At 65.7% G+C, this 227173-nt stretch carries 206 protein-coding genes, 1 tRNA gene, 2 pseudogenes and 1 riboswitch (1 of these 210 cut by a window edge); of the genes and pseudogenes, 105 read left to right on the top strand and 104 right to left on the bottom strand.

Annotated elements, in window-relative coordinates; all coding sequences use genetic code 11:
* On the top strand, positions 1 to 55 hold the 3' portion of the coding sequence (locus tag KP010_RS12490) for a hypothetical protein (RefSeq protein ID WP_142861573.1). 854 nt of this gene lie to the left of the window's left edge; the window shows 55 of its 909 coding nt (coding positions 855-909); the start codon falls outside the window, past its left edge; its stop codon occupies positions 53 to 55.
* A gap of 41 nt (positions 56 to 96) precedes the next feature.
* Positions 97 to 789 (top strand): alpha/beta hydrolase, encoded by a 693-nt coding sequence (locus KP010_RS12485; RefSeq protein WP_142861572.1) that lies wholly within the window; start codon positions 97 to 99, stop codon positions 787 to 789.
* Between the two features lie 7 nt (positions 790 to 796).
* Here the strand turns inward: KP010_RS12485 and KP010_RS12480 are convergent, their stop codons facing one another.
* Positions 797 to 1555 carry a class I SAM-dependent methyltransferase gene (locus KP010_RS12480; protein WP_108917190.1) on the bottom strand — a complete coding sequence of 253 codons (759 nt, stop codon included), beginning with the start codon at positions 1553 to 1555 and terminating at the stop codon, positions 797 to 799.
* Between the two features lie 101 nt (positions 1556 to 1656).
* Between KP010_RS12480 and gloB the strand changes: the two genes are divergently transcribed.
* The 3 genes from gloB to KP010_RS12465 all read left to right on the top strand — a co-directional run bounded on the left by gloB (position 1657) and on the right by KP010_RS12465 (position 4845).
* Positions 1657 to 2430 carry a hydroxyacylglutathione hydrolase gene (gene gloB, locus KP010_RS12475; protein ID WP_142861571.1) on the top strand — a complete coding sequence of 258 codons (774 nt, stop codon included), beginning with the start codon at positions 1657 to 1659 and terminating at the stop codon, positions 2428 to 2430.
* On the top strand, positions 2427 to 2882 hold the full coding sequence (locus tag KP010_RS12470; protein WP_142861570.1) for a cupin domain-containing protein: 456 nt from the start codon (positions 2427 to 2429) through the stop codon (positions 2880 to 2882). Before gloB ends, KP010_RS12470 begins: the two co-directional genes overlap by 4 nt.
* Positions 2883 to 3000: 118 nt before the next feature.
* Entirely contained in the window at positions 3001 to 4845 is a 1845-nt protein-coding gene (locus KP010_RS12465) for a bifunctional diguanylate cyclase/phosphodiesterase (RefSeq protein ID WP_246659681.1), read from the top strand.
* A gap of 64 nt (positions 4846 to 4909) precedes the next feature.
* Here KP010_RS12465 and phaR read toward each other — a convergent pair whose 3' ends face one another.
* Positions 4910 to 5521, bottom strand: a complete 612-nt coding sequence (gene phaR, locus KP010_RS12460; protein ID WP_108917227.1) for a polyhydroxyalkanoate synthesis repressor PhaR — start codon at positions 5519 to 5521, stop codon at positions 4910 to 4912.
* A 376-nt stretch (positions 5522 to 5897) separates the two neighbouring features.
* On the opposite strand from phaR, the gene KP010_RS12455 reads away from it, so the two are divergent.
* The 4 genes from KP010_RS12455 (at position 5898) to KP010_RS12440 (ending at position 9556) form a co-directional block, all read left to right on the top strand.
* Positions 5898 to 6152, top strand: a complete 255-nt coding sequence (locus tag KP010_RS12455) for a hypothetical protein (RefSeq protein ID WP_108917194.1) — start codon at positions 5898 to 5900, stop codon at positions 6150 to 6152.
* Positions 6153 to 6433: 281 nt separating this feature from the next.
* On the top strand, positions 6434 to 7468 hold the full coding sequence (locus tag KP010_RS12450; RefSeq protein ID WP_142861569.1) for a hypothetical protein: 1035 nt from the start codon (positions 6434 to 6436) through the stop codon (positions 7466 to 7468).
* A 76-nt stretch (positions 7469 to 7544) separates the two neighbouring features.
* On the top strand, positions 7545 to 8834 hold the full coding sequence (locus KP010_RS12445; protein WP_142861568.1) for a capsule biosynthesis protein: 1290 nt from the start codon (positions 7545 to 7547) through the stop codon (positions 8832 to 8834).
* A 164-nt stretch (positions 8835 to 8998) separates the two neighbouring features.
* Positions 8999 to 9556: a gamma-glutamylcyclotransferase gene (locus KP010_RS12440; protein WP_142861567.1), complete on the top strand. Its 558-nt coding sequence runs from the start codon at positions 8999 to 9001 to the stop codon at positions 9554 to 9556.
* Between the two features lie 4 nt (positions 9557 to 9560).
* Here KP010_RS12440 and KP010_RS12435 read toward each other — a convergent pair whose 3' ends face one another.
* Entirely contained in the window at positions 9561 to 9962 is a 402-nt protein-coding gene (locus KP010_RS12435; protein WP_142861566.1) for a hypothetical protein, read from the bottom strand.
* Positions 9963 to 10042: 80 nt separating this feature from the next.
* Positions 10043 to 10969, bottom strand: coding sequence for a glycine--tRNA ligase subunit alpha (locus KP010_RS12430; protein WP_142861565.1), 927 nt, complete (start codon positions 10967 to 10969; stop codon positions 10043 to 10045).
* Between the two features lie 150 nt (positions 10970 to 11119).
* On the opposite strand from KP010_RS12430, the gene KP010_RS12425 reads away from it, so the two are divergent.
* From KP010_RS12425 to KP010_RS12415, 3 genes are all read left to right on the top strand, one after another.
* On the top strand, positions 11120 to 11491 hold the full coding sequence (locus KP010_RS12425; protein ID WP_142861564.1) for a copper resistance CopC family protein: 372 nt from the start codon (positions 11120 to 11122) through the stop codon (positions 11489 to 11491).
* A 3-nt stretch (positions 11492 to 11494) separates the two neighbouring features.
* Entirely contained in the window at positions 11495 to 13141 is a 1647-nt protein-coding gene (locus KP010_RS12420; RefSeq protein WP_142861563.1) for a copper resistance D family protein, read from the top strand.
* A gap of 108 nt (positions 13142 to 13249) precedes the next feature.
* A complete protein-coding gene (locus KP010_RS12415) occupies positions 13250 to 13831 on the top strand; it encodes a carbonic anhydrase (protein ID WP_142861562.1) in 582 nt (193 codons plus the stop codon).
* A gap of 79 nt (positions 13832 to 13910) precedes the next feature.
* Here KP010_RS12415 and nadC read toward each other — a convergent pair whose 3' ends face one another.
* The 6 genes from nadC to KP010_RS12385 form a co-directional block, all read right to left on the bottom strand.
* Positions 13911 to 14768: a carboxylating nicotinate-nucleotide diphosphorylase gene (gene nadC, locus KP010_RS12410; RefSeq protein ID WP_142861561.1), complete on the bottom strand. Its 858-nt coding sequence runs from the start codon at positions 14766 to 14768 to the stop codon at positions 13911 to 13913.
* 85 nt (positions 14769 to 14853) lie between these two features.
* Positions 14854 to 16380, bottom strand: a complete 1527-nt coding sequence (locus tag KP010_RS12405) for an L-aspartate oxidase (RefSeq protein ID WP_142861560.1) — start codon at positions 16378 to 16380, stop codon at positions 14854 to 14856.
* A gap of 4 nt (positions 16381 to 16384) precedes the next feature.
* Entirely contained in the window at positions 16385 to 17020 is a 636-nt protein-coding gene (locus KP010_RS12400) for a DUF4202 domain-containing protein (protein ID WP_142861559.1), read from the bottom strand.
* Between the two features lie 51 nt (positions 17021 to 17071).
* Positions 17072 to 18163 carry a quinolinate synthase NadA gene (gene nadA, locus KP010_RS12395; RefSeq protein ID WP_142861558.1) on the bottom strand — a complete coding sequence of 364 codons (1092 nt, stop codon included), beginning with the start codon at positions 18161 to 18163 and terminating at the stop codon, positions 17072 to 17074.
* A 232-nt stretch (positions 18164 to 18395) separates the two neighbouring features.
* On the bottom strand, positions 18396 to 19463 hold the full coding sequence (locus KP010_RS23305) for a glycosyltransferase family 4 protein (RefSeq protein WP_142861557.1): 1068 nt from the start codon (positions 19461 to 19463) through the stop codon (positions 18396 to 18398).
* The gene (locus tag KP010_RS12385) at positions 19460 to 20383 is read right to left on the bottom strand and encodes a class I SAM-dependent methyltransferase (RefSeq protein WP_142861556.1); all 924 of its coding nucleotides are present in this window, start codon (positions 20381 to 20383) and stop codon (positions 19460 to 19462) included. Before KP010_RS12385 ends, KP010_RS23305 begins: the two co-directional genes overlap by 4 nt.
* Before the next feature lie 368 nt (positions 20384 to 20751).
* Between KP010_RS12385 and KP010_RS12380 the strand changes: the two genes are divergently transcribed.
* The gene (locus KP010_RS12380) at positions 20752 to 21588 is read left to right on the top strand and encodes a bifunctional 2-polyprenyl-6-hydroxyphenol methylase/3-demethylubiquinol 3-O-methyltransferase UbiG (protein WP_158271797.1); all 837 of its coding nucleotides are present in this window, start codon (positions 20752 to 20754) and stop codon (positions 21586 to 21588) included.
* 54 nt (positions 21589 to 21642) lie between these two features.
* On the opposite strand, the gene KP010_RS12375 is transcribed toward KP010_RS12380, so the two are convergent.
* A complete protein-coding gene (locus KP010_RS12375; protein ID WP_142863073.1) occupies positions 21643 to 22134 on the bottom strand; it encodes an SH3 domain-containing protein in 492 nt (163 codons plus the stop codon).
* Between the two features lie 179 nt (positions 22135 to 22313).
* Between KP010_RS12375 and KP010_RS12370 the strand changes: the two genes are divergently transcribed.
* Positions 22314 to 23261, top strand: a complete 948-nt coding sequence (locus KP010_RS12370; protein ID WP_142863074.1) for an aspartate carbamoyltransferase catalytic subunit — start codon at positions 22314 to 22316, stop codon at positions 23259 to 23261.
* A 36-nt stretch (positions 23262 to 23297) separates the two neighbouring features.
* Positions 23298 to 23648, top strand: a complete 351-nt coding sequence (locus KP010_RS12365) for a hypothetical protein (RefSeq protein ID WP_108917212.1) — start codon at positions 23298 to 23300, stop codon at positions 23646 to 23648.
* 49 nt (positions 23649 to 23697) lie between these two features.
* Here the strand turns inward: KP010_RS12365 and KP010_RS12360 are convergent, their stop codons facing one another.
* The gene (locus tag KP010_RS12360; RefSeq protein WP_108917213.1) at positions 23698 to 24561 is read right to left on the bottom strand and encodes a cell envelope integrity EipB family protein; all 864 of its coding nucleotides are present in this window, start codon (positions 24559 to 24561) and stop codon (positions 23698 to 23700) included.
* Between the two features lie 258 nt (positions 24562 to 24819).
* On the opposite strand from KP010_RS12360, the gene KP010_RS12355 reads away from it, so the two are divergent.
* The 3 genes from KP010_RS12355 (at position 24820) to KP010_RS12345 (ending at position 28178) form a co-directional block, all read left to right on the top strand.
* Entirely contained in the window at positions 24820 to 25305 is a 486-nt protein-coding gene (locus tag KP010_RS12355; protein ID WP_108917214.1) for a RidA family protein, read from the top strand.
* A gap of 3 nt (positions 25306 to 25308) precedes the next feature.
* Positions 25309 to 26085 (top strand): glycerophosphodiester phosphodiesterase family protein, encoded by a 777-nt coding sequence (locus KP010_RS12350; RefSeq protein WP_142863075.1) that lies wholly within the window; start codon positions 25309 to 25311, stop codon positions 26083 to 26085.
* An 86-nt stretch (positions 26086 to 26171) separates the two neighbouring features.
* Positions 26172 to 28178 carry a DNA/RNA non-specific endonuclease gene (locus KP010_RS12345; protein ID WP_142863076.1) on the top strand — a complete coding sequence of 669 codons (2007 nt, stop codon included), beginning with the start codon at positions 26172 to 26174 and terminating at the stop codon, positions 28176 to 28178.
* Positions 28179 to 28203: 25 nt separating this feature from the next.
* Here KP010_RS12345 and KP010_RS12340 read toward each other — a convergent pair whose 3' ends face one another.
* From KP010_RS12340 to KP010_RS12330, 3 genes are all read right to left on the bottom strand, one after another.
* Positions 28204 to 28722 (bottom strand): DUF1269 domain-containing protein, encoded by a 519-nt coding sequence (locus KP010_RS12340; RefSeq protein ID WP_026599014.1) that lies wholly within the window; start codon positions 28720 to 28722, stop codon positions 28204 to 28206.
* Between the two features lie 159 nt (positions 28723 to 28881).
* Positions 28882 to 30432, bottom strand: coding sequence for an NAD(P)H-hydrate dehydratase (locus KP010_RS12335; protein WP_142863077.1), 1551 nt, complete (start codon positions 30430 to 30432; stop codon positions 28882 to 28884).
* A gap of 153 nt (positions 30433 to 30585) precedes the next feature.
* Positions 30586 to 32826 carry a multicopper oxidase family protein gene (locus KP010_RS12330; RefSeq protein WP_142863078.1) on the bottom strand — a complete coding sequence of 747 codons (2241 nt, stop codon included), beginning with the start codon at positions 32824 to 32826 and terminating at the stop codon, positions 30586 to 30588.
* Between the two features lie 165 nt (positions 32827 to 32991).
* Here KP010_RS12330 and recQ point away from each other — a divergent pair.
* From recQ to KP010_RS12310, 5 genes and pseudogenes are all read left to right on the top strand, one after another.
* Positions 32992 to 34767, top strand: a pseudogene (gene recQ / locus KP010_RS12325) (DNA helicase RecQ); the annotation flags it as partial.
* Positions 34659 to 35078, top strand: a pseudogene (locus KP010_RS12320) (PepSY domain-containing protein); the annotation flags it as partial. The pseudogenes recQ and KP010_RS12320, both read left to right, overlap by 109 nt.
* Before the next feature lie 201 nt (positions 35079 to 35279).
* Positions 35280 to 35705: a hypothetical protein gene (locus tag KP010_RS23300; RefSeq protein ID WP_371824209.1), complete on the top strand. Its 426-nt coding sequence runs from the start codon at positions 35280 to 35282 to the stop codon at positions 35703 to 35705.
* A complete protein-coding gene (locus KP010_RS12315) occupies positions 35648 to 35932 on the top strand; it encodes a hypothetical protein (RefSeq protein ID WP_343219795.1) in 285 nt (94 codons plus the stop codon). Before KP010_RS23300 ends, KP010_RS12315 begins: the two co-directional genes overlap by 58 nt.
* 61 nt (positions 35933 to 35993) lie before the next feature.
* Complete coding sequence (locus tag KP010_RS12310) at positions 35994 to 36335, top strand: hypothetical protein (RefSeq protein WP_142863080.1); 342 nt, start codon at positions 35994 to 35996, stop codon at positions 36333 to 36335.
* 54 nt (positions 36336 to 36389) lie between these two features.
* Here KP010_RS12310 and cysG read toward each other — a convergent pair whose 3' ends face one another.
* The 9 genes from cysG to thiC form a co-directional block, all read right to left on the bottom strand.
* Positions 36390 to 37796: a siroheme synthase CysG gene (gene cysG / locus KP010_RS12305; protein WP_253203612.1), complete on the bottom strand. Its 1407-nt coding sequence runs from the start codon at positions 37794 to 37796 to the stop codon at positions 36390 to 36392.
* A 104-nt stretch (positions 37797 to 37900) separates the two neighbouring features.
* Entirely contained in the window at positions 37901 to 38299 is a 399-nt protein-coding gene (locus KP010_RS12300) for a cytochrome c-554 (RefSeq protein WP_216280921.1), read from the bottom strand.
* Between the two features lie 166 nt (positions 38300 to 38465).
* Positions 38466 to 39089, bottom strand: coding sequence for an alpha-ketoglutarate-dependent dioxygenase AlkB (locus KP010_RS12295; protein ID WP_216280920.1), 624 nt, complete (start codon positions 39087 to 39089; stop codon positions 38466 to 38468).
* Positions 39090 to 39121: 32 nt separating this feature from the next.
* Positions 39122 to 39742 carry a 2,3-bisphosphoglycerate-dependent phosphoglycerate mutase gene (locus KP010_RS12290; protein ID WP_108918584.1) on the bottom strand — a complete coding sequence of 207 codons (621 nt, stop codon included), beginning with the start codon at positions 39740 to 39742 and terminating at the stop codon, positions 39122 to 39124.
* Positions 39743 to 39781: 39 nt separating this feature from the next.
* Positions 39782 to 40597, bottom strand: a complete 816-nt coding sequence (gene dapB, locus KP010_RS12285; protein WP_166141188.1) for a 4-hydroxy-tetrahydrodipicolinate reductase — start codon at positions 40595 to 40597, stop codon at positions 39782 to 39784.
* A gap of 106 nt (positions 40598 to 40703) precedes the next feature.
* Entirely contained in the window at positions 40704 to 41246 is a 543-nt protein-coding gene (gene mog, locus KP010_RS12280) for a molybdopterin adenylyltransferase (protein ID WP_216281513.1), read from the bottom strand.
* Positions 41247 to 41580: 334 nt separating this feature from the next.
* Positions 41581 to 41823: a hypothetical protein gene (locus tag KP010_RS12275; protein WP_108918333.1), complete on the bottom strand. Its 243-nt coding sequence runs from the start codon at positions 41821 to 41823 to the stop codon at positions 41581 to 41583.
* 214 nt (positions 41824 to 42037) lie between these two features.
* The gene (locus KP010_RS12270) at positions 42038 to 43000 is read right to left on the bottom strand and encodes a tetratricopeptide repeat protein (protein WP_216280919.1); all 963 of its coding nucleotides are present in this window, start codon (positions 42998 to 43000) and stop codon (positions 42038 to 42040) included.
* A 55-nt stretch (positions 43001 to 43055) separates the two neighbouring features.
* Positions 43056 to 44888, bottom strand: a complete 1833-nt coding sequence (gene thiC / locus KP010_RS12265) for a phosphomethylpyrimidine synthase ThiC (RefSeq protein WP_142863088.1) — start codon at positions 44886 to 44888, stop codon at positions 43056 to 43058.
* A 71-nt stretch (positions 44889 to 44959) separates the two neighbouring features.
* Positions 44960 to 45061: riboswitch (TPP riboswitch) on the bottom strand.
* A gap of 228 nt (positions 45062 to 45289) precedes the next feature.
* Here thiC and KP010_RS12260 point away from each other — a divergent pair.
* Positions 45290 to 46615 carry an OmpP1/FadL family transporter gene (locus KP010_RS12260; RefSeq protein ID WP_142863089.1) on the top strand — a complete coding sequence of 442 codons (1326 nt, stop codon included), beginning with the start codon at positions 45290 to 45292 and terminating at the stop codon, positions 46613 to 46615.
* A 54-nt stretch (positions 46616 to 46669) separates the two neighbouring features.
* Here KP010_RS12260 and KP010_RS12255 read toward each other — a convergent pair whose 3' ends face one another.
* From KP010_RS12255 to KP010_RS12235, 5 genes are all read right to left on the bottom strand, one after another.
* On the bottom strand, positions 46670 to 47761 hold the full coding sequence (locus KP010_RS12255; RefSeq protein WP_142863090.1) for an Mrp/NBP35 family ATP-binding protein: 1092 nt from the start codon (positions 47759 to 47761) through the stop codon (positions 46670 to 46672).
* Between the two features lie 126 nt (positions 47762 to 47887).
* Entirely contained in the window at positions 47888 to 48199 is a 312-nt protein-coding gene (locus KP010_RS12250; protein WP_108918328.1) for a hypothetical protein, read from the bottom strand.
* A 307-nt stretch (positions 48200 to 48506) separates the two neighbouring features.
* Positions 48507 to 49475 (bottom strand): hypothetical protein, encoded by a 969-nt coding sequence (locus KP010_RS12245; protein ID WP_142863091.1) that lies wholly within the window; start codon positions 49473 to 49475, stop codon positions 48507 to 48509.
* 232 nt (positions 49476 to 49707) lie between these two features.
* Positions 49708 to 49785 (bottom strand) — tRNA-Pro (locus tag KP010_RS12240).
* 77 nt (positions 49786 to 49862) lie between these two features.
* A complete protein-coding gene (locus KP010_RS12235; protein WP_142863092.1) occupies positions 49863 to 50477 on the bottom strand; it encodes a MerR family transcriptional regulator in 615 nt (204 codons plus the stop codon).
* Positions 50478 to 50650: 173 nt separating this feature from the next.
* On the opposite strand from KP010_RS12235, the gene KP010_RS12230 reads away from it, so the two are divergent.
* Positions 50651 to 51751 (top strand): COX15/CtaA family protein, encoded by a 1101-nt coding sequence (locus KP010_RS12230; protein ID WP_142863093.1) that lies wholly within the window; start codon positions 50651 to 50653, stop codon positions 51749 to 51751.
* 53 nt (positions 51752 to 51804) lie between these two features.
* On the opposite strand, the gene argC is transcribed toward KP010_RS12230, so the two are convergent.
* The 4 genes from argC to KP010_RS12210 all read right to left on the bottom strand — a co-directional run bounded on the left by argC (position 51805) and on the right by KP010_RS12210 (position 55155).
* Positions 51805 to 52719 (bottom strand): N-acetyl-gamma-glutamyl-phosphate reductase, encoded by a 915-nt coding sequence (argC, locus tag KP010_RS12225; protein WP_142863094.1) that lies wholly within the window; start codon positions 52717 to 52719, stop codon positions 51805 to 51807.
* Positions 52720 to 52804: 85 nt separating this feature from the next.
* Positions 52805 to 53287, bottom strand: a complete 483-nt coding sequence (rpsI, locus tag KP010_RS12220; RefSeq protein WP_108918323.1) for a 30S ribosomal protein S9 — start codon at positions 53285 to 53287, stop codon at positions 52805 to 52807.
* Positions 53288 to 53290: 3 nt separating this feature from the next.
* On the bottom strand, positions 53291 to 53770 hold the full coding sequence (gene rplM, locus KP010_RS12215; RefSeq protein WP_142863095.1) for a 50S ribosomal protein L13: 480 nt from the start codon (positions 53768 to 53770) through the stop codon (positions 53291 to 53293).
* 170 nt (positions 53771 to 53940) lie between these two features.
* Positions 53941 to 55155 (bottom strand): cupin domain-containing protein, encoded by a 1215-nt coding sequence (locus KP010_RS12210; protein ID WP_216280918.1) that lies wholly within the window; start codon positions 55153 to 55155, stop codon positions 53941 to 53943.
* Positions 55156 to 55359: 204 nt separating this feature from the next.
* On the opposite strand from KP010_RS12210, the gene KP010_RS12205 reads away from it, so the two are divergent.
* Positions 55360 to 55998, top strand: coding sequence for a transglutaminase-like cysteine peptidase (locus KP010_RS12205; RefSeq protein WP_246659855.1), 639 nt, complete (start codon positions 55360 to 55362; stop codon positions 55996 to 55998).
* A gap of 3 nt (positions 55999 to 56001) precedes the next feature.
* Here KP010_RS12205 and KP010_RS12200 read toward each other — a convergent pair whose 3' ends face one another.
* Positions 56002 to 56586, bottom strand: a complete 585-nt coding sequence (locus tag KP010_RS12200; RefSeq protein WP_142863098.1) for a Uma2 family endonuclease — start codon at positions 56584 to 56586, stop codon at positions 56002 to 56004.
* 95 nt (positions 56587 to 56681) lie between these two features.
* On the opposite strand from KP010_RS12200, the gene KP010_RS12195 reads away from it, so the two are divergent.
* Positions 56682 to 57479, top strand: a complete 798-nt coding sequence (locus KP010_RS12195; RefSeq protein ID WP_142863099.1) for a glucose 1-dehydrogenase — start codon at positions 56682 to 56684, stop codon at positions 57477 to 57479.
* A gap of 67 nt (positions 57480 to 57546) precedes the next feature.
* Positions 57547 to 58599 carry a Holliday junction branch migration DNA helicase RuvB gene (ruvB, locus tag KP010_RS12190; RefSeq protein ID WP_142863100.1) on the top strand — a complete coding sequence of 351 codons (1053 nt, stop codon included), beginning with the start codon at positions 57547 to 57549 and terminating at the stop codon, positions 58597 to 58599.
* Between the two features lie 34 nt (positions 58600 to 58633).
* Here ruvB and KP010_RS12185 read toward each other — a convergent pair whose 3' ends face one another.
* Entirely contained in the window at positions 58634 to 59251 is a 618-nt protein-coding gene (locus KP010_RS12185) for a hypothetical protein (RefSeq protein WP_142863101.1), read from the bottom strand.
* Between the two features lie 107 nt (positions 59252 to 59358).
* A complete protein-coding gene (locus tag KP010_RS12180) occupies positions 59359 to 60051 on the bottom strand; it encodes a hypothetical protein (RefSeq protein ID WP_142863102.1) in 693 nt (230 codons plus the stop codon).
* A 224-nt stretch (positions 60052 to 60275) separates the two neighbouring features.
* On the opposite strand from KP010_RS12180, the gene KP010_RS12175 reads away from it, so the two are divergent.
* Entirely contained in the window at positions 60276 to 61220 is a 945-nt protein-coding gene (locus KP010_RS12175; protein WP_142863103.1) for a trypsin-like serine protease, read from the top strand.
* 66 nt (positions 61221 to 61286) lie between these two features.
* On the opposite strand, the gene KP010_RS12170 is transcribed toward KP010_RS12175, so the two are convergent.
* From KP010_RS12170 to KP010_RS12150, 5 genes are all read right to left on the bottom strand, one after another.
* Positions 61287 to 62699, bottom strand: coding sequence for a TolC family outer membrane protein (locus KP010_RS12170; RefSeq protein WP_142863104.1), 1413 nt, complete (start codon positions 62697 to 62699; stop codon positions 61287 to 61289).
* Positions 62696 to 65938 (bottom strand): efflux RND transporter permease subunit, encoded by a 3243-nt coding sequence (locus tag KP010_RS12165; RefSeq protein WP_142863105.1) that lies wholly within the window; start codon positions 65936 to 65938, stop codon positions 62696 to 62698. The genes KP010_RS12170 and KP010_RS12165 overlap by 4 nt, the downstream gene beginning before the upstream one ends.
* A 48-nt stretch (positions 65939 to 65986) precedes the next feature.
* Complete coding sequence (locus KP010_RS12160) at positions 65987 to 67297, bottom strand: efflux RND transporter periplasmic adaptor subunit (protein WP_253203611.1); 1311 nt, start codon at positions 67295 to 67297, stop codon at positions 65987 to 65989.
* Positions 67298 to 67446: 149 nt separating this feature from the next.
* Complete coding sequence (locus KP010_RS12155) at positions 67447 to 68256, bottom strand: outer membrane protein (RefSeq protein ID WP_142863107.1); 810 nt, start codon at positions 68254 to 68256, stop codon at positions 67447 to 67449.
* 505 nt (positions 68257 to 68761) lie between these two features.
* The gene (locus KP010_RS12150) at positions 68762 to 70072 is read right to left on the bottom strand and encodes a replication-associated recombination protein A (RefSeq protein WP_142863108.1); all 1311 of its coding nucleotides are present in this window, start codon (positions 70070 to 70072) and stop codon (positions 68762 to 68764) included.
* A gap of 234 nt (positions 70073 to 70306) precedes the next feature.
* Here KP010_RS12150 and KP010_RS12145 point away from each other — a divergent pair, with 234 nt between their 5' ends.
* Positions 70307 to 71245, top strand: coding sequence for an AAA family ATPase (locus tag KP010_RS12145; protein WP_142863109.1), 939 nt, complete (start codon positions 70307 to 70309; stop codon positions 71243 to 71245).
* Between the two features lie 49 nt (positions 71246 to 71294).
* Here the strand turns inward: KP010_RS12145 and greA (KP010_RS12140) are convergent, their stop codons facing one another.
* Positions 71295 to 71762 carry a transcription elongation factor GreA gene (gene greA, locus KP010_RS12140; protein ID WP_108918309.1) on the bottom strand — a complete coding sequence of 156 codons (468 nt, stop codon included), beginning with the start codon at positions 71760 to 71762 and terminating at the stop codon, positions 71295 to 71297.
* An 11-nt stretch (positions 71763 to 71773) separates the two neighbouring features.
* Positions 71774 to 72778: an MDR family oxidoreductase gene (locus tag KP010_RS12135; protein ID WP_216280917.1), complete on the bottom strand. Its 1005-nt coding sequence runs from the start codon at positions 72776 to 72778 to the stop codon at positions 71774 to 71776.
* Between the two features lie 173 nt (positions 72779 to 72951).
* Between KP010_RS12135 and KP010_RS12130 the strand changes: the two genes are divergently transcribed.
* A complete protein-coding gene (locus KP010_RS12130; RefSeq protein WP_108918307.1) occupies positions 72952 to 73455 on the top strand; it encodes a Spy/CpxP family protein refolding chaperone in 504 nt (167 codons plus the stop codon).
* Between the two features lie 74 nt (positions 73456 to 73529).
* On the opposite strand, the gene KP010_RS12125 is transcribed toward KP010_RS12130, so the two are convergent.
* Both KP010_RS12125 and KP010_RS12120 read right to left on the bottom strand, forming a co-directional pair.
* A complete protein-coding gene (locus KP010_RS12125; protein WP_371824234.1) occupies positions 73530 to 74540 on the bottom strand; it encodes a polyprenyl synthetase family protein in 1011 nt (336 codons plus the stop codon).
* A gap of 124 nt (positions 74541 to 74664) precedes the next feature.
* Positions 74665 to 74952, bottom strand: a complete 288-nt coding sequence (locus KP010_RS12120; protein ID WP_142863112.1) for a YARHG domain-containing protein — start codon at positions 74950 to 74952, stop codon at positions 74665 to 74667.
* A 177-nt stretch (positions 74953 to 75129) separates the two neighbouring features.
* On the opposite strand from KP010_RS12120, the gene KP010_RS12115 reads away from it, so the two are divergent.
* The 3 genes from KP010_RS12115 to KP010_RS12105 all read left to right on the top strand — a co-directional run bounded on the left by KP010_RS12115 (position 75130) and on the right by KP010_RS12105 (position 78593).
* Positions 75130 to 75897 carry a tRNA1(Val) (adenine(37)-N6)-methyltransferase gene (locus tag KP010_RS12115; protein ID WP_246659856.1) on the top strand — a complete coding sequence of 256 codons (768 nt, stop codon included), beginning with the start codon at positions 75130 to 75132 and terminating at the stop codon, positions 75895 to 75897.
* A gap of 93 nt (positions 75898 to 75990) precedes the next feature.
* Positions 75991 to 77742, top strand: coding sequence for a caspase family protein (locus tag KP010_RS12110; RefSeq protein ID WP_216280916.1), 1752 nt, complete (start codon positions 75991 to 75993; stop codon positions 77740 to 77742).
* Positions 77739 to 78593: a hypothetical protein gene (locus KP010_RS12105; protein WP_142863114.1), complete on the top strand. Its 855-nt coding sequence runs from the start codon at positions 77739 to 77741 to the stop codon at positions 78591 to 78593. Before KP010_RS12110 ends, KP010_RS12105 begins: the two co-directional genes overlap by 4 nt.
* Positions 78594 to 78602: 9 nt before the next feature.
* Here KP010_RS12105 and hemW read toward each other — a convergent pair whose 3' ends face one another.
* A complete protein-coding gene (gene hemW, locus KP010_RS12100; protein ID WP_142863115.1) occupies positions 78603 to 79772 on the bottom strand; it encodes a radical SAM family heme chaperone HemW in 1170 nt (389 codons plus the stop codon).
* A gap of 61 nt (positions 79773 to 79833) precedes the next feature.
* Complete coding sequence (locus tag KP010_RS12095) at positions 79834 to 81582, bottom strand: MEDS domain-containing protein (protein ID WP_142863116.1); 1749 nt, start codon at positions 81580 to 81582, stop codon at positions 79834 to 79836.
* A gap of 308 nt (positions 81583 to 81890) precedes the next feature.
* Here KP010_RS12095 and KP010_RS12090 point away from each other — a divergent pair, with 308 nt between their 5' ends.
* Positions 81891 to 83120: an OmpA family protein gene (locus KP010_RS12090; protein WP_142863117.1), complete on the top strand. Its 1230-nt coding sequence runs from the start codon at positions 81891 to 81893 to the stop codon at positions 83118 to 83120.
* A 208-nt stretch (positions 83121 to 83328) separates the two neighbouring features.
* Here KP010_RS12090 and rdgB read toward each other — a convergent pair whose 3' ends face one another.
* On the bottom strand, positions 83329 to 83955 hold the full coding sequence (gene rdgB / locus KP010_RS12085) for an RdgB/HAM1 family non-canonical purine NTP pyrophosphatase (protein WP_142863118.1): 627 nt from the start codon (positions 83953 to 83955) through the stop codon (positions 83329 to 83331).
* Positions 83952 to 84665, bottom strand: a complete 714-nt coding sequence (gene rph / locus KP010_RS12080; RefSeq protein ID WP_142863119.1) for a ribonuclease PH — start codon at positions 84663 to 84665, stop codon at positions 83952 to 83954. The genes rdgB and rph overlap by 4 nt, the downstream gene beginning before the upstream one ends.
* Positions 84666 to 84765: 100 nt before the next feature.
* On the opposite strand from rph, the gene KP010_RS12075 reads away from it, so the two are divergent.
* The 3 genes from KP010_RS12075 to KP010_RS12065 all read left to right on the top strand — a co-directional run bounded on the left by KP010_RS12075 (position 84766) and on the right by KP010_RS12065 (position 90361).
* Entirely contained in the window at positions 84766 to 85848 is a 1083-nt protein-coding gene (locus KP010_RS12075; protein WP_142863120.1) for a DUF2332 domain-containing protein, read from the top strand.
* Between the two features lie 134 nt (positions 85849 to 85982).
* On the top strand, positions 85983 to 88049 hold the full coding sequence (locus tag KP010_RS12070) for an elongation factor G (protein WP_216280915.1): 2067 nt from the start codon (positions 85983 to 85985) through the stop codon (positions 88047 to 88049).
* A 191-nt stretch (positions 88050 to 88240) separates the two neighbouring features.
* The gene (locus KP010_RS12065; protein WP_246659857.1) at positions 88241 to 90361 is read left to right on the top strand and encodes a PAS domain S-box protein; all 2121 of its coding nucleotides are present in this window, start codon (positions 88241 to 88243) and stop codon (positions 90359 to 90361) included.
* A gap of 101 nt (positions 90362 to 90462) precedes the next feature.
* Here KP010_RS12065 and phbB read toward each other — a convergent pair whose 3' ends face one another.
* The 3 genes from phbB to KP010_RS12050 all read right to left on the bottom strand — a co-directional run bounded on the left by phbB (position 90463) and on the right by KP010_RS12050 (position 93079).
* Positions 90463 to 91188, bottom strand: coding sequence for an acetoacetyl-CoA reductase (gene phbB, locus KP010_RS12060; protein WP_216280914.1), 726 nt, complete (start codon positions 91186 to 91188; stop codon positions 90463 to 90465).
* 70 nt (positions 91189 to 91258) lie between these two features.
* On the bottom strand, positions 91259 to 92434 hold the full coding sequence (locus tag KP010_RS12055; RefSeq protein WP_166141998.1) for an acetyl-CoA C-acetyltransferase: 1176 nt from the start codon (positions 92432 to 92434) through the stop codon (positions 91259 to 91261).
* Positions 92435 to 92545: 111 nt separating this feature from the next.
* Positions 92546 to 93079 carry a TetR/AcrR family transcriptional regulator gene (locus KP010_RS12050; protein ID WP_142863124.1) on the bottom strand — a complete coding sequence of 178 codons (534 nt, stop codon included), beginning with the start codon at positions 93077 to 93079 and terminating at the stop codon, positions 92546 to 92548.
* Between the two features lie 275 nt (positions 93080 to 93354).
* Between KP010_RS12050 and KP010_RS12045 the strand changes: the two genes are divergently transcribed.
* From KP010_RS12045 to KP010_RS12030, 4 genes are all read left to right on the top strand, one after another.
* Positions 93355 to 93729 carry a copper uptake system-associated protein gene (locus tag KP010_RS12045; protein ID WP_246659858.1) on the top strand — a complete coding sequence of 125 codons (375 nt, stop codon included), beginning with the start codon at positions 93355 to 93357 and terminating at the stop codon, positions 93727 to 93729.
* Complete coding sequence (locus KP010_RS12040) at positions 93726 to 94616, top strand: alpha/beta fold hydrolase (protein WP_216280913.1); 891 nt, start codon at positions 93726 to 93728, stop codon at positions 94614 to 94616. The genes KP010_RS12045 and KP010_RS12040 overlap by 4 nt, the downstream gene beginning before the upstream one ends.
* Positions 94617 to 94758: 142 nt before the next feature.
* Positions 94759 to 95166, top strand: coding sequence for a hypothetical protein (locus tag KP010_RS12035; protein ID WP_142863127.1), 408 nt, complete (start codon positions 94759 to 94761; stop codon positions 95164 to 95166).
* Positions 95167 to 95240: 74 nt separating this feature from the next.
* A complete protein-coding gene (locus tag KP010_RS12030; RefSeq protein WP_142863128.1) occupies positions 95241 to 97520 on the top strand; it encodes a TonB-dependent receptor domain-containing protein in 2280 nt (759 codons plus the stop codon).
* Positions 97521 to 97566: 46 nt separating this feature from the next.
* Here the strand turns inward: KP010_RS12030 and KP010_RS12025 are convergent, their stop codons facing one another.
* Positions 97567 to 98250 (bottom strand): nucleotidyl transferase AbiEii/AbiGii toxin family protein, encoded by a 684-nt coding sequence (locus KP010_RS12025; protein WP_185966502.1) that lies wholly within the window; start codon positions 98248 to 98250, stop codon positions 97567 to 97569.
* Between the two features lie 10 nt (positions 98251 to 98260).
* A complete protein-coding gene (locus KP010_RS12020; protein ID WP_166141988.1) occupies positions 98261 to 98554 on the bottom strand; it encodes a hypothetical protein in 294 nt (97 codons plus the stop codon).
* A 138-nt stretch (positions 98555 to 98692) separates the two neighbouring features.
* Here KP010_RS12020 and KP010_RS12015 point away from each other — a divergent pair, with 138 nt between their 5' ends.
* Positions 98693 to 100435: a SulP family inorganic anion transporter gene (locus tag KP010_RS12015; protein ID WP_246659859.1), complete on the top strand. Its 1743-nt coding sequence runs from the start codon at positions 98693 to 98695 to the stop codon at positions 100433 to 100435.
* Here KP010_RS12015 and KP010_RS12010 read toward each other — a convergent pair.
* From KP010_RS12010 to sdhC, 6 genes are all read right to left on the bottom strand, one after another.
* Positions 100410 to 101444: an aspartate-semialdehyde dehydrogenase gene (locus tag KP010_RS12010; protein ID WP_216280912.1), complete on the bottom strand. Its 1035-nt coding sequence runs from the start codon at positions 101442 to 101444 to the stop codon at positions 100410 to 100412. The genes KP010_RS12015 and KP010_RS12010 overlap by 26 nt on opposite strands.
* Before the next feature lie 159 nt (positions 101445 to 101603).
* On the bottom strand, positions 101604 to 101960 hold the full coding sequence (locus tag KP010_RS12005; protein WP_142863152.1) for a hypothetical protein: 357 nt from the start codon (positions 101958 to 101960) through the stop codon (positions 101604 to 101606).
* A gap of 121 nt (positions 101961 to 102081) precedes the next feature.
* The gene (locus KP010_RS12000) at positions 102082 to 102867 is read right to left on the bottom strand and encodes a succinate dehydrogenase iron-sulfur subunit (RefSeq protein WP_142863131.1); all 786 of its coding nucleotides are present in this window, start codon (positions 102865 to 102867) and stop codon (positions 102082 to 102084) included.
* A gap of 53 nt (positions 102868 to 102920) precedes the next feature.
* Complete coding sequence (gene sdhA, locus KP010_RS11995) at positions 102921 to 104750, bottom strand: succinate dehydrogenase flavoprotein subunit (RefSeq protein ID WP_142863132.1); 1830 nt, start codon at positions 104748 to 104750, stop codon at positions 102921 to 102923.
* A gap of 74 nt (positions 104751 to 104824) precedes the next feature.
* Entirely contained in the window at positions 104825 to 105217 is a 393-nt protein-coding gene (gene sdhD, locus KP010_RS11990; RefSeq protein WP_216280911.1) for a succinate dehydrogenase, hydrophobic membrane anchor protein, read from the bottom strand.
* Positions 105218 to 105259: 42 nt separating this feature from the next.
* Entirely contained in the window at positions 105260 to 105673 is a 414-nt protein-coding gene (sdhC, locus tag KP010_RS11985; RefSeq protein ID WP_142863134.1) for a succinate dehydrogenase, cytochrome b556 subunit, read from the bottom strand.
* Between the two features lie 475 nt (positions 105674 to 106148).
* Between sdhC and KP010_RS11980 the strand changes: the two genes are divergently transcribed.
* Together KP010_RS11980 and alr are read left to right on the top strand one after the other, a co-directional pair.
* Positions 106149 to 106871 (top strand): response regulator transcription factor, encoded by a 723-nt coding sequence (locus tag KP010_RS11980; protein ID WP_108918102.1) that lies wholly within the window; start codon positions 106149 to 106151, stop codon positions 106869 to 106871.
* Between the two features lie 74 nt (positions 106872 to 106945).
* Positions 106946 to 108091: an alanine racemase gene (gene alr / locus KP010_RS11975; RefSeq protein WP_185966503.1), complete on the top strand. Its 1146-nt coding sequence runs from the start codon at positions 106946 to 106948 to the stop codon at positions 108089 to 108091.
* Positions 108092 to 108097: 6 nt separating this feature from the next.
* Here the strand turns inward: alr and KP010_RS11970 are convergent, their stop codons facing one another.
* From KP010_RS11970 to KP010_RS11950, 5 genes are all read right to left on the bottom strand, one after another.
* Positions 108098 to 108454 carry a hypothetical protein gene (locus tag KP010_RS11970; protein WP_142863135.1) on the bottom strand — a complete coding sequence of 119 codons (357 nt, stop codon included), beginning with the start codon at positions 108452 to 108454 and terminating at the stop codon, positions 108098 to 108100.
* 392 nt (positions 108455 to 108846) lie between these two features.
* Positions 108847 to 109485: a Maf-like protein gene (locus KP010_RS11965; protein WP_142863136.1), complete on the bottom strand. Its 639-nt coding sequence runs from the start codon at positions 109483 to 109485 to the stop codon at positions 108847 to 108849.
* 27 nt (positions 109486 to 109512) lie between these two features.
* The gene (gene infA / locus KP010_RS11960; protein WP_018266249.1) at positions 109513 to 109731 is read right to left on the bottom strand and encodes a translation initiation factor IF-1; all 219 of its coding nucleotides are present in this window, start codon (positions 109729 to 109731) and stop codon (positions 109513 to 109515) included.
* Between the two features lie 165 nt (positions 109732 to 109896).
* Positions 109897 to 111075, bottom strand: coding sequence for an AI-2E family transporter (locus KP010_RS11955; RefSeq protein WP_142863137.1), 1179 nt, complete (start codon positions 111073 to 111075; stop codon positions 109897 to 109899).
* A gap of 107 nt (positions 111076 to 111182) precedes the next feature.
* Positions 111183 to 111686: a GFA family protein gene (locus KP010_RS11950; protein ID WP_246659861.1), complete on the bottom strand. Its 504-nt coding sequence runs from the start codon at positions 111684 to 111686 to the stop codon at positions 111183 to 111185.
* A 151-nt stretch (positions 111687 to 111837) separates the two neighbouring features.
* Here KP010_RS11950 and uvrC point away from each other — a divergent pair, with 151 nt between their 5' ends.
* From uvrC to KP010_RS11930, 4 genes are all read left to right on the top strand, one after another.
* Positions 111838 to 113808 (top strand): excinuclease ABC subunit UvrC, encoded by a 1971-nt coding sequence (uvrC, locus tag KP010_RS11945; protein ID WP_142863139.1) that lies wholly within the window; start codon positions 111838 to 111840, stop codon positions 113806 to 113808.
* A gap of 181 nt (positions 113809 to 113989) precedes the next feature.
* Positions 113990 to 114610 carry a CDP-diacylglycerol--glycerol-3-phosphate 3-phosphatidyltransferase gene (pgsA, locus tag KP010_RS11940; protein WP_244594734.1) on the top strand — a complete coding sequence of 207 codons (621 nt, stop codon included), beginning with the start codon at positions 113990 to 113992 and terminating at the stop codon, positions 114608 to 114610.
* Positions 114607 to 114858, top strand: a complete 252-nt coding sequence (gene moaD / locus KP010_RS11935) for a molybdopterin converting factor subunit 1 (RefSeq protein ID WP_024880614.1) — start codon at positions 114607 to 114609, stop codon at positions 114856 to 114858. Before pgsA ends, moaD begins: the two co-directional genes overlap by 4 nt.
* A 52-nt stretch (positions 114859 to 114910) precedes the next feature.
* The gene (locus KP010_RS11930; RefSeq protein ID WP_142863140.1) at positions 114911 to 115369 is read left to right on the top strand and encodes a molybdenum cofactor biosynthesis protein MoaE; all 459 of its coding nucleotides are present in this window, start codon (positions 114911 to 114913) and stop codon (positions 115367 to 115369) included.
* Here the strand turns inward: KP010_RS11930 and KP010_RS11925 are convergent, their stop codons facing one another.
* A complete protein-coding gene (locus KP010_RS11925; RefSeq protein WP_142863141.1) occupies positions 115370 to 116566 on the bottom strand; it encodes a DUF3047 domain-containing protein in 1197 nt (398 codons plus the stop codon).
* A gap of 138 nt (positions 116567 to 116704) precedes the next feature.
* On the opposite strand from KP010_RS11925, the gene KP010_RS11920 reads away from it, so the two are divergent.
* Positions 116705 to 117724 (top strand): AraC family transcriptional regulator, encoded by a 1020-nt coding sequence (locus tag KP010_RS11920; protein ID WP_142863142.1) that lies wholly within the window; start codon positions 116705 to 116707, stop codon positions 117722 to 117724.
* 58 nt (positions 117725 to 117782) lie between these two features.
* Here KP010_RS11920 and KP010_RS11915 read toward each other — a convergent pair whose 3' ends face one another.
* Together KP010_RS11915 and KP010_RS11910 are read right to left on the bottom strand one after the other, a co-directional pair.
* Positions 117783 to 118736 carry a transglycosylase SLT domain-containing protein gene (locus KP010_RS11915; protein ID WP_253203609.1) on the bottom strand — a complete coding sequence of 318 codons (954 nt, stop codon included), beginning with the start codon at positions 118734 to 118736 and terminating at the stop codon, positions 117783 to 117785.
* A 370-nt stretch (positions 118737 to 119106) separates the two neighbouring features.
* Complete coding sequence (locus KP010_RS11910; protein ID WP_142863144.1) at positions 119107 to 119562, bottom strand: outer membrane protein assembly factor BamE; 456 nt, start codon at positions 119560 to 119562, stop codon at positions 119107 to 119109.
* Between the two features lie 252 nt (positions 119563 to 119814).
* On the opposite strand from KP010_RS11910, the gene KP010_RS11905 reads away from it, so the two are divergent.
* The 9 genes from KP010_RS11905 (at position 119815) to purF (ending at position 129436) form a co-directional block, all read left to right on the top strand.
* Positions 119815 to 120456, top strand: coding sequence for a DUF177 domain-containing protein (locus KP010_RS11905; protein WP_246659863.1), 642 nt, complete (start codon positions 119815 to 119817; stop codon positions 120454 to 120456).
* Positions 120457 to 120715: 259 nt separating this feature from the next.
* Positions 120716 to 121765 carry a phosphate acyltransferase PlsX gene (gene plsX / locus KP010_RS11900; protein WP_142863145.1) on the top strand — a complete coding sequence of 350 codons (1050 nt, stop codon included), beginning with the start codon at positions 120716 to 120718 and terminating at the stop codon, positions 121763 to 121765.
* Positions 121762 to 122751 (top strand): beta-ketoacyl-ACP synthase III, encoded by a 990-nt coding sequence (locus KP010_RS11895; protein ID WP_142863146.1) that lies wholly within the window; start codon positions 121762 to 121764, stop codon positions 122749 to 122751. The genes plsX and KP010_RS11895 overlap by 4 nt, the downstream gene beginning before the upstream one ends.
* Positions 122752 to 123040: 289 nt before the next feature.
* Positions 123041 to 123400, top strand: coding sequence for an integration host factor subunit alpha (locus KP010_RS11890; protein WP_370464688.1), 360 nt, complete (start codon positions 123041 to 123043; stop codon positions 123398 to 123400).
* Positions 123401 to 123533: 133 nt separating this feature from the next.
* Positions 123534 to 124754, top strand: a complete 1221-nt coding sequence (locus tag KP010_RS11885) for an MFS transporter (protein ID WP_246659671.1) — start codon at positions 123534 to 123536, stop codon at positions 124752 to 124754.
* On the top strand, positions 124747 to 126165 hold the full coding sequence (gene radA, locus KP010_RS11880; protein ID WP_108918125.1) for a DNA repair protein RadA: 1419 nt from the start codon (positions 124747 to 124749) through the stop codon (positions 126163 to 126165). Before KP010_RS11885 ends, radA begins: the two co-directional genes overlap by 8 nt.
* A 313-nt stretch (positions 126166 to 126478) precedes the next feature.
* Complete coding sequence (locus KP010_RS11875; protein ID WP_244620582.1) at positions 126479 to 126808, top strand: hypothetical protein; 330 nt, start codon at positions 126479 to 126481, stop codon at positions 126806 to 126808.
* 352 nt (positions 126809 to 127160) lie between these two features.
* On the top strand, positions 127161 to 127847 hold the full coding sequence (locus KP010_RS11870; RefSeq protein ID WP_142861482.1) for a CvpA family protein: 687 nt from the start codon (positions 127161 to 127163) through the stop codon (positions 127845 to 127847).
* 80 nt (positions 127848 to 127927) lie between these two features.
* Positions 127928 to 129436, top strand: a complete 1509-nt coding sequence (gene purF / locus KP010_RS11865) for an amidophosphoribosyltransferase (RefSeq protein WP_108917492.1) — start codon at positions 127928 to 127930, stop codon at positions 129434 to 129436.
* A gap of 169 nt (positions 129437 to 129605) precedes the next feature.
* Here purF and KP010_RS11860 read toward each other — a convergent pair whose 3' ends face one another.
* Complete coding sequence (locus KP010_RS11860; RefSeq protein ID WP_216280909.1) at positions 129606 to 132746, bottom strand: autotransporter domain-containing protein; 3141 nt, start codon at positions 132744 to 132746, stop codon at positions 129606 to 129608.
* A 138-nt stretch (positions 132747 to 132884) separates the two neighbouring features.
* Between KP010_RS11860 and KP010_RS11855 the strand changes: the two genes are divergently transcribed.
* From KP010_RS11855 to KP010_RS11840, 4 genes are all read left to right on the top strand, one after another.
* Positions 132885 to 133508: a DUF938 domain-containing protein gene (locus tag KP010_RS11855; RefSeq protein ID WP_216280908.1), complete on the top strand. Its 624-nt coding sequence runs from the start codon at positions 132885 to 132887 to the stop codon at positions 133506 to 133508.
* 6 nt (positions 133509 to 133514) lie between these two features.
* The gene (locus KP010_RS11850) at positions 133515 to 134066 is read left to right on the top strand and encodes a Uma2 family endonuclease (RefSeq protein ID WP_142861485.1); all 552 of its coding nucleotides are present in this window, start codon (positions 133515 to 133517) and stop codon (positions 134064 to 134066) included.
* A complete protein-coding gene (locus KP010_RS11845) occupies positions 134063 to 134791 on the top strand; it encodes an SDR family NAD(P)-dependent oxidoreductase (RefSeq protein ID WP_142861486.1) in 729 nt (242 codons plus the stop codon). The genes KP010_RS11850 and KP010_RS11845 overlap by 4 nt, the downstream gene beginning before the upstream one ends.
* A 176-nt stretch (positions 134792 to 134967) precedes the next feature.
* Positions 134968 to 135762 carry an EcsC family protein gene (locus tag KP010_RS11840; RefSeq protein ID WP_246659678.1) on the top strand — a complete coding sequence of 265 codons (795 nt, stop codon included), beginning with the start codon at positions 134968 to 134970 and terminating at the stop codon, positions 135760 to 135762.
* 69 nt (positions 135763 to 135831) lie between these two features.
* Here KP010_RS11840 and KP010_RS11835 read toward each other — a convergent pair whose 3' ends face one another.
* Positions 135832 to 137049 carry an alginate O-acetyltransferase gene (locus KP010_RS11835; protein ID WP_142861487.1) on the bottom strand — a complete coding sequence of 406 codons (1218 nt, stop codon included), beginning with the start codon at positions 137047 to 137049 and terminating at the stop codon, positions 135832 to 135834.
* 4 nt (positions 137050 to 137053) lie between these two features.
* Positions 137054 to 138481, bottom strand: coding sequence for an MBOAT family protein (locus tag KP010_RS11830; protein WP_216280907.1), 1428 nt, complete (start codon positions 138479 to 138481; stop codon positions 137054 to 137056).
* 162 nt (positions 138482 to 138643) lie between these two features.
* Between KP010_RS11830 and KP010_RS11825 the strand changes: the two genes are divergently transcribed.
* Positions 138644 to 139270: a MarC family protein gene (locus KP010_RS11825; RefSeq protein WP_142861489.1), complete on the top strand. Its 627-nt coding sequence runs from the start codon at positions 138644 to 138646 to the stop codon at positions 139268 to 139270.
* A 40-nt stretch (positions 139271 to 139310) separates the two neighbouring features.
* Here KP010_RS11825 and KP010_RS11820 read toward each other — a convergent pair whose 3' ends face one another.
* From KP010_RS11820 to petA, 3 genes are read right to left on the bottom strand one after another with little or no spacing between them, the layout of a single operon-like run.
* Positions 139311 to 140147, bottom strand: coding sequence for a cytochrome c1 (locus tag KP010_RS11820; RefSeq protein ID WP_246659672.1), 837 nt, complete (start codon positions 140145 to 140147; stop codon positions 139311 to 139313).
* Between the two features lie 22 nt (positions 140148 to 140169).
* Positions 140170 to 141417 (bottom strand): cytochrome b/b6, encoded by a 1248-nt coding sequence (locus KP010_RS11815; protein WP_142861491.1) that lies wholly within the window; start codon positions 141415 to 141417, stop codon positions 140170 to 140172.
* Positions 141418 to 141457: 40 nt separating this feature from the next.
* The gene (petA, locus tag KP010_RS11810; RefSeq protein ID WP_142861492.1) at positions 141458 to 141976 is read right to left on the bottom strand and encodes a ubiquinol-cytochrome c reductase iron-sulfur subunit; all 519 of its coding nucleotides are present in this window, start codon (positions 141974 to 141976) and stop codon (positions 141458 to 141460) included.
* Positions 141977 to 142302: 326 nt separating this feature from the next.
* Here petA and KP010_RS11805 point away from each other — a divergent pair, with 326 nt between their 5' ends.
* Positions 142303 to 142944, top strand: coding sequence for a LysE family translocator (locus KP010_RS11805; RefSeq protein ID WP_216280906.1), 642 nt, complete (start codon positions 142303 to 142305; stop codon positions 142942 to 142944).
* Between the two features lie 16 nt (positions 142945 to 142960).
* Here KP010_RS11805 and KP010_RS11800 read toward each other — a convergent pair whose 3' ends face one another.
* From KP010_RS11800 to KP010_RS11790, 3 genes are all read right to left on the bottom strand, one after another.
* On the bottom strand, positions 142961 to 143719 hold the full coding sequence (locus tag KP010_RS11800; RefSeq protein WP_246659673.1) for an outer membrane protein: 759 nt from the start codon (positions 143717 to 143719) through the stop codon (positions 142961 to 142963).
* 65 nt (positions 143720 to 143784) lie between these two features.
* Positions 143785 to 146334: a TonB-dependent receptor gene (locus KP010_RS11795; protein ID WP_246659674.1), complete on the bottom strand. Its 2550-nt coding sequence runs from the start codon at positions 146332 to 146334 to the stop codon at positions 143785 to 143787.
* Between the two features lie 297 nt (positions 146335 to 146631).
* Positions 146632 to 148242 (bottom strand): PepSY domain-containing protein, encoded by a 1611-nt coding sequence (locus KP010_RS11790; protein WP_253203608.1) that lies wholly within the window; start codon positions 148240 to 148242, stop codon positions 146632 to 146634.
* 315 nt (positions 148243 to 148557) lie between these two features.
* On the opposite strand from KP010_RS11790, the gene KP010_RS11785 reads away from it, so the two are divergent.
* Complete coding sequence (locus KP010_RS11785) at positions 148558 to 149442, top strand: hypothetical protein (protein ID WP_142861496.1); 885 nt, start codon at positions 148558 to 148560, stop codon at positions 149440 to 149442.
* Between the two features lie 6 nt (positions 149443 to 149448).
* Here the strand turns inward: KP010_RS11785 and KP010_RS11780 are convergent, their stop codons facing one another.
* Positions 149449 to 149844 (bottom strand): YidH family protein, encoded by a 396-nt coding sequence (locus KP010_RS11780; RefSeq protein ID WP_108917495.1) that lies wholly within the window; start codon positions 149842 to 149844, stop codon positions 149449 to 149451.
* A gap of 134 nt (positions 149845 to 149978) precedes the next feature.
* On the opposite strand from KP010_RS11780, the gene KP010_RS11775 reads away from it, so the two are divergent.
* On the top strand, positions 149979 to 150254 hold the full coding sequence (locus tag KP010_RS11775; protein ID WP_142861497.1) for a hypothetical protein: 276 nt from the start codon (positions 149979 to 149981) through the stop codon (positions 150252 to 150254).
* Between the two features lie 3 nt (positions 150255 to 150257).
* Here the strand turns inward: KP010_RS11775 and epsC are convergent, their stop codons facing one another.
* Positions 150258 to 151193 carry a serine O-acetyltransferase EpsC gene (gene epsC / locus KP010_RS11770; protein ID WP_142861538.1) on the bottom strand — a complete coding sequence of 312 codons (936 nt, stop codon included), beginning with the start codon at positions 151191 to 151193 and terminating at the stop codon, positions 150258 to 150260.
* A 152-nt stretch (positions 151194 to 151345) separates the two neighbouring features.
* Between epsC and KP010_RS11765 the strand changes: the two genes are divergently transcribed.
* Together KP010_RS11765 and KP010_RS11760 are read left to right on the top strand one after the other, a co-directional pair.
* Positions 151346 to 153400, top strand: a complete 2055-nt coding sequence (locus KP010_RS11765) for a M3 family metallopeptidase (RefSeq protein ID WP_142861498.1) — start codon at positions 151346 to 151348, stop codon at positions 153398 to 153400.
* A 60-nt stretch (positions 153401 to 153460) separates the two neighbouring features.
* Positions 153461 to 154624 carry a pyridoxal phosphate-dependent aminotransferase gene (locus tag KP010_RS11760; RefSeq protein ID WP_142861499.1) on the top strand — a complete coding sequence of 388 codons (1164 nt, stop codon included), beginning with the start codon at positions 153461 to 153463 and terminating at the stop codon, positions 154622 to 154624.
* Between the two features lie 9 nt (positions 154625 to 154633).
* On the opposite strand, the gene KP010_RS11755 is transcribed toward KP010_RS11760, so the two are convergent.
* Positions 154634 to 155971, bottom strand: a complete 1338-nt coding sequence (locus KP010_RS11755) for a HAMP domain-containing sensor histidine kinase (protein WP_246659675.1) — start codon at positions 155969 to 155971, stop codon at positions 154634 to 154636.
* Complete coding sequence (locus KP010_RS11750; RefSeq protein ID WP_142861500.1) at positions 155968 to 156681, bottom strand: response regulator; 714 nt, start codon at positions 156679 to 156681, stop codon at positions 155968 to 155970. The genes KP010_RS11755 and KP010_RS11750 overlap by 4 nt, the downstream gene beginning before the upstream one ends.
* Positions 156682 to 156863: 182 nt before the next feature.
* On the opposite strand from KP010_RS11750, the gene KP010_RS11745 reads away from it, so the two are divergent.
* Genes KP010_RS11745 through KP010_RS11735 form a run of 3 tightly spaced genes read left to right on the top strand, consistent with a single transcriptional unit; the run spans position 156864 to position 158351 of the window.
* Positions 156864 to 157163 (top strand): hypothetical protein, encoded by a 300-nt coding sequence (locus KP010_RS11745; protein WP_142861501.1) that lies wholly within the window; start codon positions 156864 to 156866, stop codon positions 157161 to 157163.
* Between the two features lie 38 nt (positions 157164 to 157201).
* Positions 157202 to 158089, top strand: coding sequence for a sterol desaturase family protein (locus KP010_RS11740; RefSeq protein WP_142861502.1), 888 nt, complete (start codon positions 157202 to 157204; stop codon positions 158087 to 158089).
* Positions 158090 to 158114: 25 nt separating this feature from the next.
* On the top strand, positions 158115 to 158351 hold the full coding sequence (locus tag KP010_RS11735) for a cysteine rich repeat-containing protein (RefSeq protein WP_142861503.1): 237 nt from the start codon (positions 158115 to 158117) through the stop codon (positions 158349 to 158351).
* Between the two features lie 57 nt (positions 158352 to 158408).
* Here KP010_RS11735 and KP010_RS11730 read toward each other — a convergent pair whose 3' ends face one another.
* Complete coding sequence (locus tag KP010_RS11730) at positions 158409 to 161348, bottom strand: ribonuclease E/G (protein WP_142861504.1); 2940 nt, start codon at positions 161346 to 161348, stop codon at positions 158409 to 158411.
* 822 nt (positions 161349 to 162170) lie between these two features.
* On the opposite strand from KP010_RS11730, the gene KP010_RS11725 reads away from it, so the two are divergent.
* From KP010_RS11725 to KP010_RS11710, 4 genes are all read left to right on the top strand, one after another.
* Positions 162171 to 163421, top strand: coding sequence for an N-acetylmuramoyl-L-alanine amidase (locus KP010_RS11725; RefSeq protein WP_246659676.1), 1251 nt, complete (start codon positions 162171 to 162173; stop codon positions 163419 to 163421).
* A gap of 143 nt (positions 163422 to 163564) precedes the next feature.
* A complete protein-coding gene (locus tag KP010_RS11720) occupies positions 163565 to 165982 on the top strand; it encodes a penicillin-binding protein 1A (RefSeq protein ID WP_142861506.1) in 2418 nt (805 codons plus the stop codon).
* Positions 165983 to 166009: 27 nt separating this feature from the next.
* Entirely contained in the window at positions 166010 to 166327 is a 318-nt protein-coding gene (locus KP010_RS11715; RefSeq protein WP_142861507.1) for a nucleotidyltransferase domain-containing protein, read from the top strand.
* Positions 166324 to 166713 (top strand): HEPN domain-containing protein, encoded by a 390-nt coding sequence (locus KP010_RS11710; RefSeq protein WP_108917467.1) that lies wholly within the window; start codon positions 166324 to 166326, stop codon positions 166711 to 166713. The genes KP010_RS11715 and KP010_RS11710 overlap by 4 nt, the downstream gene beginning before the upstream one ends.
* Positions 166714 to 166718: 5 nt before the next feature.
* On the opposite strand, the gene ccmB is transcribed toward KP010_RS11710, so the two are convergent.
* Complete coding sequence (gene ccmB / locus KP010_RS11705) at positions 166719 to 167390, bottom strand: heme exporter protein CcmB (protein ID WP_142861508.1); 672 nt, start codon at positions 167388 to 167390, stop codon at positions 166719 to 166721.
* A complete protein-coding gene (gene ccmA, locus KP010_RS11700) occupies positions 167387 to 168058 on the bottom strand; it encodes a heme ABC exporter ATP-binding protein CcmA (RefSeq protein ID WP_185966380.1) in 672 nt (223 codons plus the stop codon). Before ccmA ends, ccmB begins: the two co-directional genes overlap by 4 nt.
* Positions 168059 to 168271: 213 nt before the next feature.
* On the opposite strand from ccmA, the gene KP010_RS11695 reads away from it, so the two are divergent.
* The 6 genes from KP010_RS11695 (at position 168272) to KP010_RS11670 (ending at position 175244) form a co-directional block, all read left to right on the top strand.
* Positions 168272 to 169513 (top strand): aminotransferase class I/II-fold pyridoxal phosphate-dependent enzyme, encoded by a 1242-nt coding sequence (locus KP010_RS11695; RefSeq protein WP_142861509.1) that lies wholly within the window; start codon positions 168272 to 168274, stop codon positions 169511 to 169513.
* Positions 169514 to 169646: 133 nt separating this feature from the next.
* Positions 169647 to 170840 (top strand): hypothetical protein, encoded by a 1194-nt coding sequence (locus KP010_RS11690; protein ID WP_142861510.1) that lies wholly within the window; start codon positions 169647 to 169649, stop codon positions 170838 to 170840.
* Positions 170837 to 171832, top strand: coding sequence for a fatty acid desaturase (locus KP010_RS11685; protein WP_142861511.1), 996 nt, complete (start codon positions 170837 to 170839; stop codon positions 171830 to 171832). The genes KP010_RS11690 and KP010_RS11685 overlap by 4 nt, the downstream gene beginning before the upstream one ends.
* 8 nt (positions 171833 to 171840) lie before the next feature.
* Positions 171841 to 172485: a sterol desaturase family protein gene (locus tag KP010_RS11680; protein WP_108917472.1), complete on the top strand. Its 645-nt coding sequence runs from the start codon at positions 171841 to 171843 to the stop codon at positions 172483 to 172485.
* A 113-nt stretch (positions 172486 to 172598) separates the two neighbouring features.
* The gene (locus tag KP010_RS11675; RefSeq protein WP_142861512.1) at positions 172599 to 174191 is read left to right on the top strand and encodes an ATP-binding protein; all 1593 of its coding nucleotides are present in this window, start codon (positions 172599 to 172601) and stop codon (positions 174189 to 174191) included.
* A gap of 42 nt (positions 174192 to 174233) precedes the next feature.
* Complete coding sequence (locus KP010_RS11670; RefSeq protein ID WP_142861513.1) at positions 174234 to 175244, top strand: sensor histidine kinase; 1011 nt, start codon at positions 174234 to 174236, stop codon at positions 175242 to 175244.
* A 9-nt stretch (positions 175245 to 175253) separates the two neighbouring features.
* Here the strand turns inward: KP010_RS11670 and KP010_RS11665 are convergent, their stop codons facing one another.
* Positions 175254 to 175679 carry a metallopeptidase family protein gene (locus tag KP010_RS11665; protein ID WP_142861514.1) on the bottom strand — a complete coding sequence of 142 codons (426 nt, stop codon included), beginning with the start codon at positions 175677 to 175679 and terminating at the stop codon, positions 175254 to 175256.
* 7 nt (positions 175680 to 175686) lie between these two features.
* Positions 175687 to 177096 carry a 3-isopropylmalate dehydratase large subunit gene (leuC, locus tag KP010_RS11660; protein WP_142861515.1) on the bottom strand — a complete coding sequence of 470 codons (1410 nt, stop codon included), beginning with the start codon at positions 177094 to 177096 and terminating at the stop codon, positions 175687 to 175689.
* 137 nt (positions 177097 to 177233) lie between these two features.
* Between leuC and KP010_RS11655 the strand changes: the two genes are divergently transcribed.
* Together KP010_RS11655 and KP010_RS11650 are read left to right on the top strand one after the other, a co-directional pair.
* Complete coding sequence (locus KP010_RS11655; RefSeq protein ID WP_246659677.1) at positions 177234 to 178235, top strand: small ribosomal subunit Rsm22 family protein; 1002 nt, start codon at positions 177234 to 177236, stop codon at positions 178233 to 178235.
* Position 178236: 1 nt separating this feature from the next.
* Complete coding sequence (locus KP010_RS11650; RefSeq protein ID WP_142861517.1) at positions 178237 to 178656, top strand: glyoxalase/bleomycin resistance/extradiol dioxygenase family protein; 420 nt, start codon at positions 178237 to 178239, stop codon at positions 178654 to 178656.
* A gap of 4 nt (positions 178657 to 178660) precedes the next feature.
* Here the strand turns inward: KP010_RS11650 and KP010_RS11645 are convergent, their stop codons facing one another.
* A complete protein-coding gene (locus KP010_RS11645) occupies positions 178661 to 179107 on the bottom strand; it encodes a hypothetical protein (protein ID WP_142861518.1) in 447 nt (148 codons plus the stop codon).
* A 94-nt stretch (positions 179108 to 179201) separates the two neighbouring features.
* On the bottom strand, positions 179202 to 179606 hold the full coding sequence (gene rplS / locus KP010_RS11640; protein WP_216280905.1) for a 50S ribosomal protein L19: 405 nt from the start codon (positions 179604 to 179606) through the stop codon (positions 179202 to 179204).
* A 364-nt stretch (positions 179607 to 179970) separates the two neighbouring features.
* Here rplS and glpE point away from each other — a divergent pair, with 364 nt between their 5' ends.
* Both glpE and trpS read left to right on the top strand, forming a co-directional pair.
* Positions 179971 to 180282: a thiosulfate sulfurtransferase GlpE gene (glpE, locus tag KP010_RS11635; protein WP_142861519.1), complete on the top strand. Its 312-nt coding sequence runs from the start codon at positions 179971 to 179973 to the stop codon at positions 180280 to 180282.
* Between the two features lie 84 nt (positions 180283 to 180366).
* Positions 180367 to 181401, top strand: coding sequence for a tryptophan--tRNA ligase (gene trpS / locus KP010_RS11630; protein WP_108917481.1), 1035 nt, complete (start codon positions 180367 to 180369; stop codon positions 181399 to 181401).
* Between the two features lie 10 nt (positions 181402 to 181411).
* On the opposite strand, the gene glcF is transcribed toward trpS, so the two are convergent.
* The 3 genes from glcF to aspS form a co-directional block, all read right to left on the bottom strand.
* Complete coding sequence (glcF, locus tag KP010_RS11625; RefSeq protein WP_142861520.1) at positions 181412 to 182692, bottom strand: glycolate oxidase subunit GlcF; 1281 nt, start codon at positions 182690 to 182692, stop codon at positions 181412 to 181414.
* Positions 182693 to 182700: 8 nt separating this feature from the next.
* A complete protein-coding gene (glcE, locus tag KP010_RS11620; protein WP_142861521.1) occupies positions 182701 to 183876 on the bottom strand; it encodes a glycolate oxidase subunit GlcE in 1176 nt (391 codons plus the stop codon).
* A 72-nt stretch (positions 183877 to 183948) separates the two neighbouring features.
* Entirely contained in the window at positions 183949 to 185727 is a 1779-nt protein-coding gene (gene aspS, locus KP010_RS11615; RefSeq protein WP_142861522.1) for an aspartate--tRNA ligase, read from the bottom strand.
* A gap of 763 nt (positions 185728 to 186490) precedes the next feature.
* Here aspS and KP010_RS11610 point away from each other — a divergent pair.
* Together KP010_RS11610 and KP010_RS11605 are read left to right on the top strand one after the other, a co-directional pair.
* Complete coding sequence (locus KP010_RS11610) at positions 186491 to 186790, top strand: type II toxin-antitoxin system Phd/YefM family antitoxin (RefSeq protein ID WP_142861523.1); 300 nt, start codon at positions 186491 to 186493, stop codon at positions 186788 to 186790.
* On the top strand, positions 186787 to 187209 hold the full coding sequence (locus KP010_RS11605) for a type II toxin-antitoxin system VapC family toxin (RefSeq protein ID WP_142861524.1): 423 nt from the start codon (positions 186787 to 186789) through the stop codon (positions 187207 to 187209). The genes KP010_RS11610 and KP010_RS11605 overlap by 4 nt, the downstream gene beginning before the upstream one ends.
* Before the next feature lie 169 nt (positions 187210 to 187378).
* On the opposite strand, the gene KP010_RS11600 is transcribed toward KP010_RS11605, so the two are convergent.
* Entirely contained in the window at positions 187379 to 187789 is a 411-nt protein-coding gene (locus KP010_RS11600) for a type II toxin-antitoxin system VapC family toxin (protein ID WP_142861525.1), read from the bottom strand.
* The gene (locus KP010_RS11595; RefSeq protein ID WP_142861526.1) at positions 187789 to 188046 is read right to left on the bottom strand and encodes a type II toxin-antitoxin system Phd/YefM family antitoxin; all 258 of its coding nucleotides are present in this window, start codon (positions 188044 to 188046) and stop codon (positions 187789 to 187791) included. The genes KP010_RS11600 and KP010_RS11595 overlap by 1 nt, the downstream gene beginning before the upstream one ends.
* A 231-nt stretch (positions 188047 to 188277) precedes the next feature.
* Here KP010_RS11595 and KP010_RS11590 point away from each other — a divergent pair, with 231 nt between their 5' ends.
* Positions 188278 to 188991: a spermidine synthase gene (locus KP010_RS11590; RefSeq protein WP_142861527.1), complete on the top strand. Its 714-nt coding sequence runs from the start codon at positions 188278 to 188280 to the stop codon at positions 188989 to 188991.
* A gap of 158 nt (positions 188992 to 189149) precedes the next feature.
* Here the strand turns inward: KP010_RS11590 and KP010_RS11585 are convergent, their stop codons facing one another.
* On the bottom strand, positions 189150 to 191696 hold the full coding sequence (locus KP010_RS11585; protein WP_216280904.1) for an NACHT domain-containing protein: 2547 nt from the start codon (positions 191694 to 191696) through the stop codon (positions 189150 to 189152).
* Between the two features lie 353 nt (positions 191697 to 192049).
* Here KP010_RS11585 and carB point away from each other — a divergent pair, with 353 nt between their 5' ends.
* The 7 genes from carB (at position 192050) to KP010_RS11550 (ending at position 203145) form a co-directional block, all read left to right on the top strand.
* Positions 192050 to 195544 carry a carbamoyl-phosphate synthase large subunit gene (gene carB, locus KP010_RS11580; RefSeq protein ID WP_216280903.1) on the top strand — a complete coding sequence of 1165 codons (3495 nt, stop codon included), beginning with the start codon at positions 192050 to 192052 and terminating at the stop codon, positions 195542 to 195544.
* 156 nt (positions 195545 to 195700) lie between these two features.
* Positions 195701 to 196174, top strand: a complete 474-nt coding sequence (gene greA, locus KP010_RS11575; protein ID WP_026191343.1) for a transcription elongation factor GreA — start codon at positions 195701 to 195703, stop codon at positions 196172 to 196174.
* Between the two features lie 68 nt (positions 196175 to 196242).
* A complete protein-coding gene (locus KP010_RS11570) occupies positions 196243 to 197418 on the top strand; it encodes a mitochondrial fission ELM1 family protein (RefSeq protein WP_142861530.1) in 1176 nt (391 codons plus the stop codon).
* Positions 197419 to 197536: 118 nt separating this feature from the next.
* Complete coding sequence (trxB, locus tag KP010_RS11565; protein ID WP_142861531.1) at positions 197537 to 198532, top strand: thioredoxin-disulfide reductase; 996 nt, start codon at positions 197537 to 197539, stop codon at positions 198530 to 198532.
* A 157-nt stretch (positions 198533 to 198689) separates the two neighbouring features.
* Positions 198690 to 199112 carry an endonuclease domain-containing protein gene (locus KP010_RS11560; protein ID WP_142861532.1) on the top strand — a complete coding sequence of 141 codons (423 nt, stop codon included), beginning with the start codon at positions 198690 to 198692 and terminating at the stop codon, positions 199110 to 199112.
* 209 nt (positions 199113 to 199321) lie between these two features.
* Entirely contained in the window at positions 199322 to 201658 is a 2337-nt protein-coding gene (gene glyS / locus KP010_RS11555) for a glycine--tRNA ligase subunit beta (protein WP_142861533.1), read from the top strand.
* A 164-nt stretch (positions 201659 to 201822) separates the two neighbouring features.
* Positions 201823 to 203145 (top strand): methyl-accepting chemotaxis protein, encoded by a 1323-nt coding sequence (locus KP010_RS11550; RefSeq protein ID WP_142861534.1) that lies wholly within the window; start codon positions 201823 to 201825, stop codon positions 203143 to 203145.
* Between the two features lie 94 nt (positions 203146 to 203239).
* Here the strand turns inward: KP010_RS11550 and KP010_RS11545 are convergent, their stop codons facing one another.
* Positions 203240 to 203614 (bottom strand): YraN family protein, encoded by a 375-nt coding sequence (locus KP010_RS11545; protein ID WP_108918417.1) that lies wholly within the window; start codon positions 203612 to 203614, stop codon positions 203240 to 203242.
* A gap of 13 nt (positions 203615 to 203627) precedes the next feature.
* The gene (gene rsmI / locus KP010_RS11540) at positions 203628 to 204551 is read right to left on the bottom strand and encodes a 16S rRNA (cytidine(1402)-2'-O)-methyltransferase (protein ID WP_216280902.1); all 924 of its coding nucleotides are present in this window, start codon (positions 204549 to 204551) and stop codon (positions 203628 to 203630) included.
* A gap of 268 nt (positions 204552 to 204819) precedes the next feature.
* Here rsmI and KP010_RS11535 point away from each other — a divergent pair, with 268 nt between their 5' ends.
* The 4 genes from KP010_RS11535 (at position 204820) to grpE (ending at position 210672) form a co-directional block, all read left to right on the top strand.
* Positions 204820 to 205986 (top strand): penicillin-binding protein activator, encoded by a 1167-nt coding sequence (locus tag KP010_RS11535; protein ID WP_216281508.1) that lies wholly within the window; start codon positions 204820 to 204822, stop codon positions 205984 to 205986.
* A 241-nt stretch (positions 205987 to 206227) separates the two neighbouring features.
* Positions 206228 to 207184 carry a glutathione synthase gene (gshB, locus tag KP010_RS11530; RefSeq protein ID WP_142863420.1) on the top strand — a complete coding sequence of 319 codons (957 nt, stop codon included), beginning with the start codon at positions 206228 to 206230 and terminating at the stop codon, positions 207182 to 207184.
* Positions 207177 to 210011: a [protein-PII] uridylyltransferase gene (locus tag KP010_RS11525; RefSeq protein WP_216280901.1), complete on the top strand. Its 2835-nt coding sequence runs from the start codon at positions 207177 to 207179 to the stop codon at positions 210009 to 210011. The genes gshB and KP010_RS11525 overlap by 8 nt, the downstream gene beginning before the upstream one ends.
* Positions 210012 to 210066: 55 nt before the next feature.
* Positions 210067 to 210672 (top strand): nucleotide exchange factor GrpE, encoded by a 606-nt coding sequence (gene grpE, locus KP010_RS11520; RefSeq protein WP_216280900.1) that lies wholly within the window; start codon positions 210067 to 210069, stop codon positions 210670 to 210672.
* Between the two features lie 50 nt (positions 210673 to 210722).
* On the opposite strand, the gene corA is transcribed toward grpE, so the two are convergent.
* On the bottom strand, positions 210723 to 211736 hold the full coding sequence (corA, locus tag KP010_RS11515) for a magnesium/cobalt transporter CorA (RefSeq protein ID WP_142863412.1): 1014 nt from the start codon (positions 211734 to 211736) through the stop codon (positions 210723 to 210725).
* A 58-nt stretch (positions 211737 to 211794) separates the two neighbouring features.
* The gene (locus tag KP010_RS11510; RefSeq protein WP_216280899.1) at positions 211795 to 212211 is read right to left on the bottom strand and encodes a regulator; all 417 of its coding nucleotides are present in this window, start codon (positions 212209 to 212211) and stop codon (positions 211795 to 211797) included.
* Positions 212212 to 212479: 268 nt separating this feature from the next.
* Between KP010_RS11510 and KP010_RS11505 the strand changes: the two genes are divergently transcribed.
* The 3 genes from KP010_RS11505 (at position 212480) to KP010_RS11495 (ending at position 216504) form a co-directional block, all read left to right on the top strand.
* Entirely contained in the window at positions 212480 to 214063 is a 1584-nt protein-coding gene (locus KP010_RS11505; RefSeq protein ID WP_216280898.1) for a Do family serine endopeptidase, read from the top strand.
* Positions 214064 to 214397: 334 nt separating this feature from the next.
* Complete coding sequence (locus tag KP010_RS11500) at positions 214398 to 215081, top strand: response regulator transcription factor (protein ID WP_108918421.1); 684 nt, start codon at positions 214398 to 214400, stop codon at positions 215079 to 215081.
* Entirely contained in the window at positions 215065 to 216504 is a 1440-nt protein-coding gene (locus KP010_RS11495) for an ATP-binding protein (RefSeq protein ID WP_216280897.1), read from the top strand. Before KP010_RS11500 ends, KP010_RS11495 begins: the two co-directional genes overlap by 17 nt.
* 46 nt (positions 216505 to 216550) lie before the next feature.
* Here KP010_RS11495 and KP010_RS11490 read toward each other — a convergent pair whose 3' ends face one another.
* Genes KP010_RS11490 through KP010_RS11480 form a run of 3 tightly spaced genes read right to left on the bottom strand, consistent with a single transcriptional unit; the run spans position 216551 to position 218990 of the window.
* Positions 216551 to 218386, bottom strand: coding sequence for a carbamoyltransferase (locus KP010_RS11490; protein ID WP_216280896.1), 1836 nt, complete (start codon positions 218384 to 218386; stop codon positions 216551 to 216553).
* Between the two features lie 6 nt (positions 218387 to 218392).
* On the bottom strand, positions 218393 to 218539 hold the full coding sequence (locus KP010_RS11485) for a DUF5989 family protein (protein WP_166141878.1): 147 nt from the start codon (positions 218537 to 218539) through the stop codon (positions 218393 to 218395).
* A gap of 34 nt (positions 218540 to 218573) precedes the next feature.
* Complete coding sequence (locus KP010_RS11480; protein WP_216280895.1) at positions 218574 to 218990, bottom strand: SxtJ family membrane protein; 417 nt, start codon at positions 218988 to 218990, stop codon at positions 218574 to 218576.
* 316 nt (positions 218991 to 219306) lie between these two features.
* On the opposite strand from KP010_RS11480, the gene KP010_RS11475 reads away from it, so the two are divergent.
* Entirely contained in the window at positions 219307 to 220872 is a 1566-nt protein-coding gene (locus KP010_RS11475) for a radical SAM protein (protein ID WP_216280894.1), read from the top strand.
* Between the two features lie 32 nt (positions 220873 to 220904).
* Complete coding sequence (locus tag KP010_RS11470; RefSeq protein WP_216280893.1) at positions 220905 to 221270, top strand: hypothetical protein; 366 nt, start codon at positions 220905 to 220907, stop codon at positions 221268 to 221270.
* Positions 221271 to 221309: 39 nt separating this feature from the next.
* On the opposite strand, the gene KP010_RS11465 is transcribed toward KP010_RS11470, so the two are convergent.
* From KP010_RS11465 to KP010_RS11455, 3 genes are all read right to left on the bottom strand, one after another.
* A complete protein-coding gene (locus KP010_RS11465) occupies positions 221310 to 223598 on the bottom strand; it encodes a HAMP domain-containing sensor histidine kinase (RefSeq protein WP_216280892.1) in 2289 nt (762 codons plus the stop codon).
* Positions 223599 to 223715: 117 nt separating this feature from the next.
* Positions 223716 to 226373: an aminopeptidase N gene (gene pepN, locus KP010_RS11460; protein ID WP_142863419.1), complete on the bottom strand. Its 2658-nt coding sequence runs from the start codon at positions 226371 to 226373 to the stop codon at positions 223716 to 223718.
* A gap of 110 nt (positions 226374 to 226483) precedes the next feature.
* Positions 226484 to 227005, bottom strand: coding sequence for a Dps family protein (locus tag KP010_RS11455; RefSeq protein ID WP_108918403.1), 522 nt, complete (start codon positions 227003 to 227005; stop codon positions 226484 to 226486).
* Positions 227006 to 227173: the final 168 nt, after the last annotated feature.

Below are 227173 nucleotides of genomic sequence, written 5' to 3'. Positions count from 1 at the left end.
GCTGGGCGTGGCGATGCTGATCGCCGGCGTCGCGGCCGTTTTGAACGGCGGATAGCGGCCGCTCTGGCCGCATCCTCGAGAATTGCGAGATCCGACATGGCGTCCCAGATCGACGGCCCCCGAATTCAGCCGAAAGCCGGCAAGGCCAAGCAGCTCGTCGTCTTCCTCCACGGCTATGGCGCGGACGGCAATGATCTCATCGAGATCGGCCGGCAATGGCGCTCCTTCCTGCCGGATGCGGCTTTCGTCTCTCCTCACGCGCCGGAGCGCTGCGCGCTCTCCCCCGCCGGGCGGCAATGGTTTCCGCTGACCATGCGCGATCCCGGCGAGCGCTGGCGCGGCGTGGTGGCGACGCGGCCGCTGCTCGAGAGCTTCCTCGCCGAGGAATTGGCCAAGAACGACCTCGACGAGAGCAAATTGGCGCTGGTCGGCTTCAGCCAGGGGACGATGCTGGCGCTCCATGTGGGCCTGCGGCTGCGCCGGGCTCCGGCGGCCATTCTCGGCTATTCGGGCATTCTGGTCGCGGGAAGCGAGCCGGCGGAGATACCGCCGCAATTCGGGACCAAGCCGCCGCCGGTGCTGCTCGTCCATGGGGAAGAGGATTCGATGATCCCGGCCGATGCGCTGCTGCTCTCCGCCAATGCGCTGGCCAAGGCCGATGTGCCGACTCAATGGCATCTCTCCGCCGGACTCGACCATGGCATAGACAATGCCGGCCTGCTGCATGGCGGGCTGTTTCTGGCGAGAAGCTTCGGCGTTCCGGTGGAATTCGGCCGCGGAGCCCGCTGAGCCGCGCTCAGAGCGCCGGGGCGCCGTCGCGGCCGGCCCCCGCCCCCACGGGCGCGAGCACTTCGTCGAGCGGCGGCAATGCGCGGCGCACGGCGCGGCGCAAGCCCGCCGGCCGATAGAGCTGCTTGGTCGCCTCGACGATGTGAACGCCCCCGCCCGGCAGCGAGAAGCGGCCGGCGATCCGCTCGAAGGCCGGAGCCGAGCGCAGCAGCGAGGCGCGGGCGAAGGGCGGAACATAGAGCGCCTCGCCCCAAAAGACGGGAAGCAGCAGCGTCTCCTGCAGCAGGCTCTGCAGCTGGCCGCGCGAATAGGGGTGGCCATGGCCGAAAGGCGTCGTGTCCACCCGCGCCCACAGGCCGGAACGGCTGGGAACGACGACGATCACCCGCCCGCCCGGCGCGAGGATGCGCCAAATTTCCTCCAAAATGTCGCGCGGCGATTCGCCGACCTCGAGCGCATGGACGACCAGGACGCGGTCGATGCTGGCGTCGGGCAGCGGCATCATCGTGGTCTCGACCAGCGAGGAGGCGGAGCGGCCGCCGTTCGGCCAATGGACGACGCCCTGAGCCGCCGGCATGAAGGCGAGCACACGCTGCGCCCGCTCCTGAAAATCGACGAGATAGGGCGTGGCGTAGCCGATCCCGAGCACGCGCAGGCCGGAATGATCCTCCCAGCGGCTCCGCGCCATGCGTCCGACGAGGCGCCGCGCCACCTGGCCGAGCGGCGAACCGTAAAAATTCCGCAGGTCGACGACGTCGAGAGACATATCTACTTTTTCGCAATATCTTCGGCGCGACGCAAGCGTGCGAAACGGCCGCGGCCGCGACCGGAGAGCGGCGCGCCGCGGGTTGCGACAGGAGCGGCGCAATGAGCGTGGAGGTCGTTCAATTCATTTGCCTGGCCGATAATTTCGGCCTGCTGCTGCGGGACGAGGCGACCGGCGCCGTCGCCTCCATCGACGCGCCGGACGCGCGCGCCATCGCGGGCGAATTGTCGCGGCGCGGCTGGCTGCTCACCGATATTCTGATCACCCATCATCACGCCGACCATATTCAAGGCGTGGCGGGGCTGAAAAAACTCTATCCGCAGGCGCGCGTCGTCGGCCCGCGCAAGGATCGCGGACGCCTTCCCCACCTCGATCTCGAGGTCGGCGAGGGCGACCTCGTCGCTGTCGGCTCGGCGACGGCGCGGGTCATGGAGGCGCCGGGCCATACGACCGGACATATTCTCTATCACTTCGCCGAAGACGAGATTCTCTTCGTCGGCGACGTGCTGTTTTCTCTGGGCTGCGGCCGCGTGTTCGAGACGCCGATGGACGTCATGCTCGCCTCGCTGGAGAAGATCGCCGAATTGCCGCCCGAGACGCGCGTCTATTGCGGCCATGAATATACGCAGGCCAATGCGCGTTTCGCGCTGACCGTCGACCCGCGCAATCTTCTGCTCGCCGAGCGCGCCCGCGAGGTCGACGCGCTGCGCGCCGAGGGACTGCCCACTCTGCCGACGACGATCGCGCTCGAGCTCGCCACCAATCCATTTTTGCGCGCGGAAGACCCGCAGCTGCGGCAGGCGCTCGGCATGGAGACGGACGATCCCGTCCATGTCTTCGCGCAAATGCGCGAAAGGAAGAATGTGTTCCGATGACCACGGACTCGAGCGCCCCGCCCTCGGCGGCGGAGATCGCGCGGCTGCTCTCCCTCGCGCCGCATCCCGAAGGCGGCTTCTATCGCGAAACCTTTCGCGATGTGCGCGCGACGAAGGACGGCCGAGCCGCCTCGACGGCGATCTATTATCTGCTCGGCGCCGGCGAGGTCTCCGCCTGGCATCGGGTCGACGCGGCGGAAATCTGGCATTTCTACGCCGGGGCGCCGCTCGCCATCGAGATTTCGACGAACGGCGAGACGAGCGCGCGGCAGATCCTCGGCGCGCGACTGTCGCAGGGCGAACGTCCGCAGATCATCGTGCCGGCCGGCCATTGGCAGAGCGCGCGCAGCCTCGGCGCCTGGACGCTGGTGGGCTGCACCGTCGCGCCGGGCTTCGAATTCTCCCGCTTCGAGCTCGCGCCGGTGGATTTTTCCCCTACCGGCGCAGAATAGGCGCATCCCGCCGATTCCGCTCGCGCCGATCCGAAATCGGCGTTTTTCCGCGCGGGCCGGGTCCGGACCCGCGCAAAGCGCGCGACCTGCGCGCCCCCGCTAAACGACCCGTTTACTTTTGGGCCCCAATACTCTGCGTCATCCGCATTCCTACGATCAGGCCCAGCCGATGCAATTGCGCCATCTCGCCGACAAGGCGGTTTCCACGGGATTGCAGGAGCCGGCCTCCTCCCCCTCCGCAGCGCTCGCCGCGCCGGAGCAGCAACCGCCGGCGGGCCCCGATCTCCGCAGCGTCACGGCCTCGATCGGCATGCTCGCCTATGAGTGGGACATAGCGACCGATCGGCTGAGCTGGGGCGAAAATCTCCGCGAGGTGCTCGCGACTTTCGCGGACGTCGATCTATCGACCGGGCGCGCCTATGGCGAGCGGCTCGGCGCGCAGAGCGCGACGTCGCGCTTCGACGCCATCGTCACCAGCGCCGGCCGCGACGACGGACACGGCGTGTTGTACAATGCGATCTACGCCCTCGCGCCGCCGCGCGAGACCGGCGGCGGCTCTCTCGTGTGGATCGAGGATTGCGGCAAATGGTTCGCCGGCCGCGACGGCCGTCCGAGCCGCGCCCATGGCGTCGTTCGCGTCATCACCGAGCGCCATGAGATGGAGCGCCGGCTCACCCGCAGCGCGCAATTCGACGCGCTCACCGGCGCGATGAGCCGAGCTCTGCTCGCCGAACATTCGCTGCGCCTGCTCGGACAGCCCGAGAAGACGCGCAAGCCTTTCACAATATTGCTGGTCGCGCTCGAAAACCTTTTCGCGCTCAACCGCACCTACGGATATGACGCCGGCGACGAGATCATCGTCGGCCTCGCCACGCGCTTGCGCGCCAATGTCCGCGTCAATGATCTCGTGGCGCGCTACGCCGGCAATAAATTCGCCGTGCTGCTCGAGAATTGCGACGTGGAGCAGGCCAAAGCGAGCGGCCAGCGGCTCATCGAGGTCATCGCGCATTCGCCTTTCGCGACCGAGATCGGCGTGGTCTCCGTCTCGGCGCGCATCGGCGCCGTCGTCGCGCCGCGCGACGGCAGATCGCCCGCCGTTCTGTTCCAGCACGCGGAAGAAGCGCTCGACGCCGCGCGCCAGCGCAATGCTCAGCGGCTCGTCTGCTACGCCACTTCGCTCGCGCGCGACAATGGACGGCTGCACGCGCTCCAAATTTCCGACAGCGTCGTCTCCGCGCTCAACGAGCGCCGCGTCGAGCTCGCCTTTCAGCCCATCGTCGACGCGCAAACAGGCGACACGGCCTTTTATGAAGCGCTGCTGCGCGTGCGGCTCGCCGACGGCGCCATCGTCGTCCCCGGCGACATTCTGCCGATCGCCGAGAAATCCGGCCTCGTCCGGCTGCTGGACCAGCGCGTTCTGGAGCTGGCGCTGGCGCGCCTGCGCGCCGATCCGTCGCTACGCATTTCGGTGAACGCTTCCGTCGCCACGCTGCACGACCCGGAATGGCCGGACTGGCTCGCCAACGCCACGCATGTCTACGCCGGCGTCGCCGATCGCCTCACGATCGAAATCACCGAGACGACGCTGATCGACGATTTCGACAAGACGCGGCAACTGATCTGCGATTGCAAGCGCCTCGGCATCAAATTCGCCATGGACGATTTCGGCGCCGGGCACACATCCTTCCGCAATCTGCGTCTGCTCGACTTCGACTTCGTCAAGATCGACGGCGTCTTCATTCAGAACATCATCAAATCGGAAGATGATCGCTTCTTCGTGCGCACGCTCACCGATCTCGCCAAACATCTCGGCCTGAAGATCGTCGCGGAATGGGTGGAGGACGAAGCGACCGCGCGGCTGCTGCGCGGCTGGGGCGTCGACTTTTTCCAGGGCTCGCTGTTCGGCTCCGCCATGATGGCCTCGGCGCCGGGCGAGACGCTCGATCTCGCCCGGCGCGCCTGAGCGCGCATCCACGCCGAATTGTCTTCGGCGCGAAGCCTTCGCGCAGGGCGGCGAGGACGCCCTGTCAGCTCTTGCTCGACAATTGGTCGATGCGCTTGTTCAGCTCGTCGAGCTGACGCTTCATCTCGTCGAGATCGGATCGCGGCGGCTCGGCGGGGGCAACTGCCGCCTCGGCGGAGGCGGCGGGCGGCTCGGCCGGCAGGCCGAAGGGGTTGAACATGGTCAGCGCATGGCGGAACACCGCCATATTCTTGCGCGCCTGCTCCTCGAGCGACTGAAAAGCCTGGCGCGTCGGCTCGCCGAAAGGCGCACCTTCCAGCGCCTGCGAGACCTGATCGCGAAATTTCTGCTGATCGCGGGTCAGTCGGTCGATGCTGAACTCGAGATAGCTCGGCACCAGCATTTGCATCGAATCGCCATAGAAGCGGATGAGCTGGCGCAGGAAGGCGATGGGCAGCAGGCTCTGCCCGTCCTTGCTCTCCTGCTCGAAGATGATCTGCGTCAGCACGGGGCGGGTGATGTCCTCCCCCGTCTTGGCGTCGCAGACGACGAAATCCTCGCCGCGCTTGACCATGGCGGCAAGATCCTCGAGCGTGACATAAGTGCTCGTGCCGGTGTCGTAGAGACGGCGATTGGCGTATTTCTTGATCGTCGTCGGCTTTTTCTCGGTGGCCATGTTCCGCCCGCCGCCTCCGTCGTCCTGGCGCGCCGCCACGATCTTCTCGGTTCCGGCGAGCTGAGCGCCGGCTCCTTTCTCATATTTCGGCGTGCGTAGCAAAATATCCTCGCTTTTCGTCCCGCGACGCGCAGAGCGACCGCAGCTCTCCCCCGAACGATAGCCGCAACCGCCCGCATCCCGCAATAAATTCGTCGCGAAAAGGCGGTTTGCGCGCGCCGAGAGCCGTTTTTGAGGCAACCGCCTCTCGCTCGGCGACGCGGCCTCGGCTATATTGGCGACATTATTCGCCGAACGCCCGGGATCGAGCGCCCCGGGATCGAGCGCCCCGGGATCGAACGCTCCGGCGCGAGCCCGAGCGCGACAGGAGGACGATATGCCGATCACGAAGCTGCTGCTGGCGGCGGCCGCGGCGCTCCTCGTCGGGGCCTGCAACACCACGAATCTGGCCGAGCAGCGCGCCGCCGACGAGGCCCGCTGCCGAAGCTATGGCTTCCGACCCGGATCGGACCCGTTTTCGAAATGCCTGCTGCAGGTTGATCTCGATCGTTCGGCCGACCGGCGCGCGGCCCGCTACGACTATCCCTATGGCTTCGGCCCGCGGGGCTATTATTGGGGCCGCGGCTGGTGATGACGCGCGGATCCGGCGACGACGACGGAAATCCGACAGAAACAGGGCGAATTCGCGATTTTTCGCCGCGGCGCAGCGCGCCGTTTCCCGCAGCGCGGCAATAAGGTAAGAGAGGCGAGGCGCGGCTTCGAGCCCCTCGCTTGAGACGGCCCCGCCCATGTGCGAAACAGCGCGCGAGGGCGACGCGAATGGCGGCCGATTCGCCGAGCGGGGCCGACGCCTGTGCGGCGCCCGCACGGACGCTGGCGAGAGCGAGACGGGCCGAAAACGGAATTGGGCTCATGTTGTTCAACATAGAAGCCGACCGTGGCGACCAGATCGTCGGCTATGTCGTTCCGGATGATTATTCTATCTCGCCGACGCTTCGCATCATTCAGGGCGGCGCCGAGATCGCGGAACTGCTCTGCCGCGAGGCGCGCCCGTCTCTGGTGGCGGCCGGCCGGCACGCGACGGGTCTTTGCGGCTTCACCGTCGACAGCTCGATCGTCCCCGATCTCGTGTCGAATCAGAGCCTCGAGATTCGCGAGGCCGAATCCGGCATCTTGATCTACCGGCGGCGCAACGGCTCGGAGGTCACGCATCGGCGGGTCTTTCGGCTGGAGACGCATCTCTTCCCGCTGTGGCGGCTGGACGAGAAGGTGGAGCACAAGTTTCAGTTCTTCCACAAAGGCGTGGAGCGGCACGGACGCGAGACCGCGCAGCAAGTCTTCATGCTCGAGAACGTCTCCTCGCTCTATGTGAGCGGCCGGCTGACTTTCGCCGGCTATTCCAATCATATTCACGACAAGTTCAAGACCATCGTCTTGCTGCACGACCCCTATCTCGAGCTCGCCGAGCGTCTGCTGACCTTGAAGCATGTCTCGCGGTTCGGCGACGAATTGCTCGGGGCGAGAGACATGATCTCCTATCAGCGGGCGATCGAATTCGCGCAGCAGATCGAGCCCGACGGCAGCGGGCTGCGCCGCGCCTTCGACGCCATGCCGCGCGACGTCATCGGCGTCTTCGCCAATCCGCTGACGCGGCAGCTCTCCTCCGACTCGCTGGAAGAGCCGCCGCCCAAAAACGGCGTCGCCAAGGCGCTCGCCGCGCTCGCGAGCTTTTCGGTTGTGGGTCTGCGCGACAGCCAGGACCGTTTTCTCGAGGAGGTGGAAGCCCTGCTGGACATAGAACCGGCGACGCTGCCGACGCTTCCCCATTTCGCCGCCGTCGGCGACTTGGCGCGGGAGCTGCGCCTTCTGCCGGAAGTCGAGCTGCTGCTCGAGCAGGACCTCGAAATCTACCACACCGCCAAGACGGCGATCGAGGAGGCCATTTGACGAAAAATCGACAGGCTGCGGCAACTCCGGCGCGCCTCTGCGGTCCGCCTTCGCCGCGAATTCCCGGCCGGCGCCGATGATCGAGACCAAGCCGCCGCTCGAGGAGGACCGCCTTCGCCTGCGCGCCGAGGAGAGATCCTCGCGCTCGCTGGTTCCGGCCGCATGGCTGCGGCCGCTCGCCCATGCGCCAGAGGCCGCGCGTCAGCTCGCGGGCCGTGTCGAGCGGATCGCGACCGAGGCCAATCGCGCGCTGGAGAGCCGCACGCGCATTCCGCCGCTCTGGCTGAGCTTCATCGCCTTCGTGATCGTCCCTTCCTTCGCGGGGGCGGTCTACTTCGCCTTTTTCGCCGCCGAACAATTCATGGTCGAGACCCGTTTTGCGGTGCGCGCCATAGAAATGGAGGCGATGGCGACGCCCAAGGGGGAATCGGCCGCCTTCACCTTCACCCCCTCCGGCCAGAACGCCTATATCGTGACGAGCTATATCCGCAGCAGGGCGATCGTCACGGATGTGTCGTCCAAGCTCGATCTGCGCGCGATCTATCGCCGGCCGGAAGCCGATTTCTGGGCGCGCCTGCGCCGCGACGCCACGATCGACGCGCTGACCGACTATTGGCAATCCATGGTCGAGACCACGGTCGACGCCAATTCCAGCCTCGTCACCGTCAAGGTCCGCGCCTTCCGCAAGGGCGACGCACTCGCGCTCGCTTCGGCGATCGTCGCGGCGAGTGAATCGCTGGTCAATCGCATCTCCGAACGCGCGCGGCGGGACGCCACCGCAATGGCGGAAAAGGATGTGCGCCGCGCTTTCGAATCGGTTCAGGCGGCGCTGGCCGATCTGCACAAGTTCCGCGACGAGTTCGGCGTGATCGATCCGAGCCTGACAGGCGGCGAGATCGTCGCGCTGCTGGCGCCGCTGGTCGCGCAGAAGATCAAGCTCGAAGGCGAGCTGTTCGTCGCCGGCCATGAATTGTCGGCGGACGCGCCGACGGTGCGCGTCCTGCGCGAGCAGCTCGAATCGGCCGAAAAGCAGATCAAGGAGCTGAAGGGACGCCTGACCTCCAGCGACGGGAAGAGCCCGTCGAGCTCTACAATGTCCGGGATTCTGGCGAAATTCGAGGAGCTCGAAGTTCGCAAGGCGCTCGCCGAACGCTTCTACGCGCTCTCCAAGGCCGATCACGACCGCGCGCTGTTGCGCGCCAACCGGCAGAGCATCTATCTCACCGTCTTCGTCCCGCCCGCGGAGCCGGAGATCGCGCGCTATCCGCACCGGGTGACCTATCCGGTGCTGATCTTTCTCGCCTTCGCCGTCGTGTGGAGCATTTTCGTCCTGCTTCTCGCGACGATCGAGGACCACCGGCTCTGAGCGGAAGGCCCGGCGACGCCGCGGCGGCCAGCGCCACAAAAGGCTTTACCCGGCGGCGGATTCGCAGGAATCTCGCCCCTCGCTTCGACGCGTTTTCGACGCCGAACCAGCGTCCGCTGCGGCCGGAAACGCTCTCGACGCACGAAAGGAGAGGTCGGCGATCGATGGCGACGATAGACGGCGATTTCTGGGTCTTCGGCTATGGTTCGCTGATGTGGCGGCCGGGTTTCGAATTTCTCGAGAGCGGCCTCGCCTGGGTGCATGGCTATCACCGCTCGCTCTGCGTCTTCTCCCATGTCCATCGCGGAACGCGAGAGCGTCCCGGCCTCGTGCTCGGCCTCGACTATGGCGGCTCCTGTCTCGGCGTCGCCTTTCGCGTCCGCGGCGCGGCGCGCGAGGAGACGATCGCCTATCTTCGCGCCCGCGAATTGGTGACCTCGGTCTATGTCGAGCGCAATGTGGGGCTACGCTTCGCCGAGGGCGGCTCGGCCCGCGCGCTCGCTTTCATCGTCGACCGCGCCCATGAGCAATATGCCGGACGCCTGTCGATCGACGAGATGACCCGGCTCGTCGAAGGCGGAGTCGGCGCCTCGGGCGACAATCCCTCCTACGTCCGCAACACGCACGCGCATCTCCAGCAGCTCGACATTCACGATCCGGCGCTCGCCGAAATCGTGCGCCGGCTCGCCGCGCGCGAGGCGCCGCTCGCCGAGAGCGCCTGACGCCTCAGTTCAGCAAGGCGCGCGCGAGGTGGCGCGCGACCTCTCCCGGCAGCGCGCAAAAGCGCACATGCCATTCGTTCACGCCGAGCGCGCCCGCGGCGACGCGCGCGAGCCGACCGCTCTTCGTGTCGAAATCCTCGCTGACGAGCACGCAGACCGGCCGGCGTTCCGCCCCCTCCCGCGCGACCCCGATGACGACGGCGCGCGCGAATCGCGCCACCAGCGCCTCTTCCTCGGCCGAAAATATCGTGCACACATAGCTTTCGTCGCGGCCGGCGCGCCAGGAATAGAAGCGCTCGCGCAGCGGCGTGGAATGCAGCGCGGCCAATCCCCGCCCGCGAATGGGCGACGCCTCCGCCCTCCCCGGCTTCGCCTCTCGGCGCTCGACCCGATCGACGACGAACATGACGACCTCACCTAATCAAGAACTGGAACAAAATTAGAACATAAAAAGAACTTTTGTCAAACTCTCCGAGCGCGCGCGATCTACGCCGCTGCGGAGCCTCCCTCGGTGCGCAGCCAGGCGGCGCCGCAGGCGCGCGCCAATTCGCGCACGCGCAGAATATAGCTCTGCCGCTCGGTGACGGAGATCACGCCGCGCGCATCCAGAAGATTGAAGGCGTGGCTGGCCTTTATGCATTGGTCATAGGCCGGCAGCGCCATCAGATGGCGCTCGCCCTCGCCTCTGTCGCCGAAGGCGAGCAGCTTGCGGCATTCGGACTCGGCGGCGCGGAAATCGGAGAACAGCTTCTCCGTATCGGCGGCCTCGAAATTATGCCGCGAATATTCCTGCTCGGCCTGCAGGAACACATCGGCATAAGTGACCTTGTCCTCTTCGCCGCCGTTGAAATTGAGCTCCATGATCGAATCGACGCCCTGCAGATAGCAGGCGAGCCGCTCGAGCCCATAGGTCAGCTCGCCGGCGACGGGCGCGCAATCGAAGCCCGCCACCTGCTGAAAATAGGTGAATTGCGAGATTTCCATGCCATCGCACCAGCATTCCCAGCCCAACCCCCAGGCGCCGAGAGTGGGGCTCTCCCAATCATCCTCGACGAAGCGAATGTCGTGCAGCCTGGTGTCGACGCCGATCGCCTCCAGCGAGGCGAGATAGAGCGATTGCAAATCCGGCGGCGAGGGCTTCAGAATCACCTGATATTGATAGAAGTGCTGGAGCCGATTGGGGTTTTCGCCATAGCGTCCGTCCTTGGGGCGCCGGCTCGGCTGCACATAGGCGGCCTTCCAAGGCTTGGGGCCGAGCGCCCGCAGAGTGGTGGCGGGGTGAAACGTGCCCGCGCCCATCTCCATATCGTAGGGCTGCAAAATGACGCAGCCCTGCGCCGCCCAGAAATTTTGCAGGGTCAGAATGAGTCCCTGGAACGAGCGGGCGGGAGAAAGTCGGTCTGGCGCGGTCATTTGCATCGATCCTCATGCTGCGGCCGGCAGGCTAGTCGCCGCGCGCGCGCCGGTCAACGCGGCGAGGCGCCCGCAAAAAAGCCGCGCGCCCCCCGACGTCCCGCGCTATTGTCCCGCCGCCGGCGAACATGAAGGAGTGCAGGGGCTGGAATGAGGGGGCGAGACATCGTCTTGGCGATCGGCGGGGCGGCGACGGCAATTTGGATCGAAGGGGCGAGGCCAGCGCAGGCGCACGCCGTCCTCTCGGAATCGACGCCGCGGGAGGCGCAGACCATCTCCGGCCCCGATCTCGAGGTGGCGCTGCGATTCAACTGCCGCATCGACGCGCGCCGCTCGCGGCTGCTCTTGATCACGCCGGACATGCACGGGACCGTGCTTCCGCTGCTGGAGGCGGAGGCCGCGGACGAAATGCGCGCTGCGCTTCGCGACTTGCGCCCGGGAGCCTATCGGCTGCATTGGCAGGTGCTGAGCGTCGACGGGCACATCACCCGCGGCGACGTCTCCTTTCGCGTCGGCCGTTGAGCCATGCAGCAATTCATCGAAATCTACGGCTTTCTGAGCGTCATATTGCGCGGCTCCATTTCAGGAGCGCTGTCGCTCGCCGTCGGCGGCGTCGCATTTCTTCTGCTCGTCGCCCGCCCACTGGCGCCGCTGCTCGGCGCGGCGGCGGAGCCGATCGCCGCACGCGCCCGCGCCATTGTCTTCTGGAGCGCGATCGCGCTCGCTCTCCTCATCGCCCTCGACGCGGCCACGCTCGCCACAATGCTGGTCGGCGCGCTGGAACTCTCATTCGCCGATGCGCTGACCGCCGATGCGGTGAGGTCCGACGCCCTCGCGGCCGCGCCCGCCCTCGCGCTCGCTTTCGCCATTCGCGGGCCGGCGATTGCGCCCCTGCCCCTCGCCATCTTTGCCGCCGCGCTCGTTTGCGCGCGGCTCGGCGCCACTCATGCGGTGAGCCGGCTCGACAATCCGCCCGGCCTCATAGCCGCCGAGCTCGCGCATCTGACCGGCGTCGCTCTGTGGATCGGCGGCATTCCCTATTTTCTCATCGCGCTCGCGCGCGCTCCGGAGGGCGCGGCGCAGCGCGCCATCGGCCTGCGCTTCTCGCATCTCTCGATCGTCGCCGTGACGATGATCGCCGCCGGCGGCGTCGCAATGTCGGCCGTCTATATCGGCGAGGTCGAAAATTTCTATGGCGCCGCCTATGGCGTCATGGTCGGCGCCAAGGCCATTCTCTTCGCCGGCCTGCTGTCGCTCGGCGCGCTCAATTTCTTCGCCGTCCGCCGCCAGCCGACCGATCCGCGCGCCTTCGCGCGGCTGCGCCGTTTCGCGGAAGTGGAGATCGGAATCGGCTGGACGATCGTTTTCGCCGCCGCATCGCTCTCCTCGCTGCCGCCGGCCGTCGATCTCGCGCGCGACCGGGTGAGCCTCGCCGAGATCGTCGAGCGGCTGACGCCGCAATGGCCGCCGCGGCTCGAGAGCCCGGACCATTCCACCCTATCCGTTTCGCTGCCGCCGATCCAGACCGCGCGCGCCGACGAGGCGACGCCGACGGAGACGAGCGACGCCGTCACGGCCTCCATAGCGGCGCAGCGCAACGCCGAGGACATCGCCTGGTCGGAATATAATCACCACATCGCCGGCCTGTTCGTGACGGCCATGGGGCTGCTGGCGCTGCTCGAGCATTGGCGGCGCCTGTCGCCTGTCGCGCGCCATTGGCCCATGTTGATGCTCGGCCTCGCCGGCTTCCTCTTTTTGCGCGCGGACGAAGCCGTCTGGCCGCTCGGCCAGCTCGGCCTCATCGAGAGCCTGCGCGACCCCGAGATCGCGCAGCATCGCATTTTCCTCGCGCTCATCATCGGCTTTGGAATCTTCGAATGGCGGGTGCGGACGCAGCGAGTGAAGGCGCAATGGGCGCCCCTCGCCTTTCCGCTCATCACCGGCGTCGGCGGCGCGCTGCTGCTGGCCCATTCGCACGGTCTCTCGAATATCCGCGAGGAATTTCTCATCGAGGTCACACATACGCCGCTGGCGCTGGTCGGCCTCCTCGCCTCTTCCGCCCGCTGGCTGGAGATTCGCCTCGACGGCCCGGGCGCGCGCATCGCGGGAATCGTCTGGCCGATCGCCTTCACTTTTGCGGGGCTGATGCTGCTCGCCTATCGGGAGGCATGATTCGACTTCATGCACAATGTTCATGAGCGCATGAAAATTCTGCATTTCAGACGCTTCTAGCCCGCGCCTTAGAAATCCCGACGGCGAAGAGCCCAATGGGAGGAACATATGACGATTCTCGCGGAAGTCTTGGCGGCGAACGACAAATATGTCGCCGATTTCGGAGACAAGGCGCAACTCGCTCTGCCGCCGGCGCGGCGTTTCGCGATACTGACCTGCATGGACGCGCGCCTCGACCCGGCCAAATACGCCGGCCTTTCGGAAGGCGACGCGCATGTGATCCGCAACGCCGGCGGGCGCGCTTCCGACGATGCGATCCGCTCGCTGATCATTTCGCACAAGCTGCTCGGCACGCTCGAATGGTTCGTGATCCACCATTCCGATTGCGGCATGGAGCTGTTCTGCGACGAGGTGATGGCCGATCTGCTCGACGACAGCCTGGCGACGGCGGCCTTCGATGGAACGGCCTGGTCCAATCCGCAGCATGGCGGCGGCTGCACGGCGGGCCATTTCGTGAAATGGCTCACCATCGAGTCGCAGGAGGAGAGCGTCTACCAGGATGTGAAGCGCGTCCGCGAGCATCCGCTGACGCCGAAGAATATTCCGATCTACGGCTTCATCTATGATGTGAAGAGCGGGAAGCTGATCGACGTCCCCAAGGCGACCGAGGCCGGCCGCGCCGCCGCCTGACGAGACGAAACGCATGACGATCGGCCGCTTCGCGCGCGCATCGCGCGCAGCGGTCGGCCGGAAAGCTATCGCCGAAAGATCAGCCGATCTCGATATCGAGGCCGAGGTCGAGCGTGCGCGCCGAATGGGTGAGCGCGCCGACGGAAATGAGATCGACGCCCGTCTCGGCTATTGTCGCGATCGTCTCCAGCGTGACGCCGCCGGAGGCTTCTACACGCATTTTGTCGCCGATCAGCGCCACCGCGGCGCGCAAAACATCCGGCGGCATATTGTCGAGCAGCACGATGTCGGCGCCTTCGGCGAGGACTTCGCGCAATTGCGCGAGCGTATCCACCTCTATCTCGATCTTCACAATATGGCCGGCGAAGGCCTTGGCCGCGCGCAGAGCGGGGCCGACGCCGCCGGCGACGGCGATGTGATTGTCCTTGATGAGAATCGCATCGTCGAGGCCGAAGCGGTGATTGGCGCCGCCGCCGCAGCGCACCGCATATTTTTCGAATGCGCGCAGCAGCGGCGTCGTCTTGCGCGTGTCGCAGACCTTCGCTTTCGTATGCGCGATTTTCTCAGCGTAGCGCGCCGTGAGCGTGGCGATTCCGCAGAGCCGGCCGAGGAAATTCAAGGCGACGCGCTCGGCCGAGAGAATGGCGCGCGCCGGCCCTTCGATCCGCGCGATGATCCCGCTTTCGCCGATATGCGCGCCATCTTGCGTCGCGGGCGTGAACATCACGGAAGGATCGACGAGGCGAAAGGCCGTCGAGGCCACGGCGAGGCCCGCGACGACGCCCGCTTCGCGCGCGGCGATGACGGCGCGGGCGTTGGCGGTCTCTGGAATCGTCGCCTGAGTGGTGATGTCGCCGGCGCGGCCGAAATCCTCGGCGAGAGCGGCGCGCACGACATCTTCGACATGAGGGGCGGGAAGGGTCCAGGGAGCTGTCATCGCGGCGTCCGCATAGAAGCGAGCCTGAAGGCTCGCGGTCCAGAGCGCGCGCCTTCAGGCTCGCATCGACGGCGCTGAGACCAGATCATTTCAGCGCCTCCGCGGCGATGGCGCGCGCTTGCGCCTCGGTCATATAGGAGCGATCCGCGAGCGCGTCCTCGGCGCGCGGAAAGTCCGAGCGGAAATGCGCGCCGCGGCTCTCGCGCCGCGCCAGCGCCGCGCTCGTCACCAGCAGCGCAGTCAGCGCCATATTGCGCAATTCAACGTTTGTCGTCGCCGCCTCTATGCGCAAGATCGCCGCCGCCGCGCGCGTGAGCCCGGCGCGGTCGCGAATGACGCCGACGTCGCGCGCCATCACATGGCGCAGCTCATCGACGAGGTCTTGTCGCGGGGCGGCCGCTTCATCGCGCGCGGACGGCGGAACCGCAACCGCGGCTTCTTCCTGCGTCGCTGGAATGTGAGCAGCGATGCGCGCCGCGAACACCACCGCCTCGAGCAGGGAATTGGAGGCGAGGCGATTGGCGCCATGCACGCCGGTCGAAGCCACCTCCCCCGCCGCCCATAGGCCGGCGAGCGCGGTTCGCCCCTGCGCGTCGGTGGCGACGCCGCCCATGTGATAATGCGCGGCGGGCGCGATCGGAATCGATTCCGTCACGGGATCGACGCCGCCGGCCATGCAGCTCGCATAGACGGTCGGAAAGCGCGTCGGGAGCTCCGCGCCGACGGCGGCGCGCGAGTCGAGAAAAGCGCCCCGCCCTGCGGCGATGGAGGAGAAGACGCCGCGCGCGACGATATCGCGCGGCGCGAGCTCGGCGCCCGGATCGATATCGGCCATGAAGCGATGGCCAAAGCGATCGACGATGATCGCGCCTTCGCCGCGCAGCGATTCCGTCGCCAGCGGCGCCGGATCGACGCCTATGTCGATCGCGGTCGGATGAAACTGCACGAACTCCGCATCGGCGATGATCGCGCCGGCGCGCGCCGCCATTGCGAGGCCGAGGCCGCGCGCCTCTTTCGGATTGGTGGTGACGCGATAGAGATGGCCGATTCCGCCCGTGGCCAGCACTGTCGCGTGCGAGAGAAAATCGCGCAGCAGCCCATCGCGGCCGCGCGCGCGCAGGCCGATGACGCCGCCGTCACGGGTCAGCAATTCTTGCGCGGAAAAGCCTTCCAACAATTCGATCGAGGGCGTCGCGCGAACGGCGGCGACGAGCGTCTCCATTATGGCGCGGCCGGCCGTGTCGCCCTTCACGCGCACGATGCGGCGCTCCGAATGCGCGGCCTCGCGCGAGGGCGTGAATTTGCCGCCGGCGCGATCGAAGGGCACGCCATAAGAGAGAAGATCTTCGATACGCGCGCGGGCTTCGCGCGCCATGCCCAGCGCCACACGGGCGTCGACGATTCCTGCGCCGGCCTTCAGCGTGTCCTCGGCGTGACGCTCCGGCGAATCCGTGTCGAGCACGGCCGCGGCGACGCCGCCCTGCGCCCAGAAGGAGGCGGCGCCTTCATCGATCGAGCCTGGAGTGAGCACGCGGACGCGGCGCGGCGCGAGCTTCAATGCGCAGAAGAGCCCGGCGAGGCCGCCGCCGACGATGAGGATGGGCGCAGGCATGGCGTTAATCGATCGCTACGGCTGCGAGCTTGGCGAGCGCCTCGCTCTCCTTGGCGATGGCCGCAGCGACCAGCGCGCGCGTGCGCTCCGGCAAAGGCAGGGCGAGAGCGGCGCCATGGCCCTTGGGCGACATTTTGCACAGCGTCTTGCCGAGGATGTCGACGATTTTCTCATCGTCGTAATATTTGTATTTCTCGTGAAAGTCGTCGAAATAATGCTCGAGGAAGACGATCGCAGCGACATTCTCCAGCGCCTGGGAGTCGCGATCCTTCTTCAGCTTCTCCTTGCGGATGATCGCGCCGACGTGGTCGATCTCGTCTTCCGCATAGCCCTGCGCGCTCATGAGCTCGCCGGCGAGGCGGGCGTGATGGGCGCGGCACTCCTTGCGCCAGTCGTTGTAGCCATGGCGGCCGAGCGGGAAATTCTCGCGCGGAATGTCCCAGCGGCGCAGATGCTGCGCGCGGGTCGCGATTTGCAGCAACTCCGAAGCCTCGGGATAGAGCGCGGCAAGGCGCGCCGTCATGCGCTCGGCATAGACGATCTCGAAAGCGCGCTCGGCGCCGTCGGTCGTCACTCTGCGCGGATCGTCGGCATTGGCGGCGTCGATCGCTGCGATCAGAGCCTCGTATCGCGCCGTCATGGCCGCGCTCCCTGAAAAATCCTTCTCCCGCCCGCGGGAGAAGGGAGTCCGTCAACCCAGATCGATCATCCGCTGCACGGAGACGCGCGCGCGCGCGGCGATCAGCGGATCGACCGTCACCTCTTCGCGAATATGCACCAGCGCGTCGAGAATCTTCGGCAGAGTGATGCGCTTCATATGCGGGCAGAAATTGCAGGGGCGGATGAACTCGGTTCCGGTCGTCTCCGCCGCGACATTGTCGGCCATGGAGCATTCGGTCACGAGCAGCACGCGCGCCGGCTTTTTGGCGCGCACATAATCGATCATCGCCGCCGTCGAGCCGGCGAAATCGGATATCTCCACCACCTCGCGCGGACATTCGGGATGGGCGATGATCTTCACGCCCGGATGATCGGCGCGATAGCTCTCGAGCTCTTCGACGGTGAAGCGTTCATGCACCTCGCAGGCGCCGCGCCAGGCGATGATCTTCACCTTGGTCTGCGCGGCGACATTCTCGGCGAGATAGCGATCCGGCAGCATGATGACGCGATCGGAGCCGAGGCTCTCCACAACTTTCAGCGCGTTGGAAGAAGTGCAGCAAATATCGACCTCCGCCTTCACATCGGCGGAAGTGTTGACATAAGCGACGATCGGCACGCCCGGATATTCGGCGCGCAGCGCGCGCACGTCGGCGGCGGTGATGGAGGCGGCGAGCGAGCAGCCGGCCTCGAGATCGGGCGTCAGCACGACTTTCTCGGGGCTCAGAATCTTCGAGGTCTCGGCCATGAAATGCACGCCGCCCTGCACGATGATCTCGGCGTCGGAGGTGGCCGCGAGCTTGGCGAGCTGCAGGCTGTCGCCGACGAAATCGGCGACGCAATGATAGATTTCCGGCGTCTGGTAGTTGTGGGCGAGGATGACGGCGTTGCGTTCCCGCTTCAGCTCGTTGATCGCCTTCACATAGGGCGCATGATAGGCCCATTCGATCGCCGGCATGACCTTGGCGACGCGCTCATAGAGATGGGCGGTCGCGGCCTCGACCTCTCTGTTCCAGGCGAGATTGGGCATGGGCAGCACGGGAAAGCGCTGCGCCGCGCCCTCGAGCGCGCCCAAAGCATGAGCGGGCGCTCGCTCTTTGTCGCCTGTCTGGAACGGGATGCCCATTGGCTTCCTCCGAACGCACTTATGCTCAATTGGAGCATAAGAGGGCCAATCAAAAACTCCACCGGGCGCTCCCGACAGAGAATGGTTTTCAGCTTAGAAGCGATGTGACGTTTCGGCAACCCTTGGCCGATTCGTCCCATCGCCGATATATGCTCGTAATGAGTATATGCCCAATGCGCGCCCAGAAACAAGACCCTCGCATCGCGGCGCTGCGCGGCCGAAACGCTCTCGTCTAAGACGCGGCCAGAAAATCGGCCGTCGCCTCTTCGAAGCGCCGTTCGAAATGCGCGAAGCGGAAATGATCGCGCCATCTGGCGTAGCCCGCCATGCCGAACTGCTGCGCGAGGTCGGGATCACGCAGCAGCTCGATGAGAGCGTCGGCGATCTCGCTCGGCGAATCTCGCGAAATATTGAAACCCGTCTCGCCGTCTATGTTGATTTCCTGCCCAGCGTCCTCACGCGAGGCGATGACGGGAAGCCCGCGCCGCATGGCCTCGATGTAGACGAGCCCGAAACCCTCGGCGAATCCGGGCATCGCGAAAATCGTCGCGGAACGCCATAGCTCGTCGATCTTGTCGGCCGGCACGAAATCGATGATTTCGATCGATCGCGCCGCTCGAGACGCTCGCGCCAGCGCGCGCACGCGCTCCGCGGCTTCTCCTCCGCCGGCGAAAACGAGCCGGGCGCCGGGAACGGCTGCGGCGACCTTCGGCCAAATCGAGATCAGAATGTCATGTCCTTTGGCCAGCAGATTATCCATGCGTCCGAGCAGAAGGACGGTCGGCCTCCCCTCGGACGGCCCCACGAAATCCGGCCTTTCGTCGCTCGTGGTCGCGAGCCGGCACAATCGCACCGCTTTCGAGCGGTCGAGCATCCGATACGCCCGCTCCATCGTGTAGACGCTGTTCACGAGCACGATATCGGCCCGCGCTATAGCCTCTTCGTAATCGCGCCTCGGCTCGCCCCAGACCTCCCATCCATGCGCCCATACCGCATATGGACGGGCGGGCAATCTCACGAATTGCCGAGCGCGCGCCGTTCCCGCGAAATCATAGAATATGTGCGTCGCGCGCCGCGCCTGCATCGCGAGGTCGAAAACAAAACGCGCGCGACTTCCACGAAAGCCGCGGACAGGCGTCGCGCCGATGCGAAAATCCGCCTTTTCCATGCAGGCCAGCGCGGAGACGTCATGCCTTCCGCAAAGCGCCTGCATCGTCAATCGCGCGACTTCGCAAATGCCGCCGCGTCCTTCGTCGAGAAATTGCGAACAGAGGAGAATCGACGGCGCGCGGCCGCTCACGACCGCTTCCGCGCTGCGGCGAACAGCAAGGCGCCGCGCTGGCGCGCCAGCTCGCGCTGCTTCGCGTTCGAGATGAACAATCGCGCTATCGGCCGCAGCTGTCTCGGCAGCGGAATGGCGTCGGCCTCCTGTCCGAAGGTCTCGATGTCGACATGCTCGAAGAAGGTATAGAGCAGATCGGCGAGCAAATCCTTGGAATAGAAGCGGGCGGTGAATCCGTCGCTCGACCGCCAGAGCTCTTCGTCGACGGATGATCCAGACCAGAATTTCAAGCTGTAGCGCATCATCATCGTCAGATAGGCCGACATGCCGCCGAGATTATAGACCATCAGCTTGACGCTGCCGCCCGGCTTCAATACGCGCTCGATTTCTCGAACGATGCGCCCCGTTCTGGACGAGTGATGGATGACGCCCCACGACCATACGAGATCGAAACTATCGTCGGGAAAAGCGAGCGCTTCCGCGTCCATCTCGAAGATGTCGGCGTCGAGCCCTTTCACGGCGAATCTCGCGCGCGTCGCCTCGACCGAAGTGGGCGAAATGTCCACCGTCGTTAAAACCGCCCCTGCCCTCGAAAGCAATTCCGCATGAAAGCCCATGCCGCAGCCGATCTCGAGGACGCGCTTGCCCTCGAGCGAGGACGTTTCCATCAATTCATAGAATGGATTCTCTTGCGCCGAAAAAAGTCTCGCTCCGGCGAGAAATCGCCGATCGATCTCGTCGAACCATTGCCGGCTGAATTTTTCCAGCCGCACCTGGTCCTTCCAGTCGTAGCTCATCGTGTTGGACGTCCACCATTTCTTGTTTCCCTGCTGGACGTCGGGCGCGGCGAGAGCGTCGATGCGCTTCTCGGCATAGACCATCGAATCCCCCAATCCTAAGAAGCGGCGTTCGCGAAAGGAGCACTCGAGCTTCTCCATGGCGGAGAAAGCTCCTTTCCATGGTTAATTCGCCACGCTATCGGCCGCAATGCGCGAATCTCCCATGCGGAAAAAGACCCATTGCCCTCTCGCGCATCGCGGCGCCTAGGTGAGCGACGGGACTGGTCGCTGCGGCGACGAACCGCTATCGTTTCACCATTCGTCAACCAATTGCTCCGCGAGAAGCGCCGACCGGGCGGATGCGACGAGCGATTCAACCAGGGAGCGCGCATCGCCCTTTCGCGGGAGGCGCGCGTCGATCCATGGCTCATTGCAGAGTTTGCGGTTCCGCCAAAGCGAGATTCGCGTTTCATCGACAGGGCAGACGCTATTGGAAATGCGACGAGTGCCATTCGGTCACGGCGGATATGACGGCCGAGCAATATCTCGCGCTGGCTCCTTCCTATGATCTCGGCTCATGGATCGAATCCGCCGATCTGCGATCGGCTCGGCGCACTCTCGGCGTGGAGGAAAAGATCGCGGTCCTCAGGCGCCATGCGCCGCCGAATTGTGAAAAAATTCGTATGCTCGACATCGGTTGCGGAGCGGGCGGATATCTGCTGGCCGCGAAGGAATTGGGGTGGGAAGCGATCGGCGTCGACCCCAGCGAGCCGCACTCTCGCATCGGCCGCTCACTCGGTCTCGACATTCGCGTCGCGCCATTCAATTCGGCCGATTGCCAGGACGCGGGTTTCGATCTGGTGATGCTCAGCCATGTGATCGAGCATATTTACGACCAGCGGGCGTTTGTCTCCGACGTCCTGCGCGTTCTTCGGCCGGGCGGCGTTCTGCTGATGATCACCCCCAACGCCGCGAGTCTCGCGAGCCGAATCAGCGGCCGCTTCTGGCCGATGTTCAAGCCGGTCGATCATGTGAGCATGATCACGCCTTCGGCCCTTCGCTTCATTGCGCCGTCCGACGCCAATTGCAGATGGCGGACGACCGAGTATGAGAGCGAGGTGTTGACGACGTTCATGGTCGCCGTCCGCGACTGTCTGCGCGAGCTGCGGCGCTCCGGGTCCGACACGGCGGCGGAGCCGGCCTATGGCGGCGCTCCGTCGGAAGCGCCCGACCTCGCCGGGCGCCTGCTTCGCAGCGCGAAGGAGAAGGCGATCGCGCTCCTCTCCTGGCCCTTGCATCTCCTGGCCAAGGGGCTGCGGCGGCAAGCCTGTCTCGTCGTCGAGATCGAGAAAGCTCGAATGTGAGACCGCGCGCCCAGCGGAGTGGGCCGCGGTCTCGGGCTCTCGGCCGGAAGCGCGCTAGCGGGCGAAGACGGCGCCCTTTCGCTTCAGATAATTGCGGTCGACATAGCCGGACTTGCCCTCATAGGCGACCTTGCACCAATTGGTCATCCATCCCTTCTGGCAGCCGGAGGAGACGACCTTTCGGCCCGCAGGAATTTTGGCGACCACCTTCCAGCTCTCGCCGGGGCCCGAGCGAACGGCGGTCGTGTCGCGGGTGACGAGCGGGGCGACGATGACATTCTTCATCGTCGGCTCCAGCGTGTTGGCGGCGACGAAGCCGCGCTTGCCCTTGTAACGAATCTGGCACCAGTCGTGTTTCCAGCCCGGCCCGCAATTGTCGAGCCTGATTTTGGCGCCGGCCGGGATTTGCGCGATGACCGGCCAGCGCGCGCCGGGCCCGGAGCGCATATTGGAGAAATCCGTGGCGACGCGGGGAGCCGCCATGGCCGTGGCGGCGCAGAGCGAGAAAGCCGCCGCGAGGAGCGGCGAGCCGAGCCGAAGTTGCATTGACGATCTCCTGTTTCGCGAAGAATTGCGGGAAAGAAACGCTCCATCTCGGGCAATTCTTGAACTCTTTTTCATCCTCTTTGGTTCCGCCGTCGCTTTCGAGCGATCCTGTCCAGGATTTCTCAACCATGAGGGCGCGAGGCTGGCCAGCGCGCGAGAAACTGCTATAGACGACGGCCATGCCGCAAAAACCGCATCCCGTCTTTCCGCATCGCCATCTTCTCGGCATAGAGGGGCTGTCGCGCATCGACATCGTCACTCTGCTCGACATGGCCGAGGAGGCGATCGAGGTCTCCCGCCAGGTGGAGAAGAAGCGCGCCACGCTGCGCGGCCGCACCCAGGTCAATCTCTTCTACGAATCCTCGACCCGCACGCAGGCGTCTTTCGAGATCGCCGGCAAAAGGCTCGGCGCCGACGTCATGAACATGTCGGTCGCCAATTCGTCGGAGAAGAAGGGCGAGACGCTGCTCGACACGGCGATGACGCTCAACGCCATGCGGCCGGATATTCTGGTCGTGCGCCACGCCCGCGCCGGCGCGGTTCATCTGCTGGCGCGCAAGGTGGATTGCGCGGTGGTGAACGCCGGCGACGGCGCCCATGAGCATCCGACGCAGGCGCTGCTGGACGCGCTGACGATCCGCCGCCACAAGGGCAGCATCGAAGGGCTCACGGTCGCGATCTGCGGCGATGTGCTACATTCCCGCGTCGCCCGCTCCAATATTATTCTCCTGAGCGCGCTGGGCGCGCGGCTGCGCGCGGTCGGCCCCTCGACACTCGCGCCCGATTCGCTGTCGCGCCTCGGCGTCGAGGTCTTCCATGATATGCGCTCCGGCCTCGCCGGCGCGGACATAGTGATGATGCTGCGGCTGCAGCGCGAGCGCATGAACGGCGCCTTTGTGCCGAGCAGCCGCGAATATTTCCATTTCTTCGGCCTCGACGAGGAGAAGCTCGCCTATGCCGCGCCCGACGCTCTGGTTATGCATCCCGGCCCGATGAATCGCGGCGTCGAGATCGACTCGAGCGTGGCCGACGGCGCCCGCTCGCTCATAAGGGATCAGGTGGAAATGGGCGTCGCCGTGCGCATGGCGGTGCTGGAGGCGCTCGCGCAGCACCTACCGAATGTGTAGTATGAGCCGATTTCGCAGATCGCAGAGGGGCGCCGGATGGTCTTTGTCGTTCGCCTGATCACATTGTTTTCCGAAGGGCTCTTGCAGCAATTCGTCAATGGCGTCGGCATCGCCGCCGCGATGGTCGCGCTCACCGCCGGCTTTTTTCGCCTCTCCTGGTGGAAAAGCGTGCTGATCCTCACCTTTATCTTCGGTTTCGGCGTCGAATATCTCTTCGAAGGCTGGATCAAATTCTCCGATAAGGCCGAAAGCGCCAGCGAGCGCTGGCCCTGGATGCTGCTGATCTATGTCTTCATCGTCTTCGTCGCTTATTGGACGGGGCGCGTCGGCCGGCGTCATATGGAGCGCCGCGGCAAGGCCGCTCCGCAAAAGCCCCCTATCCGCTGAAAACGCCTCGCTCTCCCTCTCCCCGGCGGGAAGAGGGAGAGCGGCCGCGTCACATCTTGCAGTTGGCTGCGCTCGGCAGCAGCGAGAGCTCGGTCATCTCGCCGGTGAGCGCGAAATCGCCATAGTCGAGCTTCAGCGCGCGCGAGATGCCGTTCTCGTAGAGGTCGAAGGACAGAACATAGACCGGCTGCTCGTCGCGTTTGCCCGGCTCGAAATAGGAGATCGACACCGGCCAGCGCTTGAGCCCTTCCAGCTCCTTGATCTGCGCGGCCTTTTCCGTGACGGCGCCATTGCTCGGCTTGCCGATCACGCTCATCGTGTCGAAGACTTTCTCGCCGTCGCCGGAGCCGTCGAAAACCTTGGCCTCGAGAATGCGCTCCTCCGCGACCGCCGCGGCGAGGATATGGCGCAAATGCTCGGTCGGGAAGAGAGCGCCGCCGTCCAGCGAGACCGTCGACTGCTTGGGCCGGGCGAGATCGACCGAGAGCGGCGTTCCGATCTTCTTCTTGGCCTTGCCGTCTATGTCCTCGGCCTGGACATTGTCCAGCTTGGTCTCGATGCGGAAACGGAAATCCTTGCCGTCGCCCGCCTCGAAAGTGGCGGAGCGCATGTCAGAAAGGCGCGGCGGACCTTCCGCGGGCTGCAATTCGGTGATCTGGCGGAAATTCTGCACCCAGCCTTCGCAGGAGGAGCCGGTGAAATCGAAGGCGATGCGGCCTCGCGCCGAGGTCGGAGCCTTGCTGCCCGTCGCCTGCGCCAGCGTCAGATCATAGACGGCGCGATGCGGCGCGAGCTGTGGCTGAGCGGCGACGGCCGCGATCGTAGCGGTCGTGTCGGTCTGCGCCGCATGAGCCGCGAGCGCGAGAAAGGAGGCGCAGGCGAGCGTCGCGCCGATGATCGTTTTTGGAGCCATGTGGGGTCTTTCTCCCTCTGTCGAGCTCGGGTTGGTTACGGGTCCGGCGTCTCCCGGCGCTTCGCGTCGACTTCGACAGGGGGAGCCGCCTCGCTTCGGCTGTCGTCGCTGCGCGCTGCGCTCGCTCGACCAGTCTATCTCGGACGAACGAGATGTCGAGGCGAAGTCTCGCTCGACGCATTGCCTCCCGACCTTGGCCAAATTACGGTCGGGGACGAAGACGCGAGATCGCTCGAAGATCGACGAAAGGAAAGCGCAATGTCCGACACAGCGAAGACACCGCTCGAAAAGCTCGAGGCTCTAGGGCTCGCCCTCCCCACCCCGGCGGCGCCCGTCGCCAATTATGTTCCCTGGACGCGCTCCGGCAATCTCGTCTTCGTCTCTGGACAATTGCCGGTCGGGCCCGGCGGCGCGATCGATCCCGCGCATAAGGGCAAGCTCGGCGCCTCCGTCGCGCTCGAAGCCGGCCAGGCGGCGGCGCGGATTTGCGCCCTCAATCTGCTGGCGCAGGCCTCCGTCGCGGCGGGCGGCGATCTCGCCAAGCTGCGCGTCTTGCGGCTCGGCGGCTTCATCAACAGCGCCGGCGATTACGGCCAGATCCCGCAAGTGCTGAACGGCGCCTCCGATCTCGTCGCCGCCGTGCTCGGCGAGAATGGACGCCATGCGCGCTTCGCCGTCGGCGTCGCGCAGCTTCCGCTCGACGCGGCGGTGGAAGTGGACGGAACCTTCGAGATCGTGGAGTAGGCGATGACGCGCGGCGGCGGCGTTCCCTATCACTGGCTCACCGAGCATAAAATCGCGCATAGAGGTCTGCACGATCGCTCCAAAGGCATAGTCGAGAACTCGCTGTCGGCGGCGCGCGCCGCCGTCTGCGCCGGCTACGCCATAGAATGCGACGTGCAGGCGAGCGCCGACGGCGAGGTCGTCGTCTTCCACGACGAGACGTTGGAGCGTCTCACCGACGCGACGGGCCGTCTCGACGCGCTGAATCATTTCGAGATCGCCCGCCTCACCCTGCGCGGAACGCGAGAAGGCGTTCCGACGCTCCGTGATTTTCTCGCGACGATCGGCGGAAACGTCCCGCTGTTCATCGAGATCAAAAGCCGTTTCGACGGCGATCTCGCCCTCGCCCGCAGCGTCGCGGAAATCGTCGCGCATTATCGCGGCGTCGCCGCGATCGAAAGTTTCGATCCGGCGCCGATCGCGGAGCTGCGCGCGCATTTCGGCGCGCTGGGCATAGCGGGCGCGCCGCTCGGCGTCGTCGCGCAGGCGTCCTATGAGGGCGAGGATTGGCGCTTTCTCTCCGCCGCGCAGCGCGAGGAGCTCGCGCAATTCTCCCATGTCGAACGCACGCGGCCGGATTTTCTATCGTGGAATGTCCATGATCTGCCGCATGAGATTCCGCGCCGCTGCCGCGAGGACCTCGGCATTCCGGTGACGACATGGACCGTGCGCGGCGCGGAACAGGCAAAGACGGCGCTCGCCTTCGCCGATCAGATCGTCTTCGAGGGATTTGCGCCCTGAGCGGCCTCGTCCGAGGTCGTTTTCCGTCATAAATCTATCGTCGAGCTCGCGCTAATATCGATCGTTAAATTTATTTGGAGCTCGAAATGATTATCGAATCGAAGTTCGATGACGCCGAATTGCGCGACCAGATCCGATCTGGACAGGCCGCCCCGCATCCGACGCCGGATCCCGCCCGTGTGGTCGACCAGATCGTGCATCGCGTGCGCGCTGGCGCAGGAGTCGATTTCGACGCCTATGAAGCGCTGATCGGCGCGAATGATCTCGTCGAGATCAATTATCTCGAGCGCGGCCTCATGGCCGCGCGCGCGGTCTGCCGCATCAATGCGCCGGCCCTCGTCGGCAATGGGAGCGAATGGGGAACGGGCTTTCTGATCGGCCCGCGCCTGCTGCTGACCAATAATCACATATTGCCCACGCCCGAGGACGCGCTGCGCGCGACGATCGAGTTCGGCTATGAGCTCGACGGCTCGGGCCGGCTGCGCCGCAGCACCCGCTTCGCCCTGTCGCCGCAGGACGGCTTCGTCACCAGTCCGAGAAATCGTCTCGACTATACGATCGTCGTCGTCGCCGAGCGAAGCGAGGACGGCGCCGCGCTCGCCGATTTCGGCTATCTGCGTCTCGACGCGCGCACCGGCAAGATCGACGCTGGCCATTACGTCACGATCATCCAGCATCCAGACGCGCGCACGAAGCGCATTTCGCTGCGAGAGAACAAGATCGTCAAATATGGCGACGAGAGAGATTCTTCGAAGGACGATTTCCTCTGGTATTCGTCGGACACCGCACCGGGCTCCTCGGGCGCGCCCGTCTGCACGGACGCCTGGCAGGTCGTCTGCCTTCATCACGCCGGCGTGCCGGAACGCACGATCGTCAATGGCGTCGAGCATTGGACGCTCGCCGACGGATCGACCGCCCCGGCAACGACGGCGCGGCGGCTCGAGGGAGAGAAGATCAAATGGATCGCCAATGAGGGCGTGCGTGTGTCCAAGCTGCTCGCCGACCTCGAGCAGCAGGTCAAATCCTCAGCGACGCCGCGCTCCGCGCTGATCGCAGATCTGCTCGCCGACGCCTCCGGCGTTGCGCCCTTTCCGGGCGCGCAGCCCTTGCAGAGCATCGTCGGCCCACCGATCATCGGCGCCCCGGCGATCCTCGTCGCGCAATCGGCTGCTCTGGAAGCGGCGCGCGCTCCGAAGCGGCGCACGCATCCGGCCAATTATTTCGACGGCAGAAAAGGCTATGACCCGAATTTTCTCCCGGTAGCCGCGCCCCTGCCGACGCTCGGCCCCAATGCGCTGCGCTTCGGAAGCCCGGCCAAAATCGCCGGCGCCTCGGACGACGTGCTGCGCTATCTGCACTTCTCGGTCGTCTTCAATGGCGACCCCAAGCGTAAGCTGGCCTTCTTCACCGCCGTCAACATAGACGGCGCCAAATGGGTCAATCTCGATCGCGGCGCCGACGCCTGGTACTATGACCCGCGCCTGCCGGAAGAATTGCAGAACGGCGACGAGCTCTATGGAAACGAGCCCGTGCCGGGGAAGAACTATTTCGACCGCGGCCATCTCGTGCGCCGGCTGGACCCGGTTTGGGGCGCGATTCGCGAAGCCAAGCAGGCGAATGACGACACCTTCCACTGGACCAATTGCTCGCCCCAATATTGGGGCTTCAATCAAGGCGCCGACCTCTGGCAGGGTCTCGAGAATTTCATTCTCTACAACACCGACGAGGAAGATGTCCGCGCCAGCGTCTTCACCGGCCCCCTGTTCCGATCCGACGACGAAGAGCATCGCGGCGTGCTGATCCCGCAATTCTTCTGGAAGGTGGTGGTCGTCGCCGACCGCAGGGGCGCGCTCTACTCGAGCGCCTATATGGTGAGCCAGCAGGACTATGCTCTGAACATTCCCTTCGAGCAGCTGCCAGTAGGCCCGAACAGCGCGGAGCCCGGCCAGAATTTTCAGGTTCCGGTGACGAAAATCGAAACGGAGACGGGACTACGCTTCCCGGACGCAGTGAGAACCGCCGACGTCTTCACCGGCCCCGGCGCCGGACGACGGCTGCGCACGCTGGCCGATGTGCAGCATCCGAGACGCTGACAGCGTCTCGGATGCTTCGGCGCAATCAAGGCGTCGAAGGCGCGGCGACCGCCGTCGACACATGCGCGGCGAGCGCGTCGCGCAGCGCCTGCTCCTTATTGTGATCGAGCGATGTCTTGAGCACGATGCCGCCAGTGCCCTTCACCGCATCGAGCAGCTTGTCGGCCGTCAGCTTGCGGATCAGCACGAAGAGAGCGGCGTTGCCGGGCTGAAGCGTCTCCGAGAGCTGCTTCATGAAAGCGTCGTTGATGCCGTAATCGGTGAGCGCGCCGCTGAGCGCGCCCGCGCCCGCGCCGATCGCCGCGCCGAGCAGCGGATTGAGGAAGATGAGCCCGATCAGCGCGCCCCAAAAGGTGCCGCTCACGGCGCCGGCCGCGGTGGTGTTGAGGAGCTGGTTCAGCTTCACATGGCCGCTCGGCTCCTTGACCGCGATGACGGCGTCGCTGATCTCGATCACATATTCCTTCTGCAGCTCGAACAGCTTCTGCCGAATGTCCTCGGCCTTGGCTTCTGTCGGATAGACGATGACAACGAGATCGGACATGAAAGCTCTCCTCTTGTCGGAAGGCGCGCATTCTCATTGAAGCGCGTGAACGTGTCGTTGCGACGACCGCGCGAATGCGAGGCGACCTCGACGCGCTCCGCCTCGATCGGCGAAACGCACGAATGCGCGCATCGTTTCCGCTTCTCTCTATGTAGGGAGCTAGGGCTGAATCGAAACCAGGCGTCGCCATGCCGCAGGCAGACGATCGATGATGTCGTCGGCGATGAGGCCGGCGCCGAAATCATCCGCCGCGGCGGCGTGCATCCACACGGCGCAGGAGGCGGCGGCGAAAGGCTCCATCCCTTGCGCCAGCAGGCCTGCGACAATGCCGGTGAGAACGTCGCCGGAGCCGGCGGTGGCGAGCCAAGGCGAAGCCTCCGCCAATATCGACGCGCGCCCGTCCGGCGCGGCGACCACAGTGTCCGGCCCTTTGAAAATCACGATGGCGCCGATATCGCGGGCGGCGTCGCGCGTGCGTTCCAGCTTGGAAATGGGCGCGCCGCTGATCGTGCGCTCCCAGCGCTGGCCGTGAAAGAGCCGCGCGAACTCGCCGCCGTGCGGCGTCAGCACGACCGGACCCGGCGCAGCGCGAATCGCCTCACGCAGACGATCCGGCGCGAGCGCGAAGCTGGTCAGCGCATCGGCGTCGAGCACCACGGCGCGGCGCTCCGGCGAGGGCGCGAGCGCGGTCTCGACCAGAGCGCAGCTCGCCTCGCCGACGCCGAGGCCCGGCCCCAGAGCGACGACATTCTTGCGCTTGTCCTCGAGCAGAGCGGAAAGCCCGGCAGGCCCGTCGGCGACGCGCAGCATCACCGCGGTCAGCGCCGGCGCGTTGACGGCGAAGGCCTCCTGCGGCGTCGCCAGAGTGACGAGGCCGGCGCCGCCGCGCAGCGCCGCCAGCGCCGAGAGCCGCGCCGCGCCCGTATGCGAGGCGCCGCCCGAGACCACCACTGCATGGCCGCGCGCATATTTGTGGCCCTCGACGCTCGGCAGGCGCAGAGCGTCGCGCCAGGCGGCGGGCTCGTTGACGAAGGTCTGCGGCTCGATCTTCTCCAGCACATTCGACCTTATGCCGATGTGGGCGCAGGAGATGGTCCCGCAGCGCAGCCGGCCCGGCAGCAGCAAATGCCCGCATTTCAGCCGGAAGAAAGTGACCGTCGAATCGGCCTGCACGGCGACGCCGCGAATGGCGCCGCTGGTGCCATCGACGCCGGACGGAATATCGATGGCGATGATCTTCTGCTTGGTTTCCTCGCGCCAGGCGTTGAGGCGCAGGATCAGCTCCGCCGTCGGTCCGTCCAGATCACGCGCGAGACCCGTGCCGAACAAAGCGTCGATGACGAGATCGACGCCTTTGAAATCACAAGTGGCCGCGTCCTCGACGCGGCCGTCCCAGCTCGCCGCGGCCAAGCGCGCATCGCCGTGCAGAGTGTCCGGCGGCGTGAGCGCGGCGACGCGCACTTTGAAGCGCTGGCTGCGCAATATGCGCGCGGCGACATAGCCGTCGCCGCCATTATTGCCCGGCCCGCACAGCACCAGCACGCGCCGACCCGCCGTCTTCACAAGAAAGGCCGTGGCGGCCGCGGCTATGGCGGCGGCGGCCTTCTCCATCAGCGCCATGCCGGCGACGCCGCTCTCTATGGTGAGGCGGTCGGCGCGCGCCATTTGCGCTGTGGTCAAAAGTTCGGGCGGATAGGGTCCGAGCGGCATGGCGCGATGGTGGGCGAAACCGCCCCGCTCCGCAACGCCTTTTCCCCGCTACGGCCGAAACCCGCGCTTTTTTGACGCGTTTGCGCGAGCGAGGCGGCCGGCCGTCGCGCATCGAGCGCGCGGCGCCGAATCGACGCCGCGCCGAATCGAGGCTCAGGGCGCGCCTTGAGGCTGCACGTCGAAATGCAGCATCATGCCCATGTCCTCATGCTCCACCAGATGGCAGTGATAGGGATAGACGCCCGTATAGCCGCGCGGGAAATGCACGAGCAGCTCGACCAGCTCGTTGGATTGGATCCGCACAGTATCGTGACGGACGACGCCGTCGAAATCGAGCCGCCGCTCTATGCGCGCGAAGACAGAGTTCTCGGCGGCGTCCTTGCGCAGGCGAAAACGCCGCAGCACGACGAAATTCACGAGATGCATGTGGAACGGATGCATGTCGGGCACGCCATCGGCGAGATGCGCCTGATCATTGCCGATATTGGCGACATACCAGCGCTCATAGCTTCCCTCGCGCGGGCGGATAATGGCGCGGCCGGCCGCCGGATTGTGCCGATAGAGATGCGCGTAGCGATAGATGGGCGGATAGCCGGCAGGATCGACATTGTCGGTGGCGAGCGGCCATAGCGGATCGGCGTGGCGCGCCGCATGGGGCGGATTGGGGTCGGCGGGCTCGAAGAAAAAGGCGCGCGAGACCTGATAGGCGACTCCCGCCGCGGGTTGGCCCTCCTCCCAAGGCGTCGCCAGCTTGGCGTCGAAGGGCAATGTGAAGGCGCTGGCGTCGCCTATGGGCGCGGTGGAGGGCCGCAGCTCCCACATTTGCGTGTCGCGCCACGGCGCGCCGGTGATCGGATTGACCGGCTCGACATCGGCCTTGCCGGCGGTGTCGTTCATCAGCAGCACGAAGCGATTGCGCACCACGGGCGCATCCGTGTTGGCGCGGATCAACCCCGGCGTGCTGGCGTCCCAGCGGAAGCTCTCGTCATCGGCGTAGCGCAGCAAAATCTTGTCGAGCGTGACGCGATCGAGCGGCGGCTGCGCCGCGGCGTGATGCGCCGCCGGCGCAGCGGCGCCCCCGGCCCCATGCGTATGCGCGGCGTCGACGATACGGAACTCCATCACATTGGCGAGCGGCAGATCGGCATGCGGTCCGTCGCTCTTTTGCGTGAAGGCGATCGCCTTCAGCGCCTCCGGCGTTCCCGGCGCGAAGACGGAATTGGCGTCGTTCTGAAAGATCGGCTCCTGCTCCGGCTGCGTCGGGTCATAGCCCGCGATCGACAGATTGACGAGATGAAGAGAGCCGAGGACGTCATTGTCGATTTGCGTGAGATCGAGCAGCACGTCGAGACGCTCGCCCGGCGCCAGCAAGAGATAATCGAGCTCCTCGAGCTTCTCGCCGCGGCTGAACAGGCCGCCGTCATTGCCGATGGCGGTGAGAAGATCGCCATACCAGATCTTGCCGCCGATCTTGCCGTCCGGATCGGCGAGCGTCAGCGCATAGCTGCGCGCGTTGGAGCCGTTGAGGATGCGCAGGCGATAGATCTTGGGATTGACATGGGCGTGCGGCCACGGCCGGCCATTGACGAGAATCGTGTCGCCGAGAAACTCCGGCCGAATAAAAGAGCGCTTGCCGCTCGCCGGGTCCTTCTGCAGCGGCACGCCCTTCAGATAGCTCACCCCGGCGCCGTCGGCGTTCAGGCAGCGGTCCTGAATGACGAGCGGCAATTCCTGCGTCTCGTAGCCGATGAGATGAAAGAGCTCCGCGTCCGAATTGTCGCGCACGAAATAGAGCCCTGCGAGGCCCGCGTGCACCTGCACCGCCGTATTGTCCATGCCGTGATCATGGAACCACAGCATGGCCGCGCGCTGGTCATTGGGATAGCAATAGGAGCGATAGGCCGGCATTCCATAAGGATTGCCCTCGAAGCTCGCCGGGCTGAGCGGCCAGCCGTCCGAATCCGGCCGCGCCTTGGCGCCGTGCAGATGGGCGACGACGCCGACCGGATAATTCATCGATTTATACTGGTCTATGTCCTCGGCGAGATCCATAGGCGGCGGATCGATCGGCGGCATGGCGAGCGAGCGCGCGTCGCCGGGCTTTTCCGCCGGCATGGAGCCGATCCGGTTGATCCAGACCACCTCGAGCGGGCGCCCGCGCGTGACATTGACGATCGGGCCGAGATAATTCTCGAGGCTGGCGGTGCGCTCCTGCGGCGAGCCCTGACGAATATAGCACCAGGCGTTGGGTGCGGCGGGCGCGGCGACGGCGTCGGTAAATTTGACGCTGCGCGCCTCGACCGAAATGGCGATTTTCCCCCAGCCGCCGGTCTGGCCGGCGCCGATGACGTCGAGGGCGGCGAGCGGCAGGTGATTGTCGAATTTCATGAGCATGAAACGAAATCCTCGAGAAGCAAGCAAATCGAACGCGAAACCGCGGTCAGGAGAATGATCGCCCATATTGTGGCGAACAATGTGACGGATCGTCTCCTTTGGCCGAAATCGGACGCCCGCCGCGCCGCCCTCGCGCCCCGTCCCCCGGCGTGCTAACTCCTCCTTATGCCCTCCCTCCCCCCGCAGGCGCGCGCGCTGCTCAAATCCGTGTTCGGCTATGAGGATTTCCGGCCCGGCCAGGCGGAGATCATCGCCGCCGTGCTGGCCGGCGAGCCGGTGCTCGCCATAATGCCCACAGGCAGCGGCAAATCCATGTGCTATCAGCTGCCCGCGCTCGTCGACGGCAAGCTCACCGTCGTCGTCTCGCCGCTCATTGCGCTGATGCGCGATCAGGTGCGGCAGATGCGCGCCTATGGCGTGCCGGCGGCGACGCTCAATTCCATGAACGACGCCGCCGAGAATGACGAGGCGCGCCGCGGCATTCGCACCGGCGAATTGCGGCTCCTTTTCGTCTCGCCGGAGCGGCTGGTCATGCCCGGCCTCATCGCCGAGCTGCAACGCGCCGGCGCCGCCCGCCTCGCGATCGACGAGGCGCATTGCGTCTCCGAATGGGGCCATGATTTCCGCCCGGAATATCGCGAGCTCGGCGCCACGGCGGCGACGCTCGGCGCGCAAGTCGTCGGCCTCACCGCCACCGCCGACAAGGCGACGCGCGCCGATATCGCCCAACGCTTGTTCGCGACCAATCCGCACGTTTTTCTGCACAGCTTCGACCGGCCCAATCTGGCGCTCAATTTCGCGGCCAAGGACAGTCCGCGCCGCCAGCTGCAACGCTTTTTGGACAAGCATCGCGGCGAGAGCGGCATCGTCTATTGCTCCTCGCGCGACGCCACTGAAAAGCTCGCCGCCTATTTCGCCGAGCAGGGCCACGAGACCATCGCCTATCACGCCAGGCTCGAGCAGACGCTGCGCAATCGCAATCAGGATCGATTCCTGCAAGAGGACGGAATCATCGCCGTCGCGACCATCGCCTTCGGCATGGGCGTCAACAAGCCGGACGTGCGTTTTGTCGCTCATGCGGACATGCCGTCCAGCGTCGAATCCTATTATCAGGAGATCGGCCGCGCCGGCCGCGACGGATTGCCGGCCGACACGCTCACTCTCTACGGCCTCGACGATATGGCCTTCCGCCGCCGGCAGATCGATCAGAAAGACGTGCCCGATGAGCGCAAGCGCATAGAGCACGACCGCTTCTCCGCGCTCGCCATGCTGTGCGAGACGCCTTCCTGCCGGCGCCAGACCTTGCTCGCCTATTTCGACGAGGAGAGCCCGCCCTGCGGACGCTGCGATATTTGTCTCGGCCAGGTGCATGTCTATGACGGCACGGTGGACGCGCAAAAGGCGCTCTCCGCCGCCATGCGCACGGGCCAGCGCTTCGGCGCCGGCTATCTCGCCGATATTCTCATCGGCGAGGCGAGCGAGGCGGTGCGCCGCAACGGCCATGACGGTCTCAAGACCTTCGGCGTCGGCAAGGATCGCTCCAAGCAGGATTGGGGCGCGATCGTGCGGCAGCTCTTCGCCGCGCGCGCTCTTGCGAGCACGGAGCATGGCGGCTTCCACCTGACCCAAAAGGGCGAGGATATTCTCTTCGGCCGCGCGCAGATTTCGCTGCGCCGCGATCCGCTGACAGCGAAGGCGCCGCGCGGCAAGCGCGGCGAGGCGCCGCGCGCGACGCCGCTGGACGAGCAGGAGGAGCGCGTGCTGGCGGCGCTGAAGAAAAAGCGCCTGGAATTGGCGCGCGACGCCGGCCTGCCCGCCTATATGGTCTTCCCCGATCGCACTTTGATCGAGATGGCGTCGCGTCGCCCGGCGACGCTCGACGAGATGCGCCGCGTGCAAGGCGTCGGCGAGCACAAGCTCGCGCAATATGGCGACGCTTTCCTCGAGGCGCTGTCGGACGCGTTGCGCTGAGCCGACCGACCGCATTATCGACGAGATCGGCGACGACGATCGCGGGTCTTCTGACCGGCCGGCGCTCCGGCAACACGATCACCGCTCGGCTCGTCGCTCCGCATATGGCGAGCGTGTTCGGCCTGCCCTATCGCATCTTCGTCTGCGCGCTCGGCCTCGTCATCGCCATGCTGTCCGTCACCGGCGTCTATATCTGGTGGAAGAAGCGCGCGCAAAGCGCATTCGTCCGCGCACGACCTCCAGAGAAGTCTCGCGAAAGTATCATGACAGATTGGCGATAGGAGTCGAAATAGAGTGCGTTATAAGAGAGCGGCTGCTCTGTTCGGGGCGAGCGTCGTCGTGAGGTTCATGTGAGGTTTCGTTCCGACGCCTATTCTCCGGCGACGCGCGCAGAACCATTGTTTTTCTCGGCTCTGAGCGAAGGGCGAGGCGCGCTGTCGAACGCGCTTTCATCCTATCGTCTGCGTCGAAGCCTGCGCGACATGGCGATGATTTCGGTCTTCGCGCTACCGGCGCTCGCTCTCGGCGAAGAGCAGACGGAAGATAGCGCTACCGCGCAGGCGCGCGCGCGAGACGACGCCAAGAACAGCGGCGCGCCCAAGGCGAAGAGTCTCGGCAAGGACGTCGCGGGCGTCTTCGTCAATGCGTCGGTCGCCGATTCCGGCTATTCGCCGGGCTTCGTGATGCGCGGCTTTCCCGGCGGGCTCACTCTGTTCGACGGCGCCGCGCATGGCTTCAGCACGCAAGACGTGGCGCAGCCACTTTTCTGCACGCCGTCGTCGTCAAGGACTCCAATGTTCCTTCGCAGGCCGACAGCGATCTCCTCGGCGCCCCGCGCCGCGTCTTCAGCATCAGCCTCGACTACAAGCCGGAATGGGATGCGCTGCGCGGATTGGAGCTGGGCGTGAGCTATTATTACGCCAGCGCGGCGGAGGCGACGCTGCCCAATGTCTATGGCTTCACCCTCGCGCCGCAGCAGATGCTCGGCGCCTCGCTCGGCTATCGTTTCGACGAGCATTGGAAGCTCGATGTGAGCGCGAGCAATCTCACCGATCGGCCGAATTTCACATCCAGCGGCGCGCTCTATCGCGGCGAGCCGCGCTCAGTCTCGGCGACATTGTCGTTCAAATATTAGACGCTCAGCCGCCATCGGCCATCATGATTGCGCGAATGGCACATGCGATGAAGGAACTGCGATGATGAGGTCGAAGATCGCTTTCTCGATAGCTGCTTTGACGGCGGCTGGCCTATTGTCGATTTACTATCTCACCGTAAATGATCTCTACCGATGCGACGACGCAATTCGTATCAGAGACGACCGTGACGCCATTACCGCGACAAGAACATTTATCGAGCTGAGACACGCTGAAAACAAGCTCGAGTTCAGAGAAATCGTTCAATCGTCAGATTTTTCGTCGGACAGAAACGACGACCGCGTCGGATGGACCGTATCGCGCGCCCCTGCTGGCCTCTTCGTGAACGCAGAGGTGATGATGGTCCAGTTTTCCGGCCGCGACGGCGTTCTGTATCGTGCGTAGTGTTAAAATGCGGACGAGTCTTCGGATGCGAAGACCGTCCGTAAGTCATTTCCGTCACCCGCGCAGCGTCGCGCCGATCAGCACGAGGCAAGGTCCTTCGAGCGTCTCCTGCGCGACGCGCTGCGGCAGATCGCCGATCGTGCCGGCGATGATGCGCTGCTGCGGCGTGCTGGCGCGCTCGACGAGAAAAGCCGGCGTCGCAGGGTCCATCCCTTCCTCGAGCAGGCGCTTCGACAGAGCGGGAAGCGTGCGATTGCCCATATAGACCGCCGTCGTCGCGCGGCGGTCGGCGAGCGCGCGCCAATCTATGTCCTCGGGGAATTTGCCGTCGCTCGTATGCGCGGTGACGAATTGCACGCGGCGCGCCGTGTCGCGATTGGTGAGCGAGACTTCGAGCGCCGCCGCGGCCGCCAGCGCCGCCGTCACGCCGGGCACGATCTCCGCCTCGAGGCCGGCGGCGCGAATGGCGTGGATCTCCTCATTGGCGCGGCCGAAGATCATCGGATCGCCGCCCTTGAGGCGCACGACATTCTTGCCTTCCTTGGCGAGCTTCACCAGCAGCGCGGTGATCTCCTCCTGCTTCACCGAAGGCGCATAGCCGCGCTTGCCGACATTGATGCGCACCGCCTCGCGCCTCGCGAGATCGAGCACGGCGGCGGGCACCAGATCGTCGAAGAGAACGACATCGGCGCCGACGAGCGCGCGCAACCCTTTCAGCGTCAGCAACTCGGGATCGCCCGGCCCGGCGCCGACCAGTGTGACGCGGCCCCGCGCGGAAGCTTCGTCGGCGCGGCGCGTCTCCTCGAGCAGAGCGTCGATGTCGCTGTCCTGCGGCGCATGTTCGATGCGCGCGAAAGCCTCGCGCGTAAAACGCCGCCAGAAATCGCGGCGCGCGAAAAAATCGAGGCCGGAAGCCATCACGCGCGGACGAAAGGCGCGCGCCGCTTTCGTCCAGGCGGAGAAGCTCGCCGGAATCAGCGTCTCGACGCGGGCGCGCACCGCCTGTGCGAAAGCCGGCGCTGCGCCGCTGGTCGAGACGCCGATCACGAGCGGAGAGCGATTGACGATGGCGCCCATCAGAAAATCGCTGAGCGCCGGCCGATCGGTGAGATTGACGGGAACGCCATGCGCCTTGGCGGCGCAGCGGAACGCTTGCGCCTCGGCGTCGTCCTCGATGACGGCGAGCGCCATGGCCGCGCCGGCGAGATCATCGGCACGCCAGCCGCGCACGATCAGCGTGAGATGCGGCCGCGCCGCGGCGACCGCCTTCAGGCGTGGACAAGGCTCCGCCGCGAAGACATCGACCTGCGCGCCAGCCGCGGCGGCGAGGTCCGCCTTCCACGCTGCGCCATCGGAGCCGCCGGCGACGACGACGCGCCGCCCTTCGAGCGCGTAGAACACCGGCAGGGTCGCGAGCTCCTGCATCAGCTCGGCGGGGACTTCGTCTGGCTTGCGCGTCAACTCGGCTCTCTCTCCACACTGTCACGAGGGCATTTAGCCCCTATCCGGCAAAAGAAAAAGCGGCCCGCGAGGGCCGCTTTCGCCAACCGAACGAAAGGTTCGGATTACTTCTTCTTGCCGTCCGCGCCGAACTGGCTGAGATAGGCCCAGACATTGTCCTGGTCCGCCTCGGAGGCGAGGCCCGGGAACACCATCTTCGTGCCGGGAACCTTGGCCTTCGGATTTTTGACGAACTCCTTGAAGGCGGCCTCGTCCCAGGTGATGCCGGAGCCCTTGAGCGCGTCGGAATAGGTGTAGCCCTCGACCGCGGCGGCCTTGCGGCCGTTGATGCCGTTGAGCTCGGGAGCGACGGCGTTCTTCGCCGTCTCGCCGACTTGGTGGCAGGCCTTGCACTTGTTGAAGACCTTCTCGCCCGCCGCGGGATCGCCGGCGGCGATCGCCTGGCCGGCCGTGGCGACGAAAGCGACGCTCGCAGCGAGCGCCAGTTTGGAAATGATATGCATCCTCGTTCCTTTCCTCGAAGCGTCGTCCCCTGGGAACCGACTATCTTGGTTTTGCCGGCCCCAGGCGTGACGCCAGCGCCGATCGTTCATCCCGCGGCCGGGAAACTATATCGGAGCGCTATTGGTGACAATATGCTCCGCTCGCTGAACGCAGCGTGAAATCTCATTATGTAACGCGGCGCAGCGTCAGATTTATGCGTCCGCCCGCGGAAAAGAGCGGCGAGGCGAGCTTCGACGCGAGTTCCGGCAGCAGCCGATCGACGCCGTGAAAGCGCAGCCGCGCCGGTCCGCCCAGCGTCAGCACATCGCCCGACGACAGCGCGAAGACGCGCGACGAATCGGAGCGCCTCGCGCCACCGAGACGAAATCGGCAATCGGCGCCGAGAGAAACCGAGAGGATCGGCGCCGAAAAATCGGCCTCGTCGCGATCCTGATGCAGTCCCATTCGCGCATCCGGCGCATAGAAATTGACGAGGCAGGCCTGTGGCGGACGCGGATGATCGGCGAGCGCGGCCCAGGCGTCGAGCAGCATTTGCGGCATGGGCGGCCATGGCGCGCCGGTTTCGGGATGGCGCGCCTCATAGCGATAGCCGCGCGACTGATCGCTGAGCCAGCCGAGCGGACCGCAATTGGTCATGCGCACGGAGAAGGGCTGTCCCGTGCGTGGCATGGTCGCCGTGAAAAAAGGCGCGGCGGCGATCACGCTCTCCAATTCGCGCAGCAGCGCCGTCTGCGCGGCCTCGTCGAAATAGCCGCGATAGAGGCGAACGCCCGGCTCCATCTCCGCCATGATCGCTCCCTCGGACGCGGAGCGGCCGCGCGTCACCGGTCGAGCACTTCCTTGGTCGCGACGGTCGAATCGGAATTGAGCCGATAGACGATCGGCACGCCGGTAGCGATCTCGAGCGAAGACACAGATTCGGGCGTCAGCCGATCGAGCACCATGGCCAGCGCGCGCAGCGAATTGCCATGCGCGGCGACCAGCACGCGCTCGCCGCGCATGGCGCGCGGCAAAATCTCCTGGCAGTAGAAGGGCAGCACGCGCGCCACCGTATCCTTGAGGCTCTCGCCGCCGGGCGGCGCGACGTCATAGGAGCGCCGCCACAGCCGCACCTGCTCCTCCCCCCATTGCTGGCGCGCCTCGTCCTTGTTGAGGCCGGAGAGGTCGCCGTAATGGCGCTCGTTCAGCGAGCGGCTGCGAATGACCGGCACATCCTTCTGCCCGAGCTCCTGAAAGACGAGATCGAGCGTATGCTGCGCGCGCAGCAGCAGCGAGGTGAAGCCGATGTTGAAGCGCAGATCCATGCGCTTGAGCTCGCGTCCGGACCGCCGCGCCTCGTCGATCCCCTTGGGGGTCAGATCGGGATTCTTCCAGCCCGTGAACAGGTTCTTGGCGTTCCACTCGCTTTCGCCATGGCGGAGGAGGACGAGAATACGGTCCATGCGGGCTATGTCCCTCGAATCGAACGATGCGGCGCGCGCTCAGGCGCCGGCGAGGCCGAGCACATCGGCCATGGAATAGAGGCCGGCCGGCCGGCCTCGCGTCCAAAGAGCGGCGGCGATGGCGCCGCGCGCGAAAATGCCGCGATCCTCGGCGCGATGGGCGAGCTCGATGCGCTCCCCCGCCCCGGCGAAAATCACCGAATGCTCGCCCACCACAGTGCCGCCGCGCAGCGAGGCGAAGCCTATGTCGCCCTCGCGGCGCGCGCCGGTGAGCCCGTCGCGGGCGCGGGCGCTATGCTCGGCGAGGGAAACCTCCCGCCCCCGCGCCGCCGCCTCGCCCAGAAGCAGCGCCGTGCCGGAAGGGGCGTCCACCTTCATGCGGTGGTGCATTTCGACGATTTCTATGTCCCACGCCGGGCCGAGCGCCTTGGCGGCGCGCTCCACCAGCACGGCAAGAAGATTGACGCCGAGGCTCATATTGCCGGAGCGCACCACGGGAACGCGCTCGGCCGCCACGGCGAGCGCAGCGAGATCGTCGCTCGAAAAGCCGGTCGTGCCGATGACATGGGCGACGCCCTGCGCCGCAGCGAGGCCGGCCGCCGCCACTGTCGTCGCCGGAGTGGAAAAATCAATGGCCACATCGGCGGTCGCCAGCGCGGCCGCCGCATCGGCTGAGAGCCGCACGCCATTGGCGGGCCGCCCGACCAGCAGGCCGGCGTCCTCTCCGAGGACGAGCGAATTGGGCGACACGACCGCTCCGGTCAGCGCGACCCCTTTCGTCTCGCCGGCGGCGGCGATCAGCATCCGGCCCATGCGGCCGGCGGCGCCGACGACGACCAGCCGCACATCGCTCATGACGCTCGCCCCCCTTGAATCCGCGCGGCCTCACTCGGGCCGGCGGCCAGTCTATACAGCCCCGATGCGCGAAAGAGAAGGGGAGACGCCCCACCCGATCGGGCGGCTATTTGCCTTTCGGGCGGAAGGCGACGACGCGCGCCGGATCGGTCTCTATATAGGCCGCGCCGATGAGATCGAGACAATAGGGCACGGCCGGCATCACGGCGTCGAGGCACAGCTCTATGGCGGCCGGCTTTCCGGGCAGGTTGATGACGAGGCATTTGCCGCGATGCGCGGCCAATTGCCGCGAGAGAATGGCCGTCGGCGTCTGCGCCAGCGACACTTTGCGCATCAGCTCGCCGAAGCCGGGCAATTCGCGCGGCGCCGCGGCCAGCGTCGCCTCCGGCGTCAGATCGCGGGGAGAGGGTCCTGTCCCGCCCGTGGTGACGACGAGGTCGCAGCCGATATTGTCGGCGAGTTCGATGAGCGTGTCGCGCACGCTCTCGAAACCATCGGGGATGAGCCGCCGCTCGATGCGGAAGGGCGTCGTCAGCACCTTCTCGAAATAGGCGGCGATGGCCGGTCCGCTGATGTCCTCATAGACGCCGGCGCTGGCGCGGTCGGAGGCGGTGACGACGCCGATGACGGCTTCCTGCTTTTCTGTCATGCCCCGCACAATAGCGGCTCCGGGACGCGAGACAATCGAAAGCTCCATCGATTGTGACGGGGCGCGGCGCTCGTTTCGAATTGCGCTCGTTTCGAATTGGGAGGGGGCGGCCGTCCATCGCGACATCGGCTGTGATGCAGCGATTTATGAGATGCTCGAACATCGACGCGCGACGGCCGATCGATGCGATGTCCAGATGGACTCTAAAAATCCGCTCGACAGGGTCCGAGACGATGGACGCCGTCCTGGGCGCGCGAAATATCGCGCGCCCGGCGGCGTCACGATCGCGGCAGCGGGAGACGCTCCCGCCGAATTCGCGTCGATTCGATATGGATTATTCCTTCACCGAAGCCGGCTCGCAGCCGCACTTCGTGTAGCAGGCGTCCTTGTCGGACTTCGCCTTCTCGATGGAAGCGGGGGTCGACGAGAAGCGATTCTTGATGGAGACATATTCGAAGAAGCACTTGTCGACGCAGACGCCCTTCGCATCTTCATCCTTGATGTCGCAACCGGCGAAAACCGGACCGACCATGCCGAGCGACAGAGCAGCGGCCGTCACAATGGCGCGAATGTTCATTTGCCGTTTCCCTCTTTTGGACGCAGGGAGCATTTGTCCCTTATTTTGTTACAGGGCGCATCGTCCCGCGGGCAAATAGGCTGTTTTCGCTGCGCCTGTCAATGTAATTGACAGTTCTTTGGCGCCGATGTGAACAGAGCGAGACGCGCGCGGCCGGCCGCTGTTTTTGCAATGCAGCATGAGACTTTGGGCGCCTCGGATTTGGCGCGCCTCTCTATCGCGGCGGGGCGACGCTCGATCCACGAAGATATTCCTTCGCCGGTTCATGACCGCGCTTCGCCGCCTCTTCGATCCAGGTGAGCGCGAGCCTCTCGTCGCGCGCGACGCCATCCCCGTTTCGATAAGCGACGCCGAGATTGAACTGCGCCTGGGCGTAGCCTTGCTCCGCCGCCCGGCGGAACCATTCGACGGCGGCGAACGCGTCTTTTGGTCCCATCGTTCCGCTGAAAAGGCAATTGCCGTAATTATATTGCGCGGCGTCCAGGCCTTGCTTCGCCGCTTTCTCGAAAATCGCGCAGGCCGCTCGGGAATCTCGCGCGCCTCCATCGCCGGTCGCCATCATCACGCCGAGCGTGTTCAGCGCGTGCGCATCGTCGCGCGAGGCGGCTTCGCCCAGCCATTTCCGCGCTTTCACGCCATCGCGCGCGACGCCGTCGCCCTCATAGTAACGTCTGCCCAAATCTCTTTGCGCGCCCAAATGTCCGCGCTCTGCGGCCTCTACGAGCCAATTGATCGGATCACGACGATCACAGGCGACGCCGCGTCCTCGCGCGCACATTTGCGCCAGATTGTATCGCGCATCGACGCTTCCTCTTGCCCAGGCGAGAAAGAACCATTCGGCGGCGGCCTCGTCGTTCGGATCGACTCCGTTCCCCTGCAGATAGAGAACGCCAATATCATAGGCCGCGACCGCATCCCCCTGATCGGACGCTCGCCGAAACCATCTCATCGCCTCGGAGAAATTCTGCCGAGGCCCGCTCTCGAGATAAAGAGCGCCGAGTCGAAACTGCGCGTCGACGTCGCCGCCCTCTGCGGCCCGCTCCAAAGCGGCCAGCGACGCCGCGTCGTCTCGCGCGGCTTTCGCCGCCAACGCCGCTGCGGCGGCGTCCCCCATGCCGACATCCGCGCCGGCAGGCGCCGAGAAGATCACGAGGAAAAGAATGACAACAAGTCGCATGTCGAAACGCCGCCCGCCGCCGCGACCGTAGAATCGAACGAAGCGCGCGACAAGCTCATTCCGCCACGTAGATTTTTGCGCCTTTCTCGAGAAACTCCGCGCTCTTCTCGGCGAAGCCCTTGTCGCGCTCGGCGATGGCGGCTGCCTCCTCGCGCAGATCGCGCGTGATCTGCATGGAGCAGAATTTCGGCCCGCACATGGAGCAGAAATGCGCGAGCTTATGCGCCTCCTTGGGCAGGGTCTCGTCGTGATAGCGGCGCGCCGTGTCGGGATCGAGCCCGATGTCGAACTGATCCTCCCAGCGGAAATCGAAACGCGCCCGGCTCATGGCGTCGTCGCGTTCCTGCGCCGCGGGATGGCCCTTGGCGAGATCGGCCGCATGAGCCGCGATGCGATAAGTGATGACGCCGGTCTTCACATCCTCGCGATCCGGCAGGCCGAGATGCTCCTTGGGCGTCACATAGCAGAGCATAGCGGTGCCGAACCAGCCGATCATCGCGGCGCCGATGGCGGAAGTGATGTGATCATAGCCGGGCGCTATGTCGGTGACGAGCGGCCCGAGCGTGTAGAACGGCGCCTCGCCGCAATCGCGCAGCTGCTTTTCCATATTCACTTTGATCTTGTGCATCGGCACATGGCCGGGGCCTTCGATCATCACCTGGCAGCCCTTGTCCCAGGCGATTTTCGTCAATTCGCCGAGCGTCTCCAGCTCGGCGAATTGCGCCGCGTCATTGGCGTCGGCAATGCAGCCGGGGCGCAATCCGTCGCCGAGCGAGAAGGAGACGTCATAGCGGCGCATGATGTCGCAAATCTCGTCGAAGCGCTCATAGAGGAAGCTCTCCGAATGACGCGACAAGCACCAGCGCGCCATGATCGAGCCGCCGCGCGAGACGATGCCGGTGACGCGATCGGCTGTGAGCGGCACATGGGCGAGGCGCACGCCGGCGTGAATGGTGAAGTAATCGACGCCCTGCTCCGCCTGCTCGATCAACGTGTCCTTGAACACTTCCCAATCGAGCTTGGTGGCGTCGCCGCCCACCTTCTCCAGCGCCTGATAGATCGGCACTGTGCCGATCGGCACGGGCGAATTGCGGATGATCCAGTCGCGAATATTATGGATATTGCGGCCGGTGGAGAGATCCATCACCGTATCGGCGCCCCAGCGGATCGCCCACACCATCTTCTCCACCTCCTCGGCGACCGAGGAGGTGATAGCCGAATTGCCGATATTGGCGTTCACCTTCACCAGGAAATTGCGGCCGATGATCATCGGCTCGGCTTCCGGATGATTGATGTTGGCGGGGATGATGGCGCGCCCGCGGGCGATCTCCTCGCGGACGAATTCCGGCGTCACGAAAGCCGGGACCGCGGCGCCGAAGCCCTCCCCCGCCTCGATCCGCTCCGCCGCCTGCGCAAAGGCGCGCTCGCGGCAGAGATTCTCGCGATGCGCGACATAGATCATCTCCTCGGTGACGATGCCGGCGCGCGCGAATTCGAGCTGCGTCGCCGGCGCCGAGCCGGCGGCGCGGCGGATGGCGCGCGGCGCGGGACAAGGCGGAACCAGCCGATCCTCGCCGACGAAGCCATTGTCCTCCGGCCTCACCGCGCGGCCGTCATAGGCCTCGAGCCCGGCACGGCTCTCGAGCCAGCGGCGCGCCGCCGGCAGGCCGGCCGAAAGATCGGACGTGAAACCGGCGCAGCTATAGGGGCCGGAAGGATCGTAGACGCGCAAAGGCGCGGCGCCGGCGGATGGATGAAGGGCGATTTCACGCACGGGGACGCGAATATCCGCGCGGCCGCGCGGGGAGGAATAGAGCTTGCGCGAGGCGCCGATCGGCCCGGTGGTCACGCTCTCAGGAGTCGTGGGGCGTTTGTCCTGCACGTTCATCGTCGCGCTCCCTGCTTGGACGGATGGGCGGCGGGCGACGAAGTCGGGCGCGCCGCTCCGAAAAATCGGATGACGCGTCCTGCTGGCCTTCCCTCGCGCCGGCATTACCCGGATCAGGTTCGATGGGTGCTTCTCAGCCTCTCCTCAGCGGAGCGGCGCCCCTCGCCATCGGCCAATTTTATCCGCGGCCTCGTATCGCGGCAAGCCCGCAGGCCGCGGCTGTGGCAAAAACGTGACAGGCCCCGAAATATTCACGGGCGTCCGGGCGATAGCGCTGTCGCGAGCCCCTCGCTCTGATAGGGTCTAAAACAATAGTGAGTCGTGGGATACGAACGCCGCCGGGGTTGCCGAGTGCTGCTAAATGGCGTGTGAACGGCGACCGATCTGGGGCGGGGCGATAAATGAGCGGATATTCCTGGCGTAATCTCGTCTCGACGGCGGCTCTCACAGCCTCGCTCGCGACTCCGGCGCTCGCCGCGGACGGCTATTTTCTGATCGGCTATGGTCCGCGCCAAAAGGCGCTGGGCGGCGCCGGCGTCGCCGATTCGCGCGAGTCCATGGCGCTTTCCGTCAACCCGGCCGGCATCGTCGATCTCGAGCGCCAGATGCATCTGGGCATAAGCGCCGTCATGCCGGAGCGGGGCTATTCGACCGAAGGCCTGCCCAAAGTGGTGGCGCCCGGCGACATTCGCAGCGGACGGCCGATCTTCCCGGTGCCGAACAGCGCCTATGTCTCGCCGATCGACGCCAATTCGTCCTGGGGCACGGCCTCCTACGGCAATGGCGGCATCGCCACTTCTTTCGATTTCGGCCATTATCACCCGCCGATGGGCGGCCCCTTCGGCGGCGGCTACGCCGGCGTCAATCTGGAACAGTCTTTCACCAGCTTCGCCTATGCGCAGAAATTCGGCTCGCTGGCGATCGGCATAGCGCCGACGCTCGCGGTGCAGATGATCAATCTCCAGGGCCTCAAATCCTTCTCGCCCTATTCGAGCGACATGTATCGCCTGTCCGACAATGGCTACGACTGGTCCTTCGGCGGCGGCGTCCGCTTCGGTATGCAATGGCGCGTGACCGATCAGTTTCGTATCGGCGCGGCCGCCTCGACGCCGATGTTCATGACGCGCTTCGCCAAATATGCGGGGCTTTTCGCCGATAGCGGCCGTTTCGACATTCCGGCGTCGCTCGTCGCCGGCGTCGCCTATGACGTGACTCCCGACCTCACCGTGATGGCCGATTGGCGCCATATCTTCTATTCGGGCGTCTCCTCGGTGAGCAATCCGAGCTTCCCGGTCCTCTACCGGACCCTCGGCTCTTCGAATGGCCCCGGCTTCGGCTGGAAGGACACGGATTCGGCATCCTTCGGCGTCGAATGGCGCGTCCAGCCCGGCCTCGCCCTGCGCCTCGGCTATCATTATGCGACCAATCCGATCCCGACGGACAGCGTGACCCTCAACCTGCTCGCGCCGATCATCAATGCGCATCATGCGAGCGCCGGCCTGAGCTACGCCATCACAAAGAATTCGACGATCGATCTCGCCTTCGTCTATGGCTTCAAGAACAGCGTCCGCGGGCGCGAGGCTCTACCGCAGACGCCATCGACGCCCTTCGGCGCCTATAATCAGGCCGCCAATGTCAATCTCTGGCTCCGCGGAACCGAAGTCTCCATCGGCTGGAACTACAAGTTCGACCTCGGCGACGATTCCTTCATCCCGACCCATCTCTGACGGGGGGCTCGCGAGGCTCCGCCACCTCAGCGGACGGAGCCTCTGTTCGGGCGATCAGCCGACGACGATTTTCGGCGGCGCCTTGCGCGACTGCGTTTCCAGCAAATTCTTCACCTTGGCGGCGAGTTCCTTGTAGATCGCCGCATGAGGCCCGTCCGGCGCGGAGGCCACGACCGGCGTGCCGGCGTCCGAGGTCTGGCGGATGGCGAGATCGAGCGGCACCTCGCCGAGGAAAGGCACGCCCAGCGCCTCCGCGTCCTGCCGCGCTCCGCCATGCGAGAAGATGTCGGTGCGGCCGCCGCAATGCGGGCAGAGGAAATAGCTCATATTCTCGATGATGCCGAGAATGGGCGTCGAGACCTTCTGGAACATGGCCACGCCGCGGCGCGCGTCGATCAGCGCCAGATCCTGCGGCGTCGAGACGACCACCGCGCCGGCGAGCGGCACTTGCTGCGCCATGGTCAGCTGCGCGTCGCCGGTGCCGGGCGGCATGTCGACGACGAGCGCGTCCAGCTCGCCCCAGGCGACCTCGCCGAGCATCTGCCCGAGCGCCTGCGCCACCATCGGCCCGCGCCAGACCATGGGCACATCCTCCTCGACCAGAAAGCCGATGGACATGATCTTGAGCCCATAGGCCTCGAGCGGAATCATCTTATTGCCGACGACTTCCGGCTGGCCCTTGAGGCCGAACAGCCGCGGCGCCGAGGGGCCGTAGATATCGGCGTCCAGAAGGCCGACGCGCCAGCCCTGCGCCGCGAGGCCGAGCGCCAGATTGGCGGAGGTTGTCGATTTTCCGACGCCGCCTTTGCCCGAGGAAACGGCCACGATATATTTGATCTTCTCGATCGCGGCGATCGTCTTGCGCTGCGGCGCCTGACCCGGCGGCGGCGCGGCCGGCGCCGGCGCCCGCTCGGCGGTCAGCGTCACGATCGCCGACTCTATCCCCGGCACTGTCTTCACGGCGCCCTCCACGGCGACGCGCAGCACCTCGAGCTCCTTGGCCCGCGCCGGATCGCCGGTGAGCGAGACGAAGGCCTTGGCCCCCGACACATTGACTCCGCTGACGAGGCCGGCCGCGACAATCGATTTGCCGTCTGGACCGGCGACGCTCTCCAGCGCTTTCAAGACTGATGCTTCATCGGCCACTGTCTTCGCCCTTTCGCACGAACCCGCATCCGACGCCCTCGCGAGGAGGGCGTCTTTTGGAAGCGTTCTACGCAATCGGTATGCCGATATTCGGCCGATGCGTCTACGGGTCCGCGCGAAGCGGCGTCACGCCCGCTGCTTCTGAACGAGAGCGTTGCGGATGAGGCCGACGATGGCGGTGACGATCGCGCCCGACACGCCGCCGCCGACGAGCTGTCCGGCGAAGACGGCGATATCGAAGCCGCCATTGCCCGCCGCGCCGGCCAGCGCCGGAACGAGCGAGGTGAGTATGGAGCCACCGCCCGCGCCGCCGAGCGCGCCGACAATGGCGTTGGCGATGGGGCCGAGATCGAAATTCTTATTGGCCTTGGCGACGCCTGAGCCGCCGGCCGCGCCGGCGAAGAGCTGGATGATGAGATTGATGAGCGTCTCGGACATGGGCTGCGCCTTTCGTCCACGGTTAACGACCGTAACGAACTCGCGCGCGGCGGGAGATAATCAACCCTGGCGCAGCCGCCGAGCCGCCCGGCGCCTTTTCAGCCCGCCTTCTTTTTCTGTCCGCCTGTGCTCGATCGCTGGAAAATCCCGGGCATCATGAAGTCGGCGCGGTCACGAATGAGCTTGCTCGCCTCGCTGGCGTCCTGCGCGCTCGCCCGGCCGGCCGAAAGCCGATGCATCCTGCTCCCGATTTCCCGGTCGAGTGTTTCCAGGTCCGGCTTCGGCCAATTCTGAGCCAATGGTTTCTTCATGACTCGATCGCCTCTGTTCGCTCGCATTGAAGATCGGCAATTTTCGCGACCATGGCAAGGGCGTTCGCGAGAATCCGCAACGGCTCGACCGGATCGCTCGCCCGCTCGTCCTCACCTCGCCGAATCCAGAACCGGCCGGGCACATCGCTGGTCACGACGACGACCCCGATGATTTCATCCGCGCTCACCCCGATGGGAATGGAAGCGATCGAGCGATATCTTGCGAGGTCTTCCTCGCGCCGATTCGGGTCCGGACCGTCGAACAAGGCCCTCGCCTCCGGCTCCGACGTATCGCCGGCGACGATTTCTCGACGCGTCTGAAAAGCTATTCCGACATGCCCCTCGCCCGGTTTCCAGGATCGATGCGGGGCCATCTCCTCGACGCGCATCGGCCTGCGGCAGACGGCGCATTGCAGAAGCTCTCTTTGAAAAGAATAGATATAGATCGCGAAGTTCCAACGATCGGCGTTCATTCCGAAGAGGATGTCCTTTTCGGATACGACGATGTCCAGCATCATGCCGAATCGTCGGCGCTGCTCGTCTTCGTCTCCGGCGCCGGCGACGAGGACGCTTTCCACGACCTCACGCAGCGCGGCGGCCGTCGAATAGAGTCGCGTAAACCACTCGAAATCGACACCGAGATCGGCGATCTGCCGATCTCTCTCATCGACGAGATCGGCGAGCGCGTCGGCGCGCTCTATCGCATCGGCCGCGCCTTCGTCGACGATTTCCAGCACGCCGCCGCCGACGAGAACCAAAACGCCGCCGAATATCTGAAAACTATACAAGAGCCATTTGTGGTCGGCTTCGACGAGATTGGCCGAGGCCCCCATTATGGCCGCGATGAAGCCGCCGCCGATCACGAGACCGATCTTTATGCCTTTGCGCCACTTCGAAAATCTCGTGAGGCTGCCGATGGTCCGCTCTTTGAGCCATTTTCGGTGATCCGCAATATTCGACGTCATAAAACGGCTTTCGAGAATATGACTGCTCGCCCAACGCGCGGAAGAGTAGCGTGAGCGAAGCCGAATGCAAGCATCCGCCGCTGTTCGACGCCCGAGCGAAGGCGCTTCGATACAGATTCCAGCGTCGCGCAGGAGCGAGCGGCCGGCCATCCGCCGGCGCGTCGGCGAGCGACGACCCGAAGCGTCGCAGCTCTGAAACGAGCGGTAGTAACATCGAAATCTTATAGTTAAATGGTCGGAGTGGCGGGATTCGAACCCACGACCCCTTGTCCCCCAGACAAGTGCGCTAACCGGGCTGCGCTACACTCCGATGGCCGCCCTTATAGAGGCCGGCGAAGCCGCTGGCAACGCATGACCGCGCAGAAGAGGCGAGGAATTCACCGCCATTCACCGCCGCGTCAGCTCCAACATGCGGCGGCATTCGGCGAGATCGGCCAGAGCCTGCCGCAATAGCCGCTCGTCCTGCGGCCGCAAGCCGCCGACCGGCGTTTCCGCGAGGCGAACGGCCGGCAGCGTCAGCACGGGCGACGGCTCGCGCGGCGCGAGCGCGACCAGAGAGGTCGACGCTCCCCGCGCTTCCGCCGCGCCGCGAATTTCCCGCTCGTGAATTTCCGGATCATGGATTTCGGGCGGGGGCTCCGACCGCGCCGAGGATTCGGCGAAAGCGAAGAGCGACGGATCCGGACGCTCCTCGAAATCGGGCTCGCGCTCGGCGCGCCCGGCGCCGGAGCCGCGGGCGCTCTCGATCACGGCGCGCACGCCCTGCTCGCGCAGCAGACGCTGCACGCCTTTGATCGTATAGCCGCGGCCATAGAGCAGATGGCGGATCGCAGCGACCAGCTCGACGTCGCGCGGCCGGTAATAGCGCCGTCCGCCGGCGCGCTTGACCGGCTCGATCTCGGAAAAGCGCGTCTCCCAAAAGCGCAGCACATGGGGCGGAAGGTCGAGGCTCTCCGCGACCTCGCCGATCGTGCGAAAGGCGCCGTCGGTCTTGCCGGTCAAAATCTCCGCTCCCTGCCCGCGCGACGATTCGCGCGCTTCTATTTTCCTCTCTGGCGTGGCGTTTTTCAGCCGGAAAATTCTCGCCCTCGGCGTTTCGGTCCCGCGGCCCCGTGGACAAGGGCGCGCGGCTTCCCTTAATTGGCGCGCGAGAGCCTCTCACATCGAGCCGCCCCATGACCGACTGGATCCAATTTCCTGCTCCCACGCCCGCCATCGTCGCGCCGCCGAGCGAGGAGAGCGCGACCGACGTCCGGCTGTGGCTGCTGATCATCGCAGCGCTGGTCTTCGCTATGGTGGTGGTGGGCGGCGCGACGCGGCTCACCGAATCGGGCCTCTCCATCACGCAATGGAAGCCGATAACGGGCGTTCTTCCTCCGCTCTCGGAGGCGCAATGGTCAGCCGCCTTCGAGGATTACAAGCAGATCCCGCAGTATCGCGAGATGTTCCCGAACATGGAGCTCGCGCAATTCAAGACGATCTTCGCCTGGGAGTGGAGCCATCGTCTGCTCGGCCGCATCATCGGCTTCGCTTTCGCCGTTCCGCTGGCCTGGTTCTGGCTGCGCGGACGCCTGCCGAAAAGCGTGAAGCCGAAGCTCATCGGCATTTTGGCGCTCGGCGCGCTGCAGGGCGGCGTCGGCTGGTGGATGGTGTCCTCCGGCCTCGTCGATCGCGTCGAGGTGGCGCAGGAGCGGCTCGCCATTCATCTGCTGCTCGCCGCCTTCATCTTCTCCGCCTGTCTGTGGGTGGCGGGCGGGCTCGGCTATGGGACGCGCATCATCGTCGCGAGCGGGCGCCGGCGGCTCTCATTTTTCGCGACTCTGCTGCTCATTCTCGTGTTTTTGCAGATCGGCGCGGGCGCGCTGGTCGCGGGGCTGCGCGCCGGCTACGCCTATAACACTTGGCCGCTGATGGACGATCATTTCATTCCGCCGTCGGAAGAGCTGCTGCGGCTCTCGCCCTGGTGGAGCAATCTCGTCGATAATGTCGCGCTGGTGCAATTCGATCATCGCATGATCGCTTATGTCATTCTCGCGCTGTCGCTGTTTCACTTCATCGACGCCTCCGCCGCGGCGGGCGGACGCGCCGCGCGCGGCGCCGGGCTCTTGTTCGGCCATGTGAGCGCGCAAGTCGCGCTCGGCGTTGCGACGCTTCTGCTCGTCGTGCCGCTCTGGGCCGGCCTAGCGCATCAAGCGCTGGCGATGGGCGTGCTGGCAGTGGCGACGGTTCATGCGCGTCGCCTGCACACGGCCGAGGCCCCGGCAGACGACGACTAAACGTCGAACATTCAAACCGCGCCGATCGCCCGGCGCGGTCGAATGAGGTCAGCTCACGCCTCCGACAGCATCAGCGCCAGATTCTGCACGGCGGCGCTGGACGCACCTTTGCCCAGATTGTCGAGCCGCGCGACGAGCAGCGCATGGCGGCTCTCCTCGCGGGCGAAGACGAAGATTTCGAGATCATCGGTTCCGTTCAATGCGAGCGGATCGAGACGGCCGGACTTGGGCGCGGGCACGACTCTCACATAGGTCGCGCCCGCATAGTGCCGCGCCAGCGCCGCCTCGAGATCGACCGCACGGGGCCGCGCGGCGAGCGCGTCGAGCCGGAGCGGAATGGAGACCAGCATTCCCTGCCTGAAATTGCCCACGGACGGCACGAACAGCGGCGGCGCGGCGAGCCGCGAATAGACGGCGATCTCCGGCAAATGCTTATGCTCGAGCGTGAGGCCGTACAGCTCGAAGGCCGGCGCCTCGCCCTTCTCATAGGCCTCGATCATCTGCTTGCCGCCGCCGGAATAGCCGGAGACGGCGTTGATCGTCAGCGCATCCTGCGCGGCGATCAGCCCCGCGTCGACGAGCGGGCGCAGCAGCGCGATCGCGCCCGTGGCGTAGCAGCCGGGATTGGCGACGCGCCGCGCCTTGCGGATCGCCTCCGCCTGGCCGCGCGCGAGCTCGGGAAAACCATAGGTCCAGCCGGGCGCGACGCGATGCGCGGTGGAGGCGTCGAGAATGCGCGGGCCGGCCTCGCCCAATTCATCGGCGAGCGCCACCGTCTCCTTGGCCGCGGCGTCCGGCAGGCAGAGAATGGCGACATCGACGCGCGCGAGAATGTCACGCTTGGCGGAGACCTCCTTGCGCAGCTCCGGCGCGATGGAGACGAGTTCCAGATTCTTCGCATCCGCGAGCTTCTCGCGGATCTCGAGGCCCGTGGTGCCGCTGTCGCCGTCGATGAAGATTTTCGCCATTGGTCTTGGTTCCGATTCCCGTGAGACAAATAAAAAGGGCGGCTCGCGCCGCCCTTTGTCGCCCGTATCGCCGATCGAGAGATAATCAGCGCTTCGAGAACTGGAAGCTGCGGCGGGCTTTGCGCTTGCCGTATTTCTTACGCTCGACCACGCGCGAGTCGCGGGTTAAGAAGCCCTCGCGCTTCAGCGCGGTGCGGAGCTCCGGCTCATAATGGGTGAGCGCCTTTGCAAGACCATGACGCACGGCGCCGGCCTGGCCGGAGAGGCCGCCGCCCGCCACCGTGACGACGAGATCGTACTGGTCGACGCGATTGGCGACGCCGAGCGGCTGCTGCAGGATCATGCGCAGCACCGGACGCGCGAAATAGACGGCGACGTCGCGGCCGTTGACGGTGATCTTGCCCGTGCCGGGCTTGATCCACACGCGGGCGACGGCGTTCTTGCGCTTGCCGGTGGCGTAGGCGCGGCCGTATTTGTCGAGCTTCTGCTCATATTTCGGCGCGTCGGACGCAATGGCGACCGAAGCCTGATTGAGCTCGGAGAGAGAGGAAAGAGTGGTCTCGGCCATGGGTTATGCGCTCTTGCCGTTGCGGGCGTTCTTGGGATTGAGGGCGGCGACGTCCAGCGGCTCGGGCGTCTGAGCGACATGCGGATGTTCCGGCCCCTTGTAGACGCGCAGATTGCCGAGCTGCTTGCGGCCGAGCGGGCCGCGCGGCAGCATACGCTGCACGGCCTTCTCGACGACGCGCTCCGGGAAGCGGCCCTCGAGGATGAACTTGGCCGAGCGCTCCTTGATGCCGCCCGGGAAGCCCGTGTGATGATGGTAGACCTTCTGGTCGCGCTTGCGGCCGGTGAGGATCACCTTGTCGGCGTTCACGACGATGATGTTGTCGCCGTCGTCGACATGGGGGGTGAAGGTCGCCTTGTGCTTGCCGCGCAGACGCAGCGCGATGAGGCTGGCGAGGCGGCCGACGACGAGGCCCTTGGCGTCGATCAGCACCCATTTCTTCTGCACTTCGGCGGGCTTCGCCGAATAGGTCTTGCCAAACATGGGAGAGCTATTTCCGTTCTTCTCGGGTCTGCACCCGTGGGATCGCTGCGTGATAAGCGACCGCGCCGCCCCTGTCAAACGGAATCGGGCGCCCGAGAGCGCCCGAAAAGCCAGCATTTCCCGGCGATAGACCGCATAGGTATTATGATACCTGCGATCTCGTGGCGACCTCACGGCATGACGATGGGCTTGCCGCGCGGGAATTTCGCGATGGTCGTCTCGTCTATGTTCAAATGCTGGGCGACCATGGCCGGCGGCGTATGGGTGAGCCAGTCGACCAGCGAGACGTCGCGGAAATGCGCGGCGCGGAACACCTCCAAAAACTGCAGCTCCGTGTCGCCGACATTCTGCACGTAATGCCCATGGGCGCGCTTCACATAGCCTATGTCGCCGGCGTGGAAATCCTGCGTCACCGCCTTGGGCCCGGCGTCGAACAACGTCATGCGGCCATGGCCTTTGATCCAATATTGCCATTCGTCGCCATTGGGGTGCCAATGCATCTCGCGCAGCGCGCCCGGCGCGAGCGTGACCAGCGCCGCCGCTATGGTGGACGAGACCTTGAAATTGTCGCTGTCGGCGACGCGCACCTCGCCGCCCTTGGTCTTTTTGGCGGCGGCGCTGCCTTTCAGCGAGAATGTGTAGGGATAGGGCGGCGCTCCCTCCCCTTGCGCCGAAGAGGCTTGATCGGCGGCCAGGGGACCGGGAACCTCACCTTGGAAAATATAGAGCTGGTTGAGCGGTATATTGGCGAAAGTCTCGGCCGGCAGGCCGAAATTGGCGGCGAGAATTTCCGGCGGCGTGTGGGCGATCCAATCGGTCACGAGCAAGGTGTTGTATTCGGTGGCCTTGCCGTCGTCGAAGCAGAGCAGGAACTCGCAGCCGTCCGGCCCCAGCCCCTGCAATGAATGCGGCTGGCCCGCGGGGAAATACCAAATGTCCCCCTCCTTCACATCGGAGACATAGGCGCGGCCCTGATCGTCGAGCACGGTGACGCGGCAGGAGCCATAGGAGACATAGCCCCATTCGGCGGCGAGGTGCCAATGCATCTCCCTTATTCCACCCGCCGTCAGCCGCATATCGACGCCGGAAATCTCCTCGGCGATGGCGAAATCATATTGCGTGACCTGCCGCGCCCAACCGCCGTTCTGCACGCGCTTGGGCGCATTGTTGAACGACGCCCAGAACATGGGCATGTCGCTGACGTCGGTGGGCGGCGGAAACTGCGCCGAAGGGAATTGAGCGCCGAGCGGCTCGCTGCGCGGGCCGGGATCGGTGAGGCTCGCTTTATTCCGCGCATTGATCGCGCCCTGCGGCGGAAGATCGGGATTGCCGAAAGAGGGGATGGGGCGTCCGGCGCTCGTCTCGGGTTTCTTTGCCGTGGCCATCTGGGTCTTTCTCCGCTGAAGCGAGGGAAGGCGGCTGCGCCTCTCAGATTGCGCCGGCGGGGCCAGGGTCAACGTCGCCGCGAAAAAGCGCGCGATCGATAAAATCCGAGCATTCGAATTGGCGGACGGGCAAAAGAGCCGCGCGCATTCTCGGCTCCGATGGCGAGGCGTCCCACCTCCTCGCCGGGCGGTCCGGGGGTCGGCGTGGCAGATTTTCTCGCTCGTGTCTCTTTGCGCGTCTCTTTGGCGCTCGTCCTCTTCGGCGGCTCCGCCGCGAAAGCGGAATTCCACGGCTCCGTCGCCGGGCCCGAGATTCCGCGCGCGAGCTTCGTCGTCACCGGCGAGCCGACCTCCATTCCCTATGGCTGGATGGATTTTTGCGGCCGCCAGCCGCAGGAATGCCGCCAATCGATCCTCCCCGCCGCGGACATAGAGCTCTCGCGCGAGGCCTGGGCGCGGCTGAACGAGATCAATCGCGCGGTGAACGCCGCGATCGAGCCGCTTTCGAACCTCGAGCATTGGGGCACGATCGCCGATCATTGGGACTATCCCGTCGACGGCAAGGGCGACTGCAAAATCTATGCGCTGGAAAAGCGCCGGCTGCTGATGGAGATGGGCTTTCCGCGCCAGGCTCTGCTGATGACGATCGTGCGCGACAAGAACGACCAGGGCCACGCCATTCTGACCGCGCGCACCAGCCGCGGCGATTTCATCCTCGACAATCTCACCGACGAGGTGAAGCCCTGGGACGCGACCGTCTATCGCTTCGTCAAGCGCCAGTCGCAGGAAGACCCGAATGTGTGGGTGACGATCGAGCCGCGCCGGCGCGTGGGCGCGCGTTGAGGCTCAGGCCGTGATCACATCCCGATAGATTTCCGCGAGCGGCACGCTCACGCCGATCGCCGGCAAATTCAGCTCCGCCTCGAGCCCGTCGAGAATCTGCACGCCGGCCCAGTCCGCGCCCGCCCGATCGAAGGTCTCTATATGCGCCCGATCGCGCTCGACCAGCACGTAATGACGCAAGCTCGGCAGCTTCTGATAGACGGCCCATTTCTCGAAACGGTCGCGCGCCTTGCTGCCCTCGGACATGACCTCGACGAGGACCGTCGGATCGTTCAGCGACGTCGCGCCGGGCTCGAGCGGACGGCAATGCACGATCACATCGGGCAGCATGGACGAATCCATAGGGGCGTCACGCAGCCGGAAGCTCTCGGTTAATGTCCGGCACGACGAGCCATTCGCCCTCAGCCTCTCACGAATGCCGGAGGAAAGGTTCTGGATGATGTAATTATGCTCCCATCGCGCGCCCACCATCATGCGCACGACGCGGCCGCCGATCAGCTCCCACTTTTCATTCGTGGGCTTGTCGGCGAGCAGTTCCTCGAAATCGTCGAGGGACATATACTCGTATTGCGACGAGGGGCGGCTCATGGTCTCGGCTCCTGGCGGCACTCTAACATAACGCCCCATTCCGCGCATCTGTTCGGCCGCCGAACATGCGGACGGACTGAAACCGGGAGCGCCGAATGACTCGGCTGAAAGAGAAAGTAACGCTCGTGACCGGCGCGGCGCGAGGCATCGGCGCGGCGATCGCCCGGGCCTTCGTCGACGAAGGCGCCTTCGTTTATCTGACCGATATCGACGACGACAACGGACGCGCGACGGCCGCCGCGCTCGGCGAAGGCGCCGCTTACGCAAGTCTCGACGTGCGGGAGGAAGCCGATTGGCGCGAGGTCGTCGCTCTCGCGCTCTCCGAGCGCGGTCGGCTGGACGTCGTCGTCAATAATGCGGGGATCACCGGCTTCGAAGCCGGCGCCGCCGCCCATGACCCGGAAAATGCGCGCCTCGAGGATTGGCGCGCCGTGCATGAGACGAATCTCGACGGCGTGTTTCTCGGCTGCAAACATGCGATCCGCGCGATGCGGCCGGCGGGGACCGGATCGATCATCAACATATCCTCGCGATCGGGCCTCGTCGGCATTGCGGGCGCCGCCGCTTACGCCTCCTCCAAGGCGGCGGTGCGCAACCATACCAAGACCGTCGCTCTATGGTGCGCCGCGCAGGGCCTCGCGATCCGCTGCAACTCGATCCATCCGGCCGCGATACTGACGCCGATGTGGGAGCCCATGCTCGGAAGCGGTCCCGATCGCGAGGCCCGCATGGCGGCCTTCGTTCGCGACACGCCCCTGCGCCGGTTCGGACGGCCGGAGGAAGTCGCGGCGCTCGCCGTGCTGCTGGCCTCGGACGAGGCGACCTATGTCACCGGAGCCGAGCTGAACATCGACGGCGGCCTGCTGGCCGGATCGGCGGCCAGCCCAGGATAGGCGTTCCGAATCCCCTGCTCGCGGTATAAAGCTCTCGCCGTCCCTGAAACGCCCGGAGCCCGATTCTTTGACCACCCCTCCCCGCCGGCTGGTGACGCCCGAAAAGCGCGACGACGATCCGGACGCCTCGCTGCGTCCGCTCTCGCTCGGCGATTTCACCGGCCAGGAGGCGGCGCGCAAGAATCTCAAAATCTTCATCGAGGCGGCCAAGACGCGCGGCGAGGCGCTCGATCATGTGCTGCTGGTCGGCCCGCCCGGCCTCGGCAAGACGACCATGGCGCAGATCGTCGCCCGAGAGCTCGGGGTCAATTTCCGCTCCACCTCCGGCCCGGTCATCGCCAAGGCCGGCGATCTCGCGGCGCAGCTCACCAATCTCGAGCCGCGCGACGTTCTCTTCATCGACGAGATTCATCGCCTCAATCCGGCGGTGGAGGAAATCCTCTATCCGGCCATGGAGGATTTCCAGCTCGATCTCATCATCGGCGAAGGACCGGCGGCGCGCTCGGTGAAGATCGATCTCGCCAAATTCACCCTCGTCGGCGCGACGACGCGCGCCGGCCTGCTGACGACGCCGCTGCGCGATCGTTTCGGCATTCCGATCCGGCTCAATTTCTACACGGCGGAAGAATTGGAGCTGATCGTGCGGCGCGGCGCGCGCGTGCTCGGCGTCTCCATGAGCGAGGATGGCGCGCGCGAGATCGCGCGGCGCTCGCGCGGCACGCCGCGCATCGCCGGCCGCCTGCTGCGCCGCGTGCGCGATTTCGCCATTGTCGAGAATGCGGGACAGGTGACGCGCGAGCTCGCCGATCGCTCGCTGGCTCTGCTCGAGGTCGACAGCATCGGGCTCGATGTGATGGACCGTCGTTATCTCGAAATGGTGGCGGTCAATTTCGGCGGCGGCCCGGTGGGGATAGAGACGATCGCCGCCGCCCTCTCCGAGCCGCGCGACGCGATCGAGGACATCATCGAGCCGTTTCTGCTGCAGCAGGGCTTTCTGCAACGCACGCCGCGCGGCCGTCTGCTGACGCCGCACGCCTTCCGCCATCTCGGCCTCGCCGAGCCGTCACGCCCGCCGGCGCAATTCGGAATGTTCGACGAAGAGGGTGAGACGGAAAGCTGAGCATTAGCACCTTGCGACGCAGGTGAGCTTCAACTTACTCTTTCGAGCCTCTTTTAATAGAGGCACCTTTATTTTCTATTTTACTGTCTTCTTTACACAAACTCGCATATCTGTCTGACGTTATATCATTTATAACTCCACCGTCTCCTTTTACATCCAGAAATGGCCCAGGTAAACATGATTTTGTGTCGTAAAAGTGAATCCCATCAACAACTCCACCCCCAGACGCCCTGATACAAGCAAACGCCCCAGGGTGACAGTCTGCACTGCTCCCTTTTTTATCAGCAGGCGTTTGGCTACTTGTATTTAACGGAGACACCGCCTCCCCGGAAACGGATTCCGTATTTCCTATTCCAGGATATATACCAACATGATGCGTGATATAAAAAAGATACCCTGGAACGACGATTTCGATCGACATTATAATTATTCCAATCCAGGGCCACTCTTTCACGCGCGCGATTTTGATATTGGAAAAATCGCGTCCATACATCCACAATGTTATAGCTATCCCTAACAAGGAAAGTGAAATACCGACTTCTGGGTGTTGGTCAATCAATGTGACGCCAATCCCCCAAAATAATGCTATAATAGTACATGCAGCGGTGTGCTGCGTCTTGGTAAGCGGGTGCTGATCTGCGCTGATCGTCATATGACCCTCAATCCGTTTTACTCTTTTGCGTTGGCGTTACGCCACAATGCTCAAATATTCCGAGATTGTAATTTCTTTCATGCCACTCGCCAAGCGAGGATTCGCTTTCAGCGCTCGCGCGCCGCAGCGTCGAAATCCAACAAGCCGCTCGTATAAGTCTCGCGCACTTCCGCGATCGGCTCGCCGCCGCCCGAATGGACGATGACCTCGAACTCGAACAGCGCATGAGGCGTATCGAGCGCCTTTCCTTTCGGCAGCTCCTTCATGAGCGCCGCGCGCGTCTTGCCCTCCCATCCCTGCGGCAATGGCGACCAGCGCCGCTCCGCCGAGAAAACGCGGCGAAAGGGCCGCAGTGGCGCGATCACCTTGCCGAAGGGCGCATCCGTCGTCTCCAGCGCGCGGTTCATCTCCGGCGTCAGTCGCGAGGGCACATACCAATTGTCTGCTTCGAGCAGAACATGATCGCCGCAGGCGAGCGCGACACGGCGATACTTCACCTTCTCCTGCGGGCCGACGCCGAGCCGCTCGCGCTGCTCCGCGCTCGGCGGCGTCGGATTGCCCGGCGCGACGCGGGCGACGATCTTCGGATCGGCGGCCATATGATGATCGGCGCACCATTTCTCCAATGTCGCCGTCGCGCTGCGCGTGGCGAGCATTTGCGCGCTCAGCGTCTCGACGAGCGCCAGCGCTTCGAGACGACCGACGAAATCGTCCGGCCATGGCGCCCGCGCCCGCGCAGGCGCCGCGGCGAGCAGAATGGCGAGCCCCGCACAGGCAGCATCACATAGTTTCGATCTCATGCGCCAAGGCTCCTGTCCAATGTCGACGTCCATCGATAACGCATGACGACGCCTTCCGTCCCGCGCCGCAGACGGCGGCGATTTCACGGCGGCCGTGTCGCTGCGTGGCGACTCTGTGACGCTTCGAAGGTATTCCGGCGAAGTCCGTGTTTTTGCCTACTGCCAAGCTTGTGAACTGCAATGCCCTCGCATAGTCCTAGTCACGAACGAGACAAGAGGACGCGATGAAGAACGTCGAATATCGTCTTTTCGCGGCCGCCCTTTGCTTGGCGGCTGCGCCACTATCCTCCTCCACCGCGGAAGCCGGCGTCACCCAGCAGGTGAAATTCTCCGCCGCCGCGCGGCTGGAACCGACGAAAGTGCTGGTGCTCGGCTCCGAGCGCCGCGCCAACGCCGACCAATTCGCCGCGCGTCAAAAGCTCGACGCCGGCGCGCTGAAGCAGTCGCACGCCGCTTCTGGACTCATCCAATGCGGTCGCGCGCATGGCGCCGGGCAGCTCACCCTCGCCAACAACGTCATCACCACTGCGGCGCATGTCTTCTACGACGAGCGCGGCGCCAAGCGTGCGCGCAGCTGCCAATTCGTCACCGAGGTCGAGGGCAAGAAGCGCCGCATAGCGGTGGATATGTCGTCGATCGTCGCCGGCTCCGCCAAGCCCTATGCGGTCAAGGCGATCAACGACTGGGCGGTGGCCCGGCTCACGCAGCCGCTCGACGATGTGAAGCCTTATGGTCTCGCCGATCAGATCGCCGTGGAGCAGACGGTGGAATTCGTCTCGCGCGGCCATTCCGATTGGCGCGACGCCGAGACCATGTCCTTCGAGTCCTGCCGCCTGCGCGCGCAGACCAATCAGCTCAAGGGCGGCGCGCGCGAATTCGCCTTCGATTGCGGCACCGGCGACGGCGCATCGGGCGGCGCGGTTCTCGCGGGCGAGCGGCACGCCGATCTCGGCGCCATTCTCGTCGGCTGGCGCAGCAATGATCCGTCCCATGTCGGGCCCTATTCGACGACGAATTACAATTTCGTCGTCTCGGTGGAAGGCGTGTTCCGCCAGGCCGTGCTGGCCGCCGCCGGACAGGACGCGCCCCCCGCCACCGCGAGCGCGGCGCCCGCCGGCGACAAGGCCGCTGCGGAGCGCGATCAGCGCCGCTCCGCCGGCCGCGACTGACGGGAAGGGATTTGCGGGCCTCGAGGCTCGCGGTCCAGGCCGCGCATTCAAAACGCCCGGCGTCGCTCAGCGGCCGCCGGGCGTTTCGATTCCGCCCCAAGAGTCTTTGACCGCCTCGAAATGCGCGGATGCGTCATAGGCCGCGACGGAAAGGCCGAGCTGCTGCGCCGACAATCGGCCCATCGCCGCCAGCACGGCGTAGGAGGCGACGACGCGGTCGCGCTGCGCGACGACCAACGCCAGCCGCGCGCCGAGCAGTTCCTGCTGCGCGTTCAAAATCTCCAACGTGGTGCGTTTGCCGGCCTTGGCCTCCTCGCGCACGCCCGCGAGCGCGCGCTCGGCGGCGGCGATCTGCGCGCTGGCGGCGCCGATCTGCGCTTTGGCCGCCTGCAGCCCTCCCCAATTGGCGCGGATCAGCGCCATCAGCTCGGCGCGGGCGGCGTCGACGTCGAATTTCTTCTGTCCCGCCGTCTCTTTCGCCTGACGCAGCCGCGCCGAGGTCCCGCCGCCCGAATAGATTGGCACCGATAATTTGCCCAGCACTTGCGCGCCGACGGCGCGATTGCCGCGGCCGTCGATGTCGGACTCCGTGTAGACCTTGCCGACCATGGAGAGGCTGGGCAGAAAATCGCTCTCGATCACCCTTATGTCGAGATCGGCGGCCTCGGCGTCATGCTGCGCCGCGCGCACCACGGGATGCTCGACGAGCGCGATGCGCTCGGCCGCCTCGCGCGTCTTCGGCAGCAGGCGATCGATCGGCTCGGCCGGCGCGAGGCGCTTCGCGTCCGCTCCCATGATCTGCGCATAGCGCGCGAGGCCGGCGTCGAGCTCGGCGCGCGCCGTCGCGGCTTGCGAGCGGCCGGCGGAGAGGCGCGCCTCGGCTTGCGCAATGTCGGTCGGCGTGATCTCGCCGGCCGCATAGCGCTCCTTGGTCTGGCGCAGCTGCTCCTCTAGCACGGAAACATGGTTCTGCTGCAAGCGCAGCGCAGCAGTGTCGCGCAGCACGTTCATATAGACGGAGACGGCCTCGAACAGCACCCGCTGCTCCATGAGCCGCAGCCGCTCGCGTCCTCCATGCACATTGGTCTGCGCGGCGAGCGCGGCGTTCTGCGTGCGAAAGCCGTCGAACAAGGGCTGCTCGACGCTGAGCACGGCGGAACGCGGCGGGCCGCCGCCACGATTGTTCTGAATGCTCTCGACCCATATCGGATCGAGGTAATTGCCATTGTCGTATTCGAAGGACTTCTGCACCGAGCGGCGCCGCTCGACGCCGAGAAAGGCGTCGGTCCGCACGCTGGGGCGAAATTGCGAGAGCGCGCGCGGCACATTCTCGTCGTTGGCGCGCTGGCCGGCGCGCGCGGAATTGAGCGTCGGATTGAGCTCATAGGCGCGCGCCAGCGCGCCGGCGAGGGTTTCTCCCGAGGCGGCGGCCGGCGCCAGCAGAGCGAGCCCCAGAGCGAAGATGGAAACGCCTCTCATGCGTCGGCGCCTCTCGGCTCGGCGACGACTTCCTCTTCCGGCGCGACGACCGCCTCGTCGCGCCCGAACAGCGCATAGAGCGCCGGCAGCACGAAGAGCGTCAGAATGGTCGCGCTGACCAGGCCGCCGATGACGACAGTGGCGATGGGCTTTTGCACTTCCGCGCCCGTGCCCGTGGCAAAGGCCATCGGCAAAAAGCCCAGCGAGGCGACGAGCGCCGTCATCGCCACGGGCCGCAGGCGCGTCATCGCGCCTTCGACAATGGCGTCGCGCGGCGCCCGGCCCTGCTGCACGAGCTGCAGAATATAGCTGCGCATGACGAGGCCGTTGAGCACGGCGACGCCGGAGAGCGCGATGAAGCCGACGGCGGCGGAGACCGACATGGGCATTCCGCGCAGCCACAAGGCGGCGACGCCGCCCGACAGCGCCAGCGGCACGGCGCTGAACACGATGAGCGCGTCGCGCGCCGAGCCCAGCGCCGAATAGAGCAGCAGGAAGATCAGGAAGAAGCACAAGGGCACGACGACAATGAGCTTCTGCCGCGCGGCGGCGAGATTCTCGAACTGCCCGCCCCAGGACAGCCAATCGCCGGGCGCGAGCGTGACCTTCGCCTTCACTTTCTCCTGCGCATCGGCGACGACGGAGGCGATGTCGCGCCCCCGCACATTGGCGGTGACGACGACGCGGCGCTTGCCGTTCTCGCGCGAAATCTGGTTCGGCCCCTCATGGAAGGAGAAAGAGGCGACCTGCTTCAGCGGCACTGTGCGCATCTTCCCCGTATCGTGTCCGCGCACGGAAACGGGAAGATTTTCGAGCGCGCGAATATCGTGGCGCAACTCGTCCTTCAACCGCACGATGATCGGAAAGCGCCGGTCGCCCTCGAAGACGACGCCGGCGCGCTGGCCGCCCACGGCGGCGCCGATGACGTCCTGCACTTCCGCGACGCTGAGGCCGAGATGGGCGATCTCGGTCTTGTCGATCTTGATCTCGAGGAAGGGGAGGCCCGCGATCTGCTCGACCTTCACGTCCTCGGCGCCGGAGACATTGCGCAGCAGGCCGGCGATCTGCTCCGCCTCCTTGGCCATGGAGTCGAATTCCTCGCCGAACACCTTCACAGCTATGTCGCCGCGCACGCCGGCGAGCAGTTCGTTGAAGCGCAACTGAATCGGCTGCGAGAATTCATAGAGATTGCCGGGCAGCCTGGAGACATGCGCGTCGATGCGGCGGATCAGCTCCTCCTTGGGGAGCTGGGGATCGGCCCATTCCGCGCGCGGCTTCAAGAAAATATAGGTGTCGGTGAGATTGGGCGGCATGGGATCGGTCGCCGCCTCCGCCGTTCCCGTCTTGGAGAAGACATAGGCGACCTCGGGAGCCTGATGGATGGCGTTCTCGACGTCCTTCTGCATCTCCTGCGACTGGGTGAGCGAGGCGCTCGGAATGCGGCCCGCCTGCATGGCGAGATTTTTCTCGTCGAGCGTCGGGATGAACTCCTGCCCGAGCCGCGAAGCGAGCAGCAAGGCCACCAGAAAGGCCCCCGCGCCGATGGCGATGGGCCGGCGCGGCGACGCAATGGCGCTTTGCAAGCGCGGCAGATAGGCGCGCTTCAGCGTGGCGATGAATTTGTTCTCGCTCTCCTCGACGCGGCCGGAGACGAGAATGGCGATCATCGCCGGAACGAAAGTGAGCGAGAGGACGAAGGCGCTGGCGAGCGCCAAGATCACCGTCAGCGCCATGGGATGGAACATTTTGCCTTCGACGCCCGAAAAGGACAGCAAAGGCACATAGACGAGAATGATGATCGCCTGGCCATAGACGGTCGGGCGGATCATTTCCACGGCGGAGGCGATGACCGTCTGCAATCGCTCCTCGAGCGAGAGCGCGCGCCCCAGCGCATGGCGCCGCTCGAAGAGATGGCGCAGGCTGTTCTCGGCGACGATCACCGCGCCATCGGCGATGAGGCCGAAGTCCAGCGCGCCCATGCTCATGAGATTGGCGCTGATGCGGCCATAGACCATGCCGGTGGCGAGCAGCAACATGGTGATGGGAATGACCAGCGCCGTGATCAGCGCCGCGCGAAAATTGCCGAGCAGCAGAAACAGCACGACGATGACCAGCAGCGCGCCCTCGGCGAGATTGGAGGCCACGGTGCGGATCGTCGCGTCGACGAGCACGGTGCGGTCGAGAATGGTCTTCGCCTCGACGCCCGGCGGCAGCGCGGCGCGAATGGAGTCGAGCTTGGCGCCGACGGCGGCGGAGACCGCGCGGCTATTGCCGCCGATCAGCATCAAGGCCGTGCCGATGACGACCTCCTCGCCGTCCATGCTGGCGCTGCCGACGCGCATCTCGCGGCCGACGCCGACCTCGGCGATGTCCCTAACGCGGATCGGCACGCCATTGCGCGTCGAAACGACGACGCGCTCTATGTCGTCCATCGTCTCCAGACGGCCGCCGCTGCGCACCACATAACCTTCGCCACTGCGCTCGATATAGCCGGCGCCGCGGCTCTGATTGTTACGCTCGAGCGCGGCGGCGACATCGCCGAAGGAGAGGCCGAGCGAATAGAGCTTCATCGCATCCGGCCGCACGTCGAACTGCTTCACGAAGCCGCCGAGCGAATCGATGCCGGCGACATTGGGCACGATTTTGAGCTGCGGCTTGACAATCCAATCCTGCACGGTGCGCAGATAGGCCGAGCGCTCGAGATCGCTGCGCAGCATCTGCCCGTCCGGCGTCAGATAGGAGCCGTCATTCTGCCAGCCGGGCTCGCCATCGAGATATTTGCGGCCGGGCTGCTTGGGCGCATAGCGGATCGCCCACATATAGACTTCGCTGAGGCCCGTCGCGATCGGCCCCATGCGCGCCTCGACGCCGATGGGGAAATTCTCCTTCGCCTCGGCGAGGCGCTCGCTCACCTGCTGGCGCGCGAAATAAATGTCGAGCTTCTCGGCGAAGACCGCCGTCACCTGCGCGAAGCCGTTGCGCGAGAGCGAGCGCGTATATTCGAGGCCGGGAATGCCGGCGATCGCATTCTCTATGGGGAAGGTGATCTGCTTTTCGACCTCGGTCGGCGACAGCGCCGGCGCGATGGCGTTGATCTGCACCTGATTATTGGTGATGTCCGGCACGGCGTCGATCGGCAGGCGATCGAGCGATGAGACGCCGATGAGGCAGGCGAGCAGAGTCAGCAGCGCGATGAGCCAACGCTGACGAACCGAAAAGGCGATGCAACGCTCGATCATCCACCGTCACACATTCTCGCGCGCCGCCGTCGTCGACGAGGCGGGCGGTCAATCCAACCCTTCGAGCCGCGATTTGCCGAGCTCCGCCTTCAGCACGAAGACATTGGCCACGGCCACCTGCTCCCCCTCCTCGAGCCCGGAGACGATCTCGATCGCCTCATCGTCGCTCGCGCCCGTCTCGACCTTGCGCTTCACGAAGCCCTCGGGCGTACGCACGAAGACGACCGTCTCGCCCTCGAAAGCGAGCAGCGCCGCGCGCGGCAGGCGCAGGCGCGCCGGCTTCTCCTCGAGCGCGACGCGCGCCGTCATCGCCGTGCCGGGACGAAGAGCGAAATCCGCATTGGCGAAAGAGGCGACGGCGCGGCCGGAATGCGTCTCGTGATCGAGCATGGGGCCGATGAAGACGATGCGGCCCATGGCCTCCTCCTCGCCGTCATGCGAGAGGCGCACGCTCTGCCCCTCGCGCGCCGACGGCAAATCGGCGATGGCGACTGCGATCTCGGCGAAGACAGTGGACAGATCGGCGACGACATAGAGTTGCACATCGCCGCCGACCGGCTGGCCGAGATCGGCGCGACGCTCGATCACCTTGCCCGAGGACGGCGCGCGAATCTCCTTGCGGCGCAATTCGCCGACCGGCTGGCCCGGCAGAGCAGCGATCTCGGCTTCCGAAAGATCGAGCGCGGCGAGTTTCTGCCGCGCCAGCTCGACGCGGAGCCTCGCCTCCTCATAGGCGCCGCGGGCTTTGAGAAAGCTCTGCTCGGCGGCGATTTTCTTGTCGAACAGCCCCTTCTCGCGCTGGAACAGCGCCGATTGCAGATCGAGCGCCACTCTGGCGGCGAGATAATCGCTCTTGGCGTCGGCGACCTCGCGGCTGTCGATGATGGCGATCACCTCGCCTTTCTCGACCGGATCGCCGAGCCGCTTGCGCAATTCGGCGACGGCGCCGACGACTTTCGCGGCCACGCGGCCGATGCGGTCGGGATCGACGGCGACGACGGCCGGCGCGACGACGGTCCGCGTCAGCACGCCCGGCGCCGCCGCGACCGTCGTGATCTTGGCGGCCCCGATCTGCTCGGCCGTCAATTTGACCAATCCATCCGCGCGCTTGGCGTCGGACGGTTCCGCGGCTTTCTCGCCGGCGGCGAACAGCGCGCGAAAAGGCGCGGAAATTTGCGGAAACAGCGAGCCGAGCATGGCGCTCGCCAGCAGCGCCGCGCCGATAGCCGCGCGCGAACGCGGCGAATTAGAACGGCTCCAAACAGGAAGAACGCTCGGCCGCCGCTCCCCCGCGTCGGTCGGAACGACGTTCGATACCGCCAGTCGGCGGAAAAAATGGGCCAAGTCTCTCAGTCGCATCTCGAGACTTCTTTAACTCGTATGGCCGGCCGCGTCCACGCCAGAGCGCTGGAAAAACGGGCGCCTCGCCTGTTTCTCGAACAGACGGGGCGCAAACGAAAAAAGCCCGGCGCGATGCGCCGGGCTCTTCTCCCCGAATCTCGATAAGATCAGTATTTCGCGATCACCGGAGCCGGCGCGCCGAACAGATTGAAATGATAGTTCAGGCCGACGCGAACGGTGTGGAAGTGGTTCTCCACGCCGCGCTGGCTGACCAGCAGCGCCGCCGGGAAGGTCGGGACGCCGATCGCATTGCCGCGCTCGAGTTCCGTATAGAGATACTCGACCTTGGCCGACCAGTTCGGCAGGAACGCCCATTCCACGCCGCCGCCGGCGGTCCAGCCGGTGCGCGTGCCGTTCTCGGAGCCGAAAGCGGCGAAGCCGGCGCCATCCGCATAAGAGAAGGTCGTCGAGCCCTCGCCATAGGCGAAGCCGCCCGTGCCATAGACGAGCAGGGTCGGCAGAACGGCGTAGCCGACGCGGCCGCGCACCGTGCCGAACCAGTCGAGACGCTGATTCGCGGTCACGCCGGACGGCAGCAGGCCGAAGCCGAAGCCGCCGGTGGAGCCCTTCAGATCGGCGCCCTGGAAATCGGCCTCGAGGCCGACCACGAAGCCCGTGCCGGCGAACTGATGATTATAGCCGATCTGAACGCCGCCGAGCACGCCGTCGGCGTTGGAGGCGCCATAGGACCAGGCCGAAACCGGCAGCAGGCCGAAGGACGACAGGCCGCTGACATTGTTATTGTCGGTCCAGCCATAGCCGATGTTCACGCCGGCGTAGAAGCCGGTCCAGCTGAAGGCGGGCGCGACCGGAGCGACGAAAGCGGGCGCGGCCTTCTGCGACGGAAGGTCGGCCGCGAAAGCCGGAGCGGAGGCGATGGCCAGCGCGAGCGCGCCGACGGCGGAAAGAGTTTTCATAGGTTCCCTCACTGGATCAGTGCGGCCGTCGCTTGTGTCCGCTGCGCCCCCCGACGCCGGGACCGAGCGACCGCTCGGTGTTGCCGATCGAGCGTGGTCTACGCCTCGGCCCAAAGCCACGTCAACGCTGTCTGCGCCAATTTGCTTCGCCAACGTCCGATTTCATTATGATTGTGACATATCCGTCACATCGAATACGCTCTGAGAGAATCTATGCTTGACATCTTCAAAAGCACGAACCTCAGCTTCGCCGAATCGCGGCAGGAGGGATTTTGAACAAAATATTCAAGTTGTTGATCATCGAGGCAGCGCCGCCCGCCAGGGCGCGGGCGCGGAGGCCGCCGCCGCGGACGACGATCCCCGCCGAAGCTGGAACATTGAATATGAACAAGTGTTTGAAGGTCAGTCGTAGCGCGATGATAGCATCGAAGATGAATATTCGATCCCGAGCAGCGCGCTTCCGTCGCCTGAGAACGACTCTTCTTTCAATGACTTGCTCGCCACTTCAGGAGCCGCCCCGCTCCCTCCGCAGCCGTTCCCAATAATCGAGCCGCTTGGCGATCTCGCGCTCGAAACCGCGCTCCACGGGACGGTAGAAGCTCCGCCGGCCGAGCGATTCGGGCCAGTAATCCTGGCCGGAGAAGGCGTCGGGCTCGTCATGGTCATAGCGATAGCCCTCGCCATAGCCTTCGCTCTTCATCAATTTCGTCGGCGCGTTGAGGATGGTCTTGGGCGGCATGGGCGAGCCGCTCTCCTCGGCGAGGCGGCGGGCGGCCTTGTAGGCGACATAGCCCGCGTTGGATTTGGGCGCGGTCGCCACATAGAGAACGGCCTGCGCGAGGGCCAGCTCACCCTCGGGACTGCCGAGAAAATCATAGGCGTCCTTGGCGGCGTTGGCGACGACCAGCGCCTGCGGATCGGCGAGGCCGATATCCTCGACCGCCATGCGGACGATTCGCCGCGCCAGAAACAGCGGATCTTCGCCCGCGACCAGCATTCGCGCGAAATAATAGAGGGCGGCGTCCGGGTCGGAGCCGCGCACGCATTTGTGCAGCGCGCTGATGAGATTGTAATGGCCCTCCTGCGCCTTGTCGTAGATGGGCGCGCGCCGCTGCACGATCTCGGCGAGCCGCGCGCGGTCGAAAACCTCGCCCTCCCCCGCCGCGCGCCAGACGTCCTCGGCGAGGGTCAGAGAGGCGCGGCCGTCGCCATCGGCCATGGCCACGAGAGCGGCGCGCGCGTCCTCGTCGAGCGGCAGGGGCTTTCCCTCGGCCTGCTCGGCCCGGCGCAGCAGCTTTTCGATCGCCTCGGCGCCCAGCGATTTGAAGATCAGCACGCGGGCGCGCGAGAGAAGCGCGGCGTTGAGCTCGAAAGAGGGGTTTTCCGTCGTCGCGCCGATCAGCGTGACAGAGCCGTCCTCCATCACCGGCAGGAAGGAATCCTGCTGGCTGCGATTGAAGCGATGAATCTCGTCGACGAAGAGCAGCGTCCCCTGCCCCATGGCGCGGCGCGCGCGCGCCGCCTCGAAGGTCTTCTTCAAATCGGCGACGCCGGTGAAGATCGCCGAAATCTGCACGAAGGCGAGATCGGTCTCATGGGCGAGAAGCCGCGCCACCGTCGTCTTGCCGGTGCCGGGCGGCCCCCAGAAGATCAGCGAGCCGATCGAGCCCGAGCGGATCGCGCGCGTCAGCGCCCCGTCCGGGCCGAGGAGATGGTCCTGGCCGGCCACCTCCTCCAGCTTTTGTGGGCGCAGGCGGTCGGCGAGCGGATGCGGCGCGTTGCGATCGAGCCCGGCGGCGGCGAACAAATCACTCATAGCCCGCTATTATAGCGGATCGCCCGCGGTCGCGCCCGGTCCCTTGTTCGTAATTTCCGAACCTTTACCTTCGCCGGCCCTGTTTAACCGGCGGTTAACCATTCGGGGAGTATTACGATTCTGTAAAATTTTCGCGACCCTCCCTGTTCTCTCGTGGCGTTCTTTCTAGTGGCGTCCTTTCTGGTGGCGTCTCGGCGGCGTAGGGGCCTCATCTTTCAAACACAGGTCGATCACATGCGCACTATCGCATTCGTCACGCAGAAGGGCGGCGCCGGAAAGAGCACGCTCGCAAGCAGCATCGCCGTCGCCGCCAGTTGCGCGGGCGAGCGTGTTTTCATTATCGATTTGGATCCGCTCCAGTCATTGGTCAAATGGTCGAAGGCGCGCGAGGCGACCGACGTGCCGGTCGAGCATGTGCCGCCGGCCAAGCTCGGCAAGGCGCTCGCCGCGCTCGAGAAGAAGGGCGTCACCCTCGTCGTCATCGACGCGCCGGGCGCCGACAGCGAATATTCGGAGGCCGCCATTCGCGCCGCCGATCTCTGCATCATCCCGGCCCGCCCCAATGTCTTCGATCTGTGGGCCTGCGAGCTGACCCGCGCCAGCATCAAGGACAAGAAGAAAGAATACGCCTTTCTTCTCAACCAGTGCCCGCCCGCCCAGCAGAACGCCCGCGTCGACCAGGGCGCGCAGGCGCTGCAGGCGATCGGCGCGCTGCTGTCGCCGCTGGTCTCGGCGCGCGTCGACTATCAGGAGGCGGCCCGCCTCGGTCTCGGCGTCTGCGAGCTCAATCCCGAGGGCGTCGCCTCTCAGGAGATGCGCGAACTCTGGCAATCGGTGAAGCGCCGCCTCAAGAAGGGCGTCGCCGCGCCGGCCGCCAAGGCCGAGCCGAAGGTCGAGGCCAAGCCTGTGGCCAAGGCCGAAACCAAGGTCGAGGCCAAGCCGGCCGCCAAGGCGGAAGCGAAGCCCGCCGCCAAGGTGGAGGCCAAGCCCGAAACCAAGGCGGAGACCAAGCCTGCGGCAAAGGTCGAAACCAAGCCGGCCGCCAAGGTCGCCGGCAAGATCGCGCCCAAGCAAGAGCCGGCTCGCAAGCCGGCCGCCGCCGCGGCGCCGGCCCCTGCGGCGGAAAAAGCCGCCAAGCCGCAGGCCAAGCCCGCGGTCAAGAAAGCGGCGTGAGAACCAAGGCGAACCGCGCGGCTTTCACGCGCGGTTCCTCCCCGGAGCGTCAGCCGATTTCGACGATCCTGGCGCTGTGATGAATGACCTCGACGCCATCGCCGACGCTCTTGCCGAGCAAGGCCTTGGCGAGCGGGGCGACATAGGGGATGAGCCCCTTGGCGGGATCGGCCTCGTCTTCCCCGACCAATCGAAAGCTCTGACGCTTGCCGCTCTCGTCCTCGATGACGATGCGATGGCCGAAGCGCGCCTGCTCGTGATCGGGAATGGGCCGCACGATCTCCGCGCTCGCCCGCCGCGCCGACCAATAGCGAAAATCGCGCGCCGCCCGCGCCGCCGCGGCCTTGTCGTCCTGCGCCTGCGCGGCCTCGAGCTCCTTGTGCAGGCGCGCGAGCTCCGCCTCGATCAGCGCGAAGCCCTCGGGCGTGACGAGATTGCGATGTGGGCTGATCGGACGATCGGGAAGCTCCATGCGGAGCTCGTCGTCGTCCTGTTCCTTGGTGAAGGCGCTGCTCATTTCGTCACGTCCTATCCGACGCTGCGAGAATCGCCGATCTCGATCACCAGCCGGCCCCTGATCTTGCCGGCGACGATCGATCGCGCATGGTCGAGCGCCTGCGCGAAAGGCGCCGTCTGCGTCATCCGCGCGAGAATCCCCTTGTCGAGATCGCGCGCCAGCCGCTCCCAGCCCCTGCGCCGCAGCGGCAGATTGGGCCGCACGCTTTCGACGCCGATGAGGGAGACGCCCCGCAGGATGAAGGGCGCGACCGTCGTCGGCAGCTCCATTCCCTGCGCATTGCCGCAGGCCGCGACGACACCGTCGATCGACGTCTGCGCCAGCACATTGGCGAGCGTGACCGAGCCGACAGTGTCGACGCCCCCCGCGAAACGCTGCTTCTGCAGCGGCTTGCCGGGGATGGAGAGCTCGGCGCGGTCGACGATCTCGGCCGCGCCGAGAGTCTTGAGATAGGCCTCCTCCTCGGGGCGTCCAGTGGAGGCGACGACGCGCCAGCCGAGCGCCGCCAGCAGCGCCACCGCCACCGAGCCGACGCCGCCCGCCGCGCCCGTGACGACGACCGGCCCGCGCGAGGGCTCGAGGCCTCGGCCCTCGAGCGCCATCACGCAGAGCATGGCCGTATAGCCGGCGCTGCCGATCGCCATGGCCTGCGCCGGCGTCAGCCCCTCCGGCAAAGGGATCAGCCAATTGCCGCTGACGCGGGCGCGCTGCGCGAAGCCGCCGTAATGCTGCTCGCCGAGCCCGCAGCCGCCGGCGATCACAAGATCGCCGGGCGCAAAATTCGGATGGCTCGAGCGCGTGACGACGCCGGCGAAATCGACGCCCGGAATCATCGGGAAACGCCGCACCACCGGCGCCTTGCCGGTCACGGCGAGCCCATCCTTGTAGTTTACGGCGCTATGCGTGACCGCGACGTCGACATCGCCGTCCATCAGCTCGCTCTCGTCCATTTCGAGATAGGCGGCGCGATAGCCGGCCTCGTCCTCGTCGATGCGTATGGCGATGAAAGCGCTCACTGCGGCCCCCTTTCCGTCGCGGCGCGCAGCGCCGCAGCCTTGTCGAATACGTAGAGACTTATGTAAACAGAAGGTTTCTGAAGCGAGACATTACAAAAGATTAAGTTGCTTTTTGGCGCTCGCGAACGAAATCTGTGAGCGTCAAGTCCACCCAATCCCCCAGGTGAACGCACATGAAGAAATATCTCCTCATCGCCGCCGCCGTGGCCGCTCTCTCGCTCCCGCTCTCGGCCGGAGTCTTTGCAGAGCCGGCTCCCGGCGAGCATCATCATCACCAATTCTCGGCGGAGGATCACGCCGCCTTCACCGACGCCAAGATCGCCGCTCTGAAGGCCGGCCTCAAGCTCACCCCCGCCCAGGAGAAGAACTGGCCGGCGGTGGAAGCCTCGCTGCGCGACATCGCCAAGGCGCGCGCCGCCCGCTTCGCCGAGGCCAAGGACAAAATGAAGGAAGTCCGCGAGCATCGCAGCGTGATCGAAGGCCTGCAGTGGCGCTCCAAGGCGCTCGCGGCGAAAGCCGCCGAGACGGAAAAGCTCGCCGAAGCGGCCAAGCCGCTCTTCGACAGCTTGGACGACGCCCAGAAGCGCCGCTTCGCCGTGCTGCTGCATACGATCGCCAAGGGCCCGCATCACGGCCATGAATGGGGCGGTCCGCATGAAGGCCCCGAGCACGACTGACGCTCTGAAACAGCCTCGGAAAGCTCGCTAGCCATGACGCCCCGCCGGCTCGACGCCTGCGGGGCGTTTTCGCCTCAATAGGCGCGCTCGACGCAGAAATCGACGACCTCGAGCAAGGCCGACTTCCACGGCGAGGCCGGGAAAATCTCCAGCGCGTCGCGCGCGATCGCGCCATAATGGCTCGCGCGCTCGACCGTGTCCTTGATGGCGTCGTGCTTTTTCATCAGCGCGCAGGCGGCCTCGACGTCGCCGTCGTTGATCTCGCCCTTCTCCAGCGTGCGGCGCCAGAACTCGCGCTCCGTCTCGCTGCCGCGGCGGAAGGCCAGGACGACCGGCAGAGTGATCTTGCCCTCGCGGAAATCATCGCCGACATTCTTGCCGAGCTTGGACGATTGTCCGCCGTAATCGAGCGCGTCGTCGATGAGCTGGAAGGCGATTCCGAGATTCATGCCATAGCTGCGGCAGGCCGCCTCATCGGCCTTGGAGCGGCAGCTCAGCATCGGCCCGACCTCAGCCGCCGCGGCGAACAGCTCCGCCGTCTTGGAGCGGATGACCGCCATATAGGCGTCTTCCGTCGTCTGCGTGTCCTTGGCGGCGTTGAGCTGCAAAATCTCGCCTTCGGCGATGACGGCGGCCGCCGTCGAGACGACGGAGAGGCAGGAGAGCACGCCGGGCTCCACCATCATCTTGAAGGCGTGGCCGAGCAAAAAATCGCCGACGAGCACACAGGTCTCATTGCCCCACAGCATTCGCGCCGCGATCTTGCCGCGGCGCATGTCGCTCTCGTCCACCACATCGTCGTGCAGCAGAGTGGCGGTGTGCATGAATTCGATGCCGGCGGCGAATTTGATGTGGCCGTCGCCCTCATAGCCGCACATTCCGGCGGTGGCGAGCACCAGCATCGGCCGCAGGCGCTTGCCGCCCGCAGAGATGAGATGATTGGCGACCTCGGGGATCGTCGTCACATCGGAGCCCGTGCGCTGCAGGATCAGCTGGTTGACGCGCTGCAGATCGGGGCCGATCAGCGAAAGCAGATTATCGAGGCCGGCGGACTTTTTTTCCTTGTCCTCCAGCGGTATGACGATGCCCACGTAGACCCCTTTGGCTTGTCTTGGAATGCTGGGGCGAACTTAAGGCTTCGGAGCGCGCGCGGCAAGCCAGGGGAGCGAGCCCTCCCCTGGCCGATCCGACGCTGTTCTGCGTGAGAATTCAGCATCCGTTCCGGCGCTCCAAGGTCTGGAGCTGCCGAACCCGTCGGGCATCGGCGCCGCTCAGCCGGCCATAGGGCGGAAAGCAGCCCCCGCCGAAAACCGAGCGCCCGCGCGTGGTCTGGAAGCAATGCCCGGCGCGCGCATAGATGGCGTTGCGTTCTCGCCAGAGCTGGTCGCAGGAAGCGCCCGATTGCGCGAGTGCGGGCGCCGGCGCGCCGATTTCCGCAAAGGCCGACAAGATCGCCCCTGCGGCGAGAATACGGATCATGGCGTTCATTGATTTCATCGCATTTCCTCCTCGACGACCACGCGACCGGGCTCCGGTCGCGCGACCCGATCAGTTCAGGCCGTTTCCAAAAGAGCTGAAGCCGATTGCTCGTTGCGAGAACTCGCTCTCGATACGAGAGCTTGCTCGATGCGAGAAGCTGTGACATTTTTTCAGTGCGATGAACGTTTCCCGCGCATGAACGTTCCCCCGAACACAATGGAGAAACGGTCGGAGGCCGCCGCCTTTCTCGGCGGACGCTTGCGTCTGCGCCAAATGCCGCGCGGCCACCGGGCCGGAACCGACGCCGTGCTTCTCGCGGCGGCGACGCCGGCGCAGACGCGCGGGCTCATTCTCGACATCGGCGCGGGAACCGGAGCCGTCGGACTCGCCGCGGCGCTGCGCGCGCCCGCCGCTACGCTCGGCCTCGTCGAGATCGATCCGGAGTCTTGCGCGCTGGCCCGCGAGAATATCGCGACGAACGCGCTCGCGGCGCGCATCCGCGTCCACGAGGCCGATCTCCTCTCGATCGCGGCGCGGCGGGCCGGCGGGCTCGAGAATGAGAGCGCCGAGGTGCTTCTCACCAATCCGCCCTATCTCACGCCGGGCCGCGCGCGCGTCTCGCCCGATCCGCGCCGCGCGCTCGCCCATGTGAGCGCGGACGGCCTCGAGCCCTGGCTGCGCGCCTGCCTCGCGCTGCTGCGGCCGGGCGGGCTCTTCGTCATGATCCACCGCGCCGACGCGCTCGCGGATTGTCTCGCGAGCGTCGGAACGCGACTCGGCGCGCTCGCCCTGCTGCCCGTCCTCCCGCGCGAGGGCGAGGCCGCGACGCGCATTCTGCTGCGCGGACTCAAAGGCTCGAAAGCGCCTTTGTCGCTGCTTCCGCCGCTCGTCCTGCATGAAGCCGACGGCGCCTTCACGCCGCGCGCAGCGGCGCTCAATCGCGGCGAGGGCGAGCTGTTCTGAACGCGCGCGAAGCGCTGCGACGACACACTATTCGGCCGACTTGCGAGCGGCGTCGCGCAGTGGTGTAATCCGCCCGGCGAAGGGGCGAGTTCCATGGCGAAACGAAGCGTCGTGATCGCGATCGGCATCGAACGGTCGGGCAAGCTCCCGCGTCTCCCCGGCGCCACGCGCGGCGCGAAGGATTTCGCCGCATGGGCGATGGAAAACGCCTATGAGGTCGCGCTCTTCACCGACGAGGGCGGCAAGGAGGTCACTTTCGACGCCATTCGCTCCAAGGTGGAGGAATTCGTCGACGCGCTCGACGTCGGACGATTGATTCTGTTCTTCGCGGGACATGGTTGCGCCTCGGCGGCGGAAACCATGTGGCTGCTGTCGAAATATGATCGACGCAGCGACGAGGTCGTCGGCGTCGAAGCCTCCGAGAGGCATGCGCGCCGCTGCGGGATCGATCAAGTGTCGTTCATCTCGGACGCCTGCCGCAATTCCGTTCCCGGCCAGCCCTTCTTCACGCCGCGCTCGCTGTTTCAAAGACAGCAGCGCATCGCGACGCCCGCGCAATGGGACCATTTCGAGGCGGCAGACATAGACGGGGCGGCGCAGGAAGTGGCCAAGCCGGCGACCGAGACCGAGCCGGCCGAACATTACGGAGTCTTCACCAGCTGCCTGATGGAGGCGCTGAAGGGAAATGTCTCGGCCGCTTTCGCCCGGCCGCGAGGCGAAGGCCCCTGCGTCACCTCCGCCAGTCTCGCGACCTTTCTGGAGAAAGCCGTCGCCTATGAAACCGATCTGCTCGCAGGCGCCCGGCCGCAGCGCGTGGATGCGAACTCCGGCTGGCGGGAGCCGAACGACGTCTATGTCTCCTTTCCGAAGGGCCATATCATATTGTCGACCTCGCCGCTGGACCGCAAGGAGCGGGGCTTCGAGATTCATCATTTCCGCCTCGACGCGCCTTCGGAGCGGGGATCGCTCGAGAGCTGGACGCCGCCGCGCCCAAAGTCCCGCAAGAGCGTCGCCTCCGATCGCATCCGCCGGCTGCGCGAACGCTCCAATGGCCGCCTGCGTCGCCGCCGCGCCAAATTCGCGGCGGCGGAGGGGCGCGCCTCCTTCGAGACGCATGTCGGCGTCACTGTGATCGGATCGTCGATCGCGCGCGTCGCCACCCGGCCCGAATATTGGCGCTTCTCGGACGGCGGCGCCGATCAGATCGCGGTGCGGACCGAGGTCCCAGCCACGCTTCTCCTCGAGACGGCGGAAGGCGATTTCGTCGCCGTGCTCGTGGTTCCGGGCTTCGTCGCGACGCTCGTCGTCGAAAAGGGCGCGGCGGCGAGCCTCTCCTACGCGCCGTCGGTCAATGGCGGCTTTGCGCGCGCCTGCGATCTCTATCGCGAGACGATCACGCCCGCGGTTCATCGCCTGACCGCCGAAATGGAAGCGAAACGCACGCCCGACGCAAATGCGGTGATCGCTCTGCTCGACGCGCTGCGCGCCGCCGGCGTCGTCGATCCGGGCGCCGGCGTGCTCACCGCTCACGCGCTCGAGCAAGCGGGACGCATCGCGGAAATTCGGGAGCTGGCGCAATTCTTCGCCGCGACGCCGGACGAATATGGACGCGGCCCTATCGGAACGCCGTTCGACGTCGCCTATCTCGCCGATAGCGAAGCCGCCGCCGTCGGCGCCTTTCCGCTGCTGACGAAAGGCTGGGCCTATCTCGAGCCCGATGATTCCCGTGTTTCCCGCATTGTCCTGGAGGCGCGCCGGGGATTGAAGCCATCGCTGTGGACGACATTCGACGCTGCGGCCGGAGCGATGCTCGCCGCGGAGATCGACGAGGGGAGGCTCGCTTGAAAACCTTGGTCTTCGTGCATGGAATGCGTCAGGAGAATCGCTCTCCCGACGATCTGCGACAAGAATGGCTCGACGCGCTCGAGGCCAATTGGCGGCGGCAGGGGATCGCGCGCCCCGACTTCGAATTGCGTATGCCCTATTACGGCGACACGCTCGACCGCCTCACACGCGGGGTCGGGGCCGACGGCAAGACCGTCGTCGCGCGCGGCGACGCGCCGCTGCCGAGCCTCGCCGCCGATCTGCTGCAGCAGATCGGCGACCGCGCCGGACTCGATCCCGCGGACATCGCCGCGGAATCGGGACAGACGGTCATCGACAGAGGAATCGCCAATCAGCAATGGGCGCAAGGAATCGCGCGAGCGCTCGGGCGAAAGGCGCCCTGGCTCGGCCACGCCGCCCTTCCCTTCGTCGAGCAGGTCGACGCCTATCTCACCAATCAGCACGCGCGCAAAGCGGTCGACGACATCGTCGGACCGGACCTGCGCGGCGCCGAGCGCGTCATCGTCGCCCATTCGCTCGGAACGATCGTCGGCTACCGCCTGCTCACCGATTTCGGCGTCGCGAGCGCGGTCGAGCTTCTGGTCACGCTCGGCTCGCCGCTCGGCATCGATCTCGTGCGCGAATATCTCAAGCCGCCGCGATTGAATCGGCCGCCGGGCGTGCGCGCATGGCTCAATGGCGCCGATGTGCGCGACTATGTCGCGCTCTATCCTGCGCTCGACAAAGACAGCTTTTGCGACGGCGTCGAAAATTTGACCGATATCGCCAATCGCCAGGACGATCCCCATGCGATCGTCGATTATCTCACCGATCCCCGCATCGGCGAGCGCATCGCCCGCGCGCTGGCCTGACCGGCCGGCTCAGGCGGCGAGATCGGCCACCACGGCGTCGAGCACGGGAAACCCTTCCGAGCTCACGCGGATGCGATTGTCGCGGGTCAGCTCGACGAGCCCGTCGCCGATCAGCTCGGCGACGCGCGATTGCGACAGCTTCTTGCCGGTGAGGGCGAAGAAGCGCGCCGGATCTATCCCCTCGCGCAGGCGCAGGCCCATCAGCAGAAACTCATCGCCCTCCTGCTCCGCGGAGAGCAGATCGTCCTCGACGAGGCCATGGCCCTCCGTCTCGACGCAGGTGAGCCACATTTCCGGGTGCTTCTCGGTGGCCTGGGCGCGGCGGCCGCGCGGCGTGATGAGCCGCCCATGCGCGCCGGGGCCGACGCCGGCATATTCGCCATAGCGCCAATAGACGAGATTGTGCCGGCATTCCGAGCCGGGCCGCGCGTGGTTGGAGACCTCATAGGCCGGCAGGCCGGCGCGGGCGGTGACCTCTTGCGTGACGTCCCAAAGCGCGCGCTGCGTGTCGACGTCGGGCAGATCGAGCTTGCCGGCGTCCACCATGCGCTCGAACATCGTCTCCGGCTCTATGGTGAGCTGATAGAGCGAGACATGCTCCGTCACGCGCCCCAGAGCGAGCTCCAGCTCCTTGCGCCAGGCCGCCGGCGTCTGCTGCGGACGGGCGTAGATGAGATCGAAGGAGGTGCGCTCGAAAATCTTATTGGCGACATCGAGCGCGGCGAGCGCCTCCGCCACCGAATGCTGGCGGCCGAGCGCGCGCAATTCTATGTCGTTGAGCGCCTGCACGCCGAGCGAGGCGCGATTGACGCCGGCCGCCTTGAAGCTGCGGAAGCGCGAGGCCTCGACGCTGGTGGGATTCGCCTCGAGCGTGACCTCGACATCGGCGGCCATCGGCCAATGATCGGCGATCGCTCGGAGGATCGCCTCCAGCGTGGATGGGAGCATCAGCGAGGGCGTGCCGCCGCCGAAGAACACCGAGCGCACCTCGCGTCCCGGCGCCAGAGCGGCGCGATGGGCGATCTCCGTGCGAAAGGCGTCCACAAAGCGATCTTCATCGACCTCGCCCTTGCGGACGTGGCTGTTGAAGTCGCAATAGGGGCACTTCGACAGGCAGAACGGCCAGTGCACATAGACGCCGAAGCCCGGGTCGAACGCGTTTCGAATCGTCGCAGCCATGGGGGCTTTATGCCACGCCAGGCTCAGAAGGTCACGCTGTCCCGATGATGAAGTGAGCCGCCTACTCCGCCAGGGGCAGGGTGAAGCGGAGCACGGTCCCGCCGCCGTGGTTCGGCTCCGCCCATATTGTCCCGTAATGGGCCTCGATGATCGAGCGCGACAGAGCGAGGCCGACTCCGAGCCCATGCGCCTTGGTCGTCTTGAATGGCTCGAACAGCCGCGCTCTCGACGCTTCGGACATGCCGGGCCCGGTGTCGGCGACGTCGATGCGGATCATGCCCGCATCGACCGCCGCGGTGGAGATGGTGAGCCGCCGGACCTCGACCGCGCGTAGCGCCTCGATCGCATTGCGGACGAGATTGACGATCACCTGCTTCAGCTGAACGGCGTCTCCGATGATCGTGTCATGCTCGGCCTGTAGGTCGAGGACGAGCCGGACGTCGGCGTGGCTCGCGGTCGCCGAGGTGAGCTCACATGCGGCCCCGATCAGAGCGTGGAGACGCTCGCGCGTCTTGTTCGGCTCACTGCGCGCGATGAACTCACGCATATGCCGAATGATGCCGCCGGCGCGCAGGACCTGGCCACAAGCCCGCTCCAGCGCCTCCTCCGCCGCTCTCGCGCGGCTGTCGCTCATTCGCGCGATGGTGCGCCTCGCGGCGTTCAGATAGGCGGCCGTGGCGGTCAGCGGCTGGTTGATCTCATGAGCCAGCGTCGTCGCCATGCCGCCCATGGCGAGCAGCCGGTCGCTGTGCAGCTGGCGAATTCGCGCTTCGGCTCGGCGGCGCTCCGTCAGATCTTGAACGCAGATCACGAAATGCCGGCGAAGACGCTCGAGCCCGATCTCGCTGACCGCGCATTCGACCGGCACCGTCGAGCCGTCCTTGTGGCGCCAGCCGAATTCGCGCCGCCTTTCGAAATAGCCGCGATCGGCGATCTTCAAGAGATCGACCGGCCGACGCCGGCGCGAGCCGCGACCACGCTCGAGCAGCAGGCCGATGCTCTCGCCGAGCAGCTCCTCCAGCTTATAGCCGAACATCGCCGCAGCGGCCGGATTGGCCAATGTCACCTCGCCGTTCTCGTCGACCGTGATGATTCCGTCGCTGGCGCTCCCAATCGTGGCGCGAAGCCGGACCTCGCTCTCGCGAAGCGCCTGTTCGGCGCGCCGGCGGCCGTAGCTCTCGATCGCTCTCCAATGGCCGCCCCGCCGCACCAGCGCGCAGTCGTGACTGGACAAGACCTCGCAGGTCTTCGTCGTGTCGCAAGCCGTGACGGAATAAGTGCAGAGCGCGATGATGCGCGAGGAGCCGATGAGGGGATCGACCTGATCCTCGTAATGGACGAAATCCTCCCATTCGTCCTCGTTCAGCCAGGACGTGTCGCCGGAGACGCGCATCCCTTCGAAGCCGCGCGCCAAGGCCGCCTCATATCTGCCGCTCCAACCGAGGCACACCCGGCCGGAGTCGAAATTGTCGGTGAGCTTGTACCAGTCGCGGAAGTCGAGAATTTGTACCCGCCCCTCGTCGAGAAGGACGGGCAACTGCGGAACCGCCTTCTGCAACGCCTCGATCGCTCGGCTCCGGCTGATGGTCTCCGAGGTGATCCACATGCAGAATTCGTTCGACGCTAGGCCGGCGGCGAAATAGGGAACCAATATCTCCAGCAGCTCGGAATCGCTCTCGTAGAACTGACAGAGATGCGCCCCCCAGGGGACGTCCCCCAGCCCTTTGATTCCGGAGGGTCTCAGCTGTTCGCGGTTCGCTCCTGTCAGCGTGACGGTGGCCTTCAGTGCGCGTGCGGCGTGGAAGTTCATCGTTGTTCCTGGAACTCGCCTGTATTTTTATGAAATATAACATTTGGCGCCCATTATGCGAGGGCTAACCACTAAGTATAAACCGAAATTGCCACGAAATTGTCGAGTTTCAGCCGCAAGTTTCGCCCGTTTAGCCCTAGCTTTATTTCTTTCCTCTCGCGACGCCCGACCGACCAACGATAAGCGACGCTCCCGCAGAAAGCTTGAAACGAACCGATAAGACGTTAATTGCCGGGCGAGCCGCGGCGGTTCTGCTCGCCGCCACACGTCGGCTCCGGCCGCTCGCTCCAGCCGACGAATCTCGAGGCATGACCTATTTCCTTGGCTTTTACGGCGTGTGGCTCGCCAGCGCCTTCATCGTCGGCGCCCTCTCGGGCTTCGCCAGCCTGCGCCGCGAGGGCGACGACCCGGTCCTGCTGCGCGAGAGCGATTTCTTTTTCGGCATGGCGCTCTGCCTCGTCGTGATCTTCGCGAAGGCGACGCTCGGACGGGCGGCTCTCTATTTCGAGGGCGCCTTCGCGCTCTTTGCGGCTTTTCTCGCCGGCGTCGGCGCCATCTGGCTGGCGTCGGGGCCGATCGCGCGCGGACGCATCGGCTGGCGGATCGGCGCGGGGGCGGTCGCGCTCATGGCGGTCGTCGCCAATGGCGAGGCGGCGGGCGGCCTCGAGGCCGCGCTCGGGCATCATCTCGGCTCGCTGGCGCAGCGCGAGGGCGGCGATCCGCTGAGTTTGGAGGTGAGCGGCCGCGACGTCTTCCTGCCCGCCGACGCGCCCCGGCATGGGGCGCTGGCCGAGCGGCTGGCGGGCGCCGCCGGCGTGCGGACGGTCTGGCGGGTGGACTCGCTTTCGTCACAGGCCGCTCGACAGCGCGAGGGGGCGCAGGCCGCGGCCGCCGCCGAAGAGGCCGCGCATCATGCCGCCGAACGCGCCTGGACGCAGCGCGAGCAAGAGCGCGTCGCCGCTGCGCTCGCCGCCCGGCCGCGCGCCGCCGAGGCCGCGCCCGTCCCCGCCAAAAAGGGCCGCAAGGAGAAGATCGCGGAGGGCCGCTCCATAGAGCGTCCGGCGTCCGCCGCCGTGGAGCCGCCCGCTGCGCTGGCCTGGAACATTCCGAAGGATCCGACGCTGCCCGAGCCGGCGGGGCCGAGCCTGCCGCAGCCAGGAGCCGAGGCCGAGGAGTCCTCGCCCTGCCGCGCGGCGCTCACGGCGCTGGCGGCCTCGGAGAAAATCCGCTTTTCGGCCAAGAGCGCGGCGCTGGGCGCGGGAGCGGAGAAATTTCTCGCCCGCCTCGCCGGATCGTTGAAGCAATGTCCGGATGCGGTCCTCGACCTGCGCGGCCATTCGGATTCGGTCGGCTCGTCCGAGGACAAAAACGTCTTGTCGCAGCGCCGCGCGCGCGTGGTCTTCGATCATCTGCGCCGCCTCGGCGTCGCGCCCGAGCGGCTGACGAGCGCCGGCGTCGGCGACGAGCAGCCGATCCTCGCGGGCGAGGACGCGACGAGCCGGGCGGAGAATCGACGCGTGGAGATTCTGGTGCGCTGACGCGCGTCCCTCGCAGAGCTTCGCCACGAACCAGGGCATCGCCGCTTCGATCGAGTCTTTGAAAAATATGACGGAGCCTCGCATCGACGCCGTTGTCGCCGGGGGACAAAAGTAAGATGGAGGGTTCCGCGCCGAGAACCGAATCTTGGGCCCAACTCTCGAGGAGGGTCGGATCACGATCCTCGGCCGCCGGCGACTCGCTTGCGAGTCAGGCGAGGCAGGCGCGCGCCAGAGCCTGAAAGGCGCGCGCGCGATGCGAGAGCGCGCGCGAGCCGTCGCCCGGCAGCGCGTGCTTTTCGGCCGACATCATCTCGCCGAAAGTGCGATCCAACCCGTCCGGCAGGAAGATCGGATCATAGCCGAACCCCTTCTCGCCGCGCGGCGGAAACACCAGCACGCCATCGACGCGGCCCTCGAACTCTTCCACATGCCCATCCGGCCAGACGATGGCGAGCGCGCAGATGAAATGCGCTGTGAACGGCGCCGCCGCGCCGCGCTCTTGCAGCTCGCGCTCGACGCGGCGGATGGCGGCGGCGAAGTCGCGATCATCGCCGCCCCAGCGCGCCGAATAGACGCCCGGCGCGCCATCCAGCGCATCGACGCAGAGACCCGAGTCGTCGGCGAAGGCCGGCAGGCCGGTCGCCGCGCAGGAGGCGCGCGCTTTCAAGAGCGCATTGCCGGAGAAGCTCGTCTCCGTCTCCTCGGGCTCCGTCACGCCGAGCTCGCCGGCGGAGACGGCGTCGACGCCATGCGGCTCGAGCAGCTGGCGCAGCTCCCAGAGCTTGCCGGGATTATGCGTCGCGATGACGAGACGACCTTCGATTCTGCGCGTCACGCCAGCGCCGCCTTCTGCAATTGCACCAGCTTGTCGATGCCGCCGCGCGCCAGCGTCAGCATGGAGCCGAGATTATCCTCGGAGAAAACGGCGACTTCCGCCGTCGCCTGCACCTCGACGAGCCCGCCCGCGCCGGTGATGACGAAATTGGCGTCGGTCTCGGCGGTCGAATCCTCCGCATAATCGAGATCGATGACCGCTTCGCCATTGCAGACGCCGCAGGAGACGGCGGCGACATGATCGCGCAGCGGATTGTCCTTGATGATGGAACGCGAGCGCATCCATTGGAAGCAGTCATGCAGCGCCAGCCAGGCGCCGGTGATGGAGGCCGTGCGCGTGCCGCCATCGGCCTGGATGACGTCGCAATCGACGACGATCTGACGCTCGCCCAGCGCCGGCAGATTGGTGACGGCGCGCAGCGAGCGGCCGATGAGGCGCTGTATCTCCTGTGTGCGGCCCGACGGCTTGCCGGAGCTCGACTCGCGGCGCGTGCGCGTATGGGTGGCGCGCGGCAGCATGGCGTATTCGGCCGTCACCCAGCCGCGCCCCTGCCCGCGCAGCCACGGCGGCGGCTTGTCCTCGAGCGTCGCGGCGCATAGGATATGCGTGTTGCCGAATTTGACGAGGCACGAGCCCTCGGCGTAGCGGGCGACGCCCCGTTCGAAGCTGACGGGACGCATTTCGTCTGGCGCGCGTTTGCTCGGCCGCATGAAGGCTCCTTGCTAGAGAAGCGGCCTTACTAACGCGGTTCGGCCGCGAGTGGAAGCCGGGCGGCCTCCGTCCCGAAATTGCGAGAAAAAGCTTCGAGCGATGACAAAACGCCACTCCCGCCTGCCCGACGAGATCGCCGACGCCTTTGATTTTCAAGCGAAGGCGTGCCGCGATCTCGCCTCGCCATTCGCCGCCGCGCTCTGCGAGACGCTCGCCGCCAGGCTCGACGAGCGCAGCGCCTTCGGCCGCAGAATTTCTTCCTGGGGTCCGCGCGCCAAGGCCGATGCGCTGGCGCTGCGCGCTTGCGGCGCGCTGCATTTTCTGGCGCGATCGGGAAAGGCGCCGGAGTTGGCCGCCGCTTACCCACCCGATGCGCTCGACGAAGCGCGGCTCGCGCGCGAGATCGCCCGCGCGATAGAGGCGCATGACGATTTTCTCGCGGGCTTTCTCGATCGTCCGCCGCAGACCAATGAAACGGGCCGCTCCAGCGTCATTCTGGGGGGCGCGCTGATCGTCGCCGCGGCGACGGGCCTGCCGCTGGAGACATTCGAGATCGGCGCCAGCGCCGGCCTCAATCTGCATTTCGATCGTTATGCCTATGATCTTGGCGTCGGCACTTTCGGCGATCCTTCCGCGCCGCTTCGCCTCGCCTGCGATTGGCGCGGCGCGGCGCCGTCGCTCGACGCGCCTTTGCAGATCGTCTCGCACGCCGGCTGCGACGTCGATCCGCTCGATCCGGGCGAGGCCGAGCATCGCGCGCGACTGCTCGCCTATGTCTGGCCGGATCAGAGCGAGCGCCTCGCGCGCATGGAGACCGCGCTCGCTTGCGCCGCCGCACGGCCCGAGCGCGTCGAGCGCGCCGACGCCGGCGATTGGCTCGCGGCGCGGCTTGCGGCTCCACCCACGCGCAATGTCGCGCGCTTCGTCTATCACACGGTCGTCTGGCAATATTTGCCGCTCGAGACCAAACGCCGCGCCACTGCCGCGCTCGAGGCGGCGGGCGCCACAACGAGCCGCGAGACGCCGCTCGCACGGCTGCAAATGGAGGCTGACGGCGACACGCGCTCCGCCGCGCTCACGTTGACGCTCTGGCCGGGCGGCGAGAGCCTTGCGCTCGGCCGCGCGGATTTTCACGGGCGCTGGGCCGAGTGGAGCGGCGTCGTTCCGCATCGGCTCGCATAGCTCGCGGCTCCCGCGCATCCATGCGGCGGCGCATCGCTTTTCCATACTTGCGCGCGCGCCAAACTGGTGGGAGCATCGACCTCGACGGAGCCGACAAGGTTTCCACTCGCCGGCGCCGGGAACGGGAGCGGGACATGAGTGAAACGAGAACGTCCGGCGCGGCGCGAGCCGAAGGCGCGCGCATGATCGCGCTGGTCGGCCCTTTTCAGAGCGGCAAGACCAGCCTCTTCGAATGTCTGCTCGCGCGTTGCGGCGCCGTGCAACGACAGGGCTTCGTGCGCGACGGCGCGACGGTCGGCGACGCGTCGCCGGAAGCGCGCGCCCATGCGATGAGCGTCGAATGCAATATCGGCCGAGCCGATTATCTCGGCGACCGCTACACTTTCGTCGATTGTCCCGGCTCGGTGGAATTCGCCGATGAGCAGCGCCGTGCGCTCGCCGTCGCCGACGCCGCCATCGTCGTCGCCGAATCCGATCCGCGCAAGCTGCCGGCCTTGCAGCTCGTGCTGCGCGCGGTGGAGGAGGCGCGCGTTCCGCATTTTCTGTTCCTCAACAAGATCGACGCCGCCGCCGGCAATCTGCGAGAGTCTCTCGCTCTGCTGCAGACGGCCTCGCGCACGCCGCTGCTGTTGCGGCAGATCCCGCTGTGGAACAATGGCATCGCCGTCGGCTTCATCGATCTCGCGCTGGAGCGGGCCTATGTCTATCGCGAGCACGGGCCCTCGCAGGTCGTCGCCATGCCCGATGGCGAAACCGTGCTGGAGAAGGAAGCGCGCTATTCCATGCTGGAGCGTCTCGCCGATTACGACGATGCGCTGATGGAGGAATTGCTCAGCGACATAGAGCCGCCGCGCGACCAGATTTTCGACGATCTCGCCAAAGAGCTTCGCTTCGGCCATGTCGCGCCCGTGTTCATCGGCGCGGCGGAGCGCGGCGCCGGCGTGACGCGGCTGCTGAAAGCGCTGCGCCATGAGGCGCCCGGCGTCGCCGCGACGCGGGCGCGGCTCGGAATTGCGGACGCCGGCCCCGCGCTCGCCCATGTGTTCCGCTCCATCCATACGCCGCATGGCGGCAAGCTGTCGCTGGCGCGCGTGCTGCGCGGCGCCTTCTCGGACGGACAGCAGGTGATCGGCTCCTCCGGCGCGGAGGAGAAGATCAGCGGCGTCTCCTCGCTGCTCGGCGCGATGACGATGCGTCAGCCGAAAGCGGAAGCGGGCGAGACCGTGGCTTTCGGCCGGCTCGATGGGATCGCCGCCGGCGAAGCCGTGCAGGACGCCCGCGCCGGCGCCCCGCAGGCGCCGGCGCCGCTCGCGCCGACGCGTCCGGTCTATGGGCTGGCGCTCTCGGTCGGCGACCGCAAGGACGAGATGCGTCTCGCCGCGGCGCTGGCCAAGCTCATCGACGAGGACCCGTCGCTGGTCTTCGTTCAGGATCAGGCGCTCGGCGAGATGAAGCTGCTCGGCCAGGGGGAGATGCATATTCGCGTCGCGCTGGAACGGCTCGCCACGCGCTATGGCGTGACCGTCGCCACGCACGCGCCCGCTGTCGGCTATAAGGAGACGATCCGCCATGCGGTGAGCGTGCGCGGGCGCCACAAGAAGCAGTCGGGCGGCCATGGCCAGTTCGGCGATGTGGTGCTGGAGGTGTCGCCCCGCAGGCGCGGCGAAGGCTTCGCTTTCGCCGAGCGCGTCCATGGCGGCACTGTGCCAAAACAATACTTCTCCTCGGTCGAAGCCGGCTGCCGGGACGCGCTGGCGCGCGGGCCGCTCGGCTTCCCTGTGGTCGATGTGGAGGCGGTGCTGGTCGACGGCTCCTATCATAGCGTCGATTCCTCCGACATGGCCTTCCGCACGGCGGCGCGCCTCGGCATGATCGAGGCGCTGGGCAGAGCGGAGCCGGTGCTGCTCGAGCCCATGCTCGCCGTGGCGATATTCGCGCCGAGCGAGGCGGTCTCCCGCGCCACCGGCATTGTTTCGGCCCGGCGCGGGCAGATATTGGGCTTCGGGCCGCGCCCGGAATGGGACGGCTGGGACGCGCTCGACGCGCTCATTCCGGAGGCGGAGATCGGCGATCTCATCGTCGAGCTGCGCTCGGCCACCTCGGGCGCCGGATTTTTCGAGGCCCGCTTCGATCATCTGACCGAAATGGTCGGGCGGCAGGCGCATGAGGTGGTCGCCGCCCGCAGCGCGGCGAGCCATTGAAAGGCGCTCCTCCGCTTCACTCCGGGACAGGCGCCTTGTGGCGCGGTTCTTGATCGGCACAGGCGACGATGAAGCATTGTCCCATTTTGACAATGCTCGCATTTGGTCCCATCCGATTGGCGGATCGAAGGCGAGCGGGCTAGCGCCCTGCAAACCGGAGACGGCGGCGATCTCTACTGGAATGAATATACATGCAGGCTGAGACCGCTACGGAATTCGTGACTCTTCGGTCGCGGAGCGAGCGGCTGTCGCGCCCGTCCGGCATAGAGGGCGCGGGAGATTTGCCGTGGGGCACGCATTTCTGCCAGTTCTACGAGGACGTCGACGATCTTCTCGACATCGTCGCTCCCTATTTCGCGGCCGGCATCGCCGCCAATGAGCGCTGCTTGTGGATCGCCGCGCCGCCATTGACGGTCGCCGCCGCAAAGGCGCGCCTGGCGACGCTCGTTCCCGATCTCGAGGCCGATATCGCTCGCGGCCGCATCGACATAGTATCGAGCGACGAATGGTATCTTCGTACCGGCAAAATAGACTGCGATCGTGTGCTGAACGATTGGCGAGAAGCCCATGATGCGGCGCTTCGCGACGGTTTCGACGGGCTGCGCGCCTGCGGCAACTCTTTCGAATTCGATCCCTCCCACTGGCCGCTCTTCATGGCTTATGAGAGCGGGCTCGGAGACTTGCACGGCTCGTTCCGCATGATAACGCTCTGCGCCTATTCGCTGCGGCTGATCGGCGCTCCCGAAATCGTCGAGGTGATCGCCCGGCACGAATTCGCGCTGATCCGCCGCGGCGGCCGCTGGGAGACGATCAAGAGCCTCGACTATGAGCGCGCGCGCAAGGCGCTGCGGCAGAGCGAGGAGCATTTTCGCCTGCTCGCTGAGGGCGCGCCGTCCTCGGCGATCTTCTCGCTGGACCGGCAAGGCCTCATCGTCGCCTGGAGCGAGGCGGCCGAGCGCATCACCGGCTGGAGCCGCGACGAAATTCTGGGCCGCCGCCTATCGATCCTGCATTCGGCCGACACGCAAGAGGAACTGAGCGCTCTCGCGGAGCGCGGCGTCGTCAAGCGAATAGAACCGCGCCGGCGCCGGGACGGCTCGATCTTCCCGGCCGAGGAGCTGATCGCCCCGCTGCGCGACGATTCCGACAATCTCTACGGCTATGCGGCGATGATCAGCGATCTCAGCGAGAAATCGCGCGCCGAGCGGGAGCGACGGGCGAGCGAGGCGCGCCTGCGCGCGATCGTCGAAGGCGCGGGCGACGCAATCGTCATCATCGACGGCGACGGCGTCATTCACGCCGTCAACTCCGCGGCGACGCGGCTCTTCGGTTATGCGGCGGCGGAGGCGATCGGGCGATCGGTCGACATGCTGTTCCCGGAGCCGCTCCACGACCCGCGTTTCGCGACGCTGGGCGCCGAAGGGGCGGCGCCCGCCGAGGCCGAGCCAGAGCGTATCGGCCGCCGCAAGGACGGCTCGCTGTTTCCGCTGGAGCTCTCCGTCAGCGAGGCGGCGCATGACGGCGAGCGGCTGCTGGCGCTATTCCTGCGCGATCTCACCGACCGGCGTCGCGCCGAGGCGCAAATGCGCAAGCTGCGTTCCGATCGCCTCGACCTGATGGCGCAGATGGCGGCGAATGTCGCGCATGAAATCAATCAGCCGCTATCGGCCATCGCGACCTATCTGAGCGCCGCCCGGCGCGTGCTGCGCCGCAACGCGGAGGCGGCGAGCGATCTCGACCCCATTCTCGACAGCGCCGTCGCGCAAGTGACCCGCGCGGCGCAGATCATCAGCCAATTGCGCGGCTACGTCACCCGCGCCGAGCCGGACAAGACGCAGCAGCGGCTGCACGACATCATCCGCGACGCCTGCGCCTCCACCGACATGGCGCGCAGCAATGTCAAGGTGACGACGACGCTCGATCTCGACGCGGCGGACGACGCCGTCATCGTCGATCGCGCTCAGATTCGGCAGGCGCTGATCAATCTGAAGCGCAATGCGCTCGAAGCGATGCAGGGCGCCGACAAGCGCGAGCTCGTGATCTCGACGCGTCTCATCGAGGGCGGGATGATCCGCACGGACATCATCGACACGGGCGCCGGCCTCGCCGACGATTTGCTGAATGAGCTGTTCGAGCCCTTCACCACGACCAAGATGCACGGGCTCGGCGTCGGCCTGCCCGTCTCACGCGCGATCGTCGAAGCGCATTACGGGAAGTTGTGGGCGGAGCAGAATCCCGGCGGCGGCGCGCGACTGAGCTTCACCCTGCCGCTCGCCGACGAGAGGTCGGAGGAGCCGGCCGAAGTAGTATGATTCTTTCGCCCGCAGGCGGAGCGAGGCGGCGCGCGGCGATCAGCGAGACGGCGCTCACAGAGGAAGCGCGCTCGAGCGGGGCCGCTCGAGCGCGAAGAGCGTCAGGCCAGATACTGGCCGCCATTGATGGTCAGCGTCGAGCCGGTGATGAAGCCGGCGTCGTCCGAAGCCAGGAACACCACGGCGCGCGCGATCTCCTCCGGCTCGCCGAGGCGGCCGACGGCGATATAGGGGATGATGTGCTTGTCGAGCACGTCCTGCGGCACGGCCTTCACCATCTCCGTGGCGATATAGCCGGGCGCGATGGCGTTGACGGTGACGCCCTTGGAAGCGCTCTCCTGCGCCAGCGCCTTGACGAAGCCGATGTCGCCGGCCTTGGAGGCGGAATAGTTCGTCTGGCCGGCCTGGCCCTTCTGGCCATTGATCGACGAGATGACGATGATGCGGCCGAAGCCGCGGTCACGCATGCCGTTGATGACCGGGCGCGTGACGTTGAACAGCGAGTTGAGGTTGGTGTCGATCACCGCGCGCCATTGCGCCAGCTCCATCTTGTGGAACAGACGATCCTTGGTGATGCCGGCGTTGTTCACGAGCACATCGACCGCGCCCAGATCCTTCTCGATCTGCGCAATGGCGGCGGCGCTGGCGTCATAGTCCGACACGTCGAACTTATAGACCGGAATGCCGGTCTCCGCCTTGAACTTGTTCGCCGCCTCGTCATTGCCGGCGTAGGTCGCGGCGACATTATAGCCGGCGGCCTTCAACGCCTTGGAAATCGCCTCGCCGATGCCGCGCGTGCCGCCCGTCACAACCGCTGTTCTGCCCACCTCGTCCTCCTTCATCGAATTTTCAAAGAATCGGACCGCGAGCCTTCAGAGGCGCGCGGTCCTTTTATATTTAGCGCTCGATCGTCAGGGCGACGCCCATGCCGCCGCCGATGCAGAGCGTGGCGAGGCCGCGCTTGCCGCCGCGGCGTCCGAGCTCATAGAGCAGCGTCGTCAGAATGCGCGCGCCCGAGGCGCCGATCGGATGGCCGATGGCGATGGCGCCGCCATTGACGTTGACGATCGCCGGATCCCAGCCGAGGTCCTTGTTCACCGCCAGAGCCTGCGCGGCGAAAGCCTCATTGGCCTCGACGAGATCGAGGTCGGAGATCTTCCAGCCCGCCTTCTCCAGCGCCTTGCGCGAGGCCGGGATCGGGCCGGAGCCCATGATCGACGGGTCGACGCCGGCGGTCGCCCAGGAGGCGATGCGGGCGAGCGGCGTGAGGCCGCGCTTGGCCGCTTCCGCCGCCGTCATGATGACGAGCGCCGCCGCGCCGTCATTGAGGCCGGAGGCGTTGGCCGCCGTCACCGTGCCGTCCTTAGTGAAAGCCGGCTTCAGCTTGGCGACGCCCTCGAGCGTCACGCCATGCTTGATGTATTCGTCCTGATCGACGATCACATCGCCCTTGCGGGAGGAGACGGTGAAGGGAACGATCTCGTCCTTGAACTTGCCGGCCTTCTGCGCCGCCTCGGCCTTGTTCTGCGAGGCGACGGCGAAAGCGTCCTGCTCGGCGCGGCTGATCTGCCACTTGGCCGCGACATTCTCCGCCGTGATGCCCATGTGGTAATTGTTGAAGGCGTCGGTGAGGCCGTCGACGATCATCGTGTCGACGAACTTCACATCGCCCATCTTGGTGCCGGCGCGCATGTGCGCCGAGTGCTGCGACAGCGACATGGACTCCTGGCCGCCGGCGACGACGATGCTCGCGTCGCCAGACTGAATCTGCTGAGCGGCGAGCGCCACCGCGCGCAGGCCGGAGCCGCACACCTGATTGATGCCGAAAGCGGTCTTGTCCTGCGGCACGCCCGCCTTGATGGCGGCCTGACGCGCGGGGTTCTGTCCCTGCGCCGCGCCGAGGACCTGACCCAGGATCACCTCGTCGACGTCGGCGGCCTCCAATTTGGCGCGCTCGATAGCGGCCTTGACAGCGACCGCGCCCAATTCATGGGCGGGCGTTGAACCGAAAGCTCCGTTGAACGATCCCACAGCAGTGCGCGCCGCGGAAACGATCACGATCTCCGTCGTCATATCGTTCTCCTGATTGGTCGGGCCGGCGCCGGCGGACGCCGCTCGCGCACGTTGAGCATTTTGAGTCGCGGCTCGTCAAGCGCCGGACGCGCGCATCGTTGACGCGGCGCGTCAATTCTTCGGGCGGCGGAGGCCGAATTCGGCGGCGAGCCGCTCCAATTCACCCGTCTCGATCTCCGCGAGGCCGGGCTCGAGCAGCGCCCGCAGGCCGAAGCCACGCAGCCGATCGACGAAGCCGGCCGCCGCAGGATCGTCCGCCTCTCGCCCGAAATAGGCGGCGACGCGGCGCGTCAACCCCTGCGCATGGGCGGCGAGGATCGGCCGCAGCTCATCCTCCTCGCTCGCGCCCAGAACGATGGCGAGAAAGAAGCGCATCCGCCCGCGTCCGAGCATGAGATTGCGCAGCGTGTCGAACAGCTCGTCGGCCTCCGTGGCGGCGCCCGCGCGCTCGGCGCGATCATGCGAGGCCTGCAGCAGAGCGACGAAGAGATCGGCCTTGCGCGGGAAATAATAAGTGAGATGCGACTGCCGCACGCCCGCGGCCTTGGCGACGCGCGGCTGGGTCAGCGCCTCGACGCCGTCTTTTTCGACGATATCGAGCGCGGCGTTCAATATCCGCTGTCTGACGCTGATTTCCGCCGTCACTGCCGATCTTTCCGAGCTCGATGCCGGCTCCCTACCAAAAACCTGCTCGTCTGGGCAATGCGGCGGCGCGCCCTCGCCATTCCTTTCGCATGGGGACGAGCTTTCGTCATGGGACGCTTGCCAAACCCGAGTTGGTAACTTACCAATAATTTCCGACGATCGAAATGGGGGGCGAGATGCGTTTTTTTCGAAGAGCCAGATGCGGCGCGGCGCTTTTTTCTCTCCTCCTCGGCGCGAACGTCGCCGTCGCGGCGGCCGGCGATGACGAAGCCGCCGTGAAACATCTCCTCATGCAGACCTTCGACCGTCCCGACTCGCCGCTCGCCGTGGAGCCGATCGTCGTCGACGGCGACATCGCCATCGCCGATTGGGCGCAGGGCGAGCAAGGCGGCCGCGCGCTGCTGCGCCGCAAAGACGGCAAATGGGAGATTTCGCTCTGCGCCGGCGACGCGTTGAAGCAGAGCGCCTCGCTCGAAAAGCTCGGCCTCGCGCGGCCCCGCGCCGAGGCGCTCGCCGCCTCGCTGGCGACGGCCGAGCGCCGGCTCTCCCCCGCCCTGCTCGAGCGCATGTCGCGATTCGACGGCGTGGTCGCCGTGGACGCCGCCGGCGGCCATACGCCGCTCGACCCGCATCATCGCCCGATTCCATGACCACGCTCAGCCGACGCGCGCTGCTCGCCGGAACGAGCCTTCTCGTCGCGGCGCCCGCTCTCGCCGGCGCCGCGACGCAATTCGGCGTTCTCTCTATAGAGCAGAGCGGGGCCGGCGAGCCTCTTGTGCTGATCCCAGGCCTCGCCTGCGGCGCTTGGGCGCTGGAGGAGATCGCCCGCCGACTTTCCCCGCGCTTTTCGATTCACGCTCTGACGTTGCCCGGCTTCGACGGCCGCGCGCCGATCGAGGCGCCGATGATCCCGCGCATTTGCGCCGATATCGCGGCCTATGTGGCCGCTCTGAAGCGGCCGCTCCTCGTCGGCCATAGCCTCGGCGCCTTCATCGCGCTGAAGACCACAGCGGCGCATCCCGAGCTGTTCGGTGGAATTGTCACTCTGGACGGCTATCCGGTCTTCCCCGCCCTCGCCGGCGCGACGGCCGAGGAGCGCGCAGGCACAGCGCAGCGCCTCGCCGCGCAATTTTCCGCCGGCGCCGGCGATCCTGTCCGCTTTCGAGAGACGCTGCGCGGCTTTCTCGCCGCGCGTATGAACGATTCGCGACAGGCCGAGCGTTTCGCCGAGCGCGCCGCACGCAGCGATCCCGCCGCGACCGCCGCTTATGTCGTCGAGATGCTGTCGGCCGATCTACGGCCCGAGCTCGCGCGGCTCGACGCGCCTCTGCTCGCACTGGCGGCGACCGATTCCTACCTCGCCGGCCGCAGCGAAGAAGAGATATCGGCCTTTTACGCCGACCTTCTCGCCAAAGCGCCGAAAGCCTCCGTCCTGCTCTTGCGCGAGGCCCGCCATTTCGTCGCCGTCGATCGGCCGGACGTCGTCGCCGCGGCGATCGAATCCTTCGCCGCCGGCCTTCGCCTCGGACGCGCCTGACTGTGTCCTCGAGGTCACAACCCTCGAAAATCTCCGTAGCGAGCAGCGCAGGCCGTCGCTTCGGCTTGCCTCGCGACTATTGGTCAATTACCAAGAAAACGAAAGCGGAACCGAGCGACGGTTCGCGCGGCGCGAGAGCCGAATGAACGAGGCGAAGCGGATGATCGAAGCAGGCCGAGGAGCGGCGCGCCGCTCGCACGCGCTCGCCACGATCCTCGCCGTTCTTCCGCTGCTGCTGCAATTGCAGTTCGCCGCGGCGCCTTTCGCTCTCGCGACGAATGCGCGAGCCGAAATCGCGCTCGCCGCGCCCGATTGCGCGACGCAGGACCATCGCCAGGCGCCCGCCGGCGAAGGCGCGCATTCGCATTGCTGCCTGCTCTGCGAATGGAGCCTGCGCGACGGCGTCGCCGTCATCGGCTCCTTCATCGTCACGGCTCTGGGCGCCGACGCGCATGCGACGCCGATCCGCGCGACCGCAGATCGCCCAAGACCTGCGCCGATCGGCTGGACGACATCCTGGTCGTCACGCGCGCCGCCACTTTTCTCCTGACAGCAACGCCATGCGGCGAAAGCCGCGTTCCGACTTCGCTTCGAACGGCGCGACGCCGTCTCAGGAGAAACTCTATGTATCGCAGCCTTCTTTCGCGCGGCGTCGCCGCCGGCGCGCTTCTTCTCGCGGCTCCCGCAGCCTTTGCGCAATCGGCGCTGCCGCCGATCGACATCGGCTCCGATGCGCGCTCCGCCAATGCGGCGCCGCAGGCGGGCTCGCTCACTGCTCCCTCGGTCGCGGAACAAAAGCGCCGCATCGAGCAGACTGTCGGCTCCGTCGCTTTCGTCGACGCCGCCTCGCCGGACATGCAGACGCGCCATATCGCCGATTTGCGCGATGCCTTGAAGGATGTTCCCGGCGTCTTCGTCGACACGCGCTACGGGCAAGAGCTGCGCCTTTCCATGCGCGGCTCCAATCTCACGCGCGATTATCATCTGCGCGGCTTCGAGCTGCTGCAGGACGGCATACCGATGAACTATGCCGACGGCGGCGGCGATTTCTACGAGATCGACCCCAAATATTTCCGCTCGATCGAGGTCTATAAGGGCGGCAACGCGCTCTCCTTCGGCTCCTCGACATTGGGCGGCGCGATCAATTTCGTCTCGCCCACCGCGCGCACCGCGCTCGCTCCCAACATGCTCGCGATCGACGGCGGCAGCTTCGGCTCCATTCGCGGACAAGCGCAGGTGTCGCGCGTCATCGGCGACTTCGATTTCCTCGTCAACGGAACCTTCTCGCATTCGGACGGGTTCCGCACCCATTCGCAATCCGACTATGTGCAGATCAACGGCAATATCGGCTATCGCTTCTCCGACAATATCGAGACGCGCTTCTACTTCGGCGTCTATGACACAAATCAGCAATTGCCCGGCACGCTGACGCTCAATAATGCGCGCAGCAATCCGACGCTCGCGACGCTGCCCTATATCGCCGGCTTCGGCTCGGATGGCTTCGGCGCCGATCAGGCGCGCAATGTCCGCAACCAGCGCATCTCCAACAAGACGACATTCGAAACGGACATAGGCCGCATCGACGTCGACAGCTGGTTCATCCACAGTTACCTCTATCATCCGATCTTCGTCGTCATCGAGCAGGAAGGCGAGAGCTGGGGCTTCGCGCCGAAGCTGACGACGAAATTCGAGATCGCCGGCCATAGGAACGAGCTGACAGTGGGCGGGCGCGTGTGGGGCGGCGGCTCCACCGATAATTGGTATTCCAATTACAATGGCGCGAAGCTCAATCCCTATGGCGCGATACCGGCCAATTTCGCCAATGCGGCTTTTTCCTTCCCGCCCTATTCCTTCAACGGCCTCGCGCAATTCGGCGCCGCGGGCTCCTGCTTCGGCTTTTGCGGAACCTTCATCAATCCGGGGCTGAGCGCTCAGATCCGCAACAATCGCATGGCGGCGCTCAATCTCGAGGCCTATTTCGAGGATCGCTTCTATATCGCCCCGCAGCTCGCTCTGATGTTCGGCGCGAAAATCTTCAGCGACGATCGCCGCTATTCCGTGCTCGGCGGCATTTCCTATGAGCCGCTCGCCAATCACACGGAGAAGAACTATCGCGGCATCGTCCCCAAGGTCGGGCTGATGTTCCAGCCGACGCCGGAGATTCAATTCTTCGCCGATATGACCGGCAGCCGCGACGTTCCCGATTTCGTCGATCTGACGCAGGGCTTCTTTCCGCCGACGCCGGGCGCCTCCTTCACGCCGCTCGCCTCGCAAAAGGCCTGGACCGGCGAGATCGGGTCGCGCGGCAAATGGGATCGCTTCTCCTGGGATGTGACCTATTATCACACCGAGCTGCAGGACGAATTGCTGAAGTTCAGCACCAATCCCGGCGCCGGTGTGCCGGCGACGACCTTCAACGCCAAGCGCACCATGCATCAGGGCGTCGAGCTCGCCGCCAGCGTCGATCTTTGGCGCGACATCACCGCGCCCGATGATGTGCTGAAGCTGAGCCAAGTCTGGACATGGAGCGACTTCCGCTTCGTCGGCGACGCCAATTATGGAAACAATCCGCTGGCCGGCGTTCCGCGCCATGTGCTGCGCACGACGCTCTCCTACAGCCGGCCCGACGGGCTCTATGTCGCGCCGTCAATCGATTGGGTTCCAGAAGGTTCTTACGTCGATTACATGCACACGCTGCAGACGCCCGGCTATGTGCTGCTCGGCGTTCAGGCGGGCATGAAGCTGCCCTATGGGCTCACCTTCTATATCGATGCGCGCAATCTCGCCGATCGCCATTACATCAGCGATGTGACGACGATCATCGACGCGCGCGCGTCGAATCCGGCGGCCTTTTATCCGGGCTATGGCCGCGCGGTCTACGCCGGAATGAAATGGGCGTTTTGAGTCTCGATGCGCGAAGCGATCCAGCTGGATCGCTTCGCGCGTCTCTCTAATCGGCGCGAGCGCAACCGAGCGCGTGCGACACGATCGGCGCATCTCCCCATTGCGCGGGAAGCTTCTCGATGGCCGAGGAGATCATCGCCTTGATCGCTTCCGTCACGCGCCAAGATTCATTCACGTCATCGAAATAGGAAAGAGCTTTCAACGTAATCATCGCGGGGACCGCCGGACCGAACAAGGATTTGACGGCGGCGAGGCCATGCGCGAGGCTCTGGCCGGCGGCCAGCATAGCGGCAATGTCTTGATAGTCCTTTCCCTCGGCGCGGTCGTGAATCACTTTCAGCTTATGGGCGAGCAGATCGTCGAGAGACGCGACGCATAGAACATCGTCGGCGGTCTTTTCGGGCTCGCCCACACGGCCGTTCGACATCCCTCCGAAGAAAGACAGCTTTACGGGCTCGTCGTCCCGTGAAACGCTCACGGTCAATGTATTCTTGTCGTTTTGCAGCACGGAAACGCGACCGAGACCATGCAAAACGTCGAGGAGCGCGCTCTTGGCGCCGTCGTCCAGCGGAACATCCGAGAAAAAATCGAAATCGACCGACGTGCGGTGCCCGAGACGAAGCGCGATCGCCGTGCCGCCGTAGAGCGCATAATGGCGTGGTATCCGCGCGAGCAGTGGCCAGAGACCACGTTGCGGCGCGGGCAGCGCGTCGAGCAAAGGCGTCAGCATTGGCGCTCCATCACGCGAATCTCTTGCGCGCTTTCGGCGGCGCGCCCGGCCGGCCCAATCGATAATGCCAGAACGCCAGCGATCGGCTGGAGATCGCGCCCGGAGGCGGCGATTCGAGCACATCGACGAATAGCTCCGGCCCGATCAGCTCGAGCAGCTCATTGGCGTCCTCCCAGACGCCGAGCTCCATCACATTCACGACGAGGCCTCGCAAGCCGCTCGAGACGACGATCTCCGGCGGCGTGCCCCACACATATTTTGCCGCCAGACGAAGCGTCGCCGCGTTTCGTGCAGGTTCGCCCATTTTCGGAAACCCTCTCGGCATACGTTCGAAACGCTAGCACCACGACGAAGCCATGTCAGCATTCCGGACACGGCCGCGCCATGACAGACCGAGCGTCACGCCCTAGATTTGCGACAGGCTCGCCTCGGATCACGCCCCATGCCGCAGCAACGCTCCTGGTCATTCTTCCCCTCCCTGTCGCAAGCCATGCTGCGCTATGACGTCGCGGCCGGGCTGACGCTCGCGGCCATCGCCATACCGGAGCAAATGGCGACGGCCCGGCTCGCGGGCTTTCCGCCGCAGATCGGCTTTTTCGCTTTTCTCGCCGGCTCGTTCTCCTTTGCGGCTTTCGGCTCCAACCGCTTCCTCTCCTCCGGCGCGGATTCGACGATCGCGCCGATCTTCGCAGGCGCTCTGGCGCTGCTGGCGACGCGCGGCACGCCGCAATTCATGGCGCTCGCCTCCTTTCTCGCTCTCTTGGTCGGCGGCATTTTGATCCTCGGCTTTCTGCTGCGCGCCGGCTGGATCGCCGATCTCCTCTCCGTTCCGGTGACGACCGGCTTTCTCGCCGGCATCTCGATTCACATCTTCATCTCGCAACTGCCGGCGCTCGTCGGCCTGCCGAGCGTCGAAGGCAGCGAATTCTATCGCGTCGCCGAAATGGCGAAGCATTGGCGCGAGGCCAATCCCGCGGCCATCGCCCTCGGCCTCGGCCCGCTCGCGACCATCGTCATCGGCGAGAAGATCAGCCCCAAGCTTCCAGCCGCGCTGATCGCGCTCGCCGGCGCCGCTTTCGCCGTACAGCATTTTCGTCTCGAGGAGCGTGGCGTCGCGGTGCTCGGCGCGGTCTCGGCGGAGCTTCCGCATCCGCGCTTTCCCGAGATCGCGGCCGCCGACATTCCGCATATCGTCGGCCTCGCCATCATCATCGCCATGGTGATCATGGTGCAGACGGCGGCGACCTCGCGCTCCTTTCCCAATGAGGAGGGCCGCGCGCCGGATGTCGATCGCGATTATCTCGGCGTCGGCGCGGGCTGTCTGCTGGCGGGGCTGGTCGGCGCCTTCGCCGTCGACGCCTCGCCGCCGCGCACGGCGATCGTCTCGACGACGGGCGGGCGCTCGCAGCTCTCGTCGATCGTCGCGGCGCTGGTCATTGCGGCGCTCCTGCTGTTCGGCGCCGCGCTGCTCGAGCATGTGCCCAACGCCGCGCTCGCCGGCGTGCTGATGTTCATCGCCGCGCGCATTTTCCGCCTGCATGTGATGCGCGACGTTTATTCCAAGACGCGAGGCGAGTTCGCGCTGGTCGCGCTGACCATGGCGGCCGTCGTCGCGCTGCCCGTGCAGAATGGCGTGTCGCTCTCCATTCTGGCGTCGCTGCTGCATGGGGTCTGGACGACGACGCGCTCGCGCCTCATCACATTCGCGCGCCTGCCGGGAAGCTCGGTGTGGTGGCCTTGCGCATCCAGCGGCGCCGAGCCTTATGGCGAGCGCCTCGAGGGCGTGCTGGTGGCGGCCTTTCAGGCGCCGCTGTCTTTCCTCAACGCCTATGGTTTCCAGAGCGATTTGCGCGAGGCGATAGAGGAAAAGCCGAAGCTCGTCGTGCTGGAGGCGAGCAATATCGTCGAGATCGATTATACGGCGGCGCGCATATTGCGGCAGGCGATCGAGGATTGCCGCGCTGCGGGCGCGGATTTCGCCATAGCGCGGCTCGAATCGGTACGCGCGCATGAGGCGCTGACGCGCTTCGGCGTGATGAAAACGCTCGGCGAAGGGCGCTTGTTCCGCAGCGTCGACGAGGCGACGCGTGCGCTCGCGCCGGACGCCGTCGCCTCGAAGATCGAGGCTCCCACGCTCGTCGCGCGCAGGAGCCGCGCCTTCAAGCCGCCCTCTGCTTCGGCGTGATGAGCTTTCTATTCGCCAGCACTTCGGCGATCTGCACCGCGTTCAGCGCCGCGCCCTTGCGCAGATTGTCGGAGACGCACCACAGAACGAGGCCGTTCTCGACGGTCGGATCGTCGCGAATGCGCGAAATATAGGTCGCGTCCTCGCCCGCCGCTTCGTGCGGCGTGATATATCCTCCAGGCTCGTGCTTGTCGATGACGAGCACGCCGGGCGCCTCGCGCAGAATGTCGCGCGCCGCGTCCGGCGACAGCGGATTCTCGAACTCGATATTGATCGCCTCGCTATGGCCGATGAACACCGGCACGCGCACGCAAGTGGCGACGAGCTTGATCTTGGGATCCAAAATCTTCTTCGTCTCCACGACCATCTTCCACTCTTCCTTGGTGAAGCCGTCTTCCATGAAGACGTCGATCTGCGGAATGAGGTTGAAGGCGATGCGCTTGGGGAATTTCTTCGATTCCATCGGATCGGAGACGAAGACGGAGCGCGTCTGCGAGAACAGCTCGTCCATGCCCTCCTTGCCGGCGCCCGACACGGATTGATAGGTCGAGACGACGACGCGCTTGATCTTGGCGGCGTCATGCAGCGGCTTCAGCGCCACGACCAGCTGCGCGGTGGAGCAATTGGGATTGGCGATGATGTGCTTTTTCGTGAAGCCGGCCGCGGCGTCGGCGTTGACCTCCGGCACCACCAGCGGAACATCCGGGTCCATGCGCCAGGCGGAGCTATTGTCGATGACGACGCAGCCCTTGGCGCCGATGCGCGGCGCCCATTCGCGCGCGACGTCGCCGCCGGCCGACATCAAGCAGATGTCCGTGTCGGAAAAGTCATACGTGTCGAGATGGCGGCATTTGAGAATCTTGTCGCCGAACGACACTTCCGTCCCGATGGAGCGGGACGAAGCCAGCGCGACGACTTCCGAGACCGGAAAGCGGCGCTCCGCCAGAATGTCGAGCATCTCGCGGCCCACATTGCCCGTGGCGCCCGCGACGGCGACCTTGTAACCCATGGGATGGAACTCCTTTTGCCCGCTTATGGCGACGGGCGCGCCTTTTGTCGAGGGTATGGACGAGAATAGCGAAGCGACCCCGCAGGCCGACTGGGCCACGGAGCGGCTTCGCATCGATCTCACAGCATGGCCACGGCGAACGCGCCGAGGCCGACGGGCTCAGAAAGGCATGCCGACCGACATATTGCCGTTATTGCCCATGCTCACCGGCGCACGGCCGCCGAAACGCGGCGTATCGTCCTCTTTGTCTTTCTTCTTGGGCGGAGATTTGCCCGGCGACCAGCCCTCGAGCTCGCCGAATTGGCGGTTCTCGACCTTGGCCGGCGGCTTGCCGGGCGCAGCCGGCTGACCGGCCGTCTGCTGCTGTTTGTTTTTCTTCGGATTCGCCTTGACGGCTCCAGCGGCGGACGTGTCTAGCCGGCTGGGGTCGAGCGCGTCCTCCGCCCCCGCGGACAGCGGCAGCGCGGACGAAAAGGCGAAAATAGCGGCGACCAGAAGAAGCGGGCGCGATCGCATGGCGGCTACTCCTCGAGCATCAGCTCCAAAATGCTCCCACGCCGGAAAAAAGACAAGTTCCGGCGATTCCACGGGCGAGATTGCGCGGCGATCGGGGCGCCATTGCGGCGCCGGCCCCGCTTCACTCGCCCGTCGTCTGCGCGATCGCCAGATTTTTGAGCTCGGCGATGGCCGTGCCGGGCAGCAGGCTCTTGGGGCAGGCGTTGGAGCAGTTCAGAATCGTGTGGCAGCGATAGAGGCGGAAGGTGTCGTCGATATAGGCGACGCGCTCGGCTGTCGACTCGTCGCGACTGTCCACCACCCAGCGATAGGCCTGCAGCAGCGCCGCCGGGCCCAGGAAGCGATCCCGATTCCACCAATAGCTCGGGCAGGATGTGGAGCAGCAGGCGCAGAGAATGCACTCATAGAGCCCGTCGAGCTTGCGGCGATCATCCGGCGCCTGCAGCCATTCCTTCTGAGGCTCCGGCGTCACCGTCTGCAACCAGGGCTCGATGGCCGCGTGCTGGGCGTAGAAATCGGCGAGATCGGGCACGAGATCCTTCACCACCGGCATATGCGGCAGCGGATAGAGCTTTATCGCCCCCTCGATCTCGTCCATGCCCTTGGTGCAGGCGAGCGTGTTGAGCCCGTCGATATTCATCGCGCAGGAGCCGCAAATGCCCTCGCGGCAGGAGCGGCGGAAGGTCAGCGTCGGATCGATCTTGTTCTTGATCCAGATGATCGCGTCGAGAACCATCGGCCCGCAATCGTCGAGATCGACGTAATAAGTATCGATGCGCGGGTTCGACGCCTCGTCCGGATCGAAGCGATAGATGCGGAATTCCTTGAGCCGGCTCGCGCCCTCGGGCCGCGGCCAGACCTTGCCCTCGACGGGACGGGAGGATTTGGGAAGGACGAATTCGACCATGATTTGTCCACTCGCGTTCTATGCCGCTTCGAAGCCGACGCCCGCGCCGCCCCTCAATACACCCGCGCCTTCGGCTCGATATAAGCGACCTCATTGGACAGCGTGTAGCTGTGCACTGGGCGATAATCGATCGCGACGCTCTTTCCCGCCTCGTCGATCGTCGAGAGTGTGTGCTTCATCCAATCGGCGTCGTCGCGGTCGGGAAAATCCTCGCGGGCGTGAGCGCCGCGGGATTCGGTGCGGTTCTTCGCCGAATCCATCGTCACCACCGCCTGTACGATGAGGTTGTCATATTCCAGCGTCTCGACGAGATCGGAGTTCCAGATCAGCGAGCGGTCCGTGACCTTGACGTCGTCGCTCTTCTTCCACACCGCATGGATCGCCTGCGATCCTTCCTCCAGCACCTCGCCGGCGCGATAGACCGCGCAATGCGACTGCATCACGCGCTGCATCTCGAGCCGCAGATCGGCGGTCGCGATCGAGCCGGAGGCGAAGCGACGCGCGTCGAGACGCGACAGAGCGAGCTCGGCGGAATCGGCGGGCAGCTCCGGCTGTATCTGGCCGGGCTTCACCAGCTCGGCGGCGCGCTGGCCGGCGGCGCGGCCGAAGACGACGAGATCGACCAGCGAATTGGAGCCGAGGCGATTGGCGCCATGCACGGAGACGCAAGCCGCCTCGCCGATCGCCATCAGGCCCGGCACGACGACATCAGGATTGTCGCCGATGCGGCGCAGCACCTCGCCGTGAAAATTCGTCGGTATGCCGCCCATGTTGTAATGCACGGTCGGCAGCACCGGAATGGGCTCGCGCGTCACATCGACGCCGGCGAAAATCTTCGCGCTCTCGGAAATGCCCGGCAGGCGCTCATGCAGGATCGCAGGATCCAAATGCTCGAGATGCAGATGGATGTGATCGTTCAATTTGCCGACGCCGCGGCCCTCGCGAATCTCCACTGTCATAGCGCGCGAGACCATGTCGCGCGGCGCGAGATCTTTCACCGACGGCGCATAGCGCTCCATGAAGCGCTCGCCCTCGCTATTGGTGAGATATCCGCCCTCGCCGCGCGCGCCCTCGGTGATGAGGCAGCCCGCGCCATAAATGCCGGTCGGATGGAATTGCACGAATTCCATATCCTGCAGCGGCAGTCCGGCGCGCAGCGCCATGCCGCCGCCGTCGCCCGTGCATGTATGCGCAGACGTCGCGGAGAGATAGGCGCGGCCATAGCCGCCTGTCGCCAGCACGGTGAGCGCGGCGCGGAAACGATGGATCGTGCCGTCGTCGAGCTTGAGGCAGACGACGCCGCGCACGGCGCCCTCCGCATCGACGATGAGGTCGATGGCGAAATATTCGACGAAGAACTCCGTGTCGTGACGCAGCGCCTGGCCGTAGAGCGTATGCAGCATCGCATGGCCGGTGCGGTCGGCGGCCGCGCAAGTGCGTTGCGCCGGCGGGCCTCTTCCGTAATCCGTCGTCATGCCGCCAAAGGGCCGCTGATAGATGCGTCCATCCTCGGTGCGCGAGAAGGGCACGCCCCAATGCTCGAGCTCGTAGACGGCTTGCGGAGCGTTGCGGCAGAGATATTCGATCGCGTCCTGGTCTCCGAGCCAGTCGGAGCCCTTGACGGTGTCGTACATGTGCCATTTCCAATCGTCCGGCCCCATATTGGCCAGCGCCGCGGCGACGCCGCCCTGCGCCGCCACAGTGTGCGAACGTGTGGGAAACACTTTTGTGATGCAAGCGGCTTTCAGCCCCGCCTTGGCGCAGCCGACGACGGCGCGCAGTCCCGCGCCGCCGGCGCCGACGACGACGACGTCGAATGTATGATCGACGATCGGATAGGCCCTGCCCCCGATATTCACCGTCGTCTTGCCGTTCCCAGCCATTCCAAATCCTCGTCGAAAGAGCGCCCTTGCCTCTTTTAGAGTCTTTCCATGTCTCAAAGAAACACGGAAAGACTCTAGCGCGGCGCGGCGATGATCATGATGGCGAGCGTCCAGACCGCGGCGATCGCGATCGCCGTCCATTTGTTGACGATGAGCGCCGTCGTCTTGAGCGATTTGTCGTGGACATAGTCCTCGATGATGTTCTCCATGCCGAGCCGCGCATGATAGGCGACGACGACGATGAAGCCGATCAGCGCGATGGCCGGCAGCAGCCGTCCGATCTCGGCGCGCGCGGCCTCATAGGATTTGCCGACCAATCCGACGAGATGCCAGATCGAGAGCAGCGCCAGCGGCGCCAGCGCTCTGGCGCTGTGACGCATGGCCAGCGCATGAAGCGAGCCTGCGCGATCGGAGACGAAGGCGTCTCCCTTGCCGCTGCGGCCGCTCTGGAACGTCGAGCGCGACATATTGCTTCTCCATTGACCCTATACGAGACGGCCCGAGCGCCCTCAGCCCAAGAGCGAGGATGCGATCCACAAAAGCGCGGTCAAAACCAATCCGCCGCCCAATGTCGCTTTGGCGAGCAGCTCGCGCCCGTCGCGATCGAGATAGAGCCCACGGTCCCATATCGCATGGCGCACGCCGCCGAGAAGATGATGAAACAGCGCCCAGCTGAACAGCAGCATGAACAGCCGCCCGACGAAAGAATCGACGATCCAGGATACGGCGCCGAAGGCGGACGGCCCGAGCGCGAGCCCCAAAAGATAGACGGCGAGCAGCAGCGCGCCCGCATAGAGCGCCGCCCCGGTGATGCGATGCGCGATCGACATCATCATGGTGAAGATCAGCTTATAGACCGATAGATGCGGGGAGAGCGGCCGCGCGGCGGCGAGGCTCTCGCTCATGGGATCGGCGTCGGCCATGATATTTTTTCTCCGCTCGAGGCTCGGCTCGACTGATAATTCAATCGCGTCGCGGCCGCAACCAGCGTTCCGAGCCTCGGTAGACAGCGCTGCGCGGGGCGGCGGCGGCGCGGCGAAAGGACGCGAGACTTAAGTAACGCGCAGAGACGCCCTGCGCAATCGAAGCGTCGATGCGTAGGTTTCGAGTCGAAAATCGTGGCGCGAGCGATACGATCTGTTAACATGCGCTCGCCGACGTTGCCCGGGACCAGCCGGCGCATCGTCGTTCGCAGCCGGCTTTTTCTCCACCGGCGGCGAACGCGTCGAGTAGCGTGAGCGTCGAGGTCCGTCTGTGTCTTTTGCGTCCTTGTCGCGTCGGTTCTCGCAGCAAGCGTCGATTTCGTCGTAACGTCGGACCGCCGATCATTTTGTCGGCGGCGGGAATATGCTGGTCTCGTCGAATGACTTTTTCGTCAACTCATCTCGCGAGCGATCTATGAATTACAGTGAAACCATCCATATCTTGAACATCGACCCGATCATTCGTTCGTCTTTGACGAGCGCGCTGGACAGGGCGGATTATCACCTTCGCCTGCATGAGGACGCGGGACGCTTCTTCGAAGCCGTCGAAACCGACAGCCGCGGCTGCGTCATCATCTATGTCGACATGCCCGAGATGATCGGGATCGAATTATTGAGAGACGCCAAGGCGCGGCGGATCGAATTGCCGATCATCGTCATTACCGCTCAGGCCAATGTGCGGGGCGCGATCCAAGTGATGAAGGAAGGGGCGTTCGATCTGCTCGAATTGCCCGTCAACGAGGCCAAGCTCCTCGCCTCCGTGCAGCAGGCGCTGACCCGCCGCGTGGATCATCGCGCCTATCGCGGCCGCACGCGGACCACGCCCGGCCGGCTCGCGACGCTCACCAATCGCGAGAACGACGTGCTCGCCGGACTCGTCGAGGGCAAGCTCAACAAGGTCATCGCCCATGAGCTCGGCATCAGCGCCCGCACGGTCGAGACGCATCGCTCCCACATCATGACCAAGATGCGCGTGAAGAGCGTCGCCGATCTCGTACGTATCTCGCTCGGCGCGCCGCGGCCCGATCCGGCCGTTCGCCTCGGGGCGCCGCGACCGCCCGTCGATCCGGCCGCCCGCATGGGAACGCCGGCCCCGCGGGCGCTGGCGGAGCCGGGAGCGGCCGCGACCCGCCGGTGAAATTAATGACGCCGGAGCATTGCGCATTCGAATAGCCATGCGAACGCCATGCTCCGGCGCTAGAATAATATGTCATGAGATTCGACCGATCGGCCCGAGCGCCCCTGAACGAGACCGCCCCCGCCGAGGCGCGCGCGGGGGCGATTCTCACCATTGATCTCACCGCCCTCGTCGCCAATTGGCGACGCCTCGCCGCGCGCGCCAGCGCGAGCGAATGCGCCGCCGTGGTCAAGGCCGACGCCTATGGCCTCGGCGCCGAGGCTTCCGTGCGGGCGCTGGCCGTCGCCGGCTGCCGCACATTTTTCGTCGCCGCCGCCGGGGAAGGCGAGCGCATTCGCGCCGTCGCGCCGCGCGCCATCGTCTATGTGCTCGAGGGCCTGCCGCGCGGCGGCGCCCGCGCTCTGGCCGCCGCGCGGCTGCGCCCGGTTCTGGCCTCGCTCGAGGAAATCCGCGAATGGGGGGCTTTCGGCCGCTCCATCGGCCGCCGTCTGCCCGCGGCGCTGCAATTCGACACCGGCATGAATCGGCTGGGACTCGCGCTGCGCGACGCCGAGGCCGCAGCCATAGCGGCGCAGGATGTGGACCTCACGCTGACGATGAGCCATTTCGTCTGCGCCCAATGGACGGACGACCCGCGCAACGCGCGGCAGATCGCCGCTTTCGAGGAGGCGCGGCGCGCCTTCCCCGGCGCGCCGGCCTCGCTCTGCAACTCATCCGGGATTTTTCTGGCGCAGCAGCCGCATTATGATGTGCTGCGTCCCGGCTACGCCCTCTATGGCGGCAATCCGACGCCCTCCGCGCCCAATCCGATGCTGAGCGTCGCCCGGCTCGAGGCGCCGATTCTGGCGACGCGCTGGATCGAGGCCGGCGAGAGCGTCGGCTATGACGGCGTGTGGACGGCGGCGCGGCCGACACGGCTGGCGACGCTCGGCCTCGGCTATGGCGACGGTTTTCCGGCCGCCGTCGCCGGTCCAGGCCGCCCAGCTCCCGAGGCGATCGTCGCCGGACGGCGCTGCCCGATCGTCGGCCGCGTGTCGATGGATTTCGTCATGCTGGACGTGACCGACGTCCCCGAGGGCGCGGTCTATCGCGGCCAGACGGCGGAACTGCTGGGCGAGACGATCGGCGTCGACGAGCTGGCGCTGCGCTGCGGCACGATCGGCTATGAGATTTTGACCCGGCTCGGGCGACGCTATGAGCGGGTCTATATCGGCGGGTAGAGGACTCTAGTCCGCCTCCTTGGGCGCATTGTTTGCGAGCGGCAGCGACGGATGCGCCTCGATTCGCGGAGCGGAAGCGCCTTTTTCCATCAACGCGACCTTGATGGCCAAATCCTCGATTCTCTGATTGAGGCCGCCTTGGACGGAATTGACAATATTCTGAGTCTCGCGCAGCGCATCGACGCGCACATCGGCTCGGATCACCTTCAACTCGACCTCCAGAAGCCGCAGCCGCTGGTCCAGCGCACCGATCGCATCCGCGAGCTGCTTCTGCGCTTCCTGCAGAGACTTGATGTTCTCGATGATCTGCAGATGCTCGGCGAGTTCCCTGGCCGCGCGAGCGATCTTATCGCGCCCCAGCATCTTTCGACAAAGCTCCCGATAGAGCGCGCTGAACATAGTCGAGATGCGTCTTCGGAGAATCGAGCAGCTCGGCGCACAGCAGCTCCAGAGCGCTACGCCGGATCAGCCCGTAATCCGCGGCCGAGATGGCCCGACTTCTCGGCTCATGGCGCGCCCCGCCGCTCGCGGATCCGCCGCCTCGCCCCCAATAACCTCTTTTACGCCGCTTTCCCGATTTGGCCGCGTTCTCGGTCGCCTGGCGAACGGCGCCTTCGCCGCGCGCCGGCTGCGCCGCATCCTCGCCGCCGCGAGCATCGATGATCTTGCTTTTCGCCACTGGAGACGTCCCGAACCACATCGAAGACCAAACTAGCAAGCCACGGCCGTAATATCCAACGAATTCATGGTCCCGTTCACGCCCCCTCGAACCAGGGCGTCAGCACCGGATAGCCCTCGCCGGCCAGCAGCGCCGCGGTCTCATAGAGCGGCAGGCCGACGACGCCCGAATAAGAGCCGATGAGCCGCACCGCGAAAGCGCCCGCGAGCCCCTGAATCGCATAGCCGCCCGCCTTGCCGCGCCATTCGCCGGAGGCGAGATAGGCGTCGATCTCGGTCGCGCCGAGGCGCTTGAAGCGCAGCCGCGATTCGACCAGGCGGCGGCGCTCGGCCCCTCGCGGGGTGATCAGCGTGACGCCGGTAAAAACCCTATGCTGGCGGCCCGAGAGCAGGCGCAGGCAATCCTCGGCCTGCTCTATGTCCTCGCATTTGGGCAGAATTCTCCGGCCGACCGCCACCACAGTGTCGGCGGCGAGCACATAGCTCCCCTCGAGCCGAGGCTGATAGGCCATGATCTTCACGGCCGCCGCGGCCTTCTCGCTGGAAAGACGCTGGGCGAGGCTGCGCGGCAGCTCGTTGCGCTGCGGAGTCTCGTCTATGTCGGTCGGCAGCAGCGCATCGACGTCGAGGCCGATCTGCTGGAGCAGCTCGAGCCTGCGCGGCGAGGCGGAGGCCAGCGCTAGCTTGGGCCGCGTATCGGTCGGGTGGGACGTCAAGACGATCGGCTCCGCTATAAATCGAAATTATTTGAAACGATAGGTAATCCGCCCTTTGGTGAGGTCATAGGGCGTCATCTCCACGAGAACCTTGTCCCCGGTGAGCACGCGGATGCGGTTCTTGCGCATCTTTCCGGCCGTATGGGCGATGATCTCGTGCTCGTTCTCGAGCTTGACCCGAAACATCGCGCTGGGCAGCAGCTCGGTGACGACTCCGGGAAACTCCAACAGTTCTTCCTTGGCCATGTGGTTCCTTCTTCAGAGGCCGTAGCGGACCTCGGATAGCGAAAGGCCCGCTTGCGAAGCGGGCGCTCATCAATATGGGATCGAAGCCGGGACGCGCAAATCCGCGCCGGACCCTAATCGAGTACGGCCGATTTGTGAACCTCGCCTTTCGCCCTGTCGCGCCGTTCAGCGCTCGGGCGCGGAGGCGGTCGCCGCGGGCGGCTCGAGCGCGCGCGGCTCGGGAGCGGTCGGCTCGGGAGCGTCCGCCTCCGGCGTCGCGACGAGGACGCCGCTCTTGCCCTCCCCCGCCCAGGCGCTCAGCAGCTCCCAGGCGACGGCCAGCACCACCGGACCGACGAAGAGGCCGATGATTCCATGCACCAACACGCCGCCGATGACGCCGACGATGATGACGAGCAAGGGCGTCGTGAGCCCGCGCGCGATGACGATGGGCTTCAGCACATTGTCGACCAGCGTCACCGTCAACATGCAGCAGGTGAAGAGCAGCGCCGGCAGCGTGCGCATCTCGGTCCAGGCCCAGAGAATCGAGGGCACCACGACGAGCAGCGGCCCGATCTGGACAATCGCCAGCACCAGAATGCACAAGGTCAGCAGGCTGGCGCCGGGCGCGCCGGCGAGCTGCAAGCCGAGCCCGCCGATCGCCGCCTGCAGCAGCGACACGCCGATGACGCCGCGCGAGACCGTGCGGATCGTCGAGCCCGCGAGCTCCACGAAATGCTCGGCGCGCTTCGAATCGATTCGCGTCACCGCCGTCTTTATGGCGCGCACCAGCGCCGGCCCGGGCGCGAACAGGAAGCCGGCGATGATCACCGAAATCAGGAATTTGAAGACGCCGGCGCCGGCGTTCTTGGTCGCGTCGAGCGCGATCTCGCCATAGGGCTTGAGCTGCGGCAGCGCCTGGGCGAGCGCGCTGCGCAGATTGGTGGAGGCGAGCTCCCAGAATTCGTAGGCCGATTCGCCGACGAAGGGCCAGCTGCGCAGCGCCTCGGGCGGCGGCGGCACCCAGACGCCGCCGGCGTCTATGCGCTCGGAGAGGACGCGCAAGCCGTCGACGACCCCGAGGCCGAGCCAGGTCGCCGGCCCGATGACGAAGAGCAGGCCGAGAAATGTGATGATGGTCGCCGCCAGCCGGCGCCGCCCGCCGAGCCGGACCGCCGTCCACTCGAACACGGGATAGAGCGCCACGGCGAGAATCGCGCTCCAGGTCACGATGGTGACGAAGGGCCTCACCAGCAGGAAGGACCAATAGGCCAGAGCGCCGAGCGCGCCGAGCCTTATGATCAAATCGATGAGTGTCGCGTTCAGCCGCCTGCGGCCGGACGCTTCGCGCTGGTCCTCGATCACCCGAGTTTTCCCCGATCTTTTGTCGCGCCTCGGCCGCCGACGCGCCTCCCCCGCGACAACATAGCGCGGATCGCAAAAGGTTTCACGCCCGCGGCCGCGTTTCCGTCCTATCGCCCGAAAGCCATGGCGAGCCGCGCCCCGATCAGCCGGCCGATGAGCCGCAGCGGAAAGCCGCGATAGCTCGGCGCATCCTGCGGCAGCGGCAGTTCCGAGCGTCGGCGCTCGATCTTCGTGCGCATTTCGATCGGCGGCAGATCGCCGTCATAGCGCAGCCGATAGGTCGAGACCCAGAAGCCCGGTTCGAATTTCAGGAACATGCCCGTGTTGCAGCATCGGGCGACGACCCTTCGCGTCGGCGAATTGGCCTTCAGCCTGTGGTCCTCGAGCTGGTCCTCGCCGGCGACGCAGCGAAAGCGGTCGTCGCGAAAGGTGAGATAGGGCGTGCCGCCGTCGGGATCGCGCAGGCGATGCGCATGGGGAAGGGCTTCGATCCTGCGGCCACCCTCCTGGCAATCGGAGCAATAGCAGACGGCGCAGACGATCGGCTCGCCGACGACCTCGCAGCGGACGCGCCCGCAGGCGCAGGAAAAGGACCGGGATGAAGTAGGCACGATCGAAACCCCCTGTATGAAAAGCGACCGCATTCTACTACGCGACGGGAGAACGTCATCCCGGCCCCAACGCGCCGAAGCCCACGCCCCACGCCCCACGACCCCTCGCCCACTCTTCCCATTCGCGCGCGCCGGGCATAAATCTCGCCGCATGAGCGATACGCCCGACCTTCCCGAAACCCTCGATGAGGAAGAAGACCTCACGGAAGAGGCCGACGGCGCCGCTCCGCCCGAACTCGCGGCCGATACGCCGGAGAGCGTCAAGCGCGGCGTGTCGGTCATCAAATCCTATTGGAAGAACGCGCCCAATGGGCCGGGCGTCTATCGCATGATCGCCGAGAATGGCGAGGTTCTCTATGTCGGCAAGGCCAAGAATGTCCGCAAGCGCATAGCCAGCTACACGCGCCTCGCCGGCCATGTGAACCGCATCGCGCGCATGATCTCGGCGACCGCCTCGATGATGTTCATCTCGGTCGAGACCGAGACCGAGGCTCTGCTGCTCGAGACCAATCTCATCAAGCAGATGAAGCCGCGCTTCAACGTGCTGATGCGCGACGACAAGAGCTTTCCCTATATTCTCATCGCGCGCGATCATGATGCGCCGCAAATCGCCAAGCATCGCGGCGCTCGCTCGCGCAAGGGCGATTATTTCGGCCCCTTCGCCAACGCCGGCGCGGTGGGGCGTGCGCTCAATGCGCTGCAACGGGCGTTTCTGCTGCGCTCCTGCACCGATTCGTTTTACGAGAACCGCACCCGGCCCTGCCTGCTCTATCAGATCAAGCGCTGCGCCGGCCCCTGCACGGGCGAAATCTCGATCGCGGATTATTCCGTGCTGGTGCAGGAGGCGCATGACTTCCTCACCGGTAAGAGCCGCTCCGTGCGCGAGCAGCTCGCCATGGAGATGACCGCGGCGGCTGAGCGCCTGGAATTCGAGCGCGCCGCGCGGCTGCGCGACCGCATCTCCGCGCTGTCGCTGATCCAAGGCACGCAAGGCGTCAATCCGCACAGCGTCGAGGAGGCGGACGTCTTCGCCATCGCCAAAGAGGCGGGGCGCTTCTGCATCGAGGCGTTTTTCTTTCGCGCTTTTCAGAATTGGGGCGACCGCGCCTATTTCCCGCGCGCCGATCAGAGCCTTTCGGAAGAAGAAGTGCTCGGCTCCTTCCTCGCGCAATTTTATGGCGAGCATCCGCCGGCGCCTCTGGTGCTGCTCTCACATGTGATCGAGGATCGCGAGCTATTGACGGAAGCGCTGTCGGACAAGCTCGGCCGCAAGGTGGAGATCGCGACGCCGCAGCGCGGAGAGAAGCGCGAGCTGGTCGAGCATGCGCAGACCAACGCCAAGCAGACGCTGACGCGCAAGCTCACCGAGGACGCCAGCCAGGAGAAGCTGCTCATCGCGCTCGGCGAGATGTTCGGCATGGAGAAGCCTCCGCGCCGCGTCGAGGTCTATGACAATTCCCATACGGGCGGCCAACAGGCGATCGGCGCGATGATCGTCGCCGGGCCGACGGGCTTCATGAAGACGCATTACCGAACCTTCAACATAAAGAGCGCCGAGATCACGCCCGGCGACGATTACGCCATGATGCGCGAGGTGCTGGCGCGCCGCTTCGCCCGAATCGCGAAGGACGCCGAAAAGCCCGAGGAGGAAGCGCCGGACGCTTTTCCGTCGAAGCCCGATCTCGTCATCATCGACGGCGGCCGCGGGCAATTCGACGCCGCGCGCGCCGTGGCGGCGGAGATCGGCCTCGAGGGCGTGACCATCGCCTCCATCGCCAAGGGCGCCGATCGCAACGCCGGCCGCGAGATGTTTTTCGTCGAGGGGCGCGAGCCTTTCCGCCTGCCGCCGCATGATCCGGCGCTCTATTTCGTCCAGCGCCTGCGCGACGAGGCGCATCGCTTCGCCATCGGCACGCATCGCGCGCGGCGCAAGAAGGAATTCGCCAAGAACCCGCTGGACGAGATCGCGGGAGTAGGGCCGGCGCGCAAAAGGGCGCTGCTGCTCGCCTTCGGCACCGCCAAGGCGGTGGCCGGCGCCGCGCTCTGCGACCTCGAGAATGTGCCGGGCGTGAACAAGGCGACGGCGCGGCTCGTCTTCGACCATTTCCAGCGCGGCGGCTGATCGGCGGCCAGCGGCTAAAATTTGTGCGCGGCTCGGCGACGTTCCCGCCGGCGCGCCTCGAGCGGCAAAATGCCGGTTTTGCCGAAGCTTCCCGCTGTTGCGCGGGAGATCGGACCGGCGGCGGAGGAGCGCGGCGCCGTCGAGGCGCCCGTCTCTTCTATTGACAAGAGAGGCGCTGGGCATGTTCCTTCGCGGCATGACATCGACGGCCATTCCGCCGCGCCGCGGGCGCGCGCTCTCCCTGCCCAATATTCTGACCTATGGCCGGCTCGTCGCCGTGCCGGTCGTCGCGGGCCTCCTGCAATGGCCGGACGAGCATTGGATGCGCTGGACGGCGCTCGGCGTCTTCACCGCCGCCGGCATCACCGATTTCTTCGATGGCTATCTCGCCCGCGCCTGGGCGCAGCAATCGACGCTCGGCGCCATGCTCGACCCCATCGCCGACAAGCTGCTCGTCGCCGCCACTCTGCTGATGGTGGTCGCCGATCAGACCATCGCCGGCGTCACAATATGGGCGGCGCTCATCATCCTGTGCCGCGAGATTCTGGTCTCCGGCCTGCGCGAATATCTCGCCGAGCTGAAAGTGCCGCTGCCGGTCAGCGCCATCGCCAAATGGAAGACGACGCTACAGCTCTTCGCGCTCGGCTTCTTCATCGCCGGCCGCGCCGGCGAGCTGGTGCTGCCCGGCACGGTCAATATCGGCAGCGTGCTGCTGTGGATCGCCGCGCTGCTGACGCTCTATACCGGCTATGACTATATGAGAGCCGGCTGGGCGCATTTCGGAACGGATGAGGCGCGATGAAGGCCCTCTATTTCGCCTGGGTGCGCGAGCGCATCGGCCGCGCGGAGGAGGAGCTCTCCCCTCCCCCGGAGGTGGCGACGGTCGGCGAGCTGATCGCCTGGCTGAAGTCGCGCGACGAAGCCTATGCTCTGGCTTTCGAGAACGCCGCCGTCATTCGCACGGCGATCGACAAGGCCCATGTGCGCCATGAGACGCCCATCGCCGGAGCGCGGGAGATCGCCTTTTTCCCGCCGATGACCGGAGGGTGAGGCGCGACGGACAAGAGCGAGCCTTCATGCTCGCATCGAACCCCACACTTCCATGACCCCCACCATCCGCATCCAATCCGCCCCCTTCGATCCGGCCCATGAGGCCGCGCTGATCGAGGAGGGCCGCCGCGACATTGGTGCGATCGTCTCCTTCACCGGCCTCTGCCGCGACGAGGACGGCGCGCTCTCGGCGCTGGAGCTCGAGCATTATCCCGGCATGGCCGAGGCGGAGATCGCCCGCGTCGCCGAGGAGGCGCTCGCCCGCTGGCCGCTATCGGCGCTCACTGTCATCCATCGCCACGGGCGCATTCTGCCGGGCGAGAGAATCGTGCTCGTCGTCACGGCCGCGCGCCATCGCGGCGAGGCCTTCGCCGCGGCGGAATTTCTGATGGATTATCTGAAGACGCGCGCCCCCTTCTGGAAGAAGGAGCATCGCGCCGACGGCAGCGTCGGCGACTGGGTCGAGGCCAAGGCCAAGGACGACGCCGCCGCCGAACGCTGGAACAAATAGCTAGAGCCTCGTCACCGCCCCATCCGCCGTCGCGACGCGAATGTCGGCGTAGCGGCAGGCGCCGCGACGACGCTGGAAGGGCGTGATCGCCAGCAGCCAAATATGGCTGATCGCCTTGGCCGGCCCGCCGATATGGGCGGCGTAATCGGCGGCGACGTCGCGCTCCAGCGCCCGCCACTCGCCGAGCCCCGCGGCGCCCGAATCGACGACCATATGAGTCTCGACCGCGCTCCAGCCGGCGAGCGGACAGCGGAAGACTTTTCCGGTCGGCAGGCCGGCGCTCCAGAAATAAGTGAGGTCCTGACCGTCCTCGAATTTCACGCCGATCGAGAGATAATCGTGGAAAGGCGCGACATCCTCCGGCTTCGCCGAAGGAAGCTGGTCGATCTTCCAGCGCCAGCCGAGCTTGGGCCGCGTGGCGAAGGCGAGCGGCAGCGGACGCTCGATGATGGAGGCGGAGCCGGCGCTCTCGCAGACGATCTCGCCATTCGCCTCGCGCCCGAACGCCTCGGCGCCGCCGCCGAGGCTGAAGAGATCGTTCCAGCCCTCCGGCAATTTGCGGCCGGCTTTCAGCCGCGCGATCTCCGCCGCGACGAGACCATTCACGTCCCCCGCCGCGGCGAGGCTCTCGAGGCCGGAGAGCGCCTCGCCCTTCCAGACCAGCGCGACGCCGACGATCTTCACCTCCTGCTTGCGATACTCCATCTCGGGCGTCCACAGCCTGCCGTCGGCGTCGGCGAATTGCGCGGCGGACCGCGCGATCTCCAGCGGGCCGTCGTGGGCGGCGATCATCGTGCCGGTGTCGACGCCCGGGCTGTAGATCGGCCTTTTGCCGCGCGTGCGCGCATGGAAGACGAGGCCCGGCTTGAACCAGAGGTCATAGGGCCGAGCGATCCACATGCGCCCGGCGACGAGAAAGCTGACCTGCTGGCCCTTCGACGCCGCGAGGCCGAGATCGATCCACGGCAGATCGTCGCCATCGATCTCGAACAGGCGATAGGAGACGAGCGCGCCCGACCGGGCGCGCGCGATCAGCGCCTCCATATCGCGTTTGAAATCGTCGCGCACGAGATCGGCGCTCTCGGCCGTCGCGGGCGAGGCGACGAAAGGCAGAGCCGCGGCGCCGAGCGCGCCCATCCGCAACATGTCGCGCCGAGACAATGCGGCCGAGGCGCGCGCGAGACAATAGAGGCACATATCCAAAATCCTCCCCGAACTCGGGCAAATCCCCCGATGGATCGGCCTTTGTGAGCCGATAGGGGATGCTATCGTCGGGCCGCTGGCGGCGCTTGCCAGGACATGCCGAAAACGCCGGACGATGGCGCGAGAGGGCAGATGCGACAAACGGGCTACACACGCGCGAGCACGCTGGGGCCGATCGCCGAGGTCGTCGGCGGCGCCGGCGGCTCGATCGAGCGCGCGTTTCGCCGCGCGGAGCTGCCGCTCGGCCTGCTCGAATCGCCGGACACGCTGCTGCCGCTGCGCGATCATTTTCGCCTGCTCGCCGCCGCCTCCCGCGAGCTGGCCGACGAAGCCTTCGCCGCCCGCCTCGGCCGCCGGACGTCGATCGCCGGCCTCGGCGTCTATGGCAAATGGGTGACACGGGCGCCGACGCTGCTCGAGGCCATCCATCGCGCCGGAGCCAGCCTGCCGCATATGCTGCAGAGCGCGACGCGGCTGGTCCTGCGGCGACAGGGCGAGGAGGCGATCTGGTCCTATGAGCTGGACGACCCCGCGACGGAAGGCCGGCCGCAGAACGAGATGCTGGCCGTCTGGTATATGATCGCCCTCGTGCGGCATTTCGCCGGCGCGCGCTGGCTGCCGCGCCGTGTGATGTTCGGCGGACTGCCGACGAGCGCGCGACGATCGATCGGCGAGCAGATGGGCGCCGACATCGTGCTCTGCGACGGCCCGGGCTCGATCGTCTTCGATCAGCGGCTGTTGATGGCCGTCAATCCGCGACTGGGCGAAGGCGATGGACTGGGCGCCGAGGAAATCGCCCGCATCTTCGACATTCCGGCGCCGGACGATCTTCCCGGCAGGATCGCCGTGCTGATCGAGCTGGAGCTGCTCGGCGGCCGCCCCACGCTCGAGACCGTCGTGCGGCGGGCCGGACTGTCGAAGCGCACGCTGCAACGACGGCTCGGCGATCTCGGACTGAGCTACGCCGATCTCCTGCGCGACACGCTCCAGCGCCGCGCGATTGGCCTGCTGCGCCGGCCGGAGCTCTCGATCACCGAGATCGCCGCGCAGCTCGGCTATAGCGATCCGGCGCATTTCACCCGCGCCTTCGAGCAATGGAGCGGCCTCGCGCCCAGCCGCTGGCGGGAATTGGCGCGAGCCGCGGAGCGATAGACCAGAGACGAAAAAGGCGGCCCGCGAGGCCGCCTTTCTCATTTTCTTCGAACGAAGCTCACTCCGTATAGGCGAGCGCCGCGGCTGGGAGCTGCCGCTCCACGCCTTTGTAGCGATCGGAGCGCTTGCCCATCATCGTCTCGAAGGCCTCGTGCACCTCGCCGACCGACTTCGGCTTCATCTTCTTGCCTTCGCGGGCGAAGAAGATGGGCTTATTGGCGCGGGCGGGCCGCGGAAGCAGCTTGGCGGCCGGCGTGTTCGGCGCCTCCTCCACCTTCGCCATGAAGCGGGCGGCGTCGTCCGGCCCCAGGAAGTGGATCAGATAGGTCTCGCCCGCCGTCAGCGGACGGCCGATGCGCTCGGCGATGCGCTCGCCGTCATGCTTCAGCATCTCGGCCGCGAACACGGCGGAGAGATACGGATCATTGCGCATGGCGAGGATTTCGGAGCGCTTCTGCGGCGCGACGCGATAGTCGCCGCCGATCGCCTGCGCCGCCGCCTCCTGGCCATGGCTGCGGCCGAACATGCGCACAGCCTTCAGCCACGTCGAATCGATGAACTGGAACAATCCGCTCGCCGAGGAGGTGCTGGCCTTGGCCTTCGGCGCGAAGCTCGACTCCTTGTCGGCGATCGCCATCAGCAGGGCAGGATCGGATCCCGTGGTGCGGGCGGCCTGCACGACGTGCTCGACAATGGCGCGGGCGACGCGCACAGGGCCGAACTGCAGCACCATCGGAGCGGCGCCGGCCACGTTTTTGTCGGCTTCGGCGTCGGCGGAGCCGGACCAAGCCTTCACCGCCTCGCCTATCGCCTCGGCGGCGTCGGCGTCGAGAGGCTGATCGGTGAGGCCGCGATTGGTCAGAAAGAACAAGGGCGGCGCCGGGCGGCTCCGCGCGCCGGCTCGCGACGCCTCCGACAATCTGAACCGGCCCCAGCCATCCGGCATAGAGAGCAACGCGGCCACCAGAGCGAAGGCGAGAGCCGTCGCTATGGCGAAAGCGCGAAGGAGCATGTGAACGGATCCGTCGGCCCCCGCGAGGGGGCGGTCCGCGTCTGCGCGGTCGAACACGGGCAGAAAGCGCGACCATTTCGGCGCCGACGCTTCGCCGCGAACGGCAGGAGCTATCGCTTCGAAAGACACTCTGTTTCATTCCTCGCTGTTGTTTGGACGAGACAGAGGCTAGCAACCGCGAGGGGCGAAAAATCGACTGCGCGCGTCACGCGCGCGTCACATTCGGCCGGCGCTCCGTATTTCCCACAAGCCTTTAAAAATGAAGCGATCGGCTACGTACGAAGCTGGTCGGCCGATTCGGCCGCCACATTTGCGCCAAATCGACACAGCCATGCTTCCGATTGAAAAAGCTCGGATTTTTCTCGAATCCTCAGAAGCTGGTCAGCTTCGCCAGCATATTGCGGATGAAATTGAACTCGGCCCCGGCCGTGGGCGTGGTGCGGCTGAGGAAGTCGACGACCTTGCCGTCCTTCAGCCCATAGTCGGCGATGCGCTGGACCTTTTTCGTCTTGTCGAAATAGACCGCGAGAATGTGCTGGTCGGCGACCTCGGGCGGCAGGAAGGCGAGCTCGCGCTGGATGCGCTGGCTCACATAGTACCAGGCGTCGCCGCCGATCGTCGATGTCGTCGAGGGCGTGCCGAGAAGAGCGAGAACCTGCGGGGCCGGCATTCCCACCTTCACCTGCGCGACCTTGCGCTCCTCGATGATGGCGCCGCGGTTGATGACGCCGTCATAGCCGAGGCACCCGCCGAGCGGCGCCGCGAGCAGAGCGAGAGCGGCGAGGCAGCGGGCCTGCCGCGAAACGACGACGAGCGAAAACCCCATGTTTCTCTCCGCGCTGGGCCTCCATGAGGCCGACCTCTATCGCGACAATGTTCGAAGCGTTTGCCTAACTCTCGGCTGGCGCGAAAGCAAGCGGCGACGCCTCCGGCGCGACCCGGAGGCTGGCGTCGGCGCGTCTTCGACCGTATCAATGGCCGGAAAATGGCGAAGCTTCCCCCAATGGGCGCGGCGCCCATCTATATTTCACCGTGGCCGGCCGAAGCGGCGACGTCGAAAAGAGTCGAGGAGCGGCGAATGAGCGACGATCTGCAATTGCCCGAAAACCCTTTCGCGCGTCCGCTCGCCGCCGTCGACGTCCCCGAGGACGGGCTCGAGCTGACCATCGCCGCCGACGCCGCCGAACGCGCGGCGCTCGCCGAGATGGATGATCTCGCAGCGCTGAATCGCCTCGAGGCGAAGCTGAAAGTGACGCGGGCGGGCCGCGGCGGATTGCGCGTCGAGGGCGAGCTCGCCGCCGATGTGCGCCAGACCTGCGTGGTGACGCTGGAAGAATTCGACGCCCGCATCGTCGAGCCGATCGACGTCTCCTTCGCGCCCGAGCCGACGCCGACCGCCTCGCCCCCGGCGGAGCGCATGTCTCGGCGCCGGCGCGAGGCGGAGCCCGTCGAGCAGAAGGAGGAGCCGCGAGCGAGCCGCCATATCGCCGATCTCGACGCGGATGCGCCGGACCCGCTGGTCGACGGCCGAATCGATCTCGGCGCCATTGTCGCGGAATTTCTGGCGCTGGCGCTCGACCCCTATCCGCGCAAGCCGGGCGCGCGCTTCGCCCTGCCCGACGAGACCGAGCCGCCAGAGGAGGCGCCGGCGAAAGTCTCGCCTTTCGCTCGCCTGCGCGACGCGCTCGGCGAAGACTCCGGCAAGCGACGCCGGAAGTAGGGAAGCGAAAGCTCCGGCAGGAATTGCTCTTGCGCTGGAGCGGCGCAAATGGCAATTCGTCAGCGGCTGGCGCCTTGGGCCGGCGGCGAGTTCGGTCCGCGACGAGCGATCGCGCGGAACCGAGAAACGAGCGGGCGCCTGGCCGCTCCGCTTCGCCGCATCTTTCGCGCGACCGGCGGCCCCGTGGGGCGGAACAATACGGGCCGCGCGGATCGTCATTCGTACGTCATTCGTAAACAATGTCGGGAGACGAGGCAGAATGGCGCAGCCCATTCGCATAGCGTTGGACGCCATGGGCGGCGATCATGGTCCGAAGATCACCATCGCCGGCGCCGCTATCGCTCACGATCGTCACCCCGACAGCAGCTTCCTGCTGTTCGGCGACGAGGCGTCGATTCGCGTCGAGCTCGCCGCGCATCCGCGCCTCGCCCGCGTCGCGACCGTCCGCCATTGCGACGTCGCCGTGCGCATGGACGACAAGCCGAGCCAGGCGCTGCGCTCCGGGCGCCGCGTCTCCTCCATGTGGCAGGCGATCGAGGCGGTGAAGAAGAACGAGGCCGATGTCGCCGTCTCGGCCGGCAACACCGGCGCGCTGATGGCCATGGCCAAGGTCTGCCTGCGCACAATGGCCAAGATCGAGCGGCCGGCGCTGGCCTGCCTGTGGCCGGCGCCGACGGCGCGCGGCTATTCCATCGTGCTCGACGTCGGCGCCTCCATCGGCGCGGACGCCCGCCATCTCGTCGATCTCGCCGTCATGGGCGCGGCGATGGCGCGCTCGCTCTTCGACATGGAGCGGCCGAGCGTCGGCCTGCTCAATGTCGGCGTCGAGGAGATAAAGGGCGTCGAGGAGGTCAAGACGGCCTCTCGCCTGCTCCGGGAGGCGGACCTTCCCGATCTCGACTATCACGGCTTCGTCGAGGGCGACGAGATCGGCAAGGGCGTCGTCGACGTGGTGGTGGTGGAAGGCTTCTCCGGCAATATCGCGCTGAAGACCGCCGAAGGCACAGCGACTCAGATCACCAATTATCTGCGCGAGGCGATCGGCCGCAGCTGGCTCGCCAAGATCGGCTATCTGCTGGCGCGCGGCGCCTTTCGCGAGCTGCGCGACAAGATCGACGTTCGCAACATCAACGGCGGCGTGTTTCTCGGCCTCGAGGGGATCGTCATCAAGAGCCATGGCGGCGCCGACGCGCTGGCCTTCGCCCGCGCGGTCGAGATCGGCTATGAGATGGCGCATCAAGGCCTGCTCTCCAAGATCCGCGACATGCTGGCCTCGAGCCGCCGCGACGACCAGGAAGCCGCTCAGTGACTCTTTCTCCGCGCCCTCTGCGCTCTGTCGTCGTCGGTCTCGGCAGCTATCTGCCGAGCCGCATCCTCACCAATGAGGAGCTCGCCGCCACTGTCGACACCAGCGACGAATGGATCACCCAGCGCACCGGCATAAAGGAGCGCCACATCGCCGCGCCCGGCGAGACCACCTCCATGCTGGGGGAGAAGGCCGCGCGCGCCGCCCTCGCCGACGCCGGCCTCGGGCCGGAGGACATCGATCTCGTCATCGTCGGAACGTCCACGCCCGATTATACTTTCCCCTCGACGGCGACGCAGATTCAGGCCGCGCTCGGCATGACGCGCGGCGCCGCCTTCGATCTTCAGGCCGTGTGCTCGGGTTTCGTCTTCGCTCTGGCGACGGCGGAGAAATTTCTGCGCTCCGGCTCGCACAAGCGCGCGCTGATCATCGGCGCGGAGACTTTCTCGCGCATTCTCGACTGGAACGACCGCACCACCTGCGTGCTGTTCGGCGACGGCGCCGGCGCCATGGTGCTGGAGGCGCGCGAGAGCGAAGGCTCGCTCGCCGAGCGCGGCATATTGACGACGCATTTGCGCTCGGACGGACGCCATCGCGCCAAATTGCATGTCGACGGCGGCCCCTCCTCCACCGGCACGGTGGGCCATTTGCGCATGGAAGGCAAGGAAGTGTTCCGCTTCGCCGTCGGCATGGTGACGGATGTCGTGACGGACGCCTTTGCGGCGACCGGCTTCACGGCGGCCGATCTCTCCTGGTTCGTGCCGCATCAGGCCAATCGCCGCATCATCGACATGTCGGCCGCAAAGCTCGGCATAGCGCCGGAAAAAGTCGTCGCCACAGTGCATTTGCACGGCAATACTTCTGCGGCCTCCATCCCCCTCGCTCTGTCGGTCGCGCGCGACGACGGCCGCATCGAACGTGACGATCTCGTGATGCTCGAGGCGGTAGGCGGCGGATTCACCTGGGGGTCGGCGCTCATCCGCTGGTGAGGCGCCACGAAATCCCGGTCCTGAAACTGCAACCTGCGCTTGATTTTCGCCGTAGTTTCTGAAAAATAATCAAATTGAGTTTTTCGCGCCTCGCGATGAGGGCCCGCTATGGCCCGTCGCGATGCTTTGCGACGAACCCTTCTCCCGCGAGAGTTGTCACAGACCAGAAAAAGAAGTCGAACTCGACGATGTTAGTTTTCGTTTTGAATCGATAAGGCCGATCATGTCACAAAATGTTTCAGAAAAAGCCCCGCCGGCAGTCGAAGACCTTTCCCGCGACGAGCGCGCCATTTCCACGAATTCGACCTCCACGAATTCGACCTCCACGACGTCGACCGCTCCGGCGCATCACACGGTGACGCGCGCCGATCTCGCCGACGCCGTCCATCGCCGCATCGGCCTCTCCCGCGCCGAGTCGGGCGAGTTCGTGGAAGCCGTGCTGTCGGAAATTTTCAACGCCATCGTTTCCGGCGACGACGTCAAGCTCTCCTCTTTCGGCTCCTTTCACATTCGCTCCAAGGGCGAGCGCGTCGGCCGCAATCCCAAGACCGGCGCCTCGGCGCCGATCACCGCGCGCCGCGTCGTGATGTTCAAGGCGTCCAATGTGCTGCGCGCGCGCATCAACGGACAACGCGCGATCGAAGATTAGAGCGCTGGTCCACCCGACGCGCTGAAAGCGCGCCTCGGAGCGCGGCCTGATCGATCGAAGGCGTCCGTTCGAAAAATCCGAGCGCTTTTCGCTTTCGCTTGCCGAGGCGATGATCGGCGACATACAAGCGCGCATGAGCGAGCGAGCCCCCGCCTCCGCGACGACGATTCGCGCGGCCGCGTCCATGCCCTCCGCCGTCTGGGCGTTGGGCGTGACCTCGCTGTTCATGGATTTCTCCTCCGAGATGATCCATGCGCTGCTGCCGGTCTATCTCGCCGGAACGCTCGGCGTCGCCATCGCCGAGATCGGCTGGATCGAAGGCGCGGCGGAAGCGACGGCGCTCGCCGTGAAAGTCGTCTCCGGCCGCGTCTCCGACATGATCGGCCGGCGCAAGGGGCTGGCGCTGTTCGGCTATGCCCTCGCCGCGGCGACCAAGCCGATCTTTCCGCTCGCCGGCGGCGCGGCGGAGGTGATCGCGGCGCGCGTTCTCGACCGTGTGGGCAAGGGATTGCGCGGGGCGCCGCGCGACGCGCTGATCGCCGACGTCACCACGCCGGAGCAGCGCGGCGCCGCCTATGGCCTGCGCCAGACGCTCGACACGGTCGGCGCCGTGATCGGCCCGCTGGCGGCGATCGGATTGATGCTGGCGACGCATGACGACACGCGCTTCGTCTTCTGGATCGCCTGCCTGCCGGCGCTGATCTGCGTACTGGTTCTCGCGATTTTCGTTCACGAGCCGGAGGAGACGCGCCCGCCCGCCACGGGGCGCAAAGCGCTGCTCGCCGGATTTTCCGAGCTGCCGTGCGCCTTCTGGCTGCTGCTCGCCTTCGGCGCGCTGCTCGCCGCCGCCCGCGTGGGCGAAGCCTTTCTGGTGCTGCGGGCGACGGGCGCCGGCTTGCGCATCGCCTTCGCGCCGCTGACGCTGGTGGCGATGTCCTTCGTCGCAATGCTCGCCGCCTATCCGGCCGGCAAGCTCGTCGATCGCTGGAGCGAGCGCCGTCTGCTCGTCGCCGCGAGCGTGACGCTGGCGATCTCCGAGGCAGCGCTCGCGGCGTCGCAGGAGCTTTCTTTCGTCTTCGTCGGGATCGCGCTCTGGGGCCTGCATATAGCGCTGGCGCAAGTGGCCTTCTCGGCTCTGGTCGCCCGCGCCGCGCCGGCGCATTTGCGCGCCACCGGCTTCGGCGTTTTCGGCCTCGCCAACGCGGTGGCGGTGATCGCCGGCAATGTCGCCTTCGGCGCGCTGGCCGAGGCGAGCGGCCAAGGCTTCGCCTATGGCTGCGCCGCTGCAGCCGCTCTGGCGCCGCTGGCGCTTCTGCCGGCCATGTCGGGAGAGGGCGAAGCTCGCCATGGCTAAAGCCCGCCAGAGCTTCGTCTGCCAGAGCTGCGGGGCGGTGACGAACCGCTGGCAGGGCCGTTGCGAATCCTGCAACGAGTGGAACACGATCGTCGAGGAGAATGGCGGCGCCGGCGGCGGCTTCGGTCCGACGGCGCGCGTCGGGCGCGGCCGGCCTTTCGCGCTCGAGGCGCTGGCCGGCGACGCGCGCCCTGCCCCACGCATCGCCACCGGAATTGAAGAATTCGACCGCGTGACCGGCGGCGGCTTCGTACCGGGCTCGGTGGCGCTGCTCGGCGGCGAGCCGGGCATCGGCAAATCGACGCTGCTGATCCAGGCCTGCGCGGCGCTGGCGCGGCGCGGCGAGCGCGTCATCTATATTTCGGGCGAGGAGGCTGCGGCCCAGGTGCGGCTGCGCGCCGAGCGGCTCGGCCTTTCCGACGCCCCGGTCGAGCTCGCCGGGGCGACGCAGGTGGAGGATATTCTCGCCACCTGCGCCAGCGGCAAGCGCGCGGCGCTGATCGTCATCGACTCCATACAGACGATGCATACGGAGGCCGCCGAATCGGCGCCCGGCACGGTGACTCAGGTGCGCGCCAGCGCCCAGGCGCTGCTGCGCCACGCCAAGCTCAGCGGATCGACGGTGATTCTCGTCGGCCATGTGACCAAGGACGGCCAGGTCGCCGGCCCGCGCGTCGTCGAGCATATGGTCGACGCCGTGCTCTCCTTCGAGGGCGACAGCGCGCATCATTTCCGCATGTTGCGCGCCTCGAAGAATCGTTTCGGCGCGACCGGCGAGATCGGCGTCTTCGAGATGACCGGCGCCGGCCTCGCCGAGGTCGCCAATCCCTCCGCCCTATTTCTCGCCGGCCGCGACGCCGCCGCGCCGGGCGCCGCCGTGCTCGCCGGCATGGAGGGCCAGCGCCCCATGCTGGTGGAGATTCAGGCGCTGGTCGCGCCCAGCTCGCTCGGCACGCCGCGACGCGCCGTCGTCGGCTTCGATTCGAATCGACTGTCGATGATTCTCGCCGTGCTCGAAGCCCATGCCGGGCTCAAGCTCGGAATGCACGACGTCTATCTCAATGTCGCCGGAGGCCTGCGCGCGGACGAGCCGGCCGCCGATCTTGCCGCGGCGGCGGCGCTGGTCTCCTCGCTGACCGGCGCGACCCTGCCCGCCGAGCTGCTGTTTTTCGGCGAGATCGCGCTCTCGGGCTCGGTCCGCCCCGTGATCCACGCCGGCGCGCGGCTGAAGGAGGCCGGCAAGCTCGGCTTTCGCCGCGCCGTGCTGCCGCAGGCCCAGCAGACGAACGAAGACGACAAAATGTCGGGAGTCGCTTTGTCGCATTGCGGCCATGTCGCCTCGCTGGTCGCCGACATTGCGAAAGATTCGGTCGGCGGGCGCGAGCGGGGCCGCGCGCCGCGGCGCGATTGACTCGCCGCGAGCCGCGTTCTGGCCGCTCGCGCCGCGCCGAAGCGCTCTCTCGTCGAACAAAGAACACGTAGTCATAGCCCGGATGAATACGCATTTTTGCTTGGCGCCCTCAACATTCACCACAGGAATGACGACGTAGAGGCAGAATAAACGGTGCAGCGTCCGGCTCGGATGGTTGCAGAAAATTAACCATGGGCAATAATGATTTCATTCAACGAATCACGCGTTTTACAGGTTTCCACGAGGCCAGACGATGCAATCTCGGGAATTTGCGGAGACGAGCAGAGAAATCGCCCGTTGGAGTGAACCACTAGTGGCGGACCGAATATTCAGCGTCTACGAGGCCTGGTTTCGCGGTCGTCGACAGATGTGGGATGCGCTCGGACGGCAGCATTGCCGCATGTGGCGCAGCCTGCTCGAGGGTGAGCCGCTGCTAGCGCGCGACGCTCGCAACGATCTCGTGCTGCTCGCCCGCCGCGCAAACATAGAAGAGCGCTCGCTCGAAGCCATAGACGAGACGGTGATGGACGAGCTCTTCCGCGTGATTCTGCGCCGCTGGCAGGGCCGCGACGAGGCCCGCCTGCACGGCATGGCGCTGATGATCGCCGCCTCCACTCTGGGCGAGATTCGCCGAGCCGCCTGAGCGCCGTTGCGGCGGTCGCCCCGCTTCGCCCGCCGCGCTTCTCGCAAATGCCGCAATCGCGGGGTTTGTAGGCCTCGCGCGCGCGGCCGCTTGTGGACAAACGGCGCCGCCCACGCCGGGACGTGACGAATTTCGGCCGCTCCCTTATACTCCGCCTCGAGATTCCGACGGCGACGGCGAACGCGCCGGCGTCGAGCTTCGGCGGCGCCTCGTGTAAGGTCCGCTCGAGCGCCGCGCGCGACCCGAGGGATTCGACGTCAGAGCGATCGACATTCGCTCCGAGCGACAAGCGAGAGCCTTTCCGATCCGATCGGATCGGCTCTGAAGAAGACGAAACACGAGAGGCCTTGCAATGCCGTCCTATCTCGATCTCGCCGTCACCATAGTGGTGCTGGTCTCGGGCCTGCTCGCGCTGCTGCGCGGCTTCACGCGCGAAGTGCTGGCCATTTTGTCCTGGGTGGCGGCCGCAGCAGCGGCCTATTATTTGCATCCGCTCGTCGTGCCTTACGTCAAGCCCTATGTCCCGAAGGACAATATCGCCCTGCTCGCGGCGGCGGCGATCGTCTTCTTCGCGACTCTGGTGGTGGTGTCGCTGTTCACCGTGAAGCTCTCGGACGTCATCCTCGACTCCAAGATCGGCGCGCTGGACCGCACTTTGGGCTTCCTCTTCGGCGCGGCGCGCGGTCTGCTTCTCGCGGTCGTGGCCTTTGTGTTCTACGCTTGGCTGGTGCCGGACGCGAGCCAGCCGGAGTGGATCAAGAACGCCCGCACCAAGCCGGTGCTGCAAGCCTCCGGCGACAAGCTGCGCGAATATCTGCCCGACGACATCGAGGGCCTCGTCGCGAAGATCAAGACCAAAAAGGCCGGCGTCGGCGCGGATGAACCGCCGGCCGAATCCGACAGCGACGCCGGCAAAGGCGACGCCGAGCCTGCGCCCGAAAAGCGCGGCGATCTTACAAATCGCTCGTCCGTCGCCACATATGGCGCGAACGAACAACAGAAACTCGACGCCCTCGTCTCGGGTCACAAGGCGCGCTGAGCGCTCGGGACGCTTCGGCGCAAATGGTGGAGTAGCGAAACATGAATGGTTCCGACCTGGACGGCGGCGGGCGTCCTTCCATGTCGAACATCGAGGCCGAATCGAACATAGAGAGAGAGCCGAACATCGAGGCCACGTCCGGCGACGACGATCTCGACGGCGATCGGCTGCGCGAATATTGCGGCGTCTTCGGCATATTCGACCATCCCGAAGCGACAGTGCTGACCGCGCTCGGGCTGCACGCCCTGCAGCACCGCGGCCAGGAGGCGGCGGGCATCGTCGCCTTCGACGGCAAGCGCTTCAATTCGGAGCGCCGCCTCGGCCTCGTCGGCGATCATTTCTCGCACGAGAGCACGATCAAGCGCCTGCCCGGCAATTCGGCGATCGGCCATGTCCGCTACGCCACCACCGGCGAGACGATCCTGCGCAATGTGCAGCCGCTGTTCGCCGAGCTCAACACGGGCGGCTTCGCCATTGGCCACAATGGCAATCTCACCAATGCGCTCACGCTTCGCCGCGATCTGATCGAGGAAGGCGCGATCTTCCAATCGACCTCCGACACGGAAGTCATTCTCCATCTCGTGGCGCGCAGCCGCAAGACGCGGCTGGTGGAGCGCTTCATCGAGGCGCTGCGCTCCATAGAGGGCGCCTATGCGCTCGTCGTGCTCTCCAACAAGAAGCTGATCGGCGCGCGCGATCCGCTCGGCATTCGCCCGCTCGTGATCGGCGAGCTGGACGGCAAATATATTCTCGCCTCGGAGACTTGCGCGCTCGACATCATCGGCGCGCGCTTCGTCCGCGACGTCGAGAATGGCGAGGTCGTCGTCATTTCGGAAGAGGGGCTCGAAAGCGTCAAGCCCTTTCCGCCGCAGCAGATGCGTCCCTGCATCTTCGAATATATTTATTTCGCGCGCCCCGACTCCATCGTGCATGGCCGGCCGGTCTATGAGGTGCGCAAGGCGATGGGCGCAGAACTCGCTCGCGAGCGCAGGATCGAGGCGGATGTCGTCGTGCCGGTGCCCGATTCCGGCGTGCCGGCGGCCATCGGCTATGCGCGCGAGTCGGGCATTCCCTTCGAGCTCGGCATCATCCGCAATCATTATGTCGGCCGCACCTTCATCCAGCCGACGCAATCCGTGCGCGAGATCGGCGTGCGCCTCAAGCACAGCGCCAATCGCTCCGTCGTCGCCGGCAAGCGCGTGATCCTCATCGACGATTCGATCGTGCGCGGCACCACTTCGGTGAAGATCGTGCAGATGATGCGCGACGCCGGCGCGCGCGAGGTGCATTTCCTGATCTCGTCGCCGCCGATCACCAATCCCGATTATTACGGGATCGACACGCCGCAGAAGGAGAAGCTGCTCGCCGCGACGCATACGCTCGAGGAGATGCGGCGATATATCGGCTCGGACAGCCTCGCTTTTCTCTCGATCGACGGCATCTACCGCGCCATGGGCGAGGACAAGCGCGATCCCGTGCGGCCGCAGTTCACCGACCATTGCTTCACGGGCGACTATCCGACGACGCTCACCGATGTGACCGAAGAGCGCGTGCGCACGCAGCTGTCGCTGCTGGCGGAAGCGAGCTGAGTCACGCGGATCGCCGGAATTGCGCTGACCAAGAACGCGCGACTCGTCACGCGCAATCTGCGCGATTTCGCCGATCTGATTTTTCAGAGATGACGAATCCTCGGAGCGAATGCGCCTGTGCGCGCAAGTCGCCGCTCCCGACTTTGTCGGGAGCGGCGCAGCCGATCGTTCACCAGCTGTATTTCAGCCCGCCCTTGCCGCCATAGCTGCGTGTCATATCCGAGAACTCGCCCTGGAAATCGACGACGAGCGCCAGGCGATCCTCGAGATAGAGCTGCGCGCCGGCCTTGATCTGCGCGAGATTATAGGCTTCCCGCGGACCGAAGACGGAGAAGCTCGCTCCCGGCAGCGCGACCAGCGTATTGGCGAGGCGTCGCTGCGGGAAGAACTCATGCACCCAAGCGACGCTGCCCGTGGGCGTGACGCGCCAGCCATTGTCGAGGCGGAAGCTGTCGGAGAAGCGCAGGCCGAGGAAGGTCGGCAGCGAGGTCGTCGACTGGCCCCGATTCGTCAGCGCCAGCGGGCTCGCCGGATTGAGGCCCTTCTCGGTGAAGGCGTCGGATTCGTAGAAGGCGACCTCCGCCGCGGCGAAGGGCGTCAGCTTCACGCGGCCGATGTCGAAGCCATGGCCAATCTCGCCGCGCGTGCGATATTCGTGCGAGGAGAAATCCGCCGTGAGCTTGTCATAGGGCAGAAAGCCGAAGCCGCCGGCCGTGCGCGTCGTCGAATTCTGAAAGACGCTGAACGTCTCGCTCAATTCGACATAAGAGCGGCCGAAGAGACGGCTCGTATAGACGCCGCCGTGGAAAGCGGTGATCTCGCCGCTGCTCTGCTGCGACGCGACCGAAAAATTCGACGAGCTGCCGCCGGCCGCGACGCCGACGAGCCAATCGGGATCGATCTGATAATCGAGACCGATGATTCCGCCATAGTAATTGGCCTTGGCGGAAGGCGCTCCGAGGCCGGCGTCGGACGAGGTGTCCACCGCGCCGCCGAAGAAGGAGCCCCAGGCGCGCCAAGTGCGGGTGAAGACCGGCGGGCTCTTCACGGCGATCGGACCTTTGCGCGATTGGAGCTTCGCATAGTTGAGCGCACCGGCGACGCTCTCGCGCGAGGTGATTCCGGTGACATCGCTGGTCTCGGCGGAGCGCCAGAAGGCGGCCTGATCGGCGATCGCCGAGCTCGCCAGCGCGCCGACATGGATCGCCGTCGATTGCGCGCCCGCGAGGCCGGCGCCGCTCAGCGTGTCGAACACCGATTGCGCGCCCTGCGCGCTCTGCAGATAGAGCGTGTTGAACAGGCTCGCGCCGGCCGCGCCATAGGGGCCCTTGCTCGCCGCCGTCAGCGCATTGGCCACAGCGAACTGATTGGCGCTCGCCGCCACTGCGCCGAAGGCGAGATCATTGCGGTTCAAGCTCAGATAGACATTATTCGCGTCATAGCCGAGCCGCGGCGTCAGAAAGGCGAGATTGGTTCCGACGCTGGAGAAGGCGCCGCTCAGCCCGCCCTGCGCGTTCAGGATCGGGTAGGACGTGCTCGGCAGATAGAGGCCGGAGCCGGCGAGAACATTCACCGAGCCATTGAGCGCGGCCGTCCCCGTGACATTGGTCCGATCCGCGAGCAGAGGCGTCGCGCGCACCGAATAGATCGAGCCCGGCTGGAAGGCGAGCGCGCCTTTGACGGTCAGCGTCCCGATCGCGTCCACAGCGCCGGGCGCGAGCGTTCCGCCCGAATTCACCGTCACATTGCCGACCGTGCCGGCGCCGGCCAGTGTTCCGCCCGAATTTACCATGCTCGCCGAGACGATGGAGCCGCCGACTTCCAGCATGCCGCCATTGACGATGGTGGGGCCGGCGTAAGTGTCGGCTCCGGTGAGCTTCAGACGGCCGGTTCCGTTCAATGTGAGGCCGCCCGCGCCGGAAATGTCATTGTTCCAGGAATCGCTCGCGTTGAAGCCGCCGAGCGCCGCATTCATCGTCACCGAGACTTGCGAGCCGAAGGAGCCATAGCCATCCGCCGCGGCGAAGAGATTGAGCCGCGCATAGCCCGAGGGGTCGTCGAGCGGCTGGCCGGAGGGGAGCTCCGTCGTGGCCAGCACGTCGCGCTGCTGGTCCTTGGTCAGATAGGGAAAGCGGCTGGCGATCAGCACTTCCGCGCCGACGGGAACGACCGGCGCCAGATTGGTGGGGCCGACCGGCGAGAGGCCATAGGTCAGCCAATAGGTGTAATTGGCCTTGTCCGTCGCGATATTGCTGAAGCGATCGGTCGCCGAGGTCGCGGCGCAAGCGGCGATCCCGCCGGAGCATGTGCTCAGCAGCGCGCGAAGATCGTTCTGCGCGGCGGCAAAGAGCGCCGGGAAATCGCTGGTCGTGGTGATGGTTCCGCCGAGCAGGCCCGGCACGGTCCGATTGGCGTAATCGGGATTGCCGTTCAATATCTGCACCAGATCATAATAGGTCTGGATGCGCGCGCCGATGACGTCGAGCGGATAATGCGCGCCGAGCACGATGCGGCTGTTGCCGAATTCGGCGCCGCGCGTGATGAGCTGCTGATAGCGCTCGGGAACCATGATCGCGAGCAGCAGGCTCGAGGTGAAGCCATAGGTCGAATGGCCGCTCGGGAAGGAGGCGTTGCTCTTGAGCGTCGGCAGGATCGCCGTGGCGGAATTGGTCGAGACGCCGAAATAGTCATTGGCGACGAAGGTCTGAATCTGCGTCGGCGCCACCTGCGCCGGACGGCTGTCGCCCACGGTGTTGGCGTTGGCGAGCAGCGGATTATAGGCCTTGTCATAGACATTGAACTGGCCGCCGGCCGGCAGCGAGACGCCGACCGCCTGATGCGCCGGATTTCCGTCCGTGCTGCCATTGGCGAAATAATTCTTGGTGAAGGCGGAGTCGCCCGCCGTGATCAGCGTGTTGACCTGGGCGAAGAGGCTGGAGAAATTCGCCGAGAGGGTGGTCGCCGTGTAATTCGGCGCCACGGAATTCTTCGTCGCGAAGGTCGTGAAGAGATTGGAGCCGAGCCCATCCGCCACCGACATGCCATTCTGCATCGAGCCGACGAGCGAGGCGATCGTATTGTCGGAAATCGCCTGCGCCCGCACTGCGGCGGAAGAATTATTGTTGATGCCGATCGCCGTGGCGAGATTTTGATCGAGCACAGTGACGCCGGCCGGCGTGTTGCCGAGCAGGCTGAATCCGGAGAGGAGATTGGCGTTGGCGATATTGGTCGCCGATTGCGCCATGGCGGCATGAGGCGCAATGCCGAAAGCGCCGGCGAAAGCCGCCGAAGCCAAGAGACGTCTCTTCATTTTTGTCGTTCTCCTCATGAGCTTAGCTAGAGCTTTGCTGCTTGTTTGCCCCTATTGCTCCTTCGTGTATGCCTGATGACATCGGGGCCGCGACGGCGCGGCCCCGCTCTTGCTTCGTCGCGATCAGAAAGGCCCCCGATGACGCCGGAAGCAGACGACAAACGCCTCTACGCCCCCGCCGCCGCGCGCAATCGCGGGCCGATCCTCGAGGTGCTGCGCGAGGAGCTGCCGGCGGAAGGGCTCGTGCTGGAGATCGCCAGCGGCACGGGCGAGCATTCCGCGCATTTCGCCGCCGCTCTGCCGGGGCTCGTCTTCCAGCCCACGGACCGCGACCAAAGAGCGCGGGAGAGCGTCGCGGCCTGGGTCGCGGCGACGGGGCTTCCCAATCTCCGCGCGCCGCTCGCGCTGGATGCGACGCAGCAGCCATGGCCTCTCACAAAGGCCGACGCGATCGTCTGCATCAACATGATTCATATCTCGCCCTGGGAGTCGACCGAGAGCCTCTTCGCCACGGCGGCGGCGATGCTGCCGGAGGGGGCGCCGGTCTGCCTCTACGGCCCCTATAAGCGCGGCGGCGCCCATACTGCGCCGAGCAATGAGGAGTTCGACGCCAGCCTGCGCGCGAGCAATCCCGCCTGGGGCGTGCGCGACATTGAGACGGTGATCGCCTGCGCGCAGAAAAACGGGTTTTCCGAGCCGCGCATCGTGGAAATGCCGGCCAATAATCTGACCCTCGTGTTTCGCCTGCTCCGTGCTAGATAGGCGCTCATGACAGCGCCCGCCCGCGAGCCGATGACGATAGCGGACTTCCTCGCCTGGTCGGAGCGGCATGAGGAAGGCCATTATGAGCTCGTCGATGGCGAGATCGTCCCCTTGCCGCGCGCGCCGTCGGAGCATGTGGCGGCCAAGGGCAAGATCTGGCGCGCTATCGCCGAAGCTCTCGCGCGCGCCGGAGCGCCCTGCGAGGCCTATGTCGGCGGCCTCGGCGTCGCGGTGGATGCGCATAACGTCTATGAGCCCGACATTCTGGTGAATTGCGGCGCTCCCATCGCGACGGAAGAGACGCTCGCCCCCGCCCCCGTCATCATCGTCGCGGTTCCCGCGCCGTCCTCCGACACGATCGGCGAGAGCGTGAGGCGGGAGGGCTATTTCCGTGTGGCGAGCGTCGCCCATTATCTCATCGTCGATCTCGCCCGCCGCGCCGTGACGCATTGCCGCCGTGACGGCGGGTCGGCGTTGCGAGAAGAGACCGTGACCGAAGGGTCGATCCGGCTCGATCCGCCGGGACTCGACCTCGCGCTGAAGGATATTTTCGCATGACTCTGGAAGGCCGCGTCGCCCTCGTCACCGGCGCCTCGCGCGGCATAGGCCGCGCGCTCGCCGTCGCTCTCGCGCGCGAGGGCGCGCATGTCGTCGCGCTGGCGCGCGGGCAAGGCGCGCTCGAATTCCTCTATGACGAGATCGTCGGCTTCGGCGGCCAGGCGACCATCGTCCCGCTCGACGTCGCCGAGTTCGACAATCTCGACCGGCTCGGCGCCTGCATTCACGAGCGCTGGAAGAAGCTCGACATTCTCGTCGGCAACGCCGGCCTGCTCGGCCCGGTGACGCCACTGCCGCATGTCGATCCGCCGCAATGGAGCCGTCTCTTCGACGTGAATGTCACCGCCAATTGGCGGCTCATTCGCGCAATGGATGTTCTCTTGCGCTCGTCCGACGCGGGACGCGCGGTGTTCGTCACCTCCGGCGCGGCGCATCGCATCAAGCCCTATTGGGGGCCTTACGCCGTCACCAAAGCGGCGCTGAACGCGCTCGGCCGCACTTACGCCGCCGAGACGCAGAACACCTCACAAGTGAAGGTGATGCTGGCCAATCCCGGCCCGCTGCGCACGCAAATGCGCGCCGCCGCAATGCCGGGCGAAGATCCGATGACGCTGCGCACGCCCGAGGAATTGGCGCCCAAGCTCGTCGCTCTGTGCCGCCCGGATTGGAGCGAGACCGGCAAGCTCTACGACTTTCCAACCGACAGCCTCATCGATTTCGACTGAACGCCCATCCGAGCGCATCTCGTGCTCGGCCGCCGTGGGAGAATGCGCCTTCGCACAAGGCCGCGCTCGCCCTTGCGGCGCAGGCTTTTTCATCCGATCTTAGCGGCCGGGGCGGGAGCGATCGGAGAGGAAAAGCAAGCGTGTCGCAGGCACTTCCCGTCGTGACCGAGCGGCCGATGACGGAGGCCGACCGCGCCGCTCTGCGAGCGGCGGTCGAAATTCTGGAGCGCGAGAGCTTCGCCCAGCGGCTCACCGCGCTCGCCGGACGGCAGATCGGCTTCGCCGGCCGCATCATTCCCACAGCCTTGCAGGAAGTGGCCGCGAGCGCGACCCGCCGCGGCATCAAATCGGCCCTGCGCGTCGCGATCTCGAGCCTCGATCCCGCCGCCCCGGCGCGCGACGCCTCGCGGCTGCATCTGCGCCTCGCCGCGGCGAGCGGCGCGATCGGCGGCGCCATCGGCCTCGCCAGCCTACCGATCGAGCTGCCGGTCTCCACCGTCATCATGCTGCGCTCGATCGCCGACATCGCCCGCAGCGAGGGCGAGGACCTCGCCGATCCAGAGGCGACGATCGCCTGTCTGCAGGTCTTCGCGCTCGGCGGCCATGCGGAGGAAGGCAACATCCTCGAGGGCGGCTATCTCGCCATTCGCGGCCTGCTCGCCAAAACGGTGAGCGACGCCGCGCATTATGTCGCCGCGACCGCGGTCGCCGACGAGACGGCGCCGGTGCTGGCGCGGCTCATCGCGCAAATTTCGACGCGTTTCGGCGTCGTCGTCTCGCAAAAGGCCGCGGCGCAGGCGGCGCCCGTGCTCGGCGCTCTCGGCGGGGCGGCGGTCAATATCGCCTTCACACGGCATTTCCAGTCGCTGGCGCGCGGCCATTTCACCGTGCGGCGATTGGAGCGCGCCTATGGCCGCGAGATCGTCTTTGGCGAATATGCGCGCTTGGCAGGGCGCGCGGCGGCCGCTTGATCGGCGAGTAGCGAATAGCGAGTAGCGAGTAGAGCTTCTTACTATTCGCTACTCGCTATTCGCTATTCGCTACTTCGCCACTTCCGCCGGATGCAGCGCGCGCCAGAGATTTTCCACCTGGCTCAGCGTGCCGATATTGGCCTCGTTCTCCTCGAGCAGAATGGCGTCGGCCTCTTCCGCGCTGGCGCGCAGCTCGGTGAGATCGGCCGGCCGCCGCTCGCCATTGCCGGTCTCGCCGGGCGCGGTGTGATAGCGGACGAGATCGAAGTCTTCATTGGCGAGCCGCATGGAGAACCAATAATCGATCTGCGGCGGACAAGGCGCCTGCGCGAGCGAGACGATGATCTCGCGCACGAAGCTGCCGCCGAGCGCGAGCAGCCTGGGCGCGCGCGCGCATTGCGCCTTCGCATCGGGCGCGCGCAGAATCGTCGCGACGGGATAATGCGGATCGGGCCAGAGAAGATTGAGCAGATCGAGCAGATCGCGATCCGCTCCCACGGCGACATTGTCGCGGCGCCAGTCGAAATCGAAGAGGCCGAGGCCCGCCTCATCGCCGATGAGGCGCGTCGCCTCGCGTGTCGCGAGCGCGGCGCCGAGCAGATTCCAATGCGTGCCGCCGCGCGGGAAAAAGTCGATGTCGAAATCCTTTTTTCGCGCCTCCAGCAGCGCCGGCGAATCGACGAAGCGCAGCCCGCGCGCCTCTAGCGCCGCGCGATAGGGCGTGAGCTTGTCGATGGTTCCGCGCGCCTGCGCCGGGCATTTCATTCCGGCGGGAAAATATTGCGGATATTGCGAGGCCTTGGATGGCGAAATCACATAGGCGAAACCTTTTCCGCGCGCATGGGCGGCGGCCTCGTTCTCGGCGACGCGCTGCGCCCAGCGTGAGAGCGTCGGCTCGCTCGGCGGCGCATCGCGGCGGCAGAATTCATCGATATAGAAACGCTCGAACAATTGCGCGTCGCGCCCGATGACGAGGCCGCTCGCTCCCGAGGCGCCGAACAGCGAATAGAGCAGCTGATTGCGCGCGCGCACCGCGAAGGGAAACACCGGCAGCGATTGCGCGAGATTGTCGGAGAAGCTCTTCTGCGTCTCGCCGGAGAGGATTTTGCCGAGCGAAACCTCCGTCGGCGCCGGCTTGGCGACGCCGGCGAGCGGATTCGCGCTGCGCAGCCGCAGTTTCGGATAGTCGCGCTCGACCGCGTAATTCCATAGGCTCGCGAGAAAGAAGAACAGGACGGCGCCGGCGGCGGCGTAGATGGGCGAGCGATGCAGAAGCGTGCGGCGCATCGTTTTAGAACCGGAAATAGATGAAGGGCTTGAACGGATCGGCGAGGCCCTTGCCGACGGCGCAGACGAAGAGCAGCGCGAGAAAAGCGTTGAGCGCAAAGGCGTGGCGCTGTGCCAGCAGGCTCGAGGAGAGCCTGTCGCCGAAGGAGAGATAGAGCCGCTGCGAAAGGCAGATCGCGGCCGCTAGAGCGAGCGCGACGAAGTGATAGGCGGGAATGGCGACCGGCTCGGCGCCGCCCGCGAGAGGCCGCGCCATTGCGAGGTAGAAGGCGCCCGCCTGCTCGAGGGAAGAAGCGCGAAACACGGTCCAGCCGATCGTCACCACGACGAAAGTCAGAAGATTGGCGAGGAAGACCGGGCGGCGCTTCAGCCAATCGAGCAGGAACAGCCGATCGAGCACCAGGAAGAGGCCATTATAGGCGCCCCAGGCGACATAGGTCCAAGCCGCGCCGTGCCACAGGCCCGAGGCGAGGAAGCAGAGCCAGAGATTGACCTGCGTGCGCGTTTCGCCGCGCCGATTGCCGCCGAGCGGAATGTAGAGATAGTCGCGAATCCAGGAGGTGAGCGACATGTGCCAGCGGCGCCAGAATTCGCTGACGCTCGCCGCCACATAGGGCATGTCGAAATTCTCCTGCAGACGAAAGCCGAACATGCGCGCGAGGCCGATCGCCATGTCGGAATAGCCGGAGAAATCGAAATAGATCTGGAAGGTGAAGAACAGCACGCCAGCCCATGCGTCGAGAAAGCCGATGCGCGACGCGTCTTGCGAGAAGACGAGATCGGCGCCGCCGGCCAGCGTGTCGGCGATGAGCAGCTTCTTGCCGACGCCGAGCATGAAGCGCGCGAAACCTTCAGTGAAATCCTCGCTGGTCGCATGGCGGAACCGCGCCAATTGCTCGGCGATATCGTGATATTTGACGATCGGCCCGGCGAGCAGCTTGGGAAAGAAGAACACATAGAAAGCGTAGAGCGAGAGGCTCTGCGCCGGCGCGGTGGCGCCGCGATGCACATCGACGAGAAAGGTGATCTTCTCGAAGACGATGAAGGAGACGCCGATCGGCAGCGCGACCGAGGCGAAGGCGAGCCCCGGCATGGTGAGCGCGCGCAAGATCACGTCGAGATTGGCGACGAGAAAGCCCGCATATTTGAAATAGACGAGCAGGCCGAGATTGGCCGAGACGCCGAGCGCGAGCCAGAGCTTGCGCGATTTCTGCTCGGGCGGAAGCGCCGCTATCCGACGCGCGATGAAGACATCGGCGAAAGCGGAGCCGAGCACGACAAAGACGAAGAGCGGCTCGCTCCAGGCGTAGAAGAAAAGACTCGCCGCGAGCAGAATGGCGAGACGCGCGCCGCGATCGCCGCCGACGAGCAGATAGAGGCCATAGACCGCGGGAGCGAAGAGAAACAGAAACAGCGGTTCATAAAAGAGCATCCTCTCGTCCGCGGCCCTTTCCCTCGTGAAGGTCTGCGTCTTAGCAGAGTGGCGGGGCGCGAACAATCGGCGGCGCCAGCGTAAGCTCGGCGTCGGCGTCGGCTGGCGCATCGCCCCCCGCGCTCTATCTGCCTCCGCGACGCTCGCCCAGCGGAGGCCGGGATGGATCTCGACTATCTCGTCTCGGCCTTTGTGACGCTGCTCGTCGTCGTCGAGCCGCTCGGCCTCGCGCCGGTCTTCGTCGCCGCGACATCGGGGCTCGAGGCGCGGACGAAGCGCGCGATCGCCTTTCGCGCCGCCGTCTATGCGCTGGCTATTCTCGCGGGCTCGGCGCTGATCGGCCAGCGGCTGCTCGGCGCGATGGGCATTTCCATTCCCGCCTTCCGTATTGCGGGCGGATTTCTCTTATTTTCGATCGCTTCGGAAATGGTGTTCGGCGTGCGCATTCAGCGCGATTCCAAAGCGGCGGAAAAGGCCCTCGCCGAGCATGTGCACAATATCGCCGCCTATCCGCTGGCGATTCCGCTAATGGCCGGCCCCGGCGCGATCACCGCGACCGTGCTGCTGGCCAGCGACGCCCATGGCAGCGTGACGCTGATTGCGAGCCTGATCGCGGTGATCGCCGCGATAATGGCGATTTGTCTGATCTTCTGCCTGATCGCGGGAGAGGTGGCGCAATTCTTCGGCACGGCGGCCAATGTCGTGCTGACGCGATTGCTGGGCGTCCTGCTCGCCGCCCTCGCCGTGCAATTCGTGGCCGATGGCGTGCGGGCGTTTCTGCAGGTGTGAACGACGACGCGATCTCTCGGGATCGCGTCGCCGTCTCGCGTCAGTGGTGGACGTCCGCCCAGATCTTGCGCTTGGTGAAATACACCAGGAAGGACAGGACGATCAGGAAGCCGACCACCTTCAGGCCGATCGACTTGCGCTCCTCGAGATGCGGCTCGGCGGCCCACATCAGGAAAGCGCTGACATCCTTCGCATATTGGGCCGCCGTCTGCGGCGTTCCATCATCATAGGTCACGGCGCCGTCCGAGAGTGGCGGCGGCATGCCGGTGCGGCGGCCGGGCATGTAGAGGTTGTAATATTGGCCGGGCGCCAGCTCGACGCCCTGCGGCGCATCCACATAGCCGGTGAGCAGAGCGACGATATAATCGACGCCATGCTCCTGATAGGAGAAGCCGGGCAAAGCGTCGGCGAGGAACAGCGGGAAGCCGCGCGAATAGCCGCGCGCCTTGGCGAGAACCGACATGTCCGGCGGATAGGCGCCGTTGAGCGCCGCCCGCGCCGCCTGCTCATTGGGGAAGGGCGGCGGGACGCGGTCGCTGAGCCGGCCGGGGCGCTCGAAATAATCGCCGGCGTCGTTGGGGCCGTCCTTGATCTTATAGCTCTCGGCCAGCGCCTTGGCCTCCGCCTCGGAGATCTCCGGCCCGCCCTTCTCGGCGAAATTGCGGAAGGCGAGGCGCGAGATCGAGTGGCAGCTCGAGCAGACCTCCCTATAGACCTTGTAGCCGCGGCGCAGCTGCGCATTGTCGTAATGGCCGAAGGCGCCGGCGAAGCTCCATTCCTGCCGCGGCGGCTTGGGCTGCGAATGCGCGCCGCCCTCCTCGGCCACAGCGACGCCCGCCGCGCTGGCCAGGGCCGCCGCCATAATGATCGATTTCATGATCGATGCTCTCTGTCGCGCGTCACGCATGGGGCTTCTCCTCCGTGGCGGCCTCGCCGAGAGAAGCGGCGATCGACCGCGGCTCCGGCAGGGTCTGCTCATATTTGCCGAGCAGCGGCAGCACGACGAGGAAGTGCAGGAAGTAATAGGCCATCAATATGCGGGCGGCGATGAGATAGACGCCCTCCGCCGGCTGCGCGCCGAGATAGCCGAGGCCGACCGCGACGAAGACGAAGACCCAGTAGAACTTCTTGAAGGCCGGACGATAGACGCCCGAGCGCACCTTCGACGTGTCGAGCCAGGGCAGCGCCGCCACGATGAGGATCGAGGCGAACAGCGCGATGACGCCGATCAGCTTGTTGGGAATGGCGCGCAGGATCGCGTAGAAGGGCAGGAAATACCATTCCGGCACGATATGCGGCGGCGTCACCAGCGGATTGGCCTCGATGTAATTGTCGGGATGGCCCGTGTAATTCGGCACGAAGAAGGTGAGCCATGCGAAGAGCCCGACGAAGACCACGAGGCCGACGGCGTCCTTCAGCGTCGCATAGGGCGTGAAGGGCACGGTCTCCTTCTTGATATCCTTGACCTCGACGCCGGTCGGATTGTTCTGCCCCGTCACATGCAGCGCCCAGACATGCAGGCCGACGATGGCCACGATGACGAAGGGCAAGAGATAATGCAGCGCGAAGAAGCGGTTGAGCGTAGCGTTGTCGACCGAATAGCCGCCGAGCAGCCAGGTGGTGATGGAATTGCCCACATAGGGAATGGCGGTGAAGAGATTGGTGATCACCGTCGCGGCCCAGAAGGACATTTGCCCCCAGGGGAGCACATAGCCCAGGAAGCCGGTCGCCATCATCAGCATGAAGATCACGACGCCGAGGATCCACAGCACCTCGCGCGGCTCCTTGTAGGAGCCGTAATACATGCCGCGAAAGATGTGGATATAGACGGCGAGGAAGAACATCGAGGCGCCATTGGCGTGCGCATAGCGCAGCGCCCAGCCCCAATTCACATCGCGCATGATGTGCTCGATCGAATCGAAGGCGAGCGTCGTCTCCGGCGTGTAATGCATCGCCAGAACGATGCCGGTCACGATCTGCGCGACCAGCATGAAGGAGAGGATCGCGCCGAAGGTCCAAAGATAGTTGAGATTCTTCGGAACGGGATAGGCGACGAAGGATTCGTGGATGAAGCCGAGGATCGGCAGGCGCCGCTCGAGCCAGCGCGCAAAGCCGCTCTTCGGCGTGTAAGTCGAATGTCCGGTCATGAATGTCGTCTCGGAGGTTGGGACGGCGACGGGGCCGCGATCAGCCGATCTTGATCTTGGTGTCGCTCAGGAAAGCGTAATCGGGCACTTCGAGATTGCTCGGAGCCGGACCGCTGCGAATGCGGCCGGAGGTGTCGTAGGTGGAGCCGTGGCAGGGGCAGAACCAGCCGTGGAACTCGCCCTCATGGCCGGTGGGAATGCAGCCCAGATGCGTGCAGACGCCGACGACGACCAGCCATTCCGGCTTTTTCACGCGCGCCGAATCGGCCTGCGGATCGGGAAGCTCGGCGAGCGGGACGTTCTGCGCGGCCTCGATCTCTTGTTTGGTGCGGTGCCGCACGAAAACGGGCTTGCCGCGCCATTTGACGGTGACGATCTGCCCCTCGGGAATGGCCGAAATGTCGAGCTCCGTCGAGGCCAACGCCAGCGTCGAAGCATCCGGATTCATCTGCGCGATCAACGGCCATACGGCGGCGCCCGCTGCGACCGTCGCCGCCGCTCCCGTGGCGAGGAACAAAATATCCCGGCGGCTCGGCTCCGCCTTTGTCGCATTGCTCACTTTCTGGAACCTCTCTCGCGAGTTCGACCTTGGCCCCCTTGCCTCTCGGCTCGGAACACGAATAGAAACAAATCTATTCGCGAGGGCGCGCCTGTTTTGAGCAGTTTGGCGTGAGACCGCAAGCGGCCTTCGCGTCGCTGCGACAAATAGCGCGCTTGCCGCCGCCTCGGGATCAGTGGCGCAGCAGCCCGCTGTTGTCCACAAACGGCCCGCGGGAAAATTTGTCAACCGCCGGGACCCGCGCCGGGCCTGACGCCACGGACGCCTCTTGACGCGAGCGGCGCCGACGGCCCTCATGCGGGCTGTCGAAGTGGAGCGCAGGCGAAGTGAGCGGCCGTTATCTGGTTTTCGTGGCGACGGTTGTCAGCCTGATCGCGGTTCCAGGACCGGATATGCTCTATGTGCTCGGCCGCTCGCTGGCCGCCGGCGGGCGGGCGGGCTGCTTTTCCGCGGCCGGCATAGCTTCTGGCTATGCGCTGCTCACCTCGCTGGTGGCGGCGGGGTTTCAGCTCGTCTTCGAGGCGTTTCCGGCGCTGTTCCTCGCCCTCAAATATATAGGCGTCGCCTATCTCTCCTGGCTCGCTTTTCGGCTCGTCCGCTCGGAGGGCGGGCTCCACGCGCCGAGCCGCGGCCCCAGGCGCAGCGAATGGGCCTCCTTCTCGGCCGGCGTCGCGACCAGCCTGCTCAATCCCAAGGGACTTCTCTTCTATTTCGCCATATTGCCGCAATTCTTCGCGCCCGCCGACGGGCCGTTCTGGCGCCATGCGCTCGTCTATGGCTGGACGACGAGCTTTCTGTGCCTCACGCTCTATTCCGCGCTCGGCTATGCGGCGAGCTATGGCGCGCGGCGGTGGACGCCGGAACCGTCGGCGAGTCGCGATCTCTCACGGCTCGCCGGCGTTCTGCTGCTCGCGTCGGTGCTGGCGATGCTGGGCGCCGAATGGAGCGGCGTCACGGCCGCGCGCTGACCGCCGCGCGCCGGCCTCATTTGGTCAGGATCGGCGCCGGCGGAGCGGCGGGCGTCGCGAAATGATAATTGACGCCGCCACGCACGATATGGCCGGCGCTCTTCACATTGAGCGGGACGGCGCCGAAATTGGTGGAATAGGCGACGCCGGAATCCGCGAGTTCCGTATAGAGATATTCGCCCTTCACCGTGATTTTGTCGGACCATGCGTATTCGACGCCGGCGCCCGCGGTCCAGCCGGCGCGCACCGTCGTTCCGGTGGAGAGCTGGCCGAGGGTCAGCGGAAGCTGGGAGGTGAAAGCCGTCGGCACGAAATCACTCCCATAGGCGAGACCCGCCGTTCCGTATATGAGCCAGTTGCGCGTGAAGGCGTAGCCGGCGCGGCCGCGGAATGTACCGAACACGCCGGTCTCCGTCGCGCTCGGCGTGTTCCAGCCGACCGTCTCCGCATTCTGCGACCCGCGATAGCCGAAATCGGCTTCGAGGCCGAGGACGATCGTCGGCGTCCATTGCCAGTTATAGCCGAGCGTTCCGCCGCCGAGGAAGCCCGCGCCGCGAATGGGCGTGTCGCGCAAATAGGTGAAGGTCCCCTCGCCGAGCAGCGCGCCGGCATAGGCGCCGACATAGAACCCCTGCCAGCTGAACGCGGGAGCCGGGGCCGACAGCGGAGCGGGCGGCGCCTTGGCGGAAGGAAGATCGGCGGCGATGGCGGAGCCCGCCGCGAGCGCGCCGACAAGGGCGCCGATCAGCCGAAGCCTGTCATTCATATATCGCATGTTGCACTCCTCTAACGCTCGTCGCCGCGCGCCGCTCCACGCGAGCGCAGCGAAAGGCCAAAACTTCAATAGAGCTTGACGGTCAGCGTGCCGCCGAAAGTGCGCGGCTGCGCCTGCAGAGTCACGGTCGCCGCCGTGGTGACCGATCCCGGACTCCAGGCGGTGACGTAGCGCTGATCGAAGAGATTCTTCGTCCAGAACATCAGCTGCCAGCTCTCGTCGTCGGCGCGCAGTCCCGCTCCCGCATTCACCAGCGCATAGGCTGGCTGCCAATATTGGAAGACGGAATAAGGATTGGTGAGCCGCTGCTTGTCGCGCCAGGACAGATTCGCATAGAGGATTCCGGTGACGGGACGGTTGGCCCAGCCGCCGACATCGGCGAAGAGATTGCCGAGCGGATGCTCGTAATTGGCGCCGGCGTTGAACGACCACAGCGGGAAATTCTCGAAACGCGAATTGTCGCGATTGAGCGACGCCGGCGCGGCCGGCTGACCGGCCACCGTCGGCCAGAGCCAATCGGCAGGCGGCGGCGATTTGTCGAAATTGATGTAGCGCGCTTCCGCATAGGCGCCGTTGAGCGTGAGCCACAGCCGCTCGACCGGGCTCCAGCGCGCGTCGAGCTCTATGCCGCGCAGACGCACATGGCCGATGTTGCCGAGATAGTTGCGACGCAAGACCTGGCCGGTGCTGTCGCGATAGTCGGTGTTCACGAGCTGCGCCTGATAATTGAAAATATCGTTCCAATAGACGTTGGCGTTGACGATGAGCCTGTTGTCGAGCCAATTGGTCTTGACGCCGAGCTCGTAATCCCAAGACACCTCCGGCTTGGTGATGACGGGCTGGAACTGCTTGAAGTTGCCCTTGTCGTCGAGAATCGGTTGCGCATCCGTATTGGTCGCGCCGGATTTCTCGCCGCGCGCCACCGAGCCATAGACGAGGACGTTCTCATTGTAGCGATAGGAGGGATTGAAGAGGCCGGAGAGCGAGTTGAAATATTTCTTCACCGCGCCCGTGTCGTAGAAGCCGACGCCGCCGCCGCCGCGGATCGCCGCATCGACGACGAAGGGATTGAGTCCCTCCCCCCAGGCCTCCTCCCAGGCGAACACCGAGCCTTCGCGAATCTCATAGGTGTCGCGCAGGCCGAAGGTCAGCGCCCATTGCTCGTCTATGTGATAGGTTCCCTGCCCGAAGGCCGCGACGCTGAAGGTCGTCGCCTTGCCGTCGCGATGATTTTTGAAGCCATTGAGCAGCGAATTGCGCTGCGCGACCGCCGTCGCCGAGCTGCCCGAGTTGAACCAGCGGCCCGCATCGGAGCCGAAGTCGAAATGATTGAGCGACCAGACGCGCTCATAGAGCGAATAGAGCCCGGTCTGCCATTCGAACGTCTGCTCCTTGGGCGAGGTGAGGCGTATCTCCTGCGAGAATTGATCGACGGAGACGTCATAGGCGTTGGAGGTGATCTCCGTGAGCTGTTCGCCGAGCGAATTGCGCGGATGCAGGCGAAACTCGCGCCAAGCGGAGATAGAGGTGAGCGTGTTCTCGCCGAGGCTCCAGGTGAATGTGTCGGAGACGCCGATCGTGCGCTGATCGAGCGTGCCGACGCGCGTCTGAAAGCGCGTGTAGGGATCGTAGGTGAGGATCGGCTTGCCGAGACGATTGGCCAGCGTCGTCGCATAAGACGCGCCGAGCGCTCCATTGGCAAAGAGCGGCACGGAGTCGCCGATCACGCCGCTGCCGGAGTTGTTGTATTCATGCGAGGTGGAACGATCGAAGATGAGACGGTTGGTGATCTCGTCGCCCACATAATAGAGCTGACCGCGCACACCCCAGCGATCGTTGTTGAGATAGCTCGCGCCCGTGACGGCGTCGCGAATCCAGCCGTCGCCCTTGTCGAGATAGAAAGTGACGCGATAGGCGAGCTTGTCGTCTATGATCGGGCCGGTGACGTTGAGCTTCTCGATGAAGCGATTGTAATTGGCGAAAGACGATTCGATCGTCGCCGAGCGCGTGAAGGCCGGCAATTGCGTGCGGATGACCACCGCGCCGACCGTCGTATTCTTGCCGAGCAGCGTGCCTTGCGGACCGCGCGCCACCTCGAAAGATTGCAGATCGACGAAGTCCTGCCACTGAAAGCCGACATGGGTGTAGAAAACATCGTCGACGATATAGCCGACCGACGCCTCCGAGCCGTCGGCGCCGCCCGATGACGCGCCCGTGCCGCCGGCGACGCCTCGGATCGCCGTGCCGGAGGTGCGCGGGTTGGAGATGTTCGGACGATAATTGGGGACCTTCTCGGCGAAATCGGACAAACGCTCGAGACGCTCGCGCTCGGCCGCCTTGGGGCCGACGACGCTGACGGGCAGAGGAACGTCCTGCGCCTTCTCCTCGCGATTGCGCGCCGTGACGGTGACGTCGTCGACCTGCGCGCTCGCCGCGGCGGCGCCGGCCCGGCCGACCACCGGATCGGGGATCGGCGCCGGAGCCGTTTGCGCCGCAGCCGAGCCGCCACATGCCATTCCAACGGCCAGAACGCCGGCCGCCGCCAATGACGCAAAACCGACGCTGCGCAACAAATTCGCACGCGACGCGCCGCCTGTTCCCCTCGCTTTCGGCATCACTGAATTCTTCCCCATGTCCCGCCGCGCGCGGCTCTCGTGAGACGCGGCGCGGGTTACGCTCGCTCCACCATGGCGCGCTTACGTATAATATCTATAGATTACGTATATTTATAAGAGCGCGTCAACAGCTGCGCTCGACCTCTTCGCAACGCTGCGACTTTCTGGAGCCGCCTGTGGCGCCGACGCCACAGGACGATACGCGCGAACGAAGAGAGCCCCGCCTCCTCGAGGGAGGCGGGGCTCTTCTAGTCTATCCTATGATATCAATAGAGATTGAGATCGGCTGCGCGCCGGTCAGGCGGTCTGCGCGGCGCGACTTTCACGCTTTTCGCCGCTCGCCGCCTGCGGAGCCGGAAGCGAGCGCCGCAGACGCCGCCAGGCCAACACCACGGCGCTGGCGCTCAGCGCGACGCCGAAGGATATCCACACGCCCATCCAGCCCCACCAGAGCCAATGATTGCGGAACCAGCCGAAATCCCAATGATGCACAGCCGAATAGAGCCAACGATAGGCGCGCCGGCTCGTGTCGAATTTGACGAGCAGGCGGCCGTCGGCCGGATCGATATAGAGCGATGTGCGCTCCGCATCCGCGAAATCGACGCGCAGCACGGGCAAGGGCTTGTCCAGCGCCGTCTGTCGATGATTGGCGAAATAATAGGAATCATAATCGGCGAGCGTCTCGGCGCCGGCGATGGCGACGCCCTCCTTCAGCCGTTCCGCGGCGGCGCGCAGCGCCGGCTCGCCGAGGCTAGCAACGGCGCCCGGCGCAGAGACGGAGCGGCGCGCGCCGTCACGCGATTGGGCGATCAGCAGCGCCTCCTCGCCCAATCGGCTCCAGGAGAGCTCCACGACATCGGCCGAAAGGCCGAGCGCTGCGGAAGGCCGCCACTCGCGCAGGGTCTGCGGCAACCCGGCGCCGCGATAGCGCCCGAGCTCCTCGCGGCTCGCCGTCGCCTGCGAGAATATCTGCCCTGGATTGGTGGAGAGAAAACCGCTCGCCGCCCAGCCGAAAGCGAAAGTCCCGCCGATGAGGCCGGCCCAAAAGTGATATTTCAGCCAGCTCTCTCGATAGGGCTGCGTGCGGCCGCGCGCATAGGTCGGACGGCCGAAAAATCCCGGCTTCCACTTGATCCAGCCGAGGACGATTCCGGTGAAAGCGCCGACGGCCGCGAAAAATCCGGCATAGGTCAGAGCGTCGCGCCGATAATCGCCGGCGCCGAGCGCGTCCAGCCAGCGGAAAAGATGCAGCCAATTGCCGGCATAGACGAAAGCGCGCTCGACCCGCGTCGCCACTTGCGCGACCTCGCCGCTGCGCGCGGAGACGATGATCTGCGTTCCCGCCGCATCGCCGACCGCAAAGCGATGGAAAGGCTTCAGCGCCTCCGCATTGCGCAGGCCGACAGCCGCCTCCACCGTGTCGAGATAGAGCAGCGAGGGCGCGCCGAGCCAGTCGCGCGCGATGCGCTCGGCCGCCTCGCGGTCGAATTCGAGCAGCGCGCCAGTGGTCGCGGAGAGAGCGAAACGGCGGCCGGCGTCGTCCTCGATCAGCCAGACCGGCTCCTCGCCGATTCGCAGCAGCCGCGCATCGGCGACGCCGCGCTCGCTCTTGGCGCCGCCATGGTCGGCGCGCGCGCACCGCGCGCCGCCCCCCATTCCACCCCCGACCATTCCGCCGGCGCCCGCTTTCACGGCCTGCGCGCGCGCCGGAGCGCTCGCGGTCAGCGCCTCGCCGAGCGAAAGCCAGCCATCCTGCGGGAGCAGCGCCGGCGCATGAGCGAGCCGCTGCGCGCGATCGATCGTCGGCGAGCCGATGAAAGCAATGGAAAGTCCAGTGCTGAACCAGACCAGCATGAACAGCGCCAATACGACCCCTACCCATCGATGAAGGAAAAGCAAGATCGACATTCGTGACGCTCCGCCTCGCGCTGAATGGCCGCCGGCGTCGATCCGCCCGCGGCGAAATCCCGAAAAATCGTCACGAAACATAAATGACAAATACGACTAGGTAAATAGGAATATATCCAGTTTTCTGCGCCATTGCAGCGCGATGCGCGCCTGCGCCGCCACCCGCCCGGCGACGAACCGCGGGATCGCCACAAGCGGATTCTCCACAATCGCCGAGGCGTCGCCTCCGGCGCTAGCGTTCCCCCTGCGTCTGAGACGATCGCGACATCGCACGAAATCGCGATCGATCGGTGAAGGCGATCTGCGGAGGAGCGGATGGGCGTCTATATCGCGCATACTCGACGCAAAACGAAACCGAACAAGCCGGAGATATCGACGATCGACGCTGCGGCGATCGCGGCGCGCGAGCAAGCGCTCGCCGCGTTGCGCGAGCAGCAGCGCATAGAGGCGGAGCGCGCCCGCGCCGAGAAAGCCGCGCGCGCATTGCGGCGCGCGGTCGGCAAGCGCATGAACGCCTGCGATCCCGACACATCGGGACGTCGCCGCACGGCGGCGCGCGCGGCCGGAATCATGCTGATCTCGGCGACCGGCGGCGTGCGCACGCAGAGCGTCACTCTGTTTCGCGGCTCGGGACGCGCCGGCTCCGATCTCTGGCTCGCCGATGTGCAATTCGAGCAGGAGAGAGGCGTCGCGCATTTCATCAATGATCTCGCCACGCCGGCCGACAAGGACGCGCTCCATGCGATGCGCGCGCTGGCGCCGCGCATCGCCGAGCATATTTTCATCGGCGCCCCGCCGCAGGACGGCGTCGACGATCGCAATATGAACACCGCCTTTCGGCTGGCCCGATCTTTCATGCACAAGACTCACTACACGGCCTCGCTCTCCGAGGAGGAGAAGGAGCGGCTGAGCCTCGCGATCTTCGAGGAGCTGCAATCGGTCACGGCCATGCGCCTCAGACATTTGCACAAGGAGCTCGAGCGCATCGTCGAGACGCTGATGCACAAGACGAAACTCTCGCGCTCGGAATGCAATGGCGTCCTCGCGCCGATCTATGAAGGATACGAGGAATTCCGCCGCGCCGAGCAGGAAGGCCGGCCGCAGCGCGCGCCGCGATATCTCGAGACGCCCGCCGAGCGATCGCCTTCTGTCCAAATGGAAGAGGAGGACATTCCCGCGACCGGAACGCACGGCCGCTGAGCGGCCTCAGCCGATCGCGAGATAGACGACGAATCCCGAGCCGAGCAGCAGCAGCGCGGAGAGAATGACGAGCTCGACGACGCCCGCGTCGAATCCATGCTGCGCCTCATCGGCGATGAGACGCCGCGTGTGAATGAAACGCACGGTTGCGACTATGATCAGCACAACGCCGCCGAGCGCCAGCAGGCCCCCGCCTCCCCCGCTCGTCAAAGGTCCCGACAATTTTTCGAAACGCCGCAATATCGCGCCGCGCTCCGCCTCGGGAAGCGTGAGGCTGATCGTGCGCACGAACAGATCGAATTTTTCGATCACGAAGCCGAGCGCCATGATCGCTATGCCGGTGCGAACCCATGCGAGAAACGTCCGCTCATTGGCGGCATGGCTGACATAGTCGCGTATCATGGCGTCTCCTCTCGCGGCTCCGGGCGGATGCCGGCGGATCATATGCGGAGCGACGAGACGACGCACATTGATCCGCTTCGATGGCGCGATAAATAGCCCCTCGTCGATCCGCAGACATCTTCGGAGCTTCCGCCATGATCTATCCGTTGACGCGCCTGTCGGCCGCCATGCTGATCGCCGCGACCGCGGCCTCCGCCCAGGATTGCCGATCGACGAGCGATTCGGGAGCCACGCGATGCATCTCCGGCGTGCTCTACAGATGCACATGCACGCGCGGCGTCGGCGCGACGACCTGCACATGGGACAATGCGGCGGCGCTCTGCTCGGCGCTCTCCGAGCGAAACGTCCCTATGGGCGAGGGAGACGCGACGGAAGAGACGCCGGCGAGCGCCGCCGCGCCGACCCCGTGACGCTCAGATGCCGGCGCCGAAGGTGAAGGATTCGCTCAACGGCTTCGCCTGCGTGACATTGCTGCCCGCCGGCACGCTATGCGTCAGCCAGACATTGCCGCCGATGACGGAGCCGCGGCCGATCGTGATTCGTCCGAGCACAGTGGCGCCGGCGTAGATCACCACATCGTCCTCTATGATCGGATGACGCGCGCCGCCCTTCACCAGCGCGCCGCTCGCATCGATCTCGAAGCGCTTCGCGCCCAGCGTCACCGCCTGATAGAGCCGCACATTCTTGCCGATGACGGCGGTCTCGCCGATGACGACGCCGGTGCCATGATCGATGAAGAAGCCTTCGCCGATCTCCGCGCCCGGATGAATGTCGATTCCCGTCGCCGAATGGGCGATTTCCGAAACGAGCCGCGCGAGCATGGGCGCGCCGAGCAGATAGAGACGATGCGCGAGCCTGTGACGAATGATCGCCGAAAGGCCGGGATAGGAGAACACCACCTCGTCGAGGCTCTTGGCCGCGGGATCGCCCTCGAAGGCCGCGCGAATGTCGGTGTCGAGCAGCGCGCGTATCTGCGGCAGCGCTTGCGCGAAAGCATCGACGATCTCATGCGCGCGCGGCCGATGGTCGATGGCTCCGTCATCGGAGCCATTGGCCAGCAATAGCAGCTCGCGGCGCACCTGCTCGCGCAATGCGCGCAGGCTCTTGTCCAGCGTGTGGAGCACGAAGCCGTCGGCGCCGTCTGTCGTCAGCTCCGGCGGACCGAAATGGCGAGGGTAGAGGCTCGCCGCGAGGTCCTCGATAATCTCGATCGTCGCCTCGCGCGAGGGCAGTTCGGGCAGGCGCCCGTCACGATAGCGCCGCTTCTGTGAGGCGCGGCGCAATTCGCCGAGCTCCGCGACAATGCCGCCGAGCCGCGGAAAGCCGCCGAATTCGGTTCTGGTGGGAATGGGCTCCGCCTGCGGCCCATGCTTTGCTTGCTGCGTCACCCGCGCCGCCCCTCAAACTCAGTCTATAAATCTACTACACTAATGTGGGATGGAGGACAACTGGCGCGAGGGCGCGCGAGCGCCTAATCTCGCGGCGAAGACCGAGGAAAAAGATGACGATCAAAAATCCGCTGCTCTCGCCGCCGCCCTCCGCCTCGTCCCCCGCTTTCGGCCTGCCGGCCTTCGGCGCGCTGAAGGCCGAGCACTACCGTCCCGCTTTCGAGGCCGGCATGGTGGAAAATCTGGCCGAGATCGCGCGCATCGCCGAAAATCCCTCGCCGCCCGATTTCGAGAACACGATCGCCGCTCTCGAGCGCTCCGGCCGCCTTCTGGCCCGCGTCGGCGGCGTCTTCTGGAATCTCTCCGCGACCGACTCCACGCCTGAGCTTCAGGAGATCGAGCGCGAAATGTCCGGCGCGCTGGCGCGGCACGAGAATGAGATATTGCTGAACGCCGCGCTGTTCGCCCGCGTCGACGCGCTCCATGCGCGCCGCGACGCGCTGGCGCTGACGGCGGAGCAGGCGCGCGTGCTGGAGCTCACGCATAAGCGCTTTTTGCGCGCCGGCGCGAAGCTCGACGAGACGGTGAAGCGCCGCATGACGGAGATTTCCGAGCGCCTCGCCACTCTCACCACTTCTTTCGCGCAGAATGTCCTCGCCGACGAGGCCGATTATCTCCTGCTGCTCGAGGAGAGCGATCTCGACGGACTGTCGGAAGATTTCCGCGCCTCGGCGGCGCAGGTCGCGCAAGAGCGCGGCGCGCCCGGCAAATATGGCGTCACCCTCGCGCGCTCGAGCGTCGAGATTTTCCTGCAGAGCTCGACGCGCCGCGATCTGCGCGAGACCGCCTTTCGCGCCTGGGCCAGCCGCGGCGAGAATGGCGGCGCGACCGACAATCGGGCTTTGATCGCCGAGATTTTGCGCCTGCGCGAGGAGCGCGCGCGGCTCAACGGCTTTGCGAATTTCGCCGCCTATAAGCTCGACGACACGATGGCGAAGACGCCCACGGCCGTGCGCGAGCTGCTCGATCGCGTCTGGGCGCCCGCTCTCGCCGCGGCGAAGGCCGAGCGCGACGATCTGCAAGCGCTCGCGGAGCGCGACGGCGCCAATGTCGCGATCGGCGCCGCCGACTGGCGCCATTACGCCGAGCGCGTGCGCAAGGAGCGCTATGATCTCGATCAAGCGGAGCTGCGTCCCTATTTCCAGCTGGATCAGATGATCGCCGCCGCCTTCCATGTCGCGACACGTCTGTTCGGCCTCTCCTTCATCGAGGTGGAAGGGCTCGATCTCTATCACCCGAGCGTGCGCGCCTTCGACGTCCGCGATGCGAAAGGCGAGCATGTCGCGCTCTTCCTCGGCGATTATTTCGCGCGGCCCTCCAAGCGCGGCGGCGCCTGGATGTCGGAGTTTCGCGGCCAGGAGAATCTCGACGAACGCATTCGTCCGATCGTCGTCAATGTGCTGAATTTCTCGCGCGCGCCCGATGGCGCGCCGACTCTGCTCAGCCTCGACGACGCCCGCACTCTATTCCACGAGTTCGGCCATGCGCTGCACGGAATGTTGTCGGACGTCACCTATCCGCTCGTCGCCGGCACAAATGTCGCGCGCGATTTCGTCGAGCTGCCCTCGCAGCTCTATGAGCATTGGCTGCTGGAGCCGGAAATTCTCCGCGGCTTCGCGCGCCACGCCGAGACTGGCGCGCCCATGCCGGAGGAATTGCTCGAGCGCATCCAGAAGTCGCGGCACTTCAACCAGGGCTTCGCCAGCGTCGAATTCTGCGCCTCCGCCTATGTCGATCTCGATCTGCACGAAAGCGCCATCGACGAGAGCTTCGATGCGCTTGCCTTCGAGCGCGAGAGCCTCGCGCGCATATCGATGCCGGAAGAGATCATCATGCGGCACAGGACGCCGCATTTCACCCATGTCTTCGCCGGCGACGGCTATTCGGCCGGCTATTACTCTTATCTCTGGGCGGAGACGCTCGACGCCGACGCCTATGAGGCTTTCCTCGAGGCCGGCGATCCTTTCGCGCCCGACATTGCCGAACGCTTGCGCCGTCACATCTACGCCGCCGGCGGAACGCGGGACCCGGCCGAGGCGTATGTGGCCTTTCGCGGCCGAATGCCGAATGTCGACGCGCTGCTGCGTCAGCGCGGCTTCGCTCGGTAAGAGCGCGAGCGCAGCGTCGCGCCCCACGAATGTCACATTCGTCGCCGCTATGCTGATCGCATGACGAAGCCTCCCTCCCCCTCCAAGCGCAGCGCCATCGCGCCCTTCATCGCGATGGATGTGCTGAGCGAAACGCGCGAGCTCGAGCGGCAGGGCCGCCGCATCGTCCATATGGAGCTGGGCGAGCCCGGCGCTCCGGCGCCGCGCGCCGTGCGCGAGGCCGCAACGCGCTCGCTCGCCGAAGGCGCCATAGGCTATGCCGAAGCGCTCGGCCGCCCGGCGCTGCGCCAGCGCATCGCGCGCCATTATGGCGAGGCCTATGGCGTCGACGTCTCGCCGGAACGCGTCATCGTCGCCACCGGATCGTCGGGGGCGTTCCTATTGGCCTTTCTCGCCGGCTTCGATCCGGGCGCGCGCATCGCCATGACGGCGCCGGGCTATCCGGCCTACGCCAATATTCTCGCCTCGCTCGGCCTCGAGTCCGTGCTGATCGATGTCGGCGCCGACACGCTCTATTCGCCGACCGCCGCTCTGCTCGAGGCGGCGCATCGCGCAAAGCGCCTCGACGGCGCGCTGCTGGCGAGCCCGGCCAATCCCACCGGCGCGATGATTCCGAGCGACGAATTTCAAAAAATCTGCGCCTTCTGCGAAGACGCCGGAATTCTCTTCGTCTCCGACGAAATCTATCACGGCCTCTCCTATGAGCGGCCTTGCGAGACGGCGCTGGCGCATTCGCGCAACGCCATCGTCGTGAACAGCTTTTCGAAATATTATGCGATGACCGGCTGGCGGCTCGGCTGGCTAGTCGCGCCCGAATCTTTGGTGCGGCCGATGGAGCGGCTGCAGCAATCGCTCGCCATTTCGGCGCCGACACTGGCCCAGATCGCCGCGCTCGAGGCTTTCGAGGCGAAGGCGGAGCTCGAGGCGGTGAAGGCGAGTTATGCGCGCAGCCGCGCGCTGCTGCTGGAACGGCTGCCGCGCTTGGGCTTCGCCGAATTCGCGCCGCCGGACGGCGCCTTTTACATCTACGCCGATATCTCGCGTTTTTCCGCGGATTCGGCGGCCTTCTGCAAGCGAATGCTCAAGGAGGCCGGCGTCGCCGTCACGCCGGGAATCGATTTCGATCGCGCGCGCGGCAAGCGAATGCTGCGCTTCTCCTACGCCGGAGCGGAGAGCGAGGTGCGCCTCGGCCTCGACCGCCTCGCCGCTTGGCTCGGAAAGTGAACCGACCTTTTAAAACAAAGGTAGCGTAACGGCGACGCGCGCGCCGCCTTTCACAGCGCGGCCGATCGTCACCTCGCCGCCATGCGCCTCGACGAGCGCGCGCACAATGGCGAGGCCGAGGCCGGCGCCGCCCGCGCCGCGACTGCGCGATGTCTCCAGCCGGCTGAACGGCTCCAGCATCAGCGCGCGCTGCGCCTCCGGAATTCCCGGCCCTTCGTCCTCCACCGCGATCTCGACGCAGGCGCCGCGCGATGTGAGAGAAACATGCGCGGCATGGCCATATTTCAGCGCATTGTCGATAAGATTGGCGAAGACGCGACGCAGCGCCAATCGATCTCCGAGAACGATCGCATCGGCGACGCCGCCAAAATCTATATCGACAGCAGCGCTCTGCGCGCGATCCTCGATCTCGGCGCGAAGCAGCGCCGCGACATCGATCATCTCGCGTACGAGCTCTCCAGCGCCGGCTCGACTCGAGAGAAGCGCATCGTCGAGCAGCCGGATCATATCGTCTATATCCGCAATGGCGCGGCTCCGCTCGCCATCGTCGGCGATCGCTTCGACACGCAGCCGCAGGCGCGTCGCGAATGTGCGCACATCATGCGAAATGCCGCCGATCAGCGCCATGCGCGCGCGCAGGAGACCGAAGAGCCGCGCCTGCAATCGCTCGAAGGCGGCGACGAGCGCGCGCACTTCCGGCGCATTGCCGCGCCGGCGCGGCAACGGCGCCGGCGCGCCGGAGAGATCGATCGCGTCGACCGCGGCGGCGAGACGCGCGATCGGCTTCGTCTCGCGATACATGACGAGCAGAGCGGCGAGCGCCACGAGCGTCCCGAAAAGACCGGCGAGCAGCCCGACCGGAACGCCCGAACGCGCCACCATCATCGCGCCGCGCGTGTCGATGAGCAGCGTCTCGCCGCCGCGCAATGAAATGCGGAACTCGAGCGCATTGGAGAGCGCGCCCGCGAGACGCGGAAATCGACGGCCGATCGACAAAGTGGGGCGCCATTCCAAAACCAGCGCACGGCCATCCAGCGCGTCGGCATAGTCGCGGCGAATGTCGTCCGCGACGAGCGGACCGGACGGCGCCGCGACCACGCCGGCCGGCAAAAGCCGCGGCGCGAATAGGGGCGACGCCACCGCCTCCAGCGCCAGCGCGCGCATTTGCGGCGGCGTGCGCTCGATCAGCTCGACGACGGCGGCGACATGTTCGGGCGTCGGCCGCGCCCGCGCGCTCTCATCGGCGGTGAAGCGATAGAGAGCGGCGATGGCGGCGACCCAAACAGCGGTCAGGCTCACGATGACGATGAGCGTGAGGCGCGCGGCTATGGTCCAGCGCGACATCATGAGAGGCGCCGGACCTCGGCTTTGAACAAATAGCCGCCATTGCGCACAGTGGCGATGAGATCGCCGCTCGCCCCCGCCGCATCGAGCTTCTTGCGCAGGCGCGAGACCAGCATGTCAATCGCGCGGTCGAAAGGATCGGCGTTGCGGCCATGCGTCCAATCGAGCAATTGATCGCGCGTCAGCACGCGGCGCGGATGCTGGACGAAACAGGCGAGCAAATCGAATTCCGCGCTGGTCAGCGCGATCGGCGCGCCGGCTGATTCGAAGTTGCGCGCGTCGAGATCGAGCACGAAGCGATCGAAAGAATAGCGCCGGCTCGCCGGTCGGCTCGGCTCCGCCTGGGCGCGGCGCAGCAGCGCGCGCACGCGGGCGAGCAATTCGCGCGGCCCGAAAGGCTTCGTCAGATAATCATCGGCGCCCATTTCGAGGCCGACGACGCGATCGATCTCGTCGCTTTTCGCCGTCAGCATCAGGATCGGCAGAGAATCGCTCGCGCGCAAGCGCCGGCAGATCGAGAGGCCGTCCTCGCCCGGCAGCATCAGATCGAGGATCAACAAGTCCGGCCGTGCGCGAGCGAGCGATTCGTCCATCGCTCGCGCATCCTGAGCGAGAATGAACTCGAAGCCCTCGCGGCGCAAAAAATCGCCGACCAGCCGGCCGATCTCGGGATCGTCCTCCACCATCAGAATTCGGGCTGCGGGCGCGCTCATGAGGCAAATGTCGATCCACAACGCCTTTCAGGCAAGAGCGCGAGAGGCGCTGTTACATGATGTTACGAAAGCGCGACAAAAGGAGACGAAAAGTCGCGCGATGGTGATCGGCGCAGGACGAAGCGCGCGCATCCTCATCCTCATGTCGAAGCATCGACGGCAAGAGGAAGAGGAGATTTCACATGTTTCGATCCATCGCCGCTCCGGCTCTGGCCGTGCTGACAACATTCGCCGCCGTCTCCGAGGCCAACGCCTGGACGCGCAGCGGCTCTTTCACGGGTCCGCGCGGGACGAGCAATTGGAACGCTTCGAGAAGCTGCGGCGGCGGCTCTTGCTCCTGGGGGCGCGGCGCCTCCGGTCCGCACGGCGCCTGGAGCCGCTCCGGCGCCGCGAACTGCGCCGGCGGCGTCTGCAATGTCAGCGGCCAAGGCTCGGGACGAGGCGGCCGATCCTATAGCTATTCCCGCTCCGTCTCGCGTTGAGCGGCAAGCCCGCGTCGAGCCGCCAGGACAATCGCATCATGCCGCAACTCACGAACTCTCCGATCGACCTCCATGCGAGGCTGATCATTCTCGCCGCCGCCATCGGCTTCATGACGCTCGAATATGCGTTCGCGCGTTTTACCGCGCACGAGCGTCATGATCTGCGCGAGAGCGCCGCCTCGCTGGGCGTCGCGCTCGGGCGCTCGCTGCTGCGCGGGGCCGAGGCGCTGATCATGGCCGGGCCTTACGCCTTCGCCTATGAGCATCGCCTCCTCGAATTCGATCCGACCAGCGCGCTCGCTCTCGTGGCACTCTTCATCGGCGTCGAATTCTTCTATTATTGGGACCATCGCGCCTCGCATCGCGTGCGCTGGCTATGGGCGACGCATAGCGTTCATCATTCGCCGACGCGCATGAATTATACGGCGGCGGTGCGGCTCGGATGGACGGCGGGGCTCTCGGGCAATTTCCTGTTCTTCCTGCCGCTCGCCTTCATCGGCTTCCACCCCATCGCCATAGCGCTGATGCTGACCGGCAATCTGCTCTACCAGTTCTTCATCCATACCGAGCTCTGCCCGCGCCTGGGCGCGCTGGAATATCTGCTCAACACGCCGGCGCATCATCGCGTGCATCACGCCTCCAACGAATCCTGTCTCGACAGGAATTACGGCGGCGTGCTGATCCTCTTCGATCGCCTATTCGGCACATTCGCCGAGGCGCCGAAGCAGGAAGCGCTGCGCTACGGGCTCGTCGGCGGATCGCCGAGCTTCAATCCGCTGAAGATCGCGCTCGGCGAATGGGCCGCAATGTTCCGCGACGCCGCCTCCGCCGCCGATTGGCGCGCTGCGCTGCGGACATTGCTCGCGCCGCCCGGCGCATCCGAGGAAACGCCCCGCCCCGGCGCGGCGAAGGCCATCCCGGCCTGAGCTTTTTAAAAAGAGGAGAATGACGATGAATAAGACGACGCTTTACGCCTTCGCCGCCGTCGCGCTCGCCCTGGCCGCGGGTCCGGCCGCCGCGCAGACGGCGCCCGCCGGCGCCAAGGCCGATGCGATGAAGAAAGCCTGCAAGCAGGATTATCAGCGCTTCTGCAGCGGCGTCATGCCGGGCGGCGGCCGCATCATCGCCTGCCTGCAGAACCATGCGTCGGAACTCGGGCCGGATTGCGCGAAGGCGCTCGGCAAGTAGGCTCCGCCACGGATAAGAAAGGCGCGACGGCCGCTCGAGGCCGTCGCACTTTTTTCGTCATTCGCCGCCGAGCGAGGCCTTGGCGCGTTGCCACCAGCCGCCCTTCTTGGGACGATTGGGGTCGGCCTCGGTAATAACCGTCTCGGTCGGCTTGCGGGGCGGAGCCGGCGGGGCTGCGGCCTCGTGCACGATGGGGGTAGGCGGAGCCGCGGGCTCTGGAGCCTCCGCAGCCGCCGAGGGAGCCTCGGGCGCAGGCGCGGCTGGGGCCGCGCCCTCGACCGGCGTAGCCGAATCGGCCGGAGCTTCCGGGGCCGGAGCCTCCGGGGCCGACGCCTCCGGGGCCGACGCCTCGGCGATCTGGGCCGCCTCCGTCACGGCGGGAGCCGGAGCCGCCTCGGGCGCCTCATAAGGCGGAATATGCGCCTCGGCCGCAGAGACGGCCGTCTCGGCGGCGCCCTCGTCGAGCGGGAAGGCGCCCTGCTCGCGAAACTCGGGCGGCAGCGGCGAGGATCGCGTCCAGCGGCCGGCGCGACGACCGCGTCCGCCGCGGCTGCCGCGTTCCGCCGGCCGCGGAACCTCATTGGCCGGCGCGGCGGGCACGCCATCGATCTCCGCGACAATGGCGAGGCCTTCATCCGACGGCTGCTCAGCGCCCGGCGCCGGCGCTTCTCCGCCGGACAGTCCGCCGCCGCGTCCGCGACGACGGCGCCGACGGCGCCCGCGCGCCTGTCCCTCGCCCTCTTCCTCGGTGAAAGGCGCACGTTCTTCACGCCGCGGAGTCTCGGGCCGACGCTCGGCAACTTCGTCCGCCTCGGTCTCGGTCTCGGTCTCGGTCGGCTCGATCTCCTCCTCGAGATCGGCGAGCGAATCGACGCGCAGCGGCTGCTGCGTCGGAAGCTCGCGCACGCCGGTGGCCGGCTCGCCGCGCTCCAGCGCATGATAGGAGGTGCCGGTCAGGCTGTCGTCCGCCGAAACGGTGATGGCGACGCCGAAGCGGCGCTCCAGCGCCTGCAGATGGCCGCGCTTCTGATTGAGAATATAGAGCGCCACCACAGTGCGCGTGCGCAGGATGATGTCATGCGCCGCGCTCTTGATGAGCGCATCCTCGAGCACACGCAGCACATGCAGCGCGATGGAGGCGGTGGAGCGCACCGTGCCGGCGCCGGCGCAATGCGGACAGGGCACGGTCGAGCCCTCGAGCACGCCGGCGCGGATGCGCTGGCGCGACATTTCGAGCAGGCCGAAATGCGAGATGCGGCCGACCTGAATGCGGGCGCGGTCGTTCTTGAGCGCGTCCTTCAAGCGGCGCTCGACCGAGCGATTGTTGCGGCTCTCTTCCATGTCGATGAAATCGACGACGATGAGGCCGGCGAGATCGCGCAGGCGCAGCTGGCGGGCGACCTCGTCGGCCGCCTCCAGATTGGTGCGCAACGCCGTGTCCTCGATATTGTGCTCGCGCGTGGAGCGACCCGAGTTCACGTCGATGGCGACCAGCGCCTCGGTCTGATTGATGACGAGATAGCCGCCCGATTTCAGCGTCACCTGATTGGAGAAGAGCGCGTCGAGCTGCGCCTCCGCGCCGGCGGCGGCGAAGATCGGATTGGGATCGCGATAGAGGCGGACGTTCTTGGCGTGGCTCGGAATGAGCATACGCATGAAGTCCTTGGCCTCACGATAGGACTCCTCGCCGGAGACGATGACCTCCTCGACGTCGCGGCCGTAGAGATCGCGAATGGCGCGCTTGATGAGCGAGCCTTCCTCATAGACGAGGGTCGGCGCGCTGGAGCGCAGCGTCAATTCGCGCACGCTCTCCCACATGCGCAGCAAATATTCGAAATCGCGCTTGACCTCGGCCTTGGTGCGCGTCGCGCCGGCGGTGCGCAGAATGACGCCCATGCCCTCCGGCACCTCGAGCTCCTGCACGATTTCCTTGAGGCGCTTGCGATCGGCGCCGTCGGTGATCTTGCGGGAGATGCCGCCGCCGCGCGCGGTGTTGGGCATCAGCACGGAATAGCGGCCGGCGAGCGAGAGGTAGGTGGTCAGCGCCGCGCCCTTGTTGCCGCGCTCTTCCTTGACGACCTGCACGAGCAGAACCTGGCGGCGCTTGATGACCTCCTGGATCTTATACTGACGGCGCGAGCGCGAAGGCCGGTGCGGAACCTCTTCCATGGCGTCGCCGCCGATATGCTCGACGTGCTCTTCCTCGTCCTCGTGCTCTTCTTCCTCGTCATGGTCGTCGTCGCGGCGGCGCGCCTCGGCCTCCTCGCGCTCCGCCTCATGCTCCTCGTCGCGCTCTTCCTGGTGGCGGGCCTTGGCCTCGTGATCGGCCTCGGCCGGCTCGACGGGCGCCTCTTCGGCATGGCCGACCTCGACGACGCCGAAGCCTTGCGGATCGACGGAGATCGGCGCCTCGGCCGCCTCCGGCGCGAGCGTCTCGACCGCCTCCGCGACAGGCGCCGATTCGGGCTCGGCGCTCTCGACGCTCAGGTCCTGCGCCGGCGTCTCGGCTTGCGCTCGCGTCTCGGCCTCGACAGGACCAGCCGCCTCGACGGCCGGGGCCTCGGCCTCGGCGCCCTCCTCGTTTTCGGGCGCGCTTTCGGAAATCACCTCATCGGCGTTGGCGCGCTTCTCTGCGCCGTCCGAATGGCGGCGGCGCGAGCGGCGGCGTCCGCCGCTGTGCTGGCGCGGCTCCTCGTCCTCCTGCTGATGGACGCGGCTCTCCTCCTCGAGCAGAGCGATTCGATCGGCGACGGGAATCTGATAATAATCCGGGTGAATTTCGGCGAAGGCCAGAAAGCCGTGACGATTGCCGCCGTAATCCACAAAGGCGGCCTGGAGCGAGGGCTCCACGCGCGTGACCTTGGCGAGATAGATATTGCCGCGCAGAGGTCTTTTGTCGGCGGCTTCGAAGTCGAATTCCTGAACGCGATTGCCACGTAGCACGACTACGCGGGTTTCCTCCGGGTGGGAGGCGTCGATGAGCATTTTGTTGGCCATGAGAAACTCTTTGCGGCGCGACGCGAGGCGACGCCGGCGGTCTCGAGCGAACATCCCCTAGAGGATGATGCGACCGCGGTCCGGCGAAGCGTCGGAGCGTCGACGCGTGTTTTCTGGGAGTTGGTGTCGATCGCGAAACATCGGATACGCGAACCGGCGCGACCGCCGGCGGACTGGGCGAGAGGCCCGACCGGCCGCCGAAGCGAATCCGACCGGGAGCCGAAGTGACGACGGCTCGGCGCGACAGCGCGAATCGATTGCTCCGCCGGCGCGCGATACTCGCGAGCTGAGCGGGGCCTCGATCGGCGGCATGTCATGGACTTCGCCATGAGCTCGTACTTCGCCATGAGCTCGTCACAAAAACCTTATGTCACAGCGCCTTACGGCGGCGCCCGCCCGTCCGGAACCCGCGCGCGAGGCGTGCATTCGAACGTGTTCGTTCCGCGGAAAACACGCCGTCCGTCCCGAGACGGTTCCCAGCGCCGAGAGCCGACGAAATACGCGCGGCGTATTTCGGACCCTTCCACGGAACGTTTCCATACATAATGTCTCGAAGGCGACACCGCAAGTTGGGCGAGCCCATTCGGCGCCTTCGCCCACAGCCTGTCCTAAACTTCGCGTTAACCAGATATCCTCAGAAAGATTTCGGGCTCGCGCCCATGCGCGAGCCGCGCCATATTGTTTTCGGGCGAGCGCGCGAGCGGGGCGGTTTTCGAAATGAACGACAGGCGACCGAGGGGAGCTCGGCCTTTGCGGGCTCAGGATCGGTCGGGCCGGCTCGCGCCTCGGCGACGATTTTCCGCGGCGGCTCTGGCCTTTAGCTTGGCTTTCGCCCCATTCGGCGCCGGCGCCGGCGCCGAGTCCGCTTCGTCGGCCGAGCCGGTCTCGGCGATCGCCGCGCGAATCGAGCAGAAGAAGGACCGGGCGCGCCTCGTCTTCGAGACGACGGCAGAGGTGACGCCCACTGTCTTTCCCGTCGCCGATCCGTACCGAATCGTCGTCGATCTGCCGGAAATGGCCTTCCGGCTCGACCCCGAAATCGGCCGCCCGGCCAAGGACAAGCGCGGCGCCGACGATCTCGTCGCCTCCTTCCGCTTCGGCCATTTCGCGCCGGGACGGTCGCGAATCGTCATCGATCTCGCGCGTCCGGCCAAAATCATCCGCGCCGAGAGCGATTCGAAGCTGAAGTCTCCCCGTTTCGTCGTCGAGCTCGAAGCGACCGACCCCGCGAGCTTTGCCGCAGAGGCGGCCCGAAGAGCGCCGGCCGCCGTCCCGAGAATCGCTCAGAGCGCGGCCGTGGAGCCGCCTCCACCGCCGGGAAGCAAGCCCATGCTGATCATCGACCCCGGTCATGGCGGCGTCGATGTCGGCGCGGCCGGACCGCATGGCGAGCAGGAGAAGACCATCGTCCTCGAATTCGCCCGCGTGCTGAAGGCCAAGCTCGAGGCGAGCGGCAGACTGCGCGTGGCCCTCACCCGCAATGAAGACGCCTTTATGGCGCTCGACGAGCGGGTGCGCGTCGCTCGCCAGGCAGGCGCCGAATTGTTCTTGTCGATTCATGCGGATACGCTCGGCGAGGCGAGCGTCGAAGGGGCGACGGTCTATACGGTCTCCGGCCGCGCCTCGGACGCCGAGGCGGCGAAGATCGCGGAAAAGGAGAATTTCGCCGATCGCGCCGCCGGGCTGGAGCCGAAATCGGAGGACGCCGGCGAGGTCGGCGACATTCTCTACGACCTCACCCGCCGCGAGACCCGCGCCTATAGCCGCGTCTTCGCCCGCACGCTGATCGCCTATTGGCAAACCTTCGGCCATCTCAACAAGAATCCGAGCCGTTCCGCCGGCTTCGTCGTGCTGAAGGCCTTCGATATTCCCTCGGTTCTGCTCGAGCTCGGCTATCTTTCGAGCACGCGCGATCTCTCGCGGCTCGTCTCGCCCGAATGGCGCGAACGCGCGGCCGCGGCCACAGCGCAGGCGATCGAGCGCTATTTCGAGGAACGCCAGGATCCGGCTCGCGAGCAGGCGCAGGCCAGCGCGCCCGCGCAAGCCGTGGCCGCGACCGCGCGCCCACAATAAAACATAAAAACTGGCATAAGGAAGGGCGCGGATGCGGGGCCGATTCGGGTTTCCGTCGCGATAAAATATCTCTAAACGAGACGCCGACGGCGCGACGCGCGCCAGATTTCACGGCAATGCGTCTCCTTCGAGGATCATCCTTCATGCGTCTGCTCGTCCGGTTCTTCGGCTTCCTCTTCGCGACCGGCGCCATCGTCTTCCTGATCGCCGTGACGGCCGCCGCCGGCGTCGTCTATGTGTTCTCGAAAGACCTGCCGGACACGGCGCAATTGCGCAATTACGAGCCGCCGGTCACGACGCGCATCCACGCCAATGACGGCTCCATTCTCGCCGAATATTCGCGCGAGCGCCGGCTGTTCCTGCCGAGCTCGGCGATTCCGCCGCTCGTCAAGCAGGCCTTCATCTCGGCCGAGGACAAGAATTTCTACACGCACAACGGCGTCGATTTCGAAGGCATCGCCCGCGCCGCCTCGATCCTCGCCCAAGGCGGCCGGCACATGCAGGGCGCCTCCACCATCACCCAGCAGGTGGCCAAGAACTTCCTCGTCGGCAATGAGCGCAGCTTCGAGCGCAAGATCCGCGAGGCGCTGATCTCCTTCCGCATAGAGGCGGCCTATCCCAAGGACCGCATCCTCGAGCTCTATCTCAACGAGATCTATCTCGGCCTCGGCAATTATGGCGTCGCCGCCGCGGCGCTGAATTATTTCAACAAATCGGTCTATGAGCTGACGATACCGGAAGCCGCCTATCTCGCCGCTCTGCCCAAGGCGCCGAACAACTATCACCCCTTCCTGCATCGCGACCGCGCGCTCGAGCGCCGCAATTACGTCATCGATCGCATGGTCGCCGACGGCTTCGTCTCGCAGAAGGACGGCGACAAGGCCAAGACCGAGCCGCTCGGCGTCAATCCGCGCGTCACCTCGCCCAACACCTATGTCGCCGGCTTCTTCGCCGAGGAGGTGCGCCGCGAGCTGCTCGACAAATATGGGGACAAGAAGCTTTATGAGGGCGGCCTCTCGGTGCGCTCGACGCTCGATCCGAAGATGCAGGCGATCACGCGCAAGGCGCTGGCCGACGGCCTCGTGCGCTTCGACGAGGCGCATGGTTTCCGCGGGCCGATGCGCCATATCGACATCTCCTATGATTGGGGCCTGCCGCTCGCCGATATTCCGGCTCTGGGTGATGTGAAGCCCTGGCGTCTCGCCGTGGTGCTGGAGACGAATGACAGCTTCGCCCGCATCGGCCTGCAGCCCGGGCGCGAGAAATCCGGCGAGGTGGCGCGCGAGCGCGAGACCGGCCAGCTCGGCCAGGAAGGGATGCGCTGGGCCGGCCGCAGCATTCGCGCCGCCCTGTCGCCGGGCGACGTCATTTATGTCGAGCCGCTCACGGGCCGGCCGGGACAGTTTCGGCTGCGCCAGATTCCGGAAATCTCCGGCGCCATGGTAGCGATGGACCCCTATACGGGCCGCGTCTTCGCCATGGTCGGCGGCTTTTCTTATGATCAATCGGAGTTCAACCGCGCGACGCAGGCGCTGCGCCAGCCGGGCTCCTCCTTCAAGCCCTTCGTCTACGCCACCGCGCTCGACAATGGCTACACGCCCTCCTCCTCCATTCTGGACGAGCCGATCACCATCGTGCAGGCCAATGGCGAGAGCTGGACGCCGGAGAATTTCGAGGGCGCTCACGGCACGGGCGCGCATCCGCTGCGCTATGGCATAGAGCACTCCAAGAATATGATGACGGTGCGCCTCGCCAAGGACGTCGGAATGCCGCTGATCGCCGAATACGCCAAACGCTTCGGCATTTATGACGAAATGCCGCTCTATCTGCCCATGGCGCTCGGCGCCGGCGAGACGACGGTGATGCGCATGGTGACCGCCTATTCCATGCTCTGCAATGGCGGCAAACGGGTGAAGGCGACGCTGATCGACCGCATTCAGGACCGCTGGGGCAAGACGATCTACCGCCATGACGAGCGCCAGTGCCTGGGCTGCGACGCCCCCAAATGGGAGAGCCAGAACGAGCCCAAGCTGATCGACAAGCGCGAGCAAGTGCTCGATCCACTCACCGCCTATCAGATCACCTCGATCATGGAGGGCGTCATCGAGCGCGGCACCGGCCAGTCGATCAAGGCGGTGGGCAAGCATCTCGCCGGCAAGACGGGCACCACCAACGAGGCCAAGGACCTCTGGTTCGTCGGCTTCTCGCCCGATCTCGCCGTCGGCGTCTATATCGGCTACGACCGCCCGCGCCCCGTCGGCGAGGGCAAGAGCGCGCAGGCGGCGACCTATGCCGCGCCGATCTTCCGCGACTTCATGACGGTGGCGCTGAAGGACAAGCCCGACGTGCCCTTCCGCGTGCCGCCGGGCATAAAGCTGATCTCGGTCGACCCGCATTCGGGCCTGCGCTCCAAGGGCGCCGGCTCGATCCTCGAGGCCTTCAAGCCCGGCACTGCGCCGCCGGATTCTTACTCCCCGGCCGGCAGCGACGGCGGGCTCCAGTCTGGAGCCGCGCAGGATGTGGACAAGCAGGTGGGCAGCGGAACGGGCGGGTTGTACTGAAGCGGGGCGGGAAGCGATGTTCGGCCGATGACGACAGCAATCGATCCGATCATGAGCCGCTTCCGCGCCGCGCTCGGCGAGGCTTACGGCCCGCGGCTCGAACGAGTCGTGCTATTCGGCTCGAGGGCGCGCGGCGACGCGCGTCCCGATTCCGATTATGACGTGGCGATTTTTCTGACGGATATGGAGAGCTTCGGCCGCGAGGCGGATCGGATCGCCGAGATCGAGACAGACATTCTCTACGACACCGGGGCCGTCATCAACGCCCTGCCCTTCATCGCAGCAGCCTATCGCGAGCCGACCGCGCTGATGGGAGAGCTACGACGCGAAGGCGTCGATCTGTGAAAGCGGAAGCCGCCGACTTTCTCGAGAAGGCGCGCGAGGATCTGAGCGACGCCCGAAAGATCGCCGCGATCGGACTCTCCAAAGTCGCCGCTCGTTGCGCTTATTACGCCGCTTTTCACGCAGCCGAAGCCTTCATCATCGAAGCGACCGGAAAGAGCGTGAAGACCCACTCCGGCGCGAGAGCCGAGTTCGCTCGTCTGGCGAAAGACAGCGGAGCGATCGACAAGTCGCTGCCGAAATTCCTCGCGAAAGCCTATATTTACAAGGAAATCAGCGACTATGGCGCCGGTCCCGGCGCCGATGTCACGCCCTCTGACGCAGAAGAGGCGATCGTGGCGGCGACGCACTTCATCGATAGCATAGCGGCTTTGCTGGCTAGAGAGTGACGCCTCTACTCCCCCGCGCTCCGCAGCGCCGCCGCAGCGGCGAAGGGGCAGAGCGCCAGCGCGCCGAGGCTGATCGCGCATAAAATAGCGAAAGGCGCGGCGAAGGACACTGTGCCGCCCGTCGCCGCCTCCGCCGCCGAGACGCCGAAAATCAGCACCGGAATCGTCAGCGGCAGCACCAGCAGCGCCATCAACAGGCCGCCGCGGCGCAGCGTCACCGTCGCCGCCGCGCCGATGGCGCCGATCAGCGTCAGCGCCGGCGTGCCGGCCAGCAGCGTCAAGGTCACGGCGGCGAGCGCCGTCTCCTCCTGCTGGAGCATCAGGCCGAGGAAGGGCGCAGCGAGCGTCAGCGGCAGGCCGGTCGTCACCCAATGGGCGGCGCATTTCGCCAGAACCGCCAGTTCGAGCGGCGCGCGGCCGAGATGGAAGAGATCGAGCGAGCCGTCCTCGAGATCGGCCTGAAACAGCCGATCGAGGCAGAGCAGGCTCGCCAGCAGCGCCGCGATCCACAAGATCGCCGGGCCGATGCGGGCGAGGAGATTCGGGTCCGGACCGATGGCGAAGGGGACGATCGACACCATCACCAGAAAAAACACGACCCCCATGGTCGCCGAGCCGCCGATGCGGCGAGCGACGCGCAAATCGCGCAGGAAGATAGCGAGAAGCGGAGAATTCACGAATTCGCTCCCAGCGCCAGCTCGCGCTCATCCTCGAGGCCGAGCGGCTCGTGAGTGGCGGCGATGATCATTCCGCCGAGCGCCCGGTGCTCCGTCATCAGCCGCGCGAGCCGCACCCGCGAGGCGGCGTCGAGCGCGCTGGTCGGCTCGTCGAGCAGCCAGAGCGGCCGGAAAACCACCAGCAGACGGGCGAGCGCGATGCGGCGCTTCTGCCCGGCGGAGAGCATGGCGACCGGCGTCTCCGAAAGATGCGCGAGCCCTACGCGCTCCAGCGCCTCCGCCGGGGCGAGGCTGCGCCGATCCGGCTCCTCGCTCAGAAATTGCGCCCAGAACTCCAGATTCTCGCGGGCGGTGAGCGGCGCCTTCAGCCCATCGGCATGGGCGAGATAATGCAGCAGCGTCGCCGGCTCCTCCGCCTCCGTGGCGCCCTCGATCGCAATATGGCCGGAAAGACGCGGCAAAAGCCCCGCGAGCGCGCGCAAAAGCGTCGATTTGCCGGCGCCGTTGCGGCCGGTGACGATCAGCGCCTCCCCGCTCGCGAGCGTAAAGCCGAGTCCCGCGAGCACGCGCCGCCCGCCGCGGGCGATGGCGAGATCCTCCACCCGCAGGCGCAGGGCGGAGGCGCGCTCGGCATGGGGACGGGACGGAGGATGCGGAATGTCGGTCATCGGCAGAGCCAATAGAGCAAGTCGCGCCGCAGGGGAATTCCATCCCGCCCGACCGCCTCCGGCCGCACGATGCTTTCGCTGGCGCTAGGGCGCCGAAGGATGCTAAGCCTGCGGGCCGATCGCGGGCGTTCCGAGGAATCGGGCGCCGGCTTGCAACGAGGCGCCGCGCCGCGACAGAAGCGTGCGGCCGAAGATTCGAGGATGACGCGCTAAGTGGCGAAGCATAACAGCCTTTCGGATTACGCATCGAGACGATTTCGTTTCGCCGGCAATGCGCTCCTCCAATATCACGATCCCTTCTTCGCGCAGATCGATCGGCTTCGCGCCGATTTCGAGGCGAAGGGGACGCATTTCGTCAGCTTCGCCAATTACGACTATCTCGGCCTCGCCAATCACCCCAAGATTCTGGAGGAGGCCGATCGCGAGCTGCATCGGCTCGGCGTCGGCGCGCTGGCCTCGCGCCTCGTCGGCGGCGAGCGCTCGACGCACAAGCCCTTCGAGGCGGAGATCGCCGAATTTCTCGGCATGGAGGCGGCGCTGACGCTGGTCTCCGGCTATCTCGCCAATGTGACGACCATCTCCTGGCTGCTCGGCAAGCGCGACGCTCTGTTCATCGACGAACTCGCCCACAACAGCATCGTCGCCGGCTGCGAAGCCTCGCCGGCCGAGGTCATCAAATTCCGCCACAACGACTTCGAGCATCTGGACCATCTCCTCGCCAAGAAGCGAGAGGACTTCCGCCATGTGCTCATCGTCGTCGAGGGCATATACAGCATGGACGGCGACACCGCCGATCTGCCGCGCCTCGTGGAGCTGAAAGACCGCCACGACGCGTGGCTGATGGTCGACGAAGCCCATTCGCTCGGCGTGCTGGGCGAGACGGGCCGCGGCCTCGCCGAGCTGCAGGGCGTCGATCCCGGCCGGCTCGATCTCGTCGTCGGCACAATGTCGAAGACTCTCGCCTCCTGCGGCGGCTTCGTCTGCGCGAAAAAGCCGGTCATCGACTGGTTCCGCTACACGCTGCCGGGCTTCGTCTACAGCGTCGGCCTCTCGCCGGTGATTCTCGCCTCGGCGCGCACCGCTCTGCGGCTGATGCAGGAGGAGAGCTGGCGCGTCGGCAAGCTCGCGCGCAACGCGGAGCTCTTCCGCGACTACGCCCATGCCAATAAGCTGAGCACCGGGCCGGCGATCGGCCGCGGCGTGGTGCCGATTCTGTTCCAGGACAGCGTCGAGACCATGTGGGCCTCGCAGCATCTGCTCGGCCTCGGCTTCTATGTGCCGCCGATCGTGCAGATCGGCGTGCCCAAGGACCAACCGCGTCTGCGCTTCTTCCTTTCCGCCAATCATTCCGAGGATGAGATTCGCGCCGTGCTCGACGCGTTGCGCGATCTGCCGCCGGTGGCCGCAGAGGCGCATGAATTGGTGAAAAAGGCGATGGCGGGCGCGAGCCTGTGAGGGTAACGAGGGAGTGAGCGGGGCGTAGAGAAACGCAGGCCGCCGCTCGCGACCGCCTGCTCCCCACTCGCGCCGCTCTCCCGCGTCGATATGCCAGCTTTCGCTCGCTTCTCTAGCTCGATAGGTGTTCGCTATGGCCGGCATCGAGATTGTTCCTGTCGATAATCTTTTGCGCTTCCTGACCTTCTGCAAGCTGCCGCGTCTCATCTATAAGGGCCAGAAAGGCTTCGCGCCTTCGCTCGACGCCGAGCGCTGGAATCTCTACAGCCACAAGCTCAATCCGCATTTCAAGCATGTCGACGCGCAGGAGTTTCTGGCGCGCAAGGACGGCAAATGGGTCGGCCGCATCGGCGCGCAGGTCTATAAGCCCGAGATTCAGCCCGTCTCCACCTCGCGCTGGCAATTCGGCTCGCTCGACGCCATCGACGACATAGAGGTGGTGCGCGCGCTGACGCAGGCCGCGGAGGAATGGCTTCGCGCGCGCGGCGCGGAGACCATCGTCGGCCCCTTCTCGCCGGACATCAATGGCGAAAGCGGCATGCTGATCGACGGTTTCGAAGCGACGCCGATGTTTCTGATGCCCTGGCATCCTCCCTATCTGTCGCGGCTCATCGAGGCGCTGGGCTATGACAAGGCGAAGGATCTGATCTCCTACCGGCATCTCTCCGCGGAGCAGGATCTCAGCAAGGAACGCCGCATCGCCGATCGCCCGGAATGGCGCAACCGCTTGAAGATTCGCCAGCTCGATCGCGATCATCTGAAGCAGGGCGAAACCGCGCTGATGTCCGATCTCTTCAACGACGCCTGGCGCGGCAATTGGGGCTATGTGCCGCTCGGCAAGGACGAGCTCGACGGCTTCGCGGACCTCATGAAATATGTGATGCCGCCGGAATTCGGCATTGTGCTCGAATTCGACGGCGCGCCGGTCTCCTTCGCGGTGGCGCTGCCCAATCTGCACGAGATCACCGCCGATTTCGACGGCAAGCTGCTGCCGTTCAATCTGTTCAAGCTGATCTCGCGCATCCGCAAGCACAAATTCTCGACCGCGCGCCTGCTGCTGCTCGGCACGCGCAAGACGCTGCAGAACAGCGCCACGGGCGGCGCGATCCTGCTGTCGCTGATCGAGGACATGCGGCGACGCAGCTGCGTCGACGCCAGCATCGTCGCGCTCGAGGCCGGCTGGGTGCTGGAGGACAATATGGGTATGCGCAAGCCGATCGAAATGTTCGGCGGCAAAATCGACAAGATTCACCGCGTCTATGAGAAGCGCGTGGCGGGCGCGCCGCCCGCTGCAACCGAGGCTGTGAGAGAAGAGGCGACTCCATGAATGTCATCTCGATTTCTTCGACGTCCTCCGCCGATCGCTCGCATGTCGAGCGTCGCCGCCTCATTCTCGAGGCGCATCCGGAAGTGAGGACGCTGTTCGGCAAGGACGATCTCACTTTCAAGATCACCGCCGGCATATTCGCCGGCCAGCTGCTGATCGCCGCCATTCTCGGCTGGCTCGGCCTCTCCTATTGGCCGCTGACCCTGCTGCTCGCCATTTGTGTCGGCGCCTTCGCCAATCACGCAGCTTTCGTCGCCATTCATGACGCGATCCATAATTGCGTGTTCGACAACACGCTCTACAACAAGCTCACCGCTCTGCTCGCCGATCTGCCCAACGCCTTTCCGACGGCGATGGGCTTTCGCTGCTATCACATCAAGCATCACTCGCATCTGTCGGCCTATGATTACGACGCCGACGTTCCGAGCCATTGGGAAGTGGAATGGGTGGGCGACAGCACATGGCGCAAGGCGCTGTGGCTGTTCTTCTTCCCGGCGATCCAGCTGGCGCGCCTGTCGCGGCTCAAGGGCACTGTGCCGATCATGGGCCTGTGGACCTATATCAACGCGGCCGTCATCCTGCTCTTCGACGTCTTCGTGCTCTGGGCCTTCGGCCCCAATGCGCTGCTCTATCTGATCCTCTCCTTCTGGTTCTCGGTCGGCGGGCTGCATCCCTTGAGCGCGCGCTGGGTGCAGGAGCATTTCGCCTTCGGCCCCAATCAGGGCACGTTCGACTATTACGGCCCGCTCAACAAAGTCGCGCTCAACATCGGCTATCACAACGAGCATCACGACTTTCACGAGATTCCCTGGCGCCGCCTGCCGGAGCTCACCGAAATGGCGCCCGAGTTCTACAAGCCGCTCGGCGCGCATTATTCGTGGTTCGCCCTGCTCGTCACCTTTGTCTTCGACCCGCGCTATTCGCTGCGGACGCGCTCCGCCAATGTGGAGGCCGCCAGCGCCGCGCAGCTCGTTCCCGTCCCGGCGGAGTAGAGTTTCCCATGACTGCGACCGAACACGAGGCGCTCGACGCCTCGCCGCGCCTCTTCGAGAGCGACCTTCTCGACAAATATTCGCGCGTCCATCATCTGACCCCGCCGCTCGTCTATGGGCCGATCATTCTCTGGCTGATCGCCTATGCGAGCAATTATGCGAGCGCGGGCTATATCCTCCTCGCCTTCGTCGCCGGCTATGCGGCCTGGACGCTCACCGAATATTTCGGCCATCGCTTCCTGTTCCATACGGTGTTTCCGCTGCCCTTCGGGCTCGGGCCGCGCTTCCAGTTCCTCATCCATGGCGTGCATCACATCTATCCGAGCGATCCGCTGCGGCTCGTCATGCCGCCGCTGCTGTCGACGCCGATCATGCTGATCGCGCTCTCGCTCATCCGCCTCGTCTTCGGCGGCGATTTCGCCTGGCCCATGCTGGCGGGCTTCATCGCGGGCTATGTGCTCTATGACTGCGTGCATTACTGGACGCATCACGGCCAGCCCAAATCCAAGCTCGGCCATCTGGTGCGCCGCCTGCACATGCTGCATCATTTCCGCGATCCCGAGCGCGGCTTCGGCGTTCATGCGATCTGGTGGGACTATGTGTTCGGCACCAATTACGAGCAGGGCCAGACGCCCGGAAACCGCGCGGTGTGACGGGCTTATCGTCGCAGGACCTACTATGCGCCGCTTTCGGTCATAAATGAGCCGAGGCGCCGGCGCATAGGACGCATAGGCAGGCGACCGCCGCGCCTCGAGCGAGCCGAACCATGTCGAGCCTCAAAGGTCCGCCTGTGGCGAGTTCCGATCTGCCGCGCGCCGAGCATGGCCGTATCCGCGCGATCTTCGTCGCGCTCGCGCCGCGGCTCGTACGCTGGTATCGCTCCTCGCTGTCCTGGCGCATCGCCATCGGCCTGCTCGCCGCGGCCGCGGGCGTCGTCTGGCGGCTGCTCATCGCCGGCGAGAGCGGCGGCCACACCTATGTCACCTTCTATCTCCCGGTCCTCGTCGCCTCCTTCACCGGCGGCGCTGTGTCCGGCGCTCTGACGCTGCTCCTCAGCGCCGCCGTCGCCCAGCTCTGGATCGCGCGGATCGAGGGCCTCGAGGATGCGCTCGCTTTCGCCACCTTCCTCACGACCAACGGCCTCATCGTCGTCGTCGGCGAAGCCTTCCAGCGCACGCTGACCCATATCGACAACCTCGAGACGCGCCATGCGATGGAGCGGCTCGCGGCGCAGAATGCGCGGCTCGTCGAGCAGTTCGGCAATGTCGCGCTGGCGGCGCCGGGAGTCGTCTTCTCCTTCCGGCTCGACACGGGCGGCTTCAGCTCCTGCCCCTATCTCGCCGAGAATGTGCGCACCGTCTTCGGCGTCGCGCCGGATGAGATTTCCGCCAACGCCGCGCCCATGCTCCGCCGCATCGACGGCGCCGACGCCGAACGGATGCGCGCCAGCTTCGCACGTTCGGCGGCGCAGATGACGCTGCTGCGCGAAGAATTCCGCTACAGCCATCCCACCAAGGGAACGATCTGGCTGGAGACGCAGGCGCAGCCGGTGCGTCAGGCGGACGGCTCCACCGTCTGGCACGGCTATGCGCAGGATGTGACGGAGCGCAAGCGCGAGGAGGCGGCACGGCTCGAGGCCGAGCGCGCATTGGAACAGCGCATCGTCGAGCTCGAGCGCGCCAATGAGCGGCTCGCCCGCTTCGCCTATGTCGCCTCGCATGATCTGCAGGAGCCGCTGCGCAAGATCGTGGCCTTCTCGCAAATGCTCGACGCGGCCGTCTCCGCCTCCGATCAGAAGGACATTTCCTATGCGAGCGAGGTGATGCGCGGCTCGGCGCTGCGGGCGCGCGAATTGGTGGAGGATCTGCTCGTCTATTCACGCATCGTCGACGCCCCGCTGAAGGTGCAGCGGCGCGAGCTGCGCGTCGAGATCCAATCGGCTCTGACCGACCTCTCCGAGCTGATCGAGGAATCGAAGGCAGATGTGACCCTCGATGCGCCGCGGGTCCAGTTCGAGGCGGACCCTCCGCAATTCGCGCGGCTCATGCATAATCTGGTCAGCAATGCGATCAAATTCCGAAGGCAGGGGGAGACGCCGCGCATCGCCATCGCCGGCCATGTCGAGGACGGGCTGCTCCGCCTCTCCGTCTCGGACGACGGCGTCGGCTTCGAGGCGAAATATGCGAAAGCCATCTTCGAGCCGTTCAAGCGCCTGCACAGCAAATCGGATTATCCCGGCACCGGCATCGGTCTCGCCATTTGCAAGACGATCGCCGATCGCCACGGCTGGATGCTGACCGCGCGGTCGCAGCCGCTACAGGGCGCGACATTCGAGGTGACGATGCGCTTGCCGAGCTGACGGCCGCGCCCTGGATTTACGAGATGCGACCGAGACCAGATCATGCATGAGCTTTTCGCGCTCGCCGCGCGCTGCCGCGCCCTAACCGGCTGGATGCGCTATCTCGGAGCGTCCAGCCTCACTTTGGCCGCGCTCGCGCTGCTGGCGCTGCTGCGCGACCGGCTGCCGCCCGGCGAGCTGCTCTTGTTTCTGCCCGCCGTTCTGCTGTCCGCCCTGTTTTTCGGCGGCGAGGCCGGCGGCTGGTCGGCGGCCTTCAGCGCCGCGCTCGCCGCCTTGTTCCTGTTCCAGGGAGAAGGCTTCGCCGTCTCCGACCCGGCGGAAGCGCTCGCGCTCGTGCTGTTCATCTGCGTCGCACTCTTCGTCGTCTATGTGCTGCAAGAATTCTCGAACGCGATCGACCGGCGCGACGACGAGACCGCCGCCGCCCAGGCGCTGGCGACCAAGACCGAGCGATTGAGGCGGCTGTATCTGCAAGAGATGGCGCATCGCACGAAGAATGATCTGCAATTCGCCGGCTCCATGCTGCAGATCGAGGCGCGCGCTCTCGACGACGAAAGCGCGCGCGCTGCTCTGCTCGCGGCGGCGAGCCGCATCGCCGTGATGAGCCGCGTCTATGCGCTGCTCCAGCACGGCGACATGTCCGATGTGTCGATGAAGCCGCTCATCGGCGATCTCTGCGCCAATCTTCGGCTGGCGCTCGTCGGCGTGCGGCCGATCGCGCTGCGGACGGAGGTGGCCGATTGCGCGCTCGGCGTGGACGAAGCCCGCGCGGTCGCGCTGATCGTCAATGAGCTCGTCGGCAATGCGCTGAAATACGCCTTTCCCGAGGATCGCCCCGGAACGGTGCGCGTGCGCTTGAGCCGCGACGGCGACGATCTGACTTTGACGGTGGAGGATGACGGCGTGGGGCCCGTCTCGGCCGAAGCGAAGGGCGCCGGCGTCGGGCAGAAGCTGGCGCGCTCGCTCGGCCAGCAGCTCGGCGGCTCGGTCACGATCGAGGCCCGTGGGACGGGCCTGCGTTGCGAGCTACGTTTTCCCGCGCCGACGGGGTGAGGCGGACGCTCACCCGGCCCGCAGCTCGATTTCCTCTATATCCTCGTCGGAGAGGCCGAAGTGATGGCCGATCTCATGCACCAGGACATGGGTGATGACCTCTTGCAGCGTGTCCTCGCCATCCGCCCAATAATCGAGGAGCGGACGGCGATAGAGCCAGATCATGTTCGGCGGCTCGCCGGTATGTCCCGTCGCATCGCGCTGGGCGAGACCCTGGCCGCGGAACAGCCCCAAGAGATCGAACTCGGTCTCGCATTCCATCTCCTCGAGGATTTCCTCGTCCGGGAAATCCTCGACATGGATCACGAGACCTTCGCAGAGCCGCGTGAAACGCGACGGCAGCGAGGCGAAAGCCGCATCGGCCAGAACCTCGAGGTCCTCGAGCGAAGGGGCGCGGAGCTGGGCGAGAGCGCTGTCGTCGAGAGGCGAGGCCATGCGAGACTTACCTCCAGCTGCGAACGTCCACGAAATGGCCGGCGATGGCCGCCGCCGCCGCCATGGCCGGCGACACGAGATGGGTGCGGCCCTTGAAGCCCTGGCGGCCCTCGAAATTGCGGTTCGAGGTGGAGGCGCAGCGCTCGCCCGGCGCAAGACGATCCGGATTCATCGCGAGGCACATGGAACAGCCCGGCTCGCGCCATTCGAAGCCGGCGGCGGTGAACACTTTGTCCAGCCCCTCCGCCTCGGCCTGCGCCTTCACGAGACCAGAGCCCGGCACGACGATGGCGTTGACCTTGGCGTTGATCTGCTTGCCGGCGATGACCGCCGCGGCGGCGCGAAGATCCTCGATGCGGCCATTGGTGCAGGAGCCGATGAAGACGCGATCGATGGCGATGTCGATGGCCTTCTCGCCGCCCCCGAGACCCATATACTCGAGCGCGCGAGCGATGGCCTGACGCTTGGCCGGATTGGCGACGCTGTCCGGCGTCGGCACCAGGCCGGTGATCGGCATCACATCCTCGGGCGAGGTGCCCCAGGTGAGGGTCGGCGGCAGAGCGGCGGCGTCGAGCACGATCACGCGGTCGTAATGCGCGCCCTCGTCGGAGCGCAGCGTCTCCCAATAGCGGACGGCGGCGTCGAAGGCCTCGCCCTGCGGGGCCTTGGGCCGGCCGCGGAGATATTCATAGGTCTTCTCATCCGGCGCGACGAGGCCGGCGCGGGCGCCGCCTTCGATCGACATGTTGCAGACAGTCATGCGGCCCTCGATCGAGAGATCGCGGATCGCCTCGCCCGCATATTCGATCACATGGCCGGTGCCGCCGGCGGTGCCGATCTCGCCGATGATGGCGAGAATAATGTCCTTGGCGGTCGCGCCCTCGGCCAGCTTGCCGTCGACGCGCACCAGCATGTTGGCGGCCTTTTTCTGGATCAGCGTCTGCGTCGCCAGAACATGCTCGACCTCCGAGGTGCCGATGCCATGGGCGAGCGCGCCGAAGGCGCCATGGGTGGAGGTGTGGCTGTCGCCGCAGACGATCGTCGTGCCGGGCAAAGTGAAGCCCTGCTCCGGGCCGACGATATGGACGACGCCCTGACGCGAATCATGCTCATTGTAATATTCGACGCCGAATTCCGCGGCGTTGATGGCGAGCTGCTCGACCTGGGCCTTGCTCTCGGGATCGGTGATCGGCAGAGAGCGGTCGGTCGTCGGCACATTATGGTCGACGACGGCCAGGGTCTTGCCCGGCGCGCGGACCTTGCGGCCGGAGGTGCGCAGCCCCTCGAAGGCCTGCGGGCTCGTCACCTCATGAATCAAATGGCGATCGATGTAGATGAGGGACGCGCCGTCCTCCTGCTCGTGAACCACATGATCGTCCCAGATCTTGTCGTAGAGCGTGCGCGGGCGTCCTGCCATTTGTCTCGTTCCTGCTCCGAGCCGTAAAAAGAACCGTAATTCGGCCTCGACCGAACCGGGTAGGCTGTTCTACTCGCAACATGGGCGGCTTGGAAGCATGTAATCTCGCCGTCGCCCCAGCGGGAGGTCCCTTCGACGTGACGCGAATATCGACGGCGCCGCCACAGGAGCTGACGGCGGCGCTGGAACGCCTGCTGGACGAGCGCTCGCGCCGGGCTCTGGCGGAGCGGGCGGCGCGCATTTCCGCCGTCTATCGCACCGGCGGAACGACGGCGCAGGCGATCCTCTGCGAGGACGACGCTCTCGCCTACGCCCTCTATCGGCTTCCGGCCACCTATGCGGCGACCGTCCATGTGCTCGGCCGGCTCACGGAGCGGGCGCCGGATTTCTCGCCGCGCCGAATGCTGGACCTCGGCGCCGGCCTCGGGACCGCGAGCCTCGCCGCACGTGCGATCTGGCCGCAGATCGACGAGAATGCGCTGCTCGACCGTAGCGAGCCCTTTCTCGCGCTCGCCCGCCGGCTCGCCGACGCGACCTCGGAGAAGGCGCGAATCATCGCCGGCGATCTGTCCGCGCCGCCCGCGCTCGGCGCGCCTTTCGATCTCGTCGTCGCCAGCTATGCGCTGACCGAGATCGCGGAAAGCAGCCTCGACCACGCCATCGACGCCGCCTGGGCGAATTGCGCCGGCGTTCTGATCCTCGTCGAGCCCGGCACGCCGCGCGATCATGCGCGGCTGATGCGGATGCGGGCGCGGCTCATCGCCTCGGGCGCGCGCGTCTCCCTGCCCTGCCCGCATTCGGCCCCCTGCCTGCTGCAGCCGCCGGACTGGTGTCATTTCTCTGTGCGGCTCGCCCGCTCGCGCGACCACAAGCTACTCAAAGGCGCCGACGCGCCCTTCGAGGACGAGAAATTCGCCTATCTGGCGGCGACGAGAGAGGAGGCAGCGATCGCGCCGGCCCCGGCCCGTCTGCTGGCGCGGCCGGAGGTTCTAAAGCATGGATTAAGGATAAAGCTTTGCACTATGGCGGGAATCGAAGAAGTTACGGCGCCAAAGCGCGATAAACAGACCTTCGCGCCTATAAAAAAGAAAGACTGGGGCGACGAAGTCGTCCAAGGGGAAACACCGGCGAGGGAATGACATGCAGCGCCCGAGGGTCGCGCCCTATCTCACCGTCTCGCCGGCCGCCGGCGCGATCGCTTTCTACAGCGCGGCTTTCGGCGCGCAGCAAAGGGCGCTGATGCCTTCCGTGGATGGAATGCGCATCGCCCATTGCGAGCTCGCCATCAATGGCGGCTCGGTCATGCTCGCCGACGTCTTTCCAGAATTGGGCCACGCCAGAATGCCGCTGCCCGGCGAGCAGGTCACCGCCTCGGTGAGCCTGGAATATGACAAAGCGCAGGAAGTGGACGATATCGTCGCTCGCGCCAGCCAGCTCGGCGCCAAGGTCGAGACGCAGCCGACCAATACATTCTGGGGCACGCGCTACGCCGCGCTGCGCGATCCCTTCGGCCACAGATGGATATTGAACGCGCCGCTCGACTCGCGCAACGGCGCCTGATCGCTCACGGCTCGACGAAGAAAGACCGCCGCATCGACGTCCAGGTTTCGAGCGCCAGCTCGATCTCCGACGGCTTTTCGCAGCAGAATTGCGCCAGCGGCGAGGCGTCGCCGACCAGAATGGACGGAACCACAGCCGCCCGCGCCGGCATCACGGCGCCGGACACGCTGGCGGCGATGACGAAAGCCTGATCGAAAGGCCGCGCGGCCTCGATCGCCCGCGCCAGCGGCTCCGCGCCCTCGCCGGCGTCATAGAGCCCGGCGAATCTGCCGGCGAGCCCGAGCCCTTCCGCCACAGCGGCGAGATCCTGCGTCCCCGCAGCGAAGGCGATATGAGTCCAGCCCTTGGCGGCCAGCGCCCCCAGCGTCTCCGCCGCGCCTTCCACGAGCCGCCAATCCGGATCGCGGCGCGCTACGACGCCCTCGAAATCCCAGAACAGGATTTTGCTCATCGATTTTCTCACATGGAAACGACGAAAGCGATCCTGCGGCCTACCGCCGGATCGCTCCGCCAAACTCGCAATGTCGGGAAAGGCTCCGGGAGCCTTACTCGGCCGCAGGGGCCGGCTTGTCCTTGGCCTTCGCCTTATTGTCGATGCGCTCGGCAATGCGGGCGGATTTGCCGCGACGGTCGCGCAGATAATAGAGCTTGGCGCGGCGGACCTTGCCGCGGCGGACCAGCTTGATCGAGTCGACGAGCGGCGAATGGAGGGGGAACACGCGCTCCACGCCCTCGCCATAAGAAATCTTGCGGACGGTGAAGGCCTCGTTGAGGCCGCCGTCCTGACGGGAGATCACCACGCCCTCATAGGCCTGGATGCGGGAGCGGTCGCCTTCCTTCACCTTCACATTGACGATGACGGTGTCGCCGGGGCGGAATTCCGGGATCGACTTGCCTTCGAGAAGGCGGGCCGATTGCTCGGCGTCGAGTTGCTCGATGATAGAGGGCATGAAAAAACTCCTGCCGTTTCGCCTTTTGCCGCCGCGGCGGCTCTGGCGAGCGTTTCGGGACGCTGTTTTGATTTGGACGCGTCGCCTTACACGAGGCGGCGCCGATTGTCGAGAGCGAGAGGAGCGCGCGCCCAGCTTCCTGTCACGGGGAGGGTCGGACCGCAAAGCGTTTCGGGGTGGGGTTCCACCGAAAGACTCGGGGCATCACCCCCTCCCGAGCGCCTGCGGCGCTCGACTCCCCCCTCGAGGGGGAGGTGGGAGCGCCTCCTCCGCCGGCTCTTCTCGTTCGGCCGGTTGGCCCCGTCTTCGCATGGCGCGGCCGGAGCGGCGCCGAGGGCGCCATTTGAAAGCGCGAGACCGAACAATGGCGCAAGACTTTCGCAGGATCGACGTCGCCGCCGCGCGCGACGTGATGAGCCGCGGCGAGACGCTCGTCCTCGACGTGCGCGACCCGCAATCCTTCGCGCGCGGCCACATAGAGGGCGCGGAGAACGCCTCCCAGGACGATATGAACTATTATCTCTTCGAGACGCCGAAGGACAAGCCGGTCATCGTCTGCTGCTATCACGGCAATTCCAGCCAGTCCTACGCCCGCATCTTCGCCGATATGGGCTTTGCCGAGGTCTACAGCCTCGACGGCGGCTATGAGGCCTGGGCGGCGGCCGAGCGGGCCTGAGGCGGGATAGTTGCGCTCGGGTTCTTGCGCTCGGGCGCCCGCATTGTCATAAGGGCCGCCGGCCTCAACCACTCGGCGCTCCTCATGACCAGCTTTCTGCAGCGCGTCTTCTCCGGCGTGCAGTCCACCGGCAATCTGCATCTCGGCAATTATCTCGGCGCGATCGTCAAATTCGTCGAGCTGCAGCAGAGCTTCGACTGCCTCTATTGCGTCGTGGACCTGCACGCCATCACCGTGCCGCAGGACCCGATCGCGCTGCGCAACAACACGCGCGAGATCGCCGCGGCCTTCATCGCCTGCGGCATCGATCCGAAGAAGAACATCGTTTTCAATCAGAGCCAGGTGGCCGAGCACGCCGAGCTGGCGTGGGTGCTCAATTGCGTCGCCCGCATCGGCTGGCTGAACCGCATGACGCAGTTCAAGGACAAGGCCGGCAAGGATCGCGAGAACGCCTCCATGGGCCTGCTCGACTATCCGGTGCTGATGGCCGCCGACATTCTGCTCTATCGCGCCACCCATGTGCCGGTCGGCGAGGATCAGAAGCAGCATTTGGAGCTCGCCCGCGACATTGCGCAGAAGTTCAACAACGACTTCGCCGAATCGATCGCGCGCAACGGCTTCAACGACGCTTTCTTCCCGCTGCCGGAGCCGCTGATCTCCGGCCCGGCGACGCGCGTGATGAGCCTGCGCGACGGCACGAAGAAAATGTCGAAATCGGACGCGTCCGATTATTCGCGCATAAATCTCTCCGACGACGCCGATCAGATCGCGCAGAAGGTGCGCAAGGCCAAGACCGATCCCGACGCCCTGCCGTCGGAGGAGAAAGGCCTCGAGGGACGGCCGGAGGCGGATAATCTCGTCGGCATTTTCGCGGCGCTGTCGCAGCGCACGAAAGCCGATGTCCTCGGCGAATTCGGCGGCTCCAATTTCTCGACTTTCAAAGTCGCCCTCGTCGACCTCGCCGTGACGAAGCTCTCGCCGATCACCGCCGAGATGCGCAAGCTGATGGCGGACGCAGCCTATATCGACGATGTGCTGCGCGACGGCTCCGCGCGGGCGCGGGAACTGGCGCGCACGAATATGGATGCGGTGAAGGATATCGTCGGCTTTTTGCGCTGACCGATCTGCTTTAGGCGAGCGGCTTCGGGCCGCCGCTCGCCCAGTCCAGCAATTGCACCGTATGGACAATGGGAATCGCCGTCCCCTGCCCGATCTGAATCATGCAGCCGAGATTGCCGGCGGCGATGGCCTGCGGCGCGACCAATCGGATATTGGCGACCTTGCGCTCGCGCAACGCGCTCGCCAGCTCGCCCTGCAGGAGATTATAGGTTCCCGCCGAGCCGCAGCAGATGTGGCTCTCGGGCACGGGAACGACCTCGAAGCCGGCGCGGCGCAGCAGCTCCATCGGCAGATCGGCGATCTTCTGCCCATGCTGCAATGAGCAGGCGGAATGATAGGCGACGCGCAGCCGTCCGACATCGACCGACGGCGCGAAATCGAGAGCGGCGACGATCTCCGTCACGTCGCGCGCCATTGCGGCGATGCGCGCGGCCTTTTGCGCGAGCGCGGGGTCATCGCGGAACATATGGCCATAGTCTTTGACCGTCGTTCCGCAGCCGGATGTGTCGATGACGATGTGATCGAGCCCGCCGCATTCGATCTCGCGCGTCCAGGCCTCGATATTGTGGCGCGCGAGCGCATGTGACTCCGCGCTCTTGCCGAGATGATGCGGCAGCGCGCCGCAACAGCCGGCGCCTTCCGCCACCACTATTTCCGCGCCGAGACGCGTCAGCAGCCGCGCTGTCGCCTCATGAATTTTCGTGTCGAGCACGGTCTGCGCGCAGCCACTCAGCAGCGCGACGCGCATTTTGCGCGCGCCCTGCGCGGCGAGGATCTGCGGGCGATCGATCGGCGACGGCGCGGGTAGACGGGCCGGCGCCATTGCGATCATGTCCCGCAGGCGTCGCGGCAGCAGCCCCGCGAAAGGACGCGCCAACGCCGCGGCGCGCATGGACTGGCGGAACAGCGCCGGCCGTGTCAGCACAAAAGCGAGCGTCGCGCGCAACATGCGATCGAAGAAAGGGCGCCGATAGGTCTTCTCGATATGCGCGCGCGCATGATCGACGAGATGCATGTAATGCACGCTCGACGGACATGTCGTCATGCAGGAGAGGCAGGAGAGGCAGCGGTCCACATGGCGCACGGTGCGCGCGTCTGCAGCGCGGCCGTTCTCCAGCATCTCCTTCATCAGATAAATGCGCCCGCGCGGCGAATCGAGCTCGTCGCCGGTGAGCAGATAGGTCGGACATGTCGCCGTGCAGAAGCCGCAATGGACGCAGGCGCGCAGGATTTTCTCCGACTGCGACATGTCGGAATCGGCGAGCAGATCGGGGGAGAAATGCGTCAGCATCGTCGCGTTCAGAACTCCGCGCGCAAGCGGCCGCGCTCCAGAATGAAGCGCGGATCGAACGCCTCCTTCACGCGCCGCGTGAGCGAGGCGAGAGCGGAAGGCTGCGGATGGAACACATCCACGCGCGCGCGAATATCGGCGTCGGCGCGGATCAGCGTCGCATGGCCGCCGAGCGCATCGACGATCGCGCGTATGGCCGTCGCATGAGCGTCCGCCGCCGTCTCGAGCCGCAGCCAGACGAGGCCGCCGGCCCAATCATAGAGATGCGCTACGAGCGGCGCGCCGGCCCCGCGCAGCCGCTCGACGAAAGCGAAGCCGTCGGTCGGCGCGAGCGAGACGCGCCATATGACGCCCTCCCCCGCGATCGGCTCGGCGTCGCGAAGGCGCGTCCAGAACGCGCGGCTTTCGTCTGCTTGCAGAACGCTCGTCGCGCCGCCGAAATCGGCGAGAAAGCGCGTGAGATCGTCGCGACGCGTCGTGACGGAAATCTGAGGCCCCTCGAGCCGCAGCGCCGCCGCGTCGCTGCGCGGATCATAGGCGTAGCTCGAGACTTCATAGGGCGAGCCCGACGCCTTGCGCAGAGCGGCGAGGGCCTTCTCCTCGCCGAGGCCGGAGAGCAGCAAGGTCTCTTCCGTCTCCACCTTGGGCAGCACCTTCAGCGTCAGCTCGGTGAGCGCGGCGAGCGTGCCATAGGAGCCGGCGACGAGCTTGGAAAGATCATAGCCGGTGACATTCTTCATCACGCGGCCGCCGGATTTGACGATCTCGCCGCGGCCGGTGACGCTGCGAAAGCCGAGCAGATGATCGCGCGCCGCGCCCGCCTTTATCCGTCGCGGGCCGGAGGCGTTGACGGCGATCACGCCGCCGATGGTGGCGTCGTCGCGCGCGCCGCCGAGCAGCGCCGCATGATCCATCGGCTCGAAGGCCAATTGCTGATTTTGCGCATCGAGCAAAGCGACGATCTCGCGCAAGGGCGTTCCCGCGCGCGCCGTCAGCACCAGCTCTCGCGGCTCATAGAGCGTGACGCCGGTGAGCGCGGCGAGCGAGAGCACATGCTCGTGCGGCGCAGCGCGTCCGAGCGCGGCTTTGGAGCCATGGCCTTCGATCGACAAAGGCGCATCTCGAGCGAGCGCGGCGCGGATGGCCTCGGCGACGTCGGCTTCGTCTCTCGGCGTCAGGCGCATGTGACGTGCTTCCCGAGTCGCGCCGCGCGACTCCTTCTCCCAGGAGTGGGAGAAGGATAGCGGCGGCGAGACTCAGCCCTTCTCGGGCAGGTTCAGTCTTATGTGCAACTCGCGCAGCTGCTTGGCCGTCGCCTCGGAGGGCGCGCCCATCAGCAGGTCTTCGGCGCGCTGATTCATCGGGAACAGCACAACCTCGCGCAAATTCTCCTCGCCCGCGAGCAGCATCACGATGCGATCGACGCCCGGCGCAATGCCGCCATGCGGCGGGGCACCATATTGGAAGGCGCGATACATGCCGCCGAATTTCTCGATCAGCACATCCTCGCCATAGCCGGCGATCTCGAAGGCCTTCTTCATAATGTCCGGGCGATGGTTTCGGATCGCGCCCGAAGACAATTCGACGCCGTTGCAGACGATGTCGTATTGATAGGCGAGAAGATCGAGCGGGTTCTTGCTCTCGAGCGCCTCGAGGCCGCCTTGCGGCATCGAAAACGGATTGTGCGAGAAGTCGATCTTCTTGTCGTCCTCGTTGTACTCATACATCGGGAAGTCGACGATCCAGCAGAATTCGAAGACGTCCGTCTTGGAAAGCCCGAGCTCGTGGCCGATGCGCAGACGCGCGGCGCCGGCGAGCTTTGCCGCCTTCAGCTCCTCGCCCGCCGAGAAGAACAGCGCATCGCCGGCCTTCACGCCGCCCTTGGCGGCGAGCGCGGCCAGCGCCTCCGGCGGGATGAATTTCGCGATCGGGCCCTTGCCGACGAGCGCGCCATTCTCCTCGTCGAAGATGATATAGCCGAGGCCCGGCGCGCCTTCCGACCGCGCCCAATCATTGAGCTTGTCGAAGAAGCTGCGCGGCTGCGCGGCCGCGCCCGGCGCCGGAATGGCGCGCACCACCTTGCCCTTGAAGGCCTTGAAGCTCACATCGTCGCGCGCGAATTCTTCACTCACATCGGCAATGACGAGCGGATTGCGCAAATCCGGCTTGTCGGAACCATATTTCAGCATGGCGTCACGGAAGGCGATCTTGGGGAAGCTCTGCGTCACCGGCTTGCCGCCGCCGAATTCCTCGAACACGCCGCGCAGCACGGGCTCGACGCAAGCAAACACGTCTTCCTGCGTCACGAAGCTCATTTCGATATCGAGCTGGTAGAACTCGCCGGGGCTGCGATCGGCGCGGGCGTCCTCGTCGCGGAAACAGGGCGCAATCTGGAAATAGCGATCGAAGCCCGCCACCATCAAGAGCTGCTTGAACTGCTGCGGCGCCTGCGGCAGCGCGTAGAATTTGCCGGGATGAATGCGCGAGGGCACCAGAAAGTCGCGCGCGCCCTCGGGCGAGGAGGCGGTGAGGATCGGCGTCTGGAACTCGAAGAAGCCCTGGGACTTCATGCGCTGGCGCAGCGAATCGATCACTTGGCCGCGCAGCATGATATTGGCGTGCAGCTTCTCGCGGCGCAGGTCGAGGAAGCGGTATTTGAGCCGCGTCTCCTCGGGATAGGGAAGGTCGCCGAACACCGGCAGCGGCAGCTCGGCGGCGGGGCCGAGCACCTCGATCTCGGTGACATAGACCTCGACGAGGCCGGTCGGCATGTCGGGATTTTCGGTGCCGGCGGGGCGCCTGCGCACCTCGCCGTCGAGGCGCGCGACCCATTCGGAGCGCAGTCTTTCCGCGGCTTTGAAGGCCGGCGAATCGGGATCGACCACGCATTGCGTGAGGCCGTAATGGTCGCGCAGATCGATGAACAGAACCCCGCCGTGGTCGCGAATGCGGTGGCACCAGCCGGAGAGCCGGATTTTCTCGCCGGCATGTGCCTCGCGCGGCTCTCCACAATTATGCGAACGATAGCGATGCATCTCGAGTGTCTTTGTGTTCGTAGGGAGGGATGTTTCTAGCCGCGGAGAAGCGCAGGGGGAAGGGGCGGTGTCAAGCGGCGGGGCGGCTCGTGTCTCGATCGGGTGAAGGAGCGAATCCCCGACCCTCGTCCTGAGGAGCCGCCGCAGGCGGCGTCTCGAAGGACGGTCGCGAGCCGAATTCATGGGTTTCTCGCTGCGGCCGTCCTTCGAGACGCCCGCTTCGCGGGCTCCTCAGGACGAGGGGATTGGGAACTTCGTCCTTCGCCTATAGGGTCTGACCTTGGTGTCTTCATGGTGAAATTCGAACCACGAAGACACGAAGAGGCGCCCCGCCGCCGGAATCCGGCGCGGGAGGATGGGAGGGCCGGGACGCCGCGGCTCCGTTTCGGCCGTGGCGTAAAAAAGAGACGCGCATCGAAGCCGGAAAGCATCCCGGACCACGGCCGCCTTTTCTGTTCGCCGCCTGCGGGCTCAGGGTTGTTTTCCCCTTTCGGGTAGTCTATGCCCGCGCGAGCCTCGGAAATTCGGCCGACTTTCGCATGTGTTCCCACATGCCTCCGCACGAAGGAGAAGTCGCGCCGGCGGCGTGGCGTCGCTCGAGACGAGAGAGGGTCTGCCCTCGCCCTTGCGAACCGCGCCCCCGCCGACGCCGCCTACCCTTCAAGGCGACGCCCCATCGGCGGAGGCAGGGAGAAAGATAGGAAATTAGTCCGAGAGCGTCAAGAGGCTTTCCTTCGCGCCCCCGCGTGATAATCTAGTCAGCATGACCAGATCGGCCCGACCAACTCCACCAAAGCCGCCTCGCCCGCCGAGCCGTTGGGCGCTGCAGGACGCCAAGGCGCGCTTCAGCGAGCTGGTGCGGCGCGTTCGCAGCGAGGGGCCGCAGCACGTCACCATTCATGGACGCGACGAAGTGGTCGTCGTCGCCGCCGACGAGTTTCGCCGTCTCGAGGGCGAGAGAACCGGCGAGGCCCTGATCGCCGCCATGCAGTCCTCGCCCTACCGCGACATCGACATCGAGCCGAGGCGCGAGCGGGCGCCGGTGCGTGACGTCGAGCTGTGACGGGCTGGCTGCTCGACACGAATATTCTCTCGGAGCTGCGCCGCCCCAGACCCGAAGCGAAGGTCGTCGCCTTCATCGCCGCGCAGCCGCTCGATCTGCTCTATGTCAGCACGGTCACGCTCGCCGAGATTCGCTTCGGGATCGAGCTCGTCGAAGACGCGACGCGACGCGCCGAACTCGGCGACTGGCTGACGCACAAGGTACGTCCGATGTTCGAGCGGCGCGTGCTGCCCGTGAGCGAGGATGTGATCCTCAAATGGCGGCTGCTCGTCGAGGACGGCCGCAAATCCAGACACACATTCTCGCAACCGGACTTGTTCATCGCGGCGACGGCGCTGCATCACGGCTTGACAGTGGTGACGCGCGACGCCGCCGAATTCGCGCGGGCGCGCGCGCAAGTGCTCGACCCGTGGCGGTGAGGGCGCCTTTTCGCGCCTGACTTCGACATCGTGCAAACCATTGATTGGTCCGGGATCGGCGCGCGCGCCGAAGGTCTTGAATTATGCATTACGTCGCTCTGGGGATTGTGTCCGCGACCATCTTAATATGATATGATCAAGGGTTGTCGCTGGGCGAGAGAGGCCGCCATCACGCCTTCCACTCGAACGGATTCAGCGTCGGCGCCCGCAGTGCTTCGAAATCCCGCATATCGCGCGTGACGACGGTGAGCCCGTGGACGATCGCCGTTGCGGCGATCATCGCATCCTCGATCAGCCGATCCGGCTTGCGATGCACGAGACGCGCCCATTGGCGAAAAGCGGGCGCGTCCATGGCCAGCACATTATAGGTCGCCGCGACCTGCTCCAGCCAGGCTTCGATCGCAGCCGCGCGTTCGGCGTCGCGCGCGCGCGTGATCTCGATCCCCGCCTGAATCTCGCCGATCGTCACGGCCGACAAATAAAGGTCATGGTCGGCGACGCTCTCGAGCCAGGCAATGACGCCGCCATGCGGCCGCGCGCGCCGCAATTCCGAGACGACATTCGTGTCCAAGAGATACATTAATCGAAGCCGCGGGGCGGCCGACGACGCCGGGCGCCCCGCTCCGGCAAATCCAGATCGCCGCGCGCCGAGTCGGACAGGAGCAGGGCCTTCAATGTCGGCGGCGCGGATTGACGAAGCCTGCGCCATTCGCCGATCGGGACCAGAACAGCGGCCTCCGCGCCGCGCCGCGTGACCATCTGCGGACCGTCGTGGAGACACGCGTCCAACAGCTCGCTGAATCGCGCCTTGGCGTCCTGGACAGCCCAGCTCTTCATGATGCGCCCTCTGCTGACCAGTCAGATAACTAGTTATTTTGTCGCATCGGCGCAAGCGACGAGCGAAGCGAAGGCGGCGCAGACGGTTTCCTCGCCCTCCGAGACGCCGGCTTCGCCGGCTCTTCAGGATGAGGAAAAATTTCCCAATCGCTCGGGTGCTGGACGCCGAATCTCGCCTCGGGCTATCACCGCTCCACTGAAAGCGCCCGCCCCGCCCACCAAAGAGCACCCATGATCCCCTGGACCCTCCTCGATACGGCTACCGTGCCCGGCGGCGAGGGCGAGCTGCGGCTCCGGCGGCGGGGCGCGGAATTTTCCATTCGGCTCGGCACGGTCGAGCTGATGAACAGCCGCATCAGCGGCTCGGAGGAGGCGCTGGCGACGCTCGCCTGCGCGAAAATCGCAGGGAAGACGCAGCCGCGCATCCTCATCGGCGGTCTCGGCATGGGCTTTACCTTGCGCGCCGCGCTGGGCGCGCTCGGGGCGAAGGCGCAGATCGTCGTCGCCGAGCTCGTGCCGGCCGTCGTCGCCTGGGCGCGGGGGCCGATGGCGGAGCTGTTCGGCGACAGCCTGACCGACGAGCGCGTGCGCATAGAGGTGGAGGATGTCGGGCGAGTGATCCGCTCCGGCCGCGGAAGCTATGACGCCATTCTCCTCGACGTCGACAATGGCCCCGAGGGCCTCACGCGCGACTCCAATGGCGGGCTCTATGGCGTCGAAGGATTGCGGGCGGCGCGCGCCGCGCTGCGCCCCGGCGGCGTGCTGGCCGTGTGGTCCTGCGCTCCGGATCGTGATTTTGCCGTACGGCTGCGCAGGACCGGCTTCGGCATGGAGGAGGTGAGGACGCGCGCCAGAGGCAGAGACGGCGGCGCGCGGCATGTGATCTGGCTCGCCACGCGCGCCGATGCGCCGGCCCGGACGCGGGCGGACGCATATCCGGATTGACGCGGAAGGCTCGGGACACTCGCGCAGCCGCGCGAACACTCTCAGAGTGGAACCCCTCCCCGCTTTGGATGCTCAAGAATCGGCGTCCGCGTGGGTTAGGCAGGGCAGCGGCATCGGTTCTCTCGACCAGACTTTGGCCAGACTCGCTGCATCTGCGCTTATCGTCGTTGTTCCAAAAACTCGCTAAAAGGTTCTGGAAGGCGTTCATGTACAAATTCTGTGACCAGCTCCCTTCCTATCGGTGTAGTCCTGACGGCCTCGGCTCTGATGACTTCGACCATCCCTTTTCTTATCATAAAATCAACGAACTCCCGGGCAAAAGGCGGATCATCGCGAGCCACGCCTCTTTGCGTAAGCCCTCGAATTTCACGTAGTGGCTGCTCAGCTAGCTTCTCAAGAATCTTTGCTACAATGTCGAATTTTGGATGATGACCGTAAACAAAATAATCATCTATTTCATCAACTATAGCTCCTTGATATTTCAGGTATCCATAAGCATTATTTCCTTCAAGATATACCCTACTGCCATTTATGCTTACGTATATACATGGCTTTTCAGCCAACGCCTTAAATGACGCGCCCTCAAAAACGCAATTTGAAAAGTCACACTCATATATAAGAGATCCATCAAAGCTGCTAGAAGTCAGATTGCAGTCGGAGAACAAGATAGAATCTAACAAAGAATTTTCGAATGCACTATTTGATAGATCGAGCGCGCCAAACGACAAGCGCGATACCTCAGAGTTTCTCATATTTATAGATATTTTATTTGAACTTAAATTGTTTATGTTGAAGCTGATTTCTTGAACACGTATTGAATCCATAAGCAGGTCTCCACCTCCAAATTTCTTCAAAACGCTATCTGTTTTTTGACCATCGCCAAGTCTCCCAAAGGCCTCCCATAATAGGCATACATAGTTACCAAGCGATGGCTTTGCTTCTCGATACGGCCACACCGCTGTAATTGAACTAATACAGCTTTCTATTACACTCCTGTCCATTGAGGCGACAAACGATTTCATTGGCTCAGAGATGGGAACTTTTATATCCGGAAAATCCCTGGCCCTGCATTTTCCAATAAAATATTCAGCAACTAGATATTCTCTCAGAGAATTGTGAGAAAACGCCCACCCAGCCTGAGAGTTCTCTGTTGATCTAGTGAGAGTGGCTGAGCTTCTAAGATTCTCAAACAATGAGATTCTTTCCGATACTCGGTGGTCTGCATCAAGAACTCTCAAATGCGCCCTGAACTCCTGATCAATGATTGAATAAAATACACCGTCTGTTGCAACCCTAACATCTCTTTGAGAAATAATAATTGCCAGCTGATGAAGGCACGCCCTCCGAATCTTCGGCTCAATTCCAGGCGTCCTCTTTTGATCTCTTAACATCAATCTATCAATTATCATTTTATATATAAACCACTCCCCCAACACCCTTGGATTGCCATTCATTTCTTCTTCCGGCTGAGCCTTCAATTCATCAATGAGATCTAGCAAGTACGTAATTATTACCGGCTTACCAGAAAGAGAGCGATTTTCACCAGAAATCGTACGAAAAACAGACTTAAGAATTGAAATAACGATCCCCTGGCCAGCTAAGTCATCTTTTAGCTTTCTTTCTACTAGAGCCAATGTTTGCGCCGGGGATAGATCTTGTAGAACTCTTTCAAACCTGTTTAAAAGCAATCGAGTAACTGCAATGTCAACGCATCTCTCTGTTTCCAGATAGCCTTCATCGCTCTTGCTAATATAGTATTCATTGTCCTTAAACATCTTATATAACGCCTCGAAAACGTGAAACTCCTCGGATTCCGTAAAATAGTTTGGCCTGCTAGTAAGCACTCCCTTCGCTCCCCCAGAAGCTAGGTCCGCCAGGGCGCTTAGGCATGCCCTCCTCTCACGCGTATTTAGAAATTGAGCCATCTCGTCGTATCCATCCAATAGCAGGATAACACGACCGGTACGAATCAACTGAAGAAGAAAATCGATTGAGATATGCGTCAGCCCGTTTGTATCCAAGAAATGATGCAACAGAGTCCGAGAATCAAATTGTCTCGAAAAATCACGGAGCTCAATCCGCAATGGAATTGGCTCATCTGGTGATTTTCTATATTTCTCTACTAAGCGCCTCTGTATCACCTGAGTAAGCGCTGTCTTGCCTGTTCCATATTCCCCCAGTACTATTATCCAACGCCTGTCTGTCGAGTTGTCTGACGCCCACGACATGATCCAATCGGTCGCGCGTTCGTGACCATTCGAATCGTCAAAAAAAGGTTCTTCATAGGAGTTTTCAAACTGTTTTAGCTCACGATCTTCCAGGATTCGATCTGCATAATACGAGAACTTTTCAAACGACCTAAATAACTCTGTATAAGTCATTGTTTTTATGCCGGTTGCCGTCGCGCGCTCTCGTACCTCAGCTGTAAACCCGTTGCTCGAAATTAGCAGGCAGACACATGATGCGTCCTGCTTTTGTAACAAGGCAAATTTCGTCAAGTCCTTTGCATATTTTGTATTGCTCACATATTCAACCGTAGCCTCTATGTATATGGTAGGAGCGAATGGGCTTGCCTTCGATTCTGCAATAAGGTCGACTTGAGCTCCATGTATATGGATGTTTTCTCTAACATCATAGCCGTTCAACTCGAAAAGCCGTCTGATCGCAGGGGGAAGAGTATCTGCTGTAAAATCGAGTTCCAACATCGCTGCGTCCTCCAAGAAATTTTCTGCCACACGAGCGAAGTTCAAAGGCTCGATCGTCCGGACCAAGGCGCTCTCCCGCCACGGAGCATATGTTAGGAATTCCTTGTCGGCAAACGGCTGCGCCCCCTTCCCCTGCCGCCAATTCTCGTCTAACACACGGCCGACCGCCGGGCCGGGCCTCCCGCCCCGCCGGATCTCGTCTCACGGAGGGCGCGCTGGACCTTGAATAGGCTGCGGCGCGGCCTTTTTTTGTGCGCGGCCCTCGCGAAACGGGACCGCTTCAGGCGATGAGACGCGCGCTCTCCCCCATTCTGGGGAGCGTCCCGCGACGAAAGGATGACAGACGGACCGACATGCCGAAGCGAACAGACATCTCGACCATTCTGATCATCGGCGCCGGCCCCATCGTCATCGGCCAGGCCTGCGAATTCGACTATTCCGGCACTCAGGCCTGCAAGGCCCTGCGCGCCGAGGGCTATCGAATCGTCCTCGTCAATTCCAATCCCGCGACGATCATGACCGATCCCGACATGGCGGATCGGACCTATGTCGAGCCGATAACGCCCGAGATCGTCGCCAAGATCATCGAGAAGGAGCGCTATCGGCTTCCCGGCGGCTTCGCGCTTCTGCCCACAATGGGCGGCCAGACGGCGTTGAATTGCGCGCTCTCGCTCGAGCGCATGGGCGTGCTGGAGAAATTCGACGTCGAGATGATCGGCGCCAACGCCCAGGCCATAGACAAGGCCGAGGATCGCGAATTGTTCCGCGAGGCGATGACCAAGATCGGCCTCTCGACGCCGCGCTCGCGCCTCGCCAACGCAACCGACGTCAAGACCTCCGACAAGGCCAAGCGCAACGCCGATATTGCCGAGATCGAGGCCTCCGCCCTCTCCGCCGAGGAGAAGCAGAAGGCGATCGCCGATATTCGCCGCCGCTGGGAGGCGGACGAGCCGGAGCGCAAGCGGCGCTACATTTCCAAGGGCCTGACCGAGGCGCTGGAGGCGCTGGAGGATATCGGCCTGCCGGCGATCATCCGCCCCTCCTTCACCCTCGCCGGCACGGGCGGCGGCATCGCCTATAACAAGGCCGAGTTCATCGACATCATCGAGCGCGGCCTCGACGCCTCGCCGACCACCGAAGTGCTGATCGAAGAGAGCGTCATCGGCTGGAAAGAGTATGAGATGGAGGTCGTCCGCGACAGAGCGGACAATTGCATCATCGTCTGCTCGATCGAGAATATCGATCCCATGGGCGTGCATACGGGCGATTCGATCACCGTCGCCCCCGCCCTGACGCTGACCGATAAAGAATATCAGATCATGCGCGACGCCTCGCTCGCCGTGCTGCGCGAGATCGGCGTCGAGACCGGCGGCTCCAATGTGCAATTCGCCGTCGATCCCGCCACCGGCCGCATGATCGTCATCGAGATGAATCCGCGCGTGTCGCGCTCCTCGGCGCTGGCCTCCAAGGCGACGGGCTTCCCCATCGCCAAGGTCGCCGCCAAGCTCGCCGTCGGCTACACGCTGGACGAGATCGCCAACGACATCACAGGCGGCGCGACGCCGGCCTCCTTCGAGCCGACGATCGATTATGTCGTCACCAAGATTCCGCGCTTCGCTTTCGAAAAATTCCCCGGCGCCGAGCCCGTTCTGACGACGGCGATGAAATCCGTCGGCGAGGTCATGGCGATCGGGCGCAATTTCGCCGAATCGCTGCAAAAGGCGCTGCGCTCGCTGGAGACCGGCCTCTCCGGCCTCGACGAGATCGAGATCGACGGCATGGGCCGCGGCGACGATATGAATGTGCTGCGCAGCGCGCTCGGCACGCCGACGCCGGATCGGCTGCTCGTCGTCGGCCAGGCGCTGCGGCTCGGCATGGATCCGCAGGAGATTCACGAAGCCTGCAAGATCGACCCCTGGTTCATCGCGCGTCTGCAGGAGATCGTCGCGCTGGAGGCGCGCGTGCGCGCCTTCGGCCTGCCGCAAGACCCCGACAATTTCCGTGCGCTGAAGTTCGCCGGCTTCTCCGATGCGCGGCTCGCCACGCTCACCGGCGCCGGCGAGAAAGAGGTGCGCGCGGCGCGGCGGGCGCTCGACGTGCGGCCGGTCTATAAGCGCATCGACACTTGCGCGGCGGAATTCGCCTCGCCCACCGCTTACATGTATTCGACCTATGAGACGCCTTTCCTCGGCGCGCCGGCGAATGAGGCGCGGCCGTCGAATCGGCGTAAGGTCGTCATTCTCGGCGGCGGCCCGAATCGCATCGGCCAGGGCATAGAATTCGACTATTGCTGCTGCCACGCCTGCTTCGCGCTCGCCGACGCAGGCTACGAAACCATCATGATCAATTGCAATCCCGAGACTGTGTCGACGGATTACGACACCTCCGATCGTCTCTACTTCGAGCCGCTGACCGCAGAGGATGTGGAGGAGATTTTGGACGTCGAGCGCAGCAATGGGACATTGCATGGCGTGATCGTCCAATATGGCGGCCAGACGCCCTTGAAGCTCGCCCATGCGCTGAGCTCGGCGGGCCTGCCCATTCTCGGCACGCCGGTCGATTCGATCGACCTCGCCGAGGATCGCGACCGTTTCAAGCGCCTGCTCGACAAGCTCGGATTGAAGCAGCCGAAAAACGGCATCGCCTATTCGGTGGAGCAGTCGCGGCTCGTCGCCGGCGAGCTCGGCCTGCCTCTGGTGGTGCGGCCCTCCTATGTGCTGGGCGGACGCGCGATGGCGATCATCCGCGACCAGAATGCGCTCGACGATTATCTGCTCGGCACGCTGCCGAGCCTCGTGCCCTCCGATGTGAAGGCGCGCTATCCCAATGACAAGACCGGGCAGATCAACACGGTTCTCGGCAAGAATCCGCTGCTCTTCGACCGCTATCTCACCGACGCCATAGAGGTGGATGTCGATTGCCTCGCCGATGGCGAGGAGGCGGCCATCGCCGGCGTGATGGAGCATATCGAGGAGGCCGGCATTCATTCCGGCGATTCGGCCTGCTCGCTGCCGCCGCGCTCGCTGTCGGCGGAGATGGTGGCCGAGCTCGAGCGGCAGACGATCCAGCTCGCCAAGGCGCTCGGCGTCATCGGGCTGATGAACGTCCAATATGCGCTGAAGGACGGCGAAATCTTCGTTCTGGAAGTCAATCCGCGCGCCTCGCGCACCGTGCCCTTCGTGGCCAAGGTGATCGGCGCGCCCATCGCCAAGATCGCGGCGCGGATCATGGCCGGGGAGAAGCTCTCGGCCTTCACTCTGCCCACCCGCGCGCCGAATCACGTCGGCGTGAAAGAATCGGTCTTCCCCTTCGCTCGCTTCCCCGGCGTCGACACCGTGCTCGGGCCGGAAATGCGCTCGACCGGCGAGGTCATCGGCCTCGACCGCAGCTTCGAGGCCGCCTTCGCCAAGAGCCAGCTGGGGGGCGGCACCAAGGTGCCGCGGCAGGGAACGGTCTTCGTCTCGGTGCGCGACGCCGACAAGCCGCGCGTCATAGCCGCGGTCCAGCAGCTGGTGAGCCTCGGCTTCACCGTGGTGGCGACCGGGGGAACCGCCCGCTATCTGCAGGAGCAGGGCGTGCCGGCGCAAAAGCTGAACAAAGTGTCGGAAGGGCGCCCGCATATCGTCGACGCCATCAAGAACGGCTCCGTTCAGCTGGTGTTCAACACGACCGAAGGCGCCCAGGCGCTGGCGGATTCTCGTTCCTTGCGCCAAGCTGCGCTATTGCATAAAGTCCCCTATTATACGACTCTGGCCGGCGCCATAGCGGCGGTCCAGAGCATCAGGGCCTATGTATCGGGAGATCTCGAAGTCCGCGCCCTTCAGGACTATTTCGCGCCGGATGCGTGATCCCGCGCGCGCAAATATCAAGTGAAGGCCGCCGCATCCGCGGCTCGTTCATGTCGAAGGAAGTCCGACCGTCCGCCGCAGCTGTCGCTGGTCCGGGGGCGCGGGAATTTTTTGACCGGGTCAGGACCATCCAGGAGCGAAAGAGCAAGAGACATGGTGGACAAGGTGCCCATGACCGCCGCCGGCTACGCCACTCTCGACGAGGAGTTGCGTCAGCGCCAGCAGATCGAACGTCCGCGCATCATTCAGGCGATCGCCGAAGCGCGCGCCCATGGCGATCTCTCGGAAAACGCTGAATATCACGCCGCGAAAGAGGCCCAATCGCTGAACGAGGGCCGCATCGCCGAGCTCGAGGACAAGCTCTCTCGCGCTGAGGTCATAGACGTATCCAAGCTCACCGGCAATACGGTGAAATTCGGCGCGACGGTCACCGTCGTCGACGAGGACACCGAAGAGGAGAAGGCCTATCAGATCGTCGGCGAGCCCGAGGCCGATGTGAAGAACGGCCGCGTCTCCATCGCCTCCCCCATCGCCCGCGCGCTGATCGGCAAAAAGGCCGGCGACACCGTCGAGGTGAAGACGCCGGGCGGCGGCAAGAGCTATGAGATTTTGAAGGTCGCCTTCGTCTGAGCGGCAAACAGCGCCCTCCCCTTCTCCCACTCGTGGGAGAAGGTGGCCCTCGCGTCAGCGAGGGTCGGATGAGGGCGCCTCCCGCAGGCCAACATCTCGATCAACGGCACGGCCCCTCATCCAACCCGGCCATTAGCCCGGCGCTTGCGACGGGCGTCCTATCGGACACCCTATGGCCGGGCCACCTTCTCCCGCGCGCTGGAGAAGGGAGAGCGGGAATAGCCTGGGTCCTCTCCGACGCCCGCGTCGGCCACGAAATCCAGAGCCTCGGCATAACGGACGCCCTCGGCCTCTCCCCCCGCCTCATTCGCCTCGCCCCACGTGGCCTCATCGCCGCGCTCGCGCCCTTCGGCCCGATCGACCCGCGCGAGGCGAGGCTCCTCGCCCCGCCCTATCCCGATCTCGTCATCGCCTGTGGGCGGCGGACAATTCCCTATCTACGCCATGTGAAGCGCGCCTCGGGCGGCGCGGTCTTCACCGTCTATGTGAACCGGCCGGCCAGCGGGCTCGGGACGGCGGATGTCATCGTCGCGCCGCGCCATGACCGGCTCGCGGGGAAAAATGTCATCGCCCCGCTCGCGCCGGCGAATCGGCTGACGCCGCAGCGACTCGCCGAAGCGCGCGCGGCGCTCGATCCTCGGGTCGCGGCGTTGCCGGAGCCGAGAGTGGGGCTGTTGATCGGCGGGGATAGCCGGCATTTTCGGTTTTCGCAGCGGGATGCGGAGAGGCTTCTCGCCGCCGTCGGCGCCATGCTGGACCAGGGGTGGAGCGTCGCCGCGACCGTCTCGCGGCGCACGCCCGCGGGGCTGGTCGAAGCGTTGCGCGAGCGGCTCGCGAGCCGTCATCCGCCGCTCGCTGACGCGAGGGGCGCCTTCTCCCGCGCGCGGGAGAAGGAAGCGCGCGCCTTTCTTTGGGCGGGGGATGGCGACAATCCCTATCTCTCCACACTCGCCGGCTCGCAGGCGCTGCTGGTGACAGCCGATAGCGTCAATATGGTCGCCGAGGCGGCGGCGACCGGCGCGCCGGTCCATGTCTTCGAGCCGGAAGGCGGCGCGGCCAAGATCGCCGCCTTTCTCGATGCGCTCGAGCAGCGCGGCGCTCTGCGCCGCTGGCGCGGCCGGCTCGAACATTGGCGATACGAGCCGCTGAACGAGACGCCGGCCATCGCCGAAGAGATCGCTCGCCGCTACGCCGACTTCCGTGGGGCGGCCCCCGTATTGCTTCATGGCTCGCGCGCTTCGTAATGAATTCGCGAGTCGCACGAAGATCAGGAGCGGTTGCGGCGCAACGCATAATGGCTAGATTGCGCCCATCCGAACGCGCCGCGCCGTCCGCGCGGAGACATTCGCAAAGAGCCTCTTCATGTCCGCAGACGATAAAGGCCGCCTGCACGCCCGCGTCATCGTGCTGGGGTCCGGCCCCGCCGGCTATACGGCGGCGATCTACACCGCGCGCGCCATGCTCGAGCCCGTGGTCATCGCCGGCTTCGATCAGGGCGGCCAGCTCATGATCACCACAGATGTGGAGAATTACCCCGGCTTCGCCGAGCCGATCCAAGGCCCCTGGCTGATGGATCAGATGCGCGCCCAGGCCGAGCATGTCGGCGCCAAGCTCGTCTCCGACCATATCGTCGAGGCGCGGCTGGACAAGCGGCCCTTCGAGCTATTGGGCGATTCGGGCACGCTCTATACGGCGGACGCGCTCATCATCGCGACCGGCGCCAAGGCCAAATGGCTCGGCATTCCGAGCGAGGAGACGTTCAAGGGCTATGGCGTCTCCGCCTGCGCCACTTGCGACGGCTTTTTCTTCCGCGGCAAAAAGGTGCTGGTCGTCGGCGGCGGCAATACGGCCGTCGAGGAGGCGCTCTATCTTTCGCAGATCGCCGCCGAGGTGACGGTTGTGCATCGCCGCGACGCCTTCCGCGCCGAGCGCGTGCTGCAGGAGCGGCTCGCCGCGCGGCCGAATGTCAAAATCCTCTTCGATCACGCCATCGACGAGATATTGGGCGGCAGCGCGCCGCCTTCTGTCACGCAGACGCGCGTGAAGAACGTGAAGACCGGCGCGACGCAGACTCTGGATGTGGACGGCGTCTTCATCGCCATCGGCCATCAGCCGGCCTCGGAGCTGTTCGTCGGCCAGCTGGAGCTGAAGCCCTCCGGCTATATCGCCGTGCAGCCGGGCACGACCAACACCAATATTCCGGGCGTGTTCGCGGCCGGCGATGTGGCGGACGAGACCTATCGCCAGGCGGTGACGGCGGCCGGCCTCGGCTGCATGGCGGCGCTGGATGTGGAGCGATATCTGTTGGAGACGCCCACCCATGCGAGCGACGCGCTCGCCTCCGAGGAGCCTTTGTAACAGCAGCCCCCAGTCCCCACCCTCCCCTTCAGGGGGAGGGTCGCGCCGCAGGCGCGGGGTGGGGTCCGCGCGACAAAGATTCGGGGAACACCCCACCCCGGCCTGCTGCGCAGGCCGACCCTCCCCCTCGAGGGGAGGGTGAGCAGGACGGCCGGCGATGCGCGACGAGGACAGGCTTCGACGATTTCGCCTCGGAACGGCGCGTCGCCTGCGCGAGAACGCGACAAGCGCAGAGCAAAAGCTCTGGCGTGAGCTGGATCGCGTGCCGCTGCTGAGGACGCATTTTCGAAGACAGGCGCCGATCGGTCCTTACGTCGTCGATTTTGTCTGCTTGCGCGAAAAGCTCGTGATCGAGGTCGATGGCCCGTCGCATACGGAACCCGGGGCGTCGCAGCGAGACGCCGAGCGGACGCTCTGGCTCGAACGGGAGGGTTATCGCGTTCTCCGTTTTTGGAACCAGGAAGTGTACGAGAATGTCGATGGCGTTCTCGACACGATCTATGCGGCGCTGTACGGCTCTCTCGCAGCGGAGGCTGGCGCGCCACCGCCGCCGGCCCCACCTTTGAGTGAAGAGCTCTGAGACTCCCGATGGTCATCTCTGAGATTTCGCAGAGCCCGAATCCCCACCCTCCCCTTCAGGGGGAGGGTCGCGCCAAAGGCGCGGGGTGGGGTCCGCGCGATAGAGACTCGGGAGCGCCCCACCCCGTCCTGCTTCGCAGGCCGACCCTCCCCCTGAAGGGGAGGGTGGAAAAACGCCTCGTCTCCGCACGCACGAGAAACAGATAATCGATGCCCGACCTTCTCCTCGAACTCTTCAGCGAAGAAATCCCCGCCCGAATGCAGCGTCAGGCGGCCGATGATCTGCAGCGGCTGGTCTGCGGCGCGCTCGCAGAAAAGGGGCTGACCTATGAGGGCGCGGCCGCCCATGCGACGCCGCGCCGGCTGGCGCTGCATATCGCCGGCCTGCCCGGCCGTCAGCCGGATACGCGCGAGGAGAAGAAGGGTCCGCGCGTCGGCGCGCCCGACGCCGCCATTCAGGGCTTTCTGAAGAGCGCCGGCCTCGCGTCGATCGATGAGGCCAGAATCGAGAAAGACGCCAAAAAGGGCGAGTTCTATGTCGCCGTCATCGAGCGCGCCGGGCGCGAGACGATAGAGGTGCTGGCGGATCTGCTGCCGGGCATTGTGAAGAGCTTCCCCTGGCCGAAATCCATGCGCTGGGGCAAAGCCTCGACGCGGCTCGATTCGCTGCGCTGGGTGCGGCCGCTGCAATCCATCCTCGCGACTTTCGGCACGGAGATGGAGACGCCGGATGTGGTGCGCTTCTCTGTCGATGGAATCGAGAGCGGCGATCTCTCCCACGGCCATCGCTTTATGGCGCCGGCGTCTTTCGCGGTGAAGCGCTTCGACGATTACGTTCCCGCGCTGGAGAAGGCGAAGGTCGTGCTCGACGCAGCGCGCCGGCGAGACATCGTGCTGCACGATGCGCGCAATCTCGCTATGGCTCTGGGGCTGGAGCTGGTCGAGGACGCCGCGCTGCTCGAGGAGGTCGCCGGCCTCGTCGAATGGCCGGTGACGCTGATGGGCGCTTTCGACGAGAGCTTCCTCTCCATTCCGCCGGAGGTCATTCGCGCGACCATTCGCGTCAATCAGAAATGCTTCGTGCTGAAGCGCCATGACGGCGGCCTCGCCAATCGCTTCATCCTCGTCTCGAACATCGAGGCGAGCGATGGCGGCGAGACGATCATCGGCGGCAATCAGCGCGTCATCGCCGCGCGTCTGTCGGACGCCAAATTCTTCTACGAGACCGATCTGAAGACGAAGCTCGGCGAGCGTCTGCCCAAGCTCGACACTATCGTGTTTCATGAAAAGCTCGGCACACAGGGCGAGCGCGTGAAGCGCATAGAGGCGCTGGCGCGCGAGCTTGCGCCCATCGTCGGCGCCGATGCGGACAAGGCCGCGCGGGCGGCGACGCTCGCCAAGGCAGATCTCGTCACCGAAATGGTCGGTGAGTTCCCCGAGCTTCAGGGACTCATGGGCCGCTATTACGCGGCGGCGCAGGGCGAGGACGCAGAGGTCGCCGCGGCGCTCGAGGAGCATTACAAGCCGCAGGGGCCGGCAGACCGCATTCCGACGAGCCCGGTGTCCATCGCCGTGGCGCTGGCCGACAAGCTCGACACGCTGGTCAGCTTTTGGGCGATCGACGAGAAGCCGACCGGGAGCAAGGACCCTTATGCGCTACGCCGCGCGGCGCTGGGCGTCATCCGCCTCGCGCTCGAGAATGAGCTGCGGTTGCCATTGCGCGAAGCCTTCGCCGCCGCGCAATGGCCTGTCTGGCTCGCGGCGCGCACGCCGCTGCGCGAGCTGGTGACGAGCGAGGTCAATCGCGTCGCCTCGGACCTCTCGCCCAATGGAGCCGCGACTCTCTCGGCCGACGCCGAAGCGCATCTGCGCCGCGACATAGAGAAGCAGCTTCACGCCGTCGGCAGAGAGCCGGGCGCCGAGGCGCCCTCGCCTGCCGCCGAGATTTTCTTGCGCGAGACGCTGCCGCCTCTCCTGGCCGCCAATGCGGCCGATCTCCTCGCCTTCTTCATCGACCGCCTGAAGGTCTACCTTCGCGATCGCGGCGCACGATATGACCTCATCGATGCGGCGCTCGGGGCCTCGGCCTCGGCGCAGTCTCGAGAAGGGAGCGCGCAAATGCCGGACGATCTGCTCACCATCACGCGCAAGGTGGAGGCTCTGGGGAAATTCCTCGACACTGACGACGGCAAGAATCTGCTCGCCGGCTTTCGCCGCGCCGCCAATATTCTCAAGATCGAGGAGAAGAAGGACGGCGCCGGCGCCTATGAGGAGCCGCATCATCCCAATCTGCGCATGGAGCAGCCCGAGCATAAGCTCGCCGCCGCCATCAAACGCGCGCGGGAGGAGACGTCGGAACGGCTCGACAAGGAGAATTTCGAGAGCGCCATGCAGGCGCTGTCGAAGCTGCGAGAGCCGGTCGATGATTTCTTCGAGGCGGTGACGGTGAATTGCGACGATCCGAAAGTGCGCCTCAACCGTCTGCGCTTGCTGGCCGAACTGCGCGAAGCCATGTTGCAAGTGGCGGATTTCTCGAAGGTGGCGTGAGCCGCCGACAGCGAGCGAAGCGACGACGCTTCGCTCGCAATGGCGCGCCATCCTGCGATGAAGCACGATTTCGAACGACTCCAGACACGTTAACTCTGCTTGAACGAGATCGAGGTAAATTGCGTATAACTGTGAAAGCGGGAACAAATAGGATACGTTTTCAAATGCGGTTCACCTCGATCGGCGCCGGCCTCGCGCTCAGACAGTTCCTTTTTCTGGCTCTGCTGCTGATCATGGGCGCGACCGCCTATGTGTCGGTCGCCAATGTCCGCGATCTGACCGCCGCCGCGGCGGACCCCGCCAATGCGGCGCAGGCGGCGCAATTCGCCGTCACCGCGAATCAGGCGGCGGCGACGCTCTCTCTCGAGCTGCTGCTCGGCACACTGGCGGCCGCTTTTCTGGTGGTGGGGGTCTCGATCCCGACCATTCATCGCACCGTCGCCGCGCCGATCAAGACGATCGCGCGGCAAATGGCCGATCTCGCGGCCGGCGACACTACGATCGTGGTGCGGGGCGCCGAGCGCGGCGATGAGATCGGCGCGATTTCCAAGGCGCTGATCGTGCTGCGCGACGCGATGCGCGCCAACAACGAGATGGCCGCAGAAATCCGCGCCCGCGACGACCGCGAGGAGCGGCTGCGCCGCGAGGCCGCCATTCGCGATCAGGTCGAGCATTATTCGCATGACCTTTCGGCGACGACCGCGGCGCTCGGCGAGCTGACCAAGAAAATGGCCGGCGCATCGGAGGAGATGATCGTGCAGGAGCGTCGCGCCCGCGAGGATACGGATTTCGCCCGCACCGCCTCGCTGCAGGCGGCCGCCGACGTCGCCTCCGTCGCCACCGCCTCGGAGCAATTGCTGGAGGCGATCGGCGAGATCAGCCGCCAGGCGGTGGAATCGACCACTGTGGTGCGCCAGGCCGTGCAGGAGACCAACGGCTCCAGCGCCGAGATGCTGCGGCTTTCGGCCGCCGCCAATCGCGTCGGCGATGTGGTGAGCCTCATCTCGCGCATCGCCGCGCAGACCAATCTTCTGGCGCTCAACGCCACCATAGAGGCGGCGCGCGCCGGCGAGGCGGGCCGCGGCTTCGCCGTGGTGGCGCAGGAGGTCAAGAGTCTGGCCACCCAGACCGGCAAGGCGACGCAGGAGATCGCCGATCAGATCTCCGAAATTCAGGCGGCGACCAATCTCTCCGTGTCCTCGATCGACAAGATCAAGAACAAGATCGCCGAGGTGGAGCATATTTCGGCGATCATCACCTCGGCGGTGCATGAGCAGGACGCCGCCACCAAGGACATCACCCGCAGCGTGCGCTCGGCCGCCGACAGCGCCTCGGCCATGTCGCAGCATGTGGCGCAAGTGGCGAGCGCTATGGCGATGACAGGCGCCGGCGCCGAATCGATCGTCACTCTGGCGCGCGAGATCGACCATATGGCCCGCCGCACCCAGGCGCATACGGAAGAGCTGGCGCAGAGCCTGGCGAGCTGAGACAGTCCGCACGAGATAAAAAGGTTCGCGCTCTCCTTCTCCCACAAAGTGGGAGAAGGAGAGCGCGCGCGGCTTCAATGCTTCGCCTTTTTCGTCACCCCAGATCCAACTCCATCGCGGCTTCCATATGCAGCGGCAGGCGCTTCGGCGCGATAAAGATCGCGTCCCCCCGCAGCACATGATCCGCGGCCCATGGATTTGACGCCAGCCATTTCGACGCCGCACGGGAAATGCGCCGGCGTTTCTCCTCGGTGATCGAGATCATCGCCTCTTCGAGGCTGGCGCGCGCCTTCACTTCCACGAAGGCGATGGTCCGCCCGCGCCGCGCGACAATGTCGATCTCGCCGCCGCGAATATGATAGCGGCGATCGAGGATGGCGTAGAATTTGGCGCGCAGCCACAGCGCCGCGATCGTCTCGGCGCGCAGCCCGCCGCGATGGCGCGCGCGCCGTTCTTCTGTCTCGCTCACTTTCGGCTCTCGCTCACTCGCGCGTCTCGCTCTCGCGCTCGGCGGCGAGCTTTATCGCCCGCGCATAGACTTCGCGGCGCGGCCGGCCGGTGGAGGCAGAGACGACGCTGGCCGCGTCCTTCAGCGAATGGGCGGCGAGCGCCTCCTCGAGCTGAGCGTCGAGCTCGGCCTCGCTCGTCGCCTCGGCGTCCACGCCGGGCGGGGCGATCAGCACGACGATCTCGCCGCGCGGCGGCTCCTCCTCGCGCAGAGCGGCGGCGAGCTGGTCGAGCCTGCCGCGACGCACCGATTCGTAGAGCTTCGTCAGCTCGCGGGCGATGGCGGCGTCGCGCGGGCCGAGCACGGCGGCGGCGTCCTCCAGCGTCTCGGCGACGCGCTTGGGCGATTCGAAAAACACCAGAGTGCCGGGAATGCGCGCCAGCTCGGCGAGGCGCGCGCGCCGCGGCCCGCCCTTGTGCGGCAGAAAGCCCTCGAAGAAAAAGCGGTCCGTCGGCAGGCCGGCGACGACCAGCGCCGCCAGCACGGCCGAAGGGCCGGGAACGGAAGTGACCTTGATTCCCTTTTCCAGAGCCTCGGCGACGAGCTTGAAGCCCGGATCCGAGACCAGCGGCGTGCCGGCGTCCGAGACGAGGGCCAGCGCCGCCCCCGCCTCCAGCCGCGCGATCAGATGCGGACGCATCACATGGGCGTTGTGCTCGTGATAGGCGACGAGCGGCGTCGAGATTCCGTAATGGGCGAGCAAGGTCTTGGTGACGCGCGTATCTTCCGCCACCACGGCGTCGGCCGCCGCCAGAGTCGACAAAGCGCGGAAAGAAATATCCTTCAGATTGCCGATCGGCGTCGCCACGAGATGCAGTCCCGGCGCGATCTTCTCCGCCTCCGCCCGCAGACCGAAAGCGGTATAGGCCGCCGTCGCCGTCACTTTATCCTCGCTCATGGCCATCCGCCCGATCTCCACCGATACGGCCGTTCGATGAAACGCCCGATCGTTCTTTTTACAGAACATTACCAACGCGTTCAAGGCCGCAATTTCCCCGCAAAATTCGATTTTATTTCAATTTAGGGGTTGCCGTGCGCTTTCCGCAATCGCGTATAAGACGGCGATTTCATCGTGCCGTTCGAGCGGGAGGCTTCCATTGGTCACGGGTAGGCAGGACAGGTTTCGGCGAGACGGCGCAGCTGCGCCGGCGCGCCTTTTCTGCGCCTTGGCTGCGGCGGCCCTGCTCGGCGCCTGCAATCCGACGGCGGGGCCCGGCGTTCCGGGCGCGCCCGAGCTACGGCTCTCGGCCCCGCTCGGCAAGGTGGAGGTGGGCCAGCTCAGCGAGGGCGATCAGATCGGCAGCGGCGCGACGCGCATCGCGCTGATCGTGCCGCTCTCCATGGCCTCCGGTCCGAGCCAGGTGGGCGCCTCGCTGCTGAACGCCGCCAAGCTCGCCTATGCCGACAGCGGCGCCAATGACGTGACCATTCTGGTCAAGGACGATCATTCTACGGCCGCCGGCGCCGCTCAGGCGACGCAGAGCGCCATCAATGAGGGCGCGGAAATCGTCATCGGCCCGGTGTTCGCCAGCGGCGTGAAGGAGGCGGCGCGCGTGGCGCAGGGCGCCGGCAAGCCGATCATCGCCTTTTCGACCGATTCCTCGGTGGCCGGCAAGGGCGTCTACCTTCTGTCTTTCCTGGTCGAAGGCTATGTCGAGCGCATCGTCGATTTCGCCGCGCAGCGCGGCAAGAAATCTATCGCCGCGCTCGTGCCCGACAATGATTACGGCACTGTGGCGCTGGCCCAGTTCCAGCAGAGCGCCGCCAATCACGGAATGCGCGTGCTGACGATCGAACGTTATAAACCGGGCGCCGTGCAGCCCTCGGTGCAGCGCATCGCCCAGGCGGCCGAGCAGATCGACGCGCTGTTCATCCCGGAGCAGGCCGAGGCCATGGCCGCCGTCTCGCAGGAATTGCAGGCCGCGCATATCGACACCAAGCGCATTCAGGTGCTCGGCACCGGCCTTTGGAACGATGCCCGCGTGCTGAAGCTGCCGGCGCTGCAGGGCGCCTGGTTCGTCGCGCCGGAGAACGCCGGCTTCAATGCGCTGGCGCAGCGCTATCGGGCCAAATTCAGCAGCGATCCTGCGCGCATAGCCACGCTCGCCTATGACGCCGTGTCGCTGGCCATCGCGCTGTCGCGCAGCCAGGGCTCGCAGCGCTATTCGGAGAATGTGCTGCTCAATCCGTCGGGCTTCAACGGAGCCGATGGCGTGTTCCGCTTCAAGGCGGACGGCATGAACGAGCGCGGCCTGTCGGTGCTGGAGATTTCCGGCGGCGCCGCCAAAGTGCTGTCGCCGGCGCCGCGCACATTCACCGGCAATGGGGCGTGATTCCCTCATCGGGACGCCTCCGAAGAATCTTCTGAACGAACATGTCCTCCGGGTCTTTCTCATAGCCCCCCCGTCCGGCTTCGCCGGCCGACCCTGCCCCTAGAGGGGAGGGTGGATGCGAATGCGCCGCCCCGCCCCGCTCGAGACATGAGGAAGCGCTTTCGCCCCGGGGCGAAACGCGTTACTTCCTCAGGGGCGGCCCGCCGGGGGCGAGCTGCGCCACGAAAGAGACATGGCGAGCATGATCGACGTCGCGGTCCAGATGGACCCTCTCGAAAAAATCAATTTCGCCGGCGATTCGACCTTCGCGCTGATGCTCGAGGCGCAAAGGCGCGGCCATCGCCTGTGGCATTACACGCCCGACAGACTCTCGCTCGGCGCCGGGCGGCTGAGCGCGCCGGCGCGCGAGATTTCCGTCTTCGACGATTCCGCGCGCTATTATGAGCTCGGCGAGGAGCGCGTGCTCGATCTCGCCGGCGTCGATGTCGTGCTGCTGCGCCAGGACCCGCCTTTCGACCTCGCCTATATCACCTCGACGCATTTCCTCGAGAAGATCCAATCGAGGACGCTCGTCATCAATGATCCCGCCGCCGTGCGCAATGCGCCGGAAAAGCTCTTCGTGATGGAATTCGCCGATCTGATGCCGCCGACGCTGCTGACGCGCGACCGGGCGGCGATCGAGGCGTTCCGCGCCGAGCATGGCGACATCGTCATGAAGCCGCTCTACGGCCATGGCGGCGCCGGCGTGTTCAAAGTGGCGCCGGTCGATCCCAATTTCGGCTCGCTCTTCGATCTCTTTTCCACGACCTTCCGCGAGCCCTGGGTGGCGCAGCGCTTTCTCCCCGCGGTGAGCCAGGGCGACAAGCGCATTTTGCTCGTCGACGGCGAGCCGCTCGGCGCGGTGAACCGCATTCCGGCGGAGAACGACATTCGCTCCAATATGGTGCGCGGCGGCGCGGCGGCCTCGACGGCGCTGACCGAGCGCGAGCGCGAAATCTGCGCGCGGCTCGGCCCGGCGCTGCGCGCCCGCGGCCTGCTGTTCGTCGGCATAGACGTCATCGACGGCAATCTGACCGAAATCAACGTCACCTCGCCGACGGGCCTGCGGGCCCTCTCCCGGCTCGGCGGCCCCGATCTCGCCGCGCCGATCTTCGACGCGATCGAGGCCAAGCTCGCGAGGCTGCGCGCGAATGGCTGACGCGCGCAAGGCCGCGCTGCGCGCGCGGGAAGAGCCGCGGCCGCCGGCACGGAGCGAGGCGCCGAGCGCAGACGGCGTGCGCGCGACGCTCGGCGAAAAAATCGCCGCCGTGAGCAGAGCCGCCAAGCCCGGCGAGCCGCGCGCGGCGGTGGTCGAGATTTTGCGCAAGGCCCTCGCCGAGAGCCACGAAATCGCGCGCGCCTATCTCGAATCCGGCGGCAAGGGCCTCGTCTGCGCGCGCTATCTCTCCGATCTCGAGGACGAGATCATCGGCGCGATCTATGATTATGTCGTGCGTTTCGTCTATGTCGCCGACAATCCGACCTTCGGCGAGCGGCTGACCATCGTCGCCGTCGGCGGCTATGGGCGCGGCACTCTGGCGCCCGGCTCCGACATCGATCTTCTGTTCCTGCTTCCCTATAAGCAGACGCCCTGGGGCGAGAGCGTCGTCGAGGCGATCCTCTATATGCTCTGGGACCTGCGGCAGAAGGTCGGGCATTCGAGCCGCTCCGTCGCCGAATGCCTGCGCCAGGCGCGCGCCGACATCACCATCCGCACCACCATTCTCGAGGCGCGCTTCATCCTCGGCAGCTCGGATCTCTTTCATGAGCTGCTCGAGAGCTTCGAGCGCGAGATCATGCGCGTCGACGCGCGCGAGTTCGTCGCCGCCAAGCTGGCCGAACGCGACCAGCGCGTCTCGCGCGCCGGCTCCTCGCGCTATCTCGTCGAGCCCAATGTCAAAGAGGGCAAGGGCGGCCTGCGCGATCTGCACACGCTGTTCTGGATCGCCAAATATGTCTATCGCGTGCGCGAGCCGGAGGAGCTCGTCGCCGCCGGCCTGTTCACGCGCAGCGAGCTGACGCTGTTTCAGCGCTGCGAGGAATTTCTGTGGCGCGTGCGCTGCCAGCTGCATTTTTCGACCGGCCGCGCCGAGGAGCGCCTGTCCTTCGATCTGCAGCCCATGCTCGCGGCGAAATTCGGCTATCACGATCGCGCCGGCCTCTCGCGCACCGAGCGCTTCATGAAGCATTACTTCCTCGTCGCCAAGGATGTCGGCGATCTCACCGCCATCGTCTGCGCGGCGCTGGAGGCGCGCGAGGCCAAGCCGCCGGCCATGCTGGACCGCGTGCTCGGCCGGCTGCGACGGCGCGCGCGCAAAATGCCGTCGGATGATTTCATCGTCGAGCACGACCGCGTCAATGTCGCGGCCGAAGACGTGTTCCGCCGCGATCCGGTGAATATCATTCGCCTGTTCTGGACCGCCGACCGCTATGGGCTCGCCATCCATCCGGACGCCGTGCGCGCCATCACGCGCTCGCTGCGGCTCATCGATTCCGAGCTGCGCGCGAGCAAAGAGGCCAACCGCCTGTTTCTCGATATTCTGCTGTCGCACAATACGACAGAGACCGTGCTGCGGCGCATGAACGAGACCGGCGTGCTCGGGCGCTTCATTCCCGAATTCGGCCGCATCGTCGCGATGATGCAATTCAACATGTATCATCACTACACGGTCGACGAGCATCTATTGCGCGCAGTGGGCGCGCTGGCGGCGCTCGAATCCGGCCGCGGGCCGAAACAGGCCGCGCTCGCCAATGACATTCTGCCGACAATCTCCAATCGCAAGACTCTCTATCTCGGCCTGCTGCTGCACGATATCGCCAAAGGCCGCAAGGAGGATCACTCGCAGGCCGGCGCGGAGATAGCGCATTCGCTGTGTCCGCGGCTCGGCTTCGATCCCGGCGAGACGGATACGGTCGCCTGGCTGGTGCAGCATCATCTCCTGATGTCCAGCATAGCGCAGAGCCGCGATCTCTCCGACCGCCGCACCATCGAGAATTTCGCGGCCATCGTGCAGACGATGGAGCGGCTGAAAATGCTGCTCGTGCTGACCATGTGCGACATAGACGCGGTCGGCCCCGGCGTGCTCGACGCCTGGAAGGCGCAGCTGCTCAATGTGCTCTATTGGGAGACGGAAGTCGTGCTCGGCGGCGGCCATTCGGCGGCCGATCGCAAGAGCCGCGTCGCCCATGCGAAGGAAGAGCTGCGCGCCGCGCTCGCGGATTGGAGCGACGCCGATTTCGCCGCCTATGCGCAGCGCCATTATTCCGCCTATTGGCTAAAGGCCGATCTCTCCCGCAAGATCCGCCACGCCCGGCTCTTGCGCGATCTCAGCGACACGAAGACGCCGCTCGTCACCACTGTCGATCTCGACACCAAGAGCGGCGCGGTGGAGCTCACCGTCGTCGCGCAGGATCATCGGCGCCTGCTGTCGATCATCGCCGGCGCCTGCGCCGCGAGCGGCGCCAATATCGTCGACGCGCATATTTTCACCACGGCGGACGGGCTCGCGCTCGACACCATCTTCTTCTCGCGCGCCTTTCCGCTCGACGACGACGAATTGCGCCGCGCGCGCCGCGTCGCCGAATACATAGAGAAAGCGCTGCGCGGCGAGATCGCCATTTCCGAGGCGGTGGCAGCGCGCAGCGCGCAGCGCGGCGCGACCACGGCCTTCGACATCGCGCCCGGCGTCGTCATCGACAATAGTTTCGCCAATATGGCGACCGTCATCGAGGTCTCCGGCCTCGACCGCGTCGGCCTGCTCTTCGATCTGACGAACGCCATCTCCAATCTCAATCTCAACATCGGCTCCGCTCATATCGTCACCTTCGGCGAGCGGGCTGTGGACGCCTTCTATGTGACCGATCTGACCGGCGGGAAAATCGTCTCGCCCTCGCGTCAGGCGGCGATAAAGCGCCAATTGCTGGATGTCTTCGCGCTCCGCGTGCGAAAGACCTCCGGCGGGGGCGCGGGCGCCGCCCCGACTTGATTTTGCGCGCTCCCGCACTGATATCGGGGGCGTTTCATCGCCAATGGAAGAGATCATGAGCGACGATAAGAAAAAGGACACCCAGGAAGAGGCCCGCGCCCGTCAGGCGCAGGCGAGCGACGACGCCTCCGCCCTGGCGCAGCCGGGGGCGGAATCCGACATCGCCGAGCCCGAGCCTTTCACGGAGCTCGAGAATCTCCACGCCGAGGTCGCCAGCTTGAAAGACAAGCTGCTGCGCACGCTCGCTGATATGGAGAATATGCGGCGGCGGACCGAAAAAGAGATCGCCGACGCCAAGACCTATGGGGTGGCCAATTTCGCCCGCGAGATGCTGACCTTCGCCGATAATCTGCGCCGCGCCGTCGACAGCGTGCCGGAACAATCGCGCGAAGGCCTCGAGCAGAATATTCGCACGCTGATCGAGGGCGTCGAGCTCACCGAGCGCGATTTCGTCTCCCGCCTCGCCCGTTTCGGGGTCAAGAAGATCGAGGCGCAGGGCCAGCGCTTCGACCCCAATCAGCACGAGGCGCTGTTCGAGATACCGGACGAGAGCGTGCCCAATGGCACGGTCGCGCAAGTGGTCGAGCCCGGCTATACGATCGGCGAGCGCGTGCTGCGCCCGGCCAAGGTCGGCGTCGCGCGCGGCGGGCCGAAGGCCTGATCGGCGCTTTTTTCAAGAGTGGCCGCGCGCGACGTCGATGACGCCGCGCGTCACAGCCAATCATTGCGGCGAAAGCGCCAGTAGAGCGTCGCGCAGATCGCCGCCGTCGCGCCGAGAATGAGGAAATAGCCGTAGCGCCATTTCAGCTCCGGCATATGCTCGAAATTCATTCCATAAATGCCGGCGATCGCGGTCGGCACGGCGAGAATGGCGGCCCAGGCGGCGAGACGCCGCGTGATATGCGTCTGCTGCATCTGGCCGTTCATCAGGCTCGCCTCGAAGGCGAAGGCCAGCACCTCGCGCAAAGTGGCGATCTGCTCGCGCACGCGCAGAATATGGTCGGTCACATCGCGAAAATGCGGACGCATGGCGGCGTCGATCGCCATGACCTCCGTATGCTCCAAGCGTTGGCAGACATCGACCAGCGGCGCGACCGCATTGCCGAGCCGCAAGAGATCGCGGCGCAGCGCATAGAGCCGATCGACATGAGCCCGGTCCAGCGATCGCGCGAGAATGTGATCCTCTATCGCTTCGACTTCCGCATTGATCGTCGCCAGCACGGGAAAGTAATTGTCCACGATGAAATCGAGTATGGCGTAGACGATGTAATCCTCGCCCTCGGAGAGCCCATGCGGCGCCGCCTCGCAACGCTCGCGCACATGCGCGTAGGAGCTGGAGGCGCCGTGGCGGATCGACAGCACATAGCCCTTGCCGACGAAGAGATGCGTCTCGCCGAAGGCGATGCGGCCATTCTCCATCTGCGCGGTGCGCGCGACGATGAACAGACCGTCGCCATATTGCTCGAGCTTGGGATATTGATGCGCCTTGCCGGCGTCCTCTATCGCCAGAGGATGCAGATCGAATTGCCGCTGCACGCGCGCGAGCAGCTCGAAGGACGGCTCATAGAGGCCGATCCACACGACATGGCCGGGACGCGCGGCGAAGTCGCCGGCTTCCTCTATCGCTATGTCCTGAAGCCGGCGGCCATCCGCATAGACGGCGGCTGCGACGACGCCGGGCTCGATCGATGCATTCATGTTGGGCCTCGTCGGGACGTTCGACATCGGCGACGATCTAATCGCCGCCGCCGATGAAGGCAATCGACGCCTCCGCGCCCGCCCCTCACAATAGAGCGCGAAAATCTTCCACGGTGAGCGGCGCGACGACATTCTGCGCATCGTCCAAAATTTCGTAGAGCAGGCCCTTGCCATAGATGGTGAAGAACACGATCACGTCCTGATCGCCGCCGCCTTCCCTGTGCGGATCTTCCGACGGCGGGCTGACCTTGTAGCTGCCCACCGGCCGGATCTCCTTTAGCTCGCCATCGGCGTGATAGAGGCGATGCTCGCCCTGGATCACGAAGGTCTTGTTGACCGTCTTGTGACGATGCAGCAGGATTTTCTCATTGGCGGCGAATTTGTACAGAACATGGACGATCCCGGCCTCGTCGTCTATGTCGCGCACGGAGAGCCAGAGGTGATCCACCCCCTCGAGCCTCCGCCACTCGATGTTGCTGTCGTCGAAAGCGAAATTCGACATTTTCATCCTCCCGTCTCGCGATTGAGACCCGCCGAATTGTGCCGCGCCGCCCAGCGCGCCGCCCACGGACGGGCGCCTTCGCCTTCCCGGGCGATTTTCCCGCGGCCTTTGTTCGCCCGAGCTCACGCCGCGCCCCGCGCGGCCTTACGAAAGTTTCATGCGCGGGCCACTGTGGCGTAAGCTCGCGAACGCCATCTTCATCGTCGACAGGCGGAGGCCCCGCCGCGCCCCCGGCCCCGCTCGAGGGGCAGACGATGGAGACGGTTCGATGACCTTGCCGGTGATTTTTCGTCGAGTTCTCGCCACGACCCGAACGGCGCGCTGGCGTCGCCCGGAAGGGCGCCCGTTTCGTCTCGCGCTGATGTCCGGCGCCGCTGCGCTCGCGCTCGGCGCGACGCTGCTGCCGGCGCAGACCTTCGCCTGGGGCCAGGCCCCGGCGACCCAGACGCAGACGCAGAGCACCGGCCAGAGCGGGGCTGCGGCCGTCGGCCCGCAATCTTTCGCCGATATCGTCGAGCGGGTGAAGCCGGCCGTGGTCGCGATCAAGACCAAGGCGCTGGAGGCCGGCGGCGGCCCGGAGGAAGGCTTTCCCGGAATGCCGCCCGAGCTTTCGCCGGACGATCCGCTCTATCGCTTCTTCCGCCATTTCGGCGAGCCTCCGGGAGGACGCGGGCGACAAAAGCATATGACGCAGGCGCTGGGCTCCGGCTTCATCATCACCGGCGACGGCTATGTCGTCACCAACAACCATGTCGTCGAACATGCGACGCAGGTGGAGGTGACTTTCGACGACGGCCGCACGCTGCCGGCCAAGATCATCGGAACCGACAAGCGCACCGATCTCGCTCTGCTGAAGATCAATGACGGCAATAATCTGCCGCATGTCGATTGGGCGAGCTCCAGCCCGCGCATCGGCGATTGGGTGATCGCGGTCGGCAATCCCTTCGGCCTCGGCGGCACGGTGACGGCGGGTATCGTCTCGGCGCGCGGCCGCGACATCGGCGCCGGCCCCTATGACGACTTCATCCAGATCGACGCGCCGGTGAACCGCGGCAATTCCGGCGGCCCCTCTTTCGACGAGCGTGGTCAGGTGATCGGCGTCAATACGGCGATCTATTCGCCCTCCGGCGGCTCGGTCGGCATAGGCTTCGCCATTCCTTCAGAGGTCGCCAAGGATGTGATCGCCGCGCTCAAGGACAAGGGCCAGGTGGCGCGCGGCTGGATCGGCGTCGCCATTCAGCCGATCACGCCGGAAATCGCCGAGAGCCTGGGGCTCAAAAACAACAAGGGCGCGCTGATCGCGCAACCGCAGCGCGGCGGGCCGGCGGAAGCGGCGGGGCTCAAGGCCGGCGACGTCGTCGTCGCGGTCGACGGCCAGAAGGTCGACGGACCGCGCGATCTCGCCCGCCGCATCGCGACGCTCGGCCCCGGCAAGAGCGCTGAGCTCACCTATCTGCGCAATGGCGCCGAGAAGAGCGTGAAGCTGAAACTCGGCAAGCTGCCGAGCGAGAAGGAGGCCGCCGCCGCCGAGCCCAATGACGACGGCGTCGAGCCCGGCGCGGCGCTCGCCGCCTATGGCATTGAAGTGGCGCCGGCCGCGGAAGTGCGCGGCGGCCGCGGCGGCGAGGGACTCATCATCGTCGGCATCGACCCCAATGGCGCCGCCGCCCAGAAGGGGCTGCGCCAGGGCGATGTGATCGTCGAGGCCAATGGCCAGGCTTTGAAGGCGCGCGGCGATCTGCAGGCGGCGATCGACTCGGCCAAGAAAGAGGGCCGCAAATCGGTGCTGCTGCGCGTGAAATCGCCGGAAGGGGCGCGTTTTGTCGCGCTCTCGGTCAATCCGGCGTCCTGACGATGAACGAGGACAGGCGCCGGAAAGGCAATTCCACCTCCCCCACTAGGGAGGAGGTCGATAGCCGCAGGCGCTCGGGAGGGGGCGACGCCACGAGTCTTCGCCGCGGAACCCCACCCCGGATTGCTCCGCAGTCCGCCCCTCCCCCGAAAGGAGAGGGTGGATTCCCAGAGCTTCTTGCGCGGGGCCCGTATTGCCCGCCCCCCGTGTAGCGGGCGCTGCGCATGAAGGCGGCGGGGGACGTTTCGTCTCCTCTCCCGCCGCGTCAGTCGCGGCAGGTCGGCGCGTTCTCGCCGGCCTGCCGTTTTCATTCGAGGCGCGCTATATGGATGAAATGCGAATATTGATCGTCGAGGACGATTCGGAAGCCGGCGCCTATCTCGTGAAGGCGTTCCGCGAGCAAGGCCATGTCGCCGACCATGCGGCCGACGGGCTGGAAGGCTATGCGGCCGCGACGGACGGCAAATATGACGTGCTGATCATCGACCGCATGTTGCCCAAGCTCGACGGGCTCTCGCTCATCTCGGGCCTGCGCGAGCAGAAGATCGACACGCCCGCTCTCATCCTCTCCGCGCTCGGCCAGGTGGACGATCGCGTGCGCGGCCTGCGCGCCGGCGGCGACGATTATGTGTCCAAGCCCTACGCCTTCTCCGAGCTGCTCGCCCGCGTCGAGGCGCTGGCGCGCCGCCGCGGCGGGCCGAAGCCGGAGGAGACCGTCTATCGCGTCGGCGATCTCGAGCTCGATCGGCTCGCCCATAAGGTCGTCGCCGCCGGACAGGAGATCGTGCTGCAGCCGCGCGAGTTCCGCCTGCTGGAATATTTGATGAAGCACGCCGGCCAAGTGGTGACGCGCACCATGCTGCTCGAGAATGTCTGGGATTATCACTTCGATCCCCAGACCAATGTCATCGACGTCCACATCTCCAGACTGCGCGCCAAGATCGACAAGGGACGCGAGACGCCGCTCCTGCACACGATCCGCGGCGCGGGATATATGATCCGTGAAGGCGCTCGTTAGACTCTTCCGCACGACGGCCTTCAAGCTGTCGCTCGCCTATCTGGTGCTGTTCGGCATCGGCGCGGCCATTGTGCTGACGCGCGTGCAGATCAATGTCGAAGACCTCTTCGACGAGCAGACCGCGCAGACGATCGACGCCGATATTCGCGGTCTCGCCGAGCAATATTCGGAAGGCGGCATACGCCAGCTCGTCGAGGTGATCGAGCGCCGCGTGCGCACGCCGGGCGCCTCGCTCTATCTGGTGACGACATTTTCCGGCGAGCTCATCGTCGGCAATATCGCCGCGCTGCCGCCGGACCTTCCCGATCGATCCGAGCTGGTCGAGGCGCGCTATCAGCGCCGCGGCGAAACCACCGCCCATCATCGCGCGATGATGCGGCTGTTCCAGCTGCCGGGCGGCTTCCGCCTGCTGGTCGGCCATGATCTGCAGGACCGGAGACTGCTGCACGGCATATTGCGCCGCGCGCTCGTCACCTCGCTGTTCTGGCTGATCGCCATCGGCACGCTCGGCGGCCTCATCGTCGCGCGGCGCATTCTGGCGCGGCTCGACAAGCTCTCCGCCTCGGCGCGGCGCATCATGTCCGGCGATCTCGAGCAGCGCCTGCCGCTGATGGGCGCCGACGACGAGCTCGATCGGCTCAGCGCCAATCTCAACGCCATGCTGGACCGCATCGAGCAATTGATGACCGGGCTGCGCGAAGTGTCCGACAATATCGCCCATGATCTGAAAACGCCGCTGACGCGGCTGCGCAATCGTGCCGACGCCGCGCTGCGCGCCGATCTCGGCGCCGAGCAATATCGCGACGCGCTGACCGATATGATCGAGGAATCCGACGCGCTCATCCGCATTTTCGACGCGCTGCTGATGATCGCGCGCGCAGAGGCCGGCTATTGCAGCGATTTTTCCAGCGACTTCGACGCCGGCCGCGTCGCCGCCGATATTGCCGAAATGTACGAGCCCGTCGCCGAGGAGCATGACGCGCGCATAGAGCTCGCCGCCGCCGACGGGCTGACGCTGCGCGGCAATCGCGAGCTGCTCGGCCAGGCGCTGGTCAATCTCGTCGACAATGCGCTGAAATATGGCGCGGCCGCGCCCGGCGCCGTCGTGCGCGTCGCGGCGCGGCGGGCGGGCGACAGCATAGAGATCGAGGTTTCCGATCGCGGCCCCGGCATAGCGGAGAAGGACCGCGACCGCGTGATCGGGCGTTTCGTGCGGCTCGAGAATTCGCGCTCGCGGCCGGGCTCCGGCCTCGGCCTGTCGCTCGCCGCCGCGGTGGCGCGCCTGCATGGCGGGACCTTGCGCATAGAAGACAATGCGCCGGGCCTGCGCGTCGTGCTGGCGCTGCCGCGCGCGGCCCCGGCGACCCATGCGCCGAGCGCCGCGCCTTCCCCCGCCGTTCCGCAGGCGCCGTCGGCGGAGTGACGAATTTTCGGCCGATCGTTTCGCGCGGGTTCCGCGGGCGAAAACGTCAGTCGAGATCGAATCTGTCCTTATAGTCCTTGCGCAGCGCTTGGTCCTGATCCTCCTTGCGCAAATGGCAATTGCCGATGACGAGCGTCTCGATCTCCGTGCCCATGAAGCAGGCGAAAGCGTCCTCCGGCTTGCAGACGATCGGCTCGCCCCGCACATTGAAGCTCGTATTGACCAGCACGGGACAGCCGGTCCGCACATGAAAGGCCGAGATCAGCGCGTGATAGCGCGGATTGGTCTCGCGATGCACCGTCTGCACGCGCGCGGAGCAATCGACATGCGTCACTGCAGGAATGACGCTGCGCGGCCGCTGCAAGCGTTCTATGCCGAACAGCGCCTCGTCGTCCGCGCGCGTCGCGAGCCTGTGCTTGGTCGCGACATCGGCGACGAGCAGCATGTAGGGCGAATCCTCGTCGAGATCGAACCAATCGGCGACATGCTCGCGCAGAACGGAGGGCGCGAAGGGCCGAAAGGATTCGCGATATTTCACCTTGAGATTGAGCGTCCTCTGCATTTGCGGCGAGCGCGGATCGGCGAGAATGGAGCGCCCGCCGAGCGCGCGTGGGCCGAACTCCATGCGCCCCTGGAACCATCCCACCGCCCTGCCATCGGCGAGATCGCGCGCCGTGGCGGCGATCGTCTCCTCATCCGAGAGCGTCGTGAAGCGCGCGCCGCTATCGGCGAGGCGACGCTCTATATCGCTCTGCGAATAGGACGGCCCGAGATAGGCGCCCTGCATTGCGTCGCCTTCGCCGCACGCGGCGCGCGGACGTCCGTTGAAATCATGATAGGCGAGCAGCGCGGCGCCGAGCGCGCCGCCGGCGTCGCCGGCCGCCGGCTGAATCCAAATGCGCTCGAAGCTCTTGTCGCGCAGCACTTTGCCATTGGCGACGCAATTGAGCGCGACGCCGCCGGCGAGGCAGAGATTGCGCGCGCCCGTCTCCGCCGCCAGCGCGCGCGTCAGGCGCAGCACGATCTCCTCCGTCACCGCCTGGATCGACGCGGCTATGTCCATATGGCGCTGCGTCAGCTGCTCTTCCGGCGCGCGTGGCGGACCGCCGAACAGGCGATGCAGCTTCTCGCTCGTCATGCGCAGCCCTGTGCAATAATCGAAATAGGATTGATCGAGACGGAATGTGCCGTCCTTCTTCAGATCCACGATGTGATCGAGAATGAGGCTCGCAAATTTCGGCTCGCCATAGGGCGCGAGGCCCATCAGCTTATATTCGCCGCTATTGACCTTGAATCCCGTGTAATAGGTGAAGGCCGAATAGAGCAGGCCGAGCGAATGCGGAAAGCGCAATTCGCGCTGCAGGGCGAGCTTCGCGCCCTCGCCGAAGGCGACCGACGTCGTCGCCCATTCGCCGACGCCGTCCATGGTCAGCACGACGGCCTCGTCGAAGGGCGAGGGATAGAAGGCGCTCGCCGCATGGCTGAGATGATGCTCGGCGAAGAGGAGACGCGCGCGCCAATCGACATTGGGCGCATGATGCTTCAGCTTTTGCGCGAGCAGAGATTTTTGAAACAGCTTGTCGCGCAGCCACACCGGCAGAGCGGTCGCGAAGGACTGAAACCCGCGCGGCGCGAAGGTGGTGTATGTCTCGAGCAGACGCTCGAACTTCACGAAGGGCTTGTCGTAGAAGGCGACGTGATCGATGTCCTTCGCCTCGAGGCCGGCGGCGGCGAGGCAATAGTCGATGGCGTTGGCGGGGAAGCGCGCATCATGCTTGACGCGAGAGAAGCGCTCTTCCTGCGCGGCGGCGACGATGCGTCCATCCTCGATCAACGCGGCCGCGCTGTCGTGATAGAAGGCGGAAACGCCCAGAATTCGCACGAGCGATCAGAACAGCGTGTAGATGAAAGGAGCGACCGCCGTTCCCTGCAGCAGCATCAGCCCGCCGAGCAGCATCATCACGCCGAGCACAGGCGCCATCCAATATTTCTTGCGACTCGCGACGAAATCCCACAGCTCGAGAACCATATCCATCGCATTCGTCTCCTGTCAGAAATTGCTTTTCCGGTCAGAATTGCTTGCGCATGTCGGAGGCGCCGTCCGCATCGCCGCGCAGCGTCCAATAGCTCTCCGCCGCATGGTCGAAGCGCAGCGCGAGCGGATCACGCCCGCGCAGCCGAAAGAGAGTTGCGATCGGCGTCAGCACGCCGAAGAACATTACGGCCATGACGATCGGATTGACGATTTTGTGAAGCGTCGATCCGAAGGCGAGCCACAGATCATTGAGCGCTGCGAGCCGCTTCGGCGCGATAATGGCGAAGGCTGCGAAAACCGCAGCGACCGCGAGCGCCCAAAGATGCGGAGAGTCGTTTCGCCACATCGGCGCCAGCGCCAAAATGGTCAGCGCGGCGGCGATCACCAAGCCGAAGGAGCGATCGGAACCAAGCTCGACCGGCCGATCCGAGGTGAGGGCTTCATGCGTCATCTTATGGTGCTATCCCCTAAAAAAACCGTAGAAACGCGTCGTCACCGAAACCTCGCGAGGCTTAGGCGATGAAAAGTGGAGCGTCAATTACGGGGTATCCCCATCCGCGTCCGCAAATCGATGTAGAAGATTGAGCGGCAAGACGTTTCGACAATCGCACGACTTCGCGCCCCGGCCTCGCGGCGCGGGCGAGCCTGTGGATTACCTTCGAGCAAAGGCCCGGCGCCTTGCGAAATAGGAGGCCGCGGCGCGCTTTGGGCTTGCGCGCGACAAAAAAAAAGACCTTAATTCATGGGTTGTCGGAAAGGGGCCTGCAATGACCTCATCCCTTTATATCATCAATCCCGCTGCAGATTTTCCAACCTACTTCGGCGCCGAGATTCTCGTCGCCTCCGGCCGGCCCTCGGGCGTCATGATGGCCGATCTCTCATCGACGACCGTCGCCGCAATGGCGCCGCGCGATTTCGCGATCGAGATCAGCGACGAGGGCGTCGCGCCCGTGAATTTCGATCATGAGGCGGATTGGATTTGCATCACCGGCAAGGTGAGCCAGCGTCGTCGCATGATCGCCATCGCCGACGAATTTCGTCGCCGTGGCAAGAAGGTCATCATCGGCGGGCCATACGCCAGCCTCAGCCCCGATCATCTCGCCGCGCATTGCGACGTGCTGGTGAGCGGCGAGATCGAGGAGATCGCCGACGAGCTCTTCGCCGATCTGCGCCGTGGGCGTCCGCGCGATCGCTACATCGGCGACAAGCCTTCGCTGGCGACGAGCCCGATCCCACGTTGGGATCTCTATCCCAATCATCGCGCCATGCTCGGCGCCGTGCAGACATCGCGCGGCTGTCCGTTCGAATGCGAATTCTGCGACGTCATCCAATATCTCGGCCGCAAGCAGCGTCACAAGCCGATCGCCAATGTGATCGCCGAGCTCGACGCTCTTTGGGCGCATGGCTTTCGCGCGACATTCTTGGCGGATGACAATTTCACCGCCTATCGCGCCCATTGCAAGGAGCTGCTGGAGGCGATGGCGCATTGGCGGCGCAATGGCCACCATATGGATTTCGTCACGCAAATCTCCATCGACGCGACGCGCGACGCGGAGCTGATGGATATGCTGGTCGAAGCCGGCGTGCATCAAGTGTTCATCGGCATAGAGACGCCCAATCTCGACAGCCTGCGCGAGACCGGCAAGAAGCAGAATTTGAAGATCGATATTCCGAGCGAGGTGCAGAAGCTCATCGACCGCGGCATTTCGGTGATGGGCGGCATGATCGTCGGCTTCGATCACGACGGGCCGAATGTGTTTTCACAGCAATATGAATTCGCCATGTCGACGCCGATCCCCATCTTCAGCCTCGGCGCGCTGATGGCTTCGGAGGCGACGCCGCTCTTCGAGCGCATCACGGCCGAGGGGCGCCTGCTGCAAGGCACAGTGGAGACGCAGGCGGTGCCCTGGGGCTCCAATATTCGCCCGGTGACGATGAGTATGGAGGAGCTCAACTCTGGCCTGCACAATCTCTGCAACGCGCTCTATTCGCCCTCCGCGTTCGGCGAGCGCATGTTGAATTTCATTCAGAACTTCGGCCGCGCGCGCGACCTCGGCGGCGAGACGCTGCCCGAATTCGAGAGATTCCGCGAGGTGGAGCGGCAGGCGATAGAGATCGCCGGCGAGGTGCGACGTCTCGGCGACGCCGAGGGGCGCATGTGGAACAAAGTGTGGGGCGCGGCGCTGCGCAAGCCGGCGACGGCGAAGATCGTCGGCCGCATCATGTTCCAATATGCGCAGGCGCGGCACATGTTCGACCGCGGCAATTATTGGGAGCCGCAGCTCGCCTATGCGCCGCCGCGGCGAGAGATGGCGGAGGCCGCGGCGGAGTGACGTAAGAGCAGCGGTCGGAGAAACGTCGCGCGATGGTGGAAGTCGAATTGCCGGACATCGTTTTGTGGCTGCGCGTCGAACGGCCCCATTCCGATCTCGGAAAATTGGACTGGGGCGTCGCTCCATTGCGGAATGTCGCAACGGCGGAGAGAGACCTCGTTTCTTTCGCGGCCGATCATATCCTCGCCAGCGAAGAGACGCTGTCGAAATTTTTGCGCGCGATCGGAGAACTGCGCTCTCTCGCCGAGCTATCGGTTTCGGCGAATGTCGCTGTCTATTTCGATCATGACGCAATGACGCGAAACTTTGTGCTGCCGTCCGAATTCATGAGGACGATCGGCCGCGCCGTCGATGAAATCGAGATATCGGTCTATTCGACCGACGCCGAGAAAAGCTGAGCGCCCACTAACGCCGCTCGCGAGCCGCGGCTACGACGCTCAGTGCAGCGACGTCCGCGCGCCTTGCGCCGAAATCGCCCGCGTCGTCGGCCGCACCGGAATGCGGAGCATCGCGATCGTGCCGATGCCCACATGCGAGCGGATGCGCAGCGCGCCGCCATGCAGCGCGATCAGCGAGCGCGCTATGGCGAGGCCCAGGCCGGAGCCTTTCATGCCATTTTCGATGACGGCGATCGGCTGCTCGAAGGGGCGGCCGAGCTTGGGGATGGCGGCCTTCTCTATGCCGCAGCCATCGTCCTCGACGAAAATGGCGACCGAGCGCGCGAGCCGGCGCGCTCGCACGCGCACGGCGCCGCCGGCCGTGGTGAATTTCAGACTGTTGGAGACGAGCACGCCGATCGATTTGACGATCGCGTCATGATCGCCATAGCAGCGAAGCCCGTCGCAGGCGTCGACGCTGATCTCGACGCGCTTCGTCTCGGCGCTATGGCGGTACCGCTCCACCGTGGCGCGCACGGCGCCGGAGACGTCCACCTCGCGCTGGTCGAGCCGCACGCGGCCGGCTTCGAGGCGCGACATGTCGAGAATGTCGGTCAGCACATCGAGCAGATAGCGGCCGCCCTGATGGATATGGTTGCAATATTCGACATATTTGGTCGAGCCCAGCTCGCCGAACACCTGCGCCTGCATCATCTCCGAAAAGCCGATGATGGCGTTGAGCGGCGTGCGCAGCTCATGGCTCATATTGGCGAGGAATTCGGACTTGGCCTGATAGGCCGCCTCCGCCTCGCCCTTCTGCAGATGATATTGCTCGGCCAGCGTCGCCAGCTGCTGCGCCTGCGCCTCCAGCGTCTGCCGCGATTTCAAGAGATCGGTGACGCTCGCCGTCAGCCGGCGCTCGGAGTCGATGAGCTTCTCCTGATTGCGCTTCAACGTCGTGATGTCGGCGCCGACGGAGACATAGCCGCCGTCCTTGGTGCGGCGCTCGCTGATCTGCAGCCAGCGGCCGTCGGCGAGTCGCGCCTCATAGGTGCGCTCGCTCGCCGTCACGGCCTCGTCGGAGACGATCTGCGTCTCGGCGAGCGCGGCGGAAGCGCTCGCCATGATGCGCGCATAGCTCGCGCCGGGCGCCGCCGCCTCGGCGGCGAGGCCGTGCAGCGCCAAAAACTTCGAATTGCAGGCGACGAGCCGATTATGCGCGTCCCACAGCACGAAGGCCTCGGAGATCGTCTCTATGGCGTCGCGCAGCCGCATATCGGCGGTGGCGGCGCCTTCCGCCAGCGCGCGCTGCTCGGAAATGTCGACGGCGACGCCGACGAGGCGCTTGCCGCCCTGCGCATCGTCGATCAATTCGGCGCAGGCGCGCAGCCACAAAAAGTCGCCGCGCGCAGTGCGGATGCGGAATTCGTGATCCATGCCGCGCGAGCCGGAGGCGACGATGGTCTCGACAATGGCGATGAGATCGCCGTCCTGCGGATGCAGACGCGTCTTCAATTCGCCGAAGGAGAGCGAGCGCGGTTGCGGATCGAGGCCGAGCAGCGCGAACATGGATTGCGACCAATGAATGCGCCCGCGCGCAATGTCCCAATCCCAAAGGCCGCAGCGGCCGGAGCCGAGCGCGGCGTCGACGCGCCGGCGTAGATCGATCTGCGCGCGCTCGGCGAGCGCGGCGCGGCGCGCCTGCCGCCGAAAGGCGACGAGGCCGAGCGTCGTCGCCAGCGCGGCCGCCGCGGCGAGCGCCGCATTGCGCGCGACCGACCAGCGCCAATCGGCGAGGGCCGCGTCATAAGGCAAGATCGCCGCGACTTGTCCCGCGCCTTGCCCCGCCGTGGGCGCCAGATTGCGCACAGTAGCGAGCGCCTTGCGGCCATCGGCCAGAGTGACGCGCATCACTCCCGCCTTATCGGCGAATTCGGTCAATATCTGCTCGGCGCCGAGCAGGCCGGCGAGCGCGCCGGAGGCGTCGAGCGGCGCTGTCGCGGCGACGATCCGGCCGGACGCGTCGGCGACGGCGACGCGGCGTCCGCGCATCGCGGCGTAATCGGGCAGCGCCGCCGCCCCGCCGCGCGCGCTCGCCTCGACGTCGCGGGAGACGGCGCGCGCGAAAATCTCGAGCTCCTGCGCCGCCTCGATCAATATGCGCTCATGCGCCGCCTCCGCCAGCAGGAGAAGCAGCGCGCCGAGCGCGAGAGCGCAGGCGCCGAGCGCGACAGTCGCGCGCCGCGCGCTCAGCTGTTGCGCGATCGCCCGGCCGATGCTCGCGGAGCCCGCAGCGCTCCATGAGGAATCGGCGCAAGTCGTCGTATTGGCCGCGCGTCCACGCGCCATTTCGTAAGTCCCCGCGTTTGTCGAAGAGGGGGAAAAACGCGCCGCATCCCGCCCCGAATCAGCACCATTCGAATCCGGCGGAGGGCTTTTGTCCAGACCTTAAAAGGACGTAAACGCTCAGCCGAGCGCGCGCGTCGCTATGTCCGAAACATCGGCGGAGAGATCGGGCGTCGCGAGAATGCGGCGCAGCGTCGTCTCGGCGATTTTACGCCGCCGCTCCTCCAGCGAGCGCCAGGAGCGCAGCGCCGAGAGCAGGCGCGCGGCGAGCTGCGGATTTTTGGGGTCGAGCTCCAGCACGACGCGCTCCAGCAGCGCATAGCCGGAGCCGTCCAGCGCATGGAAACGCGTCGGATTGCCATTGGCGAAGGATCCGACCACCGCGCGCACGCGATTGGGATTGGCGAGCGAGAAGTCCTCATGCGCCATCAGCCGCGCGACGCGCGCCGTCGTCTCGACCTCCGGAATCGTCGATTGCAGAGCGAACCATTTGTCGACGACGAGATGATCTTTTCGGTAGCGCTCGTAGAAGGCGGCGAAAGCGTCCTCGCGCGCGGCGCCCGGAAGATGCGACAGCGTCGCCAGCGCGCAGATGCGGTCGGTCATATTCGTCGCCTCGGCGAATTGCCGCTCGGCCAGCGGACCGCCCGAGGCCGGATCGCCCGCTGCGAGAAGATCGAGCGCGACATTGCGCATGGCGCGCCGGCCGGCGCTGGCGGCGTCCGGCGAAAAACCCTCCTGCGGCGCGAAGCGCGCGTGCGCCTCGGCGAGCGCCGGCGCCAGAAAGCGGCCGAGATCGCGCTTCAGGCCGGAGCGCGCGGAATAGATCACATCGGGATCGACGTCCTTGCCCATCTCGCGCGCGATGTCGATCTCGGACGGCAGAGAGAGCGCCTGGGCGACGAGGCTCGGATCGCCCTCCCCCGCCTCGACGAGCCGTTTCAGCGCGTCGAAAAAGGCCTTGTCGTCGACGCCCTCGCCGCCGCGGGCGGCCTCGACGCGGGCGAAGACGGAACGCAGCGCGAGGCTCTGCGCCGCCTGCCAGCGATTGAAGGAATCGCTGTCATGGGCGAGCAGCCGCTCGAGGTCTTCCGCCGATTGCGGCGGCGCGAGGCGCACGGGCGCGGAGAAGCCGCGCAGCAGCGACGCCACCGGCCGCGAGGGGACATTCTCGAACACGATCTTCCGTTTTGGCGTCGAGAGCTCGACGACGCCGCGCGCGCATTCCTCGCCGCTCGCGCCGGTCTCGCCGGGCGCTGCGGACAGCGTCAGTTCGTCGCCATTCTCGCCGATGAGGCCGAGCGCGAGCGGAATGACGAAAGGCTTTTTCTCGCTCTGGCCGGGCGTCGGCGGCGTCGACTGCTCGAGGGCGAGCGTGAAAGTCTTGGCGGCAGCGTCATAGTCGCTCTGCACTGAGATTTGCGGCGTGCCGGCCTGCTCGTACCAGAGCGAAAATTGCGCGAGGTCGCGGCCGGAGGCTTCGGCGAAACAGGCGAGGAAATCCTCCACCGTCGCCGCCGTTCCATCGAAACGCGCGAAATAGAGGTCCATGCCGCGACGGAAATCGGCCTCGCCGATCAGCGTCTTCAACATGCGGACGATCTCGGCGCCCTTCTCATAGACTGTGGCCGTGTAGAAATTATTGATCTCGTGATAGAGGCTCGGCCGCACCGGATGGGCGAGCGGGCCGGCGTCCTCGGGAAATTGCTGCGCGCGCAGGCCGCGCACGTCGGAAATGCGCTTTACCGCGCGAGAACGCTGGTCCGCAGAGAATTCCTGATCGCGATAGACGGTCAGCCCTTCCTTCAGGCACAGCTGGAACCAGTCGCGGCAGGTGATGCGATTGCCGGTCCAATTGTGGAAATATTCATGGGCGATCACCGACTCTATGCCGGCGTAATCGGAGTCGGTCGCGGTCTCCGGCGAGGCCAGAACATATTTGTCGTTGAATATGTTGAGGCCCTTGTTCTCCATCGCGCCCATGTTGAAATCGGAGACGGCGACGATGTTGAACACGTCGAGATCATATTCGCGGCCGAAGGCCTGCTCGTCCCAGCGCATGGAGCGCACCAGCGAATCCATCGCATAAGAGGCGAAGGGCTCCTTGCCGCGCTCGACATAGATGGCGAGCTCCACATCGCGGCCGGAACTCGTGCGATAGGTCTCGGAAATATGGCCCAGATCGCCGCCGACGAGGGCGAAGAGATAACAGGGCTTGGGGAAAGGATCGCGCCAGATCGCGAAATGCCGGCCGCCGTCGAGATCGCCCGAGGCGATCGGATTGCCATTGCCGAGCAGAACCGGGGCTTCGCTCTTATCGGCCTCTATGCGCGTCGTATAGACGCTCAGCACATCGGGCCGGTCGAGGAAATAGGTGATGCGGCGAAAGCCCTCCGCCTCGCATTGCGTGCAATAGGCGGAGCCGGAGCGATAGAGGCCGCTCAATTGCGTATTGGCCGAAGGATCGACCTCGGTCTCTATCTCCAGCGTGAAGGGCCCCTCGGGCGGGGCGCGCAGCAGGAAGGAATCGGGCGTCGCCTCATAAGCCTCGGGCGCGAGCGGCGCGCCATCGAGCGCGACGCGCCGCAAGATCAATCCGTCGCCGTCGAGCGCGAGCGGCGCGCCGGCCTGTCCGGCCGGATTGCGCCTGATCGCGAGGCGCGCGGCGACACGCGTTTTGCTGCGATCGAGCGAAATATCGAGATCGACCGCGTCGATCAGAAACGCGGGCGGGCGATAGTCGGCGAGGCGGACGGCCTGAGGGGGTGGGTTGCGCATGGGACCTCGATGCACGTCACACCTACACGCGGCGGCGCGCCTTCGCAACGGGCTAGGGAAAACGGGCGAGGCAAGCAGCAGGAGAAGAGAGCCGCCGCCGACGATTTGCGTCAGGCGTTGCCGCGACGGCCGGCCTCGAAGAGGAACCAGACACGCCTTTCGGCCTCGTCGATGTAATTCTCGAGCAGGCTCGCGGTGGCGACGTCGCCGCGCTCGTCGCAGAGGGAATGCGCCTCGCGCATCCGCGCCGCCAGCGCGTTATTGTCGTCGCGCAGCTCGGCCAGCATGTCCTGCGGATCGACATAATCGGCGTCATTGTCGAGGATGCGCTGGAGCCGCGCTATGTGGCCGATGGAGCGCAGCGTCACGCCGCCGACCTTGCGCACCCGCTCGGCGAGCTCGTCCGTCGTCGCGAAAATCTGCGCGCCCTGCTCGTCGAGCAGCAGATGATAGTCGCGAAAATGCGGGCCGGAGACGTGCCAATGGAAATTCTTCGTCTTCAGATAGAGAGCGAAGACATCCGCCAGCAGAGCGTTGAGCGCGCCGGCGAGGTCGCGCGTCGCCTCGGGCGAGAAGCAGGTCGGCGTCTCGAGCGCGGCCTTTTGGCGGGAGCGCAGTTCACGATTGGTCATTGCGATTTTCTCCTCGAGCGGAGGGCTGGATCGCTATGACCAGATATGCCGGCGCGCGCGGCTTCCCATGGCTCGGCGCGGATTTTTTGGCGGGGCCGAGACGGATCGTCGCGCGCCGTCAGCCGGCGGAGGCGCTGGGGAGCTCGTTTTCGAGCGGCTCGGCGGGCT

The organism is Methylosinus sp. KRF6 (assembly GCF_018887255.1).
In the GTDB taxonomy this organism is placed as follows: domain Bacteria; phylum Pseudomonadota; class Alphaproteobacteria; order Rhizobiales; family Beijerinckiaceae; genus Methylosinus; species Methylosinus sporium.
This window is presented reverse-complemented; position numbering and strand designations above follow the sequence as displayed.

Bases quoted from the DNA above. Each gene is read 5' to 3' on its own strand.
- KP010_RS12485 (WP_142861572.1), top strand. From the start codon at position 97: ATGGCGTCCCAGATCGACGGCCCCCGAATTCAGCCGAAAGCCGGCAAG.
- KP010_RS12480 (WP_108917190.1), bottom strand. From the start codon at position 1,555: ATGTCTCTCGACGTCGTCGACCTGCGGAATTTTTACGGTTCGCCGCTC.
- gloB (WP_142861571.1), top strand. From the start codon at position 1,657: ATGAGCGTGGAGGTCGTTCAATTCATTTGCCTGGCCGATAATTTCGGC.
- KP010_RS12470 (WP_142861570.1), top strand. From the start codon at position 2,427: ATGACCACGGACTCGAGCGCCCCGCCCTCGGCGGCGGAGATCGCGCGG.
- phaR (WP_108917227.1), bottom strand. From the start codon at position 5,521: ATGGCCACCGAGAAAAAGCCGACGACGATCAAGAAATACGCCAATCGC.
- KP010_RS12455 (WP_108917194.1), top strand. From the start codon at position 5,898: ATGCCGATCACGAAGCTGCTGCTGGCGGCGGCCGCGGCGCTCCTCGTC.
- KP010_RS12450 (WP_142861569.1), top strand. From the start codon at position 6,434: ATGTTGTTCAACATAGAAGCCGACCGTGGCGACCAGATCGTCGGCTAT.
- KP010_RS12445 (WP_142861568.1), top strand. From the start codon at position 7,545: ATGATCGAGACCAAGCCGCCGCTCGAGGAGGACCGCCTTCGCCTGCGC.
- KP010_RS12440 (WP_142861567.1), top strand. From the start codon at position 8,999: ATGGCGACGATAGACGGCGATTTCTGGGTCTTCGGCTATGGTTCGCTG.
- KP010_RS12435 (WP_142861566.1), bottom strand. From the start codon at position 9,962: ATGTTCGTCGTCGATCGGGTCGAGCGCCGAGAGGCGAAGCCGGGGAGG.
- KP010_RS12430 (WP_142861565.1), bottom strand. From the start codon at position 10,969: ATGACCGCGCCAGACCGACTTTCTCCCGCCCGCTCGTTCCAGGGACTC.
- KP010_RS12425 (WP_142861564.1), top strand. From the start codon at position 11,120: ATGAGGGGGCGAGACATCGTCTTGGCGATCGGCGGGGCGGCGACGGCA.
- KP010_RS12420 (WP_142861563.1), top strand. From the start codon at position 11,495: ATGCAGCAATTCATCGAAATCTACGGCTTTCTGAGCGTCATATTGCGC.
- KP010_RS12415 (WP_142861562.1), top strand. From the start codon at position 13,250: ATGACGATTCTCGCGGAAGTCTTGGCGGCGAACGACAAATATGTCGCC.
- nadC (WP_142861561.1), bottom strand. From the start codon at position 14,768: ATGACAGCTCCCTGGACCCTTCCCGCCCCTCATGTCGAAGATGTCGTG.
- KP010_RS12405 (WP_142861560.1), bottom strand. From the start codon at position 16,380: ATGCCTGCGCCCATCCTCATCGTCGGCGGCGGCCTCGCCGGGCTCTTC.
- KP010_RS12400 (WP_142861559.1), bottom strand. From the start codon at position 17,020: ATGACGGCGCGATACGAGGCTCTGATCGCAGCGATCGACGCCGCCAAT.
- nadA (WP_142861558.1), bottom strand. From the start codon at position 18,163: ATGGGCATCCCGTTCCAGACAGGCGACAAAGAGCGAGCGCCCGCTCAT.
- KP010_RS12385 (WP_142861556.1), bottom strand. From the start codon at position 20,383: ATGGAGAAGCTCGAGTGCTCCTTTCGCGAACGCCGCTTCTTAGGATTG.
- KP010_RS12380 (WP_158271797.1), top strand. From the start codon at position 20,752: ATGACGGCCGAGCAATATCTCGCGCTGGCTCCTTCCTATGATCTCGGC.
- KP010_RS12375 (WP_142863073.1), bottom strand. From the start codon at position 22,134: ATGCAACTTCGGCTCGGCTCGCCGCTCCTCGCGGCGGCTTTCTCGCTC.
- KP010_RS12370 (WP_142863074.1), top strand. From the start codon at position 22,314: ATGCCGCAAAAACCGCATCCCGTCTTTCCGCATCGCCATCTTCTCGGC.
- KP010_RS12365 (WP_108917212.1), top strand. From the start codon at position 23,298: ATGGTCTTTGTCGTTCGCCTGATCACATTGTTTTCCGAAGGGCTCTTG.
- KP010_RS12360 (WP_108917213.1), bottom strand. From the start codon at position 24,561: ATGGCTCCAAAAACGATCATCGGCGCGACGCTCGCCTGCGCCTCCTTT.
- KP010_RS12355 (WP_108917214.1), top strand. From the start codon at position 24,820: ATGTCCGACACAGCGAAGACACCGCTCGAAAAGCTCGAGGCTCTAGGG.
- KP010_RS12350 (WP_142863075.1), top strand. From the start codon at position 25,309: ATGACGCGCGGCGGCGGCGTTCCCTATCACTGGCTCACCGAGCATAAA.
- KP010_RS12345 (WP_142863076.1), top strand. From the start codon at position 26,172: ATGATTATCGAATCGAAGTTCGATGACGCCGAATTGCGCGACCAGATC.
- KP010_RS12340 (WP_026599014.1), bottom strand. From the start codon at position 28,722: ATGTCCGATCTCGTTGTCATCGTCTATCCGACAGAAGCCAAGGCCGAG.
- KP010_RS12335 (WP_142863077.1), bottom strand. From the start codon at position 30,432: ATGCCGCTCGGACCCTATCCGCCCGAACTTTTGACCACAGCGCAAATG.
- KP010_RS12330 (WP_142863078.1), bottom strand. From the start codon at position 32,826: ATGCTCATGAAATTCGACAATCACCTGCCGCTCGCCGCCCTCGACGTC.
- KP010_RS23300 (WP_371824209.1), top strand. From the start codon at position 35,280: ATGGCGATGATTTCGGTCTTCGCGCTACCGGCGCTCGCTCTCGGCGAA.
- KP010_RS12310 (WP_142863080.1), top strand. From the start codon at position 35,994: ATGATGAGGTCGAAGATCGCTTTCTCGATAGCTGCTTTGACGGCGGCT.
- KP010_RS12300 (WP_216280921.1), bottom strand. From the start codon at position 38,299: ATGCATATCATTTCCAAACTGGCGCTCGCTGCGAGCGTCGCTTTCGTC.
- KP010_RS12295 (WP_216280920.1), bottom strand. From the start codon at position 39,089: ATGGCGGAGATGGAGCCGGGCGTTCGCCTCTATCGCGGCTATTTCGAC.
- KP010_RS12290 (WP_108918584.1), bottom strand. From the start codon at position 39,742: ATGGACCGTATTCTCGTCCTCCTCCGCCATGGCGAAAGCGAGTGGAAC.
- dapB (WP_166141188.1), bottom strand. From the start codon at position 40,597: ATGAGCGATGTGCGGCTGGTCGTCGTCGGCGCCGCCGGCCGCATGGGC.
- mog (WP_216281513.1), bottom strand. From the start codon at position 41,246: ATGACAGAAAAGCAGGAAGCCGTCATCGGCGTCGTCACCGCCTCCGAC.
- KP010_RS12275 (WP_108918333.1), bottom strand. From the start codon at position 41,823: ATGAACATTCGCGCCATTGTGACGGCCGCTGCTCTGTCGCTCGGCATG.
- KP010_RS12270 (WP_216280919.1), bottom strand. From the start codon at position 43,000: ATGCGACTTGTTGTCATTCTTTTCCTCGTGATCTTCTCGGCGCCTGCC.
- thiC (WP_142863088.1), bottom strand. From the start codon at position 44,888: ATGAACGTGCAGGACAAACGCCCCACGACTCCTGAGAGCGTGACCACC.
- KP010_RS12260 (WP_142863089.1), top strand. From the start codon at position 45,290: ATGAGCGGATATTCCTGGCGTAATCTCGTCTCGACGGCGGCTCTCACA.
- KP010_RS12250 (WP_108918328.1), bottom strand. From the start codon at position 48,199: ATGTCCGAGACGCTCATCAATCTCATCATCCAGCTCTTCGCCGGCGCG.
- KP010_RS12245 (WP_142863091.1), bottom strand. From the start codon at position 49,475: ATGACGTCGAATATTGCGGATCACCGAAAATGGCTCAAAGAGCGGACC.
- KP010_RS12230 (WP_142863093.1), top strand. From the start codon at position 50,651: ATGACCGACTGGATCCAATTTCCTGCTCCCACGCCCGCCATCGTCGCG.
- argC (WP_142863094.1), bottom strand. From the start codon at position 52,719: ATGGCGAAAATCTTCATCGACGGCGACAGCGGCACCACGGGCCTCGAG.
- rpsI (WP_108918323.1), bottom strand. From the start codon at position 53,287: ATGGCCGAGACCACTCTTTCCTCTCTCTCCGAGCTCAATCAGGCTTCG.
- rplM (WP_142863095.1), bottom strand. From the start codon at position 53,770: ATGTTTGGCAAGACCTATTCGGCGAAGCCCGCCGAAGTGCAGAAGAAA.
- KP010_RS12210 (WP_216280918.1), bottom strand. From the start codon at position 55,155: ATGGCCACGGCAAAGAAACCCGAGACGAGCGCCGGACGCCCCATCCCC.
- KP010_RS12200 (WP_142863098.1), bottom strand. From the start codon at position 56,586: ATGAGCCGCCCCTCGTCGCAATACGAGTATATGTCCCTCGACGATTTC.
- KP010_RS12195 (WP_142863099.1), top strand. From the start codon at position 56,682: ATGACTCGGCTGAAAGAGAAAGTAACGCTCGTGACCGGCGCGGCGCGA.
- KP010_RS12185 (WP_142863101.1), bottom strand. From the start codon at position 59,251: ATGACGATCAGCGCAGATCAGCACCCGCTTACCAAGACGCAGCACACC.
- KP010_RS12180 (WP_142863102.1), bottom strand. From the start codon at position 60,051: ATGAGATCGAAACTATGTGATGCTGCCTGTGCGGGGCTCGCCATTCTG.
- KP010_RS12175 (WP_142863103.1), top strand. From the start codon at position 60,276: ATGAAGAACGTCGAATATCGTCTTTTCGCGGCCGCCCTTTGCTTGGCG.
- KP010_RS12170 (WP_142863104.1), bottom strand. From the start codon at position 62,699: ATGAGAGGCGTTTCCATCTTCGCTCTGGGGCTCGCTCTGCTGGCGCCG.
- KP010_RS12165 (WP_142863105.1), bottom strand. From the start codon at position 65,938: ATGATCGAGCGTTGCATCGCCTTTTCGGTTCGTCAGCGTTGGCTCATC.
- KP010_RS12160 (WP_253203611.1), bottom strand. From the start codon at position 67,297: ATGCGACTGAGAGACTTGGCCCATTTTTTCCGCCGACTGGCGGTATCG.
- KP010_RS12155 (WP_142863107.1), bottom strand. From the start codon at position 68,256: ATGAAAACTCTTTCCGCCGTCGGCGCGCTCGCGCTGGCCATCGCCTCC.
- KP010_RS12150 (WP_142863108.1), bottom strand. From the start codon at position 70,072: ATGAGTGATTTGTTCGCCGCCGCCGGGCTCGATCGCAACGCGCCGCAT.
- KP010_RS12145 (WP_142863109.1), top strand. From the start codon at position 70,307: ATGCGCACTATCGCATTCGTCACGCAGAAGGGCGGCGCCGGAAAGAGC.
- greA (WP_108918309.1), bottom strand. From the start codon at position 71,762: ATGAGCAGCGCCTTCACCAAGGAACAGGACGACGACGAGCTCCGCATG.
- KP010_RS12130 (WP_108918307.1), top strand. From the start codon at position 72,952: ATGAAGAAATATCTCCTCATCGCCGCCGCCGTGGCCGCTCTCTCGCTC.
- KP010_RS12120 (WP_142863112.1), bottom strand. From the start codon at position 74,952: ATGAAATCAATGAACGCCATGATCCGTATTCTCGCCGCAGGGGCGATC.
- KP010_RS12115 (WP_246659856.1), top strand. From the start codon at position 75,130: ATGAACGTTCCCCCGAACACAATGGAGAAACGGTCGGAGGCCGCCGCC.
- KP010_RS12110 (WP_216280916.1), top strand. From the start codon at position 75,991: ATGGCGAAACGAAGCGTCGTGATCGCGATCGGCATCGAACGGTCGGGC.
- hemW (WP_142863115.1), bottom strand. From the start codon at position 79,772: ATGGCTGCGACGATTCGAAACGCGTTCGACCCGGGCTTCGGCGTCTAT.
- KP010_RS12095 (WP_142863116.1), bottom strand. From the start codon at position 81,582: ATGAACTTCCACGCCGCACGCGCACTGAAGGCCACCGTCACGCTGACA.
- KP010_RS12090 (WP_142863117.1), top strand. From the start codon at position 81,891: ATGACCTATTTCCTTGGCTTTTACGGCGTGTGGCTCGCCAGCGCCTTC.
- rph (WP_142863119.1), bottom strand. From the start codon at position 84,665: ATGCGGCCGAGCAAACGCGCGCCAGACGAAATGCGTCCCGTCAGCTTC.
- KP010_RS12075 (WP_142863120.1), top strand. From the start codon at position 84,766: ATGACAAAACGCCACTCCCGCCTGCCCGACGAGATCGCCGACGCCTTT.
- KP010_RS12070 (WP_216280915.1), top strand. From the start codon at position 85,983: ATGAGTGAAACGAGAACGTCCGGCGCGGCGCGAGCCGAAGGCGCGCGC.
- KP010_RS12065 (WP_246659857.1), top strand. From the start codon at position 88,241: ATGCAGGCTGAGACCGCTACGGAATTCGTGACTCTTCGGTCGCGGAGC.
- KP010_RS12055 (WP_166141998.1), bottom strand. From the start codon at position 92,434: ATGACGACGGAGATCGTGATCGTTTCCGCGGCGCGCACTGCTGTGGGA.
- KP010_RS12040 (WP_216280913.1), top strand. From the start codon at position 93,726: ATGACCACGCTCAGCCGACGCGCGCTGCTCGCCGGAACGAGCCTTCTC.
- KP010_RS12035 (WP_142863127.1), top strand. From the start codon at position 94,759: ATGAACGAGGCGAAGCGGATGATCGAAGCAGGCCGAGGAGCGGCGCGC.
- KP010_RS12030 (WP_142863128.1), top strand. From the start codon at position 95,241: ATGTATCGCAGCCTTCTTTCGCGCGGCGTCGCCGCCGGCGCGCTTCTT.
- KP010_RS12025 (WP_185966502.1), bottom strand. From the start codon at position 98,250: ATGCTGACGCCTTTGCTCGACGCGCTGCCCGCGCCGCAACGTGGTCTC.
- KP010_RS12020 (WP_166141988.1), bottom strand. From the start codon at position 98,554: ATGGGCGAACCTGCACGAAACGCGGCGACGCTTCGTCTGGCGGCAAAA.
- KP010_RS12015 (WP_246659859.1), top strand. From the start codon at position 98,693: ATGCCGCAGCAACGCTCCTGGTCATTCTTCCCCTCCCTGTCGCAAGCC.
- KP010_RS12010 (WP_216280912.1), bottom strand. From the start codon at position 101,444: ATGGGTTACAAGGTCGCCGTCGCGGGCGCCACGGGCAATGTGGGCCGC.
- KP010_RS12005 (WP_142863152.1), bottom strand. From the start codon at position 101,960: ATGCGATCGCGCCCGCTTCTTCTGGTCGCCGCTATTTTCGCCTTTTCG.
- KP010_RS12000 (WP_142863131.1), bottom strand. From the start codon at position 102,867: ATGGTCGAATTCGTCCTTCCCAAATCCTCCCGTCCCGTCGAGGGCAAG.
- sdhA (WP_142863132.1), bottom strand. From the start codon at position 104,750: ATGGCTGGGAACGGCAAGACGACGGTGAATATCGGGGGCAGGGCCTAT.
- sdhD (WP_216280911.1), bottom strand. From the start codon at position 105,217: ATGTCGCGCTCGACGTTCCAGAGCGGCCGCAGCGGCAAGGGAGACGCC.
- sdhC (WP_142863134.1), bottom strand. From the start codon at position 105,673: ATGGCCGACGCCGATCCCATGAGCGAGAGCCTCGCCGCCGCGCGGCCG.
- KP010_RS11980 (WP_108918102.1), top strand. From the start codon at position 106,149: ATGAATTACAGTGAAACCATCCATATCTTGAACATCGACCCGATCATT.
- alr (WP_185966503.1), top strand. From the start codon at position 106,946: ATGAGATTCGACCGATCGGCCCGAGCGCCCCTGAACGAGACCGCCCCC.
- KP010_RS11970 (WP_142863135.1), bottom strand. From the start codon at position 108,454: ATGCTGGGGCGCGATAAGATCGCTCGCGCGGCCAGGGAACTCGCCGAG.
- infA (WP_018266249.1), bottom strand. From the start codon at position 109,731: ATGGCCAAGGAAGAACTGTTGGAGTTTCCCGGAGTCGTCACCGAGCTG.
- uvrC (WP_142863139.1), top strand. From the start codon at position 111,838: ATGAGCGATACGCCCGACCTTCCCGAAACCCTCGATGAGGAAGAAGAC.
- pgsA (WP_244594734.1), top strand. From the start codon at position 113,990: ATGTTCCTTCGCGGCATGACATCGACGGCCATTCCGCCGCGCCGCGGG.
- moaD (WP_024880614.1), top strand. From the start codon at position 114,607: ATGAAGGCCCTCTATTTCGCCTGGGTGCGCGAGCGCATCGGCCGCGCG.
- KP010_RS11930 (WP_142863140.1), top strand. From the start codon at position 114,911: ATGACCCCCACCATCCGCATCCAATCCGCCCCCTTCGATCCGGCCCAT.
- KP010_RS11925 (WP_142863141.1), bottom strand. From the start codon at position 116,566: ATGTGCCTCTATTGTCTCGCGCGCGCCTCGGCCGCATTGTCTCGGCGC.
- KP010_RS11920 (WP_142863142.1), top strand. From the start codon at position 116,705: ATGCGACAAACGGGCTACACACGCGCGAGCACGCTGGGGCCGATCGCC.
- KP010_RS11915 (WP_253203609.1), bottom strand. From the start codon at position 118,736: ATGCTCCTTCGCGCTTTCGCCATAGCGACGGCTCTCGCCTTCGCTCTG.
- KP010_RS11910 (WP_142863144.1), bottom strand. From the start codon at position 119,562: ATGGGGTTTTCGCTCGTCGTCGTTTCGCGGCAGGCCCGCTGCCTCGCC.
- KP010_RS11905 (WP_246659863.1), top strand. From the start codon at position 119,815: ATGAGCGACGATCTGCAATTGCCCGAAAACCCTTTCGCGCGTCCGCTC.
- plsX (WP_142863145.1), top strand. From the start codon at position 120,716: ATGGCGCAGCCCATTCGCATAGCGTTGGACGCCATGGGCGGCGATCAT.
- KP010_RS11885 (WP_246659671.1), top strand. From the start codon at position 123,534: ATGAGCGAGCGAGCCCCCGCCTCCGCGACGACGATTCGCGCGGCCGCG.
- radA (WP_108918125.1), top strand. From the start codon at position 124,747: ATGGCTAAAGCCCGCCAGAGCTTCGTCTGCCAGAGCTGCGGGGCGGTG.
- KP010_RS11870 (WP_142861482.1), top strand. From the start codon at position 127,161: ATGCCGTCCTATCTCGATCTCGCCGTCACCATAGTGGTGCTGGTCTCG.
- purF (WP_108917492.1), top strand. From the start codon at position 127,928: ATGTCGAACATCGAGGCCGAATCGAACATAGAGAGAGAGCCGAACATC.
- KP010_RS11860 (WP_216280909.1), bottom strand. From the start codon at position 132,746: ATGAAGAGACGTCTCTTGGCTTCGGCGGCTTTCGCCGGCGCTTTCGGC.
- KP010_RS11855 (WP_216280908.1), top strand. From the start codon at position 132,885: ATGACGCCGGAAGCAGACGACAAACGCCTCTACGCCCCCGCCGCCGCG.
- KP010_RS11850 (WP_142861485.1), top strand. From the start codon at position 133,515: ATGACAGCGCCCGCCCGCGAGCCGATGACGATAGCGGACTTCCTCGCC.
- KP010_RS11845 (WP_142861486.1), top strand. From the start codon at position 134,063: ATGACTCTGGAAGGCCGCGTCGCCCTCGTCACCGGCGCCTCGCGCGGC.
- KP010_RS11840 (WP_246659678.1), top strand. From the start codon at position 134,968: ATGACGGAGGCCGACCGCGCCGCTCTGCGAGCGGCGGTCGAAATTCTG.
- KP010_RS11835 (WP_142861487.1), bottom strand. From the start codon at position 137,049: ATGCGCCGCACGCTTCTGCATCGCTCGCCCATCTACGCCGCCGCCGGC.
- KP010_RS11830 (WP_216280907.1), bottom strand. From the start codon at position 138,481: ATGCTCTTTTATGAACCGCTGTTTCTGTTTCTCTTCGCTCCCGCGGTC.
- KP010_RS11825 (WP_142861489.1), top strand. From the start codon at position 138,644: ATGGATCTCGACTATCTCGTCTCGGCCTTTGTGACGCTGCTCGTCGTC.
- KP010_RS11820 (WP_246659672.1), bottom strand. From the start codon at position 140,147: ATGAAATCGATCATTATGGCGGCGGCCCTGGCCAGCGCGGCGGGCGTC.
- KP010_RS11815 (WP_142861491.1), bottom strand. From the start codon at position 141,417: ATGACCGGACATTCGACTTACACGCCGAAGAGCGGCTTTGCGCGCTGG.
- KP010_RS11800 (WP_246659673.1), bottom strand. From the start codon at position 143,719: ATGCGATATATGAATGACAGGCTTCGGCTGATCGGCGCCCTTGTCGGC.
- KP010_RS11795 (WP_246659674.1), bottom strand. From the start codon at position 146,334: ATGCCGAAAGCGAGGGGAACAGGCGGCGCGTCGCGTGCGAATTTGTTG.
- KP010_RS11790 (WP_253203608.1), bottom strand. From the start codon at position 148,242: ATGTCGATCTTGCTTTTCCTTCATCGATGGGTAGGGGTCGTATTGGCG.
- KP010_RS11785 (WP_142861496.1), top strand. From the start codon at position 148,558: ATGGGCGTCTATATCGCGCATACTCGACGCAAAACGAAACCGAACAAG.
- KP010_RS11780 (WP_108917495.1), bottom strand. From the start codon at position 149,844: ATGATACGCGACTATGTCAGCCATGCCGCCAATGAGCGGACGTTTCTC.
- KP010_RS11775 (WP_142861497.1), top strand. From the start codon at position 149,979: ATGATCTATCCGTTGACGCGCCTGTCGGCCGCCATGCTGATCGCCGCG.
- KP010_RS11765 (WP_142861498.1), top strand. From the start codon at position 151,346: ATGACGATCAAAAATCCGCTGCTCTCGCCGCCGCCCTCCGCCTCGTCC.
- KP010_RS11760 (WP_142861499.1), top strand. From the start codon at position 153,461: ATGACGAAGCCTCCCTCCCCCTCCAAGCGCAGCGCCATCGCGCCCTTC.
- KP010_RS11755 (WP_246659675.1), bottom strand. From the start codon at position 155,971: ATGATGTCGCGCTGGACCATAGCCGCGCGCCTCACGCTCATCGTCATC.
- KP010_RS11750 (WP_142861500.1), bottom strand. From the start codon at position 156,681: ATGAGCGCGCCCGCAGCCCGAATTCTGATGGTGGAGGACGATCCCGAG.
- KP010_RS11745 (WP_142861501.1), top strand. From the start codon at position 156,864: ATGTTTCGATCCATCGCCGCTCCGGCTCTGGCCGTGCTGACAACATTC.
- KP010_RS11740 (WP_142861502.1), top strand. From the start codon at position 157,202: ATGCCGCAACTCACGAACTCTCCGATCGACCTCCATGCGAGGCTGATC.
- KP010_RS11735 (WP_142861503.1), top strand. From the start codon at position 158,115: ATGAATAAGACGACGCTTTACGCCTTCGCCGCCGTCGCGCTCGCCCTG.
- KP010_RS11730 (WP_142861504.1), bottom strand. From the start codon at position 161,348: ATGGCCAACAAAATGCTCATCGACGCCTCCCACCCGGAGGAAACCCGC.
- KP010_RS11720 (WP_142861506.1), top strand. From the start codon at position 163,565: ATGCGTCTGCTCGTCCGGTTCTTCGGCTTCCTCTTCGCGACCGGCGCC.
- KP010_RS11715 (WP_142861507.1), top strand. From the start codon at position 166,010: ATGACGACAGCAATCGATCCGATCATGAGCCGCTTCCGCGCCGCGCTC.
- ccmA (WP_185966380.1), bottom strand. From the start codon at position 168,058: ATGACCGACATTCCGCATCCTCCGTCCCGTCCCCATGCCGAGCGCGCC.
- KP010_RS11690 (WP_142861510.1), top strand. From the start codon at position 169,647: ATGGCCGGCATCGAGATTGTTCCTGTCGATAATCTTTTGCGCTTCCTG.
- KP010_RS11685 (WP_142861511.1), top strand. From the start codon at position 170,837: ATGAATGTCATCTCGATTTCTTCGACGTCCTCCGCCGATCGCTCGCAT.
- KP010_RS11680 (WP_108917472.1), top strand. From the start codon at position 171,841: ATGACTGCGACCGAACACGAGGCGCTCGACGCCTCGCCGCGCCTCTTC.
- KP010_RS11675 (WP_142861512.1), top strand. From the start codon at position 172,599: ATGTCGAGCCTCAAAGGTCCGCCTGTGGCGAGTTCCGATCTGCCGCGC.
- KP010_RS11670 (WP_142861513.1), top strand. From the start codon at position 174,234: ATGCATGAGCTTTTCGCGCTCGCCGCGCGCTGCCGCGCCCTAACCGGC.
- KP010_RS11665 (WP_142861514.1), bottom strand. From the start codon at position 175,679: ATGGCCTCGCCTCTCGACGACAGCGCTCTCGCCCAGCTCCGCGCCCCT.
- leuC (WP_142861515.1), bottom strand. From the start codon at position 177,096: ATGGCAGGACGCCCGCGCACGCTCTACGACAAGATCTGGGACGATCAT.
- KP010_RS11650 (WP_142861517.1), top strand. From the start codon at position 178,237: ATGCAGCGCCCGAGGGTCGCGCCCTATCTCACCGTCTCGCCGGCCGCC.
- KP010_RS11645 (WP_142861518.1), bottom strand. From the start codon at position 179,107: ATGAGCAAAATCCTGTTCTGGGATTTCGAGGGCGTCGTAGCGCGCCGC.
- rplS (WP_216280905.1), bottom strand. From the start codon at position 179,606: ATGCCCTCTATCATCGAGCAACTCGACGCCGAGCAATCGGCCCGCCTT.
- glpE (WP_142861519.1), top strand. From the start codon at position 179,971: ATGGCGCAAGACTTTCGCAGGATCGACGTCGCCGCCGCGCGCGACGTG.
- trpS (WP_108917481.1), top strand. From the start codon at position 180,367: ATGACCAGCTTTCTGCAGCGCGTCTTCTCCGGCGTGCAGTCCACCGGC.
- glcF (WP_142861520.1), bottom strand. From the start codon at position 182,692: ATGCTGACGCATTTCTCCCCCGATCTGCTCGCCGATTCCGACATGTCG.
- glcE (WP_142861521.1), bottom strand. From the start codon at position 183,876: ATGCGCCTGACGCCGAGAGACGAAGCCGACGTCGCCGAGGCCATCCGC.
- aspS (WP_142861522.1), bottom strand. From the start codon at position 185,727: ATGCATCGCTATCGTTCGCATAATTGTGGAGAGCCGCGCGAGGCACAT.
- KP010_RS11610 (WP_142861523.1), top strand. From the start codon at position 186,491: ATGACCAGATCGGCCCGACCAACTCCACCAAAGCCGCCTCGCCCGCCG.
- KP010_RS11600 (WP_142861525.1), bottom strand. From the start codon at position 187,789: ATGTATCTCTTGGACACGAATGTCGTCTCGGAATTGCGGCGCGCGCGG.
- KP010_RS11595 (WP_142861526.1), bottom strand. From the start codon at position 188,046: ATGAAGAGCTGGGCTGTCCAGGACGCCAAGGCGCGATTCAGCGAGCTG.
- KP010_RS11590 (WP_142861527.1), top strand. From the start codon at position 188,278: ATGATCCCCTGGACCCTCCTCGATACGGCTACCGTGCCCGGCGGCGAG.
- KP010_RS11585 (WP_216280904.1), bottom strand. From the start codon at position 191,696: ATGTTGGAACTCGATTTTACAGCAGATACTCTTCCCCCTGCGATCAGA.
- carB (WP_216280903.1), top strand. From the start codon at position 192,050: ATGCCGAAGCGAACAGACATCTCGACCATTCTGATCATCGGCGCCGGC.
- KP010_RS11570 (WP_142861530.1), top strand. From the start codon at position 196,243: ATGAGGGCGCCTCCCGCAGGCCAACATCTCGATCAACGGCACGGCCCC.
- trxB (WP_142861531.1), top strand. From the start codon at position 197,537: ATGTCCGCAGACGATAAAGGCCGCCTGCACGCCCGCGTCATCGTGCTG.
- KP010_RS11560 (WP_142861532.1), top strand. From the start codon at position 198,690: ATGCGCGACGAGGACAGGCTTCGACGATTTCGCCTCGGAACGGCGCGT.
- glyS (WP_142861533.1), top strand. From the start codon at position 199,322: ATGCCCGACCTTCTCCTCGAACTCTTCAGCGAAGAAATCCCCGCCCGA.
- KP010_RS11550 (WP_142861534.1), top strand. From the start codon at position 201,823: ATGCGGTTCACCTCGATCGGCGCCGGCCTCGCGCTCAGACAGTTCCTT.
- rsmI (WP_216280902.1), bottom strand. From the start codon at position 204,551: ATGAGCGAGGATAAAGTGACGGCGACGGCGGCCTATACCGCTTTCGGT.
- gshB (WP_142863420.1), top strand. From the start codon at position 206,228: ATGATCGACGTCGCGGTCCAGATGGACCCTCTCGAAAAAATCAATTTC.
- KP010_RS11525 (WP_216280901.1), top strand. From the start codon at position 207,177: ATGGCTGACGCGCGCAAGGCCGCGCTGCGCGCGCGGGAAGAGCCGCGG.
- grpE (WP_216280900.1), top strand. From the start codon at position 210,067: ATGAGCGACGATAAGAAAAAGGACACCCAGGAAGAGGCCCGCGCCCGT.
- corA (WP_142863412.1), bottom strand. From the start codon at position 211,736: ATGTCGAACGTCCCGACGAGGCCCAACATGAATGCATCGATCGAGCCC.
- KP010_RS11510 (WP_216280899.1), bottom strand. From the start codon at position 212,211: ATGTCGAATTTCGCTTTCGACGACAGCAACATCGAGTGGCGGAGGCTC.
- KP010_RS11505 (WP_216280898.1), top strand. From the start codon at position 212,480: ATGACCTTGCCGGTGATTTTTCGTCGAGTTCTCGCCACGACCCGAACG.
- KP010_RS11500 (WP_108918421.1), top strand. From the start codon at position 214,398: ATGCGAATATTGATCGTCGAGGACGATTCGGAAGCCGGCGCCTATCTC.
- KP010_RS11485 (WP_166141878.1), bottom strand. From the start codon at position 218,539: ATGGATATGGTTCTCGAGCTGTGGGATTTCGTCGCGAGTCGCAAGAAA.
- KP010_RS11480 (WP_216280895.1), bottom strand. From the start codon at position 218,990: ATGACGCATGAAGCCCTCACCTCGGATCGGCCGGTCGAGCTTGGTTCC.
- KP010_RS11475 (WP_216280894.1), top strand. From the start codon at position 219,307: ATGACCTCATCCCTTTATATCATCAATCCCGCTGCAGATTTTCCAACC.
- KP010_RS11470 (WP_216280893.1), top strand. From the start codon at position 220,905: ATGGTGGAAGTCGAATTGCCGGACATCGTTTTGTGGCTGCGCGTCGAA.
- KP010_RS11465 (WP_216280892.1), bottom strand. From the start codon at position 223,598: ATGGCGCGTGGACGCGCGGCCAATACGACGACTTGCGCCGATTCCTCA.
- pepN (WP_142863419.1), bottom strand. From the start codon at position 226,373: ATGCGCAACCCACCCCCTCAGGCCGTCCGCCTCGCCGACTATCGCCCG.
- KP010_RS11455 (WP_108918403.1), bottom strand. From the start codon at position 227,005: ATGACCAATCGTGAACTGCGCTCCCGCCAAAAGGCCGCGCTCGAGACG.